The 230,686-nt window shown below is 59.5% G+C and carries 201 protein-coding genes, 5 tRNA genes, 1 other RNA gene, 4 pseudogenes and 3 riboswitches (2 of these 214 cut by a window edge); of the genes and pseudogenes, 108 read left to right on the top strand and 103 right to left on the bottom strand.

Annotated elements, in window-relative coordinates:
* On the top strand, nucleotides 1-187 hold the 3' portion of the coding sequence (locus LKE65_RS08310; RefSeq protein ID WP_086645467.1) for an integration host factor subunit beta. It extends 104 nt beyond the left edge of the window; only the last 187 of its 291 coding nucleotides appear in the window; the start codon falls outside the window, past its left edge; its stop codon occupies nucleotides 185-187.
* Between the two features lie 12 nt (nucleotides 188-199).
* Here LKE65_RS08310 and LKE65_RS08305 read toward each other — a convergent pair whose 3' ends face one another.
* Complete coding sequence (locus LKE65_RS08305) at nucleotides 200-1,474, bottom strand: UdgX family uracil-DNA binding protein (RefSeq protein ID WP_278740963.1); 1,275 nt, start codon at nucleotides 1,472-1,474, stop codon at nucleotides 200-202.
* A gap of 15 nt (nucleotides 1,475-1,489) precedes the next feature.
* Nucleotides 1,490-3,040, bottom strand: coding sequence for a murein biosynthesis integral membrane protein MurJ (gene murJ / locus LKE65_RS08300; protein WP_278740962.1), 1,551 nt, complete (start codon nucleotides 3,038-3,040; stop codon nucleotides 1,490-1,492).
* 206 nt (nucleotides 3,041-3,246) lie between these two features.
* Here murJ and LKE65_RS08295 point away from each other — a divergent pair, with 206 nt between their 5' ends.
* The gene (locus LKE65_RS08295; RefSeq protein WP_086645470.1) at nucleotides 3,247-4,365 is read left to right on the top strand and encodes an AI-2E family transporter; all 1,119 of its coding nucleotides are present in this window, start codon (nucleotides 3,247-3,249) and stop codon (nucleotides 4,363-4,365) included.
* A gap of 61 nt (nucleotides 4,366-4,426) precedes the next feature.
* Here LKE65_RS08295 and LKE65_RS08290 read toward each other — a convergent pair.
* The 7 genes and pseudogenes from LKE65_RS08290 to LKE65_RS08260 all read right to left on the bottom strand — a co-directional run bounded on the left by LKE65_RS08290 (nucleotide 4,427) and on the right by LKE65_RS08260 (nucleotide 8,722).
* Nucleotides 4,427-4,500, bottom strand: a tRNA-Pro gene (locus LKE65_RS08290).
* Between the two features lie 359 nt (nucleotides 4,501-4,859).
* Nucleotides 4,860-5,099: pseudogene (locus tag LKE65_RS13605) on the bottom strand (MerR family transcriptional regulator); the annotation flags it as partial.
* Nucleotides 5,100-5,169: 70 nt separating this feature from the next.
* Nucleotides 5,170-5,493, bottom strand: coding sequence for an integration host factor subunit alpha (locus tag LKE65_RS08280; RefSeq protein ID WP_278741814.1), 324 nt, complete (start codon nucleotides 5,491-5,493; stop codon nucleotides 5,170-5,172).
* A gap of 67 nt (nucleotides 5,494-5,560) precedes the next feature.
* A complete protein-coding gene (locus LKE65_RS08275) occupies nucleotides 5,561-6,529 on the bottom strand; it encodes a beta-ketoacyl-ACP synthase III (RefSeq protein ID WP_086645472.1) in 969 nt (322 codons plus the stop codon).
* A gap of 72 nt (nucleotides 6,530-6,601) precedes the next feature.
* On the bottom strand, nucleotides 6,602-7,708 hold the full coding sequence (gene plsX, locus LKE65_RS08270; protein WP_086645672.1) for a phosphate acyltransferase PlsX: 1,107 nt from the start codon (nucleotides 7,706-7,708) through the stop codon (nucleotides 6,602-6,604).
* An 85-nt stretch (nucleotides 7,709-7,793) separates the two neighbouring features.
* A complete protein-coding gene (rpmF, locus tag LKE65_RS08265) occupies nucleotides 7,794-7,997 on the bottom strand; it encodes a 50S ribosomal protein L32 (RefSeq protein WP_048852785.1) in 204 nt (67 codons plus the stop codon).
* Between the two features lie 170 nt (nucleotides 7,998-8,167).
* Nucleotides 8,168-8,722: a DUF177 domain-containing protein gene (locus LKE65_RS08260; RefSeq protein WP_086645473.1), complete on the bottom strand. Its 555-nt coding sequence runs from the start codon at nucleotides 8,720-8,722 to the stop codon at nucleotides 8,168-8,170.
* A 256-nt stretch (nucleotides 8,723-8,978) separates the two neighbouring features.
* Between LKE65_RS08260 and LKE65_RS08255 the strand changes: the two genes are divergently transcribed.
* Complete coding sequence (locus LKE65_RS08255) at nucleotides 8,979-9,539, top strand: outer membrane protein assembly factor BamE (RefSeq protein ID WP_086645474.1); 561 nt, start codon at nucleotides 8,979-8,981, stop codon at nucleotides 9,537-9,539.
* 25 nt (nucleotides 9,540-9,564) lie between these two features.
* On the opposite strand, the gene LKE65_RS08250 is transcribed toward LKE65_RS08255, so the two are convergent.
* The 5 genes from LKE65_RS08250 to def are packed head-to-tail and all read right to left on the bottom strand — an operon-like array spanning nucleotide 9,565 to nucleotide 13,399.
* A complete protein-coding gene (locus LKE65_RS08250) occupies nucleotides 9,565-10,947 on the bottom strand; it encodes an ATP-binding protein (protein ID WP_086645673.1) in 1,383 nt (460 codons plus the stop codon).
* A gap of 8 nt (nucleotides 10,948-10,955) precedes the next feature.
* Nucleotides 10,956-11,678, bottom strand: coding sequence for a response regulator (locus LKE65_RS08245; RefSeq protein ID WP_086645475.1), 723 nt, complete (start codon nucleotides 11,676-11,678; stop codon nucleotides 10,956-10,958).
* Between the two features lies 1 nt (nucleotide 11,679).
* Nucleotides 11,680-12,192 (bottom strand): MarR family winged helix-turn-helix transcriptional regulator, encoded by a 513-nt coding sequence (locus LKE65_RS08240; RefSeq protein WP_278741813.1) that lies wholly within the window; start codon nucleotides 12,190-12,192, stop codon nucleotides 11,680-11,682.
* A 14-nt stretch (nucleotides 12,193-12,206) separates the two neighbouring features.
* Nucleotides 12,207-12,872: a rpsU-divergently transcribed protein gene (locus LKE65_RS08235; protein ID WP_278740959.1), complete on the bottom strand. Its 666-nt coding sequence runs from the start codon at nucleotides 12,870-12,872 to the stop codon at nucleotides 12,207-12,209.
* Nucleotides 12,869-13,399 (bottom strand): peptide deformylase, encoded by a 531-nt coding sequence (gene def / locus LKE65_RS08230; protein WP_278740957.1) that lies wholly within the window; start codon nucleotides 13,397-13,399, stop codon nucleotides 12,869-12,871. The genes LKE65_RS08235 and def overlap by 4 nt, the downstream gene beginning before the upstream one ends.
* A gap of 215 nt (nucleotides 13,400-13,614) precedes the next feature.
* Between def and rpsU the strand changes: the two genes are divergently transcribed.
* A complete protein-coding gene (gene rpsU, locus LKE65_RS08225; protein WP_003623949.1) occupies nucleotides 13,615-13,818 on the top strand; it encodes a 30S ribosomal protein S21 in 204 nt (67 codons plus the stop codon).
* A gap of 160 nt (nucleotides 13,819-13,978) precedes the next feature.
* On the opposite strand, the gene leuB is transcribed toward rpsU, so the two are convergent.
* The 15 genes from leuB to ubiA form a co-directional block, all read right to left on the bottom strand.
* On the bottom strand, nucleotides 13,979-15,103 hold the full coding sequence (gene leuB / locus LKE65_RS08220) for a 3-isopropylmalate dehydrogenase (protein ID WP_278740953.1): 1,125 nt from the start codon (nucleotides 15,101-15,103) through the stop codon (nucleotides 13,979-13,981).
* Between the two features lie 23 nt (nucleotides 15,104-15,126).
* Nucleotides 15,127-15,750 (bottom strand): 3-isopropylmalate dehydratase small subunit, encoded by a 624-nt coding sequence (gene leuD / locus LKE65_RS08215; RefSeq protein ID WP_165925416.1) that lies wholly within the window; start codon nucleotides 15,748-15,750, stop codon nucleotides 15,127-15,129.
* Nucleotides 15,750-17,153 carry a 3-isopropylmalate dehydratase large subunit gene (gene leuC / locus LKE65_RS08210; protein WP_086645676.1) on the bottom strand — a complete coding sequence of 468 codons (1,404 nt, stop codon included), beginning with the start codon at nucleotides 17,151-17,153 and terminating at the stop codon, nucleotides 15,750-15,752. Before leuC ends, leuD begins: the two co-directional genes overlap by 1 nt.
* A gap of 147 nt (nucleotides 17,154-17,300) precedes the next feature.
* Nucleotides 17,301-17,687: a 50S ribosomal protein L19 gene (rplS, locus tag LKE65_RS08205; protein ID WP_086645479.1), complete on the bottom strand. Its 387-nt coding sequence runs from the start codon at nucleotides 17,685-17,687 to the stop codon at nucleotides 17,301-17,303.
* Nucleotides 17,684-18,451 (bottom strand): tRNA (guanosine(37)-N1)-methyltransferase TrmD, encoded by a 768-nt coding sequence (trmD, locus tag LKE65_RS08200; protein ID WP_086645480.1) that lies wholly within the window; start codon nucleotides 18,449-18,451, stop codon nucleotides 17,684-17,686. Before trmD ends, rplS begins: the two co-directional genes overlap by 4 nt.
* Nucleotides 18,448-18,987, bottom strand: a complete 540-nt coding sequence (gene rimM / locus LKE65_RS08195) for a ribosome maturation factor RimM (RefSeq protein WP_086645481.1) — start codon at nucleotides 18,985-18,987, stop codon at nucleotides 18,448-18,450. The genes trmD and rimM overlap by 4 nt, the downstream gene beginning before the upstream one ends.
* 17 nt (nucleotides 18,988-19,004) lie before the next feature.
* On the bottom strand, nucleotides 19,005-19,355 hold the full coding sequence (gene rpsP / locus LKE65_RS08190) for a 30S ribosomal protein S16 (RefSeq protein ID WP_048852797.1): 351 nt from the start codon (nucleotides 19,353-19,355) through the stop codon (nucleotides 19,005-19,007).
* Nucleotides 19,356-19,413: 58 nt separating this feature from the next.
* Nucleotides 19,414-20,814, bottom strand: coding sequence for a signal recognition particle protein (ffh, locus tag LKE65_RS08185; protein WP_086645482.1), 1,401 nt, complete (start codon nucleotides 20,812-20,814; stop codon nucleotides 19,414-19,416).
* A 116-nt stretch (nucleotides 20,815-20,930) separates the two neighbouring features.
* A complete protein-coding gene (locus LKE65_RS08180; protein ID WP_278740951.1) occupies nucleotides 20,931-21,449 on the bottom strand; it encodes a Spy/CpxP family protein refolding chaperone in 519 nt (172 codons plus the stop codon).
* Between the two features lie 121 nt (nucleotides 21,450-21,570).
* Nucleotides 21,571-22,308, bottom strand: coding sequence for an ATP12 family chaperone protein (locus tag LKE65_RS08175; protein WP_341461209.1), 738 nt, complete (start codon nucleotides 22,306-22,308; stop codon nucleotides 21,571-21,573).
* 11 nt (nucleotides 22,309-22,319) lie between these two features.
* Complete coding sequence (locus tag LKE65_RS08170; protein WP_278741812.1) at nucleotides 22,320-24,470, bottom strand: AsmA family protein; 2,151 nt, start codon at nucleotides 24,468-24,470, stop codon at nucleotides 22,320-22,322.
* Nucleotides 24,471-24,505: 35 nt separating this feature from the next.
* A complete protein-coding gene (locus LKE65_RS08165; protein ID WP_086645486.1) occupies nucleotides 24,506-25,489 on the bottom strand; it encodes an RluA family pseudouridine synthase in 984 nt (327 codons plus the stop codon).
* Nucleotides 25,490-25,499: 10 nt separating this feature from the next.
* Nucleotides 25,500-26,849: a replication-associated recombination protein A gene (locus LKE65_RS08160; RefSeq protein WP_278740949.1), complete on the bottom strand. Its 1,350-nt coding sequence runs from the start codon at nucleotides 26,847-26,849 to the stop codon at nucleotides 25,500-25,502.
* Nucleotides 26,850-26,993: 144 nt separating this feature from the next.
* Complete coding sequence (locus tag LKE65_RS08155) at nucleotides 26,994-27,659, bottom strand: LolA family protein (protein WP_278740948.1); 666 nt, start codon at nucleotides 27,657-27,659, stop codon at nucleotides 26,994-26,996.
* 71 nt (nucleotides 27,660-27,730) lie between these two features.
* Nucleotides 27,731-28,648, bottom strand: coding sequence for a 4-hydroxybenzoate octaprenyltransferase (gene ubiA, locus LKE65_RS08150; RefSeq protein ID WP_278740947.1), 918 nt, complete (start codon nucleotides 28,646-28,648; stop codon nucleotides 27,731-27,733).
* A 177-nt stretch (nucleotides 28,649-28,825) separates the two neighbouring features.
* Here ubiA and LKE65_RS08145 point away from each other — a divergent pair, with 177 nt between their 5' ends.
* On the top strand, nucleotides 28,826-29,590 hold the full coding sequence (locus tag LKE65_RS08145; protein WP_278740946.1) for a 16S rRNA (uracil(1498)-N(3))-methyltransferase: 765 nt from the start codon (nucleotides 28,826-28,828) through the stop codon (nucleotides 29,588-29,590).
* A gap of 60 nt (nucleotides 29,591-29,650) precedes the next feature.
* Complete coding sequence (locus tag LKE65_RS08140; protein ID WP_278740945.1) at nucleotides 29,651-31,081, top strand: glutamate--cysteine ligase; 1,431 nt, start codon at nucleotides 29,651-29,653, stop codon at nucleotides 31,079-31,081.
* Here LKE65_RS08140 and LKE65_RS08135 read toward each other — a convergent pair whose 3' ends face one another.
* The 6 genes from LKE65_RS08135 to LKE65_RS08110 all read right to left on the bottom strand — a co-directional run bounded on the left by LKE65_RS08135 (nucleotide 31,082) and on the right by LKE65_RS08110 (nucleotide 37,781).
* Nucleotides 31,082-32,173 carry a glycosyltransferase gene (locus LKE65_RS08135; protein ID WP_278740943.1) on the bottom strand — a complete coding sequence of 364 codons (1,092 nt, stop codon included), beginning with the start codon at nucleotides 32,171-32,173 and terminating at the stop codon, nucleotides 31,082-31,084. It lies immediately after the preceding gene.
* A gap of 37 nt (nucleotides 32,174-32,210) precedes the next feature.
* Entirely contained in the window at nucleotides 32,211-33,602 is a 1,392-nt protein-coding gene (locus LKE65_RS08130; protein WP_278740942.1) for an MFS transporter, read from the bottom strand.
* A 109-nt stretch (nucleotides 33,603-33,711) separates the two neighbouring features.
* A complete protein-coding gene (gene der / locus LKE65_RS08125; protein ID WP_086645679.1) occupies nucleotides 33,712-35,127 on the bottom strand; it encodes a ribosome biogenesis GTPase Der in 1,416 nt (471 codons plus the stop codon).
* A gap of 13 nt (nucleotides 35,128-35,140) precedes the next feature.
* Nucleotides 35,141-36,535 carry an outer membrane protein assembly factor BamB family protein gene (locus LKE65_RS08120; RefSeq protein WP_095349439.1) on the bottom strand — a complete coding sequence of 465 codons (1,395 nt, stop codon included), beginning with the start codon at nucleotides 36,533-36,535 and terminating at the stop codon, nucleotides 35,141-35,143.
* A gap of 4 nt (nucleotides 36,536-36,539) precedes the next feature.
* Nucleotides 36,540-37,235: a tetratricopeptide repeat protein gene (locus tag LKE65_RS08115; protein ID WP_095349376.1), complete on the bottom strand. Its 696-nt coding sequence runs from the start codon at nucleotides 37,233-37,235 to the stop codon at nucleotides 36,540-36,542.
* 156 nt (nucleotides 37,236-37,391) lie between these two features.
* Nucleotides 37,392-37,781, bottom strand: a complete 390-nt coding sequence (locus LKE65_RS08110) for a hypothetical protein (protein ID WP_253528749.1) — start codon at nucleotides 37,779-37,781, stop codon at nucleotides 37,392-37,394.
* A gap of 165 nt (nucleotides 37,782-37,946) precedes the next feature.
* Here LKE65_RS08110 and LKE65_RS08105 point away from each other — a divergent pair, with 165 nt between their 5' ends.
* The 3 genes from LKE65_RS08105 to hisI all read left to right on the top strand — a co-directional run bounded on the left by LKE65_RS08105 (nucleotide 37,947) and on the right by hisI (nucleotide 40,255).
* Nucleotides 37,947-38,861: a glycosyltransferase family 9 protein gene (locus LKE65_RS08105; RefSeq protein ID WP_278740939.1), complete on the top strand. Its 915-nt coding sequence runs from the start codon at nucleotides 37,947-37,949 to the stop codon at nucleotides 38,859-38,861.
* Between the two features lie 84 nt (nucleotides 38,862-38,945).
* Nucleotides 38,946-39,827, top strand: coding sequence for a CAF17-like 4Fe-4S cluster assembly/insertion protein YgfZ (gene ygfZ / locus LKE65_RS08100; protein WP_086645496.1), 882 nt, complete (start codon nucleotides 38,946-38,948; stop codon nucleotides 39,825-39,827).
* Entirely contained in the window at nucleotides 39,824-40,255 is a 432-nt protein-coding gene (hisI, locus tag LKE65_RS08095; protein WP_086645497.1) for a phosphoribosyl-AMP cyclohydrolase, read from the top strand. Before ygfZ ends, hisI begins: the two co-directional genes overlap by 4 nt.
* A 10-nt stretch (nucleotides 40,256-40,265) precedes the next feature.
* Here the strand turns inward: hisI and lpxB are convergent, their stop codons facing one another.
* Nucleotides 40,266-41,444 (bottom strand): lipid-A-disaccharide synthase, encoded by a 1,179-nt coding sequence (lpxB, locus tag LKE65_RS08090; protein ID WP_278740938.1) that lies wholly within the window; start codon nucleotides 41,442-41,444, stop codon nucleotides 40,266-40,268.
* A gap of 163 nt (nucleotides 41,445-41,607) precedes the next feature.
* On the opposite strand from lpxB, the gene LKE65_RS08085 reads away from it, so the two are divergent.
* The gene (locus LKE65_RS08085; RefSeq protein WP_278740937.1) at nucleotides 41,608-43,065 is read left to right on the top strand and encodes a SulP family inorganic anion transporter; all 1,458 of its coding nucleotides are present in this window, start codon (nucleotides 41,608-41,610) and stop codon (nucleotides 43,063-43,065) included.
* A gap of 54 nt (nucleotides 43,066-43,119) precedes the next feature.
* On the opposite strand, the gene LKE65_RS08080 is transcribed toward LKE65_RS08085, so the two are convergent.
* Nucleotides 43,120-43,749 (bottom strand): sulfite oxidase heme-binding subunit YedZ, encoded by a 630-nt coding sequence (locus LKE65_RS08080; RefSeq protein WP_278740936.1) that lies wholly within the window; start codon nucleotides 43,747-43,749, stop codon nucleotides 43,120-43,122.
* Nucleotides 43,750-43,868: 119 nt separating this feature from the next.
* Here LKE65_RS08080 and LKE65_RS08075 point away from each other — a divergent pair, with 119 nt between their 5' ends.
* Nucleotides 43,869-44,744 (top strand): NAD(P)-dependent oxidoreductase, encoded by an 876-nt coding sequence (locus LKE65_RS08075; protein ID WP_086645501.1) that lies wholly within the window; start codon nucleotides 43,869-43,871, stop codon nucleotides 44,742-44,744.
* A gap of 24 nt (nucleotides 44,745-44,768) precedes the next feature.
* On the opposite strand, the gene LKE65_RS08070 is transcribed toward LKE65_RS08075, so the two are convergent.
* Nucleotides 44,769-45,539, bottom strand: a complete 771-nt coding sequence (locus tag LKE65_RS08070) for a squalene/phytoene synthase family protein (protein ID WP_278740933.1) — start codon at nucleotides 45,537-45,539, stop codon at nucleotides 44,769-44,771.
* A gap of 244 nt (nucleotides 45,540-45,783) precedes the next feature.
* Here LKE65_RS08070 and LKE65_RS08065 point away from each other — a divergent pair, with 244 nt between their 5' ends.
* The 3 genes from LKE65_RS08065 to LKE65_RS08055 all read left to right on the top strand — a co-directional run bounded on the left by LKE65_RS08065 (nucleotide 45,784) and on the right by LKE65_RS08055 (nucleotide 49,972).
* A complete protein-coding gene (locus LKE65_RS08065; protein WP_086645503.1) occupies nucleotides 45,784-46,392 on the top strand; it encodes a superoxide dismutase in 609 nt (202 codons plus the stop codon).
* 242 nt (nucleotides 46,393-46,634) lie between these two features.
* Nucleotides 46,635-49,250 (top strand): ATP-dependent chaperone ClpB, encoded by a 2,616-nt coding sequence (gene clpB, locus LKE65_RS08060; protein WP_095349369.1) that lies wholly within the window; start codon nucleotides 46,635-46,637, stop codon nucleotides 49,248-49,250.
* An 89-nt stretch (nucleotides 49,251-49,339) separates the two neighbouring features.
* Nucleotides 49,340-49,972: an NUDIX hydrolase gene (locus LKE65_RS08055; RefSeq protein ID WP_278740930.1), complete on the top strand. Its 633-nt coding sequence runs from the start codon at nucleotides 49,340-49,342 to the stop codon at nucleotides 49,970-49,972.
* Nucleotides 49,973-50,037: 65 nt separating this feature from the next.
* Here the strand turns inward: LKE65_RS08055 and hflX are convergent, their stop codons facing one another.
* The 9 genes from hflX to LKE65_RS08010 all read right to left on the bottom strand — a co-directional run bounded on the left by hflX (nucleotide 50,038) and on the right by LKE65_RS08010 (nucleotide 60,871).
* Nucleotides 50,038-51,357, bottom strand: coding sequence for a GTPase HflX (gene hflX / locus LKE65_RS08050; protein WP_086645506.1), 1,320 nt, complete (start codon nucleotides 51,355-51,357; stop codon nucleotides 50,038-50,040).
* Nucleotides 51,338-51,622, bottom strand: coding sequence for an RNA chaperone Hfq (gene hfq / locus LKE65_RS08045; RefSeq protein ID WP_059024200.1), 285 nt, complete (start codon nucleotides 51,620-51,622; stop codon nucleotides 51,338-51,340). The genes hflX and hfq overlap by 20 nt, the downstream gene beginning before the upstream one ends.
* 79 nt (nucleotides 51,623-51,701) lie before the next feature.
* Complete coding sequence (ntrX, locus tag LKE65_RS08040) at nucleotides 51,702-53,093, bottom strand: nitrogen assimilation response regulator NtrX (RefSeq protein WP_086645507.1); 1,392 nt, start codon at nucleotides 53,091-53,093, stop codon at nucleotides 51,702-51,704.
* Nucleotides 53,083-55,350: a sensor histidine kinase NtrY-like gene (locus LKE65_RS08035; RefSeq protein ID WP_086645508.1), complete on the bottom strand. Its 2,268-nt coding sequence runs from the start codon at nucleotides 55,348-55,350 to the stop codon at nucleotides 53,083-53,085. The genes ntrX and LKE65_RS08035 overlap by 11 nt, the downstream gene beginning before the upstream one ends.
* A gap of 8 nt (nucleotides 55,351-55,358) precedes the next feature.
* A complete protein-coding gene (ntrC, locus tag LKE65_RS08030) occupies nucleotides 55,359-56,801 on the bottom strand; it encodes a nitrogen regulation protein NR(I) (RefSeq protein WP_086645509.1) in 1,443 nt (480 codons plus the stop codon).
* 61 nt (nucleotides 56,802-56,862) lie between these two features.
* Nucleotides 56,863-57,969, bottom strand: coding sequence for a two-component system sensor histidine kinase NtrB (locus tag LKE65_RS08025; protein ID WP_086645510.1), 1,107 nt, complete (start codon nucleotides 57,967-57,969; stop codon nucleotides 56,863-56,865).
* The gene (dusB, locus tag LKE65_RS08020) at nucleotides 57,966-59,036 is read right to left on the bottom strand and encodes a tRNA dihydrouridine synthase DusB (RefSeq protein WP_253528949.1); all 1,071 of its coding nucleotides are present in this window, start codon (nucleotides 59,034-59,036) and stop codon (nucleotides 57,966-57,968) included. Before dusB ends, LKE65_RS08025 begins: the two co-directional genes overlap by 4 nt.
* Nucleotides 59,037-59,127: 91 nt before the next feature.
* A complete protein-coding gene (ispF, locus tag LKE65_RS08015; protein ID WP_086645681.1) occupies nucleotides 59,128-60,282 on the bottom strand; it encodes a 2-C-methyl-D-erythritol 2,4-cyclodiphosphate synthase in 1,155 nt (384 codons plus the stop codon).
* A gap of 250 nt (nucleotides 60,283-60,532) precedes the next feature.
* Nucleotides 60,533-60,871, bottom strand: coding sequence for a P-II family nitrogen regulator (locus LKE65_RS08010; RefSeq protein ID WP_025828032.1), 339 nt, complete (start codon nucleotides 60,869-60,871; stop codon nucleotides 60,533-60,535).
* Between the two features lie 213 nt (nucleotides 60,872-61,084).
* Between LKE65_RS08010 and LKE65_RS08005 the strand changes: the two genes are divergently transcribed.
* Nucleotides 61,085-62,338, top strand: coding sequence for a UbiH/UbiF/VisC/COQ6 family ubiquinone biosynthesis hydroxylase (locus LKE65_RS08005; protein WP_165925397.1), 1,254 nt, complete (start codon nucleotides 61,085-61,087; stop codon nucleotides 62,336-62,338).
* Nucleotides 62,339-62,408: 70 nt separating this feature from the next.
* Complete coding sequence (cysE, locus tag LKE65_RS08000; RefSeq protein ID WP_233129060.1) at nucleotides 62,409-63,209, top strand: serine O-acetyltransferase; 801 nt, start codon at nucleotides 62,409-62,411, stop codon at nucleotides 63,207-63,209.
* Nucleotides 63,210-63,393: 184 nt separating this feature from the next.
* On the opposite strand, the gene LKE65_RS07995 is transcribed toward cysE, so the two are convergent.
* The 12 genes and pseudogenes from LKE65_RS07995 to LKE65_RS07945 form a co-directional block, all read right to left on the bottom strand.
* Nucleotides 63,394-63,470: transfer RNA gene (locus LKE65_RS07995), tRNA-Arg, on the bottom strand.
* Between the two features lie 40 nt (nucleotides 63,471-63,510).
* Entirely contained in the window at nucleotides 63,511-63,816 is a 306-nt protein-coding gene (locus tag LKE65_RS07990) for an ETC complex I subunit (RefSeq protein ID WP_086645513.1), read from the bottom strand.
* Between the two features lie 22 nt (nucleotides 63,817-63,838).
* A tRNA-Pro gene (locus tag LKE65_RS07985) sits at nucleotides 63,839-63,915 on the bottom strand.
* Between the two features lie 58 nt (nucleotides 63,916-63,973).
* The gene (gene gpt / locus LKE65_RS07980; RefSeq protein ID WP_086645682.1) at nucleotides 63,974-64,459 is read right to left on the bottom strand and encodes a xanthine phosphoribosyltransferase; all 486 of its coding nucleotides are present in this window, start codon (nucleotides 64,457-64,459) and stop codon (nucleotides 63,974-63,976) included.
* Between the two features lie 180 nt (nucleotides 64,460-64,639).
* Entirely contained in the window at nucleotides 64,640-64,891 is a 252-nt protein-coding gene (locus LKE65_RS07975) for a hypothetical protein (RefSeq protein WP_086645514.1), read from the bottom strand.
* A 94-nt stretch (nucleotides 64,892-64,985) separates the two neighbouring features.
* Complete coding sequence (locus LKE65_RS07970) at nucleotides 64,986-65,321, bottom strand: DUF6525 family protein (protein ID WP_278740927.1); 336 nt, start codon at nucleotides 65,319-65,321, stop codon at nucleotides 64,986-64,988.
* Nucleotides 65,318-66,535: a GTP-binding protein gene (locus LKE65_RS07965; RefSeq protein ID WP_278740926.1), complete on the bottom strand. Its 1,218-nt coding sequence runs from the start codon at nucleotides 66,533-66,535 to the stop codon at nucleotides 65,318-65,320. Before LKE65_RS07965 ends, LKE65_RS07970 begins: the two co-directional genes overlap by 4 nt.
* A 149-nt stretch (nucleotides 66,536-66,684) precedes the next feature.
* Nucleotides 66,685-67,272 carry a manganese efflux pump MntP gene (locus tag LKE65_RS07960; RefSeq protein WP_278740925.1) on the bottom strand — a complete coding sequence of 196 codons (588 nt, stop codon included), beginning with the start codon at nucleotides 67,270-67,272 and terminating at the stop codon, nucleotides 66,685-66,687.
* A gap of 87 nt (nucleotides 67,273-67,359) precedes the next feature.
* Nucleotides 67,360-67,460: riboswitch (yybP-ykoY riboswitch) on the bottom strand.
* A 149-nt stretch (nucleotides 67,461-67,609) separates the two neighbouring features.
* Nucleotides 67,610-69,784: a TonB-dependent siderophore receptor gene (locus LKE65_RS07955; RefSeq protein ID WP_408744094.1), complete on the bottom strand. Its 2,175-nt coding sequence runs from the start codon at nucleotides 69,782-69,784 to the stop codon at nucleotides 67,610-67,612.
* 426 nt (nucleotides 69,785-70,210) lie between these two features.
* Nucleotides 70,211-70,834: pseudogene (locus tag LKE65_RS13555) on the bottom strand (FecR family protein); the annotation flags it as partial.
* 219 nt (nucleotides 70,835-71,053) lie between these two features.
* Nucleotides 71,054-71,140: pseudogene (locus LKE65_RS13550) on the bottom strand (hypothetical protein); the annotation flags it as partial.
* Nucleotides 71,141-71,272: 132 nt separating this feature from the next.
* Complete coding sequence (locus tag LKE65_RS07945) at nucleotides 71,273-71,785, bottom strand: sigma-70 family RNA polymerase sigma factor (RefSeq protein WP_095349358.1); 513 nt, start codon at nucleotides 71,783-71,785, stop codon at nucleotides 71,273-71,275.
* Between the two features lie 268 nt (nucleotides 71,786-72,053).
* Between LKE65_RS07945 and LKE65_RS07940 the strand changes: the two genes are divergently transcribed.
* Together LKE65_RS07940 and nfsB are read left to right on the top strand one after the other, a co-directional pair.
* On the top strand, nucleotides 72,054-73,850 hold the full coding sequence (locus LKE65_RS07940) for a diguanylate cyclase (protein ID WP_253528683.1): 1,797 nt from the start codon (nucleotides 72,054-72,056) through the stop codon (nucleotides 73,848-73,850).
* 191 nt (nucleotides 73,851-74,041) lie between these two features.
* Nucleotides 74,042-74,692, top strand: coding sequence for an oxygen-insensitive NAD(P)H nitroreductase (gene nfsB, locus LKE65_RS07935; RefSeq protein ID WP_086645520.1), 651 nt, complete (start codon nucleotides 74,042-74,044; stop codon nucleotides 74,690-74,692).
* A gap of 64 nt (nucleotides 74,693-74,756) precedes the next feature.
* Here the strand turns inward: nfsB and LKE65_RS07930 are convergent, their stop codons facing one another.
* Both LKE65_RS07930 and LKE65_RS07925 read right to left on the bottom strand, forming a co-directional pair.
* A complete protein-coding gene (locus LKE65_RS07930) occupies nucleotides 74,757-75,140 on the bottom strand; it encodes a hypothetical protein (protein ID WP_233129042.1) in 384 nt (127 codons plus the stop codon).
* 165 nt (nucleotides 75,141-75,305) lie between these two features.
* Nucleotides 75,306-76,202, bottom strand: a complete 897-nt coding sequence (locus tag LKE65_RS07925) for a LysR family transcriptional regulator (RefSeq protein WP_278740922.1) — start codon at nucleotides 76,200-76,202, stop codon at nucleotides 75,306-75,308.
* A gap of 125 nt (nucleotides 76,203-76,327) precedes the next feature.
* Here LKE65_RS07925 and LKE65_RS07920 point away from each other — a divergent pair, with 125 nt between their 5' ends.
* From LKE65_RS07920 to LKE65_RS07905, 4 genes are all read left to right on the top strand, one after another.
* A complete protein-coding gene (locus tag LKE65_RS07920; RefSeq protein ID WP_244896382.1) occupies nucleotides 76,328-76,831 on the top strand; it encodes a nucleoside deaminase in 504 nt (167 codons plus the stop codon).
* A complete protein-coding gene (locus LKE65_RS07915; protein WP_278740921.1) occupies nucleotides 76,815-78,185 on the top strand; it encodes a solute carrier family 23 protein in 1,371 nt (456 codons plus the stop codon). Before LKE65_RS07920 ends, LKE65_RS07915 begins: the two co-directional genes overlap by 17 nt.
* Nucleotides 78,186-78,363: 178 nt before the next feature.
* Entirely contained in the window at nucleotides 78,364-79,194 is an 831-nt protein-coding gene (locus tag LKE65_RS07910; RefSeq protein ID WP_278740920.1) for a hypothetical protein, read from the top strand.
* Nucleotides 79,195-80,258: 1,064 nt separating this feature from the next.
* Nucleotides 80,259-81,920: a restriction endonuclease gene (locus LKE65_RS07905; RefSeq protein WP_278740918.1), complete on the top strand. Its 1,662-nt coding sequence runs from the start codon at nucleotides 80,259-80,261 to the stop codon at nucleotides 81,918-81,920.
* A gap of 311 nt (nucleotides 81,921-82,231) precedes the next feature.
* Here the strand turns inward: LKE65_RS07905 and LKE65_RS07900 are convergent.
* Nucleotides 82,232-82,321: transfer RNA gene (locus tag LKE65_RS07900), tRNA-Ser, on the bottom strand.
* A 150-nt stretch (nucleotides 82,322-82,471) separates the two neighbouring features.
* On the opposite strand from LKE65_RS07900, the gene efp reads away from it, so the two are divergent.
* The 4 genes from efp to LKE65_RS07880 all read left to right on the top strand — a co-directional run bounded on the left by efp (nucleotide 82,472) and on the right by LKE65_RS07880 (nucleotide 87,780).
* On the top strand, nucleotides 82,472-83,038 hold the full coding sequence (efp, locus tag LKE65_RS07895; protein WP_048853086.1) for an elongation factor P: 567 nt from the start codon (nucleotides 82,472-82,474) through the stop codon (nucleotides 83,036-83,038).
* Between the two features lie 47 nt (nucleotides 83,039-83,085).
* Nucleotides 83,086-83,916, top strand: a complete 831-nt coding sequence (locus tag LKE65_RS07890) for an inositol monophosphatase family protein (protein WP_086645524.1) — start codon at nucleotides 83,086-83,088, stop codon at nucleotides 83,914-83,916.
* A gap of 53 nt (nucleotides 83,917-83,969) precedes the next feature.
* Nucleotides 83,970-84,767: a class I SAM-dependent methyltransferase gene (locus LKE65_RS07885; protein WP_278740916.1), complete on the top strand. Its 798-nt coding sequence runs from the start codon at nucleotides 83,970-83,972 to the stop codon at nucleotides 84,765-84,767.
* Between the two features lie 61 nt (nucleotides 84,768-84,828).
* A complete protein-coding gene (locus LKE65_RS07880) occupies nucleotides 84,829-87,780 on the top strand; it encodes an ATP-dependent DNA helicase (RefSeq protein ID WP_278740914.1) in 2,952 nt (983 codons plus the stop codon).
* Nucleotides 87,781-87,803: 23 nt separating this feature from the next.
* Here the strand turns inward: LKE65_RS07880 and LKE65_RS07875 are convergent, their stop codons facing one another.
* Nucleotides 87,804-88,007 carry a cold-shock protein gene (locus LKE65_RS07875; RefSeq protein ID WP_025827469.1) on the bottom strand — a complete coding sequence of 68 codons (204 nt, stop codon included), beginning with the start codon at nucleotides 88,005-88,007 and terminating at the stop codon, nucleotides 87,804-87,806.
* 140 nt (nucleotides 88,008-88,147) lie between these two features.
* Nucleotides 88,148-88,816 (bottom strand): dienelactone hydrolase family protein, encoded by a 669-nt coding sequence (locus tag LKE65_RS07870; protein WP_278740911.1) that lies wholly within the window; start codon nucleotides 88,814-88,816, stop codon nucleotides 88,148-88,150.
* A 212-nt stretch (nucleotides 88,817-89,028) separates the two neighbouring features.
* On the opposite strand from LKE65_RS07870, the gene groES reads away from it, so the two are divergent.
* From groES to LKE65_RS07845, 5 genes are all read left to right on the top strand, one after another.
* Nucleotides 89,029-89,322, top strand: coding sequence for a co-chaperone GroES (gene groES / locus LKE65_RS07865; RefSeq protein ID WP_086645528.1), 294 nt, complete (start codon nucleotides 89,029-89,031; stop codon nucleotides 89,320-89,322).
* Between the two features lie 52 nt (nucleotides 89,323-89,374).
* On the top strand, nucleotides 89,375-91,015 hold the full coding sequence (groL, locus tag LKE65_RS07860; RefSeq protein ID WP_086645529.1) for a chaperonin GroEL: 1,641 nt from the start codon (nucleotides 89,375-89,377) through the stop codon (nucleotides 91,013-91,015).
* Between the two features lie 310 nt (nucleotides 91,016-91,325).
* Nucleotides 91,326-92,726: an ammonium transporter gene (locus LKE65_RS07855; protein ID WP_143296442.1), complete on the top strand. Its 1,401-nt coding sequence runs from the start codon at nucleotides 91,326-91,328 to the stop codon at nucleotides 92,724-92,726.
* Between the two features lie 110 nt (nucleotides 92,727-92,836).
* Nucleotides 92,837-93,259: an alternative ribosome rescue aminoacyl-tRNA hydrolase ArfB gene (gene arfB / locus LKE65_RS07850; protein WP_278741811.1), complete on the top strand. Its 423-nt coding sequence runs from the start codon at nucleotides 92,837-92,839 to the stop codon at nucleotides 93,257-93,259.
* 208 nt (nucleotides 93,260-93,467) lie between these two features.
* Entirely contained in the window at nucleotides 93,468-93,947 is a 480-nt protein-coding gene (locus tag LKE65_RS07845; RefSeq protein ID WP_086645530.1) for a hypothetical protein, read from the top strand.
* Nucleotides 93,948-94,059: 112 nt separating this feature from the next.
* Here LKE65_RS07845 and LKE65_RS07840 read toward each other — a convergent pair whose 3' ends face one another.
* Genes LKE65_RS07840 through LKE65_RS07830 form a run of 3 tightly spaced genes read right to left on the bottom strand, consistent with a single transcriptional unit; the run spans nucleotide 94,060 to nucleotide 96,973 of the window.
* Nucleotides 94,060-95,016, bottom strand: coding sequence for a retroviral-like aspartic protease family protein (locus LKE65_RS07840; protein WP_278740910.1), 957 nt, complete (start codon nucleotides 95,014-95,016; stop codon nucleotides 94,060-94,062).
* Nucleotides 95,013-95,978 carry a prolyl aminopeptidase gene (gene pip, locus LKE65_RS07835; RefSeq protein WP_278740909.1) on the bottom strand — a complete coding sequence of 322 codons (966 nt, stop codon included), beginning with the start codon at nucleotides 95,976-95,978 and terminating at the stop codon, nucleotides 95,013-95,015. Before pip ends, LKE65_RS07840 begins: the two co-directional genes overlap by 4 nt.
* A 5-nt stretch (nucleotides 95,979-95,983) precedes the next feature.
* Nucleotides 95,984-96,973 (bottom strand): tyrosine recombinase XerC, encoded by a 990-nt coding sequence (locus LKE65_RS07830; RefSeq protein WP_278740908.1) that lies wholly within the window; start codon nucleotides 96,971-96,973, stop codon nucleotides 95,984-95,986.
* 105 nt (nucleotides 96,974-97,078) lie between these two features.
* On the opposite strand from LKE65_RS07830, the gene LKE65_RS07825 reads away from it, so the two are divergent.
* A complete protein-coding gene (locus LKE65_RS07825) occupies nucleotides 97,079-99,343 on the top strand; it encodes a primosomal protein N' (protein ID WP_278740907.1) in 2,265 nt (754 codons plus the stop codon).
* Nucleotides 99,344-99,366: 23 nt separating this feature from the next.
* Here the strand turns inward: LKE65_RS07825 and yajC are convergent, their stop codons facing one another.
* Nucleotides 99,367-99,711 carry a preprotein translocase subunit YajC gene (gene yajC, locus LKE65_RS07820; protein WP_086645534.1) on the bottom strand — a complete coding sequence of 115 codons (345 nt, stop codon included), beginning with the start codon at nucleotides 99,709-99,711 and terminating at the stop codon, nucleotides 99,367-99,369.
* 131 nt (nucleotides 99,712-99,842) lie between these two features.
* Here yajC and LKE65_RS07815 point away from each other — a divergent pair, with 131 nt between their 5' ends.
* From LKE65_RS07815 to folE, 6 genes are all read left to right on the top strand, one after another.
* Nucleotides 99,843-100,712, top strand: a complete 870-nt coding sequence (locus tag LKE65_RS07815; RefSeq protein ID WP_278740906.1) for an ATP-binding protein — start codon at nucleotides 99,843-99,845, stop codon at nucleotides 100,710-100,712.
* 113 nt (nucleotides 100,713-100,825) lie between these two features.
* A complete protein-coding gene (locus LKE65_RS07810; RefSeq protein WP_179290153.1) occupies nucleotides 100,826-101,932 on the top strand; it encodes an aromatic ring-hydroxylating oxygenase subunit alpha in 1,107 nt (368 codons plus the stop codon).
* Nucleotides 101,925-102,902, top strand: a complete 978-nt coding sequence (gene mutT, locus LKE65_RS07805; RefSeq protein WP_086645536.1) for an 8-oxo-dGTP diphosphatase MutT — start codon at nucleotides 101,925-101,927, stop codon at nucleotides 102,900-102,902. Before LKE65_RS07810 ends, mutT begins: the two co-directional genes overlap by 8 nt.
* Before the next feature lie 106 nt (nucleotides 102,903-103,008).
* Nucleotides 103,009-103,088: riboswitch (SAM riboswitch) on the top strand.
* 116 nt (nucleotides 103,089-103,204) lie between these two features.
* Nucleotides 103,205-104,413, top strand: a complete 1,209-nt coding sequence (gene metZ, locus LKE65_RS07800; RefSeq protein WP_278740905.1) for an O-succinylhomoserine sulfhydrylase — start codon at nucleotides 103,205-103,207, stop codon at nucleotides 104,411-104,413.
* A gap of 229 nt (nucleotides 104,414-104,642) precedes the next feature.
* The gene (gene apaG / locus LKE65_RS07795; protein ID WP_086645538.1) at nucleotides 104,643-105,113 is read left to right on the top strand and encodes a Co2+/Mg2+ efflux protein ApaG; all 471 of its coding nucleotides are present in this window, start codon (nucleotides 104,643-104,645) and stop codon (nucleotides 105,111-105,113) included.
* Nucleotides 105,114-105,131: 18 nt separating this feature from the next.
* On the top strand, nucleotides 105,132-105,740 hold the full coding sequence (folE, locus tag LKE65_RS07790) for a GTP cyclohydrolase I FolE (protein WP_086645539.1): 609 nt from the start codon (nucleotides 105,132-105,134) through the stop codon (nucleotides 105,738-105,740).
* Between the two features lie 97 nt (nucleotides 105,741-105,837).
* Here the strand turns inward: folE and LKE65_RS07785 are convergent, their stop codons facing one another.
* The gene (locus tag LKE65_RS07785; RefSeq protein WP_095349981.1) at nucleotides 105,838-106,416 is read right to left on the bottom strand and encodes a DJ-1/PfpI family protein; all 579 of its coding nucleotides are present in this window, start codon (nucleotides 106,414-106,416) and stop codon (nucleotides 105,838-105,840) included.
* Nucleotides 106,409-106,963, bottom strand: coding sequence for a molybdenum cofactor biosynthesis protein B (moaB, locus tag LKE65_RS07780; RefSeq protein ID WP_086645541.1), 555 nt, complete (start codon nucleotides 106,961-106,963; stop codon nucleotides 106,409-106,411). The genes LKE65_RS07785 and moaB overlap by 8 nt, the downstream gene beginning before the upstream one ends.
* Nucleotides 106,964-107,177: 214 nt before the next feature.
* Here moaB and LKE65_RS07775 point away from each other — a divergent pair, with 214 nt between their 5' ends.
* A complete protein-coding gene (locus LKE65_RS07775; RefSeq protein ID WP_086645692.1) occupies nucleotides 107,178-108,638 on the top strand; it encodes a carbohydrate porin in 1,461 nt (486 codons plus the stop codon).
* Here the strand turns inward: LKE65_RS07775 and LKE65_RS07770 are convergent, their stop codons facing one another.
* Together LKE65_RS07770 and LKE65_RS07765 are read right to left on the bottom strand one after the other, a co-directional pair.
* Nucleotides 108,639-111,317, bottom strand: coding sequence for an AAA family ATPase (locus LKE65_RS07770; RefSeq protein ID WP_278740904.1), 2,679 nt, complete (start codon nucleotides 111,315-111,317; stop codon nucleotides 108,639-108,641).
* Nucleotides 111,314-112,462, bottom strand: a complete 1,149-nt coding sequence (locus LKE65_RS07765) for a metallophosphoesterase family protein (protein ID WP_278740903.1) — start codon at nucleotides 112,460-112,462, stop codon at nucleotides 111,314-111,316. The genes LKE65_RS07770 and LKE65_RS07765 overlap by 4 nt, the downstream gene beginning before the upstream one ends.
* Nucleotides 112,463-112,744: 282 nt before the next feature.
* On the opposite strand from LKE65_RS07765, the gene LKE65_RS07760 reads away from it, so the two are divergent.
* The 7 genes from LKE65_RS07760 (at nucleotide 112,745) to LKE65_RS07730 (ending at nucleotide 121,904) form a co-directional block, all read left to right on the top strand.
* Complete coding sequence (locus tag LKE65_RS07760; RefSeq protein WP_086645544.1) at nucleotides 112,745-114,829, top strand: FUSC family protein; 2,085 nt, start codon at nucleotides 112,745-112,747, stop codon at nucleotides 114,827-114,829.
* 1 nt (nucleotide 114,830) lies between these two features.
* Nucleotides 114,831-115,031 carry a DUF1656 domain-containing protein gene (locus LKE65_RS07755; RefSeq protein ID WP_086645545.1) on the top strand — a complete coding sequence of 67 codons (201 nt, stop codon included), beginning with the start codon at nucleotides 114,831-114,833 and terminating at the stop codon, nucleotides 115,029-115,031.
* A 15-nt stretch (nucleotides 115,032-115,046) separates the two neighbouring features.
* Nucleotides 115,047-116,009, top strand: coding sequence for an efflux RND transporter periplasmic adaptor subunit (locus LKE65_RS07750; RefSeq protein ID WP_095349985.1), 963 nt, complete (start codon nucleotides 115,047-115,049; stop codon nucleotides 116,007-116,009).
* A gap of 45 nt (nucleotides 116,010-116,054) precedes the next feature.
* Nucleotides 116,055-116,825, top strand: coding sequence for a DUF2807 domain-containing protein (locus LKE65_RS07745; RefSeq protein ID WP_278740902.1), 771 nt, complete (start codon nucleotides 116,055-116,057; stop codon nucleotides 116,823-116,825).
* Nucleotides 116,826-116,881: 56 nt separating this feature from the next.
* Nucleotides 116,882-120,217 carry an efflux RND transporter permease subunit gene (locus LKE65_RS07740; RefSeq protein WP_278740901.1) on the top strand — a complete coding sequence of 1,112 codons (3,336 nt, stop codon included), beginning with the start codon at nucleotides 116,882-116,884 and terminating at the stop codon, nucleotides 120,215-120,217.
* A gap of 83 nt (nucleotides 120,218-120,300) precedes the next feature.
* Nucleotides 120,301-120,537 carry a DUF3297 family protein gene (locus LKE65_RS07735; RefSeq protein ID WP_025826566.1) on the top strand — a complete coding sequence of 79 codons (237 nt, stop codon included), beginning with the start codon at nucleotides 120,301-120,303 and terminating at the stop codon, nucleotides 120,535-120,537.
* Nucleotides 120,538-120,644: 107 nt separating this feature from the next.
* Nucleotides 120,645-121,904: an NAD(P)/FAD-dependent oxidoreductase gene (locus LKE65_RS07730; RefSeq protein ID WP_086645549.1), complete on the top strand. Its 1,260-nt coding sequence runs from the start codon at nucleotides 120,645-120,647 to the stop codon at nucleotides 121,902-121,904.
* A gap of 142 nt (nucleotides 121,905-122,046) precedes the next feature.
* Here LKE65_RS07730 and LKE65_RS07725 read toward each other — a convergent pair whose 3' ends face one another.
* From LKE65_RS07725 to ribD, 6 genes are all read right to left on the bottom strand, one after another.
* A complete protein-coding gene (locus tag LKE65_RS07725; protein ID WP_278740900.1) occupies nucleotides 122,047-124,641 on the bottom strand; it encodes an MMPL family transporter in 2,595 nt (864 codons plus the stop codon).
* Between the two features lie 109 nt (nucleotides 124,642-124,750).
* A complete protein-coding gene (locus LKE65_RS07720) occupies nucleotides 124,751-125,761 on the bottom strand; it encodes a flippase-like domain-containing protein (protein ID WP_165925374.1) in 1,011 nt (336 codons plus the stop codon).
* 54 nt (nucleotides 125,762-125,815) lie between these two features.
* The gene (gene ribH, locus LKE65_RS07715) at nucleotides 125,816-126,304 is read right to left on the bottom strand and encodes a 6,7-dimethyl-8-ribityllumazine synthase (RefSeq protein WP_086645552.1); all 489 of its coding nucleotides are present in this window, start codon (nucleotides 126,302-126,304) and stop codon (nucleotides 125,816-125,818) included.
* 46 nt (nucleotides 126,305-126,350) lie between these two features.
* Nucleotides 126,351-127,691 (bottom strand): 3,4-dihydroxy-2-butanone-4-phosphate synthase, encoded by a 1,341-nt coding sequence (ribB, locus tag LKE65_RS07710; protein WP_242005730.1) that lies wholly within the window; start codon nucleotides 127,689-127,691, stop codon nucleotides 126,351-126,353.
* Entirely contained in the window at nucleotides 127,676-128,278 is a 603-nt protein-coding gene (locus LKE65_RS07705) for a riboflavin synthase (RefSeq protein ID WP_165925373.1), read from the bottom strand. Before LKE65_RS07705 ends, ribB begins: the two co-directional genes overlap by 16 nt.
* Nucleotides 128,260-129,312: a bifunctional diaminohydroxyphosphoribosylaminopyrimidine deaminase/5-amino-6-(5-phosphoribosylamino)uracil reductase RibD gene (gene ribD / locus LKE65_RS07700; RefSeq protein ID WP_408744051.1), complete on the bottom strand. Its 1,053-nt coding sequence runs from the start codon at nucleotides 129,310-129,312 to the stop codon at nucleotides 128,260-128,262. The genes LKE65_RS07705 and ribD overlap by 19 nt, the downstream gene beginning before the upstream one ends.
* 122 nt (nucleotides 129,313-129,434) lie before the next feature.
* Nucleotides 129,435-129,582: riboswitch (FMN riboswitch) on the bottom strand.
* Nucleotides 129,583-129,885: 303 nt separating this feature from the next.
* Between ribD and LKE65_RS07695 the strand changes: the two genes are divergently transcribed.
* The 6 genes from LKE65_RS07695 (at nucleotide 129,886) to LKE65_RS07670 (ending at nucleotide 136,086) form a co-directional block, all read left to right on the top strand.
* On the top strand, nucleotides 129,886-131,127 hold the full coding sequence (locus LKE65_RS07695) for a cytochrome b (RefSeq protein ID WP_086645556.1): 1,242 nt from the start codon (nucleotides 129,886-129,888) through the stop codon (nucleotides 131,125-131,127).
* Nucleotides 131,127-131,903, top strand: a complete 777-nt coding sequence (locus tag LKE65_RS07690) for a cytochrome c1 (RefSeq protein ID WP_278740899.1) — start codon at nucleotides 131,127-131,129, stop codon at nucleotides 131,901-131,903. Before LKE65_RS07695 ends, LKE65_RS07690 begins: the two co-directional genes overlap by 1 nt.
* A gap of 23 nt (nucleotides 131,904-131,926) precedes the next feature.
* Nucleotides 131,927-132,565 (top strand): ubiquinol-cytochrome c reductase iron-sulfur subunit, encoded by a 639-nt coding sequence (gene petA, locus LKE65_RS07685; protein WP_278740898.1) that lies wholly within the window; start codon nucleotides 131,927-131,929, stop codon nucleotides 132,563-132,565.
* Between the two features lie 186 nt (nucleotides 132,566-132,751).
* The gene (locus tag LKE65_RS07680; protein WP_086645559.1) at nucleotides 132,752-133,303 is read left to right on the top strand and encodes a flavodoxin family protein; all 552 of its coding nucleotides are present in this window, start codon (nucleotides 132,752-132,754) and stop codon (nucleotides 133,301-133,303) included.
* A 214-nt stretch (nucleotides 133,304-133,517) separates the two neighbouring features.
* Complete coding sequence (locus tag LKE65_RS07675; protein ID WP_086645560.1) at nucleotides 133,518-134,834, top strand: outer membrane beta-barrel protein; 1,317 nt, start codon at nucleotides 133,518-133,520, stop codon at nucleotides 134,832-134,834.
* Between the two features lie 436 nt (nucleotides 134,835-135,270).
* Nucleotides 135,271-136,086: an SDR family NAD(P)-dependent oxidoreductase gene (locus tag LKE65_RS07670; RefSeq protein ID WP_278740897.1), complete on the top strand. Its 816-nt coding sequence runs from the start codon at nucleotides 135,271-135,273 to the stop codon at nucleotides 136,084-136,086.
* Nucleotides 136,087-136,194: 108 nt separating this feature from the next.
* On the opposite strand, the gene LKE65_RS07665 is transcribed toward LKE65_RS07670, so the two are convergent.
* Nucleotides 136,195-136,560, bottom strand: a complete 366-nt coding sequence (locus LKE65_RS07665; RefSeq protein ID WP_278740896.1) for a MarR family winged helix-turn-helix transcriptional regulator — start codon at nucleotides 136,558-136,560, stop codon at nucleotides 136,195-136,197.
* Nucleotides 136,561-136,701: 141 nt separating this feature from the next.
* Between LKE65_RS07665 and LKE65_RS07660 the strand changes: the two genes are divergently transcribed.
* Together LKE65_RS07660 and LKE65_RS07655 are read left to right on the top strand one after the other, a co-directional pair.
* Nucleotides 136,702-137,139, top strand: coding sequence for a hypothetical protein (locus LKE65_RS07660; protein ID WP_278740895.1), 438 nt, complete (start codon nucleotides 136,702-136,704; stop codon nucleotides 137,137-137,139).
* Between the two features lie 75 nt (nucleotides 137,140-137,214).
* Complete coding sequence (locus LKE65_RS07655; protein ID WP_278740894.1) at nucleotides 137,215-138,141, top strand: LysR family transcriptional regulator; 927 nt, start codon at nucleotides 137,215-137,217, stop codon at nucleotides 138,139-138,141.
* A 53-nt stretch (nucleotides 138,142-138,194) separates the two neighbouring features.
* On the opposite strand, the gene LKE65_RS07650 is transcribed toward LKE65_RS07655, so the two are convergent.
* On the bottom strand, nucleotides 138,195-139,070 hold the full coding sequence (locus LKE65_RS07650) for an arginase family protein (RefSeq protein ID WP_253527961.1): 876 nt from the start codon (nucleotides 139,068-139,070) through the stop codon (nucleotides 138,195-138,197).
* A gap of 264 nt (nucleotides 139,071-139,334) precedes the next feature.
* On the bottom strand, nucleotides 139,335-139,778 hold the full coding sequence (locus LKE65_RS07645; protein ID WP_278740893.1) for a MerR family transcriptional regulator: 444 nt from the start codon (nucleotides 139,776-139,778) through the stop codon (nucleotides 139,335-139,337).
* Between the two features lie 75 nt (nucleotides 139,779-139,853).
* On the opposite strand from LKE65_RS07645, the gene LKE65_RS07640 reads away from it, so the two are divergent.
* Nucleotides 139,854-142,001: a heavy metal translocating P-type ATPase gene (locus LKE65_RS07640; RefSeq protein ID WP_278740892.1), complete on the top strand. Its 2,148-nt coding sequence runs from the start codon at nucleotides 139,854-139,856 to the stop codon at nucleotides 141,999-142,001.
* Nucleotides 142,002-142,206: 205 nt separating this feature from the next.
* On the opposite strand, the gene LKE65_RS07635 is transcribed toward LKE65_RS07640, so the two are convergent.
* The 5 genes from LKE65_RS07635 to LKE65_RS07615 all read right to left on the bottom strand — a co-directional run bounded on the left by LKE65_RS07635 (nucleotide 142,207) and on the right by LKE65_RS07615 (nucleotide 148,779).
* Nucleotides 142,207-143,748 (bottom strand): efflux transporter outer membrane subunit, encoded by a 1,542-nt coding sequence (locus LKE65_RS07635; RefSeq protein ID WP_095350223.1) that lies wholly within the window; start codon nucleotides 143,746-143,748, stop codon nucleotides 142,207-142,209.
* Nucleotides 143,745-144,950 carry an efflux RND transporter periplasmic adaptor subunit gene (locus tag LKE65_RS07630; protein WP_086645567.1) on the bottom strand — a complete coding sequence of 402 codons (1,206 nt, stop codon included), beginning with the start codon at nucleotides 144,948-144,950 and terminating at the stop codon, nucleotides 143,745-143,747. Before LKE65_RS07630 ends, LKE65_RS07635 begins: the two co-directional genes overlap by 4 nt.
* Nucleotides 144,950-148,141, bottom strand: coding sequence for an efflux RND transporter permease subunit (locus tag LKE65_RS07625; RefSeq protein WP_278740891.1), 3,192 nt, complete (start codon nucleotides 148,139-148,141; stop codon nucleotides 144,950-144,952). Before LKE65_RS07625 ends, LKE65_RS07630 begins: the two co-directional genes overlap by 1 nt.
* Nucleotides 148,142-148,497: 356 nt before the next feature.
* Nucleotides 148,498-148,587: transfer RNA gene (locus LKE65_RS07620), tRNA-Ser, on the bottom strand.
* 42 nt (nucleotides 148,588-148,629) lie between these two features.
* A complete protein-coding gene (locus tag LKE65_RS07615; RefSeq protein WP_278740890.1) occupies nucleotides 148,630-148,779 on the bottom strand; it encodes a hypothetical protein in 150 nt (49 codons plus the stop codon).
* Between the two features lie 317 nt (nucleotides 148,780-149,096).
* On the opposite strand from LKE65_RS07615, the gene LKE65_RS07610 reads away from it, so the two are divergent.
* The 9 genes from LKE65_RS07610 to proB all read left to right on the top strand — a co-directional run bounded on the left by LKE65_RS07610 (nucleotide 149,097) and on the right by proB (nucleotide 158,203).
* On the top strand, nucleotides 149,097-150,227 hold the full coding sequence (locus LKE65_RS07610; protein WP_095349331.1) for a CDP-glycerol glycerophosphotransferase family protein: 1,131 nt from the start codon (nucleotides 149,097-149,099) through the stop codon (nucleotides 150,225-150,227).
* Between the two features lie 78 nt (nucleotides 150,228-150,305).
* Complete coding sequence (locus tag LKE65_RS07605) at nucleotides 150,306-151,406, top strand: glycosyltransferase (protein WP_278740889.1); 1,101 nt, start codon at nucleotides 150,306-150,308, stop codon at nucleotides 151,404-151,406.
* A 96-nt stretch (nucleotides 151,407-151,502) separates the two neighbouring features.
* Entirely contained in the window at nucleotides 151,503-152,630 is a 1,128-nt protein-coding gene (locus LKE65_RS07600; protein ID WP_278740888.1) for a CDP-glycerol glycerophosphotransferase family protein, read from the top strand.
* A gap of 123 nt (nucleotides 152,631-152,753) precedes the next feature.
* Nucleotides 152,754-154,076, top strand: coding sequence for a lipopolysaccharide biosynthesis protein (locus LKE65_RS07595; RefSeq protein WP_278740887.1), 1,323 nt, complete (start codon nucleotides 152,754-152,756; stop codon nucleotides 154,074-154,076).
* Between the two features lie 48 nt (nucleotides 154,077-154,124).
* Nucleotides 154,125-155,048, top strand: a complete 924-nt coding sequence (locus LKE65_RS07590) for a glucosamine inositolphosphorylceramide transferase family protein (protein WP_278740886.1) — start codon at nucleotides 154,125-154,127, stop codon at nucleotides 155,046-155,048.
* Nucleotides 155,049-155,258: 210 nt separating this feature from the next.
* On the top strand, nucleotides 155,259-155,573 hold the full coding sequence (rplU, locus tag LKE65_RS07585; RefSeq protein WP_025826492.1) for a 50S ribosomal protein L21: 315 nt from the start codon (nucleotides 155,259-155,261) through the stop codon (nucleotides 155,571-155,573).
* A 50-nt stretch (nucleotides 155,574-155,623) separates the two neighbouring features.
* On the top strand, nucleotides 155,624-155,893 hold the full coding sequence (gene rpmA, locus LKE65_RS07580) for a 50S ribosomal protein L27 (protein WP_048854263.1): 270 nt from the start codon (nucleotides 155,624-155,626) through the stop codon (nucleotides 155,891-155,893).
* Between the two features lie 105 nt (nucleotides 155,894-155,998).
* Nucleotides 155,999-157,015 carry a GTPase ObgE gene (gene obgE / locus LKE65_RS07575; protein ID WP_086645573.1) on the top strand — a complete coding sequence of 339 codons (1,017 nt, stop codon included), beginning with the start codon at nucleotides 155,999-156,001 and terminating at the stop codon, nucleotides 157,013-157,015.
* 57 nt (nucleotides 157,016-157,072) lie between these two features.
* The gene (gene proB / locus LKE65_RS07570; protein WP_278740885.1) at nucleotides 157,073-158,203 is read left to right on the top strand and encodes a glutamate 5-kinase; all 1,131 of its coding nucleotides are present in this window, start codon (nucleotides 157,073-157,075) and stop codon (nucleotides 158,201-158,203) included.
* Between the two features lie 49 nt (nucleotides 158,204-158,252).
* On the opposite strand, the gene LKE65_RS07565 is transcribed toward proB, so the two are convergent.
* Both LKE65_RS07565 and LKE65_RS07560 read right to left on the bottom strand, forming a co-directional pair.
* Nucleotides 158,253-158,915 carry a hypothetical protein gene (locus LKE65_RS07565; protein WP_086645575.1) on the bottom strand — a complete coding sequence of 221 codons (663 nt, stop codon included), beginning with the start codon at nucleotides 158,913-158,915 and terminating at the stop codon, nucleotides 158,253-158,255.
* Between the two features lie 42 nt (nucleotides 158,916-158,957).
* The gene (locus tag LKE65_RS07560; protein WP_086645576.1) at nucleotides 158,958-159,218 is read right to left on the bottom strand and encodes a DUF2312 domain-containing protein; all 261 of its coding nucleotides are present in this window, start codon (nucleotides 159,216-159,218) and stop codon (nucleotides 158,958-158,960) included.
* A 262-nt stretch (nucleotides 159,219-159,480) separates the two neighbouring features.
* On the opposite strand from LKE65_RS07560, the gene zwf reads away from it, so the two are divergent.
* Complete coding sequence (zwf, locus tag LKE65_RS07555; protein ID WP_278740884.1) at nucleotides 159,481-160,953, top strand: glucose-6-phosphate dehydrogenase; 1,473 nt, start codon at nucleotides 159,481-159,483, stop codon at nucleotides 160,951-160,953.
* On the top strand, nucleotides 160,950-161,402 hold the full coding sequence (locus LKE65_RS07550) for a hypothetical protein (RefSeq protein ID WP_095349210.1): 453 nt from the start codon (nucleotides 160,950-160,952) through the stop codon (nucleotides 161,400-161,402). Before zwf ends, LKE65_RS07550 begins: the two co-directional genes overlap by 4 nt.
* 32 nt (nucleotides 161,403-161,434) lie before the next feature.
* On the opposite strand, the gene LKE65_RS07545 is transcribed toward LKE65_RS07550, so the two are convergent.
* The gene (locus tag LKE65_RS07545) at nucleotides 161,435-162,508 is read right to left on the bottom strand and encodes an alpha/beta hydrolase (protein ID WP_278740883.1); all 1,074 of its coding nucleotides are present in this window, start codon (nucleotides 162,506-162,508) and stop codon (nucleotides 161,435-161,437) included.
* Between the two features lie 96 nt (nucleotides 162,509-162,604).
* On the opposite strand from LKE65_RS07545, the gene rnpB reads away from it, so the two are divergent.
* The 23 genes and pseudogenes from rnpB (at nucleotide 162,605) to LKE65_RS07430 (ending at nucleotide 192,838) form a co-directional block, all read left to right on the top strand.
* Nucleotides 162,605-163,017: RNase P RNA component class A (gene rnpB, locus LKE65_RS07540), an RNA gene on the top strand.
* Between the two features lie 321 nt (nucleotides 163,018-163,338).
* On the top strand, nucleotides 163,339-163,818 hold the full coding sequence (gene mraZ / locus LKE65_RS07535) for a division/cell wall cluster transcriptional repressor MraZ (RefSeq protein ID WP_086645696.1): 480 nt from the start codon (nucleotides 163,339-163,341) through the stop codon (nucleotides 163,816-163,818).
* A gap of 3 nt (nucleotides 163,819-163,821) precedes the next feature.
* Nucleotides 163,822-164,841 (top strand): 16S rRNA (cytosine(1402)-N(4))-methyltransferase RsmH, encoded by a 1,020-nt coding sequence (rsmH, locus tag LKE65_RS07530; RefSeq protein ID WP_095349212.1) that lies wholly within the window; start codon nucleotides 163,822-163,824, stop codon nucleotides 164,839-164,841.
* On the top strand, nucleotides 164,838-165,815 hold the full coding sequence (ftsL, locus tag LKE65_RS07525) for a cell division protein FtsL (RefSeq protein WP_278740882.1): 978 nt from the start codon (nucleotides 164,838-164,840) through the stop codon (nucleotides 165,813-165,815). Before rsmH ends, ftsL begins: the two co-directional genes overlap by 4 nt.
* 31 nt (nucleotides 165,816-165,846) lie before the next feature.
* Nucleotides 165,847-167,896 (top strand): annotated as a pseudogene (locus tag LKE65_RS07520) (peptidoglycan D,D-transpeptidase FtsI family protein).
* The gene (locus tag LKE65_RS07515; RefSeq protein WP_278740881.1) at nucleotides 167,893-169,362 is read left to right on the top strand and encodes a UDP-N-acetylmuramoyl-L-alanyl-D-glutamate--2,6-diaminopimelate ligase; all 1,470 of its coding nucleotides are present in this window, start codon (nucleotides 167,893-167,895) and stop codon (nucleotides 169,360-169,362) included. Before LKE65_RS07520 ends, LKE65_RS07515 begins: the two are co-directional and overlap by 4 nt.
* Nucleotides 169,359-170,798 (top strand): UDP-N-acetylmuramoyl-tripeptide--D-alanyl-D-alanine ligase, encoded by a 1,440-nt coding sequence (locus tag LKE65_RS07510; protein ID WP_278740880.1) that lies wholly within the window; start codon nucleotides 169,359-169,361, stop codon nucleotides 170,796-170,798. The genes LKE65_RS07515 and LKE65_RS07510 overlap by 4 nt, the downstream gene beginning before the upstream one ends.
* Complete coding sequence (gene mraY / locus LKE65_RS07505; RefSeq protein ID WP_086645585.1) at nucleotides 170,799-171,893, top strand: phospho-N-acetylmuramoyl-pentapeptide-transferase; 1,095 nt, start codon at nucleotides 170,799-170,801, stop codon at nucleotides 171,891-171,893.
* Nucleotides 171,890-173,305 (top strand): UDP-N-acetylmuramoyl-L-alanine--D-glutamate ligase, encoded by a 1,416-nt coding sequence (gene murD / locus LKE65_RS07500; protein ID WP_278740879.1) that lies wholly within the window; start codon nucleotides 171,890-171,892, stop codon nucleotides 173,303-173,305. Before mraY ends, murD begins: the two co-directional genes overlap by 4 nt.
* Nucleotides 173,306-173,312: 7 nt before the next feature.
* Nucleotides 173,313-174,476: an FtsW/RodA/SpoVE family cell cycle protein gene (locus LKE65_RS07495; protein ID WP_086645587.1), complete on the top strand. Its 1,164-nt coding sequence runs from the start codon at nucleotides 173,313-173,315 to the stop codon at nucleotides 174,474-174,476.
* Entirely contained in the window at nucleotides 174,473-175,618 is a 1,146-nt protein-coding gene (gene murG / locus LKE65_RS07490; protein ID WP_278740878.1) for an undecaprenyldiphospho-muramoylpentapeptide beta-N-acetylglucosaminyltransferase, read from the top strand. The genes LKE65_RS07495 and murG overlap by 4 nt, the downstream gene beginning before the upstream one ends.
* On the top strand, nucleotides 175,615-177,048 hold the full coding sequence (murC, locus tag LKE65_RS07485; protein ID WP_086645588.1) for a UDP-N-acetylmuramate--L-alanine ligase: 1,434 nt from the start codon (nucleotides 175,615-175,617) through the stop codon (nucleotides 177,046-177,048). The genes murG and murC overlap by 4 nt, the downstream gene beginning before the upstream one ends.
* Complete coding sequence (gene murB, locus LKE65_RS07480) at nucleotides 177,045-177,995, top strand: UDP-N-acetylmuramate dehydrogenase (RefSeq protein WP_278740877.1); 951 nt, start codon at nucleotides 177,045-177,047, stop codon at nucleotides 177,993-177,995. The genes murC and murB overlap by 4 nt, the downstream gene beginning before the upstream one ends.
* Entirely contained in the window at nucleotides 177,992-178,930 is a 939-nt protein-coding gene (locus LKE65_RS07475; protein ID WP_086645590.1) for a D-alanine--D-alanine ligase, read from the top strand. Before murB ends, LKE65_RS07475 begins: the two co-directional genes overlap by 4 nt.
* Complete coding sequence (locus LKE65_RS07470) at nucleotides 178,927-179,841, top strand: cell division protein FtsQ/DivIB (RefSeq protein WP_086645591.1); 915 nt, start codon at nucleotides 178,927-178,929, stop codon at nucleotides 179,839-179,841. The genes LKE65_RS07475 and LKE65_RS07470 overlap by 4 nt, the downstream gene beginning before the upstream one ends.
* The gene (gene ftsA, locus LKE65_RS07465; protein WP_278740876.1) at nucleotides 179,834-181,270 is read left to right on the top strand and encodes a cell division protein FtsA; all 1,437 of its coding nucleotides are present in this window, start codon (nucleotides 179,834-179,836) and stop codon (nucleotides 181,268-181,270) included. Before LKE65_RS07470 ends, ftsA begins: the two co-directional genes overlap by 8 nt.
* Nucleotides 181,271-181,352: 82 nt before the next feature.
* Nucleotides 181,353-182,837: a cell division protein FtsZ gene (gene ftsZ, locus LKE65_RS07460; RefSeq protein WP_086645593.1), complete on the top strand. Its 1,485-nt coding sequence runs from the start codon at nucleotides 181,353-181,355 to the stop codon at nucleotides 182,835-182,837.
* Nucleotides 182,838-182,985: 148 nt separating this feature from the next.
* Nucleotides 182,986-183,966, top strand: a complete 981-nt coding sequence (lpxC, locus tag LKE65_RS07455; RefSeq protein ID WP_278740875.1) for a UDP-3-O-acyl-N-acetylglucosamine deacetylase — start codon at nucleotides 182,986-182,988, stop codon at nucleotides 183,964-183,966.
* 97 nt (nucleotides 183,967-184,063) lie between these two features.
* Nucleotides 184,064-185,074: an outer membrane protein assembly factor BamD gene (locus LKE65_RS07450; protein ID WP_095349222.1), complete on the top strand. Its 1,011-nt coding sequence runs from the start codon at nucleotides 184,064-184,066 to the stop codon at nucleotides 185,072-185,074.
* A 178-nt stretch (nucleotides 185,075-185,252) separates the two neighbouring features.
* Entirely contained in the window at nucleotides 185,253-186,974 is a 1,722-nt protein-coding gene (gene recN, locus LKE65_RS07445) for a DNA repair protein RecN (protein WP_278740874.1), read from the top strand.
* A 26-nt stretch (nucleotides 186,975-187,000) separates the two neighbouring features.
* Complete coding sequence (ligA, locus tag LKE65_RS07440) at nucleotides 187,001-189,061, top strand: NAD-dependent DNA ligase LigA (protein WP_278741807.1); 2,061 nt, start codon at nucleotides 187,001-187,003, stop codon at nucleotides 189,059-189,061.
* Nucleotides 189,062-189,284: 223 nt separating this feature from the next.
* A complete protein-coding gene (gene ppdK / locus LKE65_RS07435) occupies nucleotides 189,285-191,960 on the top strand; it encodes a pyruvate, phosphate dikinase (protein WP_278740873.1) in 2,676 nt (891 codons plus the stop codon).
* Between the two features lie 50 nt (nucleotides 191,961-192,010).
* Nucleotides 192,011-192,838: a pyruvate, water dikinase regulatory protein gene (locus LKE65_RS07430; RefSeq protein ID WP_086645597.1), complete on the top strand. Its 828-nt coding sequence runs from the start codon at nucleotides 192,011-192,013 to the stop codon at nucleotides 192,836-192,838.
* Nucleotides 192,839-192,933: 95 nt separating this feature from the next.
* Here LKE65_RS07430 and LKE65_RS07425 read toward each other — a convergent pair whose 3' ends face one another.
* Entirely contained in the window at nucleotides 192,934-193,326 is a 393-nt protein-coding gene (locus LKE65_RS07425) for a hypothetical protein (RefSeq protein ID WP_233129051.1), read from the bottom strand.
* A gap of 203 nt (nucleotides 193,327-193,529) precedes the next feature.
* Between LKE65_RS07425 and LKE65_RS07420 the strand changes: the two genes are divergently transcribed.
* Nucleotides 193,530-194,141, top strand: coding sequence for an IMPACT family protein (locus LKE65_RS07420; RefSeq protein WP_278740872.1), 612 nt, complete (start codon nucleotides 193,530-193,532; stop codon nucleotides 194,139-194,141).
* On the opposite strand, the gene LKE65_RS07415 is transcribed toward LKE65_RS07420, so the two are convergent.
* Complete coding sequence (locus LKE65_RS07415; protein WP_086645599.1) at nucleotides 194,138-194,536, bottom strand: hypothetical protein; 399 nt, start codon at nucleotides 194,534-194,536, stop codon at nucleotides 194,138-194,140. The genes LKE65_RS07420 and LKE65_RS07415 overlap by 4 nt on opposite strands.
* A gap of 309 nt (nucleotides 194,537-194,845) precedes the next feature.
* Here LKE65_RS07415 and LKE65_RS07410 point away from each other — a divergent pair, with 309 nt between their 5' ends.
* The 5 genes from LKE65_RS07410 (at nucleotide 194,846) to LKE65_RS07390 (ending at nucleotide 200,904) form a co-directional block, all read left to right on the top strand.
* Nucleotides 194,846-196,225, top strand: coding sequence for a class II 3-deoxy-7-phosphoheptulonate synthase (locus LKE65_RS07410; protein ID WP_086645600.1), 1,380 nt, complete (start codon nucleotides 194,846-194,848; stop codon nucleotides 196,223-196,225).
* Nucleotides 196,226-196,334: 109 nt separating this feature from the next.
* The gene (locus LKE65_RS07405; RefSeq protein WP_253527917.1) at nucleotides 196,335-197,540 is read left to right on the top strand and encodes a nicotinate phosphoribosyltransferase; all 1,206 of its coding nucleotides are present in this window, start codon (nucleotides 196,335-196,337) and stop codon (nucleotides 197,538-197,540) included.
* On the top strand, nucleotides 197,537-197,980 hold the full coding sequence (locus LKE65_RS07400; protein WP_095349226.1) for a hypothetical protein: 444 nt from the start codon (nucleotides 197,537-197,539) through the stop codon (nucleotides 197,978-197,980). The genes LKE65_RS07405 and LKE65_RS07400 overlap by 4 nt, the downstream gene beginning before the upstream one ends.
* A 115-nt stretch (nucleotides 197,981-198,095) precedes the next feature.
* A complete protein-coding gene (gene gltX / locus LKE65_RS07395; RefSeq protein ID WP_278740871.1) occupies nucleotides 198,096-199,427 on the top strand; it encodes a glutamate--tRNA ligase in 1,332 nt (443 codons plus the stop codon).
* A gap of 187 nt (nucleotides 199,428-199,614) precedes the next feature.
* Nucleotides 199,615-200,904: a lipoprotein pyruvate-formate lyase gene (locus tag LKE65_RS07390; protein ID WP_086645603.1), complete on the top strand. Its 1,290-nt coding sequence runs from the start codon at nucleotides 199,615-199,617 to the stop codon at nucleotides 200,902-200,904.
* A gap of 39 nt (nucleotides 200,905-200,943) precedes the next feature.
* Here LKE65_RS07390 and LKE65_RS07385 read toward each other — a convergent pair whose 3' ends face one another.
* Entirely contained in the window at nucleotides 200,944-203,328 is a 2,385-nt protein-coding gene (locus LKE65_RS07385; RefSeq protein ID WP_278740870.1) for a heavy metal translocating P-type ATPase, read from the bottom strand.
* Between the two features lie 127 nt (nucleotides 203,329-203,455).
* Between LKE65_RS07385 and LKE65_RS07380 the strand changes: the two genes are divergently transcribed.
* From LKE65_RS07380 to LKE65_RS07360, 5 genes are all read left to right on the top strand, one after another.
* Nucleotides 203,456-203,869 (top strand): hypothetical protein, encoded by a 414-nt coding sequence (locus tag LKE65_RS07380; RefSeq protein ID WP_278740869.1) that lies wholly within the window; start codon nucleotides 203,456-203,458, stop codon nucleotides 203,867-203,869.
* A gap of 79 nt (nucleotides 203,870-203,948) precedes the next feature.
* Nucleotides 203,949-205,658 (top strand): copper resistance system multicopper oxidase, encoded by a 1,710-nt coding sequence (locus tag LKE65_RS07375; RefSeq protein WP_278740868.1) that lies wholly within the window; start codon nucleotides 203,949-203,951, stop codon nucleotides 205,656-205,658.
* Between the two features lie 155 nt (nucleotides 205,659-205,813).
* Entirely contained in the window at nucleotides 205,814-206,725 is a 912-nt protein-coding gene (locus LKE65_RS07370) for a copper resistance protein B (RefSeq protein WP_408744092.1), read from the top strand.
* A 160-nt stretch (nucleotides 206,726-206,885) separates the two neighbouring features.
* Nucleotides 206,886-207,218 carry a metal-sensitive transcriptional regulator gene (locus LKE65_RS07365; protein ID WP_086645607.1) on the top strand — a complete coding sequence of 111 codons (333 nt, stop codon included), beginning with the start codon at nucleotides 206,886-206,888 and terminating at the stop codon, nucleotides 207,216-207,218.
* A gap of 131 nt (nucleotides 207,219-207,349) precedes the next feature.
* Nucleotides 207,350-208,633: a DEAD/DEAH box helicase gene (locus tag LKE65_RS07360; protein WP_278740867.1), complete on the top strand. Its 1,284-nt coding sequence runs from the start codon at nucleotides 207,350-207,352 to the stop codon at nucleotides 208,631-208,633.
* A gap of 73 nt (nucleotides 208,634-208,706) precedes the next feature.
* Here the strand turns inward: LKE65_RS07360 and LKE65_RS07355 are convergent, their stop codons facing one another.
* The 6 genes from LKE65_RS07355 to miaA form a co-directional block, all read right to left on the bottom strand.
* Nucleotides 208,707-210,152 (bottom strand): catalase, encoded by a 1,446-nt coding sequence (locus LKE65_RS07355; protein ID WP_278740866.1) that lies wholly within the window; start codon nucleotides 210,150-210,152, stop codon nucleotides 208,707-208,709.
* A 245-nt stretch (nucleotides 210,153-210,397) separates the two neighbouring features.
* The gene (locus tag LKE65_RS07350; protein ID WP_278740865.1) at nucleotides 210,398-211,348 is read right to left on the bottom strand and encodes an alpha/beta hydrolase; all 951 of its coding nucleotides are present in this window, start codon (nucleotides 211,346-211,348) and stop codon (nucleotides 210,398-210,400) included.
* A gap of 228 nt (nucleotides 211,349-211,576) precedes the next feature.
* Nucleotides 211,577-212,596, bottom strand: coding sequence for a ketol-acid reductoisomerase (gene ilvC, locus LKE65_RS07345; protein WP_278741803.1), 1,020 nt, complete (start codon nucleotides 212,594-212,596; stop codon nucleotides 211,577-211,579).
* Between the two features lie 62 nt (nucleotides 212,597-212,658).
* Nucleotides 212,659-213,177: an acetolactate synthase small subunit gene (ilvN, locus tag LKE65_RS07340; protein WP_086645705.1), complete on the bottom strand. Its 519-nt coding sequence runs from the start codon at nucleotides 213,175-213,177 to the stop codon at nucleotides 212,659-212,661.
* A gap of 65 nt (nucleotides 213,178-213,242) precedes the next feature.
* Nucleotides 213,243-215,057 (bottom strand): biosynthetic-type acetolactate synthase large subunit, encoded by a 1,815-nt coding sequence (ilvB, locus tag LKE65_RS07335; RefSeq protein WP_278740864.1) that lies wholly within the window; start codon nucleotides 215,055-215,057, stop codon nucleotides 213,243-213,245.
* A 39-nt stretch (nucleotides 215,058-215,096) separates the two neighbouring features.
* Nucleotides 215,097-216,125 carry a tRNA (adenosine(37)-N6)-dimethylallyltransferase MiaA gene (miaA, locus tag LKE65_RS07330; RefSeq protein WP_278740863.1) on the bottom strand — a complete coding sequence of 343 codons (1,029 nt, stop codon included), beginning with the start codon at nucleotides 216,123-216,125 and terminating at the stop codon, nucleotides 215,097-215,099.
* A gap of 30 nt (nucleotides 216,126-216,155) precedes the next feature.
* Here miaA and serB point away from each other — a divergent pair, with 30 nt between their 5' ends.
* The 4 genes from serB to LKE65_RS07310 all read left to right on the top strand — a co-directional run bounded on the left by serB (nucleotide 216,156) and on the right by LKE65_RS07310 (nucleotide 218,940).
* Nucleotides 216,156-217,043, top strand: a complete 888-nt coding sequence (gene serB / locus LKE65_RS07325) for a phosphoserine phosphatase SerB (protein ID WP_278740862.1) — start codon at nucleotides 216,156-216,158, stop codon at nucleotides 217,041-217,043.
* 47 nt (nucleotides 217,044-217,090) lie between these two features.
* On the top strand, nucleotides 217,091-217,285 hold the full coding sequence (locus LKE65_RS07320; protein ID WP_086645613.1) for a hypothetical protein: 195 nt from the start codon (nucleotides 217,091-217,093) through the stop codon (nucleotides 217,283-217,285).
* 175 nt (nucleotides 217,286-217,460) lie between these two features.
* On the top strand, nucleotides 217,461-217,727 hold the full coding sequence (locus LKE65_RS07315; RefSeq protein WP_086645614.1) for a metal-sensing transcriptional repressor: 267 nt from the start codon (nucleotides 217,461-217,463) through the stop codon (nucleotides 217,725-217,727).
* Nucleotides 217,728-217,731: 4 nt separating this feature from the next.
* Nucleotides 217,732-218,940, top strand: coding sequence for an MFS transporter (locus tag LKE65_RS07310; RefSeq protein ID WP_278740861.1), 1,209 nt, complete (start codon nucleotides 217,732-217,734; stop codon nucleotides 218,938-218,940).
* 83 nt (nucleotides 218,941-219,023) lie between these two features.
* Here LKE65_RS07310 and LKE65_RS07305 read toward each other — a convergent pair whose 3' ends face one another.
* A complete protein-coding gene (locus tag LKE65_RS07305) occupies nucleotides 219,024-220,055 on the bottom strand; it encodes a mitochondrial fission ELM1 family protein (protein WP_086645706.1) in 1,032 nt (343 codons plus the stop codon).
* A gap of 199 nt (nucleotides 220,056-220,254) precedes the next feature.
* Between LKE65_RS07305 and LKE65_RS07300 the strand changes: the two genes are divergently transcribed.
* Nucleotides 220,255-221,415: a DEAD/DEAH box helicase gene (locus tag LKE65_RS07300; protein WP_278740860.1), complete on the top strand. Its 1,161-nt coding sequence runs from the start codon at nucleotides 220,255-220,257 to the stop codon at nucleotides 221,413-221,415.
* Between the two features lie 189 nt (nucleotides 221,416-221,604).
* On the top strand, nucleotides 221,605-222,633 hold the full coding sequence (locus LKE65_RS07295) for a succinylglutamate desuccinylase/aspartoacylase domain-containing protein (RefSeq protein ID WP_278740859.1): 1,029 nt from the start codon (nucleotides 221,605-221,607) through the stop codon (nucleotides 222,631-222,633).
* Between the two features lie 38 nt (nucleotides 222,634-222,671).
* Here LKE65_RS07295 and LKE65_RS07290 read toward each other — a convergent pair whose 3' ends face one another.
* Together LKE65_RS07290 and glyA are read right to left on the bottom strand one after the other, a co-directional pair.
* Nucleotides 222,672-223,667, bottom strand: a complete 996-nt coding sequence (locus tag LKE65_RS07290) for a glycosyltransferase family 2 protein (RefSeq protein WP_278740858.1) — start codon at nucleotides 223,665-223,667, stop codon at nucleotides 222,672-222,674.
* A gap of 306 nt (nucleotides 223,668-223,973) precedes the next feature.
* Nucleotides 223,974-225,263 carry a serine hydroxymethyltransferase gene (gene glyA, locus LKE65_RS07285; protein WP_278740857.1) on the bottom strand — a complete coding sequence of 430 codons (1,290 nt, stop codon included), beginning with the start codon at nucleotides 225,261-225,263 and terminating at the stop codon, nucleotides 223,974-223,976.
* Between the two features lie 475 nt (nucleotides 225,264-225,738).
* Between glyA and hemB the strand changes: the two genes are divergently transcribed.
* Nucleotides 225,739-226,743 (top strand): porphobilinogen synthase, encoded by a 1,005-nt coding sequence (gene hemB, locus LKE65_RS07280; protein ID WP_086645619.1) that lies wholly within the window; start codon nucleotides 225,739-225,741, stop codon nucleotides 226,741-226,743.
* 72 nt (nucleotides 226,744-226,815) lie between these two features.
* A complete protein-coding gene (locus LKE65_RS07275; protein WP_165925325.1) occupies nucleotides 226,816-227,589 on the top strand; it encodes an arginyltransferase in 774 nt (257 codons plus the stop codon).
* A gap of 66 nt (nucleotides 227,590-227,655) precedes the next feature.
* Here LKE65_RS07275 and parC read toward each other — a convergent pair whose 3' ends face one another.
* Together parC and recO are read right to left on the bottom strand one after the other, a co-directional pair.
* Nucleotides 227,656-229,866, bottom strand: a complete 2,211-nt coding sequence (gene parC / locus LKE65_RS07270; RefSeq protein WP_278740856.1) for a DNA topoisomerase IV subunit A — start codon at nucleotides 229,864-229,866, stop codon at nucleotides 227,656-227,658.
* 84 nt (nucleotides 229,867-229,950) lie between these two features.
* Nucleotides 229,951-230,686: the 3' portion of a DNA repair protein RecO gene (recO, locus tag LKE65_RS07265; RefSeq protein WP_278741800.1), read on the bottom strand. 23 nt of this gene lie beyond the right edge of the window; only the last 736 of its 759 coding nucleotides appear in the window; its start codon lies beyond the right edge, outside the window; the stop codon is at nucleotides 229,951-229,953.

Raw genomic sequence — 230,686 nt, 5'->3', positions numbered from 1 at the left:
CAGCCTGGCAGCAGGCAACCGCGTTGAGCTGCGTGGGTTTGGCGCTTTTTCCGTCAAGGAAAGAGAGCCACGCCTGGGCCGTAACCCCAAGACCGGGGAACAGGTCAAGGTCAGCAAAAAGCTGGTTCCTTTTTTCAAAACAGGCAAAGAGCTTCACCAACGCCTGAATAAAGCGGATGCGGGCTAACCCCTTCCCTTTTTATCCTTCTTCTGCGTTCCTGTGCTGCATCATATAGCCGGCAGCCAGTCGCAAATCTTCTACAAAATGAGCATATTCGCGCTGTTTGCTGTCCTCATCACGCAACCGTAGCAGATAGGACGGGTGAACCGTTACCAGCCCCTGTGTCTGATCTTCCAGCGGGAACAGGCGTGAACGGGTGCGGGAGATTGTAACGGGTTGTTGCAGCACGCTCTGCGCGGCCGTTGCCCCCAGCATTACCAGCAACGCCGGGCGAACAAGCCGGCGCTCCGCATTCAGCCACTCATGGCAGGCAGCTACATGCTCGGCTTCGGGCTTATGATGCAGGCGGCGGTTACCGTTCCACGTGAAATGGAAATGTTTGACGGCGTTGGTCACGTAAATCTGATCACGGTGCAACCCGGCATCCTGCAAGGCACGGTCCAGAAGCTGGCCCGCTGGCCCCACAAAAGGCCGTCCCTGCAGGTCCTCCTGATCCCCCGGCTGTTCCCCCACAAACATAATGGGGGCATGCTCTGGTCCTTCGCCAAAAACCGTGCGGGAAGCAGGCTGCCATAGCGCACAGGCGCGGCAATCCATTGCACGGGCTGCCAGCATGGCAAGGTTGGAGGCTTCTTCCACATCCTTACGCTGCGGGGGCAAAACGCTCAGGCCATACCCCTGCCAGATGCCTGTACCATCGGCCTGCCATTGCACTGCGGCATCATCACCCTGCGTATCTGTTCCCACAGCAAAGCGTATGCCTCCGGCCCATTCCATCCGCCGGTACGGAGCCACAACCCGCCACGGCCTTACATTCCGCTCCATGCAGTAATGGGAGTTGGCTTCCAGAATATAGTGCTCTGGCGTGCAATGCAGTACGTCACTCGTTCCCTGCGCGGTAAACGCGGAAAAAACTTCACGAAAATGCAGCGTATCTGCCCTGACAGCCGCCAAGGCCTGCCGGAGCCATAGCAGGTCCGGGTCAGTCGTATCTGTTAATGCCAGTCCGGCATACGCAAGGCGATAAACAATACGGTAAAGTATTGTAAACCGTTCGGGATCATGCGCCTGCAATGCTTGGGCCAGCACACCCACAAAACGGCGGGACAGGTTAAGGCCTTGCGGGGGTTCTGGTGGGTTTTGCGCAGGCTCGGCAGACCACGCAGCCCCCTGCCCTGCCGGAGCTACCTGCCAGAATATGGATTCCGGCAACACCCCGGCGCGCACAAAATGGCTGCTCGCCTTACGCCAAGTTGCAAAATCGACCTGATGCGCAAGAACAACCTCTGGCATGCGCCACTCCCCTGCTTACCCCACCTTGCGCCGCAGCCGCCCCCGTATGCGCACAACCACATCGGACAGGTTAACCACACCAAGACCATGCAGGAGCGCTGCATAAAACACAGCGCCCCCCACAACCATACCAACCAGCCAGAGTGTCCGGGTCACAAAAATTGCGGGCAGAGAGACAAAACTTTCAAGCCCCAGCAGGCCCAGCCCCATAAGCAGGGCCGCAACACCAACCCGCCCCATATGGGATAAGGTTGAACCGTATACGAGCAACGCGTTTTTACGCAGCAGCAGCACCACCAGAAAAGCAACATTCACGCAGGCGGTCACGCTACTGGCCAGCGGCGGCCCCATATGTGCCAGAGGCTTCATAAACAGCAGGTTGAGAACAAAATTGAGTACAAGCACCCCAATCCCAACGTAAACGGGGGTGCGGGTATCGCCCCGTGCAAAAAATGCAGGGGAGAGAACTTTAACCAGAATAAAAGCGGGTAGCCCCACCGCGTAAGCCCGTAGGGACTGGGCGGATAACAGCGCATCATGCTCGGTAAAAGAGCCATGCCCGAACAGCACAATCATGATCGGGCCAGCCAGAACCAGCAGCCCGGCAACGGCAGGCAGGGTCAGCAGCACGACATATTCAATAGAACGGTTCTGGGCCGTGTGCGCGCCCTGTATATCCCCGGCACTCAGATGCCTTGTGAGCACAGGCAGTAGCGTTGTTCCGGCGGCTGCCCCCAGCACACCAAGCGGTAACTGGTTGATCCGGTCTGCAAAATACATGAGCGACACACTGCCTGCGGGCAGCAGGGTGCCAATAATGGTATCCACCGTTAAATTGATCTGGCCAACGCCGCTCCCAATCAAGCCCGGCACCATGCGGCGCAGCAAAAGACGGATACGCGGCGTTAACTGGGGCCATAACGGCATAAGCCCGAACTCGGCTTTTTCGCACGCCCATGCCAGCAAGCCCAACTGCACCACGCCAGAGGCCGTAACCCCCCATGCCGCAGCATAGGCAACACTGGGGAAAAAGGGAGAAGCCCCGACAATAGCTAGAATACCCACCACGTTGAACGCCAGATAGGCAGCAGACGCCACACCAAAGCGGTGCAGGCCATTCAGCACCCCAGCCAGCAATGCCGCAGCGCAAATCATGACCAGATAGGGAAAGGTAATGCGACTCAGGCTGACCGCCAGATCATAACGGTCCCCATTTTGCAGGAAACCCGGCGCTATCACGCGCAGCACCTGCGGCATGAATACTTCGCCCAGTACGCACAAAAACACCAGCCATGCCAGCATGACCCCAAGCGCACGGCGGGCAAACAGGCGTGCCTCGTCCCGCCCGTCCTGCACCATAACTTTCGAGAACATGGGCACGAAGGCGGCATTAAACGCCCCCTCCCCAAACAGACGCCGAAACATGTTGGGCAGGCGAAACGCAACCTGATAAGCATCCTGCAACGGCCCGGCCCCCATAAAGGCCGCCAGAAGCTGGTCGCGTATCAATCCAAGAATGCGGCTGAGCATGGTCCAGCCACCAACCGTCAGAAAATTTCTGAGCATGGGGTATCCGCTTCAATGTGCAGGCAGGCAGCGGAACACTAGAGATAAATTCAGAAAAAGATACTGCCAATCCGCCCCATTCCGGGCTGTGTGCATACTCCGTGCCCCCTCGCGCGCTGTATTATTCACCCACAACACAGTATGCTGTGTACAGCACGGAAAGAGCGCCCTGTATTAAGCAGAACTTTTGGAAAGACACCTCGCGCATGCCCAATACGCCTCCATCTTCGTTAGTGCCTGCTCACCAGCGTTGCGGCCTTATCAAGGCCAGCCAGCGCTCCAAGCGGGGACAGGAAATGGCACGCAGTCTGCTTGCGCTCTTTATTGTGGCCGTAGCCCTTTACACCATACAGGGTTTTCTACCCGCCCTGGCTTGGGGTGGCGTGTTTGCCATTGCCACATGGCCCCTTTACAGCCGTGCATGCCGTATGTGGCCCAATGCAGCGCGTGGCACGCTATTACCGTTACTGTTTACGGTTGTTATGGCGCTGCTCTTTGTTATCCCGCTGACACTGATCACGCTTGAAGCCATTGGAGAAGCCCAGAGTGCGCTGGAATGGCTGGATCATGCCCGTAAATTTGGCGTTCCCGTGCCTGATGTTATCCAGCAGTTACCCGTAGGTGCTGCAAGCATTGCGCATCTGTGGGAAACGCACCTGTCCAACCCGCGCGATGTTTCCGGCCTGCTGGGCGCTCTGGACAATAAAGGGGTTATGGTCACACGTGCCCTTGGCAGCCAGATCGCACACAGGGGCACACTGTTCTGCTTTTCCATTCTCACCCTGTTTTTTCTGTACAAGGATGGGGTTTCCGTCATTCGTCAGTGCCGCGTTGCATCCTGCCGGGCTTTCGGCCGCAGGGGGGAAAGCATTGCACGCCAGATTGTTGCCTCCATCCATGGTTCCGTGCAGGGGCTTGTTCTGGTGGGGATTGGTGAAGGCCTGCTTATGGGGCTTGTCTATCTTTTTGCCCATGCACCACACCCCGCCCTGTTTGGGGTTATTACTGCCGTAGCAGCCATGATCCCTTTTTGCGCCATGATCGCAATTGGACTGGTTTCGCTCCTGATTCTGGTTTCAGGCGCGTCGGTGGCGGCGATTGTCACATTCTGCATTGGGGCCACGGTTATTTTTGTGGCTGATCACTTTGTACGCCCGACCCTGATTGGCGGCACAACAAAGCTCCCCTTCCTGTGGGTGCTGCTTGGTATTCTGGGTGGAGCAGAAATGTGGGGGTTGATCGGCCTGTTTATTGGGCCTGCCGCAATGGCCGCACTCAACCTGATCTGGCAGCGCTGGGCATACGGAAACAATGCAGAAGTCTGAAAAGACTTTTGCAATTCCCCCCGAGGGTGGGGTTATTTAGCAATTTCATTTGGAAAAAATATCGGGCAGGCGGGATTCGAACCCACGACCCCCAGTCCCCCAGACTGATGCGCTACCAGACTGCGCTACTGCCCGTTAAGTGTGAGTGGTGTTTAGCAATACCTTGCGAAGAGCACAACCCACTCTACTCGTTATTTTTATCTTTTTTTCAATCAGACCAAAATCTTGCGCCGGATGGCTTCCAGCTCCACCAGAACATCGGCCAGATCCGAACGCAGGCGCACGTTTTGCCCCATAACCTGCACCAATGCCTGTTCCAGCCCGGCCTCTACCGCTGCTGGCAGTTCGGCCACAACGGCTTCTACCTGCTGGTAGTCTGCAACCAATGGTGCATTCTGTATTTGAGCATCTTCCGCCAGTGCGGCTTCCGCCACGCTGTTTTCGTCTGGCCTTACAATTTCCACGGGTTGGGGGGCGGTTGTCTGTGATGCATCCCCTTCCTGCAACAGGCGCTGTACACCTTTTACAGTATAACCCTGATTATAGAGCAGGTCCGCAATACGGGCGAGGAGGAGCACATCTTCCGGCCTGTAATACCGCCGCCCACCACCTCTTTTTAAGGGACGGACCTGATGGAACTGAGTCTCCCACAACCGCAGGGTATGCTGGGGCACATGCAGCTCGTCCGCCACTTCACTAATTGTGCGGAAAGCGTGAGGGCCTTTTTCGAAAGAACCCGACTCCGACACATCCATATCGGCATCAGACACGTCAGGCGCGGCGTCATTGTGGGGGAATGTGCCATCAATCGTCATAATCGACTCCCGGCTTTGCCTCCTCATGGTTGACTTCCGCCCTCAGCAACTGGCTGGAACGGAACACCAGAACGGAGCGGGGAAGAATAGGCACTTCCTCCCCGGTTTTGGGGTTACGCCCGCAGCGCTGCCCCTTTTTTCGGACTGAGAACGTGCCAAAACCGCTGATTTTGACACTTTCGCCTCGTTCGAGCGCCTGCATGACTGTCTCCAGAACATCTTCTAGGAGCACAGACGACTCTTTACGAGACAACCCTACCTGCTGATAGATCTGCTCTATCAAAGATGCACGTGTGACAGTTTCCATGCGCAGAAAGGTAACACGCCTGTGCGGCGCGTCAATTCATTCACAATGATGTCACTTGTCTGTTATCGCCCGATCACAGACGAACCAGCACCGAACCCCATGTCAGCCCGCCGCCCAGTGCTTCCATCAGCACCAGTTCACCTTTTTGAATCCGGCCATCCCGCACGGCTTCATCCAGCGCCAGAGGAATGGAAGCGGCAGAGGTATTGGCGTGCCGGTCAACAGTCACAACTACGCGATCAGCCGGAAGTGCAAGCTTTTTGGCCACGCCTTCAATAATCCGGATATTGGCCTGATGCGGCACAAGCCAGTCCACATCCGCGTAGGTCAGCCCTTCGGCTTCCAGCGCTTCATCCACGGAAGACGACAGCTTGGCCACGGCATGGCGGAACACGTCACGCCCGCTCATTTTCAAATGTCCGGTTTTGTCGGGCTGCCCCACGGCGCCATCCACATACAGCAGGTCGCCTGTTGTGCCATCGGAATGCAGATGGGTGGACAGAATACCGCGTGCATCGGATTCGCTCTCTGATGCAGACAAGACAACAGCCCCGGCACCATCCCCGAACAGGACGCATGTACCGCGGTCTTCCCAGTCCACAATGCGGGAATAAACCTCGCTCCCGATCACCAGGGCATTACGCACCTGCCCGGAACGGATAAAGGAATCCGCAGTTGCCAAAGCAAAAATAAAACCGGAACAGGCTGCTGCAACGTCAAAGCCAAACCCATGGGTCATGCCCAAAGCAGCCTGAATCCGAACTGCCGTTGCGGGAAAAGCCTGATCAGGGGTGGATGTTGCGACCAGAACAACATCAATATCATCAGCGCTCAGGCCCGCATAATCCAGCGCCCTGCGAGCGGCTTCCGCCCCCATGCTGGTTGCGCTGTCATCGGGGCCAGCAATGTGGCGGCGGGTAATACCGGTGCGGGTTCTGATCCAGTCATCCGATGTCGCAAGCCGGGTTGCCAGCTCTTCGTTCGTGACAACTCTTTCTGGCAGAAATCCACCAAAACCTACCAGAAGCGAACGTTTCGCCATGACCGTTCTTTCATTATCCGCCAGCGCAGGCAGCTCAAAGGCTTACACGCGCAACACATTCGTCCCGTTTACTCAGGTCACCGGGAGGGCTGGTTCACATTCCTCCTCCGTCTGCGGGCGCATTAACAACGCCCCCATATGAGAAAGACGCTCACGAATGCTTTCGTTAAAACCATGCGTGACCATATCCATGGCCACATCGACTGCGGCGGCAAAGCCCTCGGCATCTGTGCCGCCATGGGATTTTACCACCACACCGTTCAGGCCCACAAAAACAGCGCCATTGTAACGGCGTGGGTCCAGCCACTCCTTCATCCGCTCCAGACCGGGGCGAACAAGCAGGTAGCCAAGGCGGGAGATGATCCCACGCTGGAAAACACGGCGCAAAAGGGTGGTGGCCATTTTAAGCACACCTTCGCCGGTTTTAAGCGCAACATTTCCGGTAAACCCGTCAGTTACAACCACATCCGTGGTGCCTGCGGTAATATCATGCCCTTCCACAAAACCGTGGAACTGGGCAGCCAGAGGACTCTCACGCAGGGTTTCAGCCGCTACGCGCAGTTTTTCATCCCCTTTGAGTTCTTCCGCGCCAATATTGAGCAGGCCAATGGTTGGTGCGGGCAACCCCAGAACAGATTTGGCAAAGGCTTCGCCCATAACGGCGAACTCGACCAGATTACGCCAGTCGCACGCAACATTGGCGCCAAGGTCAAGCATGACCACGTCGCCCTTGATGGTGGGACTGATGGCCGCCATGGCCGGGCGGGAAATACCCGGCAGGGTTTTGACCACAATCTTGGCCAGAGCCAGCATGGCACCACTGTTACCGGCGGACACAACCCCCTGGGCACGCCCACTGGCTACGGCGTCCATGGCAAGCCGCATGGAGGACTGACGCATCCGCAAAGCGGATGTTGGCTTCATGTCCATGGAGACAGACACATCCGTATGCCACACCGTGCATATGGACGCAGCCTTGGGATACTTCGCCAGCAAAGGCAGCAGGCGCGCCTCATCCCCGATCAGCAGCACCTTGATATTGCGGTGCCGTTCGGCAGCAATGGCAAGCCCGGCAACAACCACTTCTGGAGCCCCATCGCCCCCCATTCCGTCCACGGCGAGGTTGAACACCTCGTTAGGGTCGGAAGGAAAACTTTCTGGAATCTCGGTCTTGCTCATGCCTGCTTCTCTGCCATGCCGCAGATGCCTTACCCCCATTACCCCGCGTGCTACGGATGCAGCACGCGTTTTCACGCCTGAAAAATCAGGCGCGAACGGCGACCTTGAGTGCCTTGCCTGCGGCAATCACTTCACGGCCGTCGTAATGACCGCAGTGACTGCAGACATTGTGAGGACGCTTCAGTTCGCCACAGTTGGAGCATTCAGCATGAGCTTCTGCACGCAGAGCTTCATGGCTGCGACGCATGCCACGACGTGAAGGCGAGGTTTTCTTTTTGGGTACAGCCATAAGCCCAGCCCCTTCTCATAAAAATGGTTAGAACAACACGCCCGGTCACGCGTTAACGCAGCCAGACGCCAAAACAGGTTTATCACCAGCACTGAGCCGCGGCCTCTAGCAGACAGCAAGCGTTTTCGCAAGCAATCCTACAAGAAAACCCCACACCCACACTTGGGCAATTACGCGTTTCCGCCCCGCCAGCGAGCCAGACCAGCAAAAGGACTGGCCTTTTTCTCAGGCTCTTCCTCAAGACCGTGTTGTTCAGCCTCATCCTCATCCATGATCAGGCCGGGAGGGAGAACAACATCCGGCGCATGCGGATAAGGCTCCAGATCCAGAGCAAACTGTTCAACAACAGCCTCGCCCAGATCAACGTCCTGCCCCTCATACGGAATTTCATCAATCGCGTCCATATCCGGCGCGTCGCCTTCCACAAACTGGCTGGCCGGAACAAAGCGGACAACGAACGATCCCGCCATCATATCCTCAAACGCCTCCATGCTCACAACACAGGTCTGCGTAAAACGGACAGCCAGCGCGCCTTCGGCCGTCACAACACCGCGCCCGTCATCCTTGAGCCGGTAACGGCAGCGCAACAGGGCCACATCCTGCAGGCCCAGACGCCGGGCCACTTTTTTACACTCATCCGGCGTGGCTTCCACGGTCATATCCGTTCCCAGCATTCCGATTCGGCGCACGGCCAGAGGGCGATAGAATTCTGGCTTTTCGGTCATGGAAGTCTCCTGAAGTAACGCTGAAACAAGCAGGCGGGATGCGCTCGGGACAAAGCTTTCTGACCACCGCCTGAACAATCTACCACACAAGCGGAACTTTATGGAGTAATGTCCGGGCCTGAGCCGCATAAAGCGTGCTCTTTTTGCCATTCAGCAATTGACGCCCCGCGAGTGTTGGGGCATCGGACAGACATGGCCGTTGCCAGTTGGATGACGATCATGGATCACAATCTTACGCTTGGGACACCCTGACCAGATGACGCCGCCACGCAAGAACAAGACATCGCGCCTTAAAAGTGCCTGTGGGGCACTCGCCACGGTTCTTGTACTGTCCGGCTGTCAGGCTTTTGGCCCTACCCCCACGCCCAGAGGCTCCCTGCTTGAGCCTGAAGAATACAGCCAGCTTGAACCCGGCACCAGCACCCGCGCAGACGCCATTGACCTGATGGGCTCCCCCACCACCAAGGGCGCGTTTGACGATAATATCTGGATCTACATTTCCATGACCACCCATCTGGTGCCCATGGATTTCCCCGGTGTGATGAAGCAGGACCTTGTTGTGCTCAAGTTCAACAGCGCAGGCACGCTGGAAAGCATGCGCACGCTCAACATCAAGGACGCCAAACACGTGGCCATGATCAACGAGATCACGCCAACGCCGGGCACCAAGATTAACGCGCTCCAGCAGATTCTGGGCAATGTGGGCCGTTATAACCCCATGCAGAACATGATGGGTTCAGGCGCTGCGGGCGGACAGGGCGGAATGTTCAACAACAGTTCCGGCCCCGGTCACTTCGGTTCGGGCAACTCGCTGTAAAATACCTTTTCCCGGTGGCGCGTTGCTAGTTTGGTAGATACAGCCGGACGCGCAACCCGCCTTCTGGCGCCTGTTCCAGCGCCATTTCCCCCCCATGTGCACGAATAATATCACGCGCGATGGTCAGGCCCAGCCCGGTGCCACCATCCTGCCCGCTCTCGAACGCACGCAGCACCTGGGCACGGCGGTCTGGCGGAATACCCGGCCCGTCATCATCCACCAGAATACTCACCCCACCGCCTACGCGGCGCGCACTCAGCACCACGCTTGCGTCGTGCCTGCGGGCGTTATCAAACAGGTTACCTAACGCACGGCGCATGGCATCGGGGCGCATATGCGCACGCAAACCCGGCTCCACCACAAGTGCACGAATATGCACACTTGCCCGCCGGGCTGCGGCCACCACATCCTCCAGAAACGGCAGCATCTCGACCTGCTGGACACTCTCCGACCCTTCCCCCCGTGCGAAGGAAAGGTAGCTGTCGATCATGTGTTCCATTTCGGCAATGTCGCCGATCATTTCATCAATATCTTCGGTCATGGCCTTGGCGCATATGCTACCTTCACGCGGCATCATGGCCAGAGACAGCCGCAGGCGGGTCAGGGGGGTACGCAGATCGTGCGAAACCCCGGCCAGAACGCCCGTACGCTGCGCCACAAAGCGGGTTATCCTGTCCTGCATGCGGTTAAAGGCCACGGCAGCCTTACGCACCTCCTGCGCGCCTGCGGGGCGAATAGGGCCAATATCGCGCCCCATGCCAAACTGCTCCGCCGCCTGAGCCAGTTGCCGGATGGCGCGCACCTGATTGCGCATGAACAGGCCCGCAATAATGAACAGCAAAAACGTGCTGCCCACGGTCCATGCCACAAACAGCCAGATCTGCCCCATATCCAGCCGTTTGCGCGGGGTATCTATTTCCAGCACGCCATCGGGAAGCTGGATGTAAATACGCACAGCATGATGGAAATGCCGCCATTTGACAAAGAACGGGTAATCAATGGCCTCCCGCAGCGCATGCACAAGGTCATCATCCATAGGGCCCAGAACATGGGTGGACCCCACGCGGGAGAGTTTTTCCCCCGGTCGCCAGATTTCTATGAGTTGGAGCTGCTCACGCGCCTGCGCAACAAACCATTCCTTGTCCGCCGGGTTTTTAAGCCGTTCCAGCGCGTTAAGGGACAAAACAATTTCCGCCGTGACCGACCCGGTCAGCCGCCGGGATACCACCTTGAGAAAATTGCCGTAATAAAGCTCAAGCGCGATTCCCTGCGTGATCAGCAGCGGGAACAGAACAATCAGCAAAGAACGCCCCAGCAAGGAGCGCGGCAACATGCGCCTGACCGATTTTTCCACCTTGAGCGCGGGCCACCCCCCACGTGGGAAAAGGCGGAATCCCTTGCGGCCCATCATACGCCCTATAAACCCGGCTTAAGCACATATCCGCGCCCGCGCACCGTATGCAAAAAGCGCGGCTCACGTGGGTCTGGTTCTATGCAACGGCGCAGGCGTGTTACCTGCACATCAACCGCGCGCTCGCCAATTTCGGTCATGTCCATGGCCTTGGCGATGTCCTCGCGCGTGAAGGTTTCATTGGGTCTGCGGGCCAGAACGCACAGTAGGGCCGCCTCCCCCCCGGTCAGGTGGATATTACCATCCGGCCCACTGAGCAAAAGCCTGACCGGATCGAACTCCTTATCCCCCAGTCGGACAATCCGCAGGTTGTCTGTTGGCGGTGGGGGCTGATGCCGGCGGAGATGCGCCTTGAGCCGCAACAAAAGCTCGCGCGGTTCAAAAGGTTTCCCCAGGTAATCATCTGCTCCCGCTTCCAGCCCGGTAATGCGGTCCTCCGGCTCCCCGCGCGCGGTCAGGAGCAGAATGGGCAGGTCCTGCCCGGCATCTCGCAGGGACCGGGTTAATTCCAGCCCGTTCTCCCCCGGCATGGTCACGTCCAGCACTAGCGCATCGGGCTGGATACCTTCCAGCGTGTGCCGTGCCTCGGTCGCATTGGCGGCAACACTCACGCGGAACCCATGCTCAAACAGGTAACGCTGCAACAGCCGACGCAGGCGCGGGTCGTCATCCACCACCATTACGTGGGCGGCCACATCTCCTTCGGCGGTTGTTATCTGCTCAGACATGTTAACGCCCTTCCCTTCGCCCTGCGCTCTCTTCGCTTAGCAAGGCACGACTATGCTCGGACAGCATACCATTGATAACACGACGGAAACCCTCCACCGCAGCGCCCCCGGCCTCGCGGTAGGCGGCAACCAGCCTTTGCCGGATAACAGCAAACAGACGGGCCTCAGCGGCTTTGCCAGTCGGGCTTAAAAACAGCAGCTTCTGCCGCCTGTCCTGCCGCCCGGCTTTGCTTTGCAGGTATGCCCGCGCATCCAGCTCGTGCAGTGTGCGCCCAAGGCTTTGCTTGGTCACACCCAGAATGCCCTGCAACCGGCTAACAGGAATACCCGGACTAAACGCCAGCACCTGCAACACACGGTAATGCGCGCGGCCCAGCCCATCCTCCTCCAGCACGGGGGCCACAGCCTCGGCCATGTCCCGCGCGGCCAAAAACATGAGGGTCTGTGCCAGTCTTAAACTTTCTTCACGCAAAAAGAGCAGGTCTGAGCCTGCGCGCTCATGGGGAGGTGGCATGACCATGCGTGTGTTTACCCTGCGGCTGGTGCCGGGGTGCCTGCCTGTACGCCAAAGCGGGCCTTAAGGCGGCCTATGCGCAGCACATCGGCCAGACGCCTGTCTACAAACGCTTCGAATGCGGCTTCATCCTGCCCACGGCTCAGCCAGAACAGAAAGACCGAGGCATACAGCCCGCCCAGAGTCAGCCGTTTGCTCATATAGGTCAGGCCTGTCGCATCGTCCTGCGCAGCCTGCCATATGGCATTAACCGTGCGCAGCCATGCGCGGCGGAAAGCCTTTTGTCCCCCGCAGGATAAAAAGACCCGCATCCCCCGCAGGGCAGCCGTGCGGCGCTGCTCATCGGGCGGCAGACGTAGCAGAATAGCCTGACGCACCCGCTGGCTCAGCCGGGGTTCCTGCGTGTCCTGCATGGCGTCCACCATGGCGCGGTCACACAGATCGGACCAAGCTTCCACCATTTCCACCACCCCTGCGGGAAAAAGCAGGTCTGCATCGGCCCCCGCCACGGATCTGAGCGTGGCCATGCTCCACCCGCGCTCCCCGGCAACGGATGCCAGCTTGCGCAAGGCGGCATCCCGGTCCGCATCCCGCTCCATGGGGGCGGGCATAATGCCCGCAGCCAGTGTTGCCACCGCCAAAGACAAGGCCTGTTCCATTTTTCCCGGCAGCATGCTCATGCCTGTATCCCATACCGTGTGATTTCCGCCTCAAAACCAAAGCGGGCCATATCCTTCATACGCATGGGATAGAGGATTCCGTCCAGATGATCCATTTCATGCTGCATGACATTGGCGCAAAAGCCCGAGGCTACGCCCTCCACCCGCGCGCCGTGCTCGTCCCAGCCACTATAGCGCACACGGCGGTAACGCGGCACTTCCCCCCTGAATCCGGGAATGGACAGGCATCCTTCCAGTCGCGGCATCATATCCGGCCCATCCGGTTCGATAACCGGGTTAATCAGGGCCTGCACCGGGCGTGGCGGATCATCCTCCCCTTCGCTGCGCGTGGGGGGTACCGAATACAGGAACAGCCGGAGCGGTACATGCACCTGCGGTGCCGCCAGACCCACACCGCCACTTTCGGTCAGGGTTTCTCGCATATTCTGCAGCAGCTCCCTGATCTGGGGAGCACTGATATCTTCCACCTCAACCGCGCGTTGCAGCAGAACCGGGTGGCCCATACGGGCAATAGCAAGAACCGACATGCTTTTTGTTGTCCTGTTTTTTTGCACATCCACAATAAAACACACGGAAGTGCGGGTCTGATACGCAAGAACGAATTGTATCTTGTCTTAAGGCCGTGTTATAGAGACCGCCAACAGTGGAATCGGCAGCCCGGAAGGGTAACGCAGATCTCCTTCCATAATGGCTTCCCAAAAACCGGTTTGCCGGATTTTTTTGAACAGGGGTTAGTGACCAAGTGCACGTTCTAGTCCGTGACAACAATGTCGATCAGGCTCTTAAAGCGCTCAAGAAAAAAATGCAGCGCGAAGGCATCTTCCGTGAAATGAAACTGCGTCGGCACTTTGAAAAGCCGTCCGAACGCAAAGCGCGTGAAGCGGCAGAAGCCGTACGTCGCGCACGCAAAATGGAACGGAAGCGTCTGGAACGCGAAGGCTTCTAAGCCAGCCTCCTCCTGTTTTGCAGGCATTAAAGGTCGGTTGCCCCCACGGGCTCCGGCCTTTTTGTTTGCCCGGATGCAAGCCAGAGCCTGCTTGAAGCAACCAACAAAAAAGCCGCCCACAGTGCTGTGGGCGGCTTTTTTGTGGGCGTATGCTCCAGCTTTAGCTGTTCTGGAGCTTGTCCAGTTCGCGCACAATGGCTTCGCCCATAACGGACGTACCAACGCGGGCCATGCCTTCGGCCATAATATCCGCCGTACGCAGACCACTGGCCAGAACGTTGGAAACTGCCTGCTCGATCATATCCGCTTCGCTCTGGAGATTGAGCGAATACCGCAGCAGCATGGCAAACGAGAGAATCTGGGCAATCGGGTTGGCAATACCCTGCCCTGCAATGTCAGGCGCGCTACCATGGATGGGCTCATACAGAGCCGGACGACGACCATCGGCCTGTTCCGCCCCCAGAGTGGCAGATGGCAGCATGCCAAGGCTACCTGTCAGCATGGAAGCGAGGTCGGACAGAATATCGCCAAACAGGTTACCGGTTACCAGCACGTCAAACTGGCGCGGGTTGCGCACCAGCTGCATGGCGCAGTTATCGGCCAGCATGTGCGACAGCGTCACATCGGGGAACTCGCGGGCGTGTACATCGGTCACGACCTCTTTCCACAGCAGGCCGCTTTCCATCACGTTGCATTTTTCCACCGAGCACACGCGGTTATCGCGCTTGCGGGCCAGATCGAACGCAACGCGGGCCACGCGCTGGATTTCCGACGTGGTGTAAACCTCGGTGTTAATGCCGCGCTTGGAGCCATCGGGCAGGGTTTCGATCCCGCGCGGGTCACCAAAGTAAATGCCGCCCACGGTTTCACGCACGATCATAATATCCAGACCACGCACAACATCGGGCTTGAGCGTGCTGCTATCGACCAGCGCATCAAACACCTTGGCGGGACGCAGATTGGCAAACAGCCCCAGTTCCTGCCGAAGCTTGAGAATGGCGACTTCCGGCCGCTTGTCAAAGCTGACATGCCCCCATTTGGGGTCCCCCACCGAGCCGAACAGAACAGCATCGGCAGCCCAGGCCTTCTCGATCACCTCATCACGGATCGGCACGCCGTATTCCGCCAGAGAGGCACCACCCACAAGGTCTTCGGTCAGTTCAAATGTCAGGCCGCGCTTTTTTTCCAGCCATGCAATAATCCGGCCGACTTCGCGCACAACTTCGGGGCCGATCCCATCTCCGGGCAGGACAAGAAGTTTAACGGGCTGCTTGGGGTCTGTCATCGCGGTGCTCCGTAGGGATCTGTTCAGTCAAAATGAATGGTGGGCAGCCAGGATTTATCCCGGTCCTGCCGTTTTTCGTATGTTGTAATCGTTGCTTCGTGCTTGAGAGTCTGGCCGATGTCATCCAGCCCTTCGAGCAGGAGATGCTTGCGGAAGGCATCAATCTCGAACGGGACTTCTTCCCCATTGGGGCGAATAACAACCTGACGCGGCAGGTCCACTGTCAGGCGGGCATTGCTGCCCATCTGTGCGTCCCCCATCAGCTCATCACACACCTCACGCGGGAGGCGGATGGGCAGAATGCCGTTCTTGAAGCAGTTGTTGAAGAAAATATCGGCAAAGGAGGGCGCAATAACGCAGCGGATACCAAAATCCAGCAAAGCCCACGGCGCATGCTCGCGCGAGGAACCACACCCCAGATTGTCATACGTGATCAGGATTTCGGCTTTGCGCCAGGGCTGCTGATTGAGCACAAAATCCGGGTTTTCGGCACCATCGGGCAGGTAGCGCATGGCATCAAACGCGTGCTTGCCAAGGCCGGTACGCTGGGTGGTTTTCAAAAACCGCGCCGGAATAATCTTGTCCGTATCAATATTGGCCTGCGGCAGAGCCGCTGCAATGGCGGACAGCGTGACGAACTTTTCCATTATGCCAGTTCCCTCACATCGGTCAGGCAGCCCGTGACCGCAGCAGCAGCAGCCATGGCGGGAGAAAGCAGATGTGTGCGCCCACCCGGCCCCTGCCGCCCTTCAAAATTACGGTTGGAGGTGGATGCGCAACGCTGGCCGGGGGTCAGGCGGTCGGGGTTCATGCCAAGGCACATGGAGCACCCGGCCTCACGCCATTCAAAACCTGCATCCAGAAAAATACGGTCCAGCCCTTCTTCCTCAGCCTGCCGTTTGACGTTGCCCGAACCGGGAACAATCATGGCGCGCACGCCCGGAGCAACCTTGCGCCCGGCGGCAACCTGAGCAGCCATACGCAGGTCTTCAATCCGGCTGTTGGTGCATGAGCCAATAAAGACCACATCCACCGGCGTACCAGCAATTTTCTGCCCGGCTTCAAGGCCCATATAATCCAGCATGCGCTGCAACTGGGCTTTTACGGCCTCGTCGGTTTCCTGTGCCGGGTCGGGCACGGTATCGGTAATGGCCAGAACTGTTTCGGGGCTTGTACCCCATGTCAGGGTCGGGCCAATGTCCTCAGCGCGCAGGGTTACTTCGCGGTCAAAATGCGCACCGTCGTCCGATGCAAGGGTTTTCCAGTAGGCAACGGCCTGCTCAAACCCTTCACCCTTGGGGGCAAACGGGCGGTTGCGCACGTACTCGAACGTGGTCTCATCCGGGGCAACAAGCCCTGCGCGGGCACCGGCCTCGATCGCCATGTTGCAGATGGTCATGCGGCCTGCCATATCCAGCCCACGAATGGCGGACCCGGCAAATTCGATCACATGCCCCGTGCCACCGGCGGTGCCGATATGCCCGATAATGGCCAGCATGATGTCCTTGGCGGAAACACCCGCTCCGGGGGTTCCTTCCACATTGACACGCATGTTTTTGGCAGGGCGCTGCAGAATGGTCTGCGTAGCCATGACATGTTCAACTTCGGACGTGCCAATACCAAACGCCAGCGAGCCAAGTGCTCCATGCGTGGAGGTATGCGAATCACCGCACACAATGGTCATACCCGGCAGGGAAATCCCCTGCTCCGGCCCAACCACATGCACAATCCCCTGATTGGCAGACAGAAGCGGAAAATAGGGAACGCCAAATTCCTTGACGTTACGCTCGAGCGTTTCAATCTGGTTGCGGCTGTCCGCTTCCTCGATCGGCTGGCTCCGGTCGGATGTGGGCACGTTGTGGTCCACAACAGCCACGGTTCTTTCCGGGTGGCGCAGCTTGCGCCCGGCCAGACGCAGGCCTTCGAACGCCTGCGGACTGGTCACCTCATGGACGAGGTGGCGGTCGATATAAAGAATGGAGGTGCCGTCCGGAAGGGTTTCCACGACATGATCATCCCAGATCTTGTCGAACAACGTACGCGCAGCCATGCGCATCCTCCTTACCTTTATATCCGTGTGAACAGCCTTGAATGAGCGCTGCACACACCCTGTTTTATCACAAAGACCCGACTGGCCACAGGCCAGTCGGGTTCACACAAGCCATGTCTGGCGTCGTGCCCAAAAGCCTTGTGGCTTTTAGCCTGCTGCTGCCGGAGCAACAACTTCACGCGGGCGTTCTGCAATACGTGCAGACTTGCCGCTACGGCCACGCAGGTAATACAGCTTTGCGCGACGCACCTTACCACGACGCACGACCTTGATTTCGGCCACAGTCGGAGCATACAGCGGGAACACACGTTCCACGCCTTCACCGTTGGAGATCTTGCGCACGGTGAAGTTGCTGTTCAGGCCCTTGTTGGAACGGGCGATCACAACGCCTTCAAACGCCTGAAGACGAACGCGCTCGCCTTCCTTGACCTGCACGGAAACACGCACGGTGTCACCGGCATCAAATACGGGCACTGCGCGCGCAGCGGTCAGACGTTCAATTTCGGCAGCTTCGTACTGCTGGATAATGTTCATGTCGGTATCCTTCTCAAACCCCTAAGGTCTGCCTGTGCGGCCCCGCCCACAGCTGCAGTCCTGTTTTCATTCTTGCGAGCCAGCCAGGCAGACCACAGATCCGGCCTTCTTTCCCGCGTTGTCTCTTCAGCCTTAGCCTGCCGCCACTGCGCTATGGCAGCATGGTTACCCGAAAGCAGAACCTCGGGTACCTCATGCCCATCCCATACAGCCGGGCGGGTATAATGTGGGTATTCGAGCAGCCCGTCGGAAAAACTTTCCTCCACACCGCTCTGTTCACTCCCCATTACACCGGGAAGCAGACGAACACACGCATCCAGCAGAACCAGAGCTGCAGTTTCCCCACCCGAGAGAACATAATCCCCGATGGAAACCTGCTCGACACCCCTTGCCTGCAAAAAGCGCTCGTCCACCCCTTCAAACCGGCCACACAGCAGCATAACGCCTGGACCTGCCGCGTAACGCCGTACATCCGCCTGTGTAAGCGGACGCCCCCGTGGCGTAAGATACACACACGGAATATTGGCGTCAGCCTGCGTTGCGGCAAGTGCCGCATCGGCCACGTCCGGGCGGATAACCATGCCTGCGCCACCACCAAACGGCGTATCATCAACAGCACGATGGCGACCAAGACCATGCTCACGCAGGTCTTCGGTACGGCAGGACCACACCCCGTTCTCCAGCGCACGCCCCGCAAGGGACTGCCCCAAAGGCCCCGGAAACATTTCCGGGAAGAGTGTTACAACGGTGGCCTGCCAGCTCATGCTGGCGCCCCCGCCTGCCGCTTGCCAACACCACGCCCCTCTTCCCCCGAAACTTCGTCGGGACGAACAATGGTTATGGTACGCTCATCCAGCTTGACCTCAGGCACACAGGCCTTGGTAAAGGGAACAAGCGAGCCATCACCCAGTTCAAGGCTGGCACCGGCACCGTAATCGTGAACCATGAGGACGCGCCCCAGAGAAAGACCTTTTTCAAACGCTTCCATGCCGATCAGGTCAGCATGGTAGAATTCTTCTTCCTCTGGCTCCGGCAGGCAGGAGCGCGGCACATACAGGCGGGTATTCACCAGCGCCTGTGCCGCAGTCCGATCCGCCAGTGGCTTGCCATCTGCGTCTTTAAGCTCGGCAACACTATCCGCACCGCACCAGCGCAAGGACCATTTACGCCCCTGCGCATCCTGCAGAACCGCATAATCCTCCAGCGTTGCGGCATCCGCCGCATAGGAATGCACGCGCACAAGGCCGCGCACTCCATGCGGTTTACCCACAACACCAACAAGGATCAGGTCAGGCTGCATAGCTGGCTCGGCTTAGCTCAGGCTGCGGCTTCTGCTGCTTTGGCGGCAGCGGCTGCACGTTCCTGTGCCTTCTTCTTCGGAGCAGACTGCTTGGGCTGCTCGTTAAAGCTCGGCTTGGCGATCAGGCCGGCGTTACCAAGGAAGCGGGCAACACGATCGGTCGGCTGCGCACCCTGGGAAAGCCAGTGCGTGATGCGTTCGTTTACCAGACGCACGCGTTCAGCGTGGTCGGAAGGCAGCATCGGGTTGTAGGCACCCACTTTTTCAATAAAGCGACCATCACGCGGGCTGCGGCTGTCTGCCACAACGATGTGGTAGTAAGGACGCTTCTTGGCACCAGCGCGGGCAAGACGAATTTTAACACTCATTCGGAATACTCCAGACCGAAAAACAAAACCCGGAAAACTTAGGCAGAAACAGGCCGCATCAGCGGAAGGGAGAACCGCCAGGACCACCCGGCGGGCCTCCACCCATTCCCTTAGGCATGAGCGCAGACATTCCCTGGCGCATGAGACCTTTCACGCCCAGTTTGTTAAAACGCTTCATCATGGTGGACATCATGTCGAACTGCTTGAGCAGCTTGTTGACGTCCTGAACTGTTGTTCCAGACCCTGCGGCAATACGTTTTTTGCGCGAGGCCTTGATAATCCCCGGCGCACGACGTTCGCCCCGGGTCATGGAACCGATAATGGCAAGGTGCTTTTTAAGGACGGACGTATCAAGGTCCTTGTCCCCCAGCGCTTCCTTGACCTTACCCATACCCGGCAACATTCCCAGAATACCGGAAATGGAACCAAGCTTGTTGATCTGGCGGATCTGGGATGCGTAGTCATCCAGATCAAACTTGCCAGCCATCATGCGCTGGGCCAGACGCTCACCTTCCTCGTGGTCCAGCGTATCCGCTGCTTTTTCCACAAGACCGGCAATATCACCCAGGCCCAGAATACGGCCTGCCACACGCTCGGGATGGAACTCATCCAGCGCGTCCAGCTTTTCGCCCGAGCCTGTCAGCTTGATGGGTGCGCCGGTAATGGCCTTCATGGACAGGGCCGCACCACCGCGCGCATCACCATCCATACGGGTCATGACAACACCGGTCACACCCACGGCCTCGTTAAACGCCTTGGCGGTATTGACCGCGTCCTGCCCGGTCATGGCGTCCACAACCAGCAGCGTTTCCGCCGGGTGTGTTACGTCCCTGATCTGGCGGACTTCCTCCATCAGCGCTTCGTCAATGGACAGACGACCCGCCGTATCGAGGATAACGACGTCATACCCTTCCTTGCGCCCGACTTCGAGCGCGCGCTGGGCAATCCCGACTGGTGTCTGCCCCGCAATAATGGGCAGGGACGTTACACCAGCCTGCTGGGCAAGCTGGGCCAACTGCAACTGGGCGGCCGGGCGTTGCGTATCGAGCGAGGCCAGCAGCACTTTTTTACGCTCACGCGTAGCAAGGCGCAGGGCCAGCTTGCCCGATGTGGTGGTTTTACCCGAACCCTGAAGCCCGACCATAAGCACCGGCACGGGTGGGGTGGCATTCAGGTTAAGGGGGGCAACACCTGCACCGCCGAGCGCGTCGATCAGCGCATCGTTAACAATTTTTGCAACGGCCTGACCGGGAGAAATGCTTTCCAGCACCTCCTGCCCAACCGCGCGTTCCTTAACCTTGTTAACAAAGTCCTTAACAACGGGCAGCGCGACGTCCGCATCCAGCATGGCCAGACGGACTTCGCGCATGGCCTCCATCACATCGGCTTCAGACAGCGCGCCACGTTTGGCGAGACCATCAAAAACCCCGGAAAGCTTGCCTGAAAGAGCTTCGAACAAGTGCAACACACCCCATAACGAGACGCGCCACTGCGCGAACACTCGCGGAGTGGCGGTCCTGATTTGTTGCAGGGCTTACGGTACGACCGGGCCCTGAGTCAAGGAACTTCTGGTTTTTACTTCTTCTGGCTATCGGAAGAAATCTGCTGGGCGGGATGCTGCAAGGCATTCAGCTGGCTCAGCAGGTCATGGATCTTGCGCTGCCGCTCACGCATCTGGGTCAGCTGCTCAGGCGTCAGCACGTCATGAATCCGGCTGGCGGTCTGGAGGTGCCGTGCCTCGCGCTCTGCACGCAGGGCTGCCATTTTCTGCTGTACCTGCGCAATCTGGTTCTGATCCAGCGGGCCGGGCACGCTCAGCAGGTCCTGTATCTGCTCGTGCAGGTTTTCAAACTCTTCCTGCGTGTCCTGCGCCTGATCCTGGTCATGCGCTTCCTTGAGGATGGTTGTGATCTGGTTGCGCTGCTTGCGGGTCAGGTCCAGCCCCTCCAGCGCATTACCGCCCGGACCGCCAAAGGTGGAGCCAACACCCATGCCACCACCCCAACCACCCGGCCCCGCCGCATGCGCCGACAGACCAGAGAGAGAAAGCCCCGCGACCATTGCCGCAGCCAAGACACCGTTGCTGATCTTCATGACCTGAAATACTCCCCTGCAAAAACAGATTCCACTGTTTGACAGTGACCACAAAAACACCAAAACGCCCCGTGCGCAAACACCCCACACCCTGCCTTAGCGGAGCATGGGCGGCCAGCGCTCAGGCCTGATGCATTAACGCTTCAAACCGGGCGGCTGTTTCCAGCTCCATCTGCATACGGGCAATGCGGTCCGTAACTTCTGTATCCTGCCCCCAGACCGCCATCTGCTGGCGCTCATCCACCGTAGCGCAGGCAACCAGTTCCTCCACCGGTGCGCCACCAAGCAAGGCCAGCCCCAGCACCAGACTCCCCAGTGCCGGAACGGCTACACCCAGCACGGCAAGCTGCGCGTCTGTCATGCTCTCCATAACCGTACCAAGCGCCTGCAAAGCCTGATCGGACTGGCAGATAGGCATAACCCCGAGTGTGGTCCGGAAGGTTGCACCGTAGGTTTTATCCAGCCATGCCAGCCACGGGTCCCACAGGGTTGCCTGCTGTTGCGCCAGCTTGCCACCCGCGCCGTCGCGGTAACAGATCAGGTCGCTGTTGGCATAAGCCAGAAGGCTTTGCACCACCCCGTCCCGCGCCTGCGGAATGCGCTCGAGCATGGAGCCTGCAATGCCGGTTAATGGCAGGTCATCGGGGGTAAAATACCCCTCTGCGGTTTGCCCGGCAGCCTGCCATTCGGCCACCAGTGCCTCGGCCAGCGCGCGGGATGGCACACACAGGACCGTTTTACCCGGCAGACGTACGCTGCGCCCGTCCAGATGAACAGCAAATCCCCCATCATGCGGGACAAGCTGGACCTGCTTCCAAAACCGTTTGCGCCCTGCCGGGGTACGCCCGGGCAGACCCATTGCGTTCGCGCTCACCGGAACAGCCCCAGACCATGCAGCATGTTCATGATCTTTTCCTCCTTGCTGGCTTTTTTTGTCACCACGGTCGGGCTTGGACCATCGGCTCCTTCACGCGCAGCAGCCAGAAGTGGCGCGCAGGAGGTAGCCTCCTCCCCTTCCCCACCAATGATAATGCCAACGCGCCCATCCTGCGCGGCAGCCATGCTCACCTGCGGGTTATTCCACGGCCCCGTGACACGCAGGGAGGACGAAGCCGAAGCCCCTCCCAGCAGCACCTGCGGTGCCAGCTCCATGTTAAGCTCATGCGTATCCAGAGTAACCGTTCCCTGCCCGCGCAGGTGCAAAAAGGCGCTTTCCAGCCCGACCTGATCAATATGGGCCACGCCGTTGGCAAACTGTGTATGCACACCAAAGCAGCGCACAGGCATCTGCCCCTTGACCGGCACCTGCGGCCCCAGAAAACGGCGTATCAGCCCGCCGCCCACGCTCCCATCCACCACGGACGCACCCAGATGCCCTGCAAGGGAACTACTGCGCGCAGCCGCCGTATCACCCTGCGCAGAGAGCGCACCCACAAGCTGGACCGTGCCCTGCATGTCCGGTGCAACCTGCATCCATGCCTGTACAACCGCCAGAGGCAGGAAAACCGAGCGGGCGGAAGCCTCCACCTGCGGCTGCGGGCCAGACAGGTCATACACAAACCGGGCAACCTGCTGCTGGCCATTCCCCACGGCATGGATGGGGTCCAGCACCAGACGGGCATTGGCAAGCGCCACATGCGTTTGCACCTGCGACCAGGTAACACCCTGCCAGCTTACGGCCTGCACCTGCATATCCCCCGCCAGCGCAAGGTTGTGCATGACGTCCGCAACCGTGTGATTTTTGTATAAAAATGCCGTTTTGTCGGTTTCAACATGCCCGGTAACTGTCAGCCCGGTAGCATCCGGCCATTGCGTGCCAAACGCCAGATGCTCCAGCGCACCCTGCACATCCAGCGCGGAATGGGCAGCACTGAGCGCACCCTTGACCTGCACGGAAGACTGCCCCTGCGTAACCGCCAGATCCACGGGTGCAGGGATTTGCTCCTGCATCTGCACAAGTTGTGCCAGAGTGCCCGCGGACCCGTTAAGACCCACAGGCTGGCTACCCAGTTGCCCTTCCACATGCAGGCTGAGCGGGTCCGTTGGGGTGGGCGCATCCACCACAGCACGGACAAGTGCTGCCTGTGGCAGCCAGCGCCCCAGATCCACACGCCCCGTGCGGATATGCAGGCTCTGGACCTGCGGGGCATCCCCACTCCCCGCCACGCTCAGATCCACCGAGAGGTTTTGCCCATCAGGCAGATTGGCATGGGGGAAAAAGGCATTCAGGTCCTGTAACTGCCCGACAGAGCCGCCCATATGCAGGTTATACACACGCTCGGCCTGCGGTGCGTTGATCACGCCATCCACATGCGCAAGGCCTATGGAATGCCCGCCATTGTTCAAACTCAGGCGGAGTTGCAGGGGCAGTTGCGCACCAAGGGGCCAGAACGGGCCTGTCTGCCCGGTCAGGCTGAAGCTGGCGGAGCCCTTCTGGCCCTGTATGTCCAGATCGGGGGCCGTGCCATCCAGCCCACGCAACGTGGCCTTGCGCAGGCCAAACGTGCCCGAATAATGGGTAAGGGCGTCATCCCACACCACATCTGCCTGCACGATGTTCAGGTCCGATGCGCTGACATTCCAGTGCATCCGCACGGCAGGTGCAGGGCCCGCAGCCTGCTCCGTGGCGGCTGGTGGGGTCAGCAGCCAGTCCGCCCGGCCATCACTCAGGCGGCGCAGGGTGATTTTGGGGGCAATAATGCTCACATCCCGGAACGCAATGCGGTGGGAAAACAGCGGCATGATGGAGAGCCGTGCCCGCACCTGCTTGACCGCCAGCACGTCCGGGCCACCATCCTCCACGCCGGAAAGGCGCACATTCTGCGCCTCCACCCAAGGGAAGGGCAGCACCCACACATGCAGCGTGCCAATGCTCAGGTGCCGCCCCGTGCCCTGTTCCACCGCATCACTCAGCCGGGTTTTCAGCCATGTGGCATCCTGCGTTGCGGAAAAAATTGTCCCGCCACCCGCGACCACAGCCACAACACCCGCAAGCAGGCCAATTTTCCACTTAAACCGCATTGTCACGTTTTCTCCCGCGCGAGGTCGGTTGCCGCTCAGCCGCCCTTGCGCGCAGGGGGCGGCGTTGTTCCGGGTGTAAAGCCAAGAGCGCGGAAGGTCTCGCGCATATGCGCGGGGAGTTCAGCACTTACAACAAGGCGGCCACCTGCGGGGTGGGGCATGTCCAGCTCCCGCGCATGCAGGTGCAACTGGTCCGTAAAGCCGGAGGGGTGCGCTGTGGCCCCACCATATTTGGGGTCACCCAGAATGGGGGTGCCAAGGGATTCGCAATGCACGCGCAACTGGTGCGTGCGCCCCGTAAGGGGGGAAAGCCCAAGCCATGAGAACTTGCGGGCTGCCGAATCCAGTACTTCGTACACAGTCCGGGCGGACTGGGCATCCTCATCCTTACGGTCGGCGGCAACGGTAATGGCCCCCGGCCCGGCACCCAGGCGGGCAAGCGGCTGGTCGATCTCGCCCGAGAGCGGGTCTGGCCTGCCTACAACAACAGCCCAGTACGTCTTTTTAACGTCCCGCCCACGGAAGGAGGCCGCAAGTTTGGCAGCTACGCCGGGGGTTCTGGCCAGCAGCAGCAGGCCCGATGTATCGCGGTCAATCCGGTGGACCAGCCTCGGGCGCGGGTCATCGGGGTTTTCACGCAGGCCATCGAGCATCATGTCCACATGGCGGGTAATGCCCGGACCACCCTGCACGGCCAGGCCGGAGGGTTTGTTCAGCACAATCAGGTGCTTGTCCTGATAAACGACCATACGCTGGATTTCGCGCACCAGCTTGTCGTCCAGCGGGCGCGGCACATCACGCGCGGGCTTGGCAGCCATGGGAATGGGCGGCACGCGCACGCTCTGCCCCGGCTCGAGCCGGGTGGAGGCCTCCACCCTTTTGCCCTCAACGCGAATCTGGCCTGTGCGGCACAGTTTTTGCAGCGCGCCCTGGGTCAGATGCGGGTAATGGCGACGGAAATAACGGTCGAGGCGGATACCGGCCTCGTCCTCGCTCACGGTAAGATTGACAACACTCATGCGCTGATATTCACGACTGGCGCCGTTCCCGCAAGCGGGACCATGTTTCCAGCCTGTGTTTGACCTCCCGTTCGTAGCCTCTACCCGTTGGATTATAAAAGGTCTGGCGGCGCATACCATCGGGGAAATAATTCTGCCCCGAAAAACCTTCCTCCGCATCGTGGTCGTATTCATACCCCTTGCCGTAGCCAATATCCTGCATCAGCCGCGTGGGCGCGTTCAGGATATGCGCGGGCGGGATAAGGCTGCCAGTGGCCTTGGCGGCACGGCGTGCAGCCCCATACGCCTTGTAGGCCGCGTTGGATTTGGGGGCTGTCGCCAGATGCACCACAAGCTGTGCCAGAGCCAACTCACCCTCGGGCGAGCCAAGCCGCTCATATGTCTCCCACGCAGCCACGGCCAGAGGCAGGGCGTTAGGGTCGGCCATGCCCACATCCTCGGTGGCAAAGCGGGTCAAGCGGCGGGCCAGATAACGCGGGTCCTCGCCCCCTTCGAGCATACGCGCAAACCAGTACAGCGCGGCGTCAGGGTCCGAGCCGCGGAGTGATTTGTGCAGGGCGGAAATAAGGTTGTAATGCTCCTCCCGGTCCCGGTCATACAGAATGGCTCTTTTGGCCAGCAACCGGGCCAGAGCCTGCGCATCCAGCGGTTTTGTGTTTTTCAGGCTCAGAACCTGCTCAACCATGTTCAGCAGGTAGCGGCCATCCCCATCCGCCATGGCGCGCAGGGTGGCACGCCCGTCCTCCGTAAGAGGCAGGGGGTGGCCTGTCTCCTCCTCCGCGCGGGCCAGCAGGGCTTCCAGTGCCGGGTCATCCAGCCGGTTAAGCACCATAACCTGACAGCGCGAGAGCAGGGCCGAGTTCAGGGCGAAGGAAGGGTTCTCGGTCGTGGCCCCTACCAGCACCACGGTTCCGTCCTCCACCACGGGCAGAAAGCCATCCTGCTGCGCGCGGTTGAAGCGATGGATCTCATCCACAAACAAAAGTGTGCCCACGCCCCCGGCCGCCAGCTTGCGCGCGGCGTCGAACGCTTTTTTCAGGTCCGCCACCCCGGAAAACACGGCCGAAATCTGCATGAACCGCAACCCCGCGGCCTGTGCCAGCAGGCGGGCTATGGTGGTTTTGCCTACCCCCGGCCCACCCCACAGGATCAGGCTGGGCAGGGTGCCGCGCTCAAGCATGAGCGTAAGCGTGCCCTCCGGCCCCAGCAAGTGCCCCTGCCCCACCACATCGGCCAGACAGGCCGGGCGCAGGCGGTCCGCCAGCGGTTGGGTTGGAGCGGGCCTGCCCCCCGCGCGCGCCGAAGCGGCATCGGCACCCGGCGTGGGGGAGGCCCCGCCAAACAGGTCTTCCCCCGTCATGGTGCTGCGTGCCGTGTGGTCATGGCGTTCATACCTTCAGTCTCAAAATCTGTCCTGTTCGCCGTATATATCGCCATGCGCGGCCTGTTTTTCCAGTAGCTGCGCAAACCGGGCCGTGCTGGGCCGGCCCCATCGGGGACGATATTATTCTTCCGGCTGGGCGGGCAGGTCGAACGTACTGGCCGGAATATCCGCCCCCGGATGCACGTCAAACAGGGTTACGCGGGTCTCATGCCCCTGTGCATCCAGCACACTCCATGAGCGCAAGGCCAGCGGGGTTTCATAAAACACCAGTGTCAGGCTGCCATCTCCGGGCGATGCCGTGCGCACCAGCTTGACCGCAAGCAGCCCGGCTTCGTGGCGGAAGGCGGTCAATGTAACCCCGTCAGACAGGCTGACATGCTGGGCCAGCAGAAGCCCAAGCGGGGTCCGGTCCATGGGTATGACCGTTGTCTGGTCCAGTTGGCTGTCGCGGAACACAACCTTGCCCTGATTGGCAACCAGCAGCAAAGGGGATGGCGGGTCGTAGGCCAGACGCATCTGGCCGGGGCGCTTCATCCACACCGTGCCGGTTGTGCGTTTGCCCTCCGCATCTATCTGCTGGATGCGGGCCTTGAAGGTGAGCGCATGGTTAAGCTCCTGCTCAATCCGGCCAACCCATACCTTGTCCGCAGCACTCAGGCGGGCGGGCTGCACGGTGCTGGCGGCTGCAGTATCAGCACCACCTTGGGCATCCTGCGCATGGGCAGCCCCCGCCAGCAGGAGCAGACCGGCACATAATGGCGCAACAGCACGAAAAACTCTTATCATGAACAGGGCATCTCACTTTGACTGCCAGCTATTACAGCCAGCCATTACCGCCAGCAAAAACGCAGATACTCTCAAACCACCAGCAACCCGAGCGCCAGAGCCAGCGCAATGGTCAGCCCAATTTTGCGGTTGGCATAAAACTGCGCAAGGCACAAAGCCGGCCGGGCCGGGTTAACCGCTACAGCCTGCCGCCAGAACAGCACACCGGGCAGCAGCAGCGCGGGCCAGAACAGCCAGCCAGCACCGGCCAGCAGGCCAGCCCCCGCCAGCAGCACAAGGGTCAGCCCATAGCACACGCCAATAAACGCCCGTGCCCGCCCGGCCATAAGGCGCGAGGTGGATTTAACGCCAATCCGCGCATCATCCTCCATGTCCTGAAAGCCATAGATCGTATCAAACCCAAGCTGCCAGACAATCGTGGCAGCATAAAGGGCGGCCTGTGCCCATGCCAGCTGCCCCGCAGCAGCCGCATACCCCATGGGTGCGCCAAAGCCGAACGTAAACCCCATGACAAGCTGCGGCCACCATGTAAACCGCTTGGCCAGAGGGTAAAGCCCCACCAGCACAAGGGAGGACACACCCAGCATCCATGAAAGGGGGTTAAGCTGCACCAGCACCCCAAGCCCCATAACCAGCAACAAAGCCAGAAAGGCCGTGGCCTGCCGCATGCCCAGCGCGCCGGACGCCAGTGGCCGCCCCGCCGTACGCGCAACCTGACGGTCAATATCGCGGTCCCACATGTCGTTTACAACACAGCCCGCCGCACGCATGACCAGACTGCCAATGCCAAACAGCACAATCAGCCTGACCCGTTCCATGGAAGCCACGCCCTGGGGGAGCAGAATGCCCCATACACCGGGCAGCCACAAAAGCCATGTTCCCACCGGCCGGTCCAGCCGGGCCAGCAGAGCATAAGCCTGCAGGGAGGGAGGGAGGCGGGCAATCCATCCCGTAACCCGGATGTCGGTATGGCTGGTGGAAGCAGACACGATTCTGATAAGGCCTCTGGTCAGGAACAACGGGCACCGTTTTGCGCCCTTCCCTATGCCACAAACTGGTGCGGACCATAACCTCCCCCCACCACCTCCTTTGCAAAACAGGGTATTTCGTGCGTAAACCGGGCCGGTTCCTCCCTCACCCGAGCAGATGCAGGATAAATGACCGGCATGAATGGCCTCTCCCGCCTCCCCCGCCTGTATATGGACCCCGCCCTTGTGCCCACGGCGCAGGAGGGCGCTCCCTGCCCGATTGCCCCCGAGCAGGCGCGCTACCTTGGCACTGTCCTGCGCAAAAAGGCTGGGGAACAGGTGCGTGTGTTCCATGCAGGCATGGGGGAATGGCTGGCCAGCATAGCCGAAATCCGCAAGGACCGGAGTGGGCTGACCCTTGAGCGCCAGCTACGCGCCCCGCAGCCCTGCCCGCCCCTGCGGCTGGCCTTTGCCCTGCTCAAGCGCGATGCAACCGATCTGGTCCTGCGCATGGGCACCGAACTGGGCGTGACGGAATTTCTGCCACTTGTCACCGAACGCACCAACACCCACCGCGTCAACCCCGAGCGCCTGCACGCCATAGCCGTGGAAGCCGCCGAACAATGCGAAAGGCTGGACATACCGGCCATAGCGCAGGTGCAGACCCTGCCCGCCTTGCTGGGGAGCTGGCCGCAGCAGGCAAGCCTGTTTGCCGCAATAGAACGGCTGGACGAACGCGAGAGCACACCCCACCCCACCCCGCGACTGGTGCAGGAGGGAGATGGACTCCTGATCGGGCCGGAAGGCGGGTTGAGCGATGGTGAGTGCCAGACCCTGCTCAAGCGCCCTTTTGTTGCCCCAATTTCCCTTGGTTCACTGGTGCTGCGGGCCGATACTGCGGTGGTGGCGGGGCTTGCGCTGCTGGGCAATGGCTTGCGCTCTACCCCTGTTTCATCACAATAAGGCAATTGCTCCTGTCTTGCCGTGCAACCGCAAGGCTGTTTTTGGGATACAGAAAACCTCATGTCCAACCCCGGTGCTTCCGACACAACGCCCATCCATTCCATTGCGCAGTTGGCCGAACTGCTTGCGCAGGGCTGCAAACCGCGTGATGCGTGGCGCATAGGCACCGAGCATGAAAAATTCGGCTTTGTGCGCCCGGAAGCCACCGTGGGCGCAGACGCACCCCAGGCTGGCAAAGCAGCCTACGCAACACCCCCCTATGCCCCACAGGGCATAGAAACCCTGCTGCGTAACCTCCACAAATCCGAACCCGATGACTGGACCTCCGTGCTGGATGACGGGCGCATTATCGGGCTCAAAGGTCAGGGGGAGGCTGCGGGGGCTGCCATATCGCTCGAACCGGCCGGGCAGTTCGAACTTTCCGGTGCGCCCTTGCGCACCCTGCATGACACGGCGGAAGAACTGAGCAACCATTTTGATGCCGTGCGCCCGCTGGCACGCAAGCTGGGGCTGGGTTTTGCGCCGCTGGGCTTCCACCCCACCGCAACCCGTGCTGACCAGCCATGGATGCCCAAAACACGCTACGGCATTATGCGCGACTACATGCCCAAGGTTGGCACCATGGGGCTGGACATGATGCAGCGCACCTGCACCGTGCAGGTTAATCTGGATTTTGGCTCCGAGCAGGACATGGTGCGCAAAATGCAGGTTTCCATGGCGCTGCAACCCGTAGCCACGGCCCTGTTCGCCAACTCTCCCTTTGTGGAGGGCAAGCCCAACAACTTCCTTTCCAACCGTGCACGGGTCTGGACCGATACGGACAATGCCCGCTCGGGTATGCCTTCCTGCGTGTTTGAAAAAGACTTTGGCTTTGAACGCTATGTGGACTGGGCGCTGGACGTGCCCATGTACTTCATCATGCGTGAGGGCCGGATGCACAACGTGGCTGGCCGCTCCTTCCGCGCATGGCTGAATGGTGAGCGGCAGGATGGGCTGGAAGGCTTTACCCCCACGCTGGGTGATTTTGAAGACCACCTGACAACCGCCTTCCCCGATGTGCGGCTCAAGCAGTTTCTGGAAATGCGCGGGGCCGATGCCGGATCGCCCGAAATGATGATGGCCCTGCCCGCCCTGTGGACCGGCCTGCTGTATGATGACTCCGCACTCGAAGCCGCATGGGAACTGGTGCGCGCCCGCCCGTGGGAAGACTACGTAAAGCTGCGCGAACTGGTACCCATGATGGGGCTGGACACCCCTTGGGGTGAAGGCACGGTGCGCGACCTTGCCGCCCATATGCTCTCCATTTCCATGGATGGCCTGCAAAACCGGGATATGGTGGACGAACAGAGCCAGACGAGCGAATGGGTGTATCTGGCCCCACTCACTGCCCTTGCCGCAGGTGCCCCCACACAGGCCGAACACTGGCTGGAACGCTATTACGGCCCGTGGATGGGTGATGCCTCGCGCATTTTCCTTGAAAGCGAAGTCTGATTACAAAACAGACAAAAGGCGTTGTTCCAGCCGGGCAGACTGGACCGACGCCCTAAGCTGCTCCCGCGCCACCCTGCGCGCCGCCTGCCCCATGCCAGTGCGGACACCCGCCTGTAAAACATGGGCCAGTGCCTGTGCCAGTGCCTGCGCATCCCCCGCCGGCACCACCAGCCCCCCTCCATCAAGCAGGGTTGCCTCCAGCCCGGCCTCGCTGGAGGCCACAACCGGCACGCCATACATCATGGCTTCAGCCGCCACGCTGGGCAGGCCTTCCCGGTCCCCCCCAGTGGCCCGCACACTGGGCACGACCAGTGCTACCGCGTGTTCAAGCTGCTGGCGGAGCTGCCCGGCACTTAACCAGCCAGCAAAACAGACATGCTCAAGCCCTGCGGCATACTGCTCCATGGCCGCGCGCATTGGCCCGTCGCCCGCCAGCACCACAGGGGGCGTTACCCCCTGCCCAGCCAGAATACGCAGGGCATCCAGCAGGACAGGCAGTCCTTTTTTTTCCACAAACCGTCCGGCAAAAACCAAACGGTCAAACGGTCCCCGAGCGGGCGCCACATCCTCGGTGCCAATGTTCAGCACCTCAAGCTTGTGGGCGGGCACACCGCGCTCCAATAACCTGTCCCGCACCCCGTCGGACACGCACACAAACATGGCGCTGTAATCCAGCAGACTTTGCCACCTGCGCTGAAAAACAGGAGGCGGAAAGCGGTTTGCGTAATGCTTGTCCTTAAAGGCATCGCCTCCGTGGAATGTCACAACCAGTGGTAAGCCCAGTTGCCGGGCAATGGGCAGAGCCAACGCGCCCCCCCGCCCAAACTGGGCATGGACCACCACAGGGGCCAGATCAGCCACGGCACGGCCTGCCCCCCACCCCAGTTGTTTAAACGCCAGCCGCCGCAGCCCCCCTAACACACGGCCTTCGCCAAGAATGCGCAAGGTGGTAGCCATATCCGCCGGAGGGTTATCTCGGTGGCAACCAACCCAGTAAGGCCGCAACTGGCTGAAGGCCATGTACTGCCTGCGCATGAAGGCATGCTCGGATGCGGGCAGAAGCCGGTCCCTGTACACAAGGCATGTTTTCATGCTGCCATCCCCTGAGCTGTTGCCACGCAATAGGGCATTACGCTGAGCGCCCGCCCAGCAGGCGGCTGGCACTCAGCAGTGCAGCAAACAAAGCCACACACCCGGCGGCCAGCAGGCATTCACGGTTGGCAGCATCTGCCCAGAGGGTAAAAAAGGCAGCAACTCCCATGGCCCCAACCGTCTGCCCGGCCTGACGGGCCACCTGCACCATACCGCTGGCACCCCCGGCCCTGTGCAGGGGGGCGGCAACCATCATCGCCCGGTTGTTGGGGGGCTGAAAACACCCAAACCCCCACCCGGCAAGGGCCGTGCGCCAGGCAATATCCCACAATGCAGGGTGGGCAGGCAGTTGCCAGAGCAGGAAAAACCCCGAAGCCGTAAGCCCCAGCCCGATGGAAGATAGAACCCCGGCCGAAATACGGTCCGCCACCCGGCGAATAACCGGGGCCGAGAGCATAATACCAATAGGCCACGGAGTTATGAGCAGCCCGGTCTGGGCAGAGCTAAGGCCCAGCGCGTCATGCAGGGTAAAGGGCATGGAAACGATATAAAAATTGGACGCGATAAAACCGCAGAACCCGGTGGTAAACGCCACGGCAAAATCGGGGCGGCGCAAAAGGTCAACCGGCAGGATCGGCTGGGCCAGCCCGACCTCACGCCGCACCAGCCACACGCCAGCCATAAGCCCACATAACAGCAGCAGCAAAGAGCCAACCCAGCCCTGCGCATGGGCTAGACCATCGCCCCCCATAATGCAAGCCCCAAAGGCCACAACGCACAGCAGGCTGCCGGTCATGTCGGGCATATGGGGCGCGCGTGGCGTGTTGGGCAGGGCGTAAAACGCCATACCCAGAGCCGCAGCCCCCAAAGGCAGGTTGATCCAGAACAGCCACGGCCAGGATGCAAAGGTAAGAATACCCGCAGCAGCTGTAGGCCCCAACGCCACCCCAAGAGCTACCACCAGCCCGTTAAGGGCCATGCCGCGCCCGATTTCCGCCGAAGGGTAAATAAAGCGCACCAGAGCGATGTTCACGCTCATGATGCAAGCCCCCCCTATGCCCTGCAACACCCGCGCACCGGCCAGTACCGGCAGGCTGGCTGCCATGGCGCACAGGAGTGAAGCCACCATAAAGAGCAGAATGCCCGCCCGGCACAGCCGCGCAAACCCCACCCGGCTACCAAGGGCAGCCAGCGGCAGCAGGGAAACCAGACTGGCCATCTGGTAGGCATTGACGATCCAGATGGAGGAGGAAGAAGACGCCCGGAGGTCTCGCGCAATGTCTGGCAGGGCCACATTGGCAATGGCGTAGTCGAGCAACGCCAGAAAAACCGAAAGAGAAACCGCCAGCATGGCCCAGTTTCTGGCCGAGCCATGCAAACCATCGGAGGGAGGTGGCTGGCGGGGCGGGGTCTGCTGGGGGGGCGTCATGCTGGTTCTGGCTCCTTACTGGGGGCAGCACACTGCCTGTGGCAGAGCTGTCAGCCCATGACAAAGCCGCAGCGGATACCCCTTTTGCGCGTAACCTGACCCGTTGGGGTCAGGTATTTGCGTACGGGTTTTTGGTACCACGCGTTTGCAGCCGAATGGGTACACCCGGCAGATCAAACGCTTCACGCAGGCCATTGACCAGATACCGCTTGTAATCATCGGGCATCTGCTCGGCTCGGGTGCCGAAAACAACAAAGGTTGGCGGGCGGGATTTAACCTGCGTCATGTAACGCAGCTTAAGCCGCCTGCCATCCACCAACGGAGGCTGGTGGCGTTCAAGCATTTCCTCAAACCAGCGGTTGAGCGCACCTGTGGGAACGCGGGCGTTCCAGACGGTCCAGGCCTCACGCACGGCGGGGAGCAGCTTGTGCACTGCCGAACCGGTCAGGGCAGAAAAGGTTACAACCGGCACGCCACGCATCTGGGCCAGAGAAATGCTCAGCCGGTCCAGAATAGCCTTGCGCGTGGCCGTACGGTCTTCCACCGCGTCCCACTTGTTGAGTGCCAGCACACAGGCCCGTCCTTCCCGCTCGATCAGGCGGGCAATCTGGAGGTCCTGTTCATGCACACCAAGGGTCGCATCCAGCACCAGCACGGCTACCTCCGCCATTTTCAGGGCTTCAATGGAGGCCGAGACAGACATTTTTTCCAAGGCTTCATCAATACGGGCCTTTTTACGCAGGCCTGCTGTATCAACAATCTCGAACGTGTCATCCCCGTCATGCAGGGTTACGGCAATGGAATCACGCGTAAGGCCCGGTTCGGGGCCGGTGATCATGCGCTCTTCACCCAGCAGGGTGTTCAGCAGCGTGGACTTGCCCGCATTAGGCCGCCCGACAATGGCAACCTTGAGCGGTCCCTTGGGGCGAATCTCCTCTTCATCCTCTTCCGACAGGTCGGGTTCGGGGGCCCATTCGTCCTCTTCATCCTCCACCTTGTCAGCAGGCAGGCGCTCGGCAATTTCCCACATCAGGTCGGTCACGCCTTCGCCGTGCTCGGCGGACAGGCCCAGCGGGTCGCCCAGCCCCAATGCGTAAGCTTCCAGCGCAGCGGCTGTGCCCTGCCGCCCTTCCGCCTTGTTGGCGATCAGCAGCACGGGCCGGTTCTGGCGGCGGATCCACTGGGCAAAATGCTCGTCAGCGGGGGTAATGCCTGCGCGTGCATCTATGCAGAACAGAATAAGGTCCGCTTCCTGCACCGCACTCTCGGACGAGGCGCGCATGCGGCCAAACAGTGTATCTGGTGCGGCTTCTTCCAGCCCGGCGGTATCAATCAGGCGTATGTGGCGACCGCGGACAAGGGCAACCCCTTCCTTGCGGTCACGGGTTACACCGGGGGTATCGGCCACCAGTGCCTGCCTGCGCCCCACAAGGCGGTTGAACAGGGTGGATTTGCCCACATTGGGGCGCCCGGCAATAACAACAACCGGCAGGTCCCCCGTCGGTATCGGCGGGAGGGGGCGCATGGACTTGCGACGTTCAACCATAGGAGATCAGGTTTCCGTCATTAGTTACGATAAGCATTTGATTGTCCACAACAATAGGAGGCACGAAGGAGATGGCCTCCATGGCATCGATAGAAATAATTGCGCCGGTTACCGGGTTAATACGGATCATGCCGTTTTCTGGCAGGGTGCTCAGGCACACAAGCTGGCCACCCGCCATAATGGGGCCAAACCATGTGACAATGTCCTTGCTTTCCTTGATCTTGCGGAAGCGGCGGAGCTGGGTGATCCAGCGCACATGGCCCGAAAGGCGGTCAATACAGGCGATCTGCTGGTCGAGGGAGACAACATACAGCCATTCCCCCACGCACAGAATGCTGTTCTGGCTGGCGACGGAACGCTCCCACACACGGCGGCCGGTGCGGATATCCACCGCAGCCAGCACCTGCGCCATGCTGATCGCATACACAACGCTGCCCACAATAACCGGCAGGCCACGCACGCAGTTCAGGTTGAGTGTGCTGGCCTGTGAGCCAACATTGCCGAGCATTTCGCTCCACACGACCTCACCACTTTCGGCGCGGAAGGCAATCAGGTCGCCTCCGCCAAAGCCTGCCACCACAACGCCATTGGCGTAGGCGGGAGCGGCTTGGCCAAACACCGTGGTTTCGGCCGCCGTGGCAGCATATGTCCAGACCTGATGGCCGGTCGCGGCATCAAGCGCAAAAAAGCGCTCATCAATCGTGCCAAAATAAACCCGGCCTTCGGCAATGGTCGGGGCGGAACGACCGGGTGTTCCAACATCGGTCCGCCACTTAACCTTGCCTGTTGCGGCATAAACAGCAACAGCCTGCGAAATGCCATCCACAATATACAGCACGTCCCCATCAACCCCGATGCCACCACCGGTGTTGCTCGAACGCGACTGCTTGGGGCGTGGGTTAAAGGTCCACACATGCCGCATGGCAGGCCATGTAAAGGCACGGATAACGCCCTGCGCATCCATAATAAACAAACGGCCGTTATGGATAACCGGCGGGCAGGACAGCATACCCCGCCCCAGCGAGCCAAGGGCTGCCCATGCCATAAAGTCCGGCTCGGAAATACCCGCACCAACGCTATGCTTCCAGCGGCGCTTAAGCCCGCCCCACGCGTAGTTGCTGCCCGTATGCTCCGGCACGCGGCCACTGATCGGCCACTCGGAAACCGTAACAGGTGCGGGCAGCGTAATGGCTGTGCGGTCTTCCTTATCCACCATCAGCCCAGCACCTGATGACAGGACATCCGTACGGTGCCCGGCCAGCAGGGGTTTTTTATCGTCGTCATCACCACAAGCGGCCAGTGTGGGGGCAAGGGCTGCCCCGGCCAGCAGGCTCCTGCGGGTAAGGCCGGAGCGGGCTGTGCCGCCCGTATATGTTTTGCTGCTCATGGTTTTATCCTGCTGACGGATCAAGGGCCTGCATCATATCCTGTGCGCGGTTGCGTACACCTGCCGGTGTTTCGCCCGAATCCACAAGGGCAGACAGTTTTTTGCGGGCATCATCCCTATGCCCTTCGCGCACATCCAGAACAGCCAGCGCCTCCACGGCAAGGCCGTTCCAGGCCTTGCCCGGCCCGGTCAGCAGGGAAAGGCGCGAGCGCAGGGTCGGAATATCCCCCGTATCAAGCTGATGCTGGCACCATAGCAGGGTTGCAATGCTGCGCAGGGCCGGGTCGGCTGCGGGGTTATCCTGCACTGCGTTCCATGCGGCCAGTGCGGCGGGGGCATCGCCCCGGGCGGCCTGCACGGCGGCTTCCTGCATCCGGGCCAGTGTAGCCACACCCTGATCACCCGATGTTGCCAGCTTTTGCAGGGCTTCCAGACCACTCTGCGCCTTGCCAACAAGGGTTATGGGGCTGCTGCCCACCTGATCGGGCAGGTGATCGGTCTGGCGCAAGGCGGCCAGATACGTGCCTGTCGCTGCCTGATCCAGAGCCTTGTGCTGTGCAAGCTTCCACGACCACAGGCCCGCGCCAGCCACAACGGCCACCACAGCGGCAACAGCCACACCGGCATAACGCCGGGCAACCGCACGCATGCGTTCAGCCTTCAGCTCTTCGTCAACTTCCCGGTAAATATCCTCTGCCACGATCCGGCCCGTTCCTGTTCCTGCCAATACATGCCTGTCCGTATTATGGCATATCTGCCCCAGCCGGACGCATCATACAAGGCGCAGCGTGTTTGTTGTGCGCCTGTTATACTGCCTTACGGCCCAACAGGCTGCACGGCAAAAGCCCAAAAGCGCTTAGTGCGCTGCTTTCTGCAACTTGGTGCCACCCGCTTTGAGCGCGGTTGTCAGCTGGGTAAAATTAGCCCCGATGCGCTGCTGCACAGCGGTACTGCCATCATGAATATAGGCAATTTTATCCCGCGCGTCGTTGCTGATTGCGGTTTCTTCCTTCACCGCAGTCTTGGAGACACAGGCGTTATAGGTCCGGGCGGCTTTTTCGTAAGCGCTGACCTTGTCCACGCTGGCATTATATTTTTCCACACTGGAAACATCGACCGCAGGGGCCTGCGGTTCCGCACCACAGGTGGAGGGCACCCACGCCCGCTCGGCCGCATGGGCGGGAACACATGCAACCATAGCCACCAGCCCCCCGATGGAAGCCAGCAAAAAACCTTTCTGCAACATTGCCAAAACACCCTTATTGCCCAGACAGTGGACCTACGCGGGCGACCTGCCCCACTGGAGCAGGCCAGCCTGCGCTGTAACGCTCCATCTTCTGGCATATGCCGCGCAAATGTCCATATCTGCTCTGCTTGGAAAAGAGACAAAGAGACAGTATAGCCTGATTGCATGCGCATTCTTTTTATTACGGCCACCCGTCTGGGGGATGCGGTGCTTTCCACCGGTATTCTCAACACATTAATACAGCAATGGCCCAATGCGCGCATAACCGTTGCCTGCGGGCCTGTTGCAGCCGGGCTGTTCAGCCACATGCCCGGACTCGAGCGGGTTCTGGTCATGCACAAACGCCGCTACGACCTGCACTGGCTGGATTTGTGGAAAACCTGCGCCCCCACCCGCTGGGACATGACCGTGGACCTGCGCGGCTCAATCATCAGTTTTGCCCTGCGCTCGGGGCGGCGGTTTGTCATGCGTGGGGGGCGCAGGCCCGGCAGGCGGGTGGGGCATCTGGGGGCTCTGCTCGGCCTTTCCCCCGCTCCGCACCCTACGGTATGGCTCAACAATGCCGACCAGCAGGCTGCCGCGCAGGTTATACCGCCACACACGCCGGATGCACCGGTTATTGCCCTTGGCCCCACGGCCAACTGGCACGGCAAAATCTGGCCCACAGAGCACTACCTGCCCCTGTGGCAGCAGCTTGCCGCCACGTACCCCCAGGCCCGCCCTGCCATTTTTTATGGCCCCGGCCTGCAGGAGGCGGAACTGGCTCGCCCCGTGCTGCACGCCCTGCCCCGCGCCATAGATGCCGGAGGACGGTTTGCCCTGACCGAAACCGCCGCCATGCTGGCCCGTTGTGCTTTGTATATTGGTAACGATTCCGGGTTAATGCATCTGGCCGCTGCGGCAGGCACGCCCACACTGGGGCTGTTCGGCCCGTCCCGCGCATCGGAATATGCTCCCACCGGCGCCATGACGCACTGGGTAGAGGCACCGGGGCCGGAAGGGCTGGCCCCCATTGCGGGGTTAAGTGTGGAGCGCGTCGCCCATGCGGCTCTGGCACTTTTGCGGCAAAGCCGGACGTGAACAGCCTGCCTATGGCCCCATTGCCCCGCCCGGTCTAGAGTTTGCACCAACGGCCTGCATCCTTGCATAAAAGGACACCACACCATGCCATTACCCGCCCCATCCCATATTACCCGGCTTGAGGGCCGGACTGTTCTCAAGCTTTCCGGCGCGGACCGTGTGCGATTTTTGCAAGGGCTGGTCACGGCAGATATTGAAGCCTTGCAACCGGCCCAGGCCGCATGGGCCGCATGCCTGACCCCACAGGGCCGCTGGCAGGCAGATTTTTTTGCCATACCCGACCCGGATGATACCTGCCTGCTACTGGACTGCGCCACCGAGCAGGCCGAAGCCCTGCGCACACAGCTCATGCGCTTCCGGCTCCGCTCGGATGTGCAGATGGAACTGACGGCACTCCCCGTTTATGCCGCATGGGGCAACAGGCCCGAGGCCACCTTGCTGGAAAACGCAATAAGCGTTGCAGACCCCAGACTGCCCGCCGCAGGCTGGCGGCTGATAGACCCACCTGCCACTACGGAGCAGACCGCCACCCAACTGGACTATGACCTGCACCGCCTGGCCCTTGGCCTGCCGGATGGCGTACAGGACTGCGAACAGGGCCGCACACTGGCAGCCGAAGCCAACATGGACCTGCTTGGCGGCATTGCCTGGAAAAAGGGGTGCTACATGGGGCAGGAAGTCACAGCCCGCATGCACTACCGCACGCTGCTCAAACGCCGCCTTGTACCCATTGCCGCCACCGCCCCCCTGCCCGCGCCGGGCACCGCCATCCTGCATAACGGGCAGGAGGTTGGCACCCTGCGCTCCTCGCGCGATCATATCGGGCTGGCACTGCTCAAGGTGGACATGGCTGACAAACCCCTGACCTGCCTTGACCATAACGTGGTTGCCCGCCCCCCCGCGTGGCTGCTACCAGCCCTTGGCACACCACCAGAACCCTCCGCCACCACACCGGACAAACCATGACCTACACCGCACCCGATGCCGCAGTGCTTGATGCCATGCTCAGCACAGTCAAATACGATGCTTCCGGCCTGATTGCCGCCATTGCCCAGCAGCATGACACCGGCGAAGTGCTGATGATTGCCTGGATGAATGCCGAAGCCCTGCGTGAAACACTGCTGAGCGGGCGCGTCTGCTACTACTCGCGCAGCCGCAAAAAACTGTGGCGTAAAGGCGAGACATCCGGCCAGGTCCAGCACCTGCACGAAGCACGGCTGGACTGTGATGCAGACGCCGTTCTGCTGCTAGTCAACCAGATTGGCGTTGCCTGCCACACCGGGCGCAGAAGCTGCTTTTACCGCGCGTTCTCCCCCACCGGGCTGCTTGAACTGACCAAGCCTGAAATTGACCCCGCCGAGCTTTATAAAACCCACGGCCACACTCACGCCTGAAGGCTAGCCCTTACGGCTGCCCCCGTGCGGCCAGCAGATCCAGCACGGCAGATGCCGCGGCATCTGCCGGCAGGCTCCCCCCCGGCCCTTCCAACCCGTGCAGGACCGAGGCAAAGGCCGCCTTCTGGGCCTGAGCCACGGTGGGGTTTTCAAACAGTGTCTGCACCGCGCGCGCCAGCACGTCTGGCGCGCAGTTTTCCTGCAACAGTTCGGGTACAACGGCCCGGCCTGCAAGCAGGTTGACCATAGCCACATAAGGCACCCGGATAAGCCTGCGCGCCATAAACGCCGTAAGGGGGTTAACCCGGTATGTTACCGCCATGGGCACACCAGCCAATGCCAGTTCCAGCGTGGAGGTGCCTGATTTGGTCAAAGCCGCCCCTGCTGCGGCAAATGCGTCATGCTTGTCGTCCACATCTGTCACCACAATCGGGCGAACGGGCCAGTTATGCACGGCCTGCTCAACAGTAGCCGCCACCACGGGGGATACCGGCACAACGGGCACCACATCGGGCATGCTGGTACGGAGCAGGGCCAGCATCTGCCCGAATACGGGCAGCAGCCTCGGCACTTCCGAGCGGCGGCTGCCGGGCATAAGCACTAGCACCCGTGCGTTATCCGCCAGTCCGTGCCGTGCCCTGAACCGGACGGCATTGCCTTCCTGCGCACCGGATTGCAGGACGGGGTGCCCCACAAAGCGGGTTTTCAGGCCGTGCCTGCCAAAAAATTCTTCCTCAAACGGGAGCAGGCATAACAGTTCGTCCCAAAGACCGGGGAACTTGCGCACCCTTTTCTGCCGCCATGCCCATACCTGCGGGGCCACGTAATGCACGCGCAACATACCCATACCCGCAATCCGCCGGAGCAGGCGCAGGGCAAAGCCGGGGCTGTCTATGGTAATAACCAGATCGGGTTTTTGGGCCGCAATATCCGCCACAGCCTGATTAAGCCTGCGCGAAAGCTGGCGCACGCGAGGCAGGATTTCCACCAGCCCCATAACCGCCAGATCCCGCATGGGAAAAAGGCTGGCAAGCCCTTCCTGCGCCATGCGCGTACCCCCTACCCCGACAAAGCGGATATGCGGGTTACGCGCGCGGAGTGCGTGCATCAGCCGGGCACCCAGCACATCCCCGCTCGCCTCTCCGGCAAGGATCCATACAAGGGGGGATGGAGGGGGCAGTTCAAGCATCTTCACGCACCAAAAACACAACGCAGGCACACCACCATTCCGGCCAAACAGGGAATGTGCAAGCCATGATCCGCAAAGAAAAACCTTTCCGCACATAAAAAGTCCGGTTTATGGCTGGGAGCACCAAACCATCCACCCTAGTTTACAGGATATTTTCTGCCTCGTGAGTGTTCAGCAGTATGTGCGTGAATGGACGGAACAACCCGTCCGTAACGTTCTGGCCGGCATGGTCGGCACCTTTGCCCTTATCCCCGAAGTTATCGCTTTTTCCTACGTGGCGGGGGTTGCGCCGGAAGTGGGGCTTTTTGCCTCGTTCGTTATCAGCATTGCCATTGCCATAACGGGCGGCAGGCCGGGCATGATCTCGGGGGCCGCTGGATCGGTCGCGCTGGTTGCGGCGGATCTGGTGCACGGGCATGGGTTGCAGTACCTGCTGCTGGCAACCCTGCTGGCCGGGGGTATGCAGGTGCTGTTCGGGCTGTTGCGGCTGCAAAGCATGATGCGCTTTGTCTCGCGCGAAGTGGCGACGGGTTTTGTCAACGCGCTGGCCATTCTTATTTTTTCTGCCCAGATCCCGCAGATGCTGCATGTGACGTGGCACACCTACGCCCTGATCGCCCTTGGGCTGGCCATTGTTTACCTGCTGCCACGGCTGAGCACGGCTGTTCCCTCCCCCCTTATCTGCATTCTGGTGCTGACCGGGATCAGCCTTGCCGTTCCCATGCCCATTCATGTTGTAGCCGACCTTGGGGCGCTACCCACGGGGCTGCCACACCTGACATGGCCGCAGGTACCCCTGACCTGGAGCACATTCCAGATTGTACTGCCCTATGCCTTTGCCATGGCCATGGTCGGGCTTTTGGAATCGCTCATGACCGCAACGGTGGTGGATGAGTTGACCGACACCCATTCCAGCAAGCGCATGGAGTGCACGGGGCTGGGTATTTCCAATATTTTTGTGGGCCTGTTTGGCGGCATGGCCGGTTGCGGCATGATCGGCCAGACCGTGGGCAACCTGCGCTACGGTGGCCGGGGCCGCCTGTCCACCTTTACGGCAGGGGCTTTTCTGCTGCTGTTGCTTGTCGCCATGCACCGCTTTGTTGCTCAGGTGCCGGTGGCAGCCCTTGTGGCTATCATGATCATGGTATCCATCAGCACATTTTCGTGGTCATCCCTGCGCGAGCTGGTGGCCCACCCCAAGCTGTCCTCCACCGTTATGCTGGCAACCGTTGTGGTGGTTGTGCTGACACATGATCTGGCCGCTGGTGTTGGCTGCGGCGTGTTGCTGAACGGTCTGTTCTTCTCGTTTCAGGTCATGAAGCTGGTGCAGGTCAGAGCGGAGGATACGCCCGATGGCACAACCCGCACCTACCATGTGCGCGGCCAGCTCTTTTTTGCTTCAACCAGTGTGCTGACCGATGCCGTGGATTTTCAGGACCCCGCAAAAAACGTGGTGATTGATCTGGCCGACGCCCAGCTATGGGACATCAGCGCGGCAGACACGCTGGAAAAAACCGCCACCCGGCTGGAAGGGCGCGGCAAAACCGTTACCATTCTCCATGCCGATGCACGCGCGGCAAAACTGCTGGCAACACTGGGGCACCCCAACCTGCTGGCCTGAGCGCACAAAACCCAGCGCCACACAGCCCGGCACGGCCCAAAGCCGCCCTGCCCCCTAAACCGGGGTCGGGCGGCTTTTTTGTGCTTTGGGGAGCAGGCGCGTTGCCAGCACGGCCGCTGCTATGGCTGCGTAGATAAATGGCTCAACGTGCCAGACCTTAAAGGCAATGCTGTAGTGCACGCAGGCCAGCACCATAGCCACGTAAACCGTTCTGTGCAGCGGAGCCCACCGCTTGCCCAGCCGCATAATGGACTTGCGCGTGGAGGTAGCCGCCAGCACGCACAGGATAACAAAAGCCAGCAGACCAAAGCTGAGGAACGGACGGGTGGTAAAATCCGTCCAGATCAGGGCCGGGTTCAGCCCGCGCGCCCATGTCAGGTAGAGTGTGACGTGCAGGGCCGCATAGGTAAAGGCCAGCAACCCCAGCGGCCTGCGGTAGAGGATGAGGTTAATTCTGGTAAAGCGCCGCAAGGGTGTCACCATGAGCGAAACCAGCAGGAAGCGGAACGCATAACGCCCAAAGTCATGCAGGCATTCGCGGTAAGGCCTTGGCCCCAGCCAGCCCAGCCACCCTTCCACCAGATCAAACACGGCGGGGAGCAGGAACAGGCCGTAAAGCAGAACCTGCCGTGCCAGTGGCGACAGGTTTTTGCGCCGCGCGCGACCGGCAACAGGTGGAGCCATGATCAGCCTTTATTCTTCCGGGGTGCCTGACAGCGCATTCAGGCCATGCGCCTTAACCTTGAAAGGAGTTTGTGCGTTATGTCCATAATACGCAAGAACATGCAGGAGTCTCTGATACCATGAGCACAGCAAAGACAATCGGTTTTATCGGGTTTGGCGCAATGGCCAGCCGCATGGCCGCAAACCTGAAAAAAGCAGGGTTTGCAGCCGTGGCTTACACGCCCTCCGGCAAGGGGGGAGACGAAAACACCGCCTTCCTGCCCAGCCCGGCAGATGTTGCCAAAACGGCTGATATTGTTCTTGTGTGCGTCCCGGATGATGAGGCCCTGAGCGCCAGCATGTACGGCCCACAGGGCGCGCTGGCCGGCATGCCAGAGGGCGGGCTGTTACTGAACACAAGCTCCGTCTCCCCCGAAGCCGCACAGGCCTTGCTGGATGCGGGCCAGAAGCTGAAAATCAGCGTTGTGGACTGTCCGGTTTCTGGCAGCACGCCCGAGGCGGACAGCGCAAATCTGGTGGTACTTGCTGGCGGCAGTGAGGATGACATGGCCCGCGCCAAACCGGTGTTTGACGCCATTGGCCGCCTGACCATTCATGCAGGCCCCGCAGGCAGTGGCGCACGGCTCAAGCTGGTTATTAACGGGATTATGGGAGCCGGGCTGGCCGCCGTGGCCGAAGGCATTGCCTATGGTCTGGCCGCAGGGCTCGACCGCACCATGCTGTTTGATGCGCTGGATAACATGGCCGTGATCTCCCCCCACCACAAGCGCAAGATCAAAATGGCCAAGGAAGGGGATTTTTCGCCCCAGTTCCCCACCCGGCTCATGCAGAAGGACATGCGCCTGCTGCTTGATGCCTGTGCCCGTCTGGCCGTGCCCGTACCCACCATGGCCGCAGTCACGCAGGAACTCTCCCTGACCCGCCGCGCCGCAGCAGATGCAGACTATTCCGCCCTGATCGGGGTACTGGAAAACATTGTAGCCAACGACCCGTAAGGGTTTTGCAGCACTCCAAGCCGTTCAGTCGCGCTCAAACGCACGCAGGGCCTTAACACCCTGCCACATGAGTGCGGCGCAGTCCCCCAGCCCACGGGGCTGCCCGGCCTGCCGGGCGGTCCCGGCAAGGTCCCGCTTGGCGAGTATGGCAGGCAGAGCAGCAAGGCGAAAAGGCGCGGGCAGATGGGGCCAGTCCAGCGCCGCCAGCCATGCCTGCCCCTGTAACCTGAGCGCCTCCTGCTGAGCAGGCCATATAAACCGCCCTGATTGCTGGAGCACGGGCCAGTGCCGCAGCATGGCCCCTGCCCCATAAGCCATGCCACAGGCCTCCAGCCTGAGCAGGATGGCGGGGTCTTCCACCCCCAGCAGCTCGCCTGTTGCGCGTTGCAGCGCTCCGGGGCCATCACGCATCATGCCCTCCCATGTCGGTTGATCACGCGCGCCGGTCAGTTCCATCTCGCAAGAGTGAACAAGGCGGAGCAGTGTGGCCAGCCGGGTCTGCCCGCATGCCATCATCCCCAGCAGAAAAGGGGCCAGAATATGCTCGGGGGGGCGGGTCTTTTCCAGCACCTCGCGCCACCATTGCAGGCGGATCAGTCCGGCCATGGGCCCGGCCACCGCAGCCGAGCGGGCCGGGGCCAGCACGCGAATCAGCTCGTTATGGAACGCCAGCAGAACAAGCCCGCCCGCCTGTGCAGATGCGGGCAGAAAACGCGCACAGAGCAGCCTGTCCGCATCCCCCGCTGCAAGCCCCGCCAATGCCTGTATATCGGTGTGTGATGGAGGGGTGTTCATGGCTGTATCCTACTTCTCTTACCCGGTGGCATGTTGCAAATTCATGCTGTTTCATGCGTAATGCACATATAGCTTTCCTTACGGACTGCCGCGCCACCCCACCCCCACCAGCAGGGCAAGTTTCCGTGAGCAAGGGAAAAGAGACATCGGGCCACCACCCGCTGGCTCTGTGCCATATGGCACGCCCATAGCTCTGGACAGGCGCGTTTTTGACACGCCCTGCTTGATACGACGGAGTTATGTCATGGCTTTTGAACTGCCAACCCTCCCCTTCGCCCCCAATGCCCTTGCCGCACGCGGCATGTGCCAGGAAACGCTTGAGTTCCACCACGGCAAGCATCATCTGGCTTACGTGAACACCCTGAACACGCTGCTCGAAGGCAAGCCCGACCTTGCTGGCAAGTCTTTGGAAGACATTATTCTGGCCGCACACGGCAAGGCTGACCTGACCGGCCTGTTCAACAATGCTGGCCAGCATTGGAACCACTCGTTCTTCTGGAACAGCCTGTCCACCTCTGGCGGTGCCATGCCCGAAAAGCTTGGGGCCAAAATTACCGCAGACTTTGGCAGCATCGACACCTTCAAGGAAGAATTCCGCAAGGCCGCCATCTCCCAGTTCGGGTCTGGCTGGGCTTGGCTGGTACTGGGCAAGGATGGCAAGCTGGCCATTACCAAAACCCCCAACGGCACCAACCCGCTGGCCGAAGGTCAGGGCACGGCACTGCTGACGGCCGACGTGTGGGAACACTCCTACTACCTGGACTTCCGCAACCGTCGCCCGGACTACATCACCAACTTCCTGGACAAACTGGCAAACTATGAATTTGCCGAAGCCCAGCTGAACGCGGCCTGAGTGCAAAACCACCGGCTCCAAGCCGGTCTGGTGTAAAAAAGGCGGGGCTCCCACGGGGCTCCGCCTTTTTTCATATCGGCCATTCCATAGGGTGTGCGACATATGCACACATCCCCCTTGATTGTGCTGTTGGGCCTTCCAATCTTAGAGGTGTCAACACGACAGACCCTGCCTTCCGTTGCCGCAAAGCGGGATGGGGCAAGGCCTTCAGTCGCCTACGATAAAGGGACAAGAGGGATATTATGGATATTGCAAAATTTACCGAACGCTCACGCGGTTTTCTGCAGGCAGCACAGACCATTGCCCTGCGCGATTTTAACCAGCAGCTTACGCCCGAGCACCTGCTCAAAGCCATGCTTGATGATGAGGAAGGCGCTGCGTCGGCCCTGATCCGTGCAGCCGGTGGCAACCCCGATGCGGTCCGTGCCGCCAACGAGCAGGCACTGGCCAAACTGCCCAAGGTACAGGGTGGGGGCGCTGGCCAGCCAGCGGCCACCCCGGATCTGGTGCGCGCACTGGATTCCGCCGAACAGATCGCCCAGAAAGCAGGCGACAGCTTTGTCGCGCAGGACCGCCTGCTGGTAGCCCTTGCCGCAACCAGCAGCGCGGCGGGTGAGGCGCTCAAAACCAACGGCGCCACCCCCGATGCGCTGGAAAAAGCCATAGCCACCATCCGCAAGGGACGCACAGTGACCAGCGAAAACGCTGAAGCCAATTTTGACGCGCTGAAGAAATATGCGCGGGACGTGACCGAAGTTGCCCAGCAGGGTAAGCTGGACCCGGTTATTGGCCGGGATGAGGAAATCCGCCGCGCCATTCAGGTTCTGGCCCGCCGCAGCAAGAACAACCCTGTGCTTATTGGCGAACCCGGTGTGGGTAAGACCGCCATTGTGGAAGGTCTGGCCCAGCGCATTGTTAATGGCGATGTGCCCGAAGCGCTTAAAAACAAAAAACTCCTCTCGCTCGACATGGGCGCGCTGGTGGCCGGTGCCAAATATCGTGGTGAGTTTGAAGAACGCCTGAAAGCCGTGCTCAAGGAAATTGAGTCCGCTGAAGGGCAGGTCATCCTGTTCATTGATGAAATGCACACGCTGGTCGGCGCAGGCCGGACCGATGGCGCCATGGATGCCTCCAACCTGATCAAGCCTGAACTGGCGCGCGGCACGCTACACTGCATTGGTGCCACCACGCTGGATGAATACCGCAAGTATATTGAAAAAGACGCAGCACTCGCCCGCCGCTTCCAACCCGTTTATGTGGGCGAGCCTTCCGTAGCCGATACCATTTCCATCCTGCGCGGGATCAAGGAAAAATACGAGCTGCACCATGGTGTGCGCATTACCGATGGCGCACTGGTCGCCGCGGCAACCCTGTCCAACCGCTACATCACGGACCGCTTTCTGCCCGACAAGGCCATCGACCTGATAGACGAGGCCGCAAGCCGGCTGCGTATGCAGATCGACAGCAAACCCGAAGAGCTGGACGAACTGGACCGCCGCATTATCCAGCTCAAGATCGAGCGGGAAGCACTGCGCAAGGAAGACGACACCGCAAGCAAGGACCGGCTGGAATCCGTTGAGGCCGAACTGGCTGATCTGGAAGAAAAATCCAACACGCTCAGCGCCACATGGCATGCGGAAAAAGACCGTGTGCATGCGGTGCAGAAATTGCAGGAACAACTTGATCAGGCCCGCTCCGATGTGGAAGTGGCCCAGCGCAAGGGCGACCTGCAACGCGCCTCCGAGCTGATGTATGGCGTTATCCCCAACCTGCAAAGCCAGATTGCCAGCGCCCAGCAGACGGAGGAACAGGAAGCAAAAAGCGCGAACCTTGTCTCTGAAGCGGTGACGGATCAGGGCATTGCCTCGGTTGTCTCACGCTGGACGGGTGTGCCCGTGGACCGGATGCTGGAAGGCGAACGCGCCAAACTGCTGCGGATGGAAGACGAGCTGCGCAAATCCGTTGTAGGGCAGGAACCCGCCCTACGTGCGGTTGCCAACGCCGTACGCCGTGCCCGCGCCGGTTTGCAGGACCCCAACCGCCCGATCGGGTCGTTCCTGTTCCTCGGCCCGACGGGTGTTGGCAAAACGGAGCTGACCAAAGCACTCGCCCGCTTCCTGTTTGACGATGACAAGGCCCTGCTGCGCATTGACATGAGCGAGTTCATGGAAAAGCACGCTGTGGCCCGTCTGGTCGGCGCACCTCCGGGCTATGTGGGGTATGAAGAAGGTGGCGTGCTGACCGAAGCCGTGCGCCGCCGCCCTTATCAGGTCATCCTGTTTGACGAGGTGGAAAAGGCGCATGAGGATGTATTCAACATCCTGCTGCAAGTGCTTGATGATGGCCGCCTGACCGATGGTCAGGGCCGCACGGTAGACTTCCGCAATACGCTGATCATCCTGACCAGCAACCTCGGCTCCGAATATCTGGCCAACCAGCCGGATGGGGATACCCCAGCCATGGTGCAGGCACAGGTTATGAAGGTGGTGCGTGAGCACTTCCGCCCCGAGTTCCTGAACCGTCTGGATGAGGTTATTCTCTTCTCGCGCCTCCAGCGGGTGGATATGACCAAGATTGTGGATATTCAGATCAGCCGCCTGCAAAAGCTGCTCGAAGACCGCAAGATTGGCCTGCATCTGGATAATCTGGCCGAAACCTGGCTGGCGAATGAAGGATACGACCCGGTTTATGGTGCGCGCCCCCTTAAAAGGGTTATCCAGCGCAACCTGCAAAACCCGCTGGCCGGGCAGCTGCTTGAAGGCACGATCCATGACGGCGAAACCGTCAATATTTCTGCCAACGGGGATGGCCTGCTGATTAACGGTCAGGCCGCCACAGAGCCTGAACCTGCCTACTAACCCGGATACCCCGGCCTGTTAGCAGCACATAAAAAAACGGGAGGGCGCATGCCTTCCCGTTTTTTGTTGAACAAGAGAGGAACACAACCATGTCCGAGCCTGAATGGCTTATCTGGGCCAGAGAGGTTCAGGCCATTGCCCAAACCGGACTGACCTTTGCCAAAGACCCGTTTGACCGCGAACGCTATGAAATGCTGCGCACGCTGGCTGCCAAGGTTATGGCCCGTGGCAGTGGTGCCCCCATCCAGCAGATAGAAAACCTGTTTACCCAGCAGACCGGCTACGCCACCCCCAAGCTGGAAGTGCGTACCGGGGTGTTTGACGCCCAGAACCGCCTGCTCATGGTGCGTGAAGTGCTGGACCAGAACCGCTGGACCGTGCCGGGCGGCTGGGCGGATGTAAACCTGAGTGCCTCGGAATCCGCCGCCAAGGAAGTATGGGAAGAAACCGGCTACACGGTGCGCATAACCCGCCTTGCCATGGTGCTGGACCGGGCAAAACAGGGGCATGAACCGCCAGAGGCTTTTTCCATCACCAAACTGTTTTTTCTGGGAGAACTTACCGGCGGAGCCCCAACCACCAGTATTGAAACCAGCGAAGTCCGGTTTTTTGCGCCCAACGAGATCCCGCACGACCTCTCAACCGGGCGTATCTCACGCCATCAGATCGACCGGCTGTTTGCGCACCACGCTGATCTGAGCCTGCCAACCGAGTTTGACTGATTAAAAGCGCATGCCCGGTAGATCAGGCTGACTGACCCACCGGGCATGGAGCCCCACATAACGCGTTAAGCGATCTGGGGCGTAATGTGCCGGAACTGCCGCTCAAAGCGCGCACGGTCTTCTGCCAGCAGGCGCACGGTAATATCCGCCTCTTCCTCCCGGTCGTTACGACCTATGACCTCGCCATGCTGGTACAGCCATGCCAGCGCGGCACCATCGGCCAGTGGCAGGGCATAACGCACCATTTCCATCCCCGATGTAATGCGCTGGTCAATACGGGCCAGAAGCCGGTCCAGCCCATCCCCCGTAATGGCGGAAATGGCAACGCTTTCATCCCCCTGCAGGGCTGCTGCGTGCTCGCCCAGCAGGTCCACCTTGTTCAGCACTTCAATCACACGGCTTGGCCAGTCCTGCTCAAGCATGTTGTCCTTGGCCATGCTTTGCAAAACACCCAGCACGTCTTTTTTCTGGGTCGCGCTATCGGGGTGAGCAATGTCACGCACATGCAGGATAATGTCGGCTTCGGCCACTTCTTCCAGCGTGGCGCGGAAGGCGGCAATCAGCTCCGTTGGCAGGTCGCTGATAAAACCCACCGTGTCCGATAGAATAACCTGCCGCCCCGATGGCAGCTCTATGGCGCGCATGGTCGGGTCCAGCGTTGCAAACAACTGGTCCTGTGCGTAAACGGTGGCCCCGGTCAGGGCGTTGAACAGGGTGGATTTACCCGCATTGGTGTAACCCACAAGAGCCACAACGGGAAACGGCACACGCTTGCGGGCCTGCCTGTGCAACCCGCGTGTGCGGCGCACCTGCTCCAGATCTTTTTTAAGGCGCACAATGCGCTCGCCAATCATGCGGCGGTCAGCTTCGATCTGGGTTTCACCCGGACCACCCAGAAAGCCAAAGCCACCGCGCTGGCGCTCTAGGTGGGTCCACAACCGCACAAGGCGCGAACGCTGGTATTCCAGATGCGCCAGTTCGACCTGCAATGTCCCTTCCCGCGTGGCGGCACGGGCACCAAAAATATCCAGAATAAGGCCGGTTCGGTCGATGACCTTGCAGCCGAACTCGGTTTCCAGGTTACGCTGCTGGGCGGGGGTCAGTTTGGTATCCACCACCAGCACGTCAATATTGTCGGCCTTGACCGCTATTCTAAGGGAATCGATCTGCCCCTTGCCCAGCAATGTGGCCGAGCGGCGCATACGCAGCAAAAGAACGGCTTTACGGACAATAACCAGACCAATGGAGGCCGTGAGGCCAACGGCTTCTTCCAGCCGGGCCTCTGCGGCCCTTACGTCCTGCCCGTGGGCTGAGCGCTCCCACGGCAGAATAACGGCAGCACGCGTTGCAACCGTTTGTTTTTTCTCAGTAAAACTCGTCGCCAAGAGATGGTTCCTTGTCCGCCTTTGCGCCCGCTCCGGTGGAGTCTGCAATATCTACGGGAATGCTGGGCATAACAGTGCTGATGGCATGTTTGTAAATAAGCTGGGTCTGCTCATCACGCCGGAGAAGCACTACCTGATCATCAAACCACGTAATAAAACCCTGAAGTTTGACACCATTGACCAAAAATACGGTCACGGCCGCCCGGGAACGGCGAATCTGGCCTAAAAATGCGTCCTGCACATTGTGTGCACTCTCTTTTTCCACTGTGTGCGACCCTATTCCATTTTCTTTTTTTCTTGGGAGCCAGATCCAACGCCTGCCCTGACTCGTAACAACTCACTGCTCAGCCAGTGTTCCGTTCGTCCGATGTTACACCAAGCTGCTTGAGTTTACGATGCAAAGCGCTCCGCTCCATGCCCACAAACAGCGCTGTGCGGCTTATGTTCCCTCCAAATCGTAATAATTGTGCCTGAAGGTACTGGGTTTCAAACAGGTCCCGCGCCTCGCGCAGCGGCAGGCTCATGACATCGGTCGAAGCATCAAACTTTAACAGCCCCGGCGCGTTCTCCCCAATTGTGGAAGGCAGCATGTCTGCACGGATCAGGTCCTGGCTGCTGCCGGGCTGCATGATCAGCACCCGTTCCATCAGGTTCCGCAGCTCACGCACATTGCCCGGCCAGTCATACGCCTGCAGAACAGCCACGGCATCAGGCGACAGATCGCGCGAGGGGAGGCCTGCCATTTCCGCCGCACGGTGGAGGAACAGCGTTGCCAGACCGGGAATATCGTCCCGCCGTTCTTTAAGGGCTGGCATCCGCAGGGGCACAACCGCCAGACGGTAATACAGGTCCTCGCGGAAGCGCCCACCTACAATTTCGGCCTGAAGGTCGCGGTTGGTGGTGGCCAGTACGCGCACATCCACCTTAACACGGGAGCCACCACCCAGCCGCTCAAAGGTCTGGTCCTGCAGGGCACGGACAATCTTGCCCTGCGTTTCCAGCGGCATGTCCGCCACCTCATCCAGCAACAGGGTGCCACCATGGGCGCGTTCGAGCACGCCCGTCCGGCGGCCAACACCATCCACCCCGCCTTCCAGCCCGAACAGCTCCTCCTCAAACCGGCCCGGAGCCAGCGTGGCGCAGTTGAGTGCCACAAAAGGCCCATCCGTCCGGCGGGAGCGGGCATGGATCATACGGGCAGCCACCTCCTTGCCTGAGCCCGGACCGCCGCTTATCAGCACGCGTGAGCCGGTGGGAGCCACCTTTTCTATCTGGTTACGGATAGCCACGATCTGGGCGCTGTTACCGTACAGGTCTGCATCCTGCCCGGCACGCAGGCGCAGCTCCTCGTTTTCACGCGCAAGGCGCGATGCTTCAAGGGCACGGCGGACAATAACCAGCAGCCTGTCGGCCTGAAACGGTTTTTCAATAAAATCGTAGGCACCGTGCTGCAAAGCCGCCACGGCGGTTTCGATCGTGCCATGGCCTGAAATCATGACCACGGGCACGGAGGCTTCCTCCGCCTTCATGGCCTGCAGAATTTCCAGCCCGTCCATATCCGAGCCCTGCAACCACACGTCCAGAATGACCAGAGACGGCCTGCGTGCCCTAAAAGCCGCCAGAGCTGCCTCGGAACTGGAGGCAACACGGGCCTCGTACCCTTCATCACACAGAATGCCTTCAATCAGCATCCGAATGTCGGGTTCGTCATCAACGATCAGGATTTCATGCGCCATGGTCGTCTTTCACCGGCAAAACCAGAGTAGCCACAGTTCCCTTCTCTCCTGCTCTGTCTTCCAGACGGACCGTTCCACCATGATCTTCCATGATTTTTTTCACAATAGCCAATCCCAGCCCTGTTCCTTTGGCTTTGTGCGTTACGTAAGGCTCGGTCAGGCGGTTCCTGTCATCCTTGGGAAGCCCCACCCCATTGTCGGCCACGACAATAGCAATGTTTTCCCCCTCCTGCGCAATACGCACCCATACCTCCCCCTTGGGAGCCACCTCCTGCCCGGATGCGTCTGCCTGCCGGGGGACCATGGCAATGGCGTCGGCCGCATTTTGCAGCAGATTGATCAAAGCCTGGCTGATAAGCCGCCGGTCGCACCGAACCAGTGGTCCGTGCTGTGGCAGATCAAGGTGGTACGAAATCTCATGATGAGCGTTACGTTGCAGGATGAGCACCTCCTGCGCAATACGGGAAAGGTTCTCATCCTTCATAATTGGTTGTGGCATGCGGGCAAAAGCCGAAAATTCGTCCACCATGCGCCCGATGTCCCCCACCTGACGCACAATTGTATCCGCGCATTGGGCAAACGTGTCGGGGTCGGAGGTGATTTCCTTCAAAAAACGGCGTTTGAGCCGCTCGGCCGCAAGCTGGATGGGAGTAAGCGGATTCTTGATCTCATGCGCGATGCGGCGGGCCACATCCGCCCATGCTGCCTTGCGCTGGGCCTGTTGCAGGGCTGTAATGTCATCAAATGTCATGACATACCCTTCGGTTACGGTGCCGCGCAGCTCCGCCCCCACGCGCACAAGCAGGGTACGCTGGCTGGTGGCATGGCCAATCTGGATTTCACGCGTGAATACGGTCTCGGGCGAGAGGGTGATCTCTTCAAGCAGCCCGGCAAACTCCGGCACGCGTGTTGCCAGCGGCTCACCCGTGGCATCTGCCAGATTGGTCTGGAGCAGCACACTGGCCGCACGGTTTGGCAGCTCAATCCGCTGTTCCACGTCCAGCCCGATCACCCCTGCGGACACGCCTGACAGAACAGCCTCGGTAAAGCGCCTGCGCTCATTGATCTGCCCATACGCCAGCATCAGCTCCGAACGCTGGCTGTCCAGTTCCTCCGTCATGCGGTTAAAGGCGCGGGACAGGCTTGCCACTTCATCATCCCGGTCGGTTTCAGGCACGTGAACGCGCAGATCACCCTCACTCACCCTGCGGGCGGCCATGCTCAACAGGCCCAGCGGCCGGGCAATCTGGTTGGCCAGTGCAAAGCCGATCAGGGCGGCAACAGCCAGCACCAGCAGTGCCACCAACACAAAGATCATGACAAAGGTGAGCTGGATCTTGGCCTTGTTGCTGTTGAGGTGCTTGTAGTCCGCCACCACGTTTTCCGTCCGGTGCATGTGCTCCAGAATGGACGGGTCAACCAGCCGGGTAATCACCAGCATGAGCGTAGGCGTTTGCGACAGTTCCACAACAGCCCGCACCGTGCGCTCGTCCGGGGAGTCCAGAATGGCTACATCATTGGAGCGCGCCATGAGGGTGGCCGCAGGCGGAGGCAGGTCCTGCAGGTAGCCTGTCCGGCTCATCAGCCCGCCAGCCGCCACAACTCGGTTGGTAATGGGGTCGTATACCAAGGCCTCGGTCAGCCCGCGGATGGTCGCCTGACTGTCGAGCATCTGGGACAGGGCATCATGGTCCTGCAACAGCTCCATGCCGCTGGCGGCCAGTTCGTTCTGCGCACTCATGATGTAATTGGACATCGAGAACGCATCTGTGCGGATATTGGCGTTATGCTCCTGCAAATATCCGCGTGATGCCTGCAAGGCCTCGTTCAGTGCCGTGTTGACCCTATCAGAAAACCAGATCTGTATTCCGTAATGGAAAAACAGGGTGGCAAACACACCCACCACCACCGTAGGGGCAACCGCCACAATGCCAAACAGGGTAACAAGGCGCACATGCAGGCGCGTGCCCGCCAGCCCCTTGCGATACTCCACCAGAATAGGCCAGCCACGCACCCCCATGGCAAGCAGCAGCAGCAACAGCACCAGCCCGTTAACAACCAGCACCAGCGGCTCGACCACGGCGTAATGCCCAAAAGACATACCGCCCGAAAGCACCACAAATGTTGCAAACACAAGGCACAGCGCCAGAGCCACAAGCGTTACGGCAACGCTCCTGCGCTCAAGCGCACGCAGCAGCCATTGCAGGCCTGCGCGTGAAAACAGGTGGGAAAAGGAGAACCGTGGCGCGTTTGTCATACCCGTGGCTAGACTACGCCACGCACGACGGGAATCTCAAGGTCGCGTATTTTCTTACGCAAGGTGTTTCTGTTCAACCCCAACATGGCGGCGGCCTTGATCTGGTTGCCCCGTGTTTCCGTCAACGTCATCTGGATCAGAGGACGTTCCACCTCAGCAATAATACGGGCGTGCAGATCATGCAACGGCATACCCTCCCGCCCGGCTTCCAGATAACGGGCAATATGGCGCGAGACTGAATCGACCAGTGGTTCGGCCACCTGCCGGCAATCTGGCACAAAATCATTCTCCAGCGGGTCCGCCAGTTCCGCGTCCACCAGCTCGGCCGTAATGGTTTCCTGCGAATACAGGGCCACAATGCGGCGGATCAGGTTTTCCAGCTCCCGCACATTGCCCGGCCAGCGCCATGCCTGCAGGCGGGTCATGGCTTCCTCATCCAGCGTCCGGTAGCCTCCCCCTGCCTCCCGGCACTGGGCCAGAAAGTGGCGGGCAAGGAGGGGGATGTCCTCCCGTCGTTCACGCAGGGGGGGCAGGCGCAGGGGCACCACGTTCAGCCGGTAATACAGGTCCTCACGGAAGGTACCGGCCTGTATGGCCTGCCGTAAGTCCCTGTGGGTTGCGGCCACAATCCGCACATCGGCATGCAGGGGGGTGGAGCCCCCTACGGTTGTAAACTCCCCTTCCTGCAACACGCGCAACAGGCGGGTCTGGGCCTCCTGTGGCATATCCCCGATCTCATCAAGGAACAGCGTGCCACCCGATGCCTGCTCAAACCGGCCGGGCATGCGGCCCAGATTGCCGCCGCGCTCGTAGCCGAACAGTTCACTCTCGATCTGCTCACGCGGGATGGCGGCCATGTTGACGGCAATAAACGGACCACTGCGGCGGCGGCCATATTCGTGCAGGGCACGGGCCACCAGCTCCTTGCCGGTGCCGCTCTCCCCCGTGATCATCACGGTCAGGTCCGAGGTCGTCAGTCTGGCAATGCTGCGGTAGATGCCCTGCATGACCACGGATTGCCCGATCAGCGGCAACCGTTCCTCCGGTGTCTGGGGGGATGCGGGTTTTTCCGCCTCCTGTACCGGGGTGGTCAGCGCACGCGCCACCACTGCGAGCAGTTCCTTCAGGTCAAACGGCTTGGCCAGATATTCAAACGCACCGCGCTGCGTGGCCTTTACGGCGGTTGTCAGCGTGGACTGGGCGCTCATAACAATAACCCGCAGGTCCGGCCGGATCTGGCGGATGCGCGTTACCAGTTCCAGTCCGTTGCCATCGGGCATGGCCACATCGGTAATAACCAGATCGCCCTCCCCTTCCTGCACCCACTGCCACAGAGTGGACGCATAGGGCGTGACCTGAACCTGATAACCCGCGCGACCAAGTGCCTGCCCCAGCACGGTACGGATGGACCGGTCATCATCAGCAACTAGAATGGTGGGCAGTGGTGTCATGCGTTTGGAACCAAAGGAATAACAACAGGGAGAGGCTTATCAGGCGCGGGCAACCCCAAGGTCAAGACAGTCCGGCCCTTTCTTCCGCCAGCGGAAGGAAAAGACTGATCTCCGTTCTGCCCGGTCGGCTTTCAACTTCCATCACTCCGCCGTGGTCATCCATCACCTTGCCCACCAGCGCCAGCCCCAGCCCGCTACCGTTGACCTTGGTAGAAACAAAGGGTTCAAACAGATGCGGCCTGACTGTTTCCGAAATACCGGGCCCTGTGTCCCTTATGGTCACCACCAGCGGCAGGTGCCGCCATTGGGTGGTGCCCGGAGCGGTCACGCGAATACCCGGTCGGTAACTGGTCATCAGGGTAATATCCCCCTTTTTGCCGGTCTCATGCAGCGCTTCCGCCGCGTTCTTGACCAGATTGAGCAGCACCTGCACCAGTCTGTCCCGGTCCCCCCATACGTGGGGGAGCGAGGGGTCATACTGCTCTATAATCCGCAGGTCCTTGGCAAAACCGTTGCTGGCCAGCAGCTTTACGTGCTCGAGCAGGCGGTGGATGTTCAGGGCGCGGTAGTCCATCTGCGCCTCGCCAAACATGCCCATGCGCTCGACCAGCGCATCTATGCGGTCGACTTCATCACAGATCAGGGTAGCCAGATCACGGTCTGCATCCCCCACGGCCTGCTCCAGCAATTGGGCCGCCCCCTTGATGCCTGAAAGCGGGTTGCGCACCTCATGCGCCAGCATGGCCGCCATGCCCGACACACTCCGCGCCGCCGAGCGATAGACCTGCTGCTGGTCCAGCACCCGTGCAGTCGATGGCTGGTGGAATGTGAGCAGCAGGTGCCCCGGATGGTCCAGCACCTCCGCCCCTTGCACGCTCACCCCCTCGTGGTGGAAGCGAGGGGAACTGAACAGGAGGTCATGCTCGGTCACACTCCCCCCGCGCTGGCGCAGATGGGCAAGCAGCAGATAAATCGGGTGATCAGGTGGTGCAATTTCAGCCATGCCGCCAGCCTTGATCTGCTGGCGGGACATACCAAAAAACTCCTCTGCCGCCATATTGAGCGCCAGAACAGCATTCCCTGCCCCGACCTCAAGCAACGGAACAGGCAGGCTGTCCAGTAGAAGCGCCGCGTCAGGCTCTGCCCTGTCTGGCGCTTGTGTGCTCACGCCGCGTGAGCCTGTTCGTGCTGGCGTGCGGCTTCCTGGCGGGAGGCACGCGGCTCCCGCTGTGCACCGGCGGCAATCTGCTGGTCATAAAACTCGGCAATCCGGGCTATGGCCTCATCGGGCGTTTCCACCTTGTTGAAGACGGCACGGAATGCAGCCGAAGCAGGCAGCCCGGCCGAATACCAGGACACATGCTTGCGCGCCAGCCGCAGGCCGGGGCGTGGGCCAAAATGCTCCAGCATCATGTTATAATGCTCCAGCACAATGGCTTTTTCCTGTTCCAGCGCGGGGTCGGGCATCTCCTCCCCCGTACGCAGGGCATGGGCAACCTGCGCCAGAAACCACGGTCGCCCGTAGCAGCCACGCCCGATCATCACCCCATCAGCGCCGGACTGGGCCAGTGCGTTGCGGGCATCAGCTGTGGTCAGGATATCCCCGTTTACAATAACGGGCAGGTCCACCGCGTTTTTAACATTGCGCACAAACGCCCAGTCCGCCGTGCCGTTATAAAATTGCTGGCGGGTGCGCCCGTGCACCGTAATCATGCGAATACCCGCGTCCTGCGCAATACGGGCCAGCACGGGGGCATTAAGGTGCTCATGGTCCCAGCCCATGCGCATTTTGAGCGTGACAGGCACAGACACGGCCTTGACCACCGTTTGCAGCATCCGCTGTGCTGCGGCTTCATCCCGCATCAGGGCGGAGCCTGCCATCTGCCCCACGGCAACCTTTTTAACCGGGCAGCCAAAATTAATGTCGATCAGGTCCGCCCCACGGTCCACGGCAATACGGGCGGCTTCGGCCATGGCCTGCGGGTCACACCCGGCCAGCTGCACGGCATTGGGGCCACCAGCATCGGCCACTTCGGCCATGCGCAGGGTGGTATCGTTCTCACGCACCATTGCCCATGAGGCAATCATTTCGGAAACAACAAGGCCAGCCCCAAGCCTGCGGACCAACCGCCGGAATGGCAGGTCGGTCACGCCGGACATGGGCGCCAGAATTACTGGCGTATCAAGAACAACACCGCCCAGATCAATCGGACGCAGCAGAGGTTGCGTTTGCACAGTCATTTCCATTTGCCTACGAATTAGGCAGAAATACCGGTCCACGCGCCCCTGTGCAATGTTTTTTCGCCGTCAGCTACGCGGTGCGGTTTTACGGCACCAGAACGCTGACGGTAGCAGCACAGGCAATGCCTTCTTCCCGCCCGGTAAAGCCCAGCCGTTCAGACGTTGTGGCCTTGACCGAAATACGGTCCACATCCACTTCCAGCAGCGCGGCAAGGCGCTCCCGCATGGCCTGCGCATGGGGGCCAATTTTGGGGCGTTCGCAAATCAGGGTCAGGTCGGCATTGACCAGCATGCCCCCCCGCTCGCGAATACGCTGCCCAGCATGGATGAGGAAGCGCGCGCTATCCGCATCCTTCCATTCATTCTGGCTGGGGGGGAAATGCCTGCCGATGTCACCTTCGGCCAGTGCGCCATAAATGGCGTCACACAGCGCATGGATACCCACATCGGCATCGGAATGACCGGCCAGACCATGCGTGTGGGGAATGGTAATCCCGCACATGATCAGCGGACGCCCTTCCTCAAAGGCATGCACATCGTACCCAAGGCCCACACGCGGCAGCAATGTGGGGCCAATCAGCCTTTCAAGACGCACCAGATCAGCCTCGTATGTCAGTTTGATATTATCTTCATCACCCGGCACAAGCGCCACGCTAAAGCCGGACTCCTCAAGCAGTTTGGCGTCATCCGTGGCATTGAGCGAGGCGGCTGCGCGGTGCAGGTCCAAAAACAGGCCAAAGCGGAAGCCCTGAGGCGTTTGCGCACGGAACAGATGCTCGCGCGAGACGGTGCCATCAATCACGCCGTCTTTTTCACGCTTGAGGGTATCAGCCACGGGCACGGCGGGAATAGCACCGGGGTGTTCCGCCAGAGCCGCCACAACATTGGCCACCAGTTGCCCGGTAACATAAGGGCGGGCACCATCATGCACCAGAACCAGATCGGGCTTTTGCTCCGGTGGCAGGGCGTCCAGCGCCTCCAGCCCGGCGCGCACGCTGGCCTGCCGGGTTTGACCACCCTGCACGGGCGGCAGAACAGCCAGCCCCTGCAATGCGTCATTCAGAGAGGAAGGGTCCCCCACCGGCTGAATAGAGGAGACATGCGGCAGAAGAGCCTCTGCGGCGTGTCGGATAACGGGCTGGCCAGCAAGCAGCACATACTGCTTGGGCGTGGCACACCCCGTGGTGGCGGCATAGCGGCTGCCTGTACCGGCAGCCAGTAGAATGGCAGCTACTCGCATGTCCGAAGCAATGAGGCCACACCCCTGCCCCGTCAAGCCTGAAAATGGGAAAGAGAGGCATCCCTTTTAACACGGTTCCTACCGCGCAACGGGCAGCACCCTGCACACTGGCGCACACCGCCAGCAACCCTGCACAAAATGCAGGTTTACGGCAGCCCCCACACGCGGGGTTGCCGCCCTAATGGCCGCAAGGGCAGGTGCCAGACCCGAAGTTGCGCAAACCTACCCCACCGCCAGACCGGCCTACCCCTTAAAGGGCTGCATCCCCCGTCTCACGCGTGCGGATGCGGATGACACGGGTAAGATCGCTGACAAAAATCTTGCCATCCCCGATCTTGCCCGTATGCGCTGCATCCAGAATCGCTTCCAACACCTGGTCAAGCAGGGCATCGCTTACAGCGACTTCCACCTTGATCTTGGGCAGGAAGCTGATCCGGTATTCAGCTCCACGGTAAATTTCCGTCTGCCCTTTCTGGCGACCAAACCCCTTGACTTCCGAGACAGTAATCCCCTGAACACCCAGCGGCGCAAGCGCTTCGCGGACATCATCGAGTTTAAAGGGCTTTATAATGGCGGTAATCAGCTTCATACTGCCTGCAACTCCCTGCTGCAAAACATTTCCATGACGTTACGATGTTGGCACAGTTAAACACCAATTGCCAAGAGCTTTGATGCACCTCAAGGCAAGACGGCTGGTTTTGTCGCAAAGGAGGGCGCATATAGGGGGCATGCTCCGCAACAGCCTGTGCGGCTTTCCGGGCGTGCCGCCTGCCAGATGTGTGAATGTTAAGGAAAAAACCGCATGAGCCCAATCTCCCCCGATGCCACGGCAGAACACGCCAGCACACACCACCCGCATGTGGCGGACGTGGATGTGTGCATTATCGGCGCGGGGCCAGTTGGTGCCGCTCTGGCGTGCCGTCTGGCACGTGGCGGCATGCGGGTGGCCGTAGTGGACAAGGCGGCCCTGCCCCCCATGGAACACCCGGATCTGGACGGGCGCGCCTACGCCATTGCCGCAGGCCCCAAGGAGTTTTTGGAAAGTGCCGGAGTGTGGGACCTGCTCCCCGCCACCTCCTGCCCGATTGAGGAAATTCTGGTCACCGATGGCAGGCCGGGTGAGCCCGCATCCTCCCTTTTTCTCGAGTTCACACGAGCCGATGCCTCGCAGCCTTTTGGCTGGATGGTGGAAGCCCGCGCCCTGCGCGTGGCGCTGAACAAATGCCTGAGCACCACACCGGGCGTGACCGTTCTAGCCCCCGCGGAAGCAAAAATTACCCGCACGGCGCAAAATGCACATGTGCAGCTACAGGATGGCCGCAGCTTTAACGCCCGCCTGATTGTAGCCGCCGATGGCCGCCGCAGCCGCCTGCGCTCCGAAGCCGGCATTCCCCTGACCCGCCTACCCTATGGGCAGACCGCCATTGTGTGCGCCATTGCCCACGAGTTCCCGCACGACAATAGCGCGCTGGAGCACTTCCTGCCTGCTGGCCCGTTTGCGCAGCTCCCCATGACAGGCACGGACGAACACCCCTACATGTCCGCCATTGTGTGGAGCGACAAGGACGGCATAGCCGAACGCTTTGCCGCCCTGCCCGATGATGCCTTTGCCAAGCAGGTGGAACGCCGCATGGGCAATACCCGCCTTGGCCGCGTAACGCCCGTGGGCCGCCGCTGGACTTACCCGCTCTCCGCCCAGTATGCCGCGCGCTATACAGATACACGGCTCCTTCTGGTAGGTGATGCCGCACACGGGATCCACCCCATTGCAGGCCAGGGGCTTAACCTTGGCTACCGGGATGTCATTCACCTGAGCCCATTGCTGCTGGACATCCATGCACAGGGCAAGGACCCCGGCGCTCCTGCTGTGCTTGCGCGTTATCAGGCCTTGTGCCGCCCGGCCAATATGCTCATGCTGGCGGCAACAGATGCGCTGGACAGGCTGTTCAGTAACAACAACCCGGTCCTCCGTCTGGCGCGTGATCTGGGTATTGCGGGCGTGCATCGCTTTCCTGCCCTGCGGAAAGCTTTTGTAAAGCACGCCATGGGTTTGTAGTTGCGGAGTAGCCGGGATGCAGGACGGTAACGTTGCCTCAGTCAGTTCCAGTCATTTTGAAGAAAGCAGCATGCTGTGCGCGCCACAGCTGACCGTGCTGTGGCGACAGATGACGCAGGAAGCATGCAGCTGCCATGACCCACTGGTGCGCGGCCTGCTGGCAACCGGGGTGCGGAGCCATTCCAGCTTTGCATCTGCTCTGGCGGCCCTGATTGGCCGCAAACTGGGGGACCGTTCCGTTGCCGCCGATGCACTTTCCGAACTGGTAAAGGAAAGTTTTGACGCGGAGCCTGATCTGGTTTGCGCAGCTGCTGCCGACCTGCTGGCCATCCGGGAGCGGGACCCGGCCTGCCCGGATTTTGTAACTCCGTTCCTGTTCTTCAAAGGTTATCATGCAGTGCAGACCTACCGGGTGGCGCGCTGGCTCTGGCTGTCTGAACGGCGGCATCTGGCCCTGCATCTGCAAAGCCGTGCATCAGAACTGTTCGGGGTGGACATTCACCCTGCCGCACAGCTTGGCCGCCGCATTCTGTTTGACCACGGCACAGGCATTGTAGTGGGGGAGACGTCCATTATTGAAGACGATGTTTCCATTCTGCAAAATGTGACCCTTGGTGGCACGGGTAAACATTGCGGGGACCGCCACCCCAAGGTGCGCCGGGGCGTGCTGATTGGCGCAGGCGCCAAAGTCCTTGGTAATATTGAAATTGGTGAAGGTGCCAAAATTGGCGCTGGCTCCATTGTACTTGAGCCCGTACCCCCCTTTACCACCGTGGTCGGCAACCCTGCCCGCAAGGTCGGTGTGCGCCACAAGGGTATGCCCGCCCTGAACATGGACCAGACACTCCCCCCTATTGATTACATTATCTGACACCCCGAGCATGGGGGCACGCGCAACGCACCCTGCCCCCATATACCTTCCCCAACTCACGGCTGGCCCAACGCTTTACCCAGTCCCGCGGCACAATGCGGCACCAGACAACCCGGCGCAGAGCGGACACAAAAAAGGGCGGAGCCTGATCCTCCACCCTGACAGGATTTTACAGATAAAAAACTGGCGCGCCCTATTGGATTCGAACCAATGACCCACAGCTTAGAAGGCTGTTGCTCTATCCAACTGAGCTAAGGGCGCGAAAAGCCTCCCATCCCGCACAGGGAGTGGAGGCTAAAATTCAGTGCGTCCAGTTCTGGATCCGGTTGTAGCCGAAGTTATCGGCATAAACCTTGGGACGACGGTGCCGCTGGGCTGGCTGTTCAACCTCATAAGCAATCTGCTCATGCTGGGCGTAAGCCTCGGCGGCCTCGCGGCTGTCAAACAGAAGGCGGAGTTGTGAACGGGTATCCGCGCTGCCGGTCCACCCCATAAGGGCATCCTGCTTGCGTGGAGCGCCCTGACCGTATTCAAACACCCATTTGCGGGTGCCTGCCAGACCGGACTGACCTGCTGGCTTGGACTGCTGATAAATACGCGCTGGCATTATGTGCCTCCCGCTTTATTTATGGTCGGGGCGCCCGGACTCGAACCGGGGGCCTCGTGTACCCAAAACACGCGCGCTACCAGGCTGCGCCACGCCCCGAACAAGCGGGAAACTAGGCGTCTAATTATAAACTGGCAACCCTGTTGCGCTAAAAAAATTACTCCGCACACTCTTTTTTGTTGCTGACCAGTGGCGGCACGAACAGCGGAGCCGTATCCCACGGAAAAAGAACCCACGTATCCTGCGGAACTTCCGTAATAAACAGATCGGTCAAGGGTTTACCGGCAGGTTTGGCATACAGGCAGGCAAAATAGGCTTTGGGCAGACATTCACGCACAAAGCGCGCGGTCACGCCGGAATCGACCAGATCATCAATGATCAGGAACCCTTCTCCATCCCCTGCCGCTTCCGGGGCTTTGATAATCTGGGGCTGGCCCATTTCTTCTTCGTCATAGGTCACGACTGAAATGGTCTCGATCAACCGGCACCCCAGTTCCCGGGCGGCAATGGCTGCGGGAATTAACCCGCCACGGGTAACCGCCACAATACCTTTAAAGGGCATTCTGGGCATAAGGGCCGCCGCCAGCGCCCGTGCATCCCTATGCAGTTGCTCCCATGTTACCGTGGCATAATGCACAGCCATAAACACCATCCTTTAACAATCACGCCGCAGGCCGGGTTGCCCCCTGCCTTTATGCACCCTCTTTAGCAGGAAGATGCGCCAGTTCCTACAGAGTGTTGCGCACCCGCAATCACCCCTTTGTCATGCCCGGCAAAAACCGGAGCGGCATAGCAACTGGCTGTGACTATTGCTGGAGGCGGATTAGTCCTCGTCTTCCCCACCGGGGGTATCACCGATCCGTTCCAGATATTCGGGCTCCCCGTAATCGCCTATGTCTTCATCTACATCCATGCGCACGACCACGGCCCCGGCAACATGCAGGATACCGGCCCGGATTTTGTCCACGCGCCTGCGTGCATCTTCCACGTTCGGGCACACAATGGGTGCTCCCGCCCGCAATACCGCTCCCTGCCACACAAATGGCTGAAACACGATCCGCTCTGCTACCGCCATGTTAGCTTTCCATCTGCAATATGTTCTTTGTTTGTTCTATCATATATGCAGCCGCTGGCAAAGGCGATAATGCACGCAACCAATACGCATGCCGTTACCGCTGTACGGTGCATCCTGCCGCCATATGGGGGAGCGGCATGCCATATTGCTCCCCATACCGCGTGGCAAACACATCGCGCTCCAGCCGCTCACAATAATCCAGGTAGCGGATCAGTGCTTTTTCGGCCCGTGCCGTGCGGCCATAACTCCGTTTGTAATGCCGCCAGAGCATAAGCACATTCACGGACCATGCATCGTAACTATGCTGGGTTACGCGCTGGCGTATGCTGGGGGGCAAGGCATCAAACGCTTGCCAGTCGTTGCCGTCATACCTGCGCCAGACCTCGTGGCGCAGGGTGCGTTCGTTACTGGCGGCTGGCGCGCGGGTCATGGCTCCACAGGCTCCGTCTGCCACGCGGGGAACGGGTCTGGCAGGTTTGCAAACATGCTTCCGTCAAAAAGAGTTTGCCCGGCATCTGGCACAAGGCAGGCGTTCAATGCGGCGCGAATAGCGGCTTCATCCATATCGGCCGTGCCGATAAACACCAGCTCCTGCCTGCGGTCGCCATAAACCCGGTCCCATCTGGAAACCAGCATATCCTGCCATTCCGTATCTTCCGGCCAATGTTCAGGAGGAATGGCAACCCACCAGTGCCCGGTAGCCTGCGTTTGCACCAGTGCTCCAGCCTGCCCCAGCTCCCCCACCCACATGGGTCTGGTCGCCAGCCAGAAATACCCCTTACCACGCACAACACCCGGCCAGGCATGATCTATAAAAGCCTTGAATTTTTCGGGAATAAATGGGCGACGCGCCCTAAAAACAAAACTGCTGATACCGTATTCATCTGTTTCGGGCACATGGTCTGCAAACCCATAAAGCTCTTTGTACCATAATGGATTTTTATGAGCCTTCTCGTAATCAAAGCGGTGCGTATTCAAAACCCTGTCCAACGGCACCACGGAATTGTCTGTTTCCACAATATCGGCGTCTGGGTTCAGGCTCATAATAATCTGGCGCGCTGCTACGCGCTGTTCGGGCGTGGCGCTGGAAACCTTGTTGAGCACAACAACATCTGCAAATTCAATCTGCTCCACCAGCAGGGAAACCAGAGCGCGTTCATCATCCTCCCCCGCGATTTCCCCCCGATCCTTGAGAAAATCGGTTGAGCCGTAATCGTTGAGAAGATTAACCGCGTCCACAACGGTTACCATGGTATCCAGTCGGGCTATGTCCGCCAGACTGGCACCGGCTTCATCACGGAACTCAAACGTGGCGGCAATGGGCAGGGGTTCCGCAATACCGGTTGATTCCACCAAAAGGTAATCAAACCGACCATCTTCGGCCAGCCTGCGTACTTCCTGCAGCAGGTCATCACGCAAGGTGCAGCAGATGCAGCCGTTGCTCATTTCCACCAGTTTTTCATCCGTGCGGGAGAGGTTGCTCCCGTCGCGCACCAGATCGGCGTCTATGTTCACATCGCTCATGTCATTCACAATGACCGCGACCTTGCGGCCTGTGCGGTTATTCAGAATGTAATTGAGCAAGGTTGTTTTTCCGGCACCAAGAAAACCGGACAAAACGGTAACGGGCAGCCTGTCGGGCATGGGAGAACCTTATTGTTGCGGCATACTCCCTCCGGTATATACGTTACAGTATAACATAACAATTATGGCTTGAAATTAAAGCGCCAACCTGCAGGCAAAGCAGCCCCGGGGCAGACATGCACCCATGCCCTGCCCCGCCCATACCCGCCTTATGGCGCGCTGAGATGCGTATAAAGAATGGAACAGCCTATGCCGGTCAGCGCACATCCGCCCAGAATTTCTGCGTAACGGCCAATCCACACGCTGGCATGCCGGCCAATGATCACCCCCATTGTGGCCACAACGGTTGTAATGCCGCCGATAATCAGGCAGGCAGACAGAATATTCACCTGCATGACACCAAGGCTAACCCCCACAGCCGTTGCATCTATGCTGGTAGCCAGTGCGGTTGTGACCAGACCAAGCACCCCACGCCGCGGCGATGCCTGATCCACAACCTGATCTGGCTGGGTCTGCTCTTGCCCCCGCACGGCAAGACGGATCATGTTGCCCCCAATGGCCAGCAGCAGGCCAAAGGCAATCCAGTGGTCAACCGCTGCAATCCATGTGCTGAGTGCCAACCCCAGAACCCAGCCGATGACTGGTGTTATGGCTTCAAAAAAACCAAAAACCGCGCCTATGCGCACGGCATCGTTCAAACGGGCAGTCTGCTCGCTTGCCCCTTTGCCAACAGCCGCAGCAAAAGCATCCACCGACAGGCTGAGCCCCAGAACACCCAGCGTGAAAAAACCGGTCATGAAGATTCCACGGGCCGCAAGAAACACAAACAGCAGACAGAAATCCCCCGGCCACAACTGGGGCTTCCTCTGCCGTTGGTCTTGCCTGGCGTTTTTTGCAAAACGCTGCCTCCACCATGGCCAAAAGGCCAAGTGTGTTGATGAAGGCCCCTCAAAACTGAGGGTAACTACTCCCCAAGGACTGCGCGATGCCTACCAAGTGCCGGGCAAGATTGCAACCCTGTGTTTATCCGCTTTTCATCCACAGGCTTACCCACGCAAGCATCCTCAGAATCTGTGGATAACGTAGAGCCTACAGGCCGGTTGGGAGCCGGGCAGCCCCCGCCCCGTTCGGGTTTTACCAGGTGTAGCCTACGCTGGCCTGCGCATTACGCTGCTCTCCATACCAGCACCATTCAGAATACGGTGCTCCGGCATAGCAGCTGGAGACAAAGCGCTTGTTAAAGAGGTTGTGCACGCTGGCCTGCAGCGTCCAGCCCTTAAATGATGACCCAAGGTTAGACATATCGTAACTGATCGACCCATCAAACAGCGTATAGGACGGCACCGTAACCGCACCATAGGACGCCGTGCCACCGTAGGAGGAGGCCACATGGCGCACCCCGCCCCCAAAGCCAAACCCCTTAAGGCGACCGGACTGCATGGTGTAAAATGCAAACAGCGATGCATTGCCCCGGTTCGCGCCAATAAGTGGCCGCCCTGTTGAATCGTCTTTGACGCGCTGCGTGCTTACGGCGGCTGTCACATCCAGCCCCTTATAGGCTTCCACATGCGCTTCAAATTCAAAGCCATCCGAATGCACTTTGCCGCTCTGGGTGGAATAGTCACTGCTGGGGACAGAGACCAGAACACCTGTCTGCTCAATATGGAATGCCGCAGCAGAGAGCAGAACCGGCAGGCCGGGGATCTGGTATTTTAACCCGCCTTCAAGCTGTTTACCCATGCTGGGGTCAGCCTGATGCTTGTGAATCCCTCCATCATTGGAGACCAGACCGGCCTGTGGTTCAAAAGACGTGGCGTATGAAATGTAAGGCGAAAGCCCGAAGTCAAAATGATACAGGCCAGATGCGCGGAAGGTGATCTGCCCCGGGCTTTCTGTTGTGCGCTGGTTGCTGACCCGCTCATTCTGCTCGCTATGGTACCAGTCATTACGCAGGCTGCCGGTCAGATACAGGTTTTCAATCCGGATCTGGTCTTGTGCATATAGCCCGATCTGGTGCTGGTTGGTGACGTAATTACTGGCAACCGGCGGGTTTGTAAGCGGCTGCCCGTAAAGCGGGTGCAGCACGTTAATGCCCGGTGCATCGCCCCAGCCATCCACCTCGGTTGCGTGGCTTTGCTGGTAATCAAACCCGACCATGAGCTGATGATGCAGAATGGACGTGTTGAACCGCCCCTTGATCTGGCTATCGAATGCAAGATTTTGCATCCGCTCGTTGGCAAAGATCATCCCGCGGGAGAAGTCACCCAACTGTTCAAGGTCCATATGCCGGGTGTAGCCACTGTCCATATAAACGCCCTTGTTATAGACGCTTTTGTATTTTGTCTGGATGTCATCATACCGCCCGCGCGATGCAACACTCCAGTTTTTGTTGAACTCGTGGTTGAAGATATAGGTAATGGCCCCGTGGTTACGGTCGAACTCCTCGTAAGAACGTTCCCCATCATAAAAATTGCGGGGAATGTAGCCAAAAGCAGCTTTTTTCAAAGACCCCTGCAGCGGCACTGACCCATAAGCCCCACTTTTGGGGTCGTACTGGTAATTGCCCAGCAGCGTAAAGGTTGTTGGGCCATCCCCCCCAAATGTTACCGTCGGGCTTATGCTGTAGCGCCGGTTAACGGTCTGGCTGAGCTGGCTGTCCGAACCATTAACCGTGCCATACAGGCGGTAGCGCACAAAACCGTCTTTTGTGGCCCACCCGCCTATATCTCCATCCACACGGTACAGGTCAAAACTGCCGCCGGTTGCTGTCAGGCTGCCATAAAACTTGTCTGCCGTGGCCAGTTTGCTGGACAGGGCAACCAGCCCACCGGGGCTGGACTGCCCGTAAAGAGCGGAAGACGGACCTTTGAGCACCTCTATGCGGTCCAGCCGCGAGGTATCGGTCTGGGCCGTTGCATAGCCGGTGGGGCTGGCCTGCTCCTTAAGCCCGTCCAGAAAGGTGGGAACCGTAAAGCCACGCAGGGTAAACTGGTCATAGCGCGATGCGGTTGCGCCACGCTGGTCGGGCAGCACACCGGCAATGTAGCGTATGGCCTGGTTAAGGCTTAACACGCCACGGTTATCCATTTCACGCCGGCTGATCACCGTTATGGACTGCGCCGTATTAACCAGCGGCGTATTTGTTTTGGTGCCGGAGGACGCCATGGTGCTGGCTGTACGCGCACGGCCGACAACATCCACACTCTCGCTCTTTGCCCGGCCTACTGGAGCCGCCACGGTGCCCCCTTGCACAAGTGCTACAGAGGTTGGAGCCGTGCTTTTGAAGCTCAGCCCTGTGCCTGCCAGCATTTTGCCCAGCGCATCAGGCGCGCTCAATGTGCCGGACACCTCCCCCGAGACCAGATTGCGCACAAGGGATGTGGGCACAGAAACCTGCACACCCGACTGGCGTGAAAACTGGCGGATGGCCGCAGCCAGAGGCTGGGATGCAATATGGAACGTATGCACTCCCACTCCGGATAGGGGCGCTGTCTGCGCCATGGCGGGCAGACTTGCCGTAGCGCTGCACAGCAACCCACCCAGAGCGTACCAGCCAACAGACACGTTTTTTAAGCGGCGACCAAACAAAATGTGATGCATCTTTCACCTGACAAACAACCATCGGGCTATGGCAGGAACAGCCAGAACCGACAGTGAGATGCATTCGCAACTCCCTGCATACAGAGGTAAGACTCACGTCGGGCGTATTTACCCACCCCCTGAACGCAAAAAAAATCAGCGAGAGCCAGATGTAATAAGCAATCCGTTGCCCGGCAGGTGGGTCAGCTTTAACCCCCGCCCGTTAATAAGGGATAAAATGGCATCATCCGGGTGGTCATTCCGTAGCACGGCATCCACCCGGTCCATTCCAGCGGTATTGGCCCAGACCCATGTTGGCCCGCGGCGGTAACGCGCAATAAGCCGCAAGGCATCGGCCACGCTCTGGTTCCGTATAACCAGTTCACCATACCGCCAAGCGGCTATATCTTCTGGGTCCACGGCGGGGTCACGCATGACGGCGCCGCCACGCAGGTAATGCGCCGCCTGCCCTACCTGCAGGTCCGTTTGCATGGCTGCATCCTGCTTGCCCACCAGCACGCGGCCCTGAGTAACCGCAATATCCACCCGGTTTTTATCCTGCCCGACAAAAAAAGCCGTGCCCACATCCTGCGTAACACCATCGGCCGCCACAACCCGGAAGGGCCTTGTATCCTGATGTTGCACATCCACCCACAACCGGCCTGCCAGCAGTTCCACCCTGCGTTCCGTGGGGGAAAAATGCAGGGCAACGGCAGATTGCGCATCCAGCGCCAGACTGGTGCCATCGGGCAGGGTATAGGTTGCTACCTCCCCCGCATGGGTCAGGTAATCCGCGCGCAGATGCAGCATAATATCGGGGGCAAAAAACAGTGCCACTCCCAATGCGGCCATGACAGGCAACGCAAACGCCCAGCGTTTTGCGGGCTTCCATGCCCTTCGGGGTTGAACGGGCCTGCACCGGAGCTGGGGTTCCGCCTGAGCCAGAACCTGTTCAAACAGATGCAGTTCCTGCCAGAGCTGCCGCTCTGCATCAAACGCCTGCCTGTGCTCCTCCGCTTCGGCCAGCCATGCCTTTACGGCAGCAACGCTCTGGGGGGACGTATGGCCAGACGCCAGCACAACCACCCATTCGCGGGCCTTGATTCGTGCTGGAGACTGAGAACTTTGAGCGGACACGCAACAGACCTATTTCTTAATACCAATATATATTGACAGCATAGTTTTATAAAAATGCTGCATTTTCCTGAACAATAGCTCTCAGGAAGGTCCGGCGTCCCGGCTCAGGGCAATACTATCCAGCGCACGGCGCATATGCCGCTCTACCGATGTGGTGGAAATACCCAGCTCCACCGCAATGCGCTGCTGGGGCACGCCCTGAATTCTGTTCAAGTAAAGAATATAGCGTGTGCGTTCGGGCAAGGCCCTTATCACGTTATCCATATGCTCAATATCTTCGCGCCCCATTGTTACCCGTTCGGGGGAAAAACTCTCCCGGCTGCCATGCAGCAGGTCCTGCGCGTCCTGCTTGGCCTGATCGTGGCGTTTCAGGCGCATCTTGTGCGTTTTGGCAGAATTAAGCGCAAGCCGAACAAGGTAGGGTTGCGGGTTTTCTATGGAGCGGTCGTCCTCCACGCCCTGCAGCTTGATCCACAACCCCTGCACCACATCCTCGGCCTCCGGGCGGCTTCCCACGATCTGTTTGACCATGCGGACAAACACGGAACGCTGGGAAATCAGGAGTTGAGACAGGGTAAACGCGTTGGACCGCATAAGCCTAGGAACTCTGGGAGACTGACGATGCAGCCCCAATACCGCATATGCAACTCAATATCAATTAGCACTCTTTTACCCCCTCTCCTTCGCACATAGGTGGCGGTGTGGCAGGCATCTATACGCATCTGCTTTATCTGATCTGCAATAATGAATGAAATCATGACGTATAACTGCATGACATTCTTGCAAAATTGCCAAAACGTAATTGAAAAACCAAAATATCTTCTATATTTTGCGCAAAATCTTAGAATTAAAAGAGATTATTTTGCTCCATTCCCTTACATCCCGGATCGTCTTTGTCGGCTCCATCGTCAGTGTTAATCTGGTCTGTCTTTCCGGGTTGCTGCTTTCCGCTTCCAACAGCATGATCTCCAGCTTTGAATGGAACGCCCACAGGCAGAAAATTACCGAAATTGTCTCTGAAACCCTGTCCGACCTGCGCGAGGCCCAGGCCGAGGAACGCGGCTACCTGCTGACCACGGACCCCTCCTTTGCCAAGGATTTTGACGACCGCGTTGCGTCTGCCCTCGCCAAGGTCAACATGCTTGAACAACTGGTGCAGGATAACCCCATCCAGCACGAACGGGCACAAAGCCTGCAAATTGCTACCAACGAACGGCTGGACACCCTGACCAAGCAGATCGCACTGGCCCGTCAGGGCCGGTTTGATGAGGCCCGCTCGCGGGTTATTATTGGTCAGGGCCGGGTAAACATGGCCATTATTGCCCAAAAAGCTGATGAAATCCGCCAGACAGAGCAGGAACTGCTCATTGCGCGGGAAGCCACGGCAAGGGCGCATGTCACATGGAACAGAAATCTGGTTATCGGCGGGTGCCTGATTATTGTTCTGCTGGTCAATGGGCTTCTGTATTTTGTGCTCAACGGCATGCGCCGTTCCGTCAGCCAGATTGTGCGGGCCATGTCCGACTTCGGGAACGGCAACCGCACCGTGCGTGTGGATGACCAGATGGGCTGCACCGAATTTGATATGCTGGCCCAAGGCTACAACACCATGGCCGAACGCCTGGACGCCGCCATGCAGGCGCAGGAAGCCAGCGACTATAAACTGCTCAAGGCCAATACCGAACTCAAACGCAACAACGAGGCCATGGAACTGCTGGGGGAAATGGCACACCGCCTGCAAGCGGCCCGCACCAGCGATGAACTTTCGGCCATTATCTGCGCTTTTGTGCCCCGCGTGCTGCCCGGCATACCCGGCGCACTATACACACATAACCACACCACAAACCAGCTTGAACGTATTGCACACTGGGGCAGCAGCACACCCGTTGGCTGCGAGGGGTTACATCCTTCCTCCTGCTGGGCGCTACGGCTGGGGCAGAGCCACTCCGTCAACACCCCCGGCGGGGATGTAAGCTGCCAGCATGTGGATAGCAATGTCAGCATTTATCATTGCGAACCCCTGTTTGCGAGTGGCGAGGTTGTGGGGCTTTTGTACCTGCAAAGCCATGTCGCGGAGGAAAACCGCTTCCGCCTTGTTGCACTGGTGGAAAACATTGCCTCTGCTCTGGTCAACCAGAACCTGCAGAAAGACCTGCTGGAACAAACAATCCATGACCCGCTGACCGGCCTATACAACCGCCGTTACATGGAAGAAACCCTGAACGCCGAAATTGCCACCGCCAGCCGGAACAACACCGCACTGGGCCTGATTATGGCCGATATTGACCATTTCAAGCACATTAACGATGAATTCGGGCATGATGCGGGGGACATGGTCCTGCGCACCATTGCCAATGAAATCCAGAACTCCTTCAGAAGTAATGACATTGTTTGCCGCTTTGGTGGGGAGGAGTTCCTGATCATCACAACCTCCCACCCGCTGAACACGCTTATCCAGCGGGTGGAAAACCTGCGGGCAAGCCTGTCCCGGCTGGAATTGCATTACAATGGCCGCGTTCTGGGCAAAACCACCATGTCGTTCGGTGTGGCCATGTGGGACAAATCCTTACCGACGGAAACAACCGCCATTATCCGCAAGGCGGATGCCGCGCTGTATCAGGCCAAAAAGGACGGGCGGGACCGTATTGTTGTCGGCTGAAAGCGCGCACAAACGTAGCAACGCCAGAACGCACCTCCGCCTCCCTCTTGATCTCCCGCGCGATCCGACCCACTCTAGGTGGGAGCAACATACCGCCTGACGCGCCAGAGCGCCCTGCGCAGGGCAGCACCCGTTGCCACGCTGCGGGCCATGCATGCGCAGGATAATACCGGGGAACGTAGGACAGAATCATGGACCTTCTGCACACTCTCAAACACCGCCATACAACCAAGGCATATGACAGCGAGCGCAAGATACCGGCCCCAGTCGTCGCGCAACTGCTGGAAGCCCTGCGTTACAGCCCCTCCTCCGTTAACTCCCAGCCATGGCACTTTTTTGTGGCCGATACGGCCGAGGGCAAAGCCCGTATTGCCAAATCCACCAGCGGCACCTTTGCCTTTAATGCCCCCCGGGTTCTGAATGCCTCGCACGTTATTGTGCTGAGTGCGCGCAACACGCTGCCACCAGAATACCTGCAAACCCTTGCAGACCAGGAACAGGCCGATGGCCGCTACGCCGATGCAGATGCCCGCGCGCTGGCGCACAAAGGGCGCTCCGGGTTTGTAGGGTTGCATGAACAGGCCGGGGATGTTGCCACATGGACACAAAAACAGACCTATATTGCTCAGGGTTTTCTGCTTTTGTCTGCGGCACTCCTTGGCGTGGACGCCACCCCGATGGAAGGCTTTGATGCTGCCATTCTGAGCAAAGAACTGGAACTGGCGGAAAAAGGCCTGTCACCAGCCGTTATTGTGGCTCTTGGCTACCATTCGGATGCTGACTTCAATGCCAAGCTCCCCAAATCCCGCCTGCCCGAGAAAGCCATCTTCTCGCACATCTGACGGCCCCTCCCCTCCTGCGCCATTCCGGTCAGGGAGGGGGTATTCCCCCCACAAATGGGGGGAATTATGACCCGCCATTGGTGTTGATCGGGTCATCATTGATTTTCATTTTTTTAATAATTTGCGCAAGTTCGTGCGCATAGGCTGTTTTAACATTGGTAACGGCCTTGCCCACCCGCTCCTTGGGGTGTTTCTGGCATTCGTCCCTTATGGCTTTGGACAGGCCTTTTGTAACCTCATCCGGCGGACGGGACTCACTCATTTTATCGCCTGAATAATCTTCATGCTCGGAGTTGAGGTAATCTATACAAATCCCGTTGGCGTTATTGGTCGTCTTCTGCATCAACGCCTTATAGTCCCCGTCCTCCTCATTATCCTGCGCCATGGCAGGAACCGAGCACACGGCAAGCACACCGCCCAGAACAAGACTTATAAGCTGTTTACGCATGGTCCGTGCCTTCCATATTCCTGCCCCATGGGCACATGGCTGCTGATACTACCATACCCGGCCATGACCTACCTAACCGCAGGGGCCCACTGGCGCACAAAGCATGTATGCACCCCACAAAACCGGCACAAGCCCGCATAACGCATACCATAAGGGGCTTCCCGCTCAGCCGGGCATGAGCGTGCCCGTTTGCGGCAGCGCATCAAACATGCGTGCAAGGGTTGCCATGACAGGCATAACCTCTCCCGCCACATGCCGCGTGCACAGGCACAATGTTTCGTTCAACCGCAGGTTATCCAGAGCATGGAACGATAAATCCCCCGATGACACATCCTGCACAACATCCAGCCATGTCAGAAAACCCATGCACTCACCTTGCTTTATGTAATCACGGATAAGCCGGACCGAATTTGTATCCATCATTACTCTGGGTTGCACACGCATGCGCGTAAACGCGCCCTCCAGCCTTGGCCAGATGGAAAGCGAGCCATCTGGCAGGCACAAAGGCAAATCTGCACAGGCGGATAACAGGTCGGCCTCCGTGCCCCCTGCAGGAGCAAACCCCGGAGCCGTGATCAAACCAATGTCATATTCACGCTTTTTATGAATATGGATGTCCTGATCATCCAGCACGTTAAAAGCAATAACCACATCCAGCTCCCCCGAGCGGAGCTGTTGCAAAAGGGTGCTGGTATCCGACACAATAATTTTCAGGATCAGTGTGCCGGTACGCAGTTCCGGTTGGGCCATAACAAATGGCAGCAGGCATTCCATAATACCCACGCGCATGCCTGTGGCATTGGGGCGCGAGATAACGGCACGCAGCTCACGCTCCGCATCAATCCAGCGTGTTGCCTGTTCGAGCAGTTTTTTACCGGCATCGGTCAAGCTGGAGCCTTGGGGCGTGCGGGCCATTAACGGAGCCCCAAAGGCGCGTTCGAGCATTTGCATCTGCCGGATGAGTGCGGAGGGCGCAACATTCAGCACTTCTGCGGCCCGACGGACCGAGTTGTGGCGGCTGATTTCCACAAAAGAGAGCAACTCGCGCGAGAAGGCGGACATTCTTCCTGTTTCCCCCTTGTGTATAAAAAATCAGAACACCGCTAACAACTCATTGCGCTACAATAACAAAAAGACAATGTCTAATGTTCAGGCTTCCTTGCCATGTTTTTTAGGGGAGCGCGCCCGTGCCAAAAAATACCTTACTGCCACCCGACCTGACCGCCACAGACCGGGCATTGCTTGAAAGAACCATACAGATTTCAGAAGAAAGCCGTAAAACCGGCAACCATCCGTTTGGTGCTCTGCTGGCCACGGCTGATGGAAAAATCCTGCTGGAATCAGGGAACACCGCCGCCACGGACCGTGGCACCGGCCATGCGGAACTGAACGTGGCCCGCAAGGCAGCAAGCCTGTTTACGGCAGAAGCCCTGTCCACCTGCACGCTGGTCACATCCGTGGAGCCATGCTGCATGTGCGCAGGCGGCCTGTACTGGGCCGGGATCGGGCGGCTTGTTTACGGCATGACCGAAAAACGTCTGGCCAGCCTGACAGGGAACAACCCCGAAAACCTGACCATGAACATGCCCTGCACACAGGTATTGGACGCAGGACAACGCAAGGTTGTTGTTGTTGGCCCGGTGCAGGACATGGAAGCCAGAATTGCCCATGTGCATGAAGGGTTCTGGTAAAAACATGCCCTACGCCACCACGCCCCAGAAGCCCCAACACCCTGCCCCAACCGGCGTGGATGAGGTTCTGCCCATCACACGTATGCTGCCTTTGGCCGTGCAGCACGTTATGGTCATGTATATGGGGGCTATTACGGTCCCCCTTGTTATCGGGCGTGTGCTGGCATTACCTGCGGCACAAACGGCAATTCTGATTCAGGCGGACCTGCTCACCAGCGCTATTGCAACTCTGCTGCAAACAATTGGCACACGCTGGCTGGGCGCACGCCTCCCCCTTATGCAGGGCGTCTCGTTTGCAACGGTGTCCTGCGTGGTGGGCATTGCCTCCTCCCCCGCTTTTGCTCACAGCCAGCAGAACGAAGGCCTGCGCACGGTTTATGGCGCGGTAATTATTGCAGGTTTGACCGCTATCCTTGCGGCCCCTCTGGGGCGGTATGTCATGCGCCTTTTCCCTCCCCTTGTGGTTGGCACCGCCCTGACCATTATGGGGCTTAGCCTCCTGCCTGTGGCGGTGAACGAAATAGCCGCGGGCACAGGCTTACAGGCGGGAAAAAACATGCTTGTCGCCATGAGCGTCTTTGCCTGCGCAATTGGTTTATCCATTGCGGGGCATGGGGTATTTAAAAACCTTGCGGTTATTATTGGCGTGGGTGTGGGGCTGGCTGTGGCCTTTGCCATGGGTCAGATAACACCACATCTGAGCAACATGCCCCCACTGCTGGCACCTGTGCCGCCCTTCCCGCTAGGGTGGCCGATTTTTCATATCATGCCCTCACTGAGCATGATCGTTATTGTTGCCATTACATGGGTTGAATCCATTGGCGATGCAGTTGTTGTCGGCACCATGACCGGACGCCCTGCTACGCCGGGGTTGGTCAGCAGGCTGTTGCGGGCCGATGGGGTGGCAACGCTTCTGGGCGGGATTATGGGGTCGTTCCCCTATACCGCTTTTTCCGAAAACGTAGCCCTGCTGGGCATTACAGGGGTGCGTAGCCGTTGGATTGTGGCTCTGGCCGGAGCTTTGCTGTTTGGTCTGGGGCTTTCCCCCTTTCTGGCAACAGCAGTTGCGGCCATTCCCCCTGCCGTTGCAGGAGGTGCGGGGCTGATGATTTTTGGCTCGTTGATGATGGTTGGCATACAGATACTGGGCACGCAAAAACTACAGCCGGGGAACAGACCTTTTATTGTTGCTTCGGTCAGTATTGTTCTGGCCATGACTATTGTGCTCAAGCCGGATTTTTTTATTTTCATGCCCCAGTGGGCTCAGCCCATCCTGCAATCTCCCGTTGTTACGGGCTGCCTGAGCGCCATAGCGCTCAACATTATTCTGTCCCTCAACAGGCAAAACCTGTGAATATGCTGGCCAGAAAAACCAGTGCGATAGCCAACACCATATTCCTGCAATAACGCCCCCAGCCAGAACAACGTGACCGTTGCCCGAACTCCCCTGCCAACTTCACCCAACGCTTTTAACTTTTTAATAATCCCTTCTGCCCATGCTGTACGACATTGACGTATGGCAGGACCTTTCCATGACAACTCTCAACACAGCCCAGACTGCTCATAGGGGCTTCTCCCACACGGCTGGGTCCTACAATACGGCACTCAACACGAGCAGTGCAGCCACCACCACCGCCGCAGACGGCACCCCTTCCAGCACGGCAGGGCAGTCGGGCGCAGAAGACCCTGTGCAAATAACATTATCTCAGGCTGGCATTGATTTTTTAGCAAACTCGTCCTCTGCCACCAGCGCGTATCTCGCCTCCGCACAGGAGGCACTGAGCAGGCTGGATCAGCTTGCCAAATCAAGCCACGCTTCCGCCAAAAAGCAGGCAGAAGATCAGGTTAATATTCTCAAGGCGCAGATACGCCTGCTGGTGCAGTTTAAAGCATTCATGTCGCCCAAAGCACTGGCGCAGGCTCTGGCACAGCTTGCACGGCAACTGGCTGCTGCCGTTGCCCAATATACGCAAAGTGGCGGCAGCAATGCCGCCATGGGCAATGCCTTGCTGGCAACCCCACAAGGCACAGCGCAAGAACCGTCCAATACACAGGATGCCCCTGAGCAAAACAACGCGACCACGCAAACACAACAGACCGATGCCGCTACGGACCAAAGCAGCGCCACGCCGGATAGCGCACCGGCCGAGACCTCACCCACCAACGCAACAAACACAAAAAACAGCGAAGATCAGGACTTTGCACAATCGGTACGGGGGTTAGCCGCACAGATTAAAGCACTGCTCCCCGCAAACAGGCACCACCAGAAGAAAACAGACGCCCCAGCCGATACCGACCTCCAGAGCATACGGAATGCTCTTGAAGCCGTAGATCAGATGAGCCCGTCCCTGAGCGGACAATAACCACAGCGCAAACTGACGCACCAACAGGCGGGGAATGGAAAAGCTGACTCTCTGGACTTTTTACGAAAAAAGCGGTTAAGAAAAACCCATGAGATGGTTTGCAACAAGCATGATCTGCCGCATCCTCGGGCATAAATGGGGACCATGGCAGCGCCAGCGGTCATGGGATGGTAGCGGAGAGTTCCAGCACCGCAAATGCATGCGGCGTGGCTGTCTGGCTACAGAGCAACAACGAACAGACTAAGCGCTCTTTTGGGCGGTTAGTGACTTGGTCATTCAGAATTTTCAGGCTTATCACGATAATACAGCCTGATTGTCCAACAAAACAATCAGACTATATCATCAAAGCTTTAAGCTATACCTAAAGCCATTTTAGCAAATGTCACTCTTTCGGGAGAATCTGCAAATACATATCCTTTTTCCAATAGTTTCCTCGTGTAATATTTATTATAAATAAACGCCCAAACAAACGATGTAATAAATACACCAATTCCTATTGTGCATGCACCTATAATGCATTGGATTACAAAAAATCCAATAAACGTTATAAAATCCATCCTAAATAAACATGGGAACGCACCAAAAAAGAAAGTCGTCCACGAGAAACCGTAAAACCCGTCTTTCTCTATACCGGTATCTTTGTGCCGAAGTTTAATCCGTGTGGCCATTGCAAGCTCTCGAACTGCATTAACGATATTTAACGCATACATATAGGAAGCGCACAGGACAATCTCTAATCAAATAATAATGCACGCGGCTCACCAAAAGGTTCGGCAATAAACTATTGCCATAGCAGACTTATTGAACTGCACAGACAACAAAATAATTGAATTGCAGGAGTTTGTAACTTCTGTCTCTACACACACTAAGGTGCTTATCGGCCGCACCGCTACCCGAAGAAGAAGGTAGATGAGTCGAGTTTTAGTGTACATGAACGAGAAGCAAAGACGTATGCCTCCTGCCATGATCCATGGTGGCCATCAACGCTACCGCATGACTCGCCTCCAGCGATTTATACGGTTATTATAGCCTCAAATTGAAATCTTATATTTTGGAGAGCCATTATGAGCAGGAAAAGCTCAAAGCCATTTTGGGCGAAAAACTACAAAAAAGCAGCTTATAATCGACAATATTATTTCAAGAAAAAAATGCAAGATAAATTTGCATCGGTCGCCATCATGTTCTTCGGCGGCGCTGTTATTTTTGGCTGGTTATTTCCAAGTCACGATCATGCACATAAATCCAATATTACCTCTATTTCCCCTAAATCAGCATATGCCGCAAATTCCTATTTGAACGATACATCCTCTTCCAATGCAACTTATCGCCCAGACTTCAATTGCTCTTCAGACCACTCGAAAGACAGCATTGCAACGATGCTGTGCCAGAATAGTGAGGCAGCCAAGCATGAGTTGATATTCGACCAAACGTATTATGCTTTGCGCCAAGTGGTTGGGAAAGATGGATGGAAGGCTCTTAAGCAAGAAGTTGGGGCTGATGATACGATTTTGAAGGAATGCCTTGATTCTTCAAAATCAACCAGTCCCCAGAACATCCCTCAGGCAGATCCAGTTTGTTATATCACTCACATGGATGCGTTAACTGACAAGTATAAGTCACGCCTATACGGTCCCTCCCTAGAAGAAGCCAGCAGGCCCATTGAACAGCACATCGCTCTCCAGAATGATTTGATTGCTCTTGGTTTTCTTGGGGGAAACGCGCAAGCCGATGGTGTTTATGGCGAAAGTACACGAGCCGCAATTATCAAATGGCAAAAGTCTCATGGGGATAGTGACGTCACCGGATTTATCTCAGATGATGATGCCGACAAATTATCTCAAGAAGTTGAAAAGATCGCGCCTTCGGGGGGTAACCTTCAATCGTCTGGAGTTGCATTTTCAGCGCCAGAACCAGCGTCAAACTCCAGCACGCACAATGACGACAGCCAATCTGGGTCGAACTTTCCGTATTACCTAGCACTTTTTGCAGCAATCTGCGCTGCCTTATATGTATTCGTAAAATCGATGCAGAAAAAAGCATATCAGGCCACGTGGGATAGTGTATCTAAAGAAATATTCAGTCAAAAATTGAATTTACAAATTGCAAGAACGCAAAAACTTACAACAGACCAATACGGAACGCTACAAACTGCCGCGTGGGTAAGAGAAATAAATTATTTTATGGAGACACGAATTGAAGGAATTATTATTTCTGGAATAAATAACCCAACCCTTCGTCAGAAACTAAGACTAAACGCTATAAATCTCATTACTGAAGTTGCCTCAGACCCTTTGCCCGTCAATACCGGAAGCACAGCATACGTCAGCAACCCCTCTGTTTTTGATACTAGAATGAGTCCTTTCGATTATGAACAGCACTGCGCATTAATACTGAGCAACGCAGGTTGGGATGCTCATGCAACCCAGAAGAGCGGAGATCAGGGGGCGGATGTTATTGCCCGAAAAGGGAATGTCCGCATCGTTGTACAATGTAAGCTGTATTCTGGAACAGTGGGGAATGATGCTGTGCAACAAGCCTTTGCCGCTCAAAATTTTCAAGGAGCAAACGGCGCCATCGTGGCCACAAACTCAACATTCTCACAATCGGCCAGACAGGTGGCGGCTACTACTGGCGTCATACTAGTCCATCATACCCAACTTCCTACTGCAGCAGAGGAAATTTACAACCGGACAAATGATCAGCCCATCTTATCCACTCTTTTGTAATTGAAGCACGGAGAAGCAAAACGGCATACCGTCTGTGATGGACAGGACGAGCGATGGTCTCTGCTCGCAATTCATATCCCAGAAAGCCTCATCTTCTGATTTAAAAAATATTTCCTGAGCCTAGAGCCCAAGTCGGATGTGCTTTCCCACCAAATCGCAACGACAACTGGGCTCAAGATACTGGCTGAAATGAAGCATTACACGCGTGCTGCTTCAGGATGCTATGATCAACATTTTATAATAGTAAATTATAACCCAGCATCGGCACACATAAAGGCCAATCTCTCATAAAATATGGGTATTTGCTGTCATGGCGGAAGGGGTGGGATTCGAACCCACGGTACGCTCTCACGCACGCCGGTTTTCAAGACCGGTGCCTTAAACCGCTCGGCCACCCTTCCTTAACCTGTTCAGGTGCAGCCTTATAAACAGGATGCAACGGTTCTGTCCAGCGGGACAAAGCGGGGGAGTTCACCGCGTAGCGCTTGCCCTTCCTGCCTTGGAACTGTACAAGCCCCAAACAGAATAGCCATTCCTCTCAGGAACCAAGTATGAAACAGCAGGCAAACCTGATCCGCGCCGGTCAGGTGATTGAGCATGATGGCCGTCGCTGGACGGTCTTAAAACAGCAGATTATTACCCCGGGTAAGGGCGGTGCGTTCATTCAGGTTGAAATGCGCGACCTCAAGACCGGCAATAAAACCAACGAACGCTGGCGCACGGCTGATACGGTCGAACGGCTGATGACCGAAGACCGCGAATATCTGTATTCCTATACAGATGGCGAACTGCTGGTTCTGATGGACCCCGAAACCTTTGAACAGCTTTCTGTCCCCACCGATCTACTGGGCGATCAGGCTCCCTTCATTCAGGACAACATGACCATCAACCTGCATCTGGTTGAAGGGGACCCGGTTGGCATTGACCTGCCCCCGCATGTTACGCTGGAAGTGGTTGAAGCTGATCCGGTTGTCAAAGGCCAGACCGCCAGCTCCTCCTACAAGCCCGCCATGCTGTCCAATGGTGTCAAAACCATGGTCCCGCCGTTTATCGAAGCGGGTGAACGCATTGTGGTCCGCACGGAAGACGGGTCTTACGTCGAACGCGCCAAGGACTGATTTTTTCAGTTTTTTTCTCTCCAGAGCAGGACTTAATTACAGTGGCCATGCGTCTCTCCCCCGTCATGATGGTGATGCAAACCGCAGCCCAGAAGGCGGCCAAGCGTCTCCTGCGCGATTTTAACGAAGTCGAGCAGCTTCAGGTAAGCATCAAGGGGCCGGGTGACTTTGTTTCCCAGGCGGACCTCCGTGCAGAACAGACCCTGCGCGAAGAACTGGAACGGGCCCGTCCGGGCTATGCCTTCCTTATGGAAGAATCCGGGGAATCGGGTAGCGATAACTGGACATGGCGCTGGATTGTTGACCCGCTCGACGGCACCTCCAACTTCCTGCACGGCATTCCGCACTGGGCCATTTCCATTGGTCTCCAGCGCCGCCTGCCCGATGGCAAGGTGGAACTGGCCGCTGCCCTGATCTACAACCCCGCAGCGGGTGAAATGTTCTGGGCCGAAAAGGGGAGTGGCGCATTCCTGAACGAGCGGCGCATTCGTGTGTCCGCCCGGCGGGAAATGCCCGAATCCCTGTTTGCCACAGGCATTCCCTTTGCCAAGGTGCCTGCCCGCCAGCGCCTGCCTTTTGCACGCGTGCTGGGCAACCTTATGCCCCGCGTGGCTGGCGTGCGCCGCTTTGGCGCGGCCTCGCTGGACCTCGCATGGGTCGCGGCAGGCCGTTACGAAGGGTATTGGGAATTCGGCATCAAGCCGTGGGATTGTGCCGCAGGTATTCTGATCGTGCGTGAAGCGGGCGGTCAGGTTACAGCCCCCGACGGCACGGAACTGGATGACCTGCCCGACGATGTGATGATTGTTGCTGGCAATGGCAACATGCACGGCAAGCTGCTCGACATTGTTGCCGACAGCCTGAAAAACCCGGAATAACACCCCGCCGACCAGCCACCGGACTACGCCTGAGCTGGGGAGAGTAACACTGCATGACTACGCATTTACCTCCCCACACAATCTCGGCGGGTCCAGAGGCCGGTTTGGCATCCCCCCATACCCCAACAGAATGCCCACTCTGCCGCGCACAGGGGGCCGCTTTTGCATTCAGCAAAAATGGCTACGACCTGTTCCGCTGCCCCGACTGTGATTTTCTGTTCGTGCATCCCTACCCGGATGCCGCCACACTCCGTGCGTTTTACGAAACGACGTATCGCGGTGCATCAGCCGATTTTTATCCCAAGGCTTCCAGCCGTCGCTGGCGTGCGTTGTGGCGGAGCCTCCAGTTCCTGCCTTATGTCTGGCGCAAGGATGTTCTGGATTTTGGGTGTGGCGGCGGCTTTATGGCCGAGGCATTCAGCAGGCTGGGTGCGCGCGCTGCGGGTCTGGACATCAGCCAGAACAGCATTGCCTACGCCAAGCGCCACTTCCCACAAGCCACATTCTACTGCGAAGATTCAACCACCTTCCGCCAGCGTGGCCTGACATTTGACTTTGTATTCAGCTCCGAGGTGCTGGAACATGTGGCCGGGCCAAACGAGTTTATGCAGACACTGGCCGCAATTACCCGCCCCAATGGCTTTGTCTATATTTCGGCCCCAGATATAGGGCACCCTGCCGTGCCACAGGACCTTCCCTCCTGGACGGATATTTGCCCGCCCGAACATTTACAGTTTTTCAACCACCGCAATCTCTGCCTGATTTTTGAACGCTACGGCTTTACCCTGCACAAAACCATGAAAAGCCGTACGCCAGCCCACTCGGTCATTTTCCGGCGCAAGAGTTCCTGACCCACACCATTACGGCTCGGCTCTGGCATTTGCCGCAAGAATAGCTCATGTAAAGTAAACCATGCAGCCATCCTTCCCCTCTGCCCACGAAGCCCCAGCCCTTGTTCCCCATCAGGGGCGGTTTTCGCTCCTGACAGAAGATGGCGAACTGCTCAGCCTGAGTGCCGCCGAGGTACGCGAGCGACTGCACTCTATGCCGTGCCCACTGGTGGTGCATGCCCCGGCACTGGCCCGCAAGCTGGACCTCCCCCCCACAGGCCAGCCCGCCCCCTGGCTGGACCTGCTGGAACTTTTTACATTCGTGTATCCCGCCCGCCCGGTGGCCCCCACTCCCCGCGGCCTTGCTCTGGCCCTTGGGCTGGACGAGCAGAATATTGACCGGGCAGAGGCAGACCTGCTGCCCAACCTTTTGTCCATCCTGCTGGGTGAGCTGGCACGGCAGGCCAGAAGCGGGCAGATTGAACTTCTGGCGGCCTTTACGGTCCGGCTGGGGCAGGCTGGCTGGATATGGACCGGCACTGTGGCGGAAACCATAGACCTGCACAGCCGGCTCACCAACAACGGCAGGCTGGCGGAAGAAGCCACCCAGCCCGCAGATGCCCTGCGCGTATGGCGGCACCTGCCCAAATGGGAGGAAAGCGCGCAACGCCCTCCCCCTGCCTCCCACCCCATCAGCCCGGCGGAAGCACGGGAGCGGCTGGTCAACATTCTGGGGAGCGATGCTGAGGTCCGGTCCGGGCAGGCAGATTTTGCCAGTGTCTCAACCGAGGCATTTGCCCCCCGCACCATGCGCGGCGACCCCGCCATTGTGCTGGCCGAAGCCGGAACAGGCACCGGCAAAACACTGGGCTACATAGCCCCGGCCAGCCTGTGGGCAGAGCGGAACGACGGTGCGGTGTGGCTCAGCACCTATACGCGCCACCTGCAACGCCAGATCGAGCAGGAAACAAAACGCCTCTACCCCGACCCCACAACACACCGCCAGAAGGTAGTGCTGCGCAAAGGGCGTGAAAACTACCTGTGCCTGCTGAACATGGAAGAAGCCGTCAACTCCGCGGCCTCCCGCCCCGCAGGCATTACCATTGCCCTGTGCATGCTCGCACGCTGGGCCTTGGCCACAGCAGACGGAGACCTGTTTGGCGGGGACCTACCCGGCTGGTTTGGGGACCTGTTCGGCCACGGCAACCTTGCCGGTGTCGCTGACCGCAGGGGGGAGTGCATCCACGGAGCCTGCGCGCATTATCAGCGCTGCTTTGTTGAACACTCCATACGCCGTGCGCACGATGCCGCACTGGTCATTGCCAACCATGCGCTGGTCATGACACAGGCCGCCTACGCTCAGGCGGGCATGAGTGATGATGACGAAGCAGGCGAACAGGGTAACATTCCCACACGCTATGTGTTTGATGAAGGCCACCATCTGGCCGATGCGGCAGACAGTGCTTTTTCCGCCGAGCTTTCGGGGCTGGAAACGGCCGAACTGCGGCGCTGGCTACTGGGAGCAGAAGGCCGACGCTCACGCGCAAGGGGGCTCAAGCGCAGGCTGGATGATCTGATTGTCGGCCATCCCAAGCTTGAAAACCCGCTGGATGCCGCCTTGCTGGCGGCCACGGCCCTGCCAGCACCAGGCTGGTCCACACGTCTGGCACCAGAGGCAGCAAACACACCCCCGCCCCCGGAGCCCATGGAACTGAATACCCTGTTCCCGCCCGAACCTCCGGCTGACCAGCCGATTATGGAAAACCCGACAGAAGCCTTTTTGCGCCTGTTGCGCCAGCAGGCCATGGCCCGTGCGGCCGAGGGGGGCAAACAGTCCATCCACACGGCCATGGAATGCGACCTGCACCCGCTTGTGCCCGACATGGCCGAGGCAGGCCAGCAACTGGCCCGCGCGCTCAGTCGGATTGTAGAGCCCCTGCGCACACTAAGCGAACGCCTGCAAGCCCGGCTGGAAGAAGATGCAGACACGCTGGACACCACAACCCGTGGCCGCATAGAGGCCATGACCCGCGCCCTGCGCCGCCGCGCCATATCCCGGCTGGATGCATGGATTACCATGCTAGCCGCACTGGACCAGCCGCCAGAGCCGGGCAGCACACCTGCGCATATCCACTTCATTCGCCTTGAACGGCGCGACAAGCAGCGCATGAACGAACAGGACGTAGGGCTTTACCGCCACTGGCTGGACCCGACCATTCCGTTTGCGGGCATTATGGCCATGCCCGCGCAAGGCATGCTCATGACCTCCGCCACCCTGCGTGACCAGCAAGGCGGTGGAACAGAGAGTGACGAGGCCGAAACCGCGTGGGAGGCAGCAGAAGCCCGCACCGGGGCCAATCATTTCCCCTCCCCTGCCCTGCGGGCCAGTCTGGCCAGTCCGTTTGATTATGCCCGCCAGACCCGCGCCTTTATTGTAACGGACGTGGACAATAGCAGCCTTGTGGACCTGTCTGCGGCGTTTCGTACCCTTTTCCAGTCCTCTGGCGGCGGCGGGCTTGGGCTGTTTACCGCCATCTCCCGCCTGCGCGGTGTGTATGACCGCATAGCCCCCACGCTGGAGGAAGAAGGCCTGCCCATTTACGCCCAGCATGTGGATGCCATGGACAACAACACGCTGGTTGATATTTTCCGGACCGAGGAACATGCCTGCCTGCTCGGCACGGATGCCATGCGGGATGGGGTGGACGTTCCGGGCAATGCCCTGCGTCTGGTTGTGTTTGAGCGCGTGCCTTGGCCCCGGCCAGATATTCTGCACCGTGAGCGGCGGATTCATTTGTCTGGTGGAGACCCAAAAGGATTTGATGACCGCATAGCCCGACTTAGGCTACGGCAGGCCTTTGGGCGGCTGATTCGCCGGCAGTCAGACCGTGGGGTGTTTGTCCTGCTGGACCGGCGCACACCCACAAGGCTTTTAAGCGCCTTCCCCAACGGGGTTGCCGTCGAGCGGTGTGGCCTTGCGCAAACGGCACGCCAGATCACCGCTTTTCTGGCGGAGCAGGCCGGACAAAACTGACCAGCCCGCCCCAGACCGCCTGATTAGAGCGGCTTAAGGTTGGTGGCCGCCTGCTTGCCGCGTTCCTCCACCATGTCGTAGGACAGTTTCTGTCCATCATTCAACGCGCGCAGACCGGCTGCCTGTACAGCGGTAATATGCACAAACACGTCTTTCCCTCCATCATCGGGGGCAATAAAACCAAACCCTTTGGTGGCGTTGAACCATTTAACGGTACCTGTCGACATGAGCGAAGTCATCCTTATTTCGGCCAGTTACTCCTCCTGCACACGACGTGCCGCGAGGAGAGATGACATTCTCCCCCACGACCGGGGGCGCTTGTCAATCACAATTCAACCCGCACCCCAATTCCTTTCGCCCGGACACCTTACGGATTGAGCGTACTTTTGAGGAAGGCAAGGCTGCGTTCCTGTGCCTGTACAAAGGCCTGCGCATTGTAAGATGCGCGCTCCTCACAGCCAAAACCGTGTTCTGCATCGTCATAAACATAAAGTTCAACGTTGGGCTGAGCAGCCCGGATGGCGGCTATGTCGGCATGGGGAATACTCGTATCCCGCTCACCAAAATGTAATTGCACGGGGCAGCGTGGAGTCTCCTCCCTATGGGCGGCTATGCCCCCGCCGTACCAGCTTACGGCCGCGGCAAAATCATCCGTGCCCGTTGCAGCATCCCACGCCAGAGTGCCACCCCAGCAATACCCGATCACCCCGACCTTGCGGGCCTTTAGCGCACGGGCTGCGGCCTGTACGTCCAGCAGGGTTTTGGCGGTGGGTATCTGCGCACGCAGGGCAAGGCCCTTCTGCACGCCATCTGTTGTGTATTCCAGTTCCACGCCACGTTCTGCCCGGTCAAACAACGCAGGGGCAATAACGTGAAAACCCGCCTGGGCAAACCGCTCGCATACCGTGCGGATGTGGTGGTTTACGCCAAAAATTTCCTGCAACACCACCAGAGCGTAGGGGTGTGTGCCGCGCTCGGTCTCCCACGCGCCAAACTGGTGGCCATCGGCGGCTTCCAATGTGCGTATCTGTCCCATGTTCAATCTCCTTGTCTGGAATGACGTTAAAACAAAAAGAAACTTTACCCCATTCCTTGACTCCCCTCTGGGGCGTACCTACTTTCTGCCTTGGCACTCCTGATGGTGGAGTGCTAACGCGACGCGGCGTTATGTTACGCGCGGTTCAAACGGGTGGCGCTGCTTTCTGACAAAGGGCGTCATCACAGCAAATGAATGTGGAGTGATCCATAATGACGAAGTTTCGTCCCTTACACGACCGGGTAGTTGTACGGCGCCTTGAAGGCGAACAGAAGACCGCCGGTGGCATCATCATCCCCGACACGGCCAAAGAAAAGCCTATGGAAGGCGAAGTGGTCGCTGTTGGCGCGGGTGCGCGCAACGAGCAGGGTCAGATTGTGGCGCTTGATGTCAAGGCCGGTGACCGCGTTCTGTTCGGCAAGTGGTCCGGCACGGAAGTGAAGATCGACGGCGAAGAGCTGCTGATCATGAAGGAAAGCGACATTCTGGGCATTGTTGCAGCCTGATCCGCACTGATCCGACCGTAAACTTACAAAAGATCTTCACAGGAGAAATTCAATGGCTGCCAAAGACGTAAAGTTTGGTGCAGACGCACGCCAGCGCATGCTGCGCGGTGTGGACATTCTGGCTGATGCCGTAAAGGTAACGCTGGGCCCCAAAGGCCGTAACGTTGTTCTGGACAAGAGCTTCGGCGCACCCCGCATCACCAAGGACGGCGTTTCCGTCGCCAAGGAAATCGAACTGGCTGACAAGTTCGAAAACATGGGTGCACAGATGCTGCGTGAAGTAGCATCCAAGACCAATGACGTTGCTGGTGACGGCACGACCACTGCAACCGTTCTGGCTCAGGCCATTGTGCGCGAAGGCCTGAAGGCCGTTGCCGCTGGCATGAACCCGATGGACCTCAAGCGCGGTGTGGACAAAGCCGTTGCCGTGGTTGTTGAAGAGCTGAAGAAGAACGCCAAAAAGGTTACCACCCCGGCGGAAACCGCTCAGGTCGGCACCATCTCTGCCAACGGTGAATCCGAAATCGGCAAGATGATCTCCGAAGCCATGCAGAAAGTTGGCTCCGAAGGCGTTATCACCGTTGAAGAAGCCAAGCACTTCCAGACCGAACTGGACGTGGTTGAAGGCATGCAGTTCGACCGTGGCTACATCTCTCCGTACTTCGTGACGAACCCGGAAAAGATGACGGCCGATCTGGAAAACCCCTACATCCTGATCCATGAAAAGAAGCTATCTTCTCTTCAGCCGATCCTGCCGCTGCTGGAATCCGTTGTTCAGTCCGGCCGTCCGCTGCTGATCATTGCGGAAGATGTTGATGGCGAAGCGCTGGCAACTCTGGTTGTCAACAAGCTGCGCGGTGGCCTCAAGATTGCTGCTGTCAAGGCTCCTGGCTTCGGTGACCGCCGCAAGGCCATGCTGGAAGACATCGCTATCCTGACCGGTGGTCAGGTTATCAGCGAAGACCTCGGCATCAAGCTCGAAACAGTTACGCTGAACATGCTTGGCACCGCCAAGAAGGTTCACATCGACAAAGAAAACACGACCATTGTTGACGGTGCTGGCAACGGCGACGACATCAAAGGCCGCGTCAAGCAGATCCGTGCGCAGATCGAGGAAACCTCCTCTGACTACGACCGTGAAAAGCTGCAGGAACGTCTGGCCAAACTGGCTGGCGGTGTTGCCGTGATCCGCGTTGGTGGCTCCACGGAAATCGAAGTGAAGGAACGCAAGGACCGCGTGGACGACGCCCTGCACGCAACCCGCGCAGCAGTTGAAGAAGGCATTGTTCCCGGTGGTGGTACGGCTCTGGCCCGCGCAACCAAGGCTCTTGCCAACCTGCACTACCACAACGACGACCAGCGCGTTGGTGGCAACATCATCCTCAGCGCCCTGCAGGCTCCCCTGCGCCAGATCGCCCTCAACGCGGGTGAAGATGGTGCGGTTGTCGCCAACAAGGTGCTCGAAAACGCTGACTACAACTTCGGGTTCGACGCACAGGCTGGCGAATACAAGAACCTGGTTGAAGCCGGTATTATTGACCCGGCCAAGGTTGTCCGTACCGCTCTGCAGGATGCAGCCTCTGTTGCTGGCCTGCTGATCACCACGGAAGCCATGGTTGCTGAACGCCCCGAAAAGAAGGCAGCCCCTGCTGGCGGTCCTGACATGGGCGGCATGGGTGGCATGGACTTCTAAGTTACCCAAACCGGTTTTTAAGGGTTTTGGAGGTACTGGCCCATCCAGTGCCTCCATTATCCCCCAGAACAGGTATAAGGGCGTGCAGACCATTATGGTTTGCACGCCTTTTTTATTTGAGCTGGCCGCAGCAGCGACCTCTTTTTTTGTGGCTTTTTTCAGCCATAAATCAGATTGTGAAACAATTCGGTATCAAACTGGATTGCCACCCCGGTCATTCCGGAATAGATACAATAAGATTAGGCCCATCGCTCCTTACACGAATCTGGCGAGCGTCAATGGCTGCGTATTTTAAGGAGAACGCATCATCATGTCAGCGCGACCCTTCCAAGCTGTCAATCCGGCGAGAGGTCCAGTTATTCGCAAGACCACGGCTGTTCTGTCGGCCTGTCTTGTAGCAGCCCTTGGCTGCTCCCAGGCTTATGCCGCAGACGCCCCCCCACCCATAGACACGGGGGATACGGCATGGATGCTCACCAGCACCGCACTGGTGCTTATGATGACCATCCCCGGTCTTGCCCTGTTCTATGCCGGCATGGTGCGTAAGAAAAACGTGCTGGCAACGCTCATGCAGTCCTTTGCCCTGTGTTGCATCATGTCCATTGTATGGATGGTCGCGGGGTATTCCCTCGCCTTTACAACCGGGTCTCCGTGGATTGGTGGCTTCTCCCGCGTGCTGCTCAACGGTATTGGCGCGCATATCCATAATGGTGCGGATGTTGGCTTTACACTGGGTGCGGATAGCCCCAACGCCACCACCATGACCATTCCTGAGAGCATCTTCATGATGTTCCAGATGACCTTTGCCATTATCACCCCCGCGCTGATCTCCGGCGCTTACGCAGAGCGCATGAAGTTCAGCGCCATGTGCGTGTTTTCCATCCTGTGGTCTCTGGTGGTGTATGCCCCCATTGCGCACTGGGTCTGGAGCCCGATCGGCTGGCTGGCTGGCCTTGGTACGGCTGACTTTGCAGGTGGCACGGTTGTCCATATCAACGCCGGTGTTGCCGGTCTGGTCTGCGCTCTGGTGCTTGGTCGCCGCAAGGGTTACGGGCAGGACGATCTTTCTCCCTTCAACCTGACCTACGCTGTCATTGGTGCTGCCCTGCTGTGGGTTGGCTGGTTCGGCTTTAACGCAGGTTCCGCTGTTGGTGCCAACGGCCGTGCAGGCATGGCCATGGCTGCAACCCAGATTGCCGCCGCTGGTGCTGGCGTATCGTGGATGCTGGCGGAGTGGCTGCGTTCGGGCAAACCGACTGTTCTGGGCGTAATCTCCGGTGCTGTTGGCGGTCTGGTTGCCATTACCCCCGCAGCTGGCTTTGTGCTGCCGGGCAGCGCACTGGTTATCGGCCTGATCACGGGTGTTGTCTGCTACTGGGGTGCAACGTCCCTCAAGCACATGATGGGGTATGACGACAGCCTGGATGCCTTTGGCGTGCATGGTGTGGGCGGCATTGTTGGTGCGTTGCTGACCGGTGTGCTGGCCTATGGCCCGCTTTCCGCAACCGATGCCAACCCCTCGGGTATTGTTGGCTCGCTGCACCAGCTTGTTGTGCAGAGCGAAGCGGTGCTGGTGACCATTGTCTGGTGTGCTTTTGCCTCCTTCATCATCCTCAAGGCCATTGATCTGGTCATGGGTCTGCGCGTCACCGCGGATCAGGAACTGGAAGGGCTGGATATGTCCCTGCATGGTGAGCGGATTAACAACTGATCCGTTAACCTCTCCGACTTTTGGGCAAAAAGCCTCCATGCTCTGGCATGGGGGCTTTTTTTATGGGTACAGGGCACACACCGACAGGCAAACCATGCTATGCCCCGCTTATGGCCATTCCGATCCTTCCCGCACTTTCCCTGCCTGAATCCGAACTGGAGGTCAGTTATATTCTGGCATCCGGCCCCGGTGGGCAGAACGTGAACAAGGTCGCAACAGCTGCGCAATTACGCTTTGATGCCGCACGCTCCCCTTCCCTCCCCGAGCGGATCCGTGTGCGGCTGCTGGAACTGGCTGGGACCCGCGCGACACGGGAGGGCGTTATTGTCATAACCGCCCGGCGCTTCAGAACACAGATACGCAACCGTGAGGATGCCATAGAACGGCTGGTAGCCCTGATCCGCGAGGCCGCCCACCGCCCTGCCTTCAGAGTTGCCACGCACCCGGGCCGGGCCGCACGCCAGCGCAGGCTGGACGGCAAAGCCCACCGCGCCAGCATAAAGCGCACCCGCTCTGCCCGGTTTGAGGACTAAACACGCACTCTGGTCGGGCAAGTACGCCAAACACGGGCTACCCAGCACCAGCACCAGCACCAGCACCAGCACATTTTGATATTAATTTTCTGCTACGCACAAAAAGCCTTAAGGCTTGCATTTCTTGCGCATGATTTTTCATGATACTGATGGAACGCTGGCAGCATGGGGCTGCCGCGCTATTATCCTCCTTGCATGAGGTCTATTCATGACTGTTGTAGCCCGCACCGGACTGGCCGCTTTGCTGCTTGGCTGTGCCACAGCCCTTTCCCTCCCCAGCGCCCACGCCATGACGGTGAAGGAGTGCCACGAGAAGTTCAAGGAGGCCAAAACCGCCAACACGCTCAAGGGCCAGTCCTTCAAGGAATTCAAGGCCAGTTCGTGCGATGTTGCCACCACTCCGGCAAGTGCCGCCCCCAAAGCCGCCACACCGGCAACACCTGCCAGTGCTGAAGCGCCCAAACCTGCCAAAAGCGTAGCCGCCACGGAAGTCGCCCCTTCCAACGCAACCCTGCCCAGCGCAGTTGCGCCGCAATACGCCAAGCTCAGCGCTGGCAAGGCCCGTATGCAGACCTGCCTTGACCAGTACAACGCCAATAAGGCCAGCAACGCCAATGGCGGGCTGAAGTGGATTGAGAAAGGCGGCGGCTATTACAGCGTCTGCAACAAACGCCTCAAGGGCGAATAACACTCTCCAAACCTCGTTCAGTGTTGGGGAAGAAATCCCCCCAACACTGACGGCGGCCTATAACAGCCTGCCCGATCAAAGCCCCTGATGATCAACGCGCCAGACCGGCGCTCTAGCGGGTACGCCCTGTTACGGGCATGACGTAGAGCATATGCGTGCGGTATGAAATCCATACCTTATGGGCAGCAAACCAGTCCGCCCCCAGCAGCATATCTACCGTGTCCTGCACCGGAGCAACTGTGAGCACGGGAGATTTTTCCTGCTCCTGTCCAATCTGCATCATGCCAAATTTATGCCAGTGGTAGGTTTGCTGGTGGCCGTCCACGCCGGTTGTCAGCCCGCCGGGGTCTGTAGCCAGCGTGTGCTGGCTTACGCCCATACGCTCCGCCGCCTGGGTTGAGACAATGCACGAGCGCGCCCCACTATCCACCAGCGCCTGCAGGGCATGGCCATCGAGTTCCACGCGGGCAATAACCCGCTCCCCCGCGTTCTGCAACGGAACTGCACGGTAGATGTAGCGCCACCCCTCCGGCCCGGAACAACCCGACGTGCTTGCGGACCAGAAAGAGAGCGTGCCCTGCGCTACATCAAACTCCACATCATAGCGTGAGAGCAGGTCCCCCCCCACCAGCCCTTCCACTGCGGGTTCCGTGCGCGGCACAGCAGGCAGCGCATCCACGGGGATGGAGACAGGGCCAAACTCCAGCCCGCCCATTTTAAAGGACCGCACCACCGCATTGGGCACAATACGCCCAGCCCCACCCGTGCCATGCACCATGGTATGCATGGAGCGGTCCAGTTGCGTATCAAACAAAGCGGCGGCCTCGGGCGAGAGCAGGCTCCCTTCCGAGCCTGTATCCACAATCATGCGTGCGGCGTGGCCGTTCAGGCTGACCGGACTATTCAAAAAACCCAGGTCATTGCGCAAGGCCACACGCGCCATCAGCTTATGGCAGGACTGGGCATTGGCGGCATGAGCCCCTGCCCCCATACCCACAACAACAGCCGCAGCGGTGGCACAGTACCGCCACCCCCGCGGGTTCTTCTGCCTGCCGTGCCGATGTGTCATGCCAGTTCCTGTGCAAAACGGTCCGTGGCGTTGAGCAGGGCGGTAAGAATACCGGGTTCAAACAGGGCGTGGCCTGCGGCATCGACCAGCTGAAAATCCGCCTCGGGCCATGCCCTGTGCAGGTCCCATGCCGTGCGCACCGGGGTTGCCATATCGTACCGCCCCTGCACGATCACGGTGGGAATATGGCGGATACGCGCCACATTGGCGATAAGCTGGCCTTCCTCAAGCCAGCCGCCGTGAACAAAGTAATGGTTTTCTATGCGTGAGAAAGCCAGTGCATAATCGGCCTCATCATGCTGGTGTTCCATTTCCGGGCAGGGGAGCAGGGTCAGGGTTCGCCCTTCCCACAGGCTCCACGCCCGCGCGGCGGCCAGCCGTTCCTCAACATTGTCCGAAATCAGGCGTTTACGGTAAGCGCCCATCATGTCTCCCCGCTCTTCGGGGGGGATGGGGGCTACAAAATCCTCCCATTTATCGGGGAACAGCCAGGATGCTCCTTCCTGATAATACCAGAGCAGTTCGGCCTTACGCAGGGTAAAAATGCCGCGCAGCATAAGAGCACTCACGCGCTCGGGGTGGGTCTGGGCGTAGGCCAGAGCCAGCGTGGACCCCCATGATCCGCCAAAAACAGCCCATTTTTCCAGCCCGAACAGGGTACGCAGGCGTTCAATATCGGCCACCAGATGCCATGTTGTATTGGCCTCAAGCGAGGCATGCGGGCGCGAGCGCCCACACCCGCGCTGGTCAAACAGCACAATGCGGTAGCAGGCTGGGTCAAACATCTGGCGTTGTGCTGCCGAACACCCACCACCGGGCCCACCATGCAGGAACACAACCGGAATACCATCGGGGTTACCACACTGCTCCCAGTAAACCTGATGCCCCTCCCCGGTATCCAGATACCCCTGCGCGTAGGGTTCTATTTCCGGCCACGGGGTGCGGTGTGCTGTGGTGATCATAACCCTCAACCTTCTTTTTTATGGGCGTTCTGCTCCATTTGCGCACGTGGATGCGCACGCGTCCAGACATCCAGCAACCGTGCCTCATCCGCCAGTGTGTAACGTTGTGTTGTGGACAGGCTGGCATGGCCCAGCAGTTCCTGAATAACGCGCAGGTCTGCCCCCCCTTCCATTAAATGGGTGGCAAAGGAATGGCGCAGGGCATGGGGGGTTACGTGCTCGGGCAACCCGTTGCTGACCCGCCATTCCCGCATGGCCTTCTGGGCAATCGCAGGTTGCAGGCGCCCCCCACGAACCCCGACAAATAACGGGCTGTCCGGCGCGGGGGCGGGGTGGCGTTTGCGCCATGCTTCCAGCGCCCTGCACACGGCAGGAAGCACGGGCACCAGCCGCTCCTTGCCCCCTTTGCCGTGAATACGCAGGACGCCACTGCCTTCCATGGTGTGCAGGTCAGCAATATTCAGGTTCAGCGCTTCAGAAATCCGTAGCCCACAGCCATATAGCAGCAGGAACAGGGTGGCGTTCCGCTGCTCCTCCATGGGGGTGTGGGCCATACTGGCAATATCATCCGGGGCGGCCAGTGCATCTTCGCGTGCCAGAGGGCGGGGCAGTGTTTTTTTGGTACGGGGCAGGCGTAACAGCGAGACAGCCGGATTCTCCACCCCTTCCCTGCGTGCCAGATATTTAAAAAATGACCGCAGGGCAGAAACCCGGCGTGCTCGGGTGCGGGCAGCCTGGTCTGGCGTACTCCGGCGCGCATGGGGGCGGCTGGCCTGCTCCTGCGCCTGTGCCACCTCGTGCGCAAGCCATGCCCGGAGGTCGCGCAGGGTTATGCTGGCAAGCCCGCTCATGGCCGGTGGCCCACCCAGATGTGCGGTCATAAAAGCCAGAAAACGGGCCAGATCCCCCCGATAGGCATCTATGGTCAAAAGGGAGGCCCGTTTTTCCACCGCCATCCATGCCAGAAATTTTTGCACCGCGTCTTCGGCCGTCATGCCCATGTGCCTCCTGCCTTCTGCTCCCTTCTATCCTACGTTCGGGCAAAAAGCCCAACAGACAACCCCTGTTCTTTGCGCTACTGCGCGCTTAAACATAAGGGCATGGCAGTGGCTCCTCCCCCTTCTTCTACGCATGCCTCCGGCGCGGACCAGCCCACAACGGGTGGGCTACGCGTGCCTGTCCTGCTGCCCATGCCGTTTACTGGCCCGTTTGACTACAAAGCCCCTGCCAGCATGGCGCTCAAGCCGGGCGATATTGTGAGCGTACCCTTGGGCAACCGCCGCCAGACCGGCGTGGTCTGGGACACACACACCACCCTGCCACCGGACCTTGCCCACCCCACGCCCGCCAAAACAGTGGCGGATAACCGCCTGCGTGCCGTGGCCGAACGGCTGGAGCTTCCCCCACTTAATGCCGAACTCCGCCGGTTTGTGGACTGGGTGGCCGCCTATACGCTCTCCCCCCCCGGCATGGTACTGGCCATGACCCTGCGCCTGCACATGAAAGGGGCCACGCCTGCCCCCGCCATGGGCTGGATCGCTCCCCCCACCCCACCGGAAGAACTGCGCATAACCCCCGCACGGCAGAAGGTGCTGGCCCTTATGGCGGATGGCCGCCCCCGCACCACAACCGATATTGCCAGTGCGGCAGAGGTCAATGCTGGTGTGGTCAAAGGGCTGGCAGATGCAGGAGCACTCCGCCCGGTCCTGCTTGAACCTGCCAGCCCCTTTGCCCAGCCCGACCCGCTGCACCACCCGCCTGTGCTGGAAGGAGCGCAAAAAGAAGCCGCTACAGCCCTGCGCCACAGCGTGCAGGACAAAAAATTTTCCGTAACCTTGCTTGAAGGGGTAACAGGCTCGGGCAAAACCGAAATCTACCTCGAAGCCATAGCCGCCTGTCTGGAACAGGGGCAGCAGGCCCTTGTGCTCCTGCCCGAAATTGCCTTGTCTGCCCAGTGGATGGACCGGTTTACCCGCCGCTTTGGCGTGCGCCCCGCTGTCTGGCACTCCGAAATCGGGCAGAAGGCCCGCCGCCAGACCTGGCTGGGAACGGCCGATGGGTCCGCCACGGTGGTTGTGGGCGCGCGCTCGGCGCTGTTCCTGCCTTTTTGCAACCTCGGCCTGATTATTGTGGATGAAGAGCACGAATCTCTGTTCAAGCAGGAAGAAGGCGTAATCTACAACGCGCGGGACATGGCGGTGGTGCGTGCAAGGCTGGCGGGGTTTGCCGCTGTGGTGGTGTCCGCCACCCCCAGCCTGGAAACTCTGGCCAATGCACACGCCGGGCGCTACCAGCGCCTTGTGCTGCCCACCCGCCACGGCGGCGCATCCCTGCCGCAAACCCACCTGCTGGACATGCGGGAGGCCCCGCCTGAACGCGGGCTGTTCCTCTCCCCCAGACTGGTGGAAGACATCGCTGCCACATTAGGGCGGGAGGAACAGGCTATGCTGTTCCTTAACCGCCGGGGGTACGCCCCCCTTACGCTGTGCCGCACCTGTGGCCACCGCATGGAATGCCCGCACTGCACCGCATGGCTGGTGGAACACCGCAACCGGCAGGTGCTTAGCTGCCACTACTGCGACCATACGGAACCCATGCCCCCCGTATGCCCGAACTGCAAAACCGAACACAGCCTGACCGCCATTGGTCCGGGGATTGAGCGCATAACCGAGGAGGCGCGCCAGAGCTTCCCCGATGCGCGTATTCTTGTCATGTCGAGCGATACGCTTGGGGGGCCTGCCGCCACCGCAGAAGCAGTTGCCAAAATTGCCCGCCGTGAAGTGGACCTGATTATTGGCACCCAGATTGTGGCCAAGGGCTGGCACTTCCCCCATCTGACACTGGTTGGCATTGTGGATGCCGATCTGGGGCTTGGGGGGGCGGACCTGCGGGCCGGGGAACGCACGATCCAGCTTTTGCATCAGGTTGCAGGCCGCGCGGGCCGTGCGAGCGCACCGGGGCGCGTGGTGCTGCAAAGCTACACGCCCGAACATCCGGTTATGCAGGCCCTGCTTTCGGGCGATTTTGACCAGTTCATGGAGCAGGAGGCCGAACAGCGCCGCCCCGGCTTCTGGCCGCCTTATGGGCGGCTGGCAGCGTTGATCATCAGCGCGGACACACCTCAGGCGGCGGATGATGCCGCAGCCCGCTTTGGCCGCACCGCCCCGTATGGGGAGGGTATTCAGGTACTGGGGCCAGCTCCGGCCCCGCTTGCCATCCTGCGCGGGCGGCACCGCCGCCGGTTGCTGCTCCGCACATGGCGCAGCATTGCGGTGCAACCTATTCTGCACCGCTGGCTGGGGCTGGTTCCACTGGACAGGCACGCGCGCGTTGAGGTGGATATAGACCCCGTCTCGTTCCTGTAACGGTCACCAGCCCCGGCTGAGGCTTAGTCGTTGGCGGGTTTGGCTGTGCTGGTCAGCACGGTGGAAATGGTTTCCCGCATGACCATAACGCGCACGTTAGGTGCGATTTCCACTTCCACTTCGTTCGACTCTTCCTTGGTGCGCTGCACAACACCAATAACACCACCGGCTGTTACAATCCGGTCACCACGGCGCAGGGCCTTGAGCTCGGATTTAAGCTGCTTTTGGCGCTGCTGCTGGGGGCGGATGAGCAGAAAATACATGATGGCAAAAACAGCCACGAACGGCAAAAAGGACATAATGCCCGAAGCACCGCCAGAGCCTCCGGCTGTCTGGGCGTAAGCAGCGGGGATAAGAAAATTGGACATAAGGGTACAGACCTTCAACAATGGCTGGTTGCGAAAACAGAAGAAGTGACCATAATTTTCAATCCTCCCGCGTCAAGCTCCCATGCTGACGAAAGACCGCCAGAAAGACCTTTAATAAGGAATAAAAGCCGATGGACCAGACCCTGCTGCCAGCATTGGACCGTATTGCCGCGGCTCTGGAGCGCCTTTCCCCTCCCCCCGCAACGCTGGAAGGGGTGGATACGGCGGATGCTTTTGTCTGGCTGCCAGAACGCGGGCGGCTGCTGCCCATCCCCCATGTGGCCCATGTCCGCGTGAACCTGTTGCAGGGCATAGACCTGCAACGGCGCATTCTGCTGGAAAACACGCGCCATTTTGCCCACGGCCTGCCCGCCAACAACGCCATGCTGTGGGGGGCGCGCGGTATGGGCAAGTCCTCGCTGGTCAAGGGGGCGCATGCGCTGGTCAACCAGCTGGACGGCAAACCCTGCACGCCGGGCAAGGGGCTGGTAGCACTCATAGAAATCCAGCGTGAGGACCTGACAAGCCTGCCCCTGCTGCTCAGCCTGCTGCGTGAGAACCATCGCCGCTTCATTCTGTTCTGTGATGACCTGTCGTTTGAAAAAGAAGACCGGGATTACAAGGCCCTCAAATCCGTGCTGGATGGCGGCATTGCCGGGCGGCCGGAGAATGTTCTGTTCTACGCCACATCCAACCGCCGCCACCTGATGCCGCGCGACATGATAGAAAACGAGCGCTCAACCGCCATCAATCCCTCCGAAGCCACGGAAGAAAAAGTCTCCCTCTCCGACCGGTTTGGCCTGTGGCTTGGCTTCCATGCCTGCGAGCAGGATACCTATACCGATATGGTCCAGACCTATGCTCAGGCGCGCAACCTGCCCATTTCCGCCGATGTGCTGCTGGCCCGCGCCAATGAATGGGCCATTACCCGTGGCAGCCGCTCGGGCCGTGTGGCATACCAGTTCATAGAGGCCCTGACAGCCGAACTGGCGGCGCATTAATTTGCGCAACCGGCCCCAATGGTCTTGCATCCAACATGGGTATGAGTTGAGATAGCGTTCGCAAATGGCGGCATCGGCCCGATGCCGTGGGGGTTCCCCTGATTCGAGGCGACATGAACCAGACAGTACCGCCCAATTCTGATGATACGTCCTTTGGGGCCGAAACACGCCCGAACACAACGGACATACGCAGGGTACGCTCCAACCCGGACTACTGGTACCCGGTTGCATGGTCGCGCGAACTCAAACCCGGAAAAACCATAGGCACGCGTTACGCTGGCCAGCCCATAGCATTGGTGCGCCCGGTGGACGGCCCCATTTTTGCGCTGGAAGACCGCTGCGCCCACCGGCAGGTGCCGCTCAGCAAAGGGGTTGTTGCGGGCAGTTCAGTCAAATGCTGCTACCACGGCTGGGCCTATGGCCGCTCCGGCCGGTGCATTGACGTACCTTATCTGGGCAAGGGCAAGCTGCCCAACGGGGTACGTACCTACCCCTGCCGCGAACAGAACGGCATGATCTTTGTTTTTCCCGGCGACCCGGAAAAAGCCGATAGCGTGCCCTTGGCTCCGCAGTTGGCAAGGGCGGATAGCCCCGCCTACAAAACCCGCTATTTTGGCCGCACCGTTGGCTGCCACTACAGCTTCATGCATGAAAACCTGATGGATATGAACCACCAGTTCATGCACTCCAAACAGATGGGCCAGATGAAGCCCCGCTTTTTGGGCCAGAAGCGCGAGCCCGGTCTGGTGGAAGCCCGCTACAGCTTTGCGCGCACAGGGGGCAAACAGCCCTTTGGCGAAGCCCTGATTTTTGGCGAGCGGCGTGACGTGTCGGAAAAATTCCAGCACCGGGATGTCATGACCATCCGCACGGAATACCCCTACCAGACCCTGCGCATCCAGACCGGGGATGAAGACCCGGTAATGGACCTGTGGATTGTGTACACCCCCCAGAGTGCTGATGAACTGACCAACCGGACCTTTGGCCTGCTCTCGGTCAAACGTCCCAAAATCCCCGGTATTCTGGATATGGCATGGCCGTTGCTTGTTGCGTTTACCGAGCGGATTTTTGCCGAAGACCGCGAGATTGTTGAACTAGAGCAGAACGCATGGCGCGAACTGGGCGGGGACCACAATGTGGAGGTCTTCCCCGTAATTAACGCGCTCCGGGCTTTGCTAGTTGAATGTGGCATTCCCCCTGCCAGCGAGTCTCATGCCTGATACCGGACCACTGTTACTGGATGCGGGTCCATGCCGCCTGCGTCCGCTCCACCCTGATGATGCAACAACCCTGCACCACCTGGTCAATGACTGGGAGGTGGTGCGTATGCTCAGCCGCCTGCCCTTCCCCTACCCCCGGGATCTGGCGGATAGCTGGATCGCCTCCACCTGCCAGATGCAGGCCAGTGGCGAAGGCTATCATTTTGCCATAACCGCACCCGACGGGGCTTTTATGGGCTGCATTGGGGTGCGCATTCACACCATGCCGCAGGTGGGGCGTGTGGGTATTCTGGGCTACTGGGTTGGCCGCCCCTACTGGGGGCAGGGCATTGCCACCCATGCCGCCACCCGCATGACGCGTTGGGCACTGGCGCATCTGGATATTACCGCCCTGCGCGCAACGGCAGCACAGGATAACCCTGCCTCCATCCGCGTTCTTGAACACGCAGGCTTCCGCCATTGTGGCACTGACCGGCAGATGTTTACCGCCCGTGGTACGGAACTGCCTGTTGCCATGATGGAAGCCAACCGGACTGATCTGGACATGAGCACAGCCCCCACCACCACACAGCGCAAGCTGGTGCTGGTTTCCGCCGCCGCGCTAATAGATGCACAGGGCCGTATTCTGCTCGCCCGCAGGCCGGAGGGCAAAAGCATGGCCGGTCTATGGGAGTTCCCCGGCGGCAAGGTGGAAGCGGGAGAAACACCAGAGGCCGCTCTTGTGCGCGAACTGCACGAGGAACTGGGGCTGGATATGTCGCGCGCATGCCTGGCACCCTTTACATTTGCTTCCCACGCCTACCCCGGCTTTGACCTGCTGATGCCGCTGTATATCTGCCGCCGCTGGCATGGCACCCCCACCGCACGTGAGGGGCAGAAACTGGCGTGGGTAGCCCCGGCTGATCTGCGCAGCTACGCCATGCCTGAGGCCGATCTGCCGTTTATTCCCCTGCTGCAAGCCCTGCTCTAGCCGAAACCACAGCTCTGATTTGTGGAATGCAGCAGGAAAACGCTAAAATACATTCTTGACGAATGATAAGGAGCGGGACTAACCAGAAGGCAGAATGTTTCTGCACGAAACCTTCCCTCGTGATTTGTTAGGCCGGCTTGCGGCGAGGTAAAAGAAACGCGCTAAAGAGGCTTTGACGGCGCGCATAACCCGACGTCATGGTTTCCACGGTCAATTTGAGAGATGCACCCCCGCGGATGGACGCACGCCCTGCGCCCGCCCCAAGGTGTGGATCAGACACGAAAGAACCGGATACAAGTCCCATGAGTGATAACCAGACATCCCCTTCCAAGGCGTGGCGCCCTGCCACACGCCAGCTCCATGCCGGTCTGGAGCGCACCGAATATGGTGAAACCAGCGAAGCCCTCTTCCTGACTTCCGGCTTTGTGTATGACAACGCCGAACAGGCTGCCAAAACCTTTACGGGTGAGGTTACGCACTACCAGTACAGCCGTTTTGGCAACCCCACCACCGCTGCACTAGAAGCCCGTCTGGCGGATCTGGGAGGGGCAGAAGCCTGCGTAACCACGGCAACGGGCATGGGGGCTGTTTCCTCCGCCCTGCTCTCCCACGTTACGGCGGGTGGGCGTGTTGTGGCCTCCCGCGCGCTGTTTGGCTCCTGCCACTGGATTGTAAACCACCTGCTGCCCCGCTACGGCGTGGAAACCGTGTTTGTGGATGGTGGCAATCTGGCGGAATGGGACGAGGCCCTGTCTGTCCCCACGGATGCGGTGCTGCTGGAAAGCCCCTCCAACCCCATGCTCGACATTCTCGACATTGCGGCCATTTCCGAGCGTGCCCACAAGGCGGGTGCAATTGTGGTTGTGGACAATGTGTTTGCCTCCCCCATCTTCCAGAAACCGCTCGAACTGGGCGCGGATGTGGTGGTTTACTCCTGTACCAAGCACATTGATGGTCAGGGCCGTGTGCTGGGTGGTGCCGTGCTGGGCCGCAAGGACTGGATAACCGAAACCCTCCAGCCCTTTACGCGCAACACCGGCAATGCACTTTCCCCCTTTAACGCATGGGTCATGCTCAAGGGGCTGGAAACCCTGTCCCTGCGTGTGGAAGCCATGGCCCGCAATGCCGCCGCAGTGGCGGATTATCTGGCATCGGCTCCGGGGATCAAGATGGTGCGCTACCCCGGCCGCAAGGACCACCCGCAATACGAACTGGCCCAGCGCCAGATGAGCGGCAACGGCACACTTGTCGCCTTTGCAGTGGAAGGCGGACAAAAAGAAGCCTTTGCGTTCATGAACGCTCTGCAACTGATCGCCATTTCCAACAATCTGGGAGATTCCCGCTCGCTGGTGACCCACCCGGCCACCACCACGCACTCCAAGATCAGCCCCGAAGAACGCGCAGCCCTTGGCATTACGGATGGCGCCATCCGCTTTTCCGTCGGCCTTGAAGACAGCGCGGACCTGATAGACGATCTGGCGCGCGGCGTTGCCGCACTCAAGGCGCTGTAAGCACGACACACGCCTGCCCGGCCATGGCCTGCCCCCCTCCACCTAGGGGCAAAGGCCATGGCCAAAGGGGCAGCAGAGGGGCATGGCCTGCACCCCCCGTACTGGATGCAGCTTTGCACAACCCCCATGTTCATGATACTGGCACGCTCTCGCACCCAATGCGGACCTAGCACACGGAACGGCTGATCAGGGCCGAACCCCTTTCCATTTTGCAGGAGCATGGAGACCCATGGCCGACTGGGCCGTTGCCCCCCTTCCACAATCCCCGGAAGAAGCTCTGAACGAACTGTTCTCCCCCCTCCCTGTGTACGAAGCCGTGACCGATGGCATTCGTGTGCTGGTGCAGGTCTTCTGGCTGTCTGACCAGTCCGAGCCGGATGAGCACAGTTACTGCTGGGTGTACCGTATCCGCATTGGCAACGACAGCAACAGACCGGTGCAACTGCTTGAGCGGACATGGCATATTACCGACACATCCGGCCGCACGGAGCATGTGCATGGGCAGGGTGTTGTAGGGGAGCAGCCCATTATCCAGCCCGGTACGCTTTACGAATATACATCTGGCGCGTCCCTTTCCACGCCCGGTGGGTTCATGCGCGGGTCCTACCTGCTGCAAGCCACCACGGACCGCACCCGGTTTGACGTGACCATTCCCGCCTTCAGCCTGGATAGCCCTTTCCAGAACCACCAGCTCCAATAACCAAAGCAGGAGACCGGCATGAGCGTGCCTGAGCACAACACAGACCGCCCCACCCAACAGGAAGCCGAACAGGCAGTACGCACCCTGCTGCGCTGGGCTGGCGATGACCCAACGCGTGAGGGTCTGCTGGACACACCCGCCCGCGTTGCCCGTGCCTATACCGACTTTTTTTCAGGCTATGCCATTGACCCGGCCAACCTGCTCCGCCGGACTTTTTCCGAAGTCGATGGGTATGACGAGATTGTTCTGCTCCGTGACATTCGCTTTGAAAGCCACTGCGAGCACCATCTGGCCCCTATTGTTGGCCGGGCCCATGTTGCCTACCTGCCGCGCCAGCGGGTTGTCGGTATTTCCAAACTGGCCCGCGTGGTGGACGCCTATGCCCGCCGCCTCCAGATTCAGGAACGCATGACCGCCCAGATCGCCAACACCATTAATGACGTGCTTGAGCCCCAAGGCGTGGCCGTGATTATTGAATCCGCGCATGAATGCATGACAACACGCGGCGTGCACAAGCCCGGCGTGTCCATGGTCACCAGCACCATGCTGGGCGTGTTCCGTGATAACTCCGATACCCGGCGTGAGCTGATGGCAATTCTCAACCGCCCCGCCGTCAACGGCTACTAAACTGCCAGCACCCCCGGCACCCCATACGGGGCCGGGGGCCTGCGCAGGCCAGACCAGCGCACTTCCATAACCCAGGTCAGGTCATGCGCTGCGTGGCTTAAATGCTGATATTTGCGCCAAGCACCTTCAGGAACTGGGCCAGCCACGCCGGGTGGGCAGGCCATGCGGGAGCACTGACCAGCTCACCATCCGTTACGGCGTCTGTTACGGCAATATCGGCATAAATGCCGCCAGCCAGTTCCACTTCCGGCTTGCATGCCGGGTAGGCCGAAACCTTGCGCCCCTTAATAACCCCAGCCGCTGCCAGCAACTGCGCACCGTGGCAGATCGCTGCCAGAGGCCGGTCGGCAAAGGCGCGCACAATCTCAAGCACTCTTGGGTTAAGCCGCAGATACTCAGGCGCTCTGCCACCGGGAACGATAAGACCCAGATAATCATCCGTGTCGATCGCATCAAAATCCGCGGTCAGCGTAAAGGCATGGCCGGGTTTTTCGCTGTAGGTCTGCGCCCCTTCAAAATCATGGATGGCGGTCAGAACCTTGTCTCCCGCTTTTTTGTCCGGGCAGACCACATCCACTGTATATCCCAGCATGGAAAGGGCCTGATACGGGACCATAATCTCATAGTCCTCTACGTAGTCCCCTGCCAGCATCAGCAGTTTTACATCATCAGTCATGGTGAGAGGTCTCCTTCAGCCCTTCGCGCAGGCGGGGCATCAGTTCCACAAAGTTACACGGACGGTGGCGGCTATCGAGCTGGAACACCAGAATATCGTCCCATCCATCCTTGACCGCACCCGTGGAGCCGGGGAGCGCAAACAGGTAAGTCCCGCCTGCAACACCCGCCACGGCGCGTGACTGAATGGTGGATGTGCCGATTTTCTGGTAAGACAGCATACGGAACAGCTCGCCAAAGCCTTCTATCCGCTTTTCCATAACGCGCTCGAACGCTTCTGGTGTCACATCCCGGCCGGTTACACCGGTGCCACCATTGGTGATGACCACATCCACCAGCGGGTCTGCAATCCAGGCGCTCAGCTGCGCTGCGATCAGGTCCGCATCATCGGAAACAATGGTGCGTGCTGCTACGGTGTGCCCTGCGGCCTCAACCCGCGCCACAAGGGCTGCGCCGGAGGTGTCCGTCTCCAGTGTGCGCGAATCCGAAACAGTCATAACAGCAATACGCACAGGCAAAAACGGTCGGTTCGTATCTATCTTGGACATGGCTGACTGTTATATCTCCGCAAGTATGATGCAAAAACGCATCAGGGGAATGAATAATAGCTGTCTGAGGCAGAAAATAAGCCCTCAAAGGCAACCTTTTGCCTGCATCGGCCCTAAAAAACATTTAGGGATTGGGGTTGTTACACCCCGATAAACCATGATTGATCTTTTCGCTCACGCGCAAGACCAATCCAAAGACAACAAAATTGGGATCATGACCAAACGTATTTTTTTTCCTTTTCGCACGTTCTGGCTTTTTGCCTTCCTTTTCCCCCTTCTGGCCACGGCCCTTCCCGCGCGGGCGCAACTCCTGCCCGGTGGCAACAGTTCTATTGGTCTTTTACCCAGTCTGGAAGTTGATAACGAGGCCAATCTGGTCGAAGACCCCGGCCCCCTGTTTTCTGCCCCCTATGGCAAGGACCATTTTTTTGGTGACTGGGGTGGTGCGCAGCCGTGGCTGCTCAACCACGGTATTCACATTCTGGCCGATGTGCATGAGGAACTGGCAGGCAACTTCCGTGGGGGTCGCAAGCAGGGCGTGACCAATGCGGGGCAGGTTGGTGTTGAACTGGACGTGGACTGGGGCAAGCTGACCAATACGGACCTGTTCAAGAACCTCTGGACCCACATGATGGTTGTGAACGGCCATGGGCGGAACCTGAGCACGGACTACATCGGGGACTCCATTGGCGGCGTGCAGCAGATTTATGGCGCGCGTGGTAATGTGGTGGCCCACCTTGTTTACCTGTATGCCGAGCATTCGTTTTTCCATAACCATGTGGACATCAGTGCTGGCTGGATCCCGCCGGGCAGCTTTTTTGCCGCCTCCCCCCTGTTCTGTATGTACATGAACGTGGCCATGTGCGGTAACCCCGCCCCCACCAAATACACCGAAGGCGCGCGTGACTGGCCATCGGGTAACCTTGGATTTGTGGCCCGCGTGATGCCCACAAGCGATACCTATATCATGGGTGGGCTGTTTGCTGTTTCCCCCCATGCGTTTAACGGCGGTATTTCCGGCTGGGCATGGGCGCAGGACGGTCTGGGCAAGTTCTCCTCCCCCGTGGAAGTGGGCTGGCTGCCCAAATTTGGCAAAGACCACCTGAACGGGCACTACAAAGCCGGTTTTGGCTATGACAATTCCAGCTACCCCGACCTGCGCGATGACATACACGGCAATGCCTGGATTGAAACCGGCATGCCCAAACGCTACCGCGCAGGCCGTGCCAGCGCATGGGTCATGGCCGACCAGATGCTGGTCCGCAATGGGGATGGCCCAACCAACGGCCTGATCGCTCTGGCTGGCTGGATGTGGGCTGATGGGCACACTACCGCCATGTCCCACCATATCTGGGCTGGTATGGTGGAAACCGGGGCCAAATGGGGCCGCCCGATGGATAGCGTGGGGGCCATGTACCAGTGGGAGCTGATGAGCCGCGCCTCTACCTTGCAGCAGGAAGCCGCAAGCATGGCCGGTGTGCCCTTCCCCTCCAACCAGTGGGGTACCGTATGGGGCATTCAGTCGCACGAGAACATTTATGAAGTATTCTATAACGCGCACGTAGCGCCCGGCATTTCACTGCAGCCGGACTTCCAGTACATCAACCGCCCCGGTGGCAGCACCGTATTCCACGATGCGGCCGTTATGGGGCTTCAGTTCAACGCGGTTCTGTAATCAGTTCGGAACCACAAACCGCTCCATCGGGCGCAGGCTGAGCATCCTGCCCTGCAGGGGGGTAAACTGCTCCGCGTGGCAGGTCAGTAGTATGACCTGCAAACGCGTTGCGGCATCGGACAACACATCAAACAGGGTTTCCAGCCGCTGGGAGTCTGAAAAACTCAGCGCGTCATCCAGCACCAGAATGGCTGGAGCCCCGCGTTTGTGCAGCAGTTCCGCAAACCCGAGCCTGACCAGCACGGCTATCTGTTCCCTTGTGCCATCCGACAGGTCCTTTACCTCCTCCGCGCGCTGGCGCGTCAGGCCGGTCAGGGCGAACTGCGTATCCACCTCCAGTGTTGCCCCACGGAACAGGGCAGAAAAAGCGGGCTGCATGGCCTGCACCAGCGGGGCCAGATACCGCTCGGTCTGTGTGGTTTCGGCCTGAAGCAGCGTAGCCTCCAGCAACGCAAGGGCTGCGCGCTCGCGCTCCCATGCCTCCAGCTCGCCCTGCGCCTGTGCTGCGTGGCGTTCCGCACTGGCAAGTTGTTCATCCAGCCCATCCCCTTCTGCCTGACGGATCCGTGTTTCACGCTCCGTCTGGTCCACGGACAGGCGCGTAATCTGCTCGTGCAGGTGTTCCATAGCCTGTTCGCGGCGGAGAATACCCTGCTCCACCACGCTCAGCGGTTCCTCCTGCTGGCGTATATGGGCAATCCGGGCCAGTTCGGCCTGTGCGCGCTGCCTGTCCTGCTCACTGCTTGTGGCGCGGGTCAGCAGAGCCGGGTCGGGTTCGCGCTCAACCCATACGTCCAGTTCACGCCGGTCGCGCTGGAGCGCCTGCTGCTGCTGTGCAAACTGGGCAAGAGCCTGCTCCAGTCGGGCATGGGCCATGCGGTGCAGGGTAAGCACCTCCTGCTCCTGCACGCGGGCGGCTTCCACCGCCATAAGTGCATCCTGCTCTTGCGCGCGGGCGTGCTCTACATCCGGCGGAGTGCCTTCATCTTCGGGCCAATCTGCCTGAGCGGCCTGCTCCTTGGCAAAAAGGGCTTCCCGCTCGTTCAGCTTCTGGCGCAGTGCGTCCAGAGCAGCGGTAATATCGCTGGGCTTGGGCACACATAAAAGCGCCATACACTCGGCACTGGCCTGCTCCACTTCCCGCTCGGCCTGCCTGCGGGCCTCGTGCTGGCTTTCAGCCTGCTCCACACTGTGGCACCCGACCTCTTGCAACAGACTGTCCAGCGCGCTTTGGGCTGTAGCAAGGGCTGCATGCAGCGCGTCACTCTGCTGGGTTGAGGGGGTTATGGTAAAGCGGCCCACACCGTCCACCACCAGTTCACTCACATCGGTCAGGGACTGGGGGCCAACCGGGCAGGGGTTGCCATTCAGCCATACCGTGCCTGCTGCATCCGGGAGCAGGGTTGCCTCAAACCGTGTGGCCTGCGCCTGCATGCTGGCCTGTGCCTGATGCACCACCTGCACGGCCTTGGCCAGACGGCGCATAAAAGCTGCATCCACGGGCATGATGCGCAGGGCCGCCTGTGCTTTTTCCAGCCTTGCACAGGCGGCGTTCGCTCGCTCGAACGCGGCACGCTCCTGCGCTATGGCCTGCTGGTTATGCGCCAGAGCAGCCTTGTGCATAACGCGCGACACCATAGTGCGAGCCTGCTGGTGCCGACTTAAAGCGGCTTTATGGCTGGCCTGTGCATGAGCCAGTTTCTGGTCTGCCTCCCCCGCAGCAAGGCTGAGCTGGGTATGCCCGCTTTGGGCATCGGCCAGAACCTGCTCCAGCCGGGCAATATCTGCCCGGCGGGTCTGGCGGCGGTCCTGCTCGGCCTGAATATACTGCACGTTTTGCTCGGCCGCACTGAGTTGCGCCTGTGCTGCCTGCTCCTGCGCCACAAGCCCGCGCAACTGGTCACGCGTCTGCCGCAGGGCCACGAGTTTTGCCTCGTCCTGCCTGCGCCGTTCGGGGTTGTTGCACTGGGCCAGCGTGCGCCGGGTCTGCTCCAGCCCGCTTATATCCTCCTGCAAGGCCTCCTTGCGGGCCAGAAGGGTGGCCACCTGAGCACGGGCCTGCTCGCCCTCCTCCTGTATCTGGCGCATGCGCTGGCTGGTTTTGCCCGTTGCAGTCTGGTACTGGGCCAGCCGTTTGCTGACCAGAGCCAGCATGGCGCTGGCCTCGGCCGTGCCGGTTACGCCCTGAATGTTCTGTTGCAGACAGGCCTGAAGGCTGGCACGCCCGGCCCCTTGCAGCGCAGGCTGGGCAAAGCTTTCACCCTGCTCCACCAGCAGGGCGTTCCACAGCCCTGCCGCTTCGGACTTACTGACCTTTTCCAGTTCGAACAGGGCTTGCAGGCGTTCCTCCGCTTCCTCCCCATCAAACCGTTCAGCGCCCAGATCCAGCCGGGCGAGACTGCTGCTGCCAAACTTTTTTTCCAGCCAGCAGGACTGGCCTTTCCATGTAAAGGCCACGCCAATATGGGGTGAACCCCCACCATAAGGCAGCAGGTCCTTGAATGGCTGGGCTTTGGAGGTGTGCCGCAGGGTTAGCGCGGTACGCAGCGCCTTGAGCACGGTGGATTTACCGGCCTCATTAGGGGCGGCCAGAATATTCAGCCCAGCGCCCAGCCCTTCAACCCGCACGGGGGAGGCAAAACGGCGCACGGCCTCGATCTGGATGTCTGTCAGGATCATGGCGTGGCCCTCCGCACTTCACCCCAGAGCAGGAAGAGCCTTTGCAGCGCCTCCTGTGCAACACTGGCCTCGGCCCCACCGGCATTCACCTGTTCCAGCAGGGCGGCGGCCGCCGCACGCACTGGCCCGGATGTGCCAAGCATATCCAGATCATCCGCCCCGGCGGCAAGGCTGGGGGCACCACTCAGCCGCAGGCAGGCCAGTGCACTCCGCAGGCGGTGGTCGATCAGACTTTCATAAAGTGCCAGATCTTCCACCCCCAGCATGCCGCCAACCTCCAGCCATGCCAGAATGGTATGGGGCTGCTCGGGGGCTATAGCGCGCACGCGGCTTTCCAGCGCATGGATGTCCGCACTGCTGGTCAGCACCACGTTTTCAAACTTGCACCACGCAAAGCGGCCTGTTCTGTGCGTGCTCAGCCGTGGTGGAGCTGTGGGGCCATCAAACGCCACCACAACGCATTCCCCCCCACCATTACCCCCGGTGCCAAACCGGTCCACCTCCGGCGTGCCGGCGTACACCGTGCGGTCATTGATCCTGTTAAAACCGTGCCAGTCCCCCAACGCCAGATAGGCGAGCCCCGCCCGGGCGGCCCGGTCAATGGCTATGGGGTTGTTCTGGGCTTCTCCCTCATTCCCGAACCCCACGACCGAGCCGTGCGCAACCCCTATGCGCAAAGCCCCTTCGGGGGTGGGGGCATCGTCCATGTAAGCCGTCAGGTCCGACAGGGTATGCCGCCGCTGCAAAACGGCAGGCAGCAGCCAGGCATTGTGCGTGCCATCCAGCTCAACCGGTGCGGAGGCAAGGTGGAGCTTAACATTGGCAGGCACTGCGTTATCACGCTGCAGACGGCTCCATACGCCCTGAGGGGTATGGGCATCGTGGTTACCGGGAATAAGGTGCCAGCTTATATCCGCAAACTGGCGCATGCGCTCCATGGGCTGGCGCAAAGTATGCCCCGAGGGGGTTTCGTGCTCATACACATCACCTGCGACCAGCACATGGGCGGCCCCTTGCGCCCGAGCAAGCATGCCTATGCGCTCGATCACATTCAGCCGCTCGGCCTGAAGCGCGCCCAGTGCATCATCATCCACAAAGCTGAAGGTCCGGCCTATCTGCCAGTCGGAGGTATGAACAATTTTCATACACACAGTTGTGCCTGCACCACCAATAGCTCGACAAGACAGAATATGGCATGACGGCCAGCATAGTCCTGCGGTCGGAAACAGCCCTGTACGCACCTGACCCAGAGTTGATTAGCCCCATTATAGTTTGCAGGCTTATGCTTCAGGTCTGCTGCGCGTTGAACGCAATGCCAGACTATGGGCAGAACTTCCCTCAAACATTATATTTTATTTTAATATGCGCCTGACAATACGGATTCGGGTGCAATCCTTACTCAGTGGCCACAACAAAAGCAGACCCAAATGACCGCTGAGAAAACAGCTTTCATGCACAGACCGGGGTGGAAGGGCTGGTTCCTCCAGCTCCCGCCCTCCGTGTTTTCTCCCGGCTGGTTCCTGTTCTGCCTGCGTACGTGGCTGTCTGCCGTGCTGGCGTTGAGCACGGCGTTCTGGCTCCAGCTTTCCTCCCCCGGTACGGCGGCGGTTACGGTCATGATTCTGGCCCAGCCGTTGCGTGGGCAGGTTCTTTCCAAGGCACTTTACCGTCTGGCGGGCACCATTATCGGTGCGTTTGTCGCCCTTTTCCTGACCGCCTGCTTTAATCAGGAACGCGGGGTTTTTCTGGGTGGTGTGGCGTTGTGGCTAACCCTTTGCACCATTGTGGGCACACTGGAGCGCGACTTCCGGGCTTATGCGGCCATGCTCTCGGGCTATACGGTTGCCATTGTGGGGATCAGCTGCATTGATAACCCGGCAGGCATTTTTGACGTTACGGTTAACCGCGTGTCCTGCATTGTGGTGGGCATTGCCTCCACCGCCGCGATCAATGACATTTTTGGCTCCCCCACCGCGTTTGAAAAACTGACCGCCAACCTGCGCCGCACATCGGACATGGTGCGCCGCATTGCCAAGGATGCACTGGCTGGCCACAGCATTCCCGACAGCATGGCCTGCGCAGGCCTTGCGGGGGAAATTATTGCCCTGACATCGCAGATCTCCTTCGCCAAGACCGAACTGCCCGATGCACGGCTGCGGCTTGCAGGCGCACATTCGGCCATGGTGGCGCTGCTGGAAATGCTCTCGTGCAGCCAGGCCATTGCCCTTGTGCTGCGCAAGGGCGAGGTTTCGGCCACGGTGCTCAAGCACATCCGTGATTCCTTTGGTGATGGTACGCCAGTCGATTCCCCCGCACAGGCAGTGCATGATCTGGAAGACCTTGCGCGCGAGGCGCATAAAAACGAACTCAGCCTCGGCCCAACGCTGGATGAGGCCTGGCTGATTGAACGCTCCATGGCTCTGCTGTCCGATGCACGCTGGGCGGTGGATGGCATAGATGCATTTGAGCACGGCCAGCGCGCACGCACACAGGCCCCAGAGCTCAAGATTGAACAGCATGATGACGTAATTGCCGCATTGCTCAACGGCCTGCGCACGCTTATCGGCTTTTCCGTCGCTGCCGGGCTGTGCATTATTTCCGATATTCCGGCAACGTATTCAGCACTGTCGCAGGTGGCCATTATCCTGACCCTTGCCGCCACAACCTACAATGTGCGCGGCTTTGGCATGGGGGCACTGCTGGGCACGCCACTGGCCATTATTGTGGCAGCGGTGCTGAACTTTGGCATACTCCCCCACGGGGCGGACATGCCTTTTCTGGCCATGGCCATCATTCCCGTTATTTTTGGCGGCTGCCTGCTGCTCATGCACCCCAGAACAGCCACGGTCGGGTTTAACGCCGGGGTGTTCTTTTTTGTTATTCTTGGGGTCGCTGACCAGCAGAATTACGAGCCATCCGCCTTTATTGACCGCAATGTGCTGTACCTGTTTGCCGCGATCATGATCTTTATCTCGCTCGTGCTGCTGCTACCGCCCTCCGCCTCCCGCAGGCGGTTCAGGGTGGGCATTACCATCGGGCATGATCTGCTGCTCCAGTTTGAAGGGCATGGTGAACAGGCCGGCTCCGCCCTGATCAGCCGCCACTACGACCGGCTGTGCCGTATTCTGGAATGGAACCGTTACCTGCCCGCCAACAAGGCACGCCAACGTGTTTTTGCCCGCCTTGCCAGCCTGGATACCCTCAACCTTGAGCTGGCCCGCGCACGCCGCCACCTGCAACGCGCCGCCACCATTCCCGCTATCCGGCTGGATGCGGAATCCGCCTACCGCGCCACCATTATCTACAACGTGGATGCTGCTCTGGTGCGTATGCGGCACAAGGCCCGCATTCTGCTCGACCATGCCATAGGCCTGCCCCATGGGCAGATGGCCACAGCCCTTGCTGCGGTTTCTGCCATGGTGGGTGCAATCCGCCTGCTTGAACACAACCGCTCCGCCCTGCACCTGTATGACCTGCTGCCCGTGCCGGACCAGCAGTGGAAGGCCCGCTAACATGCAGCTCCAACCTGTTCTGGATATTGGGGGCCTGCTGGTGTCCTCCTTTGTGGTGCATGCGGGGCTGGCCATTGCCACCCTGCTGGCGCTTAACCCGCTTTTGGCCAAGGTGCGCGCCCGCCGCGTGGTGTGGAACCTGCCCTTGGCCGAATTTGGTATTCTGATCGGCCTTATCGGCCTTTACACCATCCTTTTGTGAAAGGGCTTTTCCGCCGTGTTTGAACGTGCGCGCCGCCTTCTGCAATTTGTTACAACCGGCATTATTCTGGCCATTGCAGCCGTGGTCTGCTTTGTCCTGTGGGATTACTACACCGCAGCGCCCTGGACCCGTAACGGGCAGGTACGCGTGCAGGTGGCCGACATTGCGCCGCGTGTTTCGGGGCAGATCATAGACATAAAGGTGCGCGACAACCAGTTTGTCCATGCGGGCGATGTTCTGTACGACATTGATCCCTTTGACTTTAAGGTGGATGTGGCCTCCGCTACCGCTCTGGTGAATGAGCGGCAGGCGGATATGGTGCTCAAAAACGCGCAGGAATACCGGCGCAACAACCTGACCGACGCCGCCGCCTCCCGCGAGGAAAAACAGGTGTTCCAGGCCACGGCGGAAGTTGCAAAGGCGCAGTATGCCTCGGCCATGGCGGCTCTTTCGCAGGCCAATATCAACCTTGACCGAACCCATGTGCGCAGCACCGTAACCGGCTACGTCAACAACCTAATCATGCGTGTGGGGGACTATGCCACCGCAGGCAAGGCGAACATTCAGGTCATTGATGCTTCCTCCTACTGGGTGGACGGATATTTTGAGGAAACCAAAATCCGCTCCATCCATATTGGTGACCGCGCCCGGCTGGACCTTATGGGCTACCGCCAGCCCATGTGGGGGCATATCACCAGCATTACCCGCGGGATTGCTACCCCCAATGCAACACCCTCCACACAGGGCCTGCCATCGGTGGACCCGGTCTATACGTGGGTGCGGCTGGCACAGCGTATTCCCGTCCGTGTGCAGATCGACAGCATCCCCCCCGGCACCCAGCTTGCCGCGGGCATGACCACCACAGTCACCATTGTTGGTAGCAAGGGCAAACGTGCCCATGATTCCCTGACCGAAGCACTGGACAGGCTGCATGATGCCCTTATGGGCGGCACAGGCGGGAACGGCGCACGGCATTAGGATAGAGTATGGACGCCCGCCCCCCATGCTGGCACAAACGCAGGCATGTACCATTCCTTTGCCCTGCCCTGCCGTACTGCCATGTTCTGCGCCCTTGCCCTGTGCCTGAGCGCGGGCGCACAGGCACGGACCATACCCGGCCAGCGCGTACAGGTCAGTGCTCCCTGCCTGAGCACCCTGCATGTTGTAACCGACAACACCCTGTCCGACGGAGTGGACATTCCGGGGGCATGGCCCGCAGGCCTGCAAAGCTCCACCGCGGCAGATGGCACCATCACCCTGACACAGACGGACTGCGCCAGCGGGCAGAGCCTTGAACTGCACACACCATCGGCCATGCCGCTGGCCATAGACAGCCCGCAGGCAACCCGCATTGTTATTGACGGCCGTAAAGGCTCCATGTCCATCCAGTCCGGCTCGGGGGGGATTGAGCTGGGCCGGACCGGGCCGATTGATCTGGCATCGGACTCCTCGGGGCCTATCCACATTGACACACTGGCAGGCTCGGCGCGCCTGCGCTCCACCACCTCCGCCCCCATTACCATCCGCCAGGTCAAGGCTCCGGCTCTGGCCGTCTATCTGGCCGGCACAGCCAGCCTGAGCGCACCTGCGGGAACACTCAAGGCGCTGGACATCAACAACGCAGGCAAGGGCAATGCCAGTTTTGGCGGCACCACGGGTGTTGCCGCCCTGCATGTGCAGGGGAGTGGCAACATCAGTGTCCACAAAGCCACCGGCACCGTGGCAACGGAGCGTGATGGCAAGGGGCGGATTGATGTCAACTTACCCGATGCCTCCCCCACGCAGCAGAACTAGCACGACCGGGTCAACACACACCTTAACTACCCCGCAAAGCCAGAGGAGCCCTGCCGGTGTCTTTTAGTCGGCTGTTCATCATGCGCCCCGTTGGCACAACCCTTATGGCGGTTGCGTTTATGGTGGCGGGTCTTTTTGCCTACCGCGCCATGCCGGTAGCGGACCTGCCCAATATTTCCGTTCCGGTCATATACGTTATTGCCTCCCAGCCCGGCAGTTCCCCCCAGCAGCTGGCCAGTGCGGTAACCACCCCGCTGGAGCGCAGGCTCGGCCAGATTGCGGGCGTAAGCAGCATGCGCTCGGACACAACGGATTCCAGCGCATTTATCCTGCTGTTCTTTGACAATAACCGTGACATCAATGGTGCCGCGCGGGACGTGGAGGCCGCCCTGCGCGCGGCAAGGGCGGACATGCCCCACACGCTGCTTGACCAGCCCCAGTATTACAAAGCCAATCCATCGGATAGCCCGATCATGGTTGCGGCCCTTACATCGGCCACACGCAACGCCACGGCCCTGCGGGATCTGGGGGAGACACACCTCAAACCCATGCTGGCCGGGGTTAAGGGGGGTGGCTGGGTCGATGTTGTGGGCTCGGACAAGCCCGCCATCCGTGTGGAAGTTAACCCCCAGCTCCTCTACCAGTACGGGATCGGGTTTGAGGATGTCCGCTCGGCCCTTGCATCAGCCAACGCCAATACACCCAAAGGGTTCATAGAAACCGGGGGCCAGCGGCTAACACTCCAGACCAATGATCAGGCCCACAGCCCCGAGCAGTACCGTGATCTGGTAATCGGTTACCGCAATAACCGGCCTGTGCGGCTGAGCAGCGTGGCAACAGTGCGCTCCGGCCCGCAGAATGAACGCACGGCAGGCTGGTACAACAAGCAGCCTGCCGTGCTGGCCATTATCCGCGCACAGCCGGGCACAAATGTTATTGAAGTCACCGACGCCATTCGCGCACGCGCGGTCCTGCTGCGCAATGCCCTGCCTGCGGATGTTGCGTTTACGCTGGTCTCGGACCGCTCCGTATCCATCCGTGGCGCTCTGGAGGACACGCAGGAAACCCTGCTTGGTTCCGTCCTGCTGGTAGTTCTGGTCGTGCTGGCATTTTTGCGGAGCTGGCGCTCCACCTTTATTCCCGCCGTTACGGTTCCGGTCTCGCTCGCGGGGTCTCTGGCCTTCATGCACCTGCTGGGCTTCTCACTCGATACGCTCTCACTCATGGCGCTGACCATTGCCACCGGCTTTGTGGTGGATGATGCCATTGTGGTGGTGGAAAACATTGCCCGCCACATGGAAGAGGGCATGGACCGCATGCAGGCCACCTTACAAGGTGCGCAGGAAATCGGTTTTACCATTCTGTCCATCACCATTTCCCTTATCGCGGTGTTTCTGCCCCTGCTGCTGATGGGGGGCATTGCGGGCAAGATATTTTTTGAATTCGCCATGACCCTGACCATTGCTGTCTCGGTCTCGTTTTTTCTGGCGGTCTCGCTCACCCCCATGATGTGCGCGCGGTTTCTGGACGTGGCCCCCGGCCCACAGGCTCCAGCGCAGCGTTCTGCCAACCCGTTTGTGCGGGCCGCCCATCTGCTGGCCGACGCCACGGACCACGCCATGGCATGGATGATGCGGCTCTACCGCTCCACGCTGGACGTTGCCCTGCGCCACCCGTGGCTGACGTTGCTCTCGCTCCCGCTCAGCTTTGTGGCAACCATCGGGCTGATCTTCATCATCCCCAAAACCGTTCTGCCTGCGGAGGATATTGCTCTTTTGCAGGGGTATCTGAGCGTGGACCAGACTTCCTCCTTTTCCGCCATGTCGGCCAAAACCCGCACGGTGCTTGATGCCATGCAGGCAGCTCCGGGCGTGGAGGGCGTCATTGGCTTTACGGGCGAAGACGCCGCGAACGAAGCAGAGGTCTACGCCCAGCTCAAGCCCAAAAACCAGCGTACGCAAACGCCAGAAGCCATTGCCGACGCCATACAGCAGGCCGTGCGTACCATACCGGGGCTTACGGCCAGCATTTCCAATGCGGGTGATATTAACGGCGGCGGCCAGCGCGTGCATGAAGGCGCATACAGCTTTGTCTTCCGCAGCGAAAACGAGGCCGATATTGACCAGTGGGTGCCCCGCGTAACCGAAGCCCTGCGCAACAGTGCAGTTTTAAGCGGGGTTAGCAGTCATACGGTGGGGCATGGCATGGCACTGCATGTGCTGATCAACCGCGACAATGCCGCCCGCTACCAGATTACCCCCCAGCTTATTGGCAATGCCCTGTACGATGCGTATGGCCAACGCACGGCATCCAGCATTTCCACCCCGCTCACCACTTATTACGTGATCATGGAGGTGCAGAAGCAGTTCCGTGACAACCCGGAAATGCTGAAAACCCTGTGGGTATCCACCGCTGGTGGCACGGCATCGGGTGCTGTGGCCTCCAACACCATTCGGGTACGCAAACCTGCCGATGCCCCTGCCGCCCGCAGCGACAGCCTTTCCGAACAGTCCTTCCGCAATGCCATTGCCAACAGGCTGGCAGGGGGTGGGGCCGGGGCTTCCAACGGTTCGGCCGTTTCCGCAACATCCGAAACCATGGTGCCCCTGCCCACGGTTGCACGCATAGCCAGCGCCCCCACACCGCTACAGGTCAGCCACGAAAACGGTTTTGTCTCTGGTGCGCTCTCCTTCGACCTTGCAGCCGGCCATTCGCTGAGCGAGGCAGAGGCCGAAATCCGCCAGACCATGCGCAACCTGCATGCCCCCGAAAGCCTGAAAGGTGATTTTTCAGGCGAAGCGGGCGATCTGCACAAGGACCTGGTCAACGAAGCTCTGGTGTTTGTTGCCGCCATTGCCACCATGTACATCACACTGGGTATTCTGTACGAAAGCTACATTCAGCCCCTGACCATTCTTTCCACCCTGCCTTCGGCCGCCTTTGGGGCTGTGCTTACGCTCTGGCTATGCGGGCAACCATTCTCTCTCATCAGCATGATTGCGGTGATCATGCTCGTAGGCATTGTGAAAAAAAATGCCATCTTAATGATCGACTTTGCCCTGCATGCCGAGCGGACCCAGAACCTGCCCCCGCATGAGGCCATAAAAACAGCCTGCCTGACCCGCTTCCGCCCCATTCTCATGACCACCATGGCCGCAGCCTTTGCCGCCATACCCATGATTATAGGGCGCGGCTATGGGGCGGAACTGCGCCTGCCCCTTGGCGTTGCCATTCTGGGCGGGCTGGCAACCAGCCAGTTGCTTACCCTGTATTCCACCCCTGTTGTGTATCTGCTCATGCACCGGCTGGCAGCTTTTGCCCGCAAAGCCGCAACATGGCTCCAGCGCAAACTGGCTGGCTGGGCAGGCACCCGCCCCAATACTGCGCCATAACACGGCGGGCATTGCATGGCCTTTCTGCTCAAAAGCTTTTAAAACACCGTTTGAACAACCGTTTTACCAAGGAAGTGTCCATTATGTCCGATGCAATGCCTGACCGTCTTTCCGTCAACCCCAACAGCGAGTTCTATAACGAAGCCCTGCTTGAGCGCGGCGTTGGCGTGCGGTTCAAAGGCGTGGAAAAAACCAATGTTGAAGAATACTGCGTGAGCGAAGGCTGGGTACGCGTTGCCGTTGGCAAAACCGTGGACCGCCGTGGCAACGCCCTGACCATGAAGCTGAATGGCCCGGTTGAGGTCTGGCTTAAGGACTGACCTTCCGCCAGCACATGGCACACTGACAATTAAATACTTTATTTAATTGTCAGTGTTTGGAATAGTGTCACGCATAGTTCAAGGCAGACCAGAAGGAACACCATGCCATGACCCAGACAGCACCCAGCACGGAAGCCGATCTCCGGCACACCATTGTTATTGTTGGCGGCGGGTCCGCTGGCATTGCCGTTGCAGCCAAACTGCTGCGTGAGCGCCCCACGCTGGACGTGGCCATTATTGACCCCGCGACAACCCACGCCTACCAGCCCGGCTGGACACTGGTTGGTGCCGGGGTCATGAAGCTGCGCGACACGCTGGAGCAGGAAGGCGGGCTTATTCCCAAAGGCTGCACATGGCTGCGTGCTGCCGTAAGCACCTTTGAGCCCGAGAGCAACACCCTGACCCTGGCCGACGGCCGCACCGTTGCCTATGGCCGCCTGGTTGTCTGCCCCGGCCTGCAACTTGACTGGGACAAGATTGAAGGCCTGAGCGAAACACTGGGCCGCAATGGCGTATGCTCCAACTATTCCAAAGACACGGTGGAATATACCTGGACCTGCATCCAGTCCCTTGCCGGGGGCACAGCCCTGTTCACCCAGCCCCCCATGCCGATCAAATGCGCTGGTGCTCCGCAGAAAATTGCTTATCTGGCCGCAGATCACTGGCGCAAGCAGGGTACACTGAACCGCACCAACGTGGACTTCTGCCTTGCGGGCGATGCGCTGTTTGGTGTGGCCTATTTCCGCCCCGCGCTACAGCAGGCGGTGGATTATTACGGCATCAACCTGCAGTACAAACATAATCTGATTGCCGTAAACGGCCCCGAGCGCAAGGCAACCTTTGCGGTTACCGGCCCCGATGGCAAGGTGACAAAAGTGGTGCGTGAGTTTGACATGCTCCACGTCACCCCGCCCCAGAGCGCGCCTGACTTCGTTAAAAAAAGCCCGCTGGCCGATGCTGCCGGCTGGCTGGATGTGAACGCCACAACACTCCAGCACGCCAAATACCCCACCATCTTTGGTATTGGGGACGTCATGAACACCTCCAACGCCAAAACCATGGCAGCCGCACGTGCACAGACCCCTGTGGTCGTCCGCAATGTTCTGGCCTCTCTGGATGGTCGCCCACTGAGCGGGCAATATGACGGGTACGGCGCATGCCCGCTGACCGTGGCTTACGGCAAGATCGTGCTGGCCGAGTTCCTGTACGGTGGCAAACCTGCTCCGAGCTTCCCCTACGACCAGCGCAAGCCCAGCCGGTTTGCATGGTTCCTCAAAACCACCGTGTTCCCCCATGTTTACTGGGACATGATGCTCAAGGGCCGCGACATTGAAATGCCGCACCACCCGGAATGGTCCAAGGACTGAATACTTATCTCCCCCTGCCCCACCGGGTTCCAACCCGTGGGGCAGAGAGTGTGAATAAGCCCATAAAAAAACCTCCCCAGTTACGGGGAGGTTTTTTTATGCCCTAGGGGCAACTGTCATATGTGGCCGAAATGCCTCCGGCTCACTCCTCATCAATAGAACGTTTGGGGAGCAGAGCTGGCACAAACACCAAAGTCCCCAGAAGCGTGCAGGCCAGAGAGAGCAGCAGCAAGCGCCCCATGCTGGCCGTGCCCGGGTGGTGCGAAAGGGCAAGCGAGCCAAAGGCCGTGCCCGTGGTCAGGGCAGAAAACAGCACGGCTCGTGCGGTGGGGGATGCCAGCGGGAATTTAACTCCATCGCGCCAGTTCATGACAAAATAGATGTTGAAGGATACGCCCACACCCAGCAGCAGCGGCAATGCAATAATGTTGGCGAAGTTGAGTGTTTCTGGAAGCAACACGACCAGAATAACCGTCATCAGCGCAGACAGCAGCAGCGGGGCCAGCACAAGCGCCATATCCTTGATCCGGCGCAGAGCGATCATGAGGATAATGGCGATCATGACCACGGCGGCCCCGGCGGCCTGTTCGAACGCCCGCACAATGGAGCGCGCGCTTTCCACAATATCCACCGCCGTACCGGCCATATCGGGCTCAACCTTCTGCAAGGACCCGACAAACTTGCGCAATGCGCCTGAGCTGCTCATCACCCCTTTGGGGTGTACTTCCACAAGAGCGCGACCATCGGGGAGCAGATAGTCGTTCGCAATGCTTGGGGGCACGTCATGCATGGTAACAGGCCCGGCCTGCAGCATGGTCCGCAACTGGTCCAGCTCCGGTGGCAAAAACCGTACCAGAGCAGTATTGGCGGCCTCCACTGTAGCATCGGGGGCTGTAGCCAGACGGGCCAGAGCAGCCTGAATCCTGCGCAGCGGGTCATTGGCAGGCAGCTTGTCCTGCACTTCGGCCAGAGCGTTGGCGGTGCTGGCCGCTGCTGCACGCAGGGCGGCTGCATCTGGCGCAGGTTTGGGGTTTGGCACAATCAGCGTTGGCAGCAGCAGGGATGCGGCATCCTGAATAAGGGCAAGTTTTTCAGGCTGTTGCGTAGGCACATATGAGCCGAGCCACATGACATCATGCACATCGGGCAGTTCATCCAGACGATCGGCCTGTTTTGCGGCATCATCCAGAGACTTCACCAGCAGTTCCGCGCTGTAGGGGGATGTCTGCGGGTTATCAATCAGCAGGCTGAGGGCGCGCATCCCTTCGGAATTGGGGTTTTTGGTGTGCAGCGGGTCGCCATCAAACTGCAGGGCCGGCACCAGCGCCAACCCGATAACTGCCACCACACCAAAAAAGGCGAGCAGCCATTTGCGATGCTGGCGGATTTTGGTGTCCACCGGCTTCATCCACACATACCCCATGCTGGGGCAGTTAAGCGGCGGGTGGCAGATGCAAAGCAGCGCAGGCAGCAAGGTGGTGGTGCAGACAAAAGCTACCAGCATGCCAATACCCGCAATAAGCCCCAACTGGGCCACACCCAGAAAAGCGGTGGGCGTAAACGCCAGAAAGCCTGCGGAGGTCGCAAGGGAAGCAACCAGAATCTGATGCCCCGTTTCCTCCCCTGTCATGCGCAGGGCTTCGTACATGCCTTCCTTGCCGGTAGCGGTGGGGATCTGTGCACGGAAACGGACAGAAAACTGGATGGCAAAATCTACCGCAATCCCCACAAACAGAATGGCGAATGCGACCGAGATCAGGTTAAGCGTGCCAACCGCCACGGCGGCAAAGCCCGTGGTCAGCAGCAGCCCCACAACCAGCGTAACCACAATAGGCAGCACCACACGCCAGGAGCGCACGGCAAGCGTAAGCCACAGCGTTACCAGCAGCAAAGACCCCACAAGCCCGGCCACCATGCCCTCGGCCACAGTTGCGAACTCTTCATCATCCAGCTGGACCTGCCCGGTCAGGTGGACCTTGGCGTGGTGGCTGCGTACGAACTCAAGGTCCTTGATCACGGCACGCATGGCGTCCGTGGCCTCACCCCCGGGCTGGAAGGAGCCATAGTCCAGAATGGGCTGGGTCATGACAAACTGGTAGCGCCCGGCAAGGTCAGATAACTGCCCCCCGAGCAGACGCTGCCACGAGAGGGGGGATGCCTGACCATCCACCGCTTTTTCCAGCGTATTGGCAAAGCCGGTCAGCGGTGTCTGAAAACCGGCCAGATTGGCCTGTCCGGTCTTGACCCCTTCTGCAATCAGGGAGAGCGCACCAAAAAGCCCACGGGCAGAAGGGTCCTGCGCAAGGGCGGACAGGAAGGGCTGCGCTGCAATCGTGTCGTTCAGGATGCCCGCAAGCGGTTTGGGCTCCAGGAACATAAGCCCGTTGCGCTCAAGGTACGGGTTGGCATCCGGCCGGTTGGCAAAGGCAAAGTGTTTGTGATCCGCTGCCAGCGCTTCGGCCAGTTTGCGTGCGGTTTCCTGCCCTTCTTCTGGCAAATCGGCTTCCACCACCGCGACCAGAAGATTCTCTTTTTGCGGGAACAGGCGGGCCATTTCATCCGAGCGCTGCTTCCACTGCAAACGGGGGGAGAGCATTTTGCTCGTATCCGTGGTCACGCCAAGCTGGGTCATGCCCGCATAAACGCCAGCGCCTGACAGCACGCAAAAGAGTGCCACGACCAGCCACGCATGGCGCGCACAAAGGGTGATAAAACGACCTATGGGTGCAAAGAGCATGATAAACGACAGGATCCTAGAAAAGTCATGGCGTCAGGCACAAAACCGCCTTGGTTTGCCTAACCGCTTCGCACGATGCAAGTGACTATCTGCGCAAGCCACTCTTCTTTTACCGCCCGGAATGCGGAAAATGGGATTTTTCCGGGCCATTCCGGTGGTCCGACCATGTGTGCTCCAGCCATTGCCACAGCACCAGTGCAGGCACGCCCCAGGCAATTTCGCGCAGGCGCTTGATCAGCGAGAGCGCAATGGCAACGGGTGGGGCAATACCAAACAGCCCGCCGACCACCATATAGCCCCCTTCCGACACACCCAGTGCTCCGGGCACGGCAAACCCTGCGGATTTGGCGGCTTCCCCCACACCTTCAATAACAAAGCCGGTCGCCAAAGAGCAGTCATGGCCCATAAAATGCAGGATCAGGCAGACCTCCACCGCCCCCAGCGCCCATGCGGCAAACTGGAGGATCAGGCTGGTCACTGCATTGTTGCGGGTCTTGTACAGGCCCAGCACTTCCTGATGAATCCCGCGAATACCCTCAACCCCGCCCCAACCCAGGTGGGCGGCAATCCGCTCCAGCAGCTTTTCCACCAGAGCAACGGCACCAAGCCACTGGCTGGCAAATACGGCTATGCCAATAACGGCAAGAACAAGGGCACTTTCAAGCAGCCTGTCGGTCACAGCCGAGCGCTGGACCAGAACAAGCAGCAAAAGCAGCCCCGCTACCGTAAACAGAACCTGACTGAGCAGTTCAATCGTAAGGTCACAGATTGTCGCCGCTGCCGCGCGGCGCAAACCCAGCCCCCGCCGGGATAACAGGCGGCTGGCCACTACCTCCCCACCAACCTGCGCCACGGGGAGCAGGTTGTTTACCCCCTCACGCACACAGCGGAGCATGAAAAAATCACGCAGGGGCAGATGGGGCGGCAGGTCACGGCGCGCAATAATGCGCCATGCCTGCGCGGAGAGAGACACCTGAACGGCATGAAAGACAATGGCGGCAAGGATTCCCCAGCCGCCAGTCATGACAAGCGCAAAAATGGCCTGCGCGCCAAAGCGCGAGAGCATCCATAATGTCAGGCCAAGCCCCAGAATGCCGGCCACAAGAGTGATGCGCTTCATGCAGTCTCCCCATTTCATGCCAGAGCTGGCGCTTACTCCGGCATGCCGCTCCTTTTATCCCTCCCTGATCTGACGCAGGAGGGCAAGAGATTCCACACAGGCGGCGGCGGCTTCACGCCCTTTATTATGCACATCATCCGCAGAACGCACAGTTGCCTGCTCTTCTGTGTAGGTTGTGAGAATACCAAATGCCACCGGCACCTCGGTTGCAAGGCTGGCCTGCACAATGCCCAGAGTGGCCCCAAGGCTGATAAATTCAAAATGCGCGGTATCGCCCTTGACCACGCAGCCAAGGCAGATCACCCCTTCATACCGCCCGGTCTTGGCCAGTGCCTGCGCCAGCAGCGGCATTTCAAACGCGCCGGGGGCTGCAAACACATCGCCTTCAGCCACGGCAATGCCGTGTTCGCCCAGCCATGCAATGGCGCCATCCCGCAGGCCACCTGTCACCGTCTCATTAAACCGGCTGACAACCAGTGCCAGACGGGGTGCGGGGGAAAGAGCCTTGAGGTCAGGCAGAGTAACGGGGGAACGTGTACCCATAAGTCGTATTATCCTTTTGAATCACTGCGTCTTGAATACAGACAGCTCAGGCAGGAACCTTGTGCACAACGGGGGACGGTGCATCGCAGCTCAGGTGGTGGCCCATGCGTTTGCGTTTGGCATGCAGGTAGGCACGGTTGAACATGTTGGCCGGAATTTCCAGCCCCAGTCTTTTACGCACCACAAAGCCCCGGCTTTCCAGTGCCCGGACCTTCTCGGGGTTGTTGGTCAGCAGGTCGAGCTGGCCCACACCAAGGCTGCGCAGTATGCCTGCCGCTGCACGCCAGTCGCGCGCATCGGTTGCAAAGCCCAGCCTGTGGTTGGCTTCAACCGTATCCAGCCCGGCATCTTGCAATTCGTAGGCGCGTATCTTGTTTACAAGGCCAATACCGCGCCCTTCATGCCCACGCACGTAAACCAGCACGCCGCACTCGGCCTGCCCGATGGCCTGCAACGCTGCCTGAAGCTGGGACCCGCAATCGCACCGCAGGGAGCCGAGCGCATCGCCGGTCACACATTCGGAATGCAGGCGCACCACCGGCACCGGGCCGTTGGGGCGGACATCCCCCTTGACCAGCGCGACATGCTCCACGCCTTTTTCGTCCCGGAAGGCGTGAATAACCAGCTCATTCCCACCATACACGCTAGGCAGGGCGGCCTTGGCCAGATCGGGCACAACGTCTTCCGCCGCGGGGGCTGCGGCCTGTGCGGGCTGTGGCTCCAGCGGTGCCAGACCATGCGCGCCAATCCATGCCACCAGTTCGGCAATGGAAATAATGGGCATGTCATGCTGCCGGGCAAACACATCCAGCTGAGGGCGGCGGGCCATTGTGCCGTCCTCGTTCAGAATTTCGCAGATCACGGCGGCGGGCTTGAGCCCGGCAAGGCGCAGCAGGTCAATCGAGCCTTCGGTATGGCCAATACGCGCCAGCACGCCACCGGGTTCGGCCCGCAGGGGGAAGATATGCCCCGGAGAGGCAATATCTGCCGGCGTAGCCTCATCTGCCGTGGCAACCAGCACGGTCTGGGCACGATCGGCGGCGGAAATACCGGTGCTGACCCCCTCACGCGCCTCGATCGACACGGTAAACGCCGTGCCATACTGCGCGGTGTTGTCGCTCTGCCGCACCATCATGGGCAGTTCAAGCTGCTCTACGCGCTCGGCGGTCAGGGGCAGGCAGACCAGCCCACGGGCATGGGTGATCATGAAGTTCATGGCTTGCGGGGTCATGAATTGTGCCGCCATAACAAGGTCGCCCTCGTTTTCGCGGTCCTCATCATCCACCATCACAACCATGCGGCCCGCCCGCACGGCATCCAGCGCACGCAGCAGACGCTCGGAAGGCTGGAGCGGTGCGGTCTGCCCCTGTGTCATTTTGCCTGACATTGTGCCTCCACATATTTTGCAATGATATCCACTTCCACATTCACGGCATCCCCCACCCTGAGCGTACCCAGTGTGGTGTGGTCCCATGTGTGCGGAATGATCATGAGGGCGATGCGGAACTTACCGTCCTGCACCGGCCCCACTTCGTTCAGGGTCAGGCTAATACCATCCAGCGCGACCGAGCCTTTTTCCACCATGTAGCGGCGCAGCTCGGCGGGAATATCAAACTCCACGCGCCGGGCATCGCCCGAAGGTGTCGCCCCGACAAACCTGCCCAGCCCATCCACATGCCCCTGCACAATATGGCCGGACAGGCGGGTGGACGGCGTTACCGCACGCTCCAGATTAACCCGCGACCCGGCCGCAAGGGAGCCCAGCATGGTGCGGTCCAGTGTTTCACTGCTGACAAAAAAGCGTACGGGCATATTCTGCGCCGGAGCCACGGCTGTCAGACAGACACCATTGACGGCAATGCTCTCGCCCTCGGCCACGTCGGTCAGGCCGGTCTGCACTTCCAGCATAAGGGAGCGCGCACCCTGCTCGACTGCAAGGACCTGACCGAGAGATTCTATAATACCGGAAAACATGCCTGCTCCTGCGTGCATCGCGCCCATTGCGGAAAAAGGGAAAGGGGGGAGATGTCGTGTCGGGTTGAAACAGAAAAGTGGTCGCAGCCCTGCGCATCCTGCCGGATATGCAGCCAGTCATCCCACACCCCCTGCGCGCTGATCGCACGCAGCAGGGTGGGACCAGCCTCGACCATGACCCACAAGGCGGGCGTGCTGGCCAGCACTGCGGGCAGATCGGCGCAGTCGGGGCAGAACAGAACATCAAAGCGTGCCTGTGCCTGCTCCTGCCAGTGTGCGGGCACCTTGTTGGGCGCACCACACACCACCAGCACCCGCCGCCTGTTGGCGTGGTCTGGCACATGCCGCACGGTAAAGGCGGGCAGGTCGGCCTGTATTGTGCCTGTGCCTGTTACAATACCATCGGTTACGCGCCGCAGCGCGTGGGCAAACTCGAGCGATTGCCGGGTTGTAAACGTTGTGCTGCCAACCGGCGGCACCATGTTGCCCTGTGCATTAACCGCCTGTTTGACCGTAATCCACGGCCGCCCATGCACCATGCGCCATGCAAACGGGGCCAGCAGAGCCTTGCAGCGCGCCAGACAGGCACCACCGTTGGCGGCATGGGCCAGCCACCGCACATCCAGCCCTTTGGCCTGCAAATATGCAGCACCGCCACCGGGCACATGGGGGTTGGGGTCCGCGCAGCCAATCCACACCGTCTGTACGGGCGTGGATAAAAGCGCCTCCGTGCATGGCGGGGTGCGGCCGGTGTGATTGCACGGCTCCAGCGTAACCACAGCGGTATGAATCCGCTCCACCACACCCAGCGCGTGCGCCTGCTCCACAGCCAGACGCTCGGCATGCAATGCGCCTGCCTTGTGGTGGGCGGCAATAACCAGCACTTCCCCCCGCGCATCCAGCAGCACACACCCCACAGCGGGGTTTGGCGCGGTCTGCCCGGCAAAACGCCATGCTTCGGACACAGCCATATCAAAGGCCGCACCAACATGCTCTGGCATAGTGTGGGGGAAAGGTTGAGAAATACTGTTCACCCTGGTGTCTCTTTTAGTCCATACCTGCTCATGACAGACGGACCCAGGGCGTCAAAAAGGGTTACACGCTTTATGCACGCAAGCCGGACTCCGGCTTAACGGACAAAAAACGAGTCTCTCTTTCTCGTTCTCTTTCATCCGGACTATGACCGTCGGCTCCGGAGTTACACCGGATCTGCTGACCCTGCCGAAGCAGGCGCTCGCGGGCTTGGGGTAGCACACCACCCCTTTACCGCCGGTAGGGAATTACACCCTGCCCTGAGAACGTCACACCCGCACAAAACGGGCGCTCTGTTAATATGATGGCCCCAACCCCCGTGTGTTGCAAGGATAAAACTTTTCACATCTGCTTAATGTTTGCTCCGGAGCGGCCCCAAAAGCCGCCCCCCTTGCCTAACATTCCGTTACTGTTATGAGAGAGGACAGGCAGCCTTGGCCCCGGACACGGACCAGCCGGGCCGCTTTTTGCAACCTGCGGGAGCAGTTGGTGCACGCTTACGCACTCTGTAGTGCCTGCCCTGCGGGTGCATATGCACTGTATATTGGAGTTTTTTTAACCCCCATGGACCAGCCATGACCCAGCCAGACCCGGCACCCCAGACCACGCCCCCTCCCGCAGCCATGACCGGCCTTGCCGGATGGGTAGAAGCGCGCCTGCCTGTTATTTCTGCCTTCCGGGCAGAATACATAGACTTCCGCCTGCCCCGTAACCTGAACGGGCTGTGGAATTTTGGGGCCATCCTGACCGTTGTTCTGCTGCTTATGCTGGCTACCGGCATTTTTCTGGCCATGAACTACACCCCGACCAATGCGGGGGCTTTTTTGTCGGTCGAGGCAATAGACCGCCAGCTTGCCGGCGGGTGGCTGCTGCGGGCCATGCATATGACCGGGGCCAACCTGTTTTTGGCCGCACTCTATGTGCATCTTTTCCGTGGGCTGTATTACGGCTCCTACAAAGCCCCGCGTGAACTGCTGTGGCTGAGCGGGCTTGTGCTGCTGGTTATGGTCATGGCCACGGCCTTTGCCGGTTACATGCTACCGTGGGGCCAGATGTCCTACTGGGGTGCGGACGTGATTACCAAGGCCGTGGGTGCCGTACCGGGCATTGGTCCCAGCCTTGAACATATTATGGCCGGGGGCGACCATCTGGGCGATGTTTTTGTGCACCGCTTTTTTGTGCTGCACTTCCTGCTTGCTTTTCTGGTCGTTGGGGTTGTGGGGCTGCATGTGACCATTGTGCACGTCAATGGTTCCAACAACCCGCTGGGCATTGAACCGCGCACCCCGCGCGACACCGTACCGTTCTACCCCTACTATATCAGCAAGGATCTGGTTGGGCTTATTGTGTTCGCCATGGTGTTTGCCGCGCTCATGTTCTTCTGGCCCAATCTGCTGATCGAGGCGGACAACTACACCCCCGCCGACCCCATGCACACACCGGCTGATATTGAGCCGGAATGGTATTTTCTGCCATTTTACGGCCTGCTCCAGTCCGTGCCCTCCAAATTTGGCGGCCTGCTGGCTTCCGCTGCATCGCTGCTGATCCTGTTTGCCCTGCCATGGCTGGACCGCTCCCCCGTGCGCTCCATGCGCTTCCGCCCGCTCTGCCGCATTGGCCTGTTCGGGCTGGTAGCCGCATTTATTCTGCTGGCGGTTGCAGGCAAGCACCATGCACAGGGCGGCTGGCTGATTGTGGCGCGTCTGGCGGGTATTTATTACTTCAGCTACTTTGTGGTGCTGCTCCCCCTTGCCTCACGCAAGGAAAAAACACGCCCCCTCCCCACCTCCATAGCCGCTGCGGAAGGAGATCAGTAATGCAGGGTTCTTTTTCCCGTCCTGCCGCTGGCCTGCTGCTGGCGCTCGGCCTGTCTGGTGTTGCACTGGCACACGAACCAGACAAAGCCCCCCCCCATCAGGCATGGAGCTTTGAAGGGCCATTGGGCCAGTATGACCAGCACAGCCTGCAACGTGGCTTTCTGGTATTCCAGCGCGTCTGCTCCACATGCCACGGCATGCGCAACCTGACCTATAACGACCTGGCAGGCATTGGCCTGACCCGCCAGCAGATTGAAGAAACCGCAAAAGCCAAACCGCAGCCCGGCACACCGGACGCCATGGGCCAGCCCACCACGCGCCCGGGGCTGCCCGATGACCACCTGAACTCCCCCTTCCCCAGCGATGCGGCGGCTGCGGCCATGATGGGCGGCGTAGCCCCGCCTGATCAGTCCCGCCTTGCCATGACCCATCCGGGCGGGCCGGACTGGCTGTACGCGTTCCTGACCGGCTACCGCATGCCCCCGCCAGCCGATGCGCCCATGGTCCCCGGCAAGTTTTATAATGACTGGGCCGCAGGCCACATGATTGGCATGCCCCCTCCGCTCATGAACGGCATGATCCAGTACCCCGATGGCACCCCTGCCACGGTGGAACAGCAGGCCCGCGATATAACCACTTTTCTGGTCTGGGCATCCGATCCGCACCGCAATGACCGCCACAGCATTGGCAAGGCCGTTATGGCCTATCTGGCCGTGCTGCTTGTGCTGGCCATTGCATGGAAGCGCAAAATCTGGAAACGCCTGAAAACGCAGTGAAGAACAGAAAGCACGCAAGAACCATGACACGCGAGACTGACACCACCCCAGCTCCCGAACAGACCCCCGGTCGCCGTGACTTTCTGGGCATGGTCACCACGGCTGGCACGGTCACAGGCATTGCGGCCTGCGCCATTCCGTTTGTGGAAAGCCTGCAACCACAGGACAGCGCCGCCGCACACCTGCCGGTTGATGTGGATATTGCCCATCTGGCCCCCGGCCAGCAGATAGTGGCTGTGTGGCAGGGCAAGCCCATCTTTATTATCCGCCGCACACCCGAAGAACTGGCAAGCCTGCAGAATGCGGAATTGAGCGCGCTGCTCAAGGATGCCAACTCCACGGCCAACCAGCAGCCCGGTTATGCCCGCAACTGGCACCGCTCCATTGTGCCCGAATATGGGGTTTATGTGGGCATCTGCACGCATCTGGGCTGCGTACCTGCCTACACTCCTCCACAGGGGTCCGGGCCGGAGGCATCTGGCGGGTACGGCTGCCCCTGCCATGGCTCCAAGTTTGATCTGGCAGGGCGGGTGCAAAAAGGTGCTCCCGCTCCTTACAACCTGCCCGTGCCACCTTATGTCATGCCTTCTGCCACCGTGATCAGGCTGGGGGAAAACCCCAAGGGGGAAAGTTTCGACTTTTCCACCATAGAACAGATCTGACCTTCTCCCCCGCCAGCCTGTGTCTGGCGGGTTTTTTACCGGGCTATACCCCCGGCAAGCCTCACACCCGTAGTGTGAGATGCTTTTGCCCAAAAGCAACTTATCAGCCATAGCGGACTACGCCATGCTCGGCTTGCTCAAAGCCGGTCTGCTCCAGCCCGGCCCAACCCACAGGGAGTTGCTGATATGTCGGGAATTGTTGTTGTTTATCACTCAGGTTATGGCCACACCCGCAAAGTGGCCGAATACCTTGCGCGCGGCGCCAAGGCCGAACTGATTGCCATTGATGACAATGGGGAGCTGCCCGAAAGCGCATGGGACAAGCTAGCCGAAGCCAAAACCATTGTCTTTGGCGCACCGACCTATATGGGCAACGCAAGCTGGCAGTTTAAAAAATTCGCCGATGCCACATCCAAAATCTGGTTCATGCGCGGCTGGCAGAACAAGCTGTTTGCGGGCTTTACCAACAGCGCAAGCCCTGTGGGGGACAAAGGGCTGACACTGGCATGGCTGCAAACCCTTGCAGGCCAGCACGGCGGCATATGGATCAGCCTTGGCATGCTGCCTTCCAACACCAAAGCCGCCAAAAACACGGACCTGAACGCTCTGGGCGGTTCCACTGGCCTGCTCGTCCAAAGCCCGTCTGATGCCAGCGTGGACGAAATCCCCCAAGGTGGGCTGGACACAGCCGCAGCATTTGGTGCGCGCATTGCCGAAATTACAGAACAATTTGCATGAAAAACCCATTCATGCGGCACAAAGTTGTGCGCAGGCAGTCTATTCTTAAAAAAGATAAATAAAACAGCCGCATGGTCAGCGGGTATCACGGAAGAGTGATACCCGCTTGTCGTTTTTCCAGTTTCATTATGAAACCGGAATGTTACCTATCGGAGTAGTCAATCACCTTAGCAGCACATATAAATATAATACTTAAAGTGCGGGAATCTGAGTAATGAATCTGTCCGGAAAAAAAACAGGTCTTGCCGTTGCCCTAAGTGTCGCATCGGTTCTGGCAGCCGTTCCCCTTAAATCGGCAAAGGCGCAGGTTCACCCTTTTTCAGCTTTTTCCAGTGGTAGTTCCGACCTGTCACACTGGCTGTCGGACGTTACCCTGATCGGTCAGATTGAAGGCGGCATCATGGCCAACCCGGCCCGCCCCAACCCCGGTTACAACTTTGGCGACTTTCTGGCCGACCATGCCAATCAGGTCCAGTTGAATCAGGCGGAGTTTACCCTCTCCAAAGCCATCGACCCCAGCAAAAACACCTATCAGGTCGGCTTTACGCTGGAAGGTCTTTATGGCTCGGATGCCCGTTACTACCATCTGGTCGGCATCTCCGATCAGGAATGGAAGGCCCGCTACCAGCTTATTCCCGCACAGGCCCATGTGGATGTACACCTGCCCTGGCTGACCTCTGGCGGGCTGGACATGCAGGCCGGTATTCTACAGGCCCCCATGGGTGTGGAGGGGCTGGACCCCGCCTCCCGCGCATTCTACACGCTGGCCTATACATCTGAATATTCCGTGCCGTTCCAGCATGTGGGCGCCATGTTCAACTGGCATGTTACGCCTATTCTGGACGTAACATTCGGGATTGATACAGGTAACCAGACCACCTTTGGCGCATCGGACAACAACAGCCGTCCCGCCGGGTATTTTGGCTTTAACCTGAACAACCTGCTGGGTGGTAAACTCCGTATTGTGGAACTCAGCCGCGTAGGGCCGGAGAATGTCTGGCAGAGTGTCGGGCATTACGAGGCAGACCACGCACAGCGCTTCTGGAACGATATTAACGCGACCTATCAGGTTAACGACAAGCTAAGCCTGACAGCCGAATTCAACTACCTGCATGACGAGGGCATACGCGGTATTGGTGCGCGCGGGCAGTTTGCCGGCACGGATGCCGAAAGCTTTGTCAGCTTCCTCAGCTACAAGATCAACAAGGACTTCACCTTCAACTATCGTGGCGAAATCTACCGCGACAACAACAACTCGATGGTGGCAACCTTTACCGGCAACAACTCTTACATGAATGCCATTGCAGGGCGCTCCTACACCACCATGACCGGCGCAAGCGGGCATGGCACCACCTACGGCGACCTGTCGCTTAACGTTGCCTATCGCCCTGATCTGGGCCACCATATCCGCGTTTTCCAGCTACGTCCTGAAATCCGGTTTGACCGCGCGCTCAACAGCACCTCACCCTTTAACGGAGGCCGCAACAACGGCATGTTCACCTTTGGTGGTGACGCAGTGATCGGCTTTTAAGCCATACAGATTACACAGTTACGCGCGCCCTCCACCACGGGGGCGCGTGCTCTTATAGTAATTACTCACACCTTCCTCCCCCAACACGGGGGCTGCCTTCCGCCTTTGGCACTCGTCATGCCTCCAAGCCCTGCCCAGATGTGGGCTATGACATCCGCCGCAATGGCGATTAAATATTAAAGAATTAAAAAATAATTTCCGCTTTGCGCCAGAACGCTTTGCAGTATTGAAGATAAAAGCCCTTTAGCCTTAACTTTGTCACGCTTATGAGGGCATAAATCATGCGTTATTCTAATCTATGTTGGATTAGCGCGACGTGCGATCATGCAAGACAAGGCAGATAAGGTATGTTAGACGAAAAACACAATTGCTGGCGGCATCATCATGGCCTGCCGCATGTAAGTCGGATTGGGAATTGTTGAGATAGGCAATTGTTTTGTTTAGAAAAAACAAGGAAACTCCTCAGAAAGTAGCTGTCGTCAGCGGTGCATCCGGCGGCATTGGGCGTGCTTTGTGCCTTCAGTTGCGCCAGCGTGGGTACCGGGTCATTGGCCTGTCACGCCAGAACGCTCCGGCAGCCGATACAGCTTATGTTGACTGCATGCTGGCATGCGACCTGACCGATTCACACTCCATCAATGAAACTGCCCGCACAATCGGGCAGACCAGTGCCAGCGTTGATCTCTTTATATTCTGTGCTGGCGTTATTTCTCCACAGTCCGTGGCGACCTTGGAGCATGCTCCGGTTATTGAGCAGATCCAGACCAATCTGCTCGGCGTTATGCTGCTGACTAATGCCATTCTGCCAATAATGGCAAAAGACTCCCACATTATTTACGCCAACTCCATGGCGGGCATTTTTCCTCTGGCGGGCAGCAGCGCCTATACGGCCTCCAAATTTGGCCTGCGCGGTTTTGCTCTGGCACTGGAGCAGGAGCTCAAGCCACGCCATATCCGGGTGTCCTCCGTATTCCCCGGCAGCGTCAATACGTCCATGCTGGCGACGGAAATGGAACGTGGCGGGTCGGTCCTCAACTTCATGTCTGCCCCACAGGAGCCAGAAGCCATTGCAGCGTGGATTCTTTCCTCCCATGTGCGCAAACATGTTGAGAACTTTCCGTCCAGCTTTGACAGGCTATTTTGCAGTCTTTTCCTCTGGTCGCCCGGCTTCCTGCGTCTTTGCCTGCCATTGATGACAGCATGGGCCAAATCCCGCCGTGCACACTACAGAAAAAGCGACAAGACCACTTAAGTCAGATCCCCCGCCTTTTACGCATGCAGCGCGGGGGCAGAACCAACACACCACAAAAAATTAAGGCATCAACGCCGGGCGGGCTGCTTTTACCCTTGCCCGCATGACTCATGCGGCATCTGTTAACCCATTAATCACGCGGCGTAGCAGTTCCAGCAGATGTGCGCTGTCTTCCCCCACCAGAGCCGCGTGACTTCTGGCATTGATTGCCGCAACGGCCGCCGCAATATCGGGCAGTCTTTCCTCCGCCAAAGGCGATAACGATATAAACGCACTGCGCCGGTCCTTCGGGTCTGGTGTGCGTTGGATCAGCCCATCCCGTTCCATACGGGCGAGGGTTTTGGCCATGGTGGACTGCTCTACTGCGGCAAGCTGTGCCAGGTCGCGTTGTGCCAGTGGTTTGCCATCCGCCAGAGCAAAAAATACCGGCAACTGCCCCGACATAAGCCCGAACGGCCGCAGAGCATCATCCATCTCCCGCGCAAAAAGCCGTGCGGCCCAATTGATCATATAACCAAGGGACTGTTCCCGGGGCTGCCATTTATGTGGCTTGCTATCTATATTCATGGCTAGCTATATTTGATCTCTCAGCTTCATTCATGCAAGGACGATAGCATGCAGACGGTTCTCCGCCATATCCACCCTCTGGCGGGGGGATTGGCCATTCTGTGCATAGCCACTTTTATGGGCAGCACCCTTGTTGCAGAACTCCATGGTAACCCACAAACCATTATCATCACCAAACGTGCCATTCTGTGGGGGCTGCTGGTGCTGGTTCCCTGCCTCGCACTCACTGGTTTTTCTGGCTACCAGATGGCAGGCGGGGCACCGCGCGGGCTAGCACTGGCCAAATTCAGGCGCATGCGGGTCATTGGGGCCAATGGTCTTTGTGTGCTGGTTCCCTGCGCGTTTTTCCTCGCCTTGCGCGCATCTGCACAAACATTCGACGGACTGTTTTATGGTGTGCAATTACTCGAACTTCTGGCAGGATCCGTAAACCTTGCACTCCTTGGCATCAACTTTCGTGACGGAGTGCGAATGGCGCGTGCCTGAACCTGTAAAAACAGCATTCTGCCGCACAGAACATTTTGCATGGCCAAACCCTGATGCGCTGCAAAAATATGTTGTATGTTAAAAGACAACCGCAAGTGTCAGGGTTTTAGAATGTCCCGTGAGAATTTTAATGAACTCCTTTCCTTTCTTGCGGTTGCTCAGGAAAGAAGCTTTACACGTGCTGCTGCACGGCGCGGCGTAACGCCCTCGGCCCTAAGCCATACCATGCGGCTGCTGGAAGAAAGGCTGGGAGTTACACTGCTGACCAGAACAACCCGGCGGGTTGTTCCCACAAGTGCAGGGGAATACCTGCTGAGCAACATTCAGCCGTTATTTGACGAAATTGAAAATAAAATTGCCAGTCTGGATGAGTTTCGTAGCGCACCGAGAGGTGAGCTGAGAATTACCGCGACAGATGAAGCTCTGACGTATTTTCTACGCCCAAAACTAGCCAACTTTCTTAAAAAATACCCTGATATTTCCATAGAAGTTTCAACCGACATGAAACTTGTCGATATTGTTGATGAATCCTTTGATGCAGGGATCAGACTGGGCGAGATGGTTGCACAGGGTATGATGTCCGTCCCTGTTTCCCCCGCCATTGAGTTTGTAGTTATTGGAGCCCCCAGCTACTTCAGGGAACATCCGGCTCCCAAAAAGCCCAATAACCTGACTGAGCACAATTGTATTGGTGTTAGGCTACCAACCTACGGAAAGCTTTATAAATGGCTTTTCCGGCAGAATGGAAAAGACGTTAAATTCCAGCCAAGCGGGCAGTTTATTTGCAATAATGTGTTTTCTGCGCGGGATGCCTGCCTGGATGGCATAGGGCTTGCGTACCTGCCAAGGGTTGTGGTGGAAAGCCATATTGCATCAGGCGAGCTTGTTCCTGCGCTAGAAAAAATCTGCCCCACCCATATGGGGTTCCATCTTTTTTACCCACGGCATAACCAGTATTCCATGCCGCTGGCTCTTTTTATCGAAGAAATGAAACTGGCATGATGCCACGCAAGGGCATGCGTAAACCCCGCATACCCTTGCATATACACAGCCGCTTACGCCCCTAGCAGGGGGAGCTGTTGCATCATCTGCTGTAAATTCAGCGCATCCCACGGCATATGCTCGGCAATTGTCATGCCCACCACCTGCTTTTCGGTCATGACCTCCCCGACCAGTTTCAACACATCTGGAATATTGAGCTTTCCTTCCGCCACATCACCAAAATCGTGTTTGCCACGGCCGGGCTTTGCAAACAGCAGGGAGCGGAAATTGTGAGGGTCCAGCACATCCAGGTCCAGATGAATGGCCAGAACTTCAATACCGCTATCGTTGAGCCATTGCATAACGGGTTGTGCACCCTCCCGCACCTGCTGGGGTGAGCATGTGCGAATGCCGTGCTCGGCAATAAACCGGGTCTCATACGGCAGTGGGTCATGAATACCCGCGATCATGACATTTTTGGCCGCTATGGGCTGCTTGACCGCATTGGTCAGGTCAGGGTCACCATGGCCCATAAGGGCACCCAGCACATGCGCATGTGCGTTTTTATACTGTTCGGGGGTCTGCACGTCCGGGTGTGTATCAATCCACAGAACACCCAGCTTATCCCCGTATTGTTCTGCCAGCCAGGCAAACGGAGCAAGGGATACCAGACAGTCCCCACCCAGCACAGCAATGGAGCGGGGCTGATGGCGCGCAATAATTGCCTGTGCCGCCTTGATCTGTTTTACAAGAACGCTGCGCCCGCGCATGTCGTTTTCCAGCGGCAATGGGGTATCTGTCGGGGCATCAACAGGTACTTCCTCAACCGGTCCGTGGGATGGGGGGGCCAGCCATGCCAGCAATCGGGACCCCAGATAATATGGTGGGTTATCCCCACCCTGCCATTGCGGAAAAATAAGACGCAGTGTGTTCTTGTCCGGTTTTGACACGCACTCTCTCCCAAAACGATCAGCACGAGAGCGCCTGTATTAGACTTGGCAGGTTTGATCAGATCATCATGCCGGCCCGGCCTGTGTTACGGCCTAGCGCTCTCAGTCCTGAGTATTTTTTCATGAATAATATGCATTTCATAGAACTATATTGCTGAGTTTTATTCACAATAATCCTGATAAATCAGGCCATAGTCACGCCTGATACTTATACCGTAAAATGAAGTTTGGCAGGGCACTCCAAGCAACCAGTCATTTGCGACATTACTGGTCAATATCATGAGACATGATTTTCTGATGATCAGCCGCGCATAGGCCGTGATCCCCCAGAACCTGAATAACCCGGCATGTCTGCACTGTGCCACAGGTGCATTGCGCGACCATACGCTCAAGTTCTCTATGCAGGGCATTCAGCCTTACAAGGCGGTGTTCCACCTCCGCCAACTGGCGCTTTGCAATGGCATCAATGGCCTCACAGCTCTGGTCGGGGTCATCCGACAAGGCCAGCAATTCCCGAATATCGTCCAGCGGAAAACCCAGCTCGCGCGCATGGCGGATAAAGTTCAGGCGTTCACGGCTGGTATTATCGTAAATCCTCTGCCCGCCTTCATTCCGTTCCGGCTTGGGGAGCAGCCCGATCTGCTCGTAGTACCGGATGGTTGGCACTTTTACACCAGTCAGCCCAGACAGTTTTCCGATACTCAACATGCAGAATCCCCTTGAACCTCTAGTCACTAGAGGATGTAGCTATCTCATTCTCTCGCGTTGGCACAGGAGGATAAAATGCCGGATACACATGAATGGCTCGTAACAGGGATGGACTGCCCATCCTGCGCTGCAAAAATAAAAGGAGCCGTAGCCCAGCTACCCGGCATTGAAGCAGTTGAAATATCTGTCATGTCCCGAAAACTCAGGGTTACGGCAACGGCGCATGCCACTCCCCCGGCAGATATTGAAAACCGGGTAAAAAGCCTTGGCTACGGTATTGAAGCCATTGCACAGGCAGGCAGCGCACCTAACCCGCACACTGGGGCTGACGAGCACACCACACAAACCGATGCCCCTTGGTACCGAACAGGAAAAGGGCATCTGGTTCTGCTCACCGCAACCTTGCTTGTGGTAGCATGGGGGCTGGCACTTCTGCTGCCAGCTTCCGGGAACTGGCCTTTTATTGTGGCGTGCCTTGCGGGCCTTATACCCATTGCCTTACGGGCTTTTGCCGCCATCCGTGCAGGGCAGCCTTTTTCCATTGAAGCACTGATGACCATTGCCGCAACTGGTGCGCTGTTTATTGGTGCGGCGCAGGAAGCGGCTCTGGTTGTCTTCCTGTTTGCCGTGGGCGAACTGCTTGAAGGCGTTGCCGTAAGCCATGCGCGCGATGGCATTCGGGCGTTAAGCACGCTGGTACCCAAAACGGCCCTGCGCGAAAAAAACGACATGATGGAAGACGTCGCAGCAGCAGAACTTGTGCCCGGCGATGTTGTTATTGTGCGGCCGGGGGACCGTATTCCTGCCGATGGCAAAATTATTTCAGGCACCGGCGGTGTGGATGAAAGCCCCGTAACGGGTGAGAGCATGCCCGTAACGCGTGGGCCGGGCGACCCGGTATTTGCAGGGGCAATTAATAACGAAACAGCCCTGCGGGTACAGGTAACGCGTGCAGCAGCAGACAATACCATTGCCCGGATTATCCGGCTGGTTGAGCAGGCGGAAGATTCACGCGCACCAACACAGCGGTTCATTGACCGCTTCAGCCGTTGGTACATGCCCTCCATTGTGGGTTTGTCCGCGCTGGTTGTGGCTATCCCGCCCCTGTTTTTTGGGCAGGCGTGGTCGGTCTGGGTCTATCGTGGCCTGTCTCTGCTGCTTATTGGGTGCCCGTGTGCTCTGGTTATCTCGGTCCCTGCTGCCATTGCATCGGCTCTATGCGCTGGGGCACGGCATGGCCTGCTTATGAAGGGTGGTGCCGTTATTGAAGCCACGGCGGCGATCAAAACGGTTGCACTGGATAAAACAGGCACCCTGACCATGGGGCAGCCCGAGGTAACGGATATTCTCTGCCTGGATCAGCACTCCACGGCCGAAGTTCTTGCTCTTGCCGCAGCAGTGGAAAAAGCCTCCAACCACCCGCTGGCTCAGGCCATTGTACGCAAGGCGGCAGGCATGGCGCTGCCACCTGTACAGGATAGCCGCGCTATTCCGGGCAAGGGTGTGTCTGCCGTGTTTGATGGGCAGATCATAACAATCGCCAGCCCCCGGCATGCAATGCAGGATGGCGCGTTGTCCAGCACCGCCGCAGCACAGGCCACTGCCACGGAAAGTGAGGGCAAAACGGTTGTTGTCCTTTACACTAGCACGGCTCTGGCACTGATCGGATTGCGGGATGAACCAAGGCAGGATGCGCAGGAAACAATACAGCAGCTCCGCAGCCTTGGGGTTACACCCCTTATCCTGACAGGGGATAACCAACGCACAGCCGCAGCCATTGCAGCCCTGCTGCATGTGGATTACGAAGCCGAACTGCTACCGGAGCAAAAACAGCAGACCATCCGCGAACTGGCAGCACGTGGCCCGGTTATGATGGTGGGGGACGGCATTAACGATGCCCCTGCCCTTAAACAGGCAACCGTTGGTGTTGCCATAGGATCGGGAACAGATGTCGCGCTGGAAACCGCAGACGCTGCCATACTGCGCAACTGTATTACAGACATTCCGGCCCTTATTCGCCTTGCCCGCTCCACCATGGGCAATATCCGGCAGAATGTATCCATCGCACTCGGGTTGAAGGGGGTTTTTCTGGTAACAACCATTATTGGCATGACAGGCCTATGGCTTGCCATTATGGCGGATACCGGCGCCACTGTTCTTGTAACCCTGAACGCCCTGCGGCTTTTACGCACAAAACCCGCAGGGCTTGCCCAAAAAAGTTAAGAGAGCCTGCCCCCTGCCCTTTGATGCTCTGGCAACAAAAGACAGCGGCAGAATAAGCATGAGAGCAAGGATCACCCACCTATACTCTCATGCCTGCGCGTGTCCCCATCATGCGCTTTTATGACCAGACGCCACATAAACAGCTGCATGGCCATGGTTTCAAAAACTTATGACAAATCCTTATAAGTCCCAGAAAGAAAAGTCCTTAGTATTTATTAAGCTGCTGAAGCGTATCCGATGGTGTTTGCAGGCCTGAATACTGCATGACACCAAATGTCATCGTGGCATCTGGCGTAGGGAGGTCTTTCTGCCGCCAGCCCCCACCCAGAGCACGGATCAGCCCGACTGTGCTTTGCAACGCGCGGGCCTGCACCTGCACCCGGTCAATCCGTGCATCCAGTGTGTTGACCTGAGCAATCAACGCATCAAGGTAATTGTCAGCACCACCTTTATACAAAGTCATGGTCAGGGTCTGGGCTTTTTCCGCCGTCCCTACCGCCTGCCCCAAACGCTCGGTTTCTGCCCGCAGTCGGTTGGTCATGGAAAACCCGTTCTCTACATCCGCAAAGGCGGAGAGCACGGTCATGCGGTAATGATCCAGCGTTTCGCGGTAGACGGACCAGGAATGCTGCAACTGGGCACGGCGCAACCCGCCCTCAAACAGAGGCATGGAAACAGACGCCCCATAAGACCACATGCTGTTGGCCAGATTAGCCAGGTTGAAGCCATTGGAATCAAACCCGCCATTGGCGCTAAAAAACACATGTGGATAAAACGCCGCACGGGCAATACCAATAGCCCGGTTTGCCTGTGCCATACGCCTTTCCGACGCGGCAATATCGGGCCTGCGTTCCAGCAGATCAGACGGCAGACCCGCAGGAACATTAGGTTCTGCATTGCTCAGATCATCCACCGGCTGGATATGAAAGGTGGATGGCTGCTCATTGACCAGCACGGCAATACCGTGTTCCAGCACGTCCCGTTGGGCCTGCACGTCCAGCAGGCGGGCCTGTGTCATGTAAAGCTGGTTCTGCGCGCGGGCGACATCAATGCCGGTGGCATTCTGGTTATCCAGCCGTGTCTGGGTAACGTGTAACGCCTGCTGATAATAGGCAATGGACTGGGTATAAATGGCGTGCTGGGCATCCAGCCCCCGCAGGGCAAAATAATCCGTTGCCAGTTCCGCCTGCAAACTGAGCCGTGCGGCGGCATAGTCTGCCGCCTGTTCCTGCGCATAGTATTTCTGCACCCTGACCCGGTTACGAATACCAGACCAGATATCCGGCTCCCAGCTTGCAAGGCCGGAATAGAACTCATCCGTTGCAGTAATCGGGCCTTTGTAGCGGAACAGCCTGTCTGCCGAGCTTTTATTGTCGCTTGAGCCAAACGCCATGCCAAAATGCGGCAAAAGGTCGGAGCGCGCTTCCATGACAATAGCGCGGGATTGCGAAAAACGCTCCGCAGCAGCCTGAAGGTCAGCATTGTTGGCCAGTGCTTCCTGCTCAAGCCCGTTGAGCACGGTATCATCAAACAGGGTCCACCAGTCTGGTTTCAGCGCCACGGTGCTGGGGGCCGCATCCTTAAAAGGCCCCTGCCCGTGCCAGGAGGCCGGCACAACATAATGTGGCGGCGCATAACGGGGGGCCAGATCGCACGCACTCAGCGCACTCAGGGAGAGCAGCAGGCCCGCCCGCGCCGCCAGAGTACGCACAGGCAGAGGACGAAAATATGCAGATATATGTTTCATTCGTCATCATCCCCCTTTGTTTCCGCCGTTGCGTTGGGTGTGCTGAGGTAGCCCTGCTCCGGCTCCACGGGCCTGACCTTGCCCCCTTCCATCAGATCGGCGGGCGGGTTGTTGATAATCCGATCATCGGGGGCAAGACCTGCACTGACCTCCGTATAGGCATCCGACATGCGACCCACGGTTATGTTCTGGTAATGCGTAATCTGCTGCGCATTGACCGTGGCAACCTGCATACCGTGTTCCTGAAACACCAGTGCGCCAGTGGGAATGGTATAAACCCCCTTGCGGGCCGGAGCGGTCAGGGTGACGGAAGCAAAACTGCCCGGCCATAGTTTTTGTTCCGCATTGTCGATGGAAAACTCCGTAATGACCGTACGGGTGTTGGGGTCAAAACCTTTAGCAATCGTCAGGAACTTTGCTTCGAACACGGCATTGGGGAACTGTGGAACGGACACCTTTGCCACCAGTCCGGGCTGGAGGATGGAGGAAAATGTTTCCGGCACGGATACAAACAGGCGCATGGCATGGGTGTCCGCCACGGTAAACAGCTCGCTGGCTGTGCCGTTTGCATTCATGCTGCCGCTCCCGGCCCCCACATAATCCCCCACGTTGATGTTACGCGCGATGACCACGCCATCAAACGGTGCTTCAATGCTCTTGAAGTGGATCATGGCCTGATACTGGGCCACCTTGTGTTCGGCTGCTTCCAGCTCTGCCTTGGCGGACTGTTCATTGGCGTTCTGCACGGAAACAGACTGGCCAGATACAGCCTGCGACTGGCCCATGGACCGCCAGCGGGTGGCGGTTATGGCAGCAAGGCCGTATTTGGTCTGCGCTACCTTCAGGTCCGCCTGCGCCTGTGCGTATTCCGCATCCAGCCGGGGCGTATTGATTTCGGCCAGCAGATCACCCTTTTTAACGACTGCGCCGTAATCGCGGTACCACATTTTTACATAGCCAGAGACCTGCGCATACATGGGCGCTTCGTACCATGCGCTGATTGTACCCGGTAAGGACATGGTCACTGTTGGTGGTGCGGGTGTGGGCTTGACCAGCGCAACATCGGGCACCCGGTCATAGGCGGCATCCTGCTGGATGCGCACGGTATTATGGGCGCGCTGGACCAGCAGATACGCAATATCCGCCATCATGACAGCCGCGAAGAAAATAATGACAATTCTGCCTTTGCTAGCAACAAACATCAGACAGTCTCCTGCTGGTTAGCGGCATCCGTGCTGGATGGCCGGGCCGGACGATGGTGGAAAATTGCATAAACACAGGGGACAAAAAGCAGGGTGGAAACCGTAGCCACCACCAGCCCGCCAATAACCGCCTTACCGAGTGGCGCATTCTGGGAATTACTGATGGCCATTGGCACCATGCCGATGATCATGGCCGAAGCTGTCATAATAACCGGGCGGATACGGCCAATACCGGCTTCAATTGCTGCGGTCGCGGCACTGCGATGCATGGCAAAGCGCTCCTTGGCGAAGGACACGACCAGAATGGAATTGGCCGTGGCTGTTCCCATGCACATGATCGCACCTGTTAGCGCAGGCACGGAAAGGCGCGTATGGGTCAGGAACAGGCTCCACGCAATACCCGCCAGAGCCCCCGGCAATGCCGAGATGATAATGAAAGGATCAATCCAGGACTGGAAGTTGATCACAATCAGCATATAAATCAGCAGGACCGACACAACGAGACCGGCAATAAGCTCCACATAAGCGCTATACATGGTGGTGGCCTGCCCGCGGATGTCCACCGCCACACCGCGTGGCAGATCGCTTTGTGTTGCAGCGATTTCCTGCTTGACCCGGCTGAGAACAGAACCAAGGTCGGTAAACTCGGTGGAAACGTAAATATCTATATCAGGCATAGAGTTATAATGAGACACCTGCCCCGGCGTACCGATGGGCGTGATGGTGCTGATGCTACCCAGCAGCTGCATATCCTTGCCTTCGGGGTCGTTGTCCCCCTTATCCACCGGAATGGTCAGCAGGTTGTTGTAATGTGTAAGCTGGTCCTGGGAGACATAGACATTGAGCGGGAAGGTAATGCCGGTTTTGGGGTCAAGCCAGTATTGTGGGTCGACTGTCTGACTACCCGAGAGAGTCATGAGTTCGTTACTGGCAATATCCCCTTCGGTCATGCCCGTGGCCTGACCAAATGTGCGGTTCCCCTGCACAAACAGCGTTGGCGTGGCCATGGTCTGCTGGATTGTCGTATCCACCGCGCCGGGTATGTGCCGCAGGCGGTTCACCAGCAGGCGGGCATAGCGGTAGTTATCCCGGATATTCGGGCCTGATACCTGAATATCAACCGGGGCGGGGGAGCCAAAGTTAAGGATTTTTTCCGTCAGGTCCGCAGGCTGGAATGTAAAGACCGTGCCGGGAAAACTGGCCGAAAGCTCACGCCGCAGCAGAGCGCGCTCATCCCATACGGGGGAAAGCTCGTTCTTGAGCGTGATGCTCAGATCGCAATCCTGCGTGCCAATTGTGGGTGTTGGAATAAACGCCTGATTATGCGGACCTTCCGGCAGACCGCAGTTGTTGATCACCCCTTCCACCTGACCGGGCAGAAGCTGCTCGATACGGTCATCCACCAGACTGGCTATGCGCCCTGTGGTTTCAATCCGGGTACCAAGGGGCACGCGCATGTGCATCTGCAACGCACCGGATTTAACCTCGGGGAAGAAGTCCTGCCCCACCACCGCAAACAGGGCGAGGGAGAGAACAGACACACCCAAAAACACAGCCACAAACCTGTGACGCCGGGTTACCACACGTTCCAGCACCCGCCCGTAGCGGAGCTTGAAGGCATGGAAAGCATGTTCAAACCTGTTCTGGAACCGGCCAAAAACACCTTTGGGCAAGGCTTCATGTTCATCCCCATGCAAACCGGAATGCACCTGCCCTGCCAGCAGATATTTGGCCATGGTCGGCACCAGTGTGCGCGACAGGATGAACGATGCCAGCATGGCAAAAACAATGGCCTCGGCCATGGGCATGAACAGCCACCCTGCAACACCACTCAGGCGGAACAGCGGGGTCCACACAATGCAGATGCACAAGGTGGCAACCAGCGTGGGAATAACGATCTGGTTGGCAGCATCGATAATCGCTGTTTCCAGATCCTTGCCCATTTCCAGATGGGTATCGATATTCTCGATCATGACGGTCGCATCGTCCACCAGAATACCCACAGCCAGAGCAAGGCCACCCAGTGTCATCACGTTAATGGTCTGACCAGCCCATAGCAGGCAGATAATGGCGGCCAGAATGCACAGGGGAATGGACGTGGCGATAATAATGGTGGAGCGCCACGAACCAAGGAACAGCAGCACAACCAGGCCAGTCAGCACTGCGGCTGTCAGCATTTCGCGCACGACGTCACGGATGGCGTCCTTCACAAAAACCGATGCATCACTCAGGACCGAAATATGCACATCCGGCGGCACAAGCTGCTGGATACGCGGCAACAGTTCCTTGGTTCTGGAAACGACATCCAGCGTTGAAGCATCACCACTTTTCATGACAATGACCTCAACACCCTGTTTGCCTTTTACAAGCACAAGGTTGGTCTGCGGGTGGCCGCCACGGTACACGTTGGCAACGTCATGCACATAAATGACCGAATTGCCCACGCGCTTGACGGGAATATCCCCCAGTTCCTGCATGGAGCGCGGGGTGGCGTTGGTCTGAACCATCCAGTCCGTGCGGTCTATTTTCTGATCCCCGGCGGGCAGAACAATGTTCTGCTTACGCAGGGCGTTCTGCACGTCCATGGCGGAAAGATGGTGCGCCTGAAGCTGCGTCTGGTTGAGCGCAACCATAATAAAGCTGTCCATCCCCCCGTACGCCTGCGGCAGAACCGAGCCCGGCACGGTAACAAGAATGGGGCGGATGCGCGTCATTGCGATCTTGAACAGGTCTGAGGGGGTCTGCTTGTCCGATGTGACCTGCAAGGCCAGAACCGGCACTGAGGACGCATCCAGCCGCATGACCATAGGGGCGGGAATATTGTCTGGCAGCTGTTTGATAACAGTCTGGGAAATAGCCGTAACTTCGGCTTCCGCCTCACCAATATCCGTTCCGGGCTGGAAGTAGATATTGACGATACTGCGACCGTAATACGAACTGCTCTCCATGTGTTCTATGCCCTCCACGGTGGAGGTCACGGCCAGTTCGTAATTATAGGTTATGCGTCCGGCAAACTCCTCTGGCAGCATGCCGCCATATGTCCACACAACAGACACAACAGGCAGCTTGATGTTGGGAAACACGTCGGTTGGCGCACGCAGTACGGACATGACGCCAAATGCGAGAATGAGCAGAGAAAGGACCACAAAAGTATAGGGCCGTTTCAATGCGGTTATGACGATAGCATTCATGCGTTCCCAGTTCTCGATGGATTGTGGTTGGGATTGGCCTGAAGCTAGGAATTTTTTATTCAAAAATCTGTTAGAAAAAATTTTATTGATATAAAAACAAAATTAATATGTACGCACCGCCTTAAGCGGGAATAAAAATTATTTCCGGAATATACATGATATATTCATATGTTTTCCTGTTCTATGAACACAGAAAACCACAACATACCAGGCAGAGCGCAGCCCCTATAGGAGGGTGATGGCACAGGCATCCAGTACGCTGCACCAATAGCGGCTCATGCCTGAACGGGTGCCAACTCAACAGCCAAAAGGAACAGGCTGTTTGATACCCAGTATATTTTTATAAGAATAAGGAATGGCGGAGAGATAGGGATTCGAACCCTAGGTACGATTGCTCGCACAACGGTTTTCGAGACCGCCCCATTCGACCGCTCTGGCACCTCTCCGTGGGGATGCGTTATAGGTGCGCTGGCACAAATACGCAAGTGCTATCCGCAGGAACATGTACTGGCTTCCTGCACCATATCCCCAAGGCTTATGGCCGAACCAACCGCGCGCGCATCCCCGCCGCCATTGGCCATATTATGGCTGCTCAGGCATACCCTGCGCGCAGGCTGGTCAAGATATGTGTCAAACATCCATATTAAGTGAGGGTTTATGTGTATGTTCAGACCCTTACCGCATGTGTTTGCGTCTTGACGCTGTGCGCTATCTGGTGCAAGTCAGCGTGCACTATACATGTCCTTACCAAACGCTGAATAGAATTGAGGTGTATTTGTGGTAGCCGGGTTATGGTGCCCGCTTCCCAAGAGGAAAGAGCCGTAGCTTGACCTATGTGCCTGTGCAGCCATTTTTTTTCGATATGACAGACCAGCAGAAACACCTTCAGAGTCTGGGGCGCGGTCCTCATGGCGTGTCGGCACTACAGACACCGCCACAAAGCGCCCTTAAAACGCTGAAAGTGGTTTTCCTGCTGATTGCCCAGCCGCACCAGACGCTCCACTCGCTCCCCATCGCCTTTGAAATGGCAGCCCGCCACCCCAATGCGGAAGTGCATGTGGCCTGTCCAACCCAGAACCATCTGGATTACGCCCGCTCGCTCGGCCGGCTCTACCCGGCGGCAAAGGTCATCTACGACCTGCTCCCCATTCCCGCATGGCTTGGCAGGCTGGTCGAGCGTAATGGCCATGGTCCGCTCGAGCGGCTGGCTTCCCTGTTTTTCAGCCGCCATTACTTCAATCAGTTTCAGGCCATTGTGGTGCCGGAGCGGACATCGCTCTACCTCAAGCGCATGGGCGTGACCAAACCCCTGTACATCTGGACCCGCCACGGTGCAGGCGACCGGGCCATCGGATTTGCTGATGACATCAAGCAGTTCGACTTTGTGCTTCTTTCGGGCAAAAAAGTGGAACAGAGGCTGCTTGAACGGGGCCTTATAACCCCCGGCGAATACCACATGGGCACCTATGCCAAGTTCGACATCGTGGAGCGTCTGCACAAGCAGCAGGCCAGACTATTTGATAACGACAAACCCGTTGTGTTGTACAACCCGCATTTTTCACGCGGGCTGACATCATGGTACCAGTTTGGCGAGGCAATCCTGAACTACTTTGCCAATCAGGATCATTATAACCTGATCTGCGCACCGCATTACCGCCTGTTCAACGGCCACAAAAAACAGGCTGAAGCACTGGTCAAGCGCTTTGCCAAATACCCCAATATCCTGATCGATACCGGCAGTACCCGCAGCATAGACATGACCTACACCATGGCGGCGGACCTTTATCTGGGGGATGTCAGCAGTCAGGTTGCCGAGTTCCTGATCCGGCCCAGACCGTGCATTTTCCTCAATGCGCATCACGCGCACTGGCAGAACAACAAGGACTACCGGTTCTGGACACTGGGGCAGGTCATCGACACCCCCGATGAGCTGGGCCACGCACTTTCCGTTGCCTTTACCCGTCAGGATGAGTTTGAAGGCAGGCAGCGCGCTTATGTTGCTGAAACCTTTGAACATCAGGACAAAAGCCCGACATCCCCCGGAGCGGCGGATGCCATTATGCGCTTTTTGCAAAAAAAGGTCTAAGTCCCTCCCTGCTCCTGCAAGCATGCCCAGCGTGCTTGTCCCTCGCCTATTGGTATGATCCGTGCAAAAATCGCGCCGATGAAAATCGCATATATTATAAACTCCGTGGAAAGCGGTGGCGCGGCGCTACCCGTTCCGGCCATTACAAAGGTCATGCGGGACGCAGGGCACCATGTTGAGGTTTTTGCCCTGACCCGGCGCAACGGTCTGGCGATTGAACCGCTGGAAAATGCTGGGCTTACACTCCATATCCGCCCCGGCACACGCAAGGACCACCTCCCTGCCCTGCGCTGGCTGCACAAGCAAATGCGCGCCTATAAACCCGATGTTATCTGGACATCGCTCAGCCGGGCCACATTACTGGGGCAGATGGTTGGACAATGGCAACATATTCCCGTTGTAAGCTGGCAGCATTCCGCCCGCCTCAAACCCCTGAACGCAGCCCTGTTACGCCGCTTTAAAAACAGAAGCGCCCTGTGGGTGGCCGATTCCTCCTGTGTGGCAGAACAAACACGCCGCACGCTGGGTGTTACACCCGACAGGCTTGTGGAATGGCCCATCTTCAGGGCGGACCCCGATGTTCCTACCGCAACCCCCTGGCAGCCGGGCACGCCTGTACGCATTGGCACGCTAGGGCGGCTGCACCCGGTCAAGGGGTATGACACGCTGTGCGCAGCCATTGCCCTGCTGCAAAACCGCCCTGACCTCCCCCCTTTTGAAGTCCTGATCGGTGGTGAAGGGGAAGAACGCCCCCACCTTGAGGCACTGATTGCCAAAGGCCGGCTCCCCATACAGATCCTGGGCCATATTAAAGACCCATCGGTTTTTCTGTCCCGGCTGCACCTTTATGTCCAACCTTCCCTGTGGGAAGGTTTCTGCCTGGCCGCGCATGAGGCCATGCTGGCATCCCTGCCGGTTGTTGCTTCCAACGCGGGGGAAATCCCGTCTTCCATTACCCCGCAAACCGGCCGCATTGTGCCACCGCAGGATAGTGCAGCCCTTGCCAGTGCGCTGGAAGACCTGCTCAAACAGCCCCAGCATCTGGCGGATATGGGCCAACATGCCCGCGCTACAGTACTGGCCCGTTTTGGCGCGCAGCATTTTGACCGGATCGGCCGGGACATTCTGGCCCGCGTTGAGCAGATTGTGGCCCATAACATAAAAACCACAATGGCCTGATCCTGCCCTGAAGATTGCATTCTTATGCCATAAAACCCTGTCAATTTTAGAACCTGAAATTTCAGCACTCTGTAAATCTGACCAGAAAGACTAGTCGTGAAAATTGCCTTTATCTACATTGCCGAGCCATACCAGTGCTACCACACGGCAACCGTGGCGAGCGCGCTGGCGGCAATGCCGGGCAATCAGGTAACTGAGTATTACAGCTTCCCCGACACACCATTACATCTGCAACGCATCAGGCGTTCGCTCGATTTACCAGACCTGCCCCTTAAGCCCTTTCCCAAATCATGGAGGGCAAAGGCACTCAAGCGCGCCAGACGCCTTGATCAGGAACGTACCCTTGTTCTGAAAGAAAATGTTGACGAGCTGAATACGTATGATGCGGTCATTGCAACAGAGTATTCAGCCGGCATTTTAAAGCAGATGGGGCTGAATAAACCAAAGCTCATTCTACTCATGCATGGGGCCGCAGGGCGTTACGTAAAAGACCAGAACCTGATAGACCAGTTTGACCTGACCTTACTGTCCGGCCCTAAGGAAGAAACTTTTTTCAAAAGCCATGGGCTGCTGCAAAACCATGCCAGCAAAATTATCGGCTATCCGAAGTTCGATGTTTTTGCCGCCATGCGCCACGAAAAGCCCATTCATTTTGCCAACGGCCACCCTTTTGCCCTTTACAACCCCCATTGCCAGCGATCCCTGACATCTGCCTCCAGATGGATGATGCCGCTTATCAAGGGATTTCGGGCACAACTGGACAAACCCGAGGGGTATAATCTGGTGGTGGCCCCCCATATCAAAATGTTTCACAAGGGGTTCGGGTTTAAGGCGCGCGCCTTAAAACGGCAGGAAGGGCCGGGTATTCTGGTTGATACCGGCTCACCTGCAATGCTGCACATGACATACACGTCTCAGGCTGCCCTTTATATTGGGGATGTCAGCAGCCAGATTTACGAGTTCCTTGCCATTCCCCGCCCCTGCGTTTTTTTAAACCCCAACAAAATCGCATGGAAGAATGACCCGCACTTTGTATACTGGACCTTGGGCGACGTCGTAGAAAACCTGCACGACCTCATGCCCACCATAGCCAATGCGGCAAAGCGCCACGCCCTGTACCGCCCTGCGCAGGAAAAGTTTTTCCAGGACGCCTTCTGCGCCCCCCTGCTTGGTGCTTCGCAACGTGGGGCCGAGGCCATCATGCATTATCTGGCCCCGACCTGAGCACACTCTGCCTGTGGGAACATTAAAGGCTGGCGGAATAATGGCTTTTATTGTCCATACAATGCATGGCCGGGATCATTCCCAGACATCGGGGGTTCAGGTCATGGACAAATCCGCAAGTTTGTGTTCGACACCCTCATGGCCAGCGATAAATCACTCTTTAACAGCATATTCCGCAATGTAGGTTTTTTGACCGCAGGACGCATTGGCAATGCGCTTTGCAGTTTTATCTACATTTCCCTTGCCGTGCGCACTCTGGGGCTGGCGGACTTTGGCCTGCTCATTCTCATTCATTCCCTTGCTTCCGCCGCCTCCATGGTTTCACGCATGCAATCATGGCAGACGCTCATCCACTTTGGGAGCGAGGCATTCGCCCGCAAGGACATCCCCCTTATCAAGCAGGTTATCGGGTTTTCCATACGTCTGGACACGCTATCCGCTGCAATTGCCCTAAGTCTGGGCATTGTGCTGGTTCTGATTTATGGCACCCTCGCCAGCTGGCCCCAGCATATTATAACGCTAGCCCTGCTTTATGCTTTTTGCAGTCCGTTTATGTACACCGGGTGGTCCAATGGCATATTGCGCCTGTCTGGCAAATTCCACGTTGCCCCGATCATAGATTTCCTGTGCTCAACATTTCAGACATCCGCAACATTTGTTGGCTACAAGCTCCACTATACTCTGGGTTACTTCCTGCTGATCTGGGGGCTTACGCGGGTTATTGATTATGCTGGCTCCGTGTGCTTCGCACTTTCCTCCATTAAAATGAATATTTTTAAAATCTACGCGCATGCCTTCCACAATCGCAAATGGAAGCTGCCGGGAATGTGGGATTTCACACGCAATGTGACCCTGAACCAGACACTAGGCTCTGTCTCGGGGCAGATTGCGACGCTTATTATAGGTGGTCATCTTGGCCTGGCAGATGCGGCTATTTTCCGGGTATCGCGGCAGATTGCCGATGGCATAGCCACGCCAGCACAACTCCTGACCCCGGTGCTTTACCCGGAGCTGATTAAAATGCGGGATCAGAACAACTGGCGCGGCTTAAAAAAGCTGACCTTCATCATGTTTTCAGCTCTATTGCTGCTGTCTTCCGCGCTTATTGTTCTTTCCTTTTTTTCCGGCGGGAAAATATTTTCCTTTATGTTTCATGAAACAATTGAAAACTCATCCCTGTATATTTCCATGATGCTGGTTGCCACTGCCTGCAACCTGCTGCTTGTACCCCTAGACCCGTTATTGACCGTTATGAACCGCGTGCGCTTTTTAACCCTTAACCGCACCGTTATTACGGTACTGTATTTTCCGGTTTTATACATTTTTACCAGCCAGATGGGACTTTACGGTGCCTGCATTGCCACCGTACTGTCCAGCGCCGGGGTTCTGCTCTCCCGCTTTGTGGGGATATGGCTTTTCAAGAATGATTTGAGACACAGAGGGTAACCCCACCTCCCCTCAGTCCGGCTGCACAAAACAGGGATTTTCTTGACCATGGGATTGCGCAAAGACATCTGGCGTGTAGGCATTGTAAACAGCCCGCTCCAGCATATTCTGGCACAGGGCACGCTTGAAGGGCTGCCCGTTGTCTGGACCCCTCCCATGCGCCGGTTCTGCTTTCGTGCAGACCCGTTTGGCCTGTGGCGCGATGACAGGCTTTACGTGTTTGTCGAGGACTATGACTACCGCGTGCGCGTAGGCTCCATAGATGTCCTGATCTACGATAAATCCCTGCATCTGCTGGAACAGCGCAAGGTGTTGCAGACTCCGTGGCACCTCTCCTACCCATATGTTTTTGAAGCCGATGGCCATACATGGATGCTGCCCGAGGCTTTTCGCTCGGGCAAACTAACCCTTTACCGTTGTAAGCACTTCCCCGATCAGTGGGAGGAAGCCACGGTAATTGATCTGGGTGATGACATTGCCATAGACGCCACACCCTTTTTTCATGATGGTCTGTGGTGGCTGTTTTATATGCCAGCCACCAGCCGCACCGCAGCCGTAGGGGCGTTGCATCTGGCATATGCCCCCAGCCTGCTTGGCCCGTGGCAGCGCCACCATGCAAACCCTGTCCGGCTGGACAATGCAAGCACCCGCCCCGGTGGCACACCCTGCGTGCACGACGGCAAGCTGGTGCTCCCGGTGCAGGACTGCACGCATACATATGGTGGGGCAATCCGCCCCCTGACCTTTGACACCCTGACCCCCGACCGGGTTGTAACCCACGCCGGGGCCGCCATCGGCCAGAGCGACAGTTTTGCGCCTTATACAGAAGGCATGCATACACTGGCCGGCGTTGGCCCCGTTACACTGATTGATGCAAAATATACGGATCTCTCCGCCTACGGTATTGGTTTGCAGGCATGGCGTGAGGTCAGGCGGCTTGGTGCCAGACTTTTCCACCCCAAAGGGGCGTAACAGGGCCATACCCCCGGTTCACCGCCAAAATTACGCCAAAGCGCAAGTTATTGATTGACGTGGCGGCGAGTCTGCCAGTAAAAGCCCCGCTAATCCACGCAGATGGAAGCATGCCGTGCAAAGTCGCGGCCAAAGAATAAAAAGCGAGCTGATTTTTCGCCTGTGCCCAAGGTGCCGCGAGGGTCAAGAGATCGGAAAGAGAGACAGTTTATGTTCGCAGTTATCCGCACTGGCGGCAAACAGTACCGGGTTGAGCCCAACATGGTGCTGAAGGTTGAAAAGCTGGAAGTCGAAGCCGGCTCCACCATCACCTTTGATGACGTTCTGGCCGTTGGTGGCGAGAGCGGCACGACCATTGGCGCTCCCACAGTTGCTGGCGCAAAGGTAACGGCTACCGTTATCGCTCAGGACCGCCTCAAGAAGGTCATCATCTTCAAGAAGCGCCGTCGGCAGAACAGCCGCCGCAAAAACGGCCACCGTCAGCCGGTTACCGTTCTGCGCATTCAGGAAATTAACGCCGCCTGATTTCCCTTTGGGGAAACAACAGGCCGGTTAGACCACGGAGGACTTAGGTCATGGCACAAAAAAAAGCTGGCGGTTCATCCCGTAACGGGCGCGATAGCGCCGGACGCCGCCTTGGTGTAAAAAAGTTTGGTGGCGAGCAGGTTCTTGCTGGCAACATCATCATTCGCCAGCGTGGCACAAAGGTAAAGGCTGGCGTGAACGTTGGCGTTGGCCGCGACCACACGCTGTTTGCTCTGGTTCCCGGCAATGTGCGTTTTGAACGCCGTGCAGAAGGCCGCGTCCACGTTTCTGTTGATGCGCTGCCCCTCGCAGCCGAATAAGCAGGCTGGGTTTTTCCAGCCTACGTTTTAGCGTAGCTGGAACGCAAAACAGGGCCGGGCCGGAAGGTTCGGCCCTTTTTCGTGTTCCGGGCCGGAAGGTATGTCATGAAGTTTCTAGATCAGGCTAAAATCTACGTTCGCTCAGGCGACGGTGGAGATGGTGTGACAGCCTTCCGTCGGGAAAAATACATCGAATTCGGTGGCCCCGATGGCGGCAATGGCGGCCGTGGTGGGGACATCATATTCGAAGCCGTGCCCAACCTGAACACGCTGATCGATTTTCGGTACACCCAGCATTTCCGTGCCCGCAAGGGTGGCAATGGTGCTGGCTCGGACCGCACGGGTGCGGCCTCCCCCGCTGTTGTCATCAAGGTGCCTATTGGCACCCAGATCATGGATGATGACCGCGAAACCCTGCTTGCCGACCTGGACGAAGCCGGCAAGCGCGTGACCCTGTGCCGTGGGGGGGATGGCGGGTTTGGCAATGCCAACTACAAAAGCAGCACCAACCGTGCCCCCCGCCGCTCGGACAAGGGCTGGCCGGGCGAAGAGCGCTGGGTATGGCTGCGCCTTAAACTGATTGCGGATGTCGGGCTTGTGGGCCTGCCCAATGCTGGCAAATCCACCTTCCTGTCCGTTGTCTCTGCCGCGCGCCCCAAAATTGCCGACTACCCCTTTACCACCCTGCACCCCCAACTGGGCGTTGTGCGCCTGTCCATGACCGAAGAGTTTGTGGTGGCGGACATTCCCGGGCTGATCGAAGGGGCCCATGAAGGCACGGGGCTGGGCGACCGTTTTCTGGGCCACGTGGAACGCTGCGCCGTGCTGTTGCACCTGATTGATGGTGCCGCAGGCAACGTGGTGGACACATGGCGCACCATCCGCCACGAACTGGCGGCCTATGGGGGCGGTCTGGCAGAAAAGCCGGAAATTATTGCCCTGAACAAGACAGACGCCATGACCCCGCGTGAGGCATCTGCCCGCCGGGCAGCACTGCAAAAAGCCAGTGGTGCTCCTGTGCTGCTGATCTCCGCGGCAACACGGCAGGGTGTGCCGGAACTGTTGCGCCTGTTGCAGGATAAAGTAACGGCCTCCCGCAAGGACGCGCAGGACCAGTCCTGACCCACCAACCCGCAATGCCATAGCTGGAGGGGGCCTTGTCCCCCAACGGATGAGCCCATGACCACAGACAGCCCCCGCCCTTCACTCCTGCATGCAAAACGGCTGGTTATCAAAATCGGCAGTGCTCTGGTTGTGGACCCACAAAAAGCCGCCCCACGGCAGGAGTGGCTGGCCAGCGTTGCCGCAGATATAGCGGTTTTACGCAAACAGGGCGTGGCGGTGAGTGTTGTGTCTTCCGGGGCCATAGCACTGGCACGGCATACGCTGGGGCTTGCAGGTGGGCCACTGCGGCTGGCGGAAAAACAGGCCGCAGCAGCCGTAGGCCAGATCAGCCTTGCCCAGGCATGGAGCAATGCTCTTTCCGCCCACGGGCTGACAGCCGCCCAACTGCTGCTAACCCCCGAAGACACAGAAGACCGCAAACGCTACCTGAACGCCCGCGCCACCTTGAATACCCTGCTGGAACTGGGGTGTGTGCCGGTGATTAACGAGAACGACACCATTGCCACAGCCGAGATCCGCTTTGGGGATAACGACCGGCTGGCCGCCCGCGTAGCGCAGATGACCGATGCGGACCAGCTTGTGCTGCTCTCCGATATTGATGGGCTATACACAGCCGACCCACGCACTAACCCCAACGCGCAGCACCTGCCGGTTATTGAGGCCCTGACGCCCGAAATCGAGGCCATGGGGGGTGAGCCGCCACCGGGCTACTCCTCGGGCGGCATGCGCACCAAGCTGCTGGCGGCCAACATTGCCACACGCTCGGGCTGCGCCATGGCCATTGCTATTGGCAAAACCATGCACCCGCTGCAGGCTCTTATGGATGGCGCGCGCTGCTCATGGTTCCTGCCCCAGAGCAACGGGCATACGGGCCGCAAGCAGTGGATTGCCGGCAGCCTGAACCCCACGGGGGAAATCAAGGTGGATGCGGGGGCTGCCGAAGCCCTGCGCAAAGGTGGGTCCCTGCTCCCTGCGGGCGTTCTGCACGTACAGGGCCACTTTACGCAGGGTGATCTGGTGGAGGTAGTGGATGCCAGCGGGCGCATACTGGCCCACGGCCTTGCCGCCTATGATGCGGACGATGCACGCCGCATAGCCGGGCACCATTCAAGCGAGACCGCCAGTATTCTGGGCTGGCAGGGGCGTGATGAGATCATCCACCGTGATGACCTTGTGATGGTCTGACACAGCAGCCCCAAAGCCACCACGGGGCTAACCCCCGCAACACCCGATGTTAAGGTTTGTTGCGGGAGGGAAAATGCAGCACGGGCTCGGCCCGGCCCATATAATCATCGTACCGCCCACTTGTTGTGCCAGAACGGGGTTGCCCCCCTTCACGCGAGAAATCGGGGCGGTAGGCTTCCTGGTTGGCATCCGGCGCTTTTTGCCGGCGTTGGGCCTCGGCACTTTTTTCCGGCTGTTCGTCTTCCTCCTCATGCCAGGGCATGCGCCTGACCGGAGCAGACTTGTAGGGGTCGGATTCCATGGAAGGCGCCGGAGGAGCTTCCTGCCGGGCCTCGTAGGCGTCGGACACCCTTGGTGCGCGCAGTTCCGCAAAAACGGGCACACCCCGTGGGGTGGCTGGTTTTTCCACCGCGGGGGGACGTACTTCCTCCACCACGGGCCGGCTCTCGCTCTCTGCGCGGCGGGTAAAGGGGAGTGGGGGTTCCGCCCCATGCCCCGCATACCCTTCCGGCACCCTGTTGCCCTGCATGGCGCGCGCGCGCAGTTCTGCCTGAAGTTCCTCCAGCTGGAGGGAGAGTTCAGCCAGCCTGCCTTTGACGCCAAAAACGGCAAAAGGCATCATCATGAACGCAAGCCCGAACACAATGCCCACCGCCAGAACCAGCAACTGGCCCCATAGCGGTACCCATTCGGGAAAAGACAATGTCATCATCAAAAGCCGCCCCGACCCTGTGTTGCGCCTGCGTGGATGATCTTACATGCCCAGCGCACGGCGGTAGATGTCCAGCAGGGTTTCCTGCTCTTCCACTTCCGAAGGTTCCTGTTTGCGCTGGCGGATAATCTGGCGAATGACCTTGACATCAAACCCGGCGGATTTGGCCTCGGTAAAAATGTCCTTTATGTCGCCTGCCAGCGCCTTGCGCTCTTCTTCGAGCCGTTCAACCCGTTCGATAATGCTTCTCAGACGGTCTGCGGCAATGCCGCCTACTGCTGCGTCTTCTTGTTCGCCATCCATGTTCGGCTCCCTTTAGTTGCGCATCGTATCTCAGGCACAGGAATACGGAAGACCAAAAACCCGTATCCTGCTGCTTGCCAAAGGCGCGGGCTTATCGTGCTGTGTGCACGGGGTCAATGATCACACACCATTCTAACCCTTGCAAACACGTCCTGAGCCTTCCATAAGCGGAGCAGCCTTTGTGCGCTGTGGCGTAACAGCGCCTGCAAACGCCTTTATTGACGGCGGCCCTGCCCACCACCCTTGCGGGAATGTTTTTTCCATGGCTCTGGTCAATCACACGGGACCTTTTGACTTTGTTATTTTTGGCGCAACGGGCGACCTGTCGCGCCGCAAGCTGCTCCCTGCCTTTTTGCGCCGCTTCCATGCGCAGGAGTTCAGTGACGATGCGCAGATCATCTGCATTGCCCGCACGGAACTGAACACGGAGCAGTTCCGTGAGCAGACCGAGGCTGCCCTGCGCGAGTTCGCCCCCGAAACCGCACAGGACGAACAGACCCTGCGCCATTTTCTGGGCCTGCTGACCTATATTACGCTCGATGCGCTCAAACCCGGTGGGGACTGGCAGACGCTTGATACCCTGCTGAGCGCTAACGACCGCCCCCGTGTTTTTTATCTGGCTACCGCACCAGCACTCTACTCCCCGCTCTGCGAGGCACTGGCCCGGCATAACCTGATTAACCAGCACTCCCGCGTGGTGCTGGAAAAGCCCATTGGCGTTAATCTGGAAACCGCACGCGCCATCAATCAGGGGGTGGGGCAGTTCTTCCCCGAAGCATCCATTTACCGGATTGACCATTATCTGGGTAAGGAAGGGGTGCAGAACATTCTGGCCCTGCGCTTTGCCAACCCCGCGCTGGAAAAACTGTGGTCGTCCGAGGCCATAGCCCATGTGCAGATTACTGCGGCAGAAACCGTAGGGGTGGGCAGCCGTGGTTCCTATTACGATGAATCGGGCGCTCTGCGCGACATGGTGCAAAACCACCTGTTGCAGGTCCTGTGCATGGTGGCCATGGATGCCCCGGCCTCCCTCGGCTCTGATGATCTGCGCAACGAAAAGCTGAAAGTGCTCAACGCCCTGCGCCCCATGACACCGGACATGGTGCGCCGCAACGTTATTCGCGGGCAGTACGTGGCAGGCGAGATCAAACGTCAGGACGTACCCGGCTATAACGAGGACCTGGGCACCGGACGTGCCAGCAATACGGAAACCTTTGTTGCCATCCGCACCAAAATCCGTACCGCGCGCTGGGGGCATACCCGCTTCTACCTGCGGACCGGCAAGCGGCTGGCCACCAAAACCACCGAAATTGTCATCCAGTTCCGCCCGCAGGTGTGGCCGATCTTTACCAACATGCCCTCTCCGGGGCGGCTGGTTATCCGCATTGCCCCGCATGAGGAACTCTCATTTGTCATGGCGGTGCGTGACCCCGGTGCAGGCGGGTTCCGCGTGCGCAATGCCACGCTGGGCATGTCTTACGAAAATGCCTTTTCGGTCACGTATCAGGATTCGTACGAGCGCCTTCTGCTCGATGCCGTGCGCGGGGACCCCGCCCTGTTCATCCGCCGGGATGAGGTTGAAGCCTCCTGGCAGTGGATTGAACCCATTCTCAACTCATGGCGGCACGCCATGACCCCGCTGGAACCCTACCCGGCGGGAAGCTGGGGCCCTGCCTCCACCCGCTCCCTGCTGGCCCGCGATGGCGCCCTGTGGCACGAAGATATGCTGACATGACAGACACCAACACACCTACCCCCAAACCCAAACGTGGCCCCTTTGCCCAGCGGACGCTGCGCCAGCATGTCCTGCGCAGGCTGGCACTGGTGCTGCCGCTTACGCTGCTCATGATCGTTCTGGCCAAAAGCGGCATACTGGAACGCCTGGTGGACCGGTACACGTTTTCGGCCCAGAGCTGGTACGATGATACGGCTCTGGTCCAGCACCTGCGGCTCAAGGTCACCCAGAACGGCATGACACATGACAGGCCAGACTGCCTGCTGTTTGTTGTCAACGGTAACGACCAGCCCACCGCGTCACGCATTGACGTGATGGAAAAAAGCACCGGCACATGCCCAGCCCCCAAGGGTGAACTGCCCAAGCTGTTCACACTCAAGGTGGACCGCATGAACCGGATTGTCCTCTCCGACCAAGGCTCCCCCGGCCAGTTCCACCCTATTCCCTGAGCGAAGCGCGCCCTGCGCCCCAGCACCGGGCCTTACGCGCTGGCTGCAAAAGCCTTGCGTAAGGCACGCCCCCCAAGGCCGAGTGCTGCCTTGCCGTGGGGCATAAGCGCGTAAAAATTAAGGAACGCATGCAGGGTTCCGGGGTAGCAGCGGTACAGCACCGGCACCCCGGCCCGTTTGAGGGCTGAGGCATAGGCCTGCCCTTCATCCCGCATGGGGTCACATGCTGCCGTAACAATAACGGCCGGGGCCAGCCCGCCCAGATCAGCCGTGTGGCCGGGCACAAAATGCGGGTGTGTCCAGTCCTCCTCCCGCTGGATGTATTGGGCGGCATACCACTCCATGGAGCGGCGGGAGAGAAAATACCCTTCCTCGTATGTGGACTGCGACGGCAGGTTATTACGCCCGTAAAGTGATGGGTAATACAGCAGTTGCAGGACCGGGTTGGGGCACAGGCCTACCCGGCCGTTCTGCGCCAGTACGGCGGCAATGTTCCCCCCTGCGCTATCCCCCGCAACCGCCACCTGCCCGCCCCAGTGCCGGGCGGATGCCCCCGCCAGCCAGACCAGTGCCGCACGGGAATCCTCCACCGCTGCGGGAAAAGGGTTTTCGGGCGCCAGTGCGTAATCGGGCAGCAGCACCGCCGCACCCGATGCCCGCGCAAGGCGGCAGCATATGCCGTGGTGGGAGTTAAGGCCGCAATGCACAAACCCACCCCCATGCAGGTACAGCACTGCCCCACGCACCCGCCCATGCGGAATGTAAAGCCGTGCCGCCAATGGCCCCGTTGCCCCTGGCACCTGCACACGCACCACCCTGCGCAGCGGCAGGGCGGACAGACGCTGGGGGAAAGAGGGCGTATCCATTGCCTTGCGCAGTATTTTTAGAAAATGCTGCTGCTCTGGCAGTGCCGCCGCAGGCTGTGCCTGTGCCCCGCCCTGACCCTGCGCACTGTTGCCCTGCGCAGTATTGCCCTGCCCTGCCCCTTTTTTGGGTAAGCGTTTTTTACGGCGCTCCTGCCAGCGGATCAGCCCAAGCAGCACGCGTGAGGGCAGGTTGGGCCGGAGTGGGGTTGAAACGGAGGTGGGGACCATAAAATCAGACATATGTGCATGATGTGCGCTCTTGCCCGCTCCTGCCAAGAGCGCTTTTCCAACACAAAGCCCTTGACCTGCGCCAGCCGCCAACGCAGGGTGCGCGGGCCAGACGGTCGGACGGTCGCTGTTGTGCGTTTTTGCGCATGATGGAGGAAAGTCCGGGCTCCACGGGAAGAACGGTGCCGGTTAACGACCGGCGAGGGTGACCTTAGGGAAAGTGCCACAGAAAACAGACCGCCTTCCGGGTTCCATGCCATGGGAAACCATGGGACGGGCTGAAGGTAAGGGTGAAACGGTGCGGTAAGAGCGCACCGCTCCGCTGGTAACAGGGGAGGCACGGCAAACCCCACCGGGAGCAAGACCGAATAGGAACGGCAGAAACCTTAGGGTTTCGGGGGTTCTCCCGCCCCGTCGTTCGGGTTGGTCGCGTGAGGCATGTTGCAAGACATGTCCCAGAGGAATGATCGTCCAGGCCCTTTTGGGCTAGACAGAACCCGGCTTACAGACCGTCTGGCATTTTTTACCCCCCCCCTTTTCCCGCGCATGAAGCTGGGCACTCATGGGCTTTTGCATGCCCTTTTTACTGCAAAAGAACATAACATGAACAAATAATGTCTTTCCCAAGTTCGATTCTACGCGATCAATACATTCATGCGACTCTCCAACAAAGTATGAATACTTTATAAACGGCTGTTTTCTGCTGTTTTTTCTTCGCTTTTAATTTGCGTCCCATGCTATCCCATGCTATCCCACGGCAGACCATAAAAGTGGTTGCGGTCCCATGTTCCCCGCCCCTCCCAGGAACAGAAACCATTGGCTCAAAAGGACTTCTGAACTTCGTGAGTGTGTTCCTCGGCACGCATGAAAATCGATTCGACGCAAAAGGACGCGTCTCGATTCCTGCTGGGTTCCGCTCCGTTCTCAAGTCACAGCAAAAGGAAGGCGATGCGCTGGTGATTCTCCGCCCCTCCCATACGCTGCCCTGCATTGAGGCATGGCCAGCCGTGGCCTTTGCCCGCCTGACCGAGCCACTGGACCGGCTGGACATGTTCTCTGACGAGCATGACGACCTTGCCGCCGCCATTTACGCCGATGCCTACCCCATGGACCCTGACCGTGAAGGCCGCCTGATGCTGCCCGACTTCCTGCGCGAACATGCCGGGTTGCAGGATGTCTCTACCGCCGCATTCATGGGGGTTGGCCGCATCTTTCAGATCTGGGAACCCGAGGCTGCGCGCCTGCGCCGGGCCGAAGCACGCCAGAAGTCCCGCCGTGTCACCATTCCCGCGGCATCGCAGACCAGCCAGAGGGAAGACTAGGCCATGAACGCGCTCCCACTTCCCTCCGCCATCAAGCCCCCCAGCAGCGGGCATGTACCCGTCATGCTTGATGAGGTTCTGCATTATCTGGCTCCCACCCGTGGTGAGGCCATTCTGGACTGCACCTTTGGCGGAGGCAGCTATAGCTGCGCCATTTTGAACACGGCGGAATGCAACGTGTGGGCCATAGACCGCGACCCGGACGCCATAGCCCGTGGGCAGGTGCTGTGCGCCGAAATGGAAAAAGTGGAAGGTCGCTCACGCCTGCATATGCTGGCCGGCAGTTTTGGCCACATGGCCGAACTGGCGGAGCAGGCCCATGCCCCCCGTTTTGATGGCATTGTGATGGACCTTGGCGTGTCCTCCTTCCAGATTGATGAGGCCGAGCGTGGCTTCTCCTTCCGGTTTGACGGGCCGCTGGACATGCGCATGGCCAAACAGGGCCGCAGTGCAGCCGACATCATCAACACCGCCCCCGAGGCGGAACTGGCCGATATTTTCCATTTTTATGGGGAAGAACGCCACGCCCGCCGCGTAGCCCGCGCCGTTGTGGCCGCGCGAGCGGAAACCCCGCTCCACACCACGCTGCAACTGGCCGAGGTCATCCGGAGCGTGGTGCCGCAGGACCGCTCGGGCATTGACTCCGCAACCCGCAGCTTTCAGGGCCTGCGGATTGCCGTGAATGATGAACTGGGCGAAATCGAACGTGGTCTGGAACAGGCCCTGACCCTGTTAAATGACGGCGGACGGCTTGTCGTTGTCTCCTTCCACTCGCTGGAAGATCGTCTGGTCAAGCGCGCCATGCAGCGCGCTCTGGGCAAGGATGTCAGCTTTTCCCGCCATGACCCGCGTGCATCGCTCGCCCCGGCGGCTCCGGCTGCTTTTGTGGGCCTGACCAGCAAGGCCATTCGCCCAAGCGATGCCGAATGCCGGGCCAACCCCCGTGCCCGCAGCGCACGCCTGCGCGCCATGATGAAACGTCCTTCTCCATCCGCTTCTTTGACTAAAGGATTGAGTGCATGATCCCCCGCCCATTTACATGCTGCTGCGCTGTTCTGGCGATTGCATCGGGGTTCTTCCTTTATACAAAGAAGCACCAGACAACCCTGCTGGACCAGCAGATTTCCGCCATTGTCAGCGAAACCGAACACGTGCGCGGGCAGACCGCCATGCTCCGCACGGAATGGGCGCTGGAAAACCAGCCGGAGCGGCTGGCGGCTCTTGTTGTCAAACACGCGGCTTACCTCCAGTCCATGGACCCGACCCAGTTCGTACGGATGGCAGACCTTGTGCAGCACCTGCCCAATGTGGTCCACGAACCCGTGGCCGTGGCGCAGGCCAGCGCACCCGCACAGGTGGCACAGGGCAGCAAAACCGCAGCCCAGCCAGCAGCCCCCGTGGCGGTTGCCAGCAGCACCACGGCGCATCTGCCCCCGCCGCAGCCCGAGCGTGAACACACTCTGGCTGTAGCCGATGCAGCCCCCACGCCCCCGCGTCCGCTGCCTGTGCGCGCTGTGCGCCCACACCCGGTAACTGTTGCCATGGAAAGCCCGGCCCAGGCGCCGCATGTTCTGGTTGCACCCGCAGCACTGCCGCCGCCTGTTGCGCAGCATGATGCCCCCATTGCCCGCGTAGCGGTGGCACCCCGCCGCCAGCCCGTGCAGGTGGCTGATGCCCCCCGCCCCAGCCTGCACCAGAACCTTGCAACAGCCAGCGCGGATGATACGGATACCTCAGCCTCCCGGCGTGCAACGCTGGCTGCTGCCAGCCGGGCGGAGGCCATGGCCCCACGCCGCCTTGCCCAGAACAGTGATGACATAACGCCTGTGCGCCACCCCCTGCCTGTGGCCGCAGCAAGCTGGCACCCTGTTCGCGCACATAGAACACCCGTAGCAGAGGGTTATATGGAAGCCCGCGCAACTTCCGGTTATACGAACGGGTCCCTGCTGAGTCGCGGTAGCGACGCCCTGCCCGCCCCTGTTCCCGTAACCAACTGATTGTTTTGGCTGAAAGTCCTTCTGATACGATATGGTCGGCCCCCCACGCCATGATTCCGAAACAACACGCACAATTGGTGTAACGGGGGATGACCTGCGCGCCCGCGCGCACAGGGAAACAATGCATGTGCGGCTGCTGTGTGTGTCCGCCGGGTTTTGCGCACTATTTGCCTGCGTTGCCATCAAGCTGACAATTGCCACAGTGCTGCACCCCATGGTGCCCGAGCAGCGCCAGATTGCACCACAGGTGCCAAAAATACCCAAAATTGACCCAAAGGGCAGCCTGGCAGGGGATTACGTTCTGCCGCAGGTCCACCGGGCCTCCATTGTGGACCGTAACGGGCAGACACTCGCCCTTTCCCTGCCGGTAGCGCAGGTTTACGCCAACCCGCAGGAGCTGATCGACCCGGTTGATGTTGCCCACAAGCTCAAATCCGTCCTGCATGACCTGAACGAGCCGGAAACTGCCGAGCGTCTGGCCCGGCACAAGCAGTTTGTGTACATCGCGCGCAACATTACGCCCCAGCAGGAACTGGCCATTAACAATCTGGGTATCCCCGGCATTTATTTTGAGCCGGGAGAACAGCGGCACTACCCGCTGGGCCACATGGCCGCCCAGATTATGGGGGCCGTGGATATTGATGATAACGGCATTGCCGGCGTGGAGCGCTTTTTTAACAAACGCCTGCTGGTGGACCGCAAGCCCCTGCGGCTTTCACTGGATATTCGCGTGCAGTCCGCCGTGCGTGAAGAGGTCGCTGCTGCCAAGGATACATTCCAGGCCATTGGCGCATGCGGCATTGTCATGGACGTGCGCACGGGCGAAATTATCGCCATGGTCAGCCTGCCCGATTATGATGCCAACGAGTTTTCCCACGCCACAAACGACGAGCGGTTCAACCGCGCTGTAACCGGGCTGTATGAGCCGGGCTCTACCTTCAAGCTGCAAACCACCGCCATGGGGCTGGAGACCGGCACCATCCATATATGGGACAGTTTTTCTTCCGTTCCGCTCAAAATCGGGCGTTTTACCATCCGGGACATGAAGAACGACCATTTTGCTCCATGGTTGTCCCTGCCCGAGGTCATGGCCTATTCCTCCAACCCTGCGGCAGCGCATATCGCACTGGATGTGGGCGGCAAACGGCAGGCGGAGTGGCTGCGCGGCATGGGCTTTTTTGCCCCCGTGCCGGTGGAACTGCCCGAAGCCGCCCGCCCGCTGGTACCCCCGCCAGTGGGGCCTTGCCACAACCATGACCGTAGGGTTTGGTCACGGTGTGGCCGAACCACCACTGGCTATTGTGCGCGGCACGGCGGCCACGGTTAACGGTGGCATTCTGGTCACACCCACCCTGCTGGACCAAGAAGACCCCGACCCACCTGCGCCAGACGCTTCCCCCGCAGAGGAGTTCGAGCAGGGTGTGCAAAGTGCAGCCCTGCGGCAGACATTACCCACCCTGCCAACAGGCACCGGTGCCCCCATGCCCGAAGCCCCGGTTATTCCGCAGGGCGTGCGCGTTCTTTCCGAAAGCAATTCGGCGCTGCTGCGCAGGCTGCTCCGGCTGGACGTGACGCAGGGCACGGGCCGAACGGCTGAATCCCCGGGGTATTTTGTAGGCGGAAAAACCGGCACGGCAGAAAAAATCGGCCCGCATGGCGGCTACCTCAAACACGTCAATATTTCTGCCTTTACCAGTATTTTCCCCATGAACGCGCCGCGCTACGCCGTGTACGTCATGCTGGACAGCCCACAGCCCACCCCCCAGACCCACGGCTGGACAACAGCAGGCTGGAACGCGGCCCCCACAGTCTCGCGCGTGATCTCACGCATTGGCCCCATGTTGCAGATTTTCCCCGATGTGGAGCACGCGGCCCAGATTGATGCCCAGTTGGCCATACCCATGCACCCGGCGGTGCCACGGGGCGTTCGCCCGCTCGGCCCGGGGAACGACCCCGGAGACCCGCGCAAGCTTGAGGCCGAACACCGCGCCACCCGGCAGGCAGAAAAACTGGCACGCACCACGGCGGCACATACTCTGGCAATCCGCAAAAAAACAGCAGGGGAGAACATGGACGAATGAGCACACTCCTCTCCACCCTGCTGCGCGCCCTTAACCTGAGCACAACCACCACCGACCCGCATGTGAGCGCCATTACGGCCGATAGCAGGCAGGCAGGTCCGGGCGTTGTATTTGCTGCACTCCCCGGCACGCGGGTAGATGGCCGCACCTATATTGCAGCAGCCGTGCAACAGGGGGCGGCGGCCATTCTGGCCCCAACCGGCACGCTCTGGCCGCAGGGTGTGCCAGAACGGCCATTTGTTACCTGCCCCGACCCGCGCCACGTGCTGGCCCTTTGGGCTGCCATGCTGGCTGGCCCACAACCAGCACATCTGGTTGCCATAACCGGCACCAACGGCAAAACCAGCACAACCGACTTCCTGCGCCAGATCTGGGCATTACAGGGCCACAAGGCAGCCGGCATTGGCACGTTGGGGCTGACCGGGGCCGAAGGTACGGGGGTTACCTTCCCCCCCCTGACAACACCGGACCCGGTTGCACTGGCCAACGGGATGGCCGCGCTGGAGCGCGCAGGGGTGCATTACGCAGCACTGGAGGCATCATCCCACGGGCTGGAGCAGGGGCGGCTGGACGGACTGCACCTTCAGGCCGCCGGGTTTACCAACCTCACCCGTGACCACATGGACTACCACGGCACCATGGCCGCCTACCGCACGGCCAAGCTGCGGCTGTTTGATACCCTGCTCCCCCAAGGCGCCATTGCCGCCGCCAATGCGGACATGGATGCCACAACGCTTGTTGCACTGCACGGCATTGCCAAGACCCGCAACCTGCACCTGCGCCTGACCGGCACCAACGGCACGACCCTGCGCCTGCTGGACTGCAAGGCCGTTCCCGCCGGGCAGGAACTACGCATAAGCTGCAACGGGCTGGTTAAAACCGTCATGCTCCCTCTGCCCGGGCGTTTTCAGGTCGATAACGCCCTGCTGGCTCTGGCTCTGGCTGTGCAGGACGAGGCCGCCATACCCGCAGCACTGGACCTGCTGCCCGCTCTGGTCGGGGTACGCGGGCGCATGGAACGGGCCGCCGTATTACCCAATGGTGCCAGTGCCTATGTGGATTATGCCCACACGCCAGATGCACTGGCCCGCCTGCTCTCCTCCCTGCGGCCACATGCGCAGGGGCGACTGATAGTGGTTTTTGGCGCAGGCGGGGACCGCGACAAGGGCAAACGCCCCCTTATGGCACAGGCAGCTGCACATGGCGCTGATATTGCCATAATCACAGATGATAACCCCCGCTCGGAAGACCCCGCACAAATCCGTGCAGAGGTCAGCGCGGGCGCGCCCGATGCGCTGGAAATCGGGGATCGCAGGCAGGCCATAACAGAGGCCCTGTCCATGCTTGGAGCAAAGGATGTGCTGGTGGTGGCAGGTAAAGGCCATGAACAGGGGCAGATTATAGGTACAACCGTGCTGCCGTTTGATGATGCCGCAGTTATTCGCGCCGTAGTGGGGCAGCCATGACCACCTTATGGACCCGCACGGAACTGGAACAGGCAACGGGTGGGCATTTTCTGCCCGCAGCAGCCCCCTCCGCCCCCCTAGGCACACAGTCTGAAGCCCCTGCCAGAAACCTGACTGAGCAGGCCATAACCGGCATTTCCATCGACACACGTACCCTTGCCGCCGGTGATCTGTTTATTGCCCTTAAGGGGGATACCAGCGATGGCCACGCCCATGTTCAGGCTGCACTGGACAAGGGAGCCGCTTGCGCCATGGTGCATGCGGCAGACGGGCTGACCGACCCACGTGTGCTGGTGGTGGCCGATACAATGGTGGGCCTGCAACAGCTTGCCCAAGCCGCGCGTGCGCGTTTTACCGGCAAGGTCGTGGCCGTAACCGGCAGCGTGGGCAAAACCACCACCAAGGAAATGCTGCGCCTGTGCCTGAGCGCCAATGGCCCGACGCATGCGGCCGAGGCCTCCTATAACAACCACTGGGGCGTGCCCCTGACCCTTGCCCGCCTGCCACGAGATGCAGCCTTCTGCATTAGTGAAATCGGGATGAACCACCCCGGCGAGATCCTCCCTCTTGCCCGCATGGTTCGCCCCGATGTGGCGGTGATTACCACCATAGGCTCCGCCCATCTGGGCCATATGGGGAGCCTGGACGCCATTGCGGCAGAAAAAGCCTCCATTATCACCACCCTGCCAGCCCATGGCGTGGCTGTGGTGCCGGATGATGCGCACGGTGCTTCTTTTTTTGTTCAGGCCGCACAACAGGCCAACGCAACCCTGTGGCGCACGGGCTCCAGCCCTGGCAGCACCGCGCATATGGGCGCTGTGCACTCCGGGGCCGATGGCACACAGTTTACCGCCAGCATTGCCGGGGTAGAGGTAGCCGTGCATGTGCCAGCACCCGGCCTGCATCTGGCCCGCAACGCACTTGTCGCACTGGCCGCCTGTGCAGCCCTTGGGGCGGACCTGCCCAAAGCAGCCACGGCACTGCAAAGCTTTACCCCCGGCAAGGGCCGGGGGGCACTCAGCCACATTGCGGGGGGAGCCATAACCCTGCTGGACGAGAGCTATAATGCCTCTTCCGCCTCCATCCGCGCGGCATTGGACGTCCTGCACCACCTGCCTGCCACCCGCCGCATTGCCATTCTGGGCGATATGCGCGAACTGGGAACATTCTCTACGACTGAACACGCAGCCCTTGCTCCAGTAGCGGCTGCCTCGGCCGATCTTGTTTTTTGCTGCGGACCTTACATGAAAACCCTTTTCGATGCCCTGCCCCCCGCCAGACAGGGCGCATGGGCGGACAACGCCGCCGCCCTTGCTCCTCTGGCCTGTGCCGCCCTGCGCGAGGGAGATGCCGTGCTGGTCAAAGGCAGTCTGGGTAGTCGCATGCGCGATGTCATTGCAGCCCTTGAAACCCTTAACACCGTGGAGCCCACCTGAATGCTGTATCTACTGGTCTCTCACGCGGTGCATGACGGGCACATTACGCTGCTCAACCTGCTGCGTTACATTTCCTTCCGGGCAGGTTGTGCCTGCATGACCGCACTGGGGATCAGCCTGCTTCTGGGCAGGCCGCTCATTACCATGCTGCGCCGTATCCAGCGTTACGGGCAGCCCATCCGCGCGGTTGGGCCTGAACGGCATATTATTGAAAAAGCCGGAACCCCCACAATGGGCGGCATGCTTATCCTGATCGCACTCACGGTGGCTACGCTGCTCTGGGGTAATCTGGAAAACGGGTTTGTATGGGCCGTGTTGCTGACCACGCTGGGTTTTGGCCTGATTGGCTTTGCCGATGATTACCGCAAACTGGCACGGCGCAACACGGATGGGCTTTCCAAACGGGCGCGCCTTGGCTCGGAATTTGCCATATCGCTCATATGCGGGGGGTGGTTGCAATATCTGATGCCGCCTGAACTGGCCAACCATCTGGCCTTCCCTTTTGCCAAGGAGCTGCTGCTCCCCCTCGGCCTGCTCTACCCCGTGTTCGCCATGATCGTGATTACCGGCTTTGGCAATGCGGTCAACTTTACCGATGGGCTGGACGGGCTGGCCATTGGCCCCGTGGTGGTGGCGGCGCTGGTATTTGCCATTCTGTCCTACGTGGTGGGCAACCATGTTTTTGCAGACTACCTTCAGGTCCATGCCGTACCCGGCACGGGGGAACTGGCGGTGTTCTGCGCAGCCCTTGTTGGGGCCGGGCTAGGCTTTTTGTGGTTTAACGCGCCACCTGCCGCCGTATTTATGGGGGATACGGGCTCGCTCTCCCTCGGTGGGGCACTTGGCTCGCTGGCCGTTGCCATCAAGCACGAACTGGTGCTGTGCATTGTTGGTGGGCTGTTTGTGGTGGAAACACTCTCAGTCATCATTCAGGTGTTCTGGTACAAGCGCACGGGCCGCCGCGTGTTCCTTATGGCGCCCATCCACCACCATTTTGAAAAAAAGGGCTGGGCTGAACCCAAGATTGTCATCCGGTTCTGGATTGTTTCCATCGTGCTGGGCATGTGTGGTCTGGCCACGCTGAAACTGCGATGAGCACCTTCCCCCCCACTGTGTTTGCCGTGAAACGTTTTGCCGTGCTGGGCCTTGGCCGCAATGGCCTGCCCGCCGTGCAGGCATTGGCCGCATGTGGCGCGCATGTTCAGGCATGGGATGACGGAGAGGCCGGACGCCAAGGCCTGACCCACGCGCTGGCCCACATGCCCCCCGAGCAGGCTGCCCGCGTTACCTGCGCCCCGCTGGAGAATATGGCAGGGTTTGACGCGCTTGTTCTCTCCCCCGGTATTCCGCATCACCTGCCGCGTGTGCACCCGGTTGCCGCACTGGCGATTGCAGCGGGTGTGCCCATTCTGTCCGATGCGGAACTGCTTTATTGCGCAGTCCGCGCCGCAGGCAGCAAGGCACGCTTTGCGGGCATTACCGGCACCAACGGCAAATCCACCACCACCACCCTGCTGGCCCATATTCTGGAACAGGCCGGTGTGCCGGTTGCAGCCGGTGGCAACCTTGGCCCCGCAGCACTGGCCCTGCCCCTGCTCCCCGATAACGGCGTGTATGTACTGGAAATGTCGTCCTACATGCTGGAACGGCTGGATACCCTGCATTTTGATGCCGCCTGCCTGCTCAACCTGACCCCGGACCATCTGGACCGCCACGCAGGCATGGCCGGGTATGCACAGGCCAAGCAACGTGTGTTTGCTGGCCAGACAGCACACGATATTGCCGTGATTGGCATTGATGATGCTGAATGCACCCGCATTGCCGGGCATCTGGCCCAGTCGGCCACCCCCTGCATAACCGTGTCCGGCACCAACCCTGCCGCCAGCTATTACGGCCAGAATGGCGCGGTCTGGCACAACAGCGCGGCATTGGCCACACTCCCCCCCGCTCTGCCGGGTGCGCATAATGCCCAGAATGCAGCCGCCGCACTGGCCATGGCCCGTTTTCTGGGTATTGCGGATACCGTGGCAGCACAGGCCATTGCCTCCTTCCCCGGTCTGCCACACCGGCAGAAGCTGGTTGAAACCTGCAACAACATTGCCTTCATAGACGACAGCAAGGCCACCAATGCCGATGCCTCCTCCCGCGCATTGGGGTGCTATGACCGGCTGGTATGGATTGCAGGGGGAATAGCCAAGGAAGGCGGGATAGAAAGCCTGAGCCCATATTTTGGCCGTATCACCCATGCCTTCCTGATCGGGCGGGATGCAGCGGAGCTGGCAGCAACCCTTACGCGCCACAACGTGCCCCATACCGTGGTGGAGACACTGGAAAAAGCAGTCCCCCAAGCCTACAGTCTTGCACAGCAGACCCATACGCCCGTTATCCTGCTCTCACCCGCCTGTGCGAGCTTTGACCAGTATGCCGGGTTTGAGGCACGCGGGCAGCATTTTCAGGCGTTGGCCCATGCTGTGCGTACGCAGCAGATGAGCACAACGGGGCAGTAGGACAAGCATGGCCGGTTATTCCCGCACTGATGATTCGCCTTTTGGCCGCTGGTGGCGGAACGTGGACCGGACAACGCTGGTCTGCACCTTCATTCTTATCGGCTTTGGCTACATTCTCATGCTTGCGGCCAGCCCGGCGGTTGCGGTGCGCATTGGTGCGTCGCGCAACATGTTCATTTTCAAGCAGGTCATGTTCCTGAGCGTGGCGGGGGTTATTGTCACCGGGGTTTCCATGCTCTCGCGCCGGACGGTGCTACGGCTCTCCCTGATCGGGGGGGCGCTCATGCTGGGTGCGACCATGCTTACGCTGGTCCACGGGATCGAGATCAAGGGGGCACGGCGCTGGATTGCGCTGCCGCTCATGTCTTTGCAGCCCTCGGAGTTTCTCAAGCCCTGCTTTGCCGTGGTCACGGGGTGGCTGCTGACCCAGCGCCGTATTTCGCGCTATTTTCCGGGGATGCTCATCGCATTCGGGCTGTATGGGCTTATTCTGCTGCTGCTTAAATCCCAGCCAGACATTGGCATGCTTACGGTTATTACCGCTGTTTTTCTGGTCCAGTTGTTTGTGGACGGGCTGAACCTGATTTTTGTGGGGTTTGGTTTTGCCTGCATGATTGCGGCAGGTATTGCCGCGTTTTTTATCTTCCCGCATGTGCGCTCGCGCGTGGAGCGGTTCATGCATCCCAATGTGGGGGATCATTACCAGATTGATACGGCCCTGCGCGCCTTTGGCAATGGCGGGCTTATGGGCCGCGGGCCGGGTGAAGGTCGGGTCAAGGACCTGCTCCCCGACGCCCATGCGGACTTTGTGTTTGCCGTGGCGGGGGAAGAATACGGGCTTGTCATCTGCCTGCTGATCATTTGCGTTTTTGCCGCCATTGTGGTGCGGACCCTGCTGCGCCTGATCCGCGAGGATGACCCGTTTGTGGTCATCGCCACCACCGGGCTGCTAACGGGTTTTGGCCTTCAGGCGTTTGTTAACATGGCTTCCACCTTGCATCTTATCCCCACCAAGGGCATGACGCTGCCATTCATTTCCTATGGGGGGTCTTCGGCCATGTCTGTTGCTCTGGCTATTGGCATGGTGCTGGCCCTGACCCGGCAGCAACCGGGGGGCCTGCGCTCGGGCAATGGCTTTATCTCCACTCTCAGACAATGGCGGTCAGCATGAAGCCACAGACTATTGTGATCGCGGCCGGGGGCACTGGCGGTCATTTTTTCCCCGCCGAGGCACTGGCCGACGCACTGGTTGCCCGTGGCCACCACATTGTGCTGATGACCGATGCCCGCGCAGGCAAGCGCACCAGCGGCGTTTTTGCCAATGCACCACAGTTTGTGCTGCGTGGTGCGGGTGTGGCCGGGCGTGGCCCCATACGCGCCCTGCGTGCTGGGGTTACGCTACTGGCCAGCGCATGGAAGGCGCGGGGCATCCTGCACACTCTTCAGCCTGATGCGGTCATCGGTTTTGGCGGCTACCCCTCCATTCCGCCCCTACTGGGCGCGCGGTTGCTCGGCCGCAGGCACCCTGCGCTGATCATTCATGAAGGCAATGCCGTTCTGGGCAAGGCCAATGCCGTGCTCTCCCGCTTTGCTGACGTGATTGCCACCTCCTTCCCCACCGTGGCCAAGCTGCCCATGGGGGCCAGAACAGTGCTGACCGGCATGCCCGTGCGCCCCGGCATTGCCGCGCTGGCGGGGGAGGCATGGCCCACCCCGAACGGGACGATCAACCTGCTGGTCTGGGGTGGCTCGCTGGGGGCGCGCATTTTTTCGCAGATGGTGCCCGCAGCCATTGGCCGCCTGCCAGCCGCCCTGCGCGCACGCATCCACATTACCCAGCAGGCCCGCGCGGATGATGTGGACACCGTGCACAAAGCCTATGCCGATATTGGCGTGCAGGCCCGTGTGGAGCCGTTTTTGAACGATGTGCCCGACATCCTGCGCGCAGCCCATCTGGTCATCGGGCGGGCAGGAGGCTCCTCGGTGGCGGAAATTACCACCGCAGGCCGCCCTGCGGTCATGGTCCCCCTGCCTATTGCCGCCTCCGATGAGCAGACCGAAAACGCCCGCGCCATAACCGACGCGGGCGCAGGCTGGATGATCCGCCAGCCCGACTTTACCGCACAAACACTGGCAGCCCGCCTGCAAGACCTTTTCACCGCCCCGGACGACCTGGCCCGCGCAGCAGCAGCCGCTGCCACGCTGGCCCGCCCGGATGCCGCCCTCCGTCTGGCTGATATAGTAGAAGAATGCCTCCAACTTTCTCCTTCACCCGCCCATCCGCCCTCACACGAGACGGAGACACGCACATGAGAGCCCTGCCCCTTTCCATCGGAACCATCCATTTTGTCGGCATTGGCGGCATTGGCATGTCCGGCATTGCAGAGGTTCTGTGCCTGCTGGGCTACTCCGTACAGGGCTCGGACATAGCGGAAAACGCCAATGTCAAACGCCTGCGGGCTGCGGGTATTCCGGTCACGATCGGGCATGACGCCGCCAATCTGGGCAATGCACAGGTTGTGGTCATTTCCACCGCGGTCAAGCGTGACAACCCCGAAGTTGTTGCAGCCCGCGCCAAGCTGATCCCTGTTGTCCGCCGGGCGGAAATGCTGGCCGAGCTCATGCGCCTGCGCTGGTCCGTAGCCATTGGCGGCACACATGGCAAAACCACCACCACCAGCCTTGTGGCTGCCGTGCTGGAAGCGGCCAAACTGGACCCCACCGTTATCAACGGTGGCATTATCGAGGCTTACGGCACCAACACCCGCATGGGTAAGGGCGACTGGATGGTGGTGGAAGCAGATGAGAGCGATGGCTCGTTCCTGCGCCTGCCCTCCGTTATTTCGGTCGTTACCAACATGGACCCCGAGCATCTGGACCACTGGGGTTCTGCCGAGGCCATGGAGGCAGCGTATGACCAGTTTGTCTCCAACGTACCGTTCTATGGCTTTGCCGTACTGTGCATAGACCACCCTGCCGTGCAGCAGATGATCCCGCGCCTGTCTGACCACCGGATTGTCACCTACGGCTTCTCCCCACAGGCGGATGTGCGGGCCGAAAAGGTAATTACCGACAAGCTGGGCGCTACGTTTGAGGTCACGCTGACAGACCGCGTTACCCGCCGCACCCGCAAGGCCGGGCCTTTCCGCCTGCCCATGCTGGGCGCGCATAATGTGCAGAACTCCCTTGCTGCCATTGCCGTCGCAACCGAAATGGACATCAGTGATGATGTGATCCGTTCCGGGCTGGCCAGCTTCCGTGGGGTCAAGCGCCGCTTTACCCGTACGGGGGAAGCCGGTGGCATTACCGTGATTGATGATTACGGGCACCACCCGGTGGAAATTGCCGCCGTGCTCAAGGCCGCCCGCCAGGCTGGAGCCAGCCGGGTTATTGCGGTCATGCAGCCGCACCGCTACTCCCGCCTGAGAACCCTGTTTGCCGATTTCTGCACCTGCATGAACGATGCCGACACGGTTATTGTCTCCGACGTGTACGCCGCAGGCGAAGACCCCCTGCCCGATGCCAGCCGCGACAGGCTGATAGAAGGGCTGCGTGAACGCGGCCACCGCTCCGTTGTCCCGCTTTCCAGCCCTGAACATCTGGCGGAAATGATCAACGCCATTGCCAAGCCGGGGGACTATGTTGTGTGCCTGGGTGCGGGCACCATTACCAACTGGGCGCAGGCCCTGCCTGCCCAGCTTGCCGCCTTGCAGGCTGAACAGAAAGGTGGAAGTGCGGCATGAACAGCACGCCCGCAACCACGCTGGAAGATATGGTTCGCCACGCCTTTGCCGGCACGCATGGACGCGTTACCGCGCAGGCCCCGCTGGGGGCGCGTACGTGGTTCCGCGTTGGTGGTCCGGCGGAATGGCTGTTCCAGCCCAGGGATGCGGATGATCTGGCAGGCATGCTCCAGCGCCTTTCCCCCGAACTGCCCGTTATTGCCCTTGGAGCCTGCTCCAACGTGATTATCCGCGATGGCGGGCTGGACGGCATTGTGGTGCGCATGGCCCGCGGCTTTGCCGATATTGCTGTGGAAGCGGACGGGCTTGTGGTGGGCAGCGCCTGCCTGGATGCCACAGTAGCCGAACACGCGGCACAGGCCGGGCTTGCGGGGCTGGAGTTTCTGGCAGGTATTCCCGGCTCCATCGGGGGGGCCGTGCGCATGAACGCCGGAGCCTATGGAGCGGATATTGCCAGCGTGCTGGACTGGGCGGAAATTGTGACCCGTGATGGCAATATGGTCCGCCTTGGCAACGCCGCGCTGCGCTTTGGCTACCGCCGCTCCGGTCTGCCCGAAGGGGCCATGGTGGTGCGTGCGCGCCTGCGCGGCATGCCTGCCAGCCCGGCGGACATAGCCGCACGCATTGGCGATATTCGCACAGCGCGCGAGCAGTCCCAGCCTGTGCGCGCACGCACGGGGGGCTCCACCTTCCGCAACCCCGAGCCCGAGGTTTCCGCCCGCAAGGCGTGGGAGCTGATTGATCAGGCGGGCTGCCGTGGCCTGCGCCAGGGCGATGCCCAGGTCAGTGAAAAACACTGCAACTTCCTGATCAACCTCGGCAATGCCACCGCCCATGACCTCGAAACACTGGGGGATACCGTACGCCAGCGCGTTGCCCAGCATTCGGGCGTGCAACTGCACTGGGAAATCAAACGTCTTGGCCGCACACAGGGAGCCCACGCATGAGCACCTCCAAACGGATTACCGTGCTTATGGGCGGCATATCGTCCGAGCGGACTGTCAGCCTGTCTTCCGGGCAGGGCGTGGCCGAGGCCCTGCGCAGTCTGGGCCATACGGTCAGTACGCTTGATGCCGGGGCCGATCTGGGCGCGCTGGTTGCCGAACTGGGCGCACAAAAACCCGATGTCGTGTTTAACGCACTCCATGGCCGGTTTGGCGAGGACGGCTGTATTCAGGGCATTCTGGACTGGATGGGCCTTGCCTATACACATTCTGGCGTACGGGCATCCGCCACAGCCATGAACAAGGCGGCCGCCCGCGCCGCGTTTGTTTCCGCTGGCCTGCCCGTGGCCGAAGGCCGGGTCATTGATATTGCCGAACTTGCCGAAGGCGACCCCCTGCCAGCCCCCTACGTGGTTAAACCCGTTAGCGAAGGCTCGTCCGTTGGTGTCTCCATCGTGCGGCCCGGTGCCAATGTGCGCGAACGCATTGTGCGGGACTGGACATTTGGCCCGCATGCGCTGGTAGAAGAGTTTATTCCCGGGCGCGAAATTACCGTGGGTGTAATGGGCGAACGCGCCCTGACCATAACAGACATTACCCCCACCGGCAGCGGCCACGATTTTTACGATTACGACGCCAAATACAATACCGGCGGCTCACGGCATGAACTGCCCGCCCGCATTGCCCCCGATGTTGCCCAGCGCGCACTGGACGTGGCGGTAGAAGCCCATAAGGCGCTGGGATGTGCCGGGGCATCGCGCTCGGATTTCCGGCTGGATGATGCAGACCCGGCCAACCCGCGCCTGATCCTGCTGGAAGTCAACACCCAGCCGGGCATGACCGCAACATCGCTCCTGCCCGAACAGGCCGCCTATTGCGGCATTAGCTACCCCGCATTGTGCCACTGGCTTGTTGAGCAGGCCACCTGCCGCCAATGAAGCGCCCCGCCAGCCGCCCCTCCCGCACGGGATTATTCCTCAAGCGCCAAAAACGCCTGCTGCGGCCCGTTATCGGGCTTATGCTGCTGGCGGGGGCCGGGGCTGCGGTTTATCTGGCGGTGCCTCTTCCGGCCCTGCAAAAACAGATTGCCCCCTTGCGGGACAAATTACTGGGCACCTCCGCCCTGCGTGTGACCAGTATCCGGGTTGAAGGGGCCAACCTGACCAGTGACGAGGCCATTCACACCGCCCTGAACATTGCCGTGGGGGACCCGGTTCTCAACTTCAACGTCACCCGCGCGCGTGAGAACCTGACCGCCCTGCCGTTTATTGACCATGTAAGCGTTGAGCGCCACCTGTCTGGCGAGATTGACGTGCACATTACCGAGCGCCCGCCTTATGCGGTGTGGCAGCATCAGGGCCATTTTATCCTGATCGACCGGCAGGGGCAGAAAGTGCCGGATCAGGGCGCGAACGACAAGGACGCCACCGCCTTTGCCAAACTGCCACTGGTCGTAGGTGACGGCGCGAACGAAAACGCCGCCGCCCTGATAGACGTGCTGGCACAGGAACCGGACGTAAAATCCCACGTAACAGCTGCTGTGCGGGTAAGCGACCGCCGCTGGAACCTGAGCCTGAAAGATGGCGCAACCGTGCTCCTGCCCGAAGGGGAGGAAGCCCCGGCCATTCACCGGCTGGCCAGAATTAACGCCACAACACAGCTGCTTGACCGCCCCGTTGAACTGATTGACATGCGCCTGCCCGACCGGCTGACCATACGCGAACGCCCTCCTGAACCGCCCCCTGCCCCCTCCGCACCGGCAGGGGATGGCGCAAAAAGCAGCCCGCAGCACACACCCCACCACACCCAGCCCACCCGATCCCCCACGGAGGAAAGCCGAGATGAATGACACCGCGCACTCCCCTGCTTCCCCCACACTCAGTCTGGCGGACCGGCTGCACAAAAAGCGGAGCCATTCTTCAGCCTCCCCCACACTGCGCATGAGCGGGGGGGAAGCATCCCTTCCGCTCCCCCCCAGTGAGCGCAACAAACGCCCGCACACATGGCGCAACGGCTACAGTGCGGTGCTGGATATTGGCTCGACCAAAATTACCTGCCTTATTGGCAAGGGGGAGCCCAACGGCATGCTGCGCGTGGCGGGCTTTGGCTGGCGCCGCTCCGCTGGTGTGCGCAATGGCGCCATAACCGAGTTGCAGGAGGCCGAAGCCGCCATACGCGCAACCGTAGCGCAGGCTGAGAACATGGCCGAGCGCACCATAGACAAGGTGGTGGTCAACCTGTCCTGCGGGCATCCGGCCAGCCGCCTGTTCAATGTGCGCTGGCCCATTGGCGGGCGGGTCGTAACCGAAGCGGACATCCGCCGCGTGGTTACGGAAGGCCGCGTGCAGGCCACCGTGCAGGGGCGCGAGGTCATTCACACCCTGCCCATAGACTTTACGGTGGATGATACTGAGGGCGTGTCTGACCCACGGGGGCACCTGTGCGAAACGCTCAAGGCGCGCCTGCATATTATTGATGCCGCCACCACCGCCCTGCTGAACCTTGAAACCGTGCTGAGCCGTGCCGAACTGCGCATGGAGGCCCTTGTGTCCTCCCCGCTGGCATCCGGCCTGTCCGTGCTGGACAGGGATGAACGCGACCTTGGCACAACGGTTGTGGACATGGGCGGGGGCACCACATCCTTTGCCGTGTTTGGCGAAGGCCAGATCCTGCACACCGCCCAGATCGGGGTTGGAGGGCTGCATGTTACGCGTGACATAGCCCGCGGGCTTGGCACATCGCTCGACAATGCCGAGCGACTGAAAACCGTTTATGGCAGTGCGGACCTCTCCTCCGACGTGGAGGACGAAATCCTGACCGTGGAACTGCTGGGCAATGATGTGCCCCATTTTGAGCAGATCTCCCGCGCCCAGCTTGGCCGCATCATTCGCCCCCGTATGGAAGAAACACTGGAACTGGTGCGCGAAAAACTGGATGGCGCAGGCCTTGGCATGGCCGCCAGTGGTCGCATCGTGCTGACCGGGGGTGGCTCCCTGCTGGATGGAATCCGCCCGCTGGCCGAGCGTATTCTGGGTGTGCCGGTAAGTGTTGGCCGTCATTCCGGCCCCGGTTTTACGCGCTCGGTCCGTCTGGGCAGGCCCAAGAATATTGCCGGTCTGCCAGAAGATACAGCAGCCGCAGCAGGCTTTGCCACGGCTGCTGGCCTGCTGTTCTGGGCGGCCAGTGCGGAGCGTCCGTTCAGCGATGTGGAATTCCGCGAAGCCGCGCCAACTGGTTTTTTACAAAAACTGGTTGCTTTTATTCGTGAGAGGGTTTGATTTGCCCCGCAAAAGGTTGGTAAACTATTCGCAATCTTATCTACAACGCCCCTGTTAACCCGCCGCAGTCCGGGAGAGACACATGACACTCAACCTAACCGTTCCACCCCAGACTCATGCTGATTTTTCGCCCAAGATCACCGTTATAGGCGTTGGCGGCGGGGGGACGAACGCGGTTGACAACATGATTGCCTCCAACCTGCAGGGTGTGGAGTTTGTTGTAGCCAACACCGATGCGCAGAGTCTGGCCAAAAGTCTGGCCGACAGCCGCATCCAGCTTGGCCCGCACCTGACCCACGGCCTTGGCGCAGGCGCCAAGCCCGAAGTGGGCCGTGCCGCAGCGGAAGAAGCAGCGGACGAAATTGCCCGCTACCTGGACGGCGCACATATGGTGTTCATCACCACCGGCATGGGTGGGGGCACGGGTACAGGGGCAGCACCAGTTATTGCCCGTATGGCGCGTGAGCGGAACATTCTGACCATTGGCGTGGTCAGCAAGCCTTTCGCCTACGAAGGCAAGCGCCGCGCACGTGTGGCGGATGAAGGTATTCAGGAACTTCAGCAGTATGTTGATACGCTGATTGTCATCCCCAACCAGAATCTCTTCCGTATTGCCAACGAACGCACCACCCTGCGTGAAGCCTACAAGCTGGCTGACGAAGTTTTGAACATGGGCGTGCGCGGCGTTACCGACCTGATGATGGAACGCGGCTACGTCAACCTCGACTTTGCCGATATCCGCAGTGTTATGGCGGAAATGGGCAAGGCCATGATGGGTACGGGCGAAGCCGAAGGTGAAAACCGTGCGGTGGAAGCTGCCGAAGCCGCCATTTCCAACCCACTGCTGGAAGATACCTGCATGGCTACCGCCAAGGGCCTGCTGGTCAATGTTACCGGTGGTGAAGACATGACCTTCTTTGAAGCGGAAGAAGCCTTCAACCGCATCTGCCGTGAAGTACCAGAAGACGCCAACATGATCTTTGGTACGGTCATTGAGGAAAAAATGAGCGGGCGCGTACGCGTATCCGTTGTTGCCACGGGGATTGACGTACCCTCAGGCGCGGCTGAACGCCCGCATCTGGCAGCAGTGGAAACCGAAGCCCAGCCGGAACAGACCTACGCTGCCCCTGCGGCACAGCCCAGCGCGCCGCCGCCTGCACAGCCTCAGCCCCCCGTGGCCGAGCAGAGTGCTCCCGTACAGCAGCAAGCCTATGCTCCCCAGCCCGGCCATGCCGCCCCCCCGGCGCACATGGTTCCCGGTCAGGTTGCGGCTGCGGCACAACAGCCCCGCCAGCCTGCACCGGCCCCCGCACCAGCGCCTGCGGCATCCAAACATGCCAATCTGTTCAGCGAACCGCCGCGTCCCTCGGCCTACCCTGTGCAGGACCCCAATGCACGGAGCCTGTTTGGCCGCGTGACTGGTGCATTCCGCCGGGCCACCACACCAGAAACACGGGAAGAGCCTGTAGCGCAGTCTCACCCCACCATCAGCCAGGCCGAGCAGGGAGCACCCCGCCATGGTGAAGGCGATAACGGGCTGGAAATTCCAACCTTTCTGCGCCGCTAAGCCTTATGGGCTACCCCCGCCCGGCACCTGTGTGCCGCATGGCGGGGGATGAAACAGACGGCAATAATCATTGACTCGCATCTGCCCCAAACAGGCCCTAGCGTTAGTGTGAGATAACTTTCCACACCAATACGGGGCGGTCGGGATCATGGATAATCTGTCTGGGGAGCTTACCCCATGTTCCAAATCTGTGGAGATCCTCCCCACCACCATGCGACAGATGCGCCAAAAAACCGCACCGGCCCAGCACACGCTGCACCATGCCATTTCTGCCGTAGGTATTGGCCTGCACACAGGCCGCTCCATTAACATGACCATTGCCCCGACCCCCGCAGGGCACGGCATTGTTTTCCAACGGACCGACCTGCCACAGGCAGCCCCCCTGCCCGCGCGTTATGATTACGTAGTGGAAACACATCTGAGCACCGTTCTGGGCGAAAAAGCACGCCCCGAAAACCGGGTTGCAACCGTTGAACACCTGATGGCCGCCCTTTGCGGGTGCGCCATAGACAACGCACTTATTCTGGTTGATGGGCCGGAAACCCCGGTGTTTGATGGCTCCGCCACAGATTTTGTTTTTCTGCTCGACTGCGCCGGACGCAAAACGCAGGACCTGCCACGCAAGGTGGTACAGGTGCTGGAACCTGTTCGGGTGGAGCACCAGAATGTCTGGGTGGAACTGCTCCCCCACAGCAGCCCAAGCCCGCATTTGTCCATGAGCATTGATTTTCCCGCCCGCGCCATTGGCGCACAAAGCTATGCTCTGGACCTGACCCCGACCTCCTTCCGCAACGAGCTGGCCCGCAACCGCACCTTTGCCATGCGGCAGGAAATTGAAGCCCTGCATCAGGCCGGGCTGGCATTGGGCGGGTCTTTGGATAACGCCATTGTTGTGGATAATGACGTTGTACTCAACCCGGCGGGCCTGCGCTGTCCGGATGAGTTCATCCGCCACAAGATCATGGATGCGGTGGGGGATCTGTATCTAGCGGGCTGCGTGCTCAACGCCAGCTTCCGGGGCAACCGCTCGGGCCACACGCTCAACAACATGCTGCTCAAAACCCTGTTTGCCCAGAGCACCGCATGGCAGGACACCACAGACCTGCAATCCACCTCTGCTGCGGCCTGACCAGCTTTTTGCACGGCTCTTTCAATAATCGGCGTTTCTTTGCTTTTCTTGACCCGCTGACATGCTATAAGATTTCGTCTCGATCTGAAGAGCCGGTATGTTTGATATTTCTATAAAAACACAGTCAGTCCGTCGTCGTCTGCCGTTCGTGCTCTCAGCTCTGGTGCTGACCGGGCTTACGGGTTGCAGTCTTTTGACCGGCAGCAAAAAAGGGCCGATCACGCCCAAAATTGCACCACCGGAGACGCTCTATAACAACGGCATTGATGCCCTGCGCACACGCCGCTACGAGCTGGCTGCTGCCGAGTTTGAAACACTCCAGCAGAACTACCCCTATTCGGGTTACATCCCCAATTCGCAGCTGATGGAAGGGTATTCCTACTACCTTAAAGGGAAATACCCCGAAGCCGTGCAGCAACTGAACCGCTTTATCAGCCTGCACCCCACCAGCACCGATTCCGCCTATGCCTATTACCTGCGCTCGCTCTGCTTTTATGAGCAGATTGCAGACGTGCAGCGTGACCAGCAGGGCACGGCGGAAGCCATGGACGCGCTGGAAGAAGTGGTGACCCGCTTCCCCCAGAGCAAATATGCCCGCGACGCCCAGCTTAAAATCGATCTGTGCCGTGACCATCTGGCTGGCAAGGAAATGCTGGTTGGCCGCTATTACCAGCGCGAACGCAATTATGAAGGTGCCATTAACCGCTACCAGCGCGTTGTGCAGGACTTCCAGACCACCAACCATGTGCCTGAAGCACTTGAACGCATGGTGGAAGTGTACCTGGACCTTGGGCTAACCGATCAGGCCCGCAAATCCGCCATTGTTCTGGGTTACAACTACCCCGGCAGCCAGTGGTACCACTACGCTTATAACAAGCTGAAGAGCTACCACCTGATCGACGGCAAACTGCCGCCTCCGGGCAAGGCAGTTACAACCCCTGCCAAGCCTGACCTGCTCAAAGCACAGGCGTCAGACACACGGGATGAACGTATGGCCGCCCCGGCAGCCATGCAGCAGCCTGCAACCGCCACTCCTGCAGCGGGTTCCTCCACACCTGCGGCCAGCACACAACCGGCCCCGGCTCCTGCGGCGGCCACCAAAAAGTAATACGGCTTTTTCACTTTCACTCTTGAACTAAGAACACAACAGGAACATACAGGACTCACCTTTCCTGTTCGCAGCGAGGGTATGCCTGTTCACGCTCAGGCGGGAGCAGGCGCATTTGTTTAGTCTGTTCCGCAGACTCCAGTCATTTCAGGTGTGAACCTAAAAGCCGGATGTCGCTATGCTGACACATCTTTCCATCAGAGACGTTGTGCTGATCGAGGCACTAGACCTTGCTCTCCACCCCGGCTTTACCGCCTTAACGGGGGAGACCGGGGCAGGCAAATCCATCCTGCTGGATAGTCTGGGCCTTGCCATGGGCGAGCGCGCCAATGCGGGCCTTGTCCGCGCCGGTGCGGAGGAAGCCCGTGTAACCGCCTGTTTTGAAACCCCGGCGAGCCATACGGTTTACTCCCAACTGGAAGAACAGGGCATTCCGGCCGACAAAGGCGAACCCCTTGTGCTACGCCGGGTTATCTCGCGCGAGGGGCGGTCACGCGCATGGATTAACGACCAGCCCGTGGGTCTGACCCTACTGCGCCGAATTGCTTCCGTTCTTATCGAAATTCAGGGCCAGCATGAGCAGATGGGGCTAGCCGATGCCTCCACCCATCGCGGCCTGCTGGATGCTTACGGCATTAAGCCCTCCCTGCTTAAAAAAGTCGCACAGGCCTTTACCCAGTGGCAGGACCTGCGCCAGAGCCTTGCCAGCGCACAACAGGCACTGGAAGACGCCGCCCGTGAGGAAGAATGGCTGCGCCATACGGTGAGCGAACTCTCCGCCCTGGCCCCCCAACCGGGGGAGGAAAGCCAGCTGGCGCAGCAACGCCACGCGCTCCAGCAGGCCGAACGCCGGGGCGAGGCCGTGGCAGCAGCCCTGTCCGAACTAACGCCGCGTGACCGCCGCTCCACCGGGCCAGCCGCAGCCCTGCGCGCTGCCAACCGCGCCCTTTTGCGTCTGGTCCCCTCCACCACATCGGACAACACACCGCCTGAAACCGATGAGCTGGCAGGCCGCACCGCCGAAGCCCTGAGCGCGCTGGAAAATGCAGAAAACGCACTGGCCGAAGCTGAAAGCCTGCTCTCCCGCCTTATGGCAGATACGGAGGCCAACCCACGGGAGCTGGAAGAAACGGAAGAAAGGCTGTTTGCCCTGCGTACCGTTGCGCGCAAACACAACGTGCTGGTGGATGAACTGGCAGCTTTGCTGGCGCAACTCACTGCGCGCATCCATGCACTGGACAATGGCGCCACCGAGCTGGAGGGCCTGCGCAAAGCCACGGAAGACGCCCGGCTTGCCTATATGGAGGCCGCCCGCACCCTGACCGATGCCCGCGCCCTTGCCGCCAAAAAAATGGAGCAGGCCGTAACGGCCGAACTCAAACCCATTAAACTGGAAAAAGCCCGTTTTCTGGCCGAGTTGCAGCCCCTCCCCTCCGAGCAGTGGAGCCGCCACGGCATGGAGCAGGTCATGTTCCTTATTGCCGCCAACCCCGGCCAGCCCCCCGGCCCCATTGCCAAGGTGGCATCGGGGGGGGAACTATCCCGCCTGATGCTGGCGCTCAAGCTGGTTCTGGCCGGGCAATCTGGTATTGGCACGCTCATTTTTGACGAAATCGACGCAGGCGTAGGCGGTGCAACCGCTGCCGCCATTGGTGAGCGCCTGCACCGCCTGGCACTGAATGTGCAGGTATTGGCCGTTACGCACAGCCCACAGGTTGCCGCCAGTGCTGATGCGCATTTACGGATTGGCAAACAGACCCGTAACGGACAAACCGCAACCCACGCCATAGCTCTGGCAGAAACCGAACGCAGGGAAGAAATCGCACGCATGCTGGCAGGAGACACCATTACCGATGCAGCCCGCGCTGCCGCCGCCAGCCTGCTGGATTCCAAAAAATGATAACGAACACCACCCCGGTCACGGAAATGAACAGTGATCAGGCCCGCACGGAACTGGCGGAACTGGCCAGCCAGATTGCCTACCACAACACCGCCTACCATGGTCATGACGCCCCGGAAATAAGCGACGCGCAGTATGATGCCCTACGCAAGCGCTACACTGAGCTTGCCGCCCTTTACCCCGATGCCGAACCACAGAACAGCGCAGCCAATGCAGTCGGGGCCAGCGCGGATACGGGGCTTGGCAAGCATGTCCACCTTGCCCCCATGCTCTCGCTCGACAACGTGTTTGACCGTGAGGAGTTTGAGGGCTTCATTACCCGTGCAGCCCGGTTTTTGGGGCTGGATCAGGCAGATACGTCCAGCCTGCGTCTGGTAGGTGAACCCAAGATTGATGGTCTTTCCATCAGCCTTACTTACGAATCCGGCAAGTTCATCCGGGGCACCACTCGGGGCGATGGCACGGAAGGGGAAGACGTAACTGCCAACCTGCGCACCCTGCGCAGCCTGCCTCTGGAGCTCCCCGCCCCCTACCCCGACCTGATCGAAATTCGCGGGGAAGTCTTCCTCTCCAAAACCGACTTTATCGCACTTAATGCCGCACAGGAGGCAGCAGGCAAGCGCCTGTTTGCCAACCCGCGCAATGCGGCGGCGGGGTCCTTGCGGCAGCTGGACGCCAGCATTACAGCCCAGCGCCCGCTCTCCCTTTTTGCCTATGCGCAGGGTTTCTGCTCGGACAAGGCAACCCGTAGCCACTGGGCTTATCTGGAGCAGCTCAAGGCATGGGGGTTTACGGTCAACCCGCTCTCCCGCCAGATTGAGGGAGCGGCCGATGCCGAAGCTTTTTTTGAGGAAATCAACCGCGAGCGCGCCAGTCTGGCCTATGATATTGATGGCGTTGTTTACAAGATAGACGATCTGGGCCTGCAGGAACGTCTGGGTTTTGCCGGGCGTGCCCCCCGCTGGGCCATCGCGTGGAAGTTCCCGGCAGAACAGGCCATAACGCGCCTGAACGCCATAGAAATTCAGGTCGGGCGCACCGGTGCCCTGACCCCTGTTGCACATCTGGAACCGGTTAACGTTGGCGGGGTGCTTGTAACCCGCGCCACCTTGCACAATGAAGACGAGATTACCCGCAAGGACGTGCGCGAAGGTGACCTTGTGTATGTCCAGCGCGCAGGCGATGTTATTCCGCAGGTGCTTGGTACGGTCCCAGCAGGTGAGCCAGCGCCCGAACGGCAACCTCTTTTTCATTTCCCCGATCATTGCCCCGTATGCGGCGCGCTGGCCGTGCGGCCTGAAGGCGAAGTGGTGCGCCGCTGCACCGGCGGGTTGACCTGCCCCGCACAGGCCGTGGAGCGGTTGATCCATTTTGCCTCCCGCCTTGCCTTTGACATTGAAGGGCTGGGTGAGCGCAGTATTCGCGAGTTTTATGACGCCGGGCTGATCCACACCCCCACCGACATCTTCCGGCTCAAAGCCCACGCCGCTGCTCTGGAGCAGCGTGATGGCTGGGGTGAGCAGTCTGTGCGCAACCTGCTTCAGGCCATAGACGACCGGCGCACAATCCCGCTTTCGCGCTTTATTTATGCGCTGGGCATCCGCCGTATTGGGGAAAGCAACGCCCGCCTGCTGGCCCGCCATTACGGCAGCTATGCCAACTGGCTGCAGCAGATGGAGGCGGCCACCATTATCGGCTCTGACGCCCGGCTGGAACTGGGGTCCATTACCGGCATTGGTAACGCCATAGCAACGGATGTGGTGGCCTTTGTTGCTGAACCCCACAACCAGACCACGCTGGCCGAGCTGAGCGCCGAGTTGACCATTACCGAGGAAAGTGCCGCCAGTGGTGGCCCCCTAGCGGGCAAGACCATTGTGTTTACCGGCACGCTGCTCACCATGACCCGCCCGGAGGCCAAGGCCACGGCCGAACGCATGGGGGCCAAGGTGTCCGACTCCGTCTCAAAAAAGACCGATCTGGTGGTGCTGGGGGAAAAGGCAGGCTCCAAGGCCAAAAAAGCGGCGGAGCTGAACATTCCCACCATGGACGAAGCAGAATGGAACGCCTTTTGCGTAACAAACGGATAGAACCACCACACCCGCAGTTTTTTACCATTTACGTGTAAAAGAGAGATTGCCCGGCGGCCAAATCTGCGCCATGCTGCCGGGCAACGAAGGGGTGGAGTTCGTCGTCCAAACCAAAAATAAAAATTCCGTGCCCAGTCCGGCTGCTGTTCCGGTATCCCCTGTTCCCATCCCCTCGGTCGGAACTTCAGCTCATCTGGCACAAAAGAATGAAGTGAACGGCAAAATGACCAAGTGGATCTACAGTTTCGGCGCTGGCCAAAGCGAAGGCAACGCCGGGATGCGCAATCTCCTCGGCGGCAAGGGCGCCAATCTGGCGGAAATGGCCAATATTGGCCTGCCGGTGCCCCCAGGATTTACCATTACCACTGAAGTCTGCACCGCCTTTTACGATAACGGACGGAAGTACCCCGCCGAGCTGGAATCCCAGCTTGAAGCGGCTATGGGGCTGGTAGAACAGGCCATGGGCCTGCGCTTTGGCGATGCCGAAAACCCGCTTCTGGTTTCTGTCCGCTCCGGTGCGCGCGTTTCCATGCCCGGCATGATGGACACAGTGCTTAACCTTGGTCTGAACGACGCAACGGTTGAAGGCCTTGTCCGCTCCTCGGGCGATGCCCGCTTTGCATGGGACAGCTACCGCCGCTTCATTCAGATGTACGGCTCCGTTGTGCTTGGCGTGCCGCACCACGAATTTGAAGACCTGCTTGAACAGGCCAAACGCGCCGCTGGCAAGATTGATGACACCGCCCTGACCGCCGAAGAATGGCAGGACGTTGTAAAAAGCTACAAGCAGATCGTCCTGTCCGAAACGGGAACCCCCTTCCCCGAAAACCCCAAGGACCAGCTGTGGGGCGCCATTGGAGCCGTCTTTGGCTCATGGATGAACCCACGCGCCAACACCTACCGCAAACTGCATGACATTCCCGCAAGCTGGGGCACGGCTGTTAACGTTCAGTCCATGGTGTTCGGCAACATGGGGGATGACTGTGCAACGGGCGTGTGCTTCACCCGCGACCCGTCCACGGGTGAAAACATCTTCTACGGCGAATACCTGATCAACGCACAGGGTGAGGACGTTGTAGCCGGCATCCGCACCCCGCAGCCCATGGCGGAGTGTCGTTCGGTCGAGGGTCAGACCTCGATGGAAAAAGCCCTGCCCAACGCATACGGCGAACTGCTCAAGGTGCGTGACCTGCTTGAACGCCACTATCGCGACATGCAGGACATTGAATTTACGGTGCAGGCCAACAAGCTCTACCTGCTCCAGACCCGCTCGGGCAAACGGACCGCCGCCGCAGCCCTGCGCGTAGCCATTGACATGGCCAAGGAAGGCCTGATCACGCAGGAAGAAGCGGTAACCCGCGTTCCTCCCGCATCGCTCGACCAGCTGCTCCACCCTGTGCTGGACCCCAAGGCCGAGCGCCAGCTGCTGACCCGCGGCCTGCCCGCATCCCCCGGTGCTGCAACCGGGATAATCGCCTTCTCCGCCGAGGATGTGGAAGACCGCGCAGCCAAGGGTGAAGACGTTATTCTGGTGCGTATTGAAACCTCGCCAGAAGACGTACACGGCATGCACGCAGCCCGTGGCGTGCTGACCACCCGCGGCGGCATGACCTCCCACGCAGCCGTTGTGGCCCGTGGCATGGGCCGTGTCTGCGTGGCCGGTGCTGGCAGCATTGCCGTGGACTACAAGGCCCAGACCATGACCGTGGATGGCCACACGCTCAAAGCGGGCGAGTGGATTACGCTCGATGGTGGTACGGGTGCTGTTTACAAGGGTCGCGTTCCCACCATTCCGCCCACCCTTTCGGGCGATTTTGCCACCCTTATGGGCTGGGCAGATGGCGTACGCCGCCTTGGTGTGCGCGCCAACGCTGAAACCCCCGAAGATGCACAGACCGCCCGCCGCTTTGGTGCGGAAGGCATTGGCCTGTGCCGGACCGAGCACATGTTCTTCGGCCCTGACCGTATTGGCCATGTGCGCCAGATGATCATGGCGGATGACGCACAGACACGCGCCCGCGCTATTGAGGCCCTTCTGCCGTTCCAGCGCAGCGACTTTACGGAACTCTTCCGTATTATGGCTGGCCTGCCGGTTACCATCCGCCTGCTCGACCCGCCGCTGCATGAGTTCCTGCCGCATGGTGAGGCCGAACTGGCTGATGTGGCCAAGGCACTGGGCAAGGATGTGGAAAGCCTGCGCGCACGCCGCTCGGCCCTTTCCGAATCCAACCCCATGCTGGGCCACCGTGGTTGCCGCCTTGGCATTACCTACCCCGAAATCTACGCCATGCAGGTGCGTGCCATTACCGAGGCCGCGCTGGACATTGCAAAGGAAACCGGGAAGGCCGTGGAACCCGAAATCATGATCCCGCTGATCGGCACCAAAGCCGAGCTGGATCTGGTTCGTAAATCCTGCGAAGGCGTTATTGCCGATGTGCTGAGCGAACGTGGCGTCAAGCTTGCTTACAAGATTGGCACTATGATCGAACTGCCCCGTGCAGCCCTGACTGCGGACCAGATTGCACAGAGTGCTGACTTCTTCTCCTTCGGCACCAACGATCTGACCCAGACAGCCCTTGGCCTGTCGCGTGATGATGCAGGCTCCTTCCTGCCTGAATACGTGGAAAAAGGGCTGCTGCCCCAGGACCCCTTCGTTTCCATCGACCGCGAAGGCGTGGGTGCTCTGGTGCGCATGGGTGTGGAAAAAGGCCGTGCCGCCAAGCCCGACCTCAAGCTGGGCATTTGCGGTGAGCATGGTGGGGACCCGCTCTCCATCGCCTTTTTTGAAGAAGTCGGGCTGGATTACGTCTCCTGCTCCCCCTTCCGTGTGCCGGTCGCCCGTCTGGCCGCAGCACAGGCAGCTCTTGCCGCACGCAATAACAAGGCTGTTAAAGCCTAAGGAAAAAGTGGCCGCCTCGCTTTGAGGCGGCCATTTTTCAATCTGATACCATGCAAAAAATTCTTACTCTCCACCTCGTTTCCGAGGCTACGGGGCAAACGCTCGATTCCGTGGCACGGGCCTGCATTGCGCAGTTCCCCAACACTGAAGTCCGGCTACGGCACTGGAACCTGATCCGCACCCAGATCCAGCTCCGGCGGGTTTTGCGGCATATTGCCAATAACCGTGGGCCGGTCATGTCCACCCTGACAGACCCGATCCTTCAGGCGGATATGGAAGCCGGTTGCGCCAGCCTGCAGATCAGGCTTCTGGACGTGCTGGACAACGCCCTGAACTTTCTGGCTGAAGAAACCGGGGAAGAGGCAACCCGCCACCCCGGCGGCCAGTATATTATGGACGAAAACTACTACCAGCGCATTGAGGCCATGCATTATGTGCTGGCCCATGATGATGGGCAGGAAACACGCGGCCTGAACAAGGCGGATGTTATTCTGGTTGGCGTCTCACGCGTTTCCAAAACACCGACCTGCTTCTATCTGGCTAACCGGGGCATAAAGGCTGCTAACGTACCTCTGGTTATGGGCATAGAACCACCAGAAGCCCTGTTTACCACAACCAAGCCGGTTATTGGCCTGACCATAGACCCCGAACGGCTGATTGAAATCCGCCGCAACCGCCTGAACCAGATGATCCCGGGCAAGTCCCGCCCAGAGGCCATAACCGATTACGCCTATATTGATCTGGAAAAAGTGCAGGAAGAACTGCACTGGGCAAGGCGGTTATGCCGCCGCCATAACTGGCCAGTCATAGATGTAACACGCCGCTCCATTGAGGAGTCGTCTGCTTCCATTCTGGAACTGATTGCCACCACAGCCTGAAAACACGCCCCTGTTGCCCCTTTTTAACGGGGCTACAGGGGTATCCTCCCAGCCTCTGGCTCTGATTGAACAGCACCATGGGCTGGGCGAGGCATTTAGTCGTTCATTTCCTGCGCTGTCAGCCTTTGTACCCGCACAGCCTGCCCTTGGGCGTTGTAATAAATCACGCTGCTCCCGCGCCGCTGGGCATACCCATCTGGCTGGCCGCCTTTGGTCCAGAACAGCAGCCGGTTTGTATCGGCCTGTTCCACCACCCTGTCCCCCGGCGGCACAAAACGGTATTTGCTAAAGTCCTTATGCGCGCGTGGCAAAGGTAGCTTGCCTGCCAGATTATGCATGCTGGAGGCGCGGTGGGCGTCCGTGTCATCATCATCCCCACCATTAAGCGGGTCACCATCGGCGTGGGCGGGCACACCGGCCATAAGGGGCAGTGCAAGCGCACACAAGCCAAACAGGATTTTCCATTTTTTACGGAATACCGGCATCATGTGGGTGCTTTCTCCTTTGTTCAGACCTCTGGTGGCAGGGTTTGCCAGTTCCGGGCTAGCGTAACACAGGTTAACATCTGTTACCGCGTTACTCCTGTTACAAAAGACTGTCAGCCCCCAGTTTTGGCATATGCCCCTCGTGAAGCTGCGCATTGCCCCCGCCCGACTTGCCCGAACCGGAACGGAAAGGATAAGAAGGGCGCATGACACAAACGCTGGTCGGCCCTTTTTTGCTGGAACGGGATATTAAAAAAAGCCGTTTTCTCGCGCGTGCAACCCCCATTGCCAGCATTGCGGAAGCCGATGCGTTTATTGCCAGCATTGCCGCTGCCGAGCCGGACGCCACCCACCATTGCTGGGCATGGCAGTTTGGCCCCCACTGCCGCTGCCACGATGCGGGAGAACCCTCGGGCACGGCAGGCCGCCCGATTTTGCAGGTGGTTGTTGCCCAAAAGCTGGACCGCGTAGCTATTGTGGTGTCCCGCTGGTTTGGGGGGATCAAACTGGGTGCGGGTGGGCTGGTGCGGGCCTATGCCGGCACGGCAGCCGAATGCCTGCGTGAAGCCCCGAAGGAAGAGCTGATCGAGCGGATCAGGCTTGGGTTCCACTGCCCGTTTTCATTACTGGGAATTATTCAGGCCCGTCTGCCTGAGTGGGGAGTGGAGGCCGAACCACCCGTTTTTGATGAAAACGGAGCGTGGTTCCAGCTTCTGCTCCCACAGGCTTTGCAACAGGACGTCTGTGCAAAGCTGACCGACCTGACCAGTGGCCAGGCCGATATTCGTCTTATAGAGGACGAACCCACACCAGCTTAGCGCGGGGTAACCCAGCCATTGCCTGTGGAATCCCCCACCTGCCCCGAACCAAACGGGCCGGAACTCTGGTAAGCGGAACCATAGCGGGACAGGTCCGAGCCTGTGACCGAATCCCTGTGCACCTTGGCCAGATGGTCCGGGTCATCCCCATGCTGGAACTCCATGGACGGAGCATCCTGATAACCGGGGGGCAGGCTACGGTGCCCGTGCACGGTCTTTGCTTCGGTTGATTTGCCCGCGCCCGTGTCCATGTTGCCATTCCCTTCGGAGAAGGAAACATCGTCATTGGGGGTCATCAGGGGGTCCGCGTGAGCAACACTTACTGCCCCCACAAGGCTGGCCCCCACCAGAAGGCCGGACATCACGTTTACAAACGGTCTACGCAGCTGCGCCATTGCGCGTTACCCCGCAAGAAAAAAGAAAAAACACCCCACACAAACCATAAAGCACATGGCCGCGCAGGTTCCATACTGGTCCCCCTTATCACACCAAAAGTGCAAAAATCCAAATCCTCTGGCCAAGAGTGGGGCAGATGCCACACCATTGACCAGAACATGGCTTGGGCCAGCAAACGCTATTTGCGTAATTTGTGCATATTAGACATAAAGGCAGCCGCCTTTGGCAAATTCATGCCCAAGAGAGATTGTTTTTACCCATCTGCTTACCATTTGTGTGTAATCAGCCCAACTGAACAGGAACGCGTTATGAGTGCTACGCTCACCCAGCCCAACCCGACGTCTGAGACCTGGATGCCGGATAGCTGGCGTTCGTTTCCGTTCAAGCAGATTCCCACCTATCCGGACGCAGCGGCCCTTAAAAACGTTGAGGACCGGCTGAGCGCCTACCCACCGCTGGTTTTTGCTGGTGAAGTGCGCCGCCTGCGCAACCATCTGGCTCAGGCTGCACAGGGCAAGGCCTTTGTGCTTCAGGGCGGCCCGTGCGCTGAAAGCTTTGGCGAGTTCAAGGCCGATATTGTGCGCGACACCTTCCGTGTGCTGCTGCAAATGGCCGTGGTGCTCACCTTTGGGGCCAAGGTGCCGGTCATCAAGCTTGGCCGTATGGCTGGCCAGTTCGCCAAACCGCGTTCTTCCGATATGGAAACGATAGATGGTGTCAGCCTGCCATCCTACCGGGGGGACATCATCAACGGGCCGGAATTCACCCCTGAAGCCCGTATTCCCGACCCGGCACGGATGGAAACAGGGTATTTCCAGTCCACCGGAATCCAGAACCTGCTGCGCGCCTTCTCTCGCGGGGGGTATGCCAACCTGCACGAAGTGCACCGCTGGAACCTTGGTTTTGTGGAACGCTCCCCGTTGGCCAACCGCTACCGCACCATGGCCGAACGGATTGGTGAGACCCTTGCCTTCATGCAGGCCTGCGGGATTGACGCAGCCTCCTCCGCCCAGGTGGACGAAACCGAGTTCTACACCTCGCACGAAGCCCTGCTGCTGCCTTACGAGCAGGCCCTGACGCGCGTCGATTCCACATCGGGCGAATGGTATGACTGCTCGGCCCATTTTGTATGGATCGGGGACCGCACCCGCCAGCCCGATGGCGCGCATGTGGAGTTCCTGCGTGGGGTGCGCAACCCCATTGGCATCAAGGTTGGGCCCACCACCAGCGTGGAAGACATCAAACGCCTGACCACCATCCTCAACCCCCAGAGCGAGGCCGGGCGCATTACCCTGATCTCACGCATGGGGGCGGAAAAAATCGAACAGTTCCTGCCCCCGCTCATGCGGGCGGTCAAGGAAACGGGGCAGCCTGTGACATGGATCAGCGATCCCATGCACGGCAACACCATCTCGACCGAGAACAAGGTCAAGACCCGTTCGTTCGATGCGGTGATGAAGGAAGTCAAAGGCTTCTTTGCCGTGTGCGCAGCCGAAGGCGTACCTGCTGGCGGTGTTCACCTGGAAATGACCGGCCAGAACGTGACCGAATGCGTAGGCGGTGCCCAGCGCCTGACCGAAGCAGACCTTGGCGCACGGTACGAAACCTTCTGCGACCCGCGCCTGAATGCCGAACAGTCTCTGGAACTGGCATTCCTGATCGCGGAGGAGTTGACCGGCCGCAACTAAGGCCGCGCTGCTCTTTGCCTGATCACAGAAGCGGGGGGTGGTCTTTACGCCACCCTCCATCACACCCATCATCTGTGCAGTGTATTTGGCAGAAAAGAGCATTTCAGCAATGACGCAGTCCCCCTCTGGCGTAACGGCTCCCGGCATTACTACGGCACAGGCCGCAACCGCCCTGACAGATGCAGAAATCCGGGCACGCACGGATTCCTACTTCAACCGCACCAGTCAGATTGTCAGCCACTTTGGGGATTGTGAGGTCACTTACGCCTTTTTCCTGCGCTGTCCTGTTATTTCCGCCCCCGGCATTATGCTGGAATGGCTGAAGAACGTTATGGCCGAACGCGGTAGCCATTACACCGTGGACCTGCTCCACCCCGAGGGCGAATGGGTTGGGGCGGGGGAACCGCTGGTCTATGTGACCGGCTCGTTCCTGCATCTGGCGGATTTGGAAACACTTCTGCTCCAGAAGCTGGGAAGTTCCTGCGTTGCGGCCCTGCGGGCTTACCAGATGGCGCTCTCCCTGCCACAAACCCGCTTTCTGGCCATGGATGCCCGGCATTGTGCAGGCTACGAAATGCAGGAACTTATGGCCTATGCGGCCTCGGTTGGTGGGCGGGCTGCCCAGCAGGACGGGGCGGTAGGTTTTGTTGGCACAGCCAATGATGCCGTTTCCGCCTTTTTTGGCACCACACAGGGCGCAGGCACCATGCCCCACGCGCTTATTGGGTATGCGGGTTCCACCGTGCGGGCGGCGGAAATGTTCCACGAGACATTCCCCGATTCCGACCTTGTGGTGCTGGTAGACTATTTTGGGCAGGAAATAACCGACGCACTGGCCGTATGCCGCCGGTTTGAAGACCTGGCCAAAGCAGGCCGCATTGCCGTGCGGCTGGATACGCATGGCGGCCGGTTTATGGAAGGGCTGAACCCGCAGGAATCCTATACCGTGGTCAACCGCCACGCTCCCGAGGCCCTGCGCCGCTACCGCTCGGACCGTGAGCTGCGCTACCTGATTGGCACAGGCGTTTCCGCCGCATCCATCTGGAAAATGCGTGAAGCACTGGACGAGGCAGGGTTCCAACAGGTGCGGATTATTGCCTCCTCGGGCTTTGGGGTCACCAAATGCGCCTGTATGGCCGATGCGCATGCCCCCATAGATGTTGTTGGCACAGGCTCGTTCATTCCCGAAATATGGAACGAAACCTACGCCACAGCCGATATTATTTCGTACAACGGTGTTGAGCGGGTTAAAATCGGGCGCGAATTCCTGTTTGCCTCCGCCCGCAACAAAAAGACAGCTAGGAAAACCTCATGAGCGAAACCGAAGCCCCTCAGGAGCAGGGCTGGAAAGTCCGTATTCTGGACCTGTCCGGCGGCGCCGAAGACAATATTGTGGAAGAGGTTGGCGTTTTTCATGACCTTGCCCACGCCAACGCCTTTGCCCGCGCCTATGTGCGTGACAGTGTGGAGCGCTGCCGCACGCCCGGTGCCTCCGCCAAGGACGTGCTGGACACATGGACCAGCTTTGGCGAGGACGCCGTGGTTATAGACGCAGAAGACGATGGCTGGCGCTCCGCCAACGAACTGGATGACTTTACCGCAACCCCGGCAACCCCCATGGAACGTGACTGGCGCATGCTGGACCCCCGCCGGCTGGTGGACGGGGAAGACATCCTGCTTGAAGATGAAGAAGATGCGGGAGCGGAAGAGGACGACACGGACACGTTCGACCCCGGCCTGCACAACCTGCACTAATTCCCGCCCACAGGCGGCAGCGGCAGGCAGCCCCACCCGGCATGCCACCCCTGCCCCTGTTTTATGTTTCCTTCGCGCTGGTCTTTCCAGCCCATTCACGGCATAAGCCCCTGTTATGAAACTCCGCTTTGCGCCCAGCCCTACGGGCCTTCTCCATGTTGGCAATGCCCGCCTTGCCCTTGCCAACGCCCTGTTTGCCCGCCGCAACAAGGGCAAATTCCAACTGCGTATTGATGATACGGATACCGGTCGCTCGCGCGAGGAACTGGTAGGTGCCATCCAGCAGGATCTGGAATGGATGGGCATTACGTGGGACGAGACCTTCCGCCAGACCGAGCGGCTGGACCGCTATGCTGCCGCCATTGAAAAGCTCAAGGCATCCGGGCACCTGTACCCCTGCTTTGAAAGCGAGCAGGAACTGGCCGCAAAGCGCGAAACCCAGATCCGCCAGCGCCGTGCTCCTGTGTATGACCGCGCCATGCTCAAAATGACCGAGCAGCAGCGCGCACAGGCCGAGGCCAATGGCAAGGTGCCTTACTGGCGCTTCAAACTTTCTGGCCGCATTGTGCGCTGGCGCGACCTTGTTATGGGGGAATGTCAGGTCAAGCTGCCATCTGTCTCCGACCCGGTTCTGGTCCGTACCGACGGCACGGTGCTGTATACGCTGGCCTCGGTTGTGGATGACCTGGAAACAGGGATCAGCCACATTATCCGTGGGGAAGACCACGTTACCAATACCGGTGTGCAGATTGACATAGCCGAAGCTCTGGGCGCGCGCCCCGACCACTTCCGCTTTGCCCACCTGCCCCTGCTGCTGGATGAAAACGGCGGCAAGCTTTCCAAACGGTTTGATGCCTGCTCCCTGCGCACCCTGCGTCAGGACGGGGTGGAGGCGGAAGCCCTGATCTCCTACCTCGCACGCCTTGGCAGTTCGGACGACCCGGCACTCATGCCGTTTGATGCGCTGGCCCAGAGCTATGACCTGTCACATATCTCGCGCTCGGCTGCACGGTTTGACACGCGCCAGCTTCTGGCCATGAACCACCGCTACCTTGCCCAGCTTCCCTTTGCCGCGGTGGCCGACAAACTGCCCAAAGGGGCTACGGAAGCCTTCTGGCTGGCTATTCGCAGCAATATCGACCTGCTTTCGGAAGCCAAACTGTGGCTGAACGTTGTGGAGGGGGACATTATTCCCCCCGTGCAGGAAGAGGACGAAGCGTTTTTGCAGGATGCCGCAGCCCTGCTCCCGCCCGAACCGTGGGATGTGGAAACATGGAAGGCGTGGACAGCCGCGATCAAGGACAAAACAGGCCGCAGCGGTAAAAGCCTGTTCCACCCCCTGCGTGTTGCCCTGACGGGGGAAGAACACGGGCCTGAACTGCGCGACCTGCTCCCCCTTATCGGCCGCAAACGCGCACTGGCCCGCCTGCTGCCTTCTCAGGTCTAAACCAACAGCAACGCCATATGGCCCCGGTATAGGCTGCCGGGGTCATGTGTGCTGCCCTGTAGCGGGTCTGGCTGAGCATCTTCTGGCCCGTGTCTTTTTGTCCATTGCGCATAACATGACTTGACCGTGCGTGTTCCCGCCTTTCAATAGGGGGCTGCACCGCTTTATCTGTCAGTCTGGAATCTGTATGCGCCCTGTTCTGCACCGCCGTACATTTGGTTTGGGCCTGACCGCGCTTCTGGCCGCCCCCACAGCCGGACGGGCCACCAGCATACCCGACCTGATGGACCGCCCTCCGCCCGAACTGGAGGAGTTAAAGTGGCACCCCCCGCTCCGGGAGGCCATTCAGGCACTCATTAACGCGCATGGCCATTATTCCGACACCTATAATGGCAACGCCCCCCCTTATGTGGTGATGGACTGGAACAACACCGCCATAGTGGGTGATGTGCAGCAGACATTGTTCCTGTTCATGCTGGAACACTTCTGCTTTTTGCTGCCAGCCCAGAAGTTCCGCAGCCTGATCCATGTGCACGCATCCAGCCACCCCCTGCCTGCCCCCTTTGCAAACCTTGCCGGGCAGCCGGTTACTTTTCCCGACCTTGTGAGCGATATTGTAGAGGATTACAGCGCACTGGCCGCCCGCTACGGGCACATGCCCCACCCCATTGCGCGTGAGGAATTACAGGACAACCCCGCCATGCTGGCCTTCAGGGCACGTATGGCATTCTGCCATCAGGCGGTGGCCGCCCTGCATGGCCCCGATGCGGCACAGCAATGGCTGATCCGGCTGGTTGCGGGGCAAACCCAGACCGATGTGATTACCCTGAGCCGCGCCGCCAATGAATGGTGCCTTGGGGCGTCGATCAGCAACCAGAGGTGGGTCTGCCCTGCCTCCCGCCCCGGCAAGGCTGGCCCTGTGCAGGCAGACATAACGCAAATGCTGCGGCTAACGCCCGAAATGGGCAACCTGCTCCAGATTTTGCAGGAACACGGGATAGACCCCATTATCTGCTCTTCCGCACTGGAGGACCTGATTGCCCTGTTCGCCACCTCGGCCGAATACGGCTACAACCTGCGGCACGAGCATGTGTTTGGCGCGCGGCTGGTCGAGCGCAAGGGCGTTATGGAACCCACCGAGGTCTCCCACTACCCATTCCCCGCAGGAGTTGGAAAAACCGAGCTGATCCGCCTCCATTTTGAACAGAAGCGTAAACAGCCCCCCCTGATGATCTTTGCGGGGGAAAGCAGCACGGCCAACCTGCTCAAATCCTTCCCCGATACACCGCTATGCTGCCTGATCAACCGCAAACAGTCCGAGGATATGGAGGTCTTCCTGCGCGAGGCCGCACAGCCCACCACGGCTGGCACGCCCCGCAGGCTCTACCTACAGGGGCGGGACGAAAACACGGGCGAATGGCGGCCCCATACCAGCAGCCTGCTGCTGGGCAGCACAACTCCCACCCTGCCCGCCTGAACCACCGGGCACAGGGGAGCAGGCTGGACTACAGGCAGATTACGCGGACCAGACCTTGCGCGGCTTCCAGCGATTGAGCAGCAGGGAGTTGCTGACCACCGAGACGGAACTCATGGCCATGGCTGCCCCGGCAAAGACCGGGTCCAGCAGCCCAAAGGCCGCCAATGGCAGGCCAAGTATGTTGTAAATAAAGGCAAAAAACAGGTTCTGCCGGATTTTGAAAACCGTTGCGCGGGACAGCGAGAGCGCATCCACCAGTGCCGTCAACTGGCTGCGCACAAGCACGACATCGGCTGTTTCGAGCGCAATATCGGCCCCGGCACCAATAGCAAAGCTAACATCGGCCAGCGCAAGGGCTGGCGCATCGTTAATGCCGTCCCCCACCATGCCTACGCAATGCTGGCCATCGGCCCGCAACCGCGCAATCTGGGCGGCCTTGCCATCTGGCAGCACATCAGCCACGACTTCATCAATACCCACCTGCCGGGCTACAGCCTGCGCTGCACGCGCGTTATCCCCGCTGAGCATGACAACCCGCAGGCCCTCGCTCCGCAAGGCGGCAATAGCAAGCTGGGCTTCTGGCCGCACCTGATCAGCCAGCCCAAAATAAGCAACCACCGCACCGGCACGGGCCAGTGCAACAATGCTCTGCCCCCGTGCCTGCCAGCCATCGGTCAAGGTATGGTCAACCGGGTAGCCAAGCTGGAGCATGTAGGCCAGCGAGCCCATATGCACATCCTGCCCATCTACGCGGGCCTGCACCCCCTGCCCCGGTATGGCTTTAAAGTCGCTCAGGGCCGCAGGCTGGGCACCCCGCTCCGTGGCGTAGGCCACAATGGCGCGGGCCAGCGGGTGCTCGGAACTCTGCTCCAGCGCACAGGCCAGCCCCAGCATAGCCTGTTCCGCCACACCCTGCGCACTTTGCACCTGCACCACACCGGGCCGTCCCATGGTGAGCGTGCCGGTTTTGTCCGTAACCAGAATGTCCATCTTGCGGGCCTGTTCCAGCGCATCCGCATTGCGGAACAGAATACCAGCCTGTGCGCCAAGGCCCGTGCCAACCATAATGGCCGTGGGCGTTGCCAGCCCCAAAGAGCACGGGCAGGCAATAACCAGCACGGACACGGCATTGACCAGACTGGCCCCGAAGTCATGCGTGATAACCCAGCCAAGACCAAGGGCCAGCACGGCCAGCACCAGCACGGCGGGCACAAATACAGCCGCTACGCGGTCGGCCAGACGCTGCACGCTGGCCTTGCTGCCCTGTGCCTGCTCCACCATGCGCACAATGCCCGAAAGCACGGTTTGCGTGCCAACCTTGGTGGCCTGCACACGCAATGCCCCGGTCTGGTTGAGCGTACCTGCAAACACGCGGTCCCCTGCGGTTTTGGCAACGGGAGCACTTTCCCCCGTTAACATGGCCTCATCCAGATCGGACTGACCATCAAGCACCTGCCCGTCCACGGCAACGCTCTCACCGGGGCGAACCATAAATACGTCACCGGGCACAAGCTGTTCCACCGGCTGTTCCACCCACTGGCCATTGCGCTCCACCTGTGCCGTGCGGGGTTGCAGGTGCAGCAGGCTTTGCATACCTGCGCTGGCACGGGCCTTGGCGCGGGCCTCCAGGAGCCGCCCAAGCAGAACAAGGGTCATGACCAGTGCGCTGGTTTCAAAATACACAGGCTGGTCAAGGCCAAACAGCATGACAACGGTGCTGAACACAAAAGCAATGCCCGTGCCCATAACCACCAGCACATCCATATTGGCAGCCCCACTGCGCAAGGCATGCATGGCCCCGCCATACAGGGAGCGCCCACACCAGACCTGCACAATGGCTGCCAGCACACATTGCGCCCACAAGGGCAGCATGGCTGTGTGCAGCCCTGCCAGCATGCCCAGCATCTGCCCCACAAAAGGCAGGCTCAGCACTGCGGCAAGCACAAAATTACGCCATTCATCCCGCAACGCGGCCTTGTGCTGCGCTGCCTGCGCATCCGGGTCCTGCTGGCTGTACAGAGTTGCGCCGTAACCCGCTTTTTCCACCCGCGCGATCAAGGCCGCGGTATCCACCACACCGGGCACAAAACTGACATGCGCACGCTCGGTCGCCAGATTGACCGATGCCTGAACAGACGGCAGGGCATTAAGCACTTTTTCCACCCGGCTTACGCAGGAAGCACAGGTCAGCCCGGTCAGGGCCAGATCCACACTGGTCGTCTGGGGCGCAAAGCCCGCGCTGTGCACGGCGGCAAACACCTGTGGCAACTGGGTGGTGGGGTCCTCCAGCGTGACCTGCGCCCTTGCCGTGGCAAAATTGACCGACGCCTGCAAGCCCTGCTGGCGGTTAAGCACTTTTTCCAGCCGGGTGGCACAGCTGGCGCAGCTCATGCCCTCTATGGGAAAACTGACAATCTGGCTCATGCTCTTGTTGCTCCGCGCCCGTGGTCGCACAGACCGGGGCCAAACATGCTTACGCACAGGGGGTGGTCGGGTTGGAACCGCATCCATTCTTCTTGCCATATATGCCCCCTAGGGGTATATTTAAAAGATGCTGTGTCGTTCTTTCCTGCATCAGATGGTGATGGGCTGCCTGCTTGTGCTGGCCGCAACACTGGGGCTTTGGGCTGCGCATACACCCGCGCGGGCGGCACAACCTGCCATGGCCCATACAGCCATGCACATGGCCGGACACAGCATGGCGGGCACAGCCCCCCTGCACAGCCGCACACCAGCAGCCATAAGCTGCCCCACAACCACGGCCGCCACACACCACCTTATGCACCACCACGGCGCATGCTGCATGACGGGGAATGCCCTGTCTGTTGTTGATACAGCGGTTGGCATGCTGCCCAATGGCCTGTTGTGGCACACCCGGGCACGCCCGGTTTTTGCAACACCCCCGACCCTGCCCGACCGCAGGGCCGCCCCCCTGCTCCGCCCACCCAGACTGCACACGGCCTGACACATCCGCCGGAGCCACAGCTCCGCCCGATCAGCCAGACGCCCTGCCCCCGTGCAGAGCGCGCAGTATGGACCAGACCATGCCCAATTCCTCCCTCCGCCATGGCAGGGGCATTGCACGCCGCCAGTTTATAACTGGTGCCAGCGCGCTTGCCGCCATGGCCACCCTGCCTGCCACACCCCGTGCGCAGGCGGATACCCTGTTTGACCCCATTATTCCCCCCAACCCACAGCAGGTTTATGACCTGACCATAAGCCCGATGGCTTGCACCATTGCCGGCAAAACCCAGACCATACCGGCCATGAACGGCAGCATGCCCGGCCCCACCCTGCGCTGGCGCGAGGGGGAGACGGTAACCCTGAACGTGCATAACCATCTGGCCGAGGACACCTCCATCCACTGGCATGGCATACGCTGCCCGGCCGATATGGATGGCGTACCCGGCCTGAGCTTTGGCGGCATTGCGCCGGGGCGGAGCTTTACGTACCGTTTTCCCGTCAAACAGAGCGGAACCTACTGGTACCACAGTCATTCCAACATGCAGGAAGCACGGGGGCTGTATGGGGCCATTATCATAGACCCCCGCACCCCACCGGCCACAACATGGGAGCGGGATTACGTTATTCTTCTCTCCGACTGGTCGGACGTGGCCCCGCACGACATTATGAATAACCTGAAATTTCAGGACGACTACTACAACTTCCGCCAGCGGACGGCTGTCTCCCTTGTGCATGACGCCAAGCGGGATGGTCTGGGGGCCGCCATAAAAAACCGCCTGCAATGGGCGGGCATGAACATGTCCGCCACCGATATTTCAGACGTAACCGGGATTATTTACACCTACCTGATGAACGGCTGCACGCCCGATACCAACTGGACCGGGCTGTTCCGCCCGAACGAGCGGGTCAGGCTGCGCTTTATCAACGCTTCTTCCATGACCTTTTACGACATCCGCATTCCCGGCCTGCAAATGGATGTGGTGCAGGCCGATGGCAACGACGTAGCACCCGTGCGGGTTGATGAGTTCCGCATTGGTGTGGCCGAAACCTACGACTGCATCGTGCAGCCTACGGACAGCAGAGCCTACACCATTTTTGCCCAGACGGAGGACCGCACGGGCTTTGCGCGCGGCACGCTGGCCCCCATGCAAGGTATGCGGGCCGCCATTCCCCCCATGGACCCACGCCCCGTGCGCACCATGCTGGACATGGGCATGCCCTCCTCCATGCAGGGTATGGACATGAAAGGCATGGATATGTCCGCCCCCAAACCGCTTGCCGCCCACACGCCGCCGCTGAATGTTGAAAACCAGAACATTGCCCGCATGCCCACCGACCGGCTTGCTGACCCGGGGGATGGACTGCGCGATAATGGCCGCAGGGTGCTCACCTACGCCGACCTGCGCGCCCTGCACCCGGTGGCGGACACACGCCCCCCCTCGCGGGAGATCACGCTCCACCTGACCGGCAACATGGAGCGCTACATATGGGGCTTTGACGGCAAAAAGTTCTCCGAAGCAGAGCCAATTCCCCTGCGGCTGGGCGAGCGTGTCCGCTTTACCCTGATCAATGACACCATGATGGAACACCCCATTCACCTGCACGGGTTATGGAGCGAACTGGAAAACGGGCAAGGCGCTTACAACCCGATCAAACATACCATTATCGTGCAGCCAGGCAGCAAGCTCAGCTACCTTGTTTCGGCCGATACGCCCGGATTGTGGGCCTATCATTGCCACCTGCTCTACCATATGGACCTTGGCATGTTCCGCACAGTGGTGGTGTCATGAGCAGATACACCCCCGCCGCCTGCGCGGCCCTGCTGCTGCTTGGCATAAACCTGCCCAACACCAGCCCCGCCCGAGCTGCCAGCCCACAACCCGCCATGGCGGGTATGGCAGGCATGGAGGATATGCCCGGTATGGACATGAGCGAGGGCATGGATATGCCAGCCCACCCGGCCCCGCAGCCCACCACCCATGGTGCGGCGCACCCTGCGGCTCCCTCCCACACGGCGGCCCCACCTGCGCCTACCACCCATGCCAGCACGCCCCACCCGGCCACTTCCGCCACCAGCGGGGTGAGCACACAGCCCCCGAACCCCACTACATTCCGCGTGAGTCTACCCCCCCTGGCACCCAGCAGCCAGTGGCCGGCTACCCCACCGGCAACGCCAGTCGTGCATTATGTGCACAACATGCCCCCGGTCATGGACCACAGCACTTATTTCCATGTTCTGATGGAGCAGTTCGAAGGCCGCTATACTGCGGGGGACAGCCTGCTGCGTTATTCCGGGCAGAGCTGGTTTGGCACCGACCACGACAAGCTCTGGATCAAGTCCGAAGGCACGGTGGACGGGCACCGCCATATGAGTGATGGCGACCACGAATTTTTATATGACCACGCCATTTCCACCTATTTTGACCTACAGGCCGGTGTGCGGCTGGATCTGGATAGTGGCCCAACCCGTGCGTGGGGGGCTGTTGGGGTACAGGGGCTTGCCCTGTACTTTTTTGATGTATCAGCCACAGCCTACTTTAATGCCCAAGGTGTGGCGGGCAAGCTGGAAGGGTCTTATGACCTGCTGATTACCAACCGCCTGATCCTGCAACCTCAGGCAGAGTTCAACTTCTATTCCCATACCGATGCCCAGCGCGACGTCAGCCGGGGTTTTTCCGACATTGATGCGGGTTTACGCCTACGTTACGAATTCAAGCGCAAAATAGCCCCTTATATTGCCGTGACCTATGCCGGCCATTACGGCAACACCGCAAACCGCAGGCCAAACTGGCACGGCACAGCCGATAACGGGCCAGAGGACATCCGCTTTACCTTTGGCGTGCGCACGTGGTTCTAACCCCTGCCAGCGCCTGACCCACACACTCCCTTTTGCGTCCGGCGCGCAGACATTCTACACAGGGAGCAAGATCACACTCCGGAACTGCTGCGGGGCTTGAAAAGCCCCTGCCCCGTTCCGGCCCCTGCCTCTTTTTGTTCAGAACAGCCTGTAGAAGCCCATGTCCACAGACAAACCCGGTTGCCATGCCTGCACACCCCCCACCCCGGCCAGCACGGAACGGCACGTAACCCAGCCGGACAAGACTGCCCTGATCAACCGCCTTAAACGGATTGAGGGACAGGTCGGGGGGATACTGAACATGGTGCAGGATGACCGCTACTGCGTGGATATTCTGACCCAGCTTTCCGCCGTCAAATCCGCGCTGGATGGCGTGGGGGTGCAAATCCTGACATCCCACGCCAAAGGCTGCGTGCGCACCGCCATTGCTGAAAACGGCGGCGAGGAAGCGCTGGAGGAACTTATGGGCGTTATCCGCAAAATGGTAAAATAGGACATTCTGCCAAAAGACCACCCTCCCGCTATATTGACCCGGCCAGACATCCTCCGTAAAAAGCGTCAGTTTTCATCCCGCGATGCCCCATCAGGCGCAGCTTTACTGAGCGCCGGAGGCGCCGCTTTCCCATGTCCATGACTTTTGCCGACCTCTCCCTGATGGAGCCGCTGCTCCTTGCACTGGCCGAGGCAGGCTACATAAGCCCCACCCCCATTCAGGCCCAGTCCATTCCCCTGCTGCTTGAAGGCCGTGATCTGCTGGGGCTGGCACAAACAGGCACGGGCAAAACAGCCTCTTTTGCGCTGCCGCTCCTGCACCGCCTTGCCGCAAACCCGCGCCCGGCCCTCAAAGGGGGAGCGCGTATTCTGGTCCTGGCCCCCACGCGCGAGCTTGTATCCCAGATTGCCGATGGTTTTGAAAACTTTGGCCGCAACCTGCCCTTTAGCGTCACAACGGTATTTGGCGGCGTAAGCCAGATGCATCAGGTCAACGCGCTCAAGGATGGTGTGGATATTCTTGTTGCCGCACCCGGACGCCTGCTGGACCTGATCGAGCAGGGGCTTTGCGACCTGTCTCAGCTTGAAGCCCTGGTGCTGGATGAAGCCGACCAGATGCTTGATATGGGCTTTGCCAAACCGATTGAGCGGATTGTGGCAACCCTGCCCAAAGACCGGCATACCGTGCTGTTTTCCGCTACCATGCCCAAATCCATTGCCGCACTGGTGGAAAACCTGCTGCACGACCCGGCCAAGGTGGAAATTGCCCCCCCCTCCACCACCGTGGACCGGATTGAACAGTCGGTCATGTTTGTGAATGCCGCCGACAAAAAAACAGCCCTGCTCGCACAGTTGCAGGAACCTGATATTGGTCAGGCGGTTGTTTTTACCTTGCAGAAAAACATTGCCAACGAAGTCTGCTCTTTTCTGACCGATGCCGGGATTACGGCGGAAGCCCTGCACGGCAACCGCTCACAGGGGCAGCGGGAGCGCGCGCTCAATGCGTTCCGTGAGGGCACGGTGCAGGTTCTGGTTGCAACAGATATTGCAGCCCGCGGGATTGACGTAGATACAGTCACGCATGTTTTTAACCACGACCTGCCAAGCCTGCCCGAAAGTTACGTCCACCGCATAGGCCGCACCGGGCGTGCGGGGCGACGTGGCATTGCCGTAACCCTGTGCGATGCCGAACAGCGCGCATGGCTCCATGATGTGGAACGGGAGATCGGGCAGACCCTGACCGTCCATACCGAGCATGAATGGCACTCAGAAGACGCCCGGAACTCCACCATGCGCGCGCCCGTGCTGGGTGGCGGGCCGGTCAAGCAGGTCAAACCGCAGGTCAAGCGTGAGCGCCGGGTCTGGACTGAGGAAGAAAAACAGGCTGCACGCGCTGCATCCCAAAAAACGGCCTGAATAATACGGCTATTTTTACAGGCAGACATGGCATAACGCTGCCATGCCTGCCCCGGTTACCGCACGCACGGGGTTAGTCCCGTGCAGCTGCCACGCCATCGCGCACGCGCTGGCCTATGGTGGCATCAATATTAGTCCAGTATTCAAACACCCGTGACAGCACAGGTTCTTCAACACCCTGTAGAACATGGCCGACAACATTGCTCACCAGCCTGTCCCGCGCGGCACTGTCCATAACGCGGTTGATCAGGGTATTGGCCTGCGCAAAATCATCATCATCGGCGCGTAAGGTGTAGGCTTCCCGCACAAAGGCCCCATCGGCCGCCCAGACTGCGTTATCTGGAAAACGCTGTGCATCCGCCACCGGCCCACCTTTGGAGTTGGGTACATAAGCCGGGTCGTGCGCGGGGTTCATGCGCATTGTGCCGCCCTTGGTGTACCCATGAACGGGACATTTGGGTGCGTTAACCGGGATCTGCTTGTAATTCACGCCAAGGCGCGCACGGTGGGCATCCGCATAAGCAAACGCACGGCCGAGCAACATCTTGTCTGGCGACAGGCCAGTGCCGGGTACAAAATTGTTCGGTTCAAACGCAAGCTGTTCGATCTGGGAATGGAAATCCGTTGGGTTCCGGTCAAGCGTGAGCCTGCCGACATCGATCAGCGGATAGTCCTCATGCGGCCAGACCTTGGTCAGATCAAACGGGTTGATGTGGTAGGTTTTGGCATCCTCATACGGCATGATCTGCATTTTGAGCGTCCAGCTTGGATACTCCCCACGCCGGATTGCCGCGTACAGGTCCCTGCGGTGATAATCCGCGTCCTGCCCAGCAATTTTACCAGCCTGCTCCTGCGTCAGGCATTGAATACCCTGATCGGTTTTGAAGTGGTATTTAACCCAGAACCGTTCCCCCCGTGCATTGACCCACATGTAAGTATGGCTGGAAAAACCATCCATATGCCGCCATGACGCCGGAATACCCCGGTCCCCCATAAGCCAGGTAACCTGATGTGCGGTTTCGGGGCTGAGGGTCCAGAAATCCCACTGCATGTCGTTATCACGCAGGCCGTTATCGACCCGGCGCTTCTGGGAGTGAATGAAATGCTGGAACTTAAGCGGATCGCGCACAAAGAAGATCGGCGTATTGTTGCCGACCATATCAAAGTTGCCTTCATCCGTATAAAACTTCAGGGCAAAACCGCGTGGGTCCCGCCATGTATCGGGGCTGCCAGCCTCCCCTGCCACGGTTGAAAACCGGGCCACAACCTCGGTCCTCGCACCCGGCTGCAAAAACTTTGCACAGGTGTACGCGCTCATGTCGTGCGTGACTTCAAACGTACCAAATGCACCGCTCCCTTTGGCATGGGGCTGGCGGTCGGGGATCATCTCGCGATTAAAGGCCGCCATCTGCTCGATCAGGTAATGATCATGCAGAACAATGGGACCATTCGCGCCAACAGTGAGCGAGTGCTCATCGCTCGAAACCGGGATACCGGATTCCGTTGTGTGTATTTTCACGGTTGAATCATTTGTCACCACGGTCTCCTTCGCGTGTTCGCCGTACACTTATGCAACGCATATCCTGTGCCGGGTGTTCACTTCCTGCTCATCACTTTTTCCGGCAAGGCAATGACCGGCATAGGCAAACGGGAGTGTGCCTGCCCCCCGACACCCGCTTCAACAGCCAGTATGGCTCCACTGCATGCCAGCCAGCAGGCCAACCCAGCAGCATGAGTGCTCAACCAGAAGCCTGCCTGTGCGCGTTACGTTCCCAGCATGCGCCGCACGGCAGCCACCAGATCATGGCGGCAACGCTCGGCCAGCGCAGAAGGCAGCAGATCAAACCCATGGACCGCACGGGCATACACCACCAGTTCGGTTGGCACGCCTGCATGCCACAGGCGGTGTGCAAACGTCACATCCTCATCCCGGAACAGGTCCAGCGCACCGGTTACGATAAATGTTGCAGGCAGCCCCGACAGATCCTGCATAAAGGTGGGGGACAGGTAAGCAAACCGCGGGTCATCCGCTGCCAGCGCCCCCCGCACTGCGGACCATGCGTGCCGGTTCTGTGCGCGAGTCCAGACAAACTCCCCGGTTGTGGGGTCATCCCCCGGGGCATCGGGGCTGCCTGTGCGCAGGTCCAGCATAGGGTAGATCAGGGCCTGACCGCACAGCCTTACCTGTGCGCGGTCCCGTGCCAGAAGAGCGGTAGCCGCCGCAAGGCAACCGCCCCCGCTGTCACCCATAACCATAATGCGCGCGGGGTCTGCCCCAAGCGCCCGCGCGTGCTCATGCAGCCATACCAGCGCGGCGTAAATATCCTCCAGACCACCGGGAAAAGGCGTTTCCGGCGCCAGCCGGTAATCAACCGACACAACCAGAGCCGCCGTATCTGCCGCAAGGCGCTCCAGTGCCCCGGCCTGCATGTCTGGCGTGCCCGCGATCATGCCGCCACCATGAATATTGAGAATAACAGGCACAACGCCCTGAACATCCACGGGGCGGAACAGGATAATCCGCACATCTGGCGCACCTTTGGGGCCGGGGATGATGCGCCCCTCAAATCTGGCTGCTGCGGACTGCAGGAGTTCTGTTGTGCCTTCAACCAGAGCACGGCGGAATTCTGCCAGATCATCCTGCTCAGGGTTGAAGGCTGGAAACGACGCCACCATCCCGCGCTGCTGTTCATCAACCAGACCAAGGGTTGTCATCGTCAACACTCTCCATTTCTCTTGCGGGTCAGCAAGATCATAAAGAGCCGTCACGCAGGATAACAATGACCCCTACAACAATTTGAAGACTACCGTTTTTCAGCCAGTCCCGGCACGCAATGCGCCCTCCTTTGCAAGGCTGGGAGCGGTGCAGATACAAAAAAGGCTCCCCCACCTGCGGGTGGGGGAGCCTTTAAGCACAGCGTAAACGCCGTAAGGGTCGCGGTCTTAGTTCTTAGTTTTGTCAACCAGACGGGACTTGGCGATCCAGGGCATCATGCCACGCAGTTTTTCGCCAACGGCTTCAATCTGGTGGGCATCGTTACGAGCGCGGGTTGCTTTGAAGAACACGTTGCCGGACTTGTTTTCCAGCACGAAGTTACGCACGAAGGTGCCGTTCTGGATGTCTGTCAGGATGTCCTTCATGGCCTTCTTGCTTTCCGCCGTGATCACGCGCGGGCCGGACACGTACTCACCATACTCTGCAGTGTTGGAGATGGAGTAGTTCATGTTGGCAATGCCGCCTTCGTAGATCAGGTCCACGATCAGCTTCATTTCGTGCAGGCATTCGAAGTAAGCCATTTCCGGGGCGTAACCGCCTTCAACCAGCGTTTCAAAGCCAGCGCGGATCAGCTCGACCAGACCACCGCAGAGCACGGCCTGTTCACCAAACAGATCGGTTTCCACTTCTTCCTTGAAGGAAGTTTCGATCGTGCCTGCACGGCCACCACCAATGGCGGATGCGTAGGACAGGGCGATGTCCAGAGCCTTGCCGGACTTGTCCTGTGCAATGGCCACCAGGCAGGGCACGCCGCCGCCACGCTGGTATTCGGAACGCACGGTGTGGCCGGGGCCTTTGGGTGCGATCAGGAACACGTCCAGGTCAGGGCGGGCTTCGATCAGGCGGAAGTGGATGGACAGACCATGAGCAAAGGCAAGTGCTGCACCCTGCTTGAGGTTCTTTTCCAGGGATTCGGTGTACAGTGCGCCCTGGCCTTCATCGGGGGTCAGCACCATAACAACGTCTGCCCAAGCAGCGGCCTTGTCGGGCGTCATAACCGTAAAGCCAGCATTGCGGGCTTTTTCCGTTGCCGTGGAGCCTTCACGCAGGCCGATCACAACGTCGGAAACACCGCTGTCCTTCAGGTTGTTGGCATGGGCATGGCCCTGGCTGCCGTAACCGATAACGGCCACCTTTTTGGACTTGATCAGGTTAACGTCGGCGTCACGATCATAATACACGCGCATAGCCATTATACTTTTCTCCCTGTTGCCGGGGGTCAGTCCCCGGCGTTGCACCTGTCTATACTTCAGAAGTTCTGAATTGTCTGCGGCCCGCGGCAAATGGAGGCAACCCCGGTGCGGGACACCTCAACAAGCCCGAGCGGGCGCATCAGCTCAATAAAACTGTCCAGCTTGTCTGTGGAGCCGGTCAGTTCAAACACAAAGGAACTAGCGGTTGTATCAACCGCCCGTGCCCGAAAAGCCTGTGCAATGCGCAGGGCTTCGGTCCGTGGTTCGCCAGAGGACACCACTTTGACCAGAGCCATTTCCCGCGCAACATAAGGCCCTTCCGCCGTAAGGTTGACCACGCGCGAGACGGGCACAAGCCGCTCAAGCTGCGTTTTGACCTGCCGGATGGAAGACTGCGTGCCCGTGGTGACAATGTTCACACGGGAGGTGTGACCATGCTCATCCACCGGAGCCACGGTCAGGCTCTGGATGTTGTAACCACGGCCCGAGAACAGCTCCACAATACGGGCAAGAGCCCCGCTCTCGTTATCCACCAGAAGGGAAATAACAGCGGAACCGGAAACTTCGACCTGCATACTCATGTTTCTCGCAATCAAGGCAGAAGGGACAAGACGGAACCTAAAAGAACAGAACTGGCCAATCAGACCAGCATCTGCCCTTCCTTGCTGATCGTGGCACTGCTTGCTTCCTGCTCCGGGCCAAGGATCATCTGGTTATGGGCGGCACCAGATGGAATCATGGGGAAGCAGTTTTCCCCCTCCGCCACGCAAATATCCACCAGCACGGGGCCATTATGCTCCAGCGCCTTCTGGATGGTGGCATCCAGCTCGTCCAGCCGGGTCACGCGCAGGCCGGTGGCATGGAAACTTTCCGCCAGCTTTACAAAGTCCGGCAGGGCATCGGAATAGCTTTCCGAATAGCGCGAACCGTGCAGCAGTTCCTGCCACTGGCGGACCATGCCCATGTAGTGGTTGTTGATGATGAAAATCTTAACCGGCAGGCGGTACTGCGCGATGGTCCCCAGTTCCTGAATGTTCATCAGGGTTGAGGCTTCCCCCGCAATATCCATAACCAGCGCATCGGGGTGCGCAATCTGCGCGCCAACAGCGGCAGGCAGGCCGTAGCCCATGGTACCAAGCCCGCCCGATGTCAGCCAACGATTGGGGGCATCAAAGCGGAAGAACTGCGCAGCCCACATCTGGTGCTGCCCGACTTCGGTGGAAACGTACGTATCCCGCCCGGTCTGGCGTGCCAGTTCATAAATCCGCTGGATGGCCTGCTGCGGCTTGATCACGGCATCGGGGGCCTTGTCCTGCCCAAAGCGCAGGCAGTCCAGCGCGCGCCAGCTTTCAATCTGTGTCCACCAGGCATCCAAGTCAGACTTATGGGCGTAAGCGGGCTGTTTTTCCCACTCTTCGATCATCAGATCGATAATCTGCCCGACATCCCCCACAATGCCTTCGTTGACATGCACGATCTTGTTGATCTGGGAGGGATCAATATCAACATGGATTTTGAACGAGCTGGGGGAGAACGCATCCAGCCGCCCGGTTACCCGGTCATCAAACCGGCTGCCAAGGGCGATCAGCACATCGCAGCCGTGGGTTGCCAGATTGGCCTCATACGTCCCGTGCATGCCCAGCATACCAAGGAATCGCTGGTCCGTACCGGGGAACGCCCCCAACCCCATGAGCGTGGATGTTACGGGAAAACCCGTCAGCTCCACCAACCGGCGCAAAGCGGCACTGGCCTGCGGGCCGGAATTGATAACCCCGCCACCCGTGTAAAACAGCGGGCGTTTGCCTGCCTTCATGGCCGCCACGGCACGGGTAATGGCCGCACGGTCTGGCTGGGAACCCATGCGGGTGGTGCGCGGGGTTACGGCGTATGCCTCCACATAAGGGGCATCGCCCACCGTAATGTTCTTGGGCAGATCAATCAGCACCGGGCCGGGCCGGCCGGAGCGGGCAATGGCAAAGGCCTCATGCACCGCAGGAGCCAGATCTTCAGGCTTGCGCACCAGATAGTTGTATTTGGTAACCGGGCGGGTAATGCCCGTTGTATCCGCTTCCTGAAAAGCGTCATTACCAATCAGGGGTGTGGGCACCTGCCCGGACAGGCAGACCAGCGGAATGGAATCCATCATGGCGTCCAGAAGGCCGGTTACAGCGTTGGTCGCCCCCGGGCCACTGGTCACCAGCACCACCCCCACCTTGCCGGTCGAGCGGGCATAGGCCTCCGCCGCGTGCACAGCCGCCTGCTCATGGCGCACCAGAACGTGGCGGATGTGATTCTGCTTGAACAGGGCATCATAAATAGGAAGAACGGCGCCACCGGGGTAGCCAAAAATAACCTCCACACCCTGTTCGACCAATGCGCGCAGAAGAACTTCCGCACCCGGCAGGGTGGTGGTTGTCTGAGCGTCCAGTGTGGTCGAACCCGTTGTGCGTGTCATAGCGTCCTCTCTTCCCGGAATTGGGAGCAGGTCGCCTGTTTAGGACCCGATATTGGGTGCGTCAATCCCCTTTAGAATAAAAGAAACAATTTCATCATACTTTCTTTCCGAAAATTGCTCAAAATCGGAAAAACAGGCATTAACCATACAGGTCAGCCCCTCAGCCGTAAGCGGATGGTGGGCAAACCATGTGGCCTGCCGCTTGGTGTAGCGCCCTGTGGCGGCAACGGCACGGGTTGCGGCTTCGGCCTGTGTAATCTCCCCTCGCAGCATGGCGGCCAGTTCGGGCACGCCATGGGCACGCATGGCGGGCAGGTCCGGGTCCAGATTCTGTTGTAACAGGGCGCGCACCTCCTCCACGCCGCCCTGCTCCAGCATGGCGGTAAACCGGGCCTGTATGCGCGCACGCAGTTCCACCCGGGACGGGTCCAGACGCACAGCGACAAACCGGGCCGGGGCGGGCGGCAGACCGGGCTGGGCCAGCCACCAGTCCAGCCCATGGCCTGTGGCCTGCCATACCTCCCACGCACGGGCCACACGCTGCGAATCCACTGGCTTGAGGCGTGCGGCCGTTTGCGGGTCCACCTCCATAAGCCGCTCATGCACGGCGGGGGCCCCTTCCTCCGCCACCAGAGCACGGGCAGCCTGCTGCACGGCGGGGGGACTTTGTGGAATCTGGGCCAGTCCATCGGTCAGGGCGCGCATATACATGCCCGTACCCCCGCATAGTATGGGCAACTGCCCCGCATGCCATGCCTGCTGCATGGCTGCCAGAGCCTGCTCGCGCCACCATGCCACGCTCCCCTTATGGGCGGCGGGCAGCACACCATATAACCGGTGCGGCACACGCTGTTCTTCCGCCTCGTCCGGGCGGGCGGTCAACACACGCAGGTCTTTATAAACCTGCATGGAATCCGCGTTAATGACCACGCCCCCCAACTGCTGGGCCAGCCTGAGTGCCAGGGCGGATTTGCCCGAACAGGTCGGCCCTGCCAGCACAAGGGCCGGGGGCTGGCTTTGCGTGTAGCGGGTTGCCGGGCTGGGGCATGGGTGTTCTGCTTGCTTCATGTCCGTATTCCTGCCACACACCCAAGTGCCATGACGAGCCTTGTTCTGACCCTTGTTGCCCCCCGTGAGGCAACAACACTCGATACCGCCACAATCTCCCTCGCGCGTGATATTATCCGTGCCAAGGGTGAAACCGTTATCCTCTCCCCCGGGGAGGCAGTGGATATTCCCTGCCCGGCCAGCACGCCAGACGTGCTGGCCCAGTTACACACACATCTTGGCAGCAAGGTGGACGTGGTACTGACCCCCGCAGAGGGCCGCCGTAAAAAACTGCTGGTCTCGGACATGGACAGCACCATTGTCGCCAACGAAACACTCGATGATCTGGCAGCCCTTGCCGGTATTGGGGACAAGGTTGCCGCCATTACCACCCGCTCCATGAACGGCGAGCTGGATTTTGCCACCTCCCTGCGCGAACGCGTAGCCCTGCTTAAAGGTCTACCCCAAAGCCTGCTGGAAAAAGCATGGCAGGATGTGCGCCTGAACCCCGGCGCGGTGGAAATGGTGCGCACCATGCGTGCGCATGGAGCCTACACGGCGCTGGTATCGGGCGGGTTTACCTTTTTTACCTCCCGCGTGGCCGCCCTTTGCGGGTTTGAGGAAAACCACGCCAATACCCTGCTGACCGATGCGACCGGCCACCTGAGCGGTGCCCCCGGCTTACCCATTCTGGGCGCGCAAACCAAACTGGACCTGCTGGAACAACTCAGCACGCGCCACAAGCTGGCCCCCGAGGCTACTCTGGCCATTGGCGATGGCGCAAACGACCTGCCCATGCTGCGCGCCGCAGGGCTGGGCATTGCCTTTTTTGCAAAGCCGGTTGTGCGTCAGGCCGTAGCGGCCCAGATCAACCATACCTCGCTCCGCACGGCACTATTCATGCAGGGCTACCCCGCATCCGCTTTTGTAAGCGCATAACCCGTAACACCAGCCGCTGAGCGCCTGTAAAAAAGTAAGGCAGCACCATGCAGTTTGACCCAAGGGATATTTCAACCTACCCCATAGCCCGCGTCATCAGTATTGTACTGGGCGTGGGGCTGGTGCTGTACTGCTTCAACTTCTACCTGACCCTGCCACAAGACACACCCGAGCACGTCATGCGGCATGTGGCAGCGCTGATTGTCGGCACCATTCTGCTGCTGGGCAGCATCTGGATCTAGGGTCAGCTCAACCCGCCCTGCTTTTCCCATGAGTGACGCGGGCAGCACTTCCATCCTTTAGAAGTCAATGCTTCCCCTCCCTATTGCCCCCTGCACCTACTGCAAGGGTGTAACCATCGTGAGGGTATGCGTGCTTGTGCGTTGCCTATCCCTCCCCCCCAGGGTAGGGTAATGTATGGTTCATCATTCTCACCCCCTTATCCGGCGGCAACTGCAACAGGCCCACGGGCATCTGGCCAAAGTTATTGCCATGCTCGACGAAGGCCGAAGCTGCTCCGACCTTGCGCAACAGCTTGAGGCCGTGGAAAGCACGATCCGCAAATCCAAGCGCATGCTGGTGCAGGACCACCTTGAGCACTGCATTATAGACGCCATTGCCGCAGGCGAGATGAGCCGCGAGGACGCCTTGCAGGCTTTTGCCGCCCTGACCAAATACCTGTAAGCGCATGCTGCATGTTTTGCGCCACCGCACCTACCGCCACCTGTTTGGGGCACAGCTTGTTGCCCTGACCGGCACAGGCCTTGCCACCGTTGCGCTGGGGTTGCTGGCCTTCCGCGTAGCGGGGGGGCATGCCGGGGCTGTGCTGGGCACCGCACTGGCCATAAAAATGCTGGCTTATGTGGGCCTAGCCCCCCTTGCCGCAGCTTTTGCAGGCCACCTGCCCCGCCGCACGGCACTGGTTCTGCTGGACCTTGTACGCTGTGGTGTGGCCGCCTGCCTGCCGTTTGTGAACACGGTCTGGCAGATTTACGTTCTGATCTTTGTCCTCCAGGCGGCTTCGGCTGCGTTTACACCGACTTTTCAGGCGACCATCCCCGATATTCTGCCCGACGAGCAGGATTATACCGATGCGCTCTCCCTCTCCCGCATTGCGTATGACATGGAGAGCGTACTCAGCCCGTTACTGGCCGCAGCCCTGTTGAGTGTCGTGTCCTTCCACGCCCTGTTCGTGGGGACTGCGCTGGGTTTTTTGGGTTCTGCCGCTCTTGTCATGTCTGTTCGCCTGCCCGCCCCCAGACCTGCACCGCACCGGAACGTGTACGAGCGCACAACCCGCGGCATACGCCTCTACCTTGCTACTCCGCGCCTGCGGGGCCTGCTGGGTATCAACATGGCCGTTGCCGCGGCAGCCTCCATCGTGCTGGTCAACACGGTTGTTTATGTGCAGGGCACATTCGGGCTGGGGCAGAGCGCAACAGCGCTCGCACTGGCCTGTTTTGGGGCAGGCTCCATGCTGGCAGCCCTTGGCTTACCCCGCGTGCTGGCACGCAGGGCAGACCGCACGGTTATGCTGGGTGGGGCCAATGTGTTGTGTGTGGGGGCTGCTCTGGCCATAAGCGTGCCCAGCTATGGCTGGCTACTGCCACTCTGGGCCGTGCTGGGCGTTGGGTATTCCGTTACACAAACACCTTCTGGCCGCCTGCTCCGCCGCTCCGGCACGGCGGAGGACAGGCCCGCACTGTTCGCGGCCCAGTTTTCGCTCTCTCATTTATGCTGGTTGCTGGCTTACCCACTGGCCGGGCGCGTGGGGGCTGCGTTTGGGCTGCCTGTTGCCGCTATGGGGTTATGCGTGCTGGCCGTTATGGCCACGGCACTGGCGTCTCTGGTCTGGCCCGCAGACAACCCGGACACCCCCGAGCCGGCTCCCCTGTAGCCTGATACATTCCAGCTGGCCCAATACTGGGCCGGAGGCAGCACACTGGGTACTGCCCCAGCCTTCCATGCACTATAGGCGGGCTAGAAGCCGAGCCTGCTATGCATTTCCCCCACCAGTTCGGCCGTGTCATCCAGTGGGGTTACGTACCATGGCGTGGGCAGGCGGATAGCACTCTCACCCAGCACACGCACGCGCCCGGCCAGTTCGAGTTCCTCAACAAACTCATTGATCCGGCGAGATTTGCCAGGCAGCGGAAAAACCGTAACAGGCGCACGCCCAGCCACGGATTCGGACATCATGGAAACACTGTCTATGGTTACAAGCAGGCTGTCGGCACAGGCGATCAGCCCGATATAGGGGTTATCCCCCTCCCCATCCCATACAAAGCCACCTGCGGGTTCTATAATTTCCTTCAGTGCGGCCAGTGCCTGCGGGTCTGTCCGGCGGGAGGCGGTCACAATCAGGCTGCCGCCTTCATCCTTGCGGGTCTGCACCAGCACATGGGCCAGCCTGCGGGCTTCTGCCTCACCCAGCTGGAAGCGCCCGTTGGAGCCACCAACAAGGGCGGCTACCAGCGGGCGGGGCAAATGGGCAAACCGTGGCTCCCACTCCTGCCGGGCACTTGCAAGCTCCTCGGGGGTAAGGCCATGCAACGCGGTGCGACCGAGCAGAACATTGGGGCCAGAAATATCATCATGCCGGCAGGCCAGAATCAGGTCAAAACGGGCGAGCGACTGCCGGGGGTTCTGAATCTGTACCACCGGGCGGTGGTGCGCGCGCAGGGCTGCGCCAATGGCGCCACCCTTGCCGCCAATGCTGATCACCACATCCGCGCGCAGCAGGTCCTTGTGGGATTCCAGCATCTGCCCGCTGCTACCACGCAGGCATGTGCGGCCAAGCCAGCGCGGGCCAGCCAGCGCCACACGTGCCACACGGCTGGGGCATACGGGCTGGAACGTACCATCCCACCCGGCACGGTGGGCAAGCCCCAATGCCTGCGAACGCATACCGGCAAAATTTTCCCCCACCACAAAAGCGTGGGGTGCCGCACGTGGCAAATCCTCTACCGGGTTCGAGCCAGTTTGCGCACCTGCATACATTGCGCTCGCCATAACGCGCATTCCTCCGCTACACATCGGCCTTTGCAACCACGCGCCCTGCATGGTCCGCTTTGTCCTTGCTATCGGTTTGTCTTTAAAAGCAAGGCACCTTGTACGCATTCCAGACCACGAGAAAGGCAACAGTATGTCCGCTAGCTTCAAGGATACGGGTCTGTCCCCAGCCCTTTGCGCCCATGCACAGCAGGCGGGAATGACACATCCGACCCCCATCCAGCTAGCGGCCATTCCCGCAGCACTGGAAGGGCGGGACATTCTGGCCACCGCCCCGACCGGCACGGGCAAAACCGCAGCTTATGCGCTGCCCATGCTGCACAGGCTGCTCAAGGCCCGCAAACCCCGCACATTGCTGGTTATGGTGCCCACGCGTGAACTTGTATTGCAGACCGCCAAGGTCTTTCGCGCCTGTCTGGGCGAAGGGGGCAAAAAGCAGGCAAACGCCAGAACGCATACCCCCCCCATTATCTGCCTGTATGGCGGCGCGGACCGGGACGAGCAGGCCGCAGAACTCATCCAGACCAGCGGCATGAGCCGTATTCTTATTGCCACACCGGGGCGTCTGCTGGACTTTATTGGCACAGGCACATGCGACCTTACAGACTGCTTCCAGCTTGTGATGGACGAGTGCGACCGCCTGTTCACCCACGAGTTTGAGGAGGAAACCCGCACCATCCTCAACTATCTGCCCACACCACGCCAGACACTGGCTTTTTCCGCCACCATGCCAGCCGCGTGCAAGGCCATGCTGGCCAGCATTGTGTACAAGCCGGTGGAACTGAGTGTTGAAAAACCACCCGAGGAGCGCCCCGCCATCCGCCAGGGTGTGCTGTTTCTGGAAGACGAACAGAAGGCAGCCTTCCTCAAGACATTTTTTGGTCGCAGCCCCAAAACACGCAGCATTGTGTTTGTCCGCACCAAGGCGGAGGCAGATGTGCTGGCCGCCACACTTAAAAAAGCACGTCTGGCCGTAGCCCCCCTGCATGGGGACCTGACACAGGACAAACGCACCAGCACTGTGGCCAGCTTTGGCTCTGGCCGCCTGTTTATTCTGGTCGCGACCGATGTGGCCGCCCGTGGGCTGGATATTGCCTCGGTTACGCAGGTTATTAACTACGACGTGCCCGAACAGCCCGAAACCTACCTGCACCGCATTGGCCGCACAGGCCGCGCGGGGCAGAAGGGCTCCGCACTCACCCTGTGTTCGGGGGCCGAACGCAAGCGCCTGCGGCAGGTGGAGGTTGGCGCGCATGTCAAACTCCGCGTGCTCAGCACGGAGCAGGCACTCCCGCCTGCAACGCCGTCTGGTCCGCGCGCTGTGGCAGGCAAGTCGCGCCCAAAAACCAAAGGCGCATAACCACACCCGCCACCACAACACGGGCATGTTCCCCATGCCCGCACCACCTCCACACCACCGTGCAGGGAGGGGATTGCAGCCACACGCAACCCGAACCATACTCAGGCTCATGTGGTGCAGTTTTTTCCTCCCTCACCCATTGTGCCAATCTTTGGGGACAACACTCCGTTGCAAAGCACCGGGGCAGCCATGAGCTGTGCCGCAAAGCGCAAACGGGGTGGCAAAAGCTCCTACCGCTTCCGCACCCTGCCAGAGGTTCTGCCTCCCCCTCCGCCACCGCTCCCCCACGCACCACCGCAAGACCCCTTGCCGGACATAACACCATGGGTGCAGGGGAACTGCGGCATAAGAGGGGTCCATCATTTTGAAAGCCACAGGCCCGGCCCCCACATTGCCATAACGGCCCTGATGCACGGCAACGAATATGCCGGGGCCGGAGCCCTTACCCACCTGCTGGCAACGCCCCTTACCCCCACACGGGGGCGGCTAAGCCTGATTTTTCTTAACCCGGATGCCTACGCGGCGTTTGACCCCCGCCACCCCTCCCGCTTCCGTTATATTGAGGAGGACATGAACAGGCTGTGGGCCCCCAAACTTATCCACTCCACACACACATCCCTTGAAATGCAGCGCGTGCGCGAACTTGTACCCGTGATTGACACGGTGGACGTGCTGCTTGACCTGCATACCATGACATGGCCTTCCGCCCCCCTGCTGCTGACCAGCATGGCGGAACGCAACCTGCGCATGGCCAACACTCTGGCCTGCCAGCAGGCAGACCCTCCACAGGTTGTGCTGGATCAGGGCCACCCCACCGGGCCACGCCTGATTGATTACGAGCGTTTTTCCACGCCATCAGGCACGGCACGGGCCTGCCTGCTTGAAGCCGGGCAACACTGGACCCGCAGCGCCACCCAGCACAGCCTGAGCATGGCCCGCGCGTTTCTGGCCCAGCATGGCATGGGGCCGCCTTTACCCACCACCCCACACCAAGGCGGGATCAATGCCGTGGTGACCGATTGCGTGGAAGCCCATACCGCAGGCTTTGCCTTCCTGCGCCGCTATACGGGTGGAGATATTATTGAACGCGCCCAAACCCTAATTGCCGTGGATGGTATGGACGAAATCCGCACCCCCTACGACAACTGCATGCTGGTCATACCCAACCTGCGCCCCCGCCGGGGGCATACGGCTGTCCGGCTGGCGCGCCTTCTGTAGAATCAAGCCGGCAGTACAGGCTCAAAGCAAGGCGTGCCTTAAGGCTCTGCCGTTGCAACCGGGGGAACATCGCCCTGCGCATCGGGCAGGCGGGGGGGAGGCGGCAGCGCGAGATAGGCCAGACGTTTGGTTTCCCGCCGCCCCAACGCAACGCTGTCCAGAATAAGGCCACACCCCATGGAAAATACGGCCAGAATGACCAGCCCGGTCGCCAGAACAGCCGTGGGCAGGCGCTGCACCAGCCCGGTCCGGAAAAAGTCCAGAATAACCGGCAAGCCCAGACCAATGGCGCAAACCAGCACAACCACACCAATGGTGGTAAAAAACATCAATGGCCGTTCCTGTTTGACCAGATTGATGATCATGCCCAGAATACGGAAGCCATCGCTATAGGTATTCAGCTTGGAGGCCGAGCCGGGGGGCCGCTCCACATAACGGGTTGGCTGCTCGCCAATAGGCATGGCCAGTTCCAGCGCATGAACGGTAAATTCCGTTTCCGTCTCAAACCCCGAAGACAGGGCGGGAAAGGATTTGACAAACCGCCGCGAAAAAACCCGGTAGCCCGAAAGCATGTCTGACAACCGGCGCCCGAACACACTGGTGACAAGCCCGGTAAGCACCTTGTTGCCCAGAACATGGCCGCGCCGGTAGGCATCCACCCGGTCGGTAACACGCGCGCCATTCACCATATCCAGCCCGTTGGTGTAGGCGGTTTTCAGCATCTCTGGTGCAGCAGCGGCCTCGTATGTGGCATCCCCGTCCACCAGAATGTAAAAATCGGCTTCAATGTCTGAAAACATGCGCCGGATCACGTAGCCTTTGCCCTGAAGGGATTCAGAGCGAACAATGGCACCAGCGGCCAGCGCGGTTTTGACCGTCTGATCCGTGGAATTATTGTCATAAACATAGATTGGCGCATTAGGCAGTGCTGCCCGAAAATCCCGAACAACTGACCCTATGGTTATTTCTTCATTATAGCAGGGTATTAAAACCACAACTTTAATATCAGCTAAAAATGACTTAGAAACATCCATTGAATCACTTACACTCTACTATATGGATGGCGAAAACTACTTTTCCACACCTCAATCCATCCATGTTGTCCAAGGCTTTTGCGTTGTATTTATTTCATTTTTTTTCTGTTGTATATGCCGCTGCATAAATTTCATTTTTTATAAAACAGGCTGCATATCTTTTCATATTCCGGCCATGGCCTACCTGCTTCCTCCCCACAGGAACGCGCAGAAAAGCCGCACACGGGTCGGGCATGAACAGACCAGCAAAAAAGGCGCGGGAGAAACCTCCCGCGCCTTTTAAGGCAGAACCGATTTAAACGCGGATTAGCGCGTATAGATGGGGAAGCGTGCACACAGGGCCTTAACCCGTTCATGCACAGCGTTTTCTACTGCGGTATCACCTTCCCCGCCCGAGGCGGCAAGGGCGGTCAGCACTTCATCAATCATTTCACCAACCTGACGGAACTCTGCTTCGCGGAAGCCTCGTGCCGTAGCGGCAGGGCTGCCCAGACGCACGCCAGAGGTAATGGCAGGTTTTTCCGGGTCAAACGGAATGGCATTTTTGTTGGCTGTAATGCCCGCACGTTCCAGTGCCTGTTCCGCTGCTTTGCCGGTCACCTTTTTAGGCCGCAGGTCAACGAGCAGCAGGTGGGAATCCGTGCCACCAGTCACAATATCAAACCCACGCTCCACCAGCACTTCGGCCAGCACTGCGGCGTTCTTCTGCACGGCTTTCTGATATTCCTTGAACTCAGGGCGCAGGGCTTCGCCAAAAGCTACGGCTTTACCGGCAATAACATGCATGAGCGGGCCGCCCTGCAGGCCGGGGAACACGGCGGAGTTGATCTTTTTGGCCAGTGCTTCGCTGTTGGTCAGGATCAGGCCGCCACGCGGGCCACGCAGGGTTTTATGCGTGGTGGAGGTTACAATGTCTGCATATTCCAGCGGGTTGGGGTACAGGCCCGCAGCAACCAGACCGGCAAAATGCGCCATATCCACCATAAGCAGCGCACCCACTTCGTCCGCAATGCGGCGGAAACGGGCAAAGTCGATAATCCGCGGGTAAGCGGACCCACCAGCCACGATAATGGAGGGCTTGTGCTCGCGCGCAAGGCTTTCCATCTGGTCGTAGTCCAGCATGCCGTCCTGCTGGCGCACGCCATACTGCACGGCATTGAACCATTTGCCCGAATAGTTGGAAGCTGCACCGTGTGTAAGGTGCCCACCCGCGGCAAGGCTCATGCCCAGAACGGTGTCACCCGGCTTGCCCATGGCCATGAACGCGGCCTGGTTGGCATTGGCGCCCGAATGCGGCTGCACGTTGGCAAAAGCGGCACCAAACAGGGTTTTGGCCCGTTCAATGGCCAGAGTTTCCACCTTGTCCACTTCCACGCAGCCACCGTAGTAGCGGCGACCGGGGTAGCCTTCGGCGTATTTGTTGGTCAGCACACTGCCCTGCGCCTGCAAAACAGCCTCGGAGGCCATGTTTTCGCTGGCGATCAGCTCAATCCCATCCTGCTGGCGGGTCAGCTCTGCGGCAATGGCGGACGCAACGTCCGGATCCGTCTGGGTCAGCGGCGCATGAAAAAAACGGTCCAGATCCGTGTGGCTCATTCGGGTGTTCCCTCAAAATCAAACTGTCGTTTGGCAACATGCCTGCCGGGCGGCAGATGGTGGTCACTCTATACGGTTCTGGCACGCTCTTTGCCAGACCATGTTCCACACTGCTTTTTATAACAGACACAAGCGCTGGGTGCTCTCTTACTCCGTTCCTTGCGCCCCTGACAGGAGAAAAACGCAAAAGGGGCGGAACTCTCCCCCTTTTGCAGCCCTGTAATTTTACCCACCGCACAGGCTTGCATACACCACAAGCACCAGCCCCGGCATGGCACGGGGGCTGGCCCCTGCGGTAGCGGCGGATTCGCATACCGTGAGCATTGCAAAACCACGCGGAGCTGACCTTTACCCCAGCGGGGTTGCATAACAGGGGCAGGAGCGCATACTCCCCCCGTTTTGTTCACCCCTGTGCTGCCATGGACAACCAGCCAAGCCTGCCCCGTGGCAAACACCGTGCAAGGAGATCCCGCCCATGATGGCTGGTCGTTTCCCTTTGACCCGCCCGCGCCGCAACCGGTTTGACGATGCGACACGCCGCCTGGTTGCCGAAAACTCACTGGGCATCAGCAACCTGATCTGGCCGATTTTTTTCATGGAAGGAACAGGTGTTACAACCGAAGTTTCCTCCATGCCCGGTGCGCACCGCGTTACACTGGACCGGCTTGCCAAGCATGTGGAACCAGCCGCCAAACTGGGCATTCCAGCCCTTGCCCTGTTCCCCATCACCCCGACAGAAGCCCGTGATGACGTCGGGACCGAAGCGCTCAACCCCGACAACCTGATGTGTCGGGCTGCCAGACTACTGAAAAAAGAGTTCCCCGACATGGCCCTGATCGGGGACGTGGCGCTGGACCCCTACACCAACCACGGCCATGACGGCGTGATCGAAGATGGCTACGTGGTCAATGAGGCCTCGGTCCAGATCCTGTCCCAGCAGGCTGTTAATCAGGCCCGCGCAGGGGTGGATATTATTGCCCCTTCGGACATGATGGACGGGCGCATTGCCGTTATCCGGCAGGACCTTGACGCCAACGGCCTGATCAACACCCGCATCATGTCTTATGCCGCCAAATATGCGTCCGCCTTTTATGGCCCGTTCCGTGATGCGCTTGGCTCTGGCGGGCTGCTGAAAGGCGACAAAAAAACCTATCAGATGGATCCCGCCAACAGCGATGAAGCCCTGCGCGAAGTGGAAATGGACATTGCCGAAGGCGCGGACATGGTCATGGTCAAGCCGGGCATGCCGTACCTGGACATTATCCGCCGCGTAAAAGACACCTTTAGCGTGCCGACTTTTGCGTATCAGGTCTCGGGAGAATATGCGATGCTCATGGCAGCCATCAACAATGGCTGGCTCGACCGCGACCGTGCCATCATGGAAAGCCTGATGGCTTTCCGCCGTGCTGGAGCCAATGGCATACTCACATATTTTGCCATTGAAGCTGCACAGCGCATCCGGGAAAGATCGGGCCTGTAACCACCGCCTGGCCCATGCCGGGCATAAGCGGGCCGGTTCTACTGGCCCGCCATGCATCCGGGATTGCCGATTATGACGCCTCCACTGCGCAACCCGCAGTTTTTTTACACCACCACGGCACAACCATGCCCGTACCTGCCTGCGCGCATGGAACGCAAAATTCTGGTTGATCTGGCAGTCCCCGATGCCGACACCCTGCACAGCCGCCTGTCTGCCACGGGCTTCCGGCGCAGCCACACACTCGCTTACGCGCCTTTGTGTGCAGGATGCTCTGCCTGTATTCCCATCCGCCTGCCTGTGGCGGCCTTTGCCCCCAGCCGCACACAAAAACGGGTCTGGAACCGCAATACGGACCTGAGCGCGACCTTGCTCCCCCCTGTAGCAACAGGCGAACAATACGAGCTGTTCCGCCAGTACCTGAACACCCGCCACGCAGATGGCGAAATGGCCAACATGACCGCGCGCGACTACCGGATTATGGTGGAGGAAACGACGGTTGATACACAGATCATAGAATTCCGCACGGCAGACAACAAACTGGTCGCCGTCAGCCTGACCGATACGCTCGATGACGGGCTTTCGGCCGTGTACAGCTTTTACGACCCCCAGCAGACCACCCGCTCACTGGGGGTGTATGTTGTGCTTTTTCTTATTCACCAGACATTTCTGCTCGGCCGCCCGTATCTGTATCTGGGCTACTGGATTCCGGGCAGCCCCAAGATGGCGTACAAAAGCCGTTTCCGACCGGCAGAAATCCTGCGTGATGATACATGGCAGCCGCTGGACCCGGAGCAGCCCATCAACACCACGCGGGACGCCCTGTTCCCCGATGCGCCGCTATTCTGACCCACCTACCAGACATAGGCCCGCCCCCGCAGGCCATGCGCCCGAGGAGCAGGCCTGGTAACAGGCTCAGGCTTTTTTGTTCGCCCAGGTGGGAGCCAGCTTGCCAACACTTGCACGCTTGCCCAGCCAGTCCTGCAAATCCGCCATAACGCGGTTCCGTACGGCTCCGGGCCAGACCAGCCCTTCGGATGCAGTAAACACCACCGCCTGACGCAACTTCCCGCCATCGGCGTATTTCTGCAACGCCACCCCCAGACCACGCCCCATGACGGGGAGCTGATCGAGCGGGAAAATCAAAAACCGGCGGTTATCCCCAAGCACTGCGACGTGGTCCCCTTGTGCGGGAATGCACAACTGGGCGGACTCATCGCCCTTGAGGTTAAGCACCTGCCGACCTGAGCGCTTTTCGGAGACGAGGTTATCATCCTCCACCACCATGCCACGCCCCGCACTGGAAGCCACAAGGCGCTTACCGCCTTCCTCGAGCACAAAAACCGCTAGCAGTTCTTCATCATTGGAGAGGTCCATAAGCAGGCGTACCGGCTGGCCATCACCCCGCCCGCGTGGCAGGTCCACACCCTTGAGCGTAAAGGCACGGCCATCGGTCGCAAAAAAGCACAGCCTGTCCGTGCTCTGGCACGGAAGAGCCAGCTTGAGGCCATCCCCTTCCTTGAACTTCTGGCTTTCCAGATCAACATTGTGGCCCTTGATGGCCCGCACCCACCCTTTTTGGGACAGGATCATGGTCAGCGGTTCGCGCTCCACTGTTTCCACCACCGAAATATCAACCGGCTTGGGAGCGGACAGGATGGTACTGCGCCGTGGTCCAACGCGGCCCTTGCCAAACGTCTTGACCATGCCCTCCAGTTCCTGCCCGATCTGCTTCCAGCGCTGTTTTTCATCCCCCAGCAGCGCGAGCAGTCCGGCTTTTTCGGCGGCAAGGGCGTCATGCTCCTTGCGGATTTCCATTTCCTCAAGGCGGCGCAGGCTGCGCAGACGCATGTTCAGCACGGATTCGGCCTGCATGTCTGTCAGGCCAAAGGTGGCCATCAGGCTGGCTTTGGCATCATCCTCCTCGCGGATAATGCGAATGACCTCATCCAGATTGAGGTACACAATGAGAAAGCCTGCCAGAATTTCCAGCCGTTTTTCCACGGCGGCAAGGCGGTGGCGGCTGCGCCGTTCCAGCACTTCGTGCCGGTGGTCCAGCCATGCCTGCAACACCTGCTTGAGCCCCAGCACACCGGGGGAGCGGTCCGCCCCAAGCACGTTCATGTTCAGCGGGAAGCGGCTTTCCAGCGGCGTGGCGCGGAACAGGGTTTCCATCAACACTTCGGGTTCGATCCCGCGTGTTTTTGGCTCAAGGATCAGGCGGATTTCATCCGTACTTTCGTCGCGAATATCGCCTAGCAGCGGGAGTTTTTTCTGCTCCAGCAGGTCTGCCACCTGTTCGATCAGGCGGGACTTCTGCACCTGGTACGGTATTTCCGACACAACAATATGCCATGTGCCAAACCGCCCCTGCTCCACGGCCCAGCGTGCACGCATGCGGAAGCCCCCGCGCCCCGTCTCGTATGCCTGCAGAATGGCCGAGGCATCCTCCACAATCAGCCCGCCGGTGGGGAAGTCCGGCCCCGGCATAAGGGCCAGCAGGTCCTGCGTGGTGGCGCTGGGTTTGCGCACCAGCAGCGCTGCGGCCGCGCACACTTCTGCCGCGTTATGGGGGGGAATGCTGGTGGCCATGCCCACGGCAATACCCGCAGCACCATTGGCCAGAAGGTTGGGGAACGCCGCTGGCAGCACCACGGGTTCCTGCTCCTCACCATCATAGGTGGGGCGAAAATCGACTGCATCGCTCTCGATCCCGTCCAGCAGGGCTACGGCCACTTCGGTCAGGCGGGATTCCGTATACCGCATGGCGGCTGCGTTATCGCCGTCAATCGAGCCAAAGTTCCCCTGCCCTTCAACCAGCGGGTAACGGGCGGCAAAATCCTGCGCCAGACGGACCAGTGCTTCATAAACCGAGGCATCACCATGGGGGTGGAACTTACCAATAACGTCCCCCACAACACGCGCGCACTTTTTAAACCCCGATGCCGGGTCCAGCTTGAGCTGGTGCATGGCGTAAACCAGCCGCCTGTGCACGGGTTTGAGCCCATCGCGCACATCTGGCAGCGAACGTGACATGATGGTGGACAAAGCATAGGCCAGATAACGCTCGCTTAGCGCATCTGCCAGTTTTGTCTCCTCAATATGGCCTTCGAATGTCTCGTTCATGTTCTGCCCCAGATAAAACGGTGCGATGTGTGATGGCCATGACATACCGCCACAGGCCAAGTTGTGCCAGCCTTGGTGCGCAGTTCAGGTGTTGCCCGCCCCTGCTACCAGTTTTTCCACACGCCCGAGCAGCCTCTGCCGGGCGGCGGGGAGGGGCAGATGCCGCTGGCCAAAGGCATCCCGCGCCAGAAAATGCCCACTCAGGCGCAAGCCATCCAGCCAGTCCGGCCAGGAACCGGCCTGTGTGGGGTCATGCAAAAAAGCAGGGAGGGGCAGGAGCCGGTCCTTCCACGCTCCTGCTCCTTCGCGGCTGACGGCACGCCCTGTGCGGGGGGAGACAAAAGCGAGGTCGCCCGTCTGCCCGGTCACGGCGCAGCAGCTTAAATCCAGCCCAAAGCCCAGCACGTCCAGCAAGGCCAGTTCCCATTCAATGTAATTGGGCAGGCCAGTCTGCTCCGCAACGTCGGGGCTGTAGCCGATAAAGGAAAGAAGTTTGAGGGTCGCCCCAAAAAATGCCGGGCAAGGCTCACCCTCAGGCAGGGTCGCATCGGCCAGAACACAGGCCGACTGCATCATGGCCAGTGCCAGCGGCATGCTCAGGATACGCGCCGCACAGCCGTACAGCAGCTCCCCCGATACCTGAACAGGAGCCCCCTCGCCCCGTTGTGTCAGGCGGACCTTGACCACATTACCCGGTTGCCACAAGGCACGACCGGCACGGCCAGCACCCCCGTAAGCCAGGGCACGCACTAGCCCGTCCTGCTCGGTCAGCATATGAACCCGCGCGCCATTCTCGCCCTGCGGGGCCACAAAAACAACA

This window comes from Acetobacter fabarum (assembly GCF_022483405.1).
In the GTDB taxonomy this organism is placed as follows: Bacteria; Pseudomonadota; Alphaproteobacteria; order Acetobacterales; family Acetobacteraceae; genus Acetobacter; species Acetobacter fabarum.
Note: the sequence above shows the minus strand (reverse complement) of the source record. Positions and strands in the feature narration are given on the sequence as shown.

Bases quoted from the DNA above. Each gene is read 5' to 3' on its own strand.
- LKE65_RS08305 (WP_278740963.1), bottom strand. From the start codon at position 1,474: ATGCCAGAGGTTGTTCTTGCGCATCAGGTCGATTTTGCAACTTGGCGT.
- murJ (WP_278740962.1), bottom strand. From the start codon at position 3,040: ATGCTCAGAAATTTTCTGACGGTTGGTGGCTGGACCATGCTCAGCCGC.
- LKE65_RS08295 (WP_086645470.1), top strand. From the start codon at position 3,247: ATGCCCAATACGCCTCCATCTTCGTTAGTGCCTGCTCACCAGCGTTGC.
- LKE65_RS08275 (WP_086645472.1), bottom strand. From the start codon at position 6,529: ATGGCGAAACGTTCGCTTCTGGTAGGTTTTGGTGGATTTCTGCCAGAA.
- plsX (WP_086645672.1), bottom strand. From the start codon at position 7,708: ATGAGCAAGACCGAGATTCCAGAAAGTTTTCCTTCCGACCCTAACGAG.
- rpmF (WP_048852785.1), bottom strand. From the start codon at position 7,997: ATGGCTGTACCCAAAAAGAAAACCTCGCCTTCACGTCGTGGCATGCGT.
- LKE65_RS08260 (WP_086645473.1), bottom strand. From the start codon at position 8,722: ATGACCGAAAAGCCAGAATTCTATCGCCCTCTGGCCGTGCGCCGAATC.
- LKE65_RS08255 (WP_086645474.1), top strand. From the start codon at position 8,979: ATGACGCCGCCACGCAAGAACAAGACATCGCGCCTTAAAAGTGCCTGT.
- LKE65_RS08250 (WP_086645673.1), bottom strand. From the start codon at position 10,947: ATGGGCCGCAAGGGATTCCGCCTTTTCCCACGTGGGGGGTGGCCCGCG.
- LKE65_RS08245 (WP_086645475.1), bottom strand. From the start codon at position 11,678: ATGTCTGAGCAGATAACAACCGCCGAAGGAGATGTGGCCGCCCACGTA.
- LKE65_RS08240 (WP_278741813.1), bottom strand. From the start codon at position 12,192: ATGCCACCTCCCCATGAGCGCGCAGGCTCAGACCTGCTCTTTTTGCGT.
- LKE65_RS08235 (WP_278740959.1), bottom strand. From the start codon at position 12,872: ATGAGCATGCTGCCGGGAAAAATGGAACAGGCCTTGTCTTTGGCGGTG.
- def (WP_278740957.1), bottom strand. From the start codon at position 13,399: ATGTCGGTTCTTGCTATTGCCCGTATGGGCCACCCGGTTCTGCTGCAA.
- leuB (WP_278740953.1), bottom strand. From the start codon at position 15,103: ATGACAGACCCCAAGCAGCCCGTTAAACTTCTTGTCCTGCCCGGAGAT.
- leuD (WP_165925416.1), bottom strand. From the start codon at position 15,750: ATGGAAAAGTTCGTCACGCTGTCCGCCATTGCAGCGGCTCTGCCGCAG.
- leuC (WP_086645676.1), bottom strand. From the start codon at position 17,153: ATGGCTGCGCGTACGTTGTTCGACAAGATCTGGGATGATCATGTCGTG.
- rplS (WP_086645479.1), bottom strand. From the start codon at position 17,687: ATGAACATTATCCAGCAGTACGAAGCTGCCGAAATTGAACGTCTGACC.
- trmD (WP_086645480.1), bottom strand. From the start codon at position 18,451: ATGAGCTGGCAGGCCACCGTTGTAACACTCTTCCCGGAAATGTTTCCG.
- rimM (WP_086645481.1), bottom strand. From the start codon at position 18,987: ATGCAGCCTGACCTGATCCTTGTTGGTGTTGTGGGTAAACCGCATGGA.
- rpsP (WP_048852797.1), bottom strand. From the start codon at position 19,355: ATGAGTGTTAAAATTCGTCTTGCCCGCGCTGGTGCCAAGAAGCGTCCT.
- LKE65_RS08180 (WP_278740951.1), bottom strand. From the start codon at position 21,449: ATGAAGATCAGCAACGGTGTCTTGGCTGCGGCAATGGTCGCGGGGCTT.
- LKE65_RS08175 (WP_341461209.1), bottom strand. From the start codon at position 22,308: ATGGGTCTGCCCGGGCGTACCCCGGCAGGGCGCAAACGGTTTTGGAAG.
- LKE65_RS08170 (WP_278741812.1), bottom strand. From the start codon at position 24,470: ATGCGGTTTAAGTGGAAAATTGGCCTGCTTGCGGGTGTTGTGGCTGTG.
- LKE65_RS08165 (WP_086645486.1), bottom strand. From the start codon at position 25,489: ATGAGTGTTGTCAATCTTACCGTGAGCGAGGACGAGGCCGGTATCCGC.
- LKE65_RS08160 (WP_278740949.1), bottom strand. From the start codon at position 26,849: ATGACGGGGGAAGACCTGTTTGGCGGGGCCTCCCCCACGCCGGGTGCC.
- LKE65_RS08155 (WP_278740948.1), bottom strand. From the start codon at position 27,659: ATGATAAGAGTTTTTCGTGCTGTTGCGCCATTATGTGCCGGTCTGCTC.
- LKE65_RS08145 (WP_278740946.1), top strand. From the start codon at position 28,826: ATGAATGGCCTCTCCCGCCTCCCCCGCCTGTATATGGACCCCGCCCTT.
- LKE65_RS08140 (WP_278740945.1), top strand. From the start codon at position 29,651: ATGTCCAACCCCGGTGCTTCCGACACAACGCCCATCCATTCCATTGCG.
- LKE65_RS08135 (WP_278740943.1), bottom strand. From the start codon at position 32,173: ATGAAAACATGCCTTGTGTACAGGGACCGGCTTCTGCCCGCATCCGAG.
- LKE65_RS08130 (WP_278740942.1), bottom strand. From the start codon at position 33,602: ATGACGCCCCCCCAGCAGACCCCGCCCCGCCAGCCACCTCCCTCCGAT.
- der (WP_086645679.1), bottom strand. From the start codon at position 35,127: ATGCGCCCCCTCCCGCCGATACCGACGGGGGACCTGCCGGTTGTTGTT.
- LKE65_RS08120 (WP_095349439.1), bottom strand. From the start codon at position 36,535: ATGAGCAGCAAAACATATACGGGCGGCACAGCCCGCTCCGGCCTTACC.
- LKE65_RS08110 (WP_253528749.1), bottom strand. From the start codon at position 37,781: ATGTTGCAGAAAGGTTTTTTGCTGGCTTCCATCGGGGGGCTGGTGGCT.
- LKE65_RS08105 (WP_278740939.1), top strand. From the start codon at position 37,947: ATGCGCATTCTTTTTATTACGGCCACCCGTCTGGGGGATGCGGTGCTT.
- ygfZ (WP_086645496.1), top strand. From the start codon at position 38,946: ATGCCATTACCCGCCCCATCCCATATTACCCGGCTTGAGGGCCGGACT.
- hisI (WP_086645497.1), top strand. From the start codon at position 39,824: ATGACCTACACCGCACCCGATGCCGCAGTGCTTGATGCCATGCTCAGC.
- lpxB (WP_278740938.1), bottom strand. From the start codon at position 41,444: ATGCTTGAACTGCCCCCTCCATCCCCCCTTGTATGGATCCTTGCCGGA.
- LKE65_RS08080 (WP_278740936.1), bottom strand. From the start codon at position 43,749: ATGGCTCCACCTGTTGCCGGTCGCGCGCGGCGCAAAAACCTGTCGCCA.
- LKE65_RS08075 (WP_086645501.1), top strand. From the start codon at position 43,869: ATGAGCACAGCAAAGACAATCGGTTTTATCGGGTTTGGCGCAATGGCC.
- LKE65_RS08070 (WP_278740933.1), bottom strand. From the start codon at position 45,539: ATGAACACCCCTCCATCACACACCGATATACAGGCATTGGCGGGGCTT.
- LKE65_RS08065 (WP_086645503.1), top strand. From the start codon at position 45,784: ATGGCTTTTGAACTGCCAACCCTCCCCTTCGCCCCCAATGCCCTTGCC.
- clpB (WP_095349369.1), top strand. From the start codon at position 46,635: ATGGATATTGCAAAATTTACCGAACGCTCACGCGGTTTTCTGCAGGCA.
- LKE65_RS08055 (WP_278740930.1), top strand. From the start codon at position 49,340: ATGTCCGAGCCTGAATGGCTTATCTGGGCCAGAGAGGTTCAGGCCATT.
- ntrX (WP_086645507.1), bottom strand. From the start codon at position 53,093: ATGGCGCATGAAATCCTGATCGTTGATGACGAACCCGACATTCGGATG.
- LKE65_RS08035 (WP_086645508.1), bottom strand. From the start codon at position 55,350: ATGACAAACGCGCCACGGTTCTCCTTTTCCCACCTGTTTTCACGCGCA.
- ntrC (WP_086645509.1), bottom strand. From the start codon at position 56,801: ATGACACCACTGCCCACCATTCTAGTTGCTGATGATGACCGGTCCATC.
- ispF (WP_086645681.1), bottom strand. From the start codon at position 60,282: ATGCGAGTAGCTGCCATTCTACTGGCTGCCGGTACAGGCAGCCGCTAT.
- LKE65_RS08010 (WP_025828032.1), bottom strand. From the start codon at position 60,871: ATGAAGCTGATTACCGCCATTATAAAGCCCTTTAAACTCGATGATGTC.
- LKE65_RS08005 (WP_165925397.1), top strand. From the start codon at position 61,085: ATGAGCCCAATCTCCCCCGATGCCACGGCAGAACACGCCAGCACACAC.
- cysE (WP_233129060.1), top strand. From the start codon at position 62,409: ATGCTGTGCGCGCCACAGCTGACCGTGCTGTGGCGACAGATGACGCAG.
- LKE65_RS07990 (WP_086645513.1), bottom strand. From the start codon at position 63,816: ATGCCAGCGCGTATTTATCAGCAGTCCAAGCCAGCAGGTCAGTCCGGT.
- gpt (WP_086645682.1), bottom strand. From the start codon at position 64,459: ATGGCTGTGCATTATGCCACGGTAACATGGGAGCAACTGCATAGGGAT.
- LKE65_RS07975 (WP_086645514.1), bottom strand. From the start codon at position 64,891: ATGGCGGTAGCAGAGCGGATCGTGTTTCAGCCATTTGTGTGGCAGGGA.
- LKE65_RS07970 (WP_278740927.1), bottom strand. From the start codon at position 65,321: ATGACCCGCGCGCCAGCCGCCAGTAACGAACGCACCCTGCGCCACGAG.
- LKE65_RS07965 (WP_278740926.1), bottom strand. From the start codon at position 66,535: ATGCCCGACAGGCTGCCCGTTACCGTTTTGTCCGGTTTTCTTGGTGCC.
- LKE65_RS07960 (WP_278740925.1), bottom strand. From the start codon at position 67,272: ATGACCGGTTTTTTCACGCTGGGTGTTCTGGGGCTCAGCCTGTCGGTG.
- LKE65_RS07955 (WP_408744094.1), bottom strand. From the start codon at position 69,784: ATGCTGGCAGGCACAGGGCTGAGCTTCAAAAGCACGGCTCCAACCTCT.
- LKE65_RS07945 (WP_095349358.1), bottom strand. From the start codon at position 71,785: ATGCGGTCCAACGCGTTTACCCTGTCTCAACTCCTGATTTCCCAGCGT.
- nfsB (WP_086645520.1), top strand. From the start codon at position 74,042: ATGGACCTTCTGCACACTCTCAAACACCGCCATACAACCAAGGCATAT.
- LKE65_RS07930 (WP_233129042.1), bottom strand. From the start codon at position 75,140: ATGCGTAAACAGCTTATAAGTCTTGTTCTGGGCGGTGTGCTTGCCGTG.
- LKE65_RS07925 (WP_278740922.1), bottom strand. From the start codon at position 76,202: ATGTCCGCCTTCTCGCGCGAGTTGCTCTCTTTTGTGGAAATCAGCCGC.
- LKE65_RS07915 (WP_278740921.1), top strand. From the start codon at position 76,815: ATGAAGGGTTCTGGTAAAAACATGCCCTACGCCACCACGCCCCAGAAG.
- LKE65_RS07910 (WP_278740920.1), top strand. From the start codon at position 78,364: ATGACAACTCTCAACACAGCCCAGACTGCTCATAGGGGCTTCTCCCAC.
- LKE65_RS07905 (WP_278740918.1), top strand. From the start codon at position 80,259: ATGAGCAGGAAAAGCTCAAAGCCATTTTGGGCGAAAAACTACAAAAAA.
- efp (WP_048853086.1), top strand. From the start codon at position 82,472: ATGAAACAGCAGGCAAACCTGATCCGCGCCGGTCAGGTGATTGAGCAT.
- LKE65_RS07890 (WP_086645524.1), top strand. From the start codon at position 83,086: ATGCGTCTCTCCCCCGTCATGATGGTGATGCAAACCGCAGCCCAGAAG.
- LKE65_RS07885 (WP_278740916.1), top strand. From the start codon at position 83,970: ATGACTACGCATTTACCTCCCCACACAATCTCGGCGGGTCCAGAGGCC.
- LKE65_RS07880 (WP_278740914.1), top strand. From the start codon at position 84,829: ATGCAGCCATCCTTCCCCTCTGCCCACGAAGCCCCAGCCCTTGTTCCC.
- LKE65_RS07875 (WP_025827469.1), bottom strand. From the start codon at position 88,007: ATGTCGACAGGTACCGTTAAATGGTTCAACGCCACCAAAGGGTTTGGT.
- LKE65_RS07870 (WP_278740911.1), bottom strand. From the start codon at position 88,816: ATGGGACAGATACGCACATTGGAAGCCGCCGATGGCCACCAGTTTGGC.
- groES (WP_086645528.1), top strand. From the start codon at position 89,029: ATGACGAAGTTTCGTCCCTTACACGACCGGGTAGTTGTACGGCGCCTT.
- groL (WP_086645529.1), top strand. From the start codon at position 89,375: ATGGCTGCCAAAGACGTAAAGTTTGGTGCAGACGCACGCCAGCGCATG.
- LKE65_RS07855 (WP_143296442.1), top strand. From the start codon at position 91,326: ATGTCAGCGCGACCCTTCCAAGCTGTCAATCCGGCGAGAGGTCCAGTT.
- arfB (WP_278741811.1), top strand. From the start codon at position 92,837: ATGGCCATTCCGATCCTTCCCGCACTTTCCCTGCCTGAATCCGAACTG.
- LKE65_RS07845 (WP_086645530.1), top strand. From the start codon at position 93,468: ATGACTGTTGTAGCCCGCACCGGACTGGCCGCTTTGCTGCTTGGCTGT.
- LKE65_RS07840 (WP_278740910.1), bottom strand. From the start codon at position 95,016: ATGACACATCGGCACGGCAGGCAGAAGAACCCGCGGGGGTGGCGGTAC.
- pip (WP_278740909.1), bottom strand. From the start codon at position 95,978: ATGATCACCACAGCACACCGCACCCCGTGGCCGGAAATAGAACCCTAC.
- LKE65_RS07830 (WP_278740908.1), bottom strand. From the start codon at position 96,973: ATGACGGCCGAAGACGCGGTGCAAAAATTTCTGGCATGGATGGCGGTG.
- LKE65_RS07825 (WP_278740907.1), top strand. From the start codon at position 97,079: ATGGCAGTGGCTCCTCCCCCTTCTTCTACGCATGCCTCCGGCGCGGAC.
- yajC (WP_086645534.1), bottom strand. From the start codon at position 99,711: ATGTCCAATTTTCTTATCCCCGCTGCTTACGCCCAGACAGCCGGAGGC.
- LKE65_RS07815 (WP_278740906.1), top strand. From the start codon at position 99,843: ATGGACCAGACCCTGCTGCCAGCATTGGACCGTATTGCCGCGGCTCTG.
- LKE65_RS07810 (WP_179290153.1), top strand. From the start codon at position 100,826: ATGAACCAGACAGTACCGCCCAATTCTGATGATACGTCCTTTGGGGCC.
- mutT (WP_086645536.1), top strand. From the start codon at position 101,925: ATGCCTGATACCGGACCACTGTTACTGGATGCGGGTCCATGCCGCCTG.
- metZ (WP_278740905.1), top strand. From the start codon at position 103,205: ATGAGTGATAACCAGACATCCCCTTCCAAGGCGTGGCGCCCTGCCACA.
- apaG (WP_086645538.1), top strand. From the start codon at position 104,643: ATGGCCGACTGGGCCGTTGCCCCCCTTCCACAATCCCCGGAAGAAGCT.
- folE (WP_086645539.1), top strand. From the start codon at position 105,132: ATGAGCGTGCCTGAGCACAACACAGACCGCCCCACCCAACAGGAAGCC.
- LKE65_RS07785 (WP_095349981.1), bottom strand. From the start codon at position 106,416: ATGACTGATGATGTAAAACTGCTGATGCTGGCAGGGGACTACGTAGAG.
- moaB (WP_086645541.1), bottom strand. From the start codon at position 106,963: ATGTCCAAGATAGATACGAACCGACCGTTTTTGCCTGTGCGTATTGCT.
- LKE65_RS07775 (WP_086645692.1), top strand. From the start codon at position 107,178: ATGACCAAACGTATTTTTTTTCCTTTTCGCACGTTCTGGCTTTTTGCC.
- LKE65_RS07770 (WP_278740904.1), bottom strand. From the start codon at position 111,317: ATGATCCTGACAGACATCCAGATCGAGGCCGTGCGCCGTTTTGCCTCC.
- LKE65_RS07765 (WP_278740903.1), bottom strand. From the start codon at position 112,462: ATGAAAATTGTTCATACCTCCGACTGGCAGATAGGCCGGACCTTCAGC.
- LKE65_RS07760 (WP_086645544.1), top strand. From the start codon at position 112,745: ATGACCGCTGAGAAAACAGCTTTCATGCACAGACCGGGGTGGAAGGGC.
- LKE65_RS07755 (WP_086645545.1), top strand. From the start codon at position 114,831: ATGCAGCTCCAACCTGTTCTGGATATTGGGGGCCTGCTGGTGTCCTCC.
- LKE65_RS07745 (WP_278740902.1), top strand. From the start codon at position 116,055: ATGTACCATTCCTTTGCCCTGCCCTGCCGTACTGCCATGTTCTGCGCC.
- LKE65_RS07735 (WP_025826566.1), top strand. From the start codon at position 120,301: ATGTCCGATGCAATGCCTGACCGTCTTTCCGTCAACCCCAACAGCGAG.
- LKE65_RS07730 (WP_086645549.1), top strand. From the start codon at position 120,645: ATGACCCAGACAGCACCCAGCACGGAAGCCGATCTCCGGCACACCATT.
- LKE65_RS07725 (WP_278740900.1), bottom strand. From the start codon at position 124,641: ATGCTCTTTGCACCCATAGGTCGTTTTATCACCCTTTGTGCGCGCCAT.
- LKE65_RS07720 (WP_165925374.1), bottom strand. From the start codon at position 125,761: ATGAAGCGCATCACTCTTGTGGCCGGCATTCTGGGGCTTGGCCTGACA.
- ribH (WP_086645552.1), bottom strand. From the start codon at position 126,304: ATGGGTACACGTTCCCCCGTTACTCTGCCTGACCTCAAGGCTCTTTCC.
- ribB (WP_242005730.1), bottom strand. From the start codon at position 127,691: ATGTCAGGCAAAATGACACAGGGGCAGACCGCACCGCTCCAGCCTTCC.
- LKE65_RS07705 (WP_165925373.1), bottom strand. From the start codon at position 128,278: ATGTTTTCCGGTATTATAGAATCTCTCGGTCAGGTCCTTGCAGTCGAG.
- LKE65_RS07695 (WP_086645556.1), top strand. From the start codon at position 129,886: ATGACCCAGCCAGACCCGGCACCCCAGACCACGCCCCCTCCCGCAGCC.
- LKE65_RS07690 (WP_278740899.1), top strand. From the start codon at position 131,127: ATGCAGGGTTCTTTTTCCCGTCCTGCCGCTGGCCTGCTGCTGGCGCTC.
- petA (WP_278740898.1), top strand. From the start codon at position 131,927: ATGACACGCGAGACTGACACCACCCCAGCTCCCGAACAGACCCCCGGT.
- LKE65_RS07680 (WP_086645559.1), top strand. From the start codon at position 132,752: ATGTCGGGAATTGTTGTTGTTTATCACTCAGGTTATGGCCACACCCGC.
- LKE65_RS07675 (WP_086645560.1), top strand. From the start codon at position 133,518: ATGAATCTGTCCGGAAAAAAAACAGGTCTTGCCGTTGCCCTAAGTGTC.
- LKE65_RS07665 (WP_278740896.1), bottom strand. From the start codon at position 136,560: ATGGATGATGCTCTGCGGCCGTTCGGGCTTATGTCGGGGCAGTTGCCG.
- LKE65_RS07660 (WP_278740895.1), top strand. From the start codon at position 136,702: ATGCAGACGGTTCTCCGCCATATCCACCCTCTGGCGGGGGGATTGGCC.
- LKE65_RS07655 (WP_278740894.1), top strand. From the start codon at position 137,215: ATGTTAAAAGACAACCGCAAGTGTCAGGGTTTTAGAATGTCCCGTGAG.
- LKE65_RS07645 (WP_278740893.1), bottom strand. From the start codon at position 139,778: ATGTTGAGTATCGGAAAACTGTCTGGGCTGACTGGTGTAAAAGTGCCA.
- LKE65_RS07640 (WP_278740892.1), top strand. From the start codon at position 139,854: ATGCCGGATACACATGAATGGCTCGTAACAGGGATGGACTGCCCATCC.
- LKE65_RS07635 (WP_095350223.1), bottom strand. From the start codon at position 143,748: ATGAAACATATATCTGCATATTTTCGTCCTCTGCCTGTGCGTACTCTG.
- LKE65_RS07630 (WP_086645567.1), bottom strand. From the start codon at position 144,950: ATGTTTGTTGCTAGCAAAGGCAGAATTGTCATTATTTTCTTCGCGGCT.
- LKE65_RS07625 (WP_278740891.1), bottom strand. From the start codon at position 148,141: ATGAATGCTATCGTCATAACCGCATTGAAACGGCCCTATACTTTTGTG.
- LKE65_RS07615 (WP_278740890.1), bottom strand. From the start codon at position 148,779: ATGTTTGACACATATCTTGACCAGCCTGCGCGCAGGGTATGCCTGAGC.
- LKE65_RS07605 (WP_278740889.1), top strand. From the start codon at position 150,306: ATGAAAATCGCATATATTATAAACTCCGTGGAAAGCGGTGGCGCGGCG.
- LKE65_RS07590 (WP_278740886.1), top strand. From the start codon at position 154,125: ATGGGATTGCGCAAAGACATCTGGCGTGTAGGCATTGTAAACAGCCCG.
- rplU (WP_025826492.1), top strand. From the start codon at position 155,259: ATGTTCGCAGTTATCCGCACTGGCGGCAAACAGTACCGGGTTGAGCCC.
- rpmA (WP_048854263.1), top strand. From the start codon at position 155,624: ATGGCACAAAAAAAAGCTGGCGGTTCATCCCGTAACGGGCGCGATAGC.
- obgE (WP_086645573.1), top strand. From the start codon at position 155,999: ATGAAGTTTCTAGATCAGGCTAAAATCTACGTTCGCTCAGGCGACGGT.
- proB (WP_278740885.1), top strand. From the start codon at position 157,073: ATGACCACAGACAGCCCCCGCCCTTCACTCCTGCATGCAAAACGGCTG.
- LKE65_RS07565 (WP_086645575.1), bottom strand. From the start codon at position 158,915: ATGATGACATTGTCTTTTCCCGAATGGGTACCGCTATGGGGCCAGTTG.
- LKE65_RS07560 (WP_086645576.1), bottom strand. From the start codon at position 159,218: ATGGATGGCGAACAAGAAGACGCAGCAGTAGGCGGCATTGCCGCAGAC.
- zwf (WP_278740884.1), top strand. From the start codon at position 159,481: ATGGCTCTGGTCAATCACACGGGACCTTTTGACTTTGTTATTTTTGGC.
- LKE65_RS07550 (WP_095349210.1), top strand. From the start codon at position 160,950: ATGACAGACACCAACACACCTACCCCCAAACCCAAACGTGGCCCCTTT.
- LKE65_RS07545 (WP_278740883.1), bottom strand. From the start codon at position 162,508: ATGTCTGATTTTATGGTCCCCACCTCCGTTTCAACCCCACTCCGGCCC.
- rsmH (WP_095349212.1), top strand. From the start codon at position 163,822: ATGAACGCGCTCCCACTTCCCTCCGCCATCAAGCCCCCCAGCAGCGGG.
- ftsL (WP_278740882.1), top strand. From the start codon at position 164,838: ATGATCCCCCGCCCATTTACATGCTGCTGCGCTGTTCTGGCGATTGCA.
- LKE65_RS07515 (WP_278740881.1), top strand. From the start codon at position 167,893: ATGAGCACACTCCTCTCCACCCTGCTGCGCGCCCTTAACCTGAGCACA.
- LKE65_RS07510 (WP_278740880.1), top strand. From the start codon at position 169,359: ATGACCACCTTATGGACCCGCACGGAACTGGAACAGGCAACGGGTGGG.
- mraY (WP_086645585.1), top strand. From the start codon at position 170,799: ATGCTGTATCTACTGGTCTCTCACGCGGTGCATGACGGGCACATTACG.
- murD (WP_278740879.1), top strand. From the start codon at position 171,890: ATGAGCACCTTCCCCCCCACTGTGTTTGCCGTGAAACGTTTTGCCGTG.
- LKE65_RS07495 (WP_086645587.1), top strand. From the start codon at position 173,313: ATGGCCGGTTATTCCCGCACTGATGATTCGCCTTTTGGCCGCTGGTGG.
- murG (WP_278740878.1), top strand. From the start codon at position 174,473: ATGAAGCCACAGACTATTGTGATCGCGGCCGGGGGCACTGGCGGTCAT.
- murC (WP_086645588.1), top strand. From the start codon at position 175,615: ATGAGAGCCCTGCCCCTTTCCATCGGAACCATCCATTTTGTCGGCATT.
- murB (WP_278740877.1), top strand. From the start codon at position 177,045: ATGAACAGCACGCCCGCAACCACGCTGGAAGATATGGTTCGCCACGCC.
- LKE65_RS07475 (WP_086645590.1), top strand. From the start codon at position 177,992: ATGAGCACCTCCAAACGGATTACCGTGCTTATGGGCGGCATATCGTCC.
- LKE65_RS07470 (WP_086645591.1), top strand. From the start codon at position 178,927: ATGAAGCGCCCCGCCAGCCGCCCCTCCCGCACGGGATTATTCCTCAAG.
- ftsA (WP_278740876.1), top strand. From the start codon at position 179,834: ATGAATGACACCGCGCACTCCCCTGCTTCCCCCACACTCAGTCTGGCG.
- ftsZ (WP_086645593.1), top strand. From the start codon at position 181,353: ATGACACTCAACCTAACCGTTCCACCCCAGACTCATGCTGATTTTTCG.
- lpxC (WP_278740875.1), top strand. From the start codon at position 182,986: ATGGATAATCTGTCTGGGGAGCTTACCCCATGTTCCAAATCTGTGGAG.
- LKE65_RS07450 (WP_095349222.1), top strand. From the start codon at position 184,064: ATGTTTGATATTTCTATAAAAACACAGTCAGTCCGTCGTCGTCTGCCG.
- recN (WP_278740874.1), top strand. From the start codon at position 185,253: ATGCTGACACATCTTTCCATCAGAGACGTTGTGCTGATCGAGGCACTA.
- ligA (WP_278741807.1), top strand. From the start codon at position 187,001: ATGAACAGTGATCAGGCCCGCACGGAACTGGCGGAACTGGCCAGCCAG.
- ppdK (WP_278740873.1), top strand. From the start codon at position 189,285: ATGACCAAGTGGATCTACAGTTTCGGCGCTGGCCAAAGCGAAGGCAAC.
- LKE65_RS07430 (WP_086645597.1), top strand. From the start codon at position 192,011: ATGCAAAAAATTCTTACTCTCCACCTCGTTTCCGAGGCTACGGGGCAA.
- LKE65_RS07425 (WP_233129051.1), bottom strand. From the start codon at position 193,326: ATGATGCCGGTATTCCGTAAAAAATGGAAAATCCTGTTTGGCTTGTGT.
- LKE65_RS07420 (WP_278740872.1), top strand. From the start codon at position 193,530: ATGACACAAACGCTGGTCGGCCCTTTTTTGCTGGAACGGGATATTAAA.
- LKE65_RS07415 (WP_086645599.1), bottom strand. From the start codon at position 194,536: ATGGCGCAGCTGCGTAGACCGTTTGTAAACGTGATGTCCGGCCTTCTG.
- LKE65_RS07410 (WP_086645600.1), top strand. From the start codon at position 194,846: ATGAGTGCTACGCTCACCCAGCCCAACCCGACGTCTGAGACCTGGATG.
- LKE65_RS07405 (WP_253527917.1), top strand. From the start codon at position 196,335: ATGACGCAGTCCCCCTCTGGCGTAACGGCTCCCGGCATTACTACGGCA.
- LKE65_RS07400 (WP_095349226.1), top strand. From the start codon at position 197,537: ATGAGCGAAACCGAAGCCCCTCAGGAGCAGGGCTGGAAAGTCCGTATT.
- gltX (WP_278740871.1), top strand. From the start codon at position 198,096: ATGAAACTCCGCTTTGCGCCCAGCCCTACGGGCCTTCTCCATGTTGGC.
- LKE65_RS07390 (WP_086645603.1), top strand. From the start codon at position 199,615: ATGCGCCCTGTTCTGCACCGCCGTACATTTGGTTTGGGCCTGACCGCG.
- LKE65_RS07385 (WP_278740870.1), bottom strand. From the start codon at position 203,328: ATGAGCCAGATTGTCAGTTTTCCCATAGAGGGCATGAGCTGCGCCAGC.
- LKE65_RS07380 (WP_278740869.1), top strand. From the start codon at position 203,456: ATGCTGTGTCGTTCTTTCCTGCATCAGATGGTGATGGGCTGCCTGCTT.
- LKE65_RS07375 (WP_278740868.1), top strand. From the start codon at position 203,949: ATGCCCAATTCCTCCCTCCGCCATGGCAGGGGCATTGCACGCCGCCAG.
- LKE65_RS07370 (WP_408744092.1), top strand. From the start codon at position 205,814: ATGCCAGCCCACCCGGCCCCGCAGCCCACCACCCATGGTGCGGCGCAC.
- LKE65_RS07365 (WP_086645607.1), top strand. From the start codon at position 206,886: ATGTCCACAGACAAACCCGGTTGCCATGCCTGCACACCCCCCACCCCG.
- LKE65_RS07360 (WP_278740867.1), top strand. From the start codon at position 207,350: ATGTCCATGACTTTTGCCGACCTCTCCCTGATGGAGCCGCTGCTCCTT.
- LKE65_RS07350 (WP_278740865.1), bottom strand. From the start codon at position 211,348: ATGACAACCCTTGGTCTGGTTGATGAACAGCAGCGCGGGATGGTGGCG.
- ilvC (WP_278741803.1), bottom strand. From the start codon at position 212,596: ATGCGCGTGTATTATGATCGTGACGCCGACGTTAACCTGATCAAGTCC.
- ilvN (WP_086645705.1), bottom strand. From the start codon at position 213,177: ATGCAGGTCGAAGTTTCCGGTTCCGCTGTTATTTCCCTTCTGGTGGAT.
- ilvB (WP_278740864.1), bottom strand. From the start codon at position 215,057: ATGACACGCACAACGGGTTCGACCACACTGGACGCTCAGACAACCACC.
- miaA (WP_278740863.1), bottom strand. From the start codon at position 216,125: ATGAAGCAAGCAGAACACCCATGCCCCAGCCCGGCAACCCGCTACACG.
- serB (WP_278740862.1), top strand. From the start codon at position 216,156: ATGACGAGCCTTGTTCTGACCCTTGTTGCCCCCCGTGAGGCAACAACA.
- LKE65_RS07320 (WP_086645613.1), top strand. From the start codon at position 217,091: ATGCAGTTTGACCCAAGGGATATTTCAACCTACCCCATAGCCCGCGTC.
- LKE65_RS07315 (WP_086645614.1), top strand. From the start codon at position 217,461: ATGGTTCATCATTCTCACCCCCTTATCCGGCGGCAACTGCAACAGGCC.
- LKE65_RS07310 (WP_278740861.1), top strand. From the start codon at position 217,732: ATGCTGCATGTTTTGCGCCACCGCACCTACCGCCACCTGTTTGGGGCA.
- LKE65_RS07305 (WP_086645706.1), bottom strand. From the start codon at position 220,055: ATGGCGAGCGCAATGTATGCAGGTGCGCAAACTGGCTCGAACCCGGTA.
- LKE65_RS07300 (WP_278740860.1), top strand. From the start codon at position 220,255: ATGACACATCCGACCCCCATCCAGCTAGCGGCCATTCCCGCAGCACTG.
- LKE65_RS07295 (WP_278740859.1), top strand. From the start codon at position 221,605: ATGAGCTGTGCCGCAAAGCGCAAACGGGGTGGCAAAAGCTCCTACCGC.
- LKE65_RS07290 (WP_278740858.1), bottom strand. From the start codon at position 223,667: ATGGATGTTTCTAAGTCATTTTTAGCTGATATTAAAGTTGTGGTTTTA.
- glyA (WP_278740857.1), bottom strand. From the start codon at position 225,263: ATGAGCCACACGGATCTGGACCGTTTTTTTCATGCGCCGCTGACCCAG.
- hemB (WP_086645619.1), top strand. From the start codon at position 225,739: ATGATGGCTGGTCGTTTCCCTTTGACCCGCCCGCGCCGCAACCGGTTT.
- LKE65_RS07275 (WP_165925325.1), top strand. From the start codon at position 226,816: ATGACGCCTCCACTGCGCAACCCGCAGTTTTTTTACACCACCACGGCA.
- parC (WP_278740856.1), bottom strand. From the start codon at position 229,866: ATGAACGAGACATTCGAAGGCCATATTGAGGAGACAAAACTGGCAGAT.